General features: G+C 64.0%; 227 protein-coding genes and 4 pseudogenes. 124 read left to right on the forward strand and 107 right to left on the reverse strand.

Annotation, left to right across the window (positions count from 1 at the left end):
• Positions 1-23 precede the first annotated feature (23 nt).
• The 7 genes from ACSQ3Z_RS25320 to ACSQ3Z_RS25350 all read right to left on the reverse strand — a co-directional run bounded on the left by ACSQ3Z_RS25320 (position 24) and on the right by ACSQ3Z_RS25350 (position 5643).
• Positions 24-698 carry an amino acid ABC transporter permease gene (locus ACSQ3Z_RS25320; RefSeq protein WP_436174046.1) on the reverse strand — a complete coding sequence of 225 codons (675 nt, stop codon included), beginning with the start codon at positions 696-698 and terminating at the stop codon, positions 24-26.
• Positions 695-1372: an amino acid ABC transporter permease gene (locus ACSQ3Z_RS25325; protein ID WP_436174047.1), complete on the reverse strand. Its 678-nt coding sequence runs from the start codon at positions 1370-1372 to the stop codon at positions 695-697. The genes ACSQ3Z_RS25320 and ACSQ3Z_RS25325 overlap by 4 nt, the downstream gene beginning before the upstream one ends.
• A 100-nt stretch (positions 1373-1472) precedes the next feature.
• On the reverse strand, positions 1473-2261 hold the full coding sequence (locus ACSQ3Z_RS25330) for an ABC transporter substrate-binding protein (protein WP_436174048.1): 789 nt from the start codon (positions 2259-2261) through the stop codon (positions 1473-1475).
• Between the two features lie 104 nt (positions 2262-2365).
• Positions 2366-3529, reverse strand: a complete 1164-nt coding sequence (locus ACSQ3Z_RS25335) for a saccharopine dehydrogenase family protein (RefSeq protein WP_436174049.1) — start codon at positions 3527-3529, stop codon at positions 2366-2368.
• Positions 3526-4035 (reverse strand): Lrp/AsnC family transcriptional regulator, encoded by a 510-nt coding sequence (locus ACSQ3Z_RS25340; protein WP_192181441.1) that lies wholly within the window; start codon positions 4033-4035, stop codon positions 3526-3528. Before ACSQ3Z_RS25340 ends, ACSQ3Z_RS25335 begins: the two co-directional genes overlap by 4 nt.
• 199 nt (positions 4036-4234) lie before the next feature.
• On the reverse strand, positions 4235-4960 hold the full coding sequence (locus ACSQ3Z_RS25345) for a 3-keto-5-aminohexanoate cleavage protein (RefSeq protein WP_436174050.1): 726 nt from the start codon (positions 4958-4960) through the stop codon (positions 4235-4237).
• A 218-nt stretch (positions 4961-5178) separates the two neighbouring features.
• Positions 5179-5643 carry a MarR family winged helix-turn-helix transcriptional regulator gene (locus tag ACSQ3Z_RS25350; RefSeq protein ID WP_436174051.1) on the reverse strand — a complete coding sequence of 155 codons (465 nt, stop codon included), beginning with the start codon at positions 5641-5643 and terminating at the stop codon, positions 5179-5181.
• Between the two features lie 189 nt (positions 5644-5832).
• Here ACSQ3Z_RS25350 and ACSQ3Z_RS25355 point away from each other — a divergent pair, with 189 nt between their 5' ends.
• A complete protein-coding gene (locus ACSQ3Z_RS25355) occupies positions 5833-6648 on the forward strand; it encodes a p-hydroxycinnamoyl CoA hydratase/lyase (protein ID WP_436174052.1) in 816 nt (271 codons plus the stop codon).
• Positions 6649-6682: 34 nt separating this feature from the next.
• On the forward strand, positions 6683-8176 hold the full coding sequence (locus ACSQ3Z_RS25360) for an AMP-binding protein (RefSeq protein WP_436174053.1): 1494 nt from the start codon (positions 6683-6685) through the stop codon (positions 8174-8176).
• Between the two features lie 501 nt (positions 8177-8677).
• On the opposite strand, the gene ACSQ3Z_RS25365 is transcribed toward ACSQ3Z_RS25360, so the two are convergent.
• Complete coding sequence (locus ACSQ3Z_RS25365) at positions 8678-9346, reverse strand: phytochelatin synthase family protein (RefSeq protein ID WP_436174054.1); 669 nt, start codon at positions 9344-9346, stop codon at positions 8678-8680.
• A 171-nt stretch (positions 9347-9517) separates the two neighbouring features.
• Here ACSQ3Z_RS25365 and ACSQ3Z_RS25370 point away from each other — a divergent pair, with 171 nt between their 5' ends.
• The 3 genes from ACSQ3Z_RS25370 to ACSQ3Z_RS25380 all read left to right on the forward strand — a co-directional run bounded on the left by ACSQ3Z_RS25370 (position 9518) and on the right by ACSQ3Z_RS25380 (position 11408).
• Positions 9518-9949 carry an OsmC family protein gene (locus ACSQ3Z_RS25370; protein ID WP_436174055.1) on the forward strand — a complete coding sequence of 144 codons (432 nt, stop codon included), beginning with the start codon at positions 9518-9520 and terminating at the stop codon, positions 9947-9949.
• Positions 9950-9995: 46 nt separating this feature from the next.
• Positions 9996-10520 carry a hypothetical protein gene (locus tag ACSQ3Z_RS25375; protein ID WP_436174056.1) on the forward strand — a complete coding sequence of 175 codons (525 nt, stop codon included), beginning with the start codon at positions 9996-9998 and terminating at the stop codon, positions 10518-10520.
• 144 nt (positions 10521-10664) lie between these two features.
• Entirely contained in the window at positions 10665-11408 is a 744-nt protein-coding gene (locus ACSQ3Z_RS25380; protein ID WP_436174057.1) for a 2OG-Fe(II) oxygenase, read from the forward strand.
• A gap of 24 nt (positions 11409-11432) precedes the next feature.
• Here the strand turns inward: ACSQ3Z_RS25380 and ACSQ3Z_RS25385 are convergent, their stop codons facing one another.
• Positions 11433-12776 (reverse strand): GAF domain-containing protein, encoded by a 1344-nt coding sequence (locus ACSQ3Z_RS25385; RefSeq protein WP_436174058.1) that lies wholly within the window; start codon positions 12774-12776, stop codon positions 11433-11435.
• The gene (locus ACSQ3Z_RS25390; RefSeq protein WP_436174059.1) at positions 12773-13246 is read right to left on the reverse strand and encodes a hypothetical protein; all 474 of its coding nucleotides are present in this window, start codon (positions 13244-13246) and stop codon (positions 12773-12775) included. The genes ACSQ3Z_RS25385 and ACSQ3Z_RS25390 overlap by 4 nt, the downstream gene beginning before the upstream one ends.
• 147 nt (positions 13247-13393) lie before the next feature.
• Here ACSQ3Z_RS25390 and ACSQ3Z_RS25395 point away from each other — a divergent pair, with 147 nt between their 5' ends.
• Both ACSQ3Z_RS25395 and ACSQ3Z_RS25400 read left to right on the forward strand, forming a co-directional pair.
• Positions 13394-14947, forward strand: a complete 1554-nt coding sequence (locus ACSQ3Z_RS25395) for a flavin-containing monooxygenase (RefSeq protein WP_436174060.1) — start codon at positions 13394-13396, stop codon at positions 14945-14947.
• Between the two features lie 147 nt (positions 14948-15094).
• A complete protein-coding gene (locus tag ACSQ3Z_RS25400; RefSeq protein WP_436174061.1) occupies positions 15095-16717 on the forward strand; it encodes an ABC-F family ATP-binding cassette domain-containing protein in 1623 nt (540 codons plus the stop codon).
• A 46-nt stretch (positions 16718-16763) separates the two neighbouring features.
• Here the strand turns inward: ACSQ3Z_RS25400 and ACSQ3Z_RS25405 are convergent, their stop codons facing one another.
• Positions 16764-17468 (reverse strand): TetR/AcrR family transcriptional regulator, encoded by a 705-nt coding sequence (locus ACSQ3Z_RS25405; protein WP_436174062.1) that lies wholly within the window; start codon positions 17466-17468, stop codon positions 16764-16766.
• Positions 17469-17601: 133 nt separating this feature from the next.
• Here ACSQ3Z_RS25405 and ACSQ3Z_RS25410 point away from each other — a divergent pair, with 133 nt between their 5' ends.
• The 6 genes from ACSQ3Z_RS25410 to ACSQ3Z_RS25435 all read left to right on the forward strand — a co-directional run bounded on the left by ACSQ3Z_RS25410 (position 17602) and on the right by ACSQ3Z_RS25435 (position 23778).
• Positions 17602-18525, forward strand: coding sequence for a shikimate dehydrogenase (locus ACSQ3Z_RS25410; protein ID WP_436174063.1), 924 nt, complete (start codon positions 17602-17604; stop codon positions 18523-18525).
• Positions 18526-18537: 12 nt separating this feature from the next.
• The gene (gene dctP, locus ACSQ3Z_RS25415; RefSeq protein ID WP_436174064.1) at positions 18538-19524 is read left to right on the forward strand and encodes a TRAP transporter substrate-binding protein DctP; all 987 of its coding nucleotides are present in this window, start codon (positions 18538-18540) and stop codon (positions 19522-19524) included.
• A 78-nt stretch (positions 19525-19602) separates the two neighbouring features.
• Positions 19603-20121, forward strand: a complete 519-nt coding sequence (locus tag ACSQ3Z_RS25420; RefSeq protein WP_436174065.1) for a TRAP transporter small permease — start codon at positions 19603-19605, stop codon at positions 20119-20121.
• A complete protein-coding gene (locus tag ACSQ3Z_RS25425; protein WP_436174066.1) occupies positions 20118-21419 on the forward strand; it encodes a TRAP transporter large permease in 1302 nt (433 codons plus the stop codon). Before ACSQ3Z_RS25420 ends, ACSQ3Z_RS25425 begins: the two co-directional genes overlap by 4 nt.
• Before the next feature lie 20 nt (positions 21420-21439).
• A complete protein-coding gene (locus tag ACSQ3Z_RS25430) occupies positions 21440-21889 on the forward strand; it encodes a type II 3-dehydroquinate dehydratase (protein ID WP_436174067.1) in 450 nt (149 codons plus the stop codon).
• 2 nt (positions 21890-21891) lie between these two features.
• Positions 21892-23778 carry a bifunctional sugar phosphate isomerase/epimerase/4-hydroxyphenylpyruvate dioxygenase family protein gene (locus ACSQ3Z_RS25435; protein ID WP_436175133.1) on the forward strand — a complete coding sequence of 629 codons (1887 nt, stop codon included), beginning with the start codon at positions 21892-21894 and terminating at the stop codon, positions 23776-23778.
• 100 nt (positions 23779-23878) lie between these two features.
• On the opposite strand, the gene ACSQ3Z_RS25440 is transcribed toward ACSQ3Z_RS25435, so the two are convergent.
• The 4 genes from ACSQ3Z_RS25440 to ACSQ3Z_RS25455 all read right to left on the reverse strand — a co-directional run bounded on the left by ACSQ3Z_RS25440 (position 23879) and on the right by ACSQ3Z_RS25455 (position 30911).
• Positions 23879-24529, reverse strand: a complete 651-nt coding sequence (locus ACSQ3Z_RS25440) for a glutathione S-transferase family protein (protein WP_436175134.1) — start codon at positions 24527-24529, stop codon at positions 23879-23881.
• 242 nt (positions 24530-24771) lie between these two features.
• Positions 24772-26628, reverse strand: coding sequence for an adenylate/guanylate cyclase domain-containing protein (locus ACSQ3Z_RS25445; RefSeq protein WP_436174068.1), 1857 nt, complete (start codon positions 26626-26628; stop codon positions 24772-24774).
• Positions 26629-27194: 566 nt separating this feature from the next.
• Positions 27195-28217 carry an IS110 family transposase gene (locus ACSQ3Z_RS25450; protein ID WP_436174069.1) on the reverse strand — a complete coding sequence of 341 codons (1023 nt, stop codon included), beginning with the start codon at positions 28215-28217 and terminating at the stop codon, positions 27195-27197.
• A 294-nt stretch (positions 28218-28511) separates the two neighbouring features.
• Positions 28512-30911, reverse strand: coding sequence for an adenylate/guanylate cyclase domain-containing protein (locus ACSQ3Z_RS25455; protein ID WP_436174070.1), 2400 nt, complete (start codon positions 30909-30911; stop codon positions 28512-28514).
• Between the two features lie 125 nt (positions 30912-31036).
• Here ACSQ3Z_RS25455 and ACSQ3Z_RS25460 point away from each other — a divergent pair, with 125 nt between their 5' ends.
• Positions 31037-31888 (forward strand): transporter substrate-binding domain-containing protein, encoded by an 852-nt coding sequence (locus tag ACSQ3Z_RS25460; RefSeq protein ID WP_436174071.1) that lies wholly within the window; start codon positions 31037-31039, stop codon positions 31886-31888.
• A gap of 258 nt (positions 31889-32146) precedes the next feature.
• Here the strand turns inward: ACSQ3Z_RS25460 and ACSQ3Z_RS25465 are convergent, their stop codons facing one another.
• Together ACSQ3Z_RS25465 and ACSQ3Z_RS25470 are read right to left on the reverse strand one after the other, a co-directional pair.
• Positions 32147-34744: a bifunctional diguanylate cyclase/phosphodiesterase gene (locus ACSQ3Z_RS25465; RefSeq protein WP_436174072.1), complete on the reverse strand. Its 2598-nt coding sequence runs from the start codon at positions 34742-34744 to the stop codon at positions 32147-32149.
• A gap of 244 nt (positions 34745-34988) precedes the next feature.
• Positions 34989-36650 (reverse strand): acyl-CoA synthetase, encoded by a 1662-nt coding sequence (locus ACSQ3Z_RS25470; protein ID WP_436174073.1) that lies wholly within the window; start codon positions 36648-36650, stop codon positions 34989-34991.
• Between the two features lie 174 nt (positions 36651-36824).
• On the opposite strand from ACSQ3Z_RS25470, the gene ACSQ3Z_RS25475 reads away from it, so the two are divergent.
• Entirely contained in the window at positions 36825-38381 is a 1557-nt protein-coding gene (locus ACSQ3Z_RS25475) for a serine hydrolase (RefSeq protein ID WP_436174074.1), read from the forward strand.
• A 701-nt stretch (positions 38382-39082) separates the two neighbouring features.
• Here the strand turns inward: ACSQ3Z_RS25475 and ACSQ3Z_RS25480 are convergent.
• Positions 39083-40018, reverse strand: a complete 936-nt coding sequence (locus ACSQ3Z_RS25480; protein WP_436174075.1) for a hypothetical protein — start codon at positions 40016-40018, stop codon at positions 39083-39085.
• 186 nt (positions 40019-40204) lie between these two features.
• Positions 40205-41728: a winged helix-turn-helix domain-containing tetratricopeptide repeat protein gene (locus tag ACSQ3Z_RS25485; RefSeq protein WP_436174076.1), complete on the reverse strand. Its 1524-nt coding sequence runs from the start codon at positions 41726-41728 to the stop codon at positions 40205-40207.
• Between ACSQ3Z_RS25485 and ACSQ3Z_RS25490 the strand changes: the two genes are divergently transcribed.
• Complete coding sequence (locus ACSQ3Z_RS25490; protein WP_436174077.1) at positions 41728-42063, forward strand: hypothetical protein; 336 nt, start codon at positions 41728-41730, stop codon at positions 42061-42063. The genes ACSQ3Z_RS25485 and ACSQ3Z_RS25490 overlap by 1 nt on opposite strands.
• A 276-nt stretch (positions 42064-42339) precedes the next feature.
• Positions 42340-43506, forward strand: a complete 1167-nt coding sequence (locus ACSQ3Z_RS25495; RefSeq protein WP_436174078.1) for a KamA family radical SAM protein — start codon at positions 42340-42342, stop codon at positions 43504-43506.
• 52 nt (positions 43507-43558) lie between these two features.
• On the opposite strand, the gene ACSQ3Z_RS25500 is transcribed toward ACSQ3Z_RS25495, so the two are convergent.
• The 3 genes from ACSQ3Z_RS25500 to ACSQ3Z_RS25510 all read right to left on the reverse strand — a co-directional run bounded on the left by ACSQ3Z_RS25500 (position 43559) and on the right by ACSQ3Z_RS25510 (position 46876).
• Positions 43559-45427, reverse strand: a complete 1869-nt coding sequence (locus ACSQ3Z_RS25500) for a CHASE2 domain-containing protein (RefSeq protein WP_436174079.1) — start codon at positions 45425-45427, stop codon at positions 43559-43561.
• Between the two features lie 6 nt (positions 45428-45433).
• Positions 45434-45955, reverse strand: coding sequence for a FecR domain-containing protein (locus tag ACSQ3Z_RS25505; RefSeq protein ID WP_436174080.1), 522 nt, complete (start codon positions 45953-45955; stop codon positions 45434-45436).
• Between the two features lie 279 nt (positions 45956-46234).
• The gene (locus ACSQ3Z_RS25510) at positions 46235-46876 is read right to left on the reverse strand and encodes a TetR/AcrR family transcriptional regulator (protein ID WP_436174081.1); all 642 of its coding nucleotides are present in this window, start codon (positions 46874-46876) and stop codon (positions 46235-46237) included.
• A gap of 94 nt (positions 46877-46970) precedes the next feature.
• Between ACSQ3Z_RS25510 and ACSQ3Z_RS25515 the strand changes: the two genes are divergently transcribed.
• The 5 genes from ACSQ3Z_RS25515 (at position 46971) to ACSQ3Z_RS25535 (ending at position 50064) form a co-directional block, all read left to right on the forward strand.
• Positions 46971-47375, forward strand: coding sequence for a nuclear transport factor 2 family protein (locus ACSQ3Z_RS25515; protein WP_436174082.1), 405 nt, complete (start codon positions 46971-46973; stop codon positions 47373-47375).
• A 34-nt stretch (positions 47376-47409) separates the two neighbouring features.
• Positions 47410-48168 (forward strand): SDR family oxidoreductase, encoded by a 759-nt coding sequence (locus ACSQ3Z_RS25520; protein ID WP_436174083.1) that lies wholly within the window; start codon positions 47410-47412, stop codon positions 48166-48168.
• 17 nt (positions 48169-48185) lie between these two features.
• A complete protein-coding gene (locus tag ACSQ3Z_RS25525) occupies positions 48186-48671 on the forward strand; it encodes an ester cyclase (protein ID WP_436174084.1) in 486 nt (161 codons plus the stop codon).
• Positions 48672-48715: 44 nt separating this feature from the next.
• On the forward strand, positions 48716-49390 hold the full coding sequence (locus tag ACSQ3Z_RS25530) for an HD domain-containing protein (RefSeq protein WP_436174085.1): 675 nt from the start codon (positions 48716-48718) through the stop codon (positions 49388-49390).
• Between the two features lie 248 nt (positions 49391-49638).
• A complete protein-coding gene (locus tag ACSQ3Z_RS25535; RefSeq protein WP_436174086.1) occupies positions 49639-50064 on the forward strand; it encodes a globin family protein in 426 nt (141 codons plus the stop codon).
• Between the two features lie 50 nt (positions 50065-50114).
• Here ACSQ3Z_RS25535 and ACSQ3Z_RS25540 read toward each other — a convergent pair whose 3' ends face one another.
• A complete protein-coding gene (locus tag ACSQ3Z_RS25540) occupies positions 50115-50531 on the reverse strand; it encodes an HD domain-containing protein (RefSeq protein ID WP_436175135.1) in 417 nt (138 codons plus the stop codon).
• Positions 50532-51083: 552 nt separating this feature from the next.
• On the opposite strand from ACSQ3Z_RS25540, the pseudogene ACSQ3Z_RS25545 reads away from it, so the two are divergent.
• Together ACSQ3Z_RS25545 and ACSQ3Z_RS25550 are read left to right on the forward strand one after the other, a co-directional pair.
• Positions 51084-51215: pseudogene (locus tag ACSQ3Z_RS25545) on the forward strand (PRC-barrel domain containing protein); the annotation flags it as partial.
• 58 nt (positions 51216-51273) lie between these two features.
• On the forward strand, positions 51274-51423 hold the full coding sequence (locus ACSQ3Z_RS25550) for a hypothetical protein (protein WP_126043134.1): 150 nt from the start codon (positions 51274-51276) through the stop codon (positions 51421-51423).
• A 405-nt stretch (positions 51424-51828) separates the two neighbouring features.
• Here ACSQ3Z_RS25550 and ACSQ3Z_RS25555 read toward each other — a convergent pair whose 3' ends face one another.
• Positions 51829-52632 carry a hypothetical protein gene (locus tag ACSQ3Z_RS25555; RefSeq protein WP_436174087.1) on the reverse strand — a complete coding sequence of 268 codons (804 nt, stop codon included), beginning with the start codon at positions 52630-52632 and terminating at the stop codon, positions 51829-51831.
• A gap of 223 nt (positions 52633-52855) precedes the next feature.
• Here ACSQ3Z_RS25555 and ACSQ3Z_RS25560 point away from each other — a divergent pair, with 223 nt between their 5' ends.
• The 5 genes from ACSQ3Z_RS25560 (at position 52856) to ACSQ3Z_RS25580 (ending at position 58016) form a co-directional block, all read left to right on the forward strand.
• Positions 52856-53896, forward strand: a complete 1041-nt coding sequence (locus ACSQ3Z_RS25560) for a hypothetical protein (protein ID WP_436174088.1) — start codon at positions 52856-52858, stop codon at positions 53894-53896.
• Between the two features lie 269 nt (positions 53897-54165).
• Positions 54166-54951 (forward strand): septum site-determining protein MinC, encoded by a 786-nt coding sequence (gene minC / locus ACSQ3Z_RS25565; RefSeq protein ID WP_436174089.1) that lies wholly within the window; start codon positions 54166-54168, stop codon positions 54949-54951.
• A gap of 75 nt (positions 54952-55026) precedes the next feature.
• The gene (minD, locus tag ACSQ3Z_RS25570; RefSeq protein ID WP_006201442.1) at positions 55027-55842 is read left to right on the forward strand and encodes a septum site-determining protein MinD; all 816 of its coding nucleotides are present in this window, start codon (positions 55027-55029) and stop codon (positions 55840-55842) included.
• A complete protein-coding gene (minE, locus tag ACSQ3Z_RS25575) occupies positions 55839-56111 on the forward strand; it encodes a cell division topological specificity factor MinE (RefSeq protein ID WP_006201441.1) in 273 nt (90 codons plus the stop codon). Before minD ends, minE begins: the two co-directional genes overlap by 4 nt.
• 390 nt (positions 56112-56501) lie before the next feature.
• A complete protein-coding gene (locus tag ACSQ3Z_RS25580; RefSeq protein WP_436174090.1) occupies positions 56502-58016 on the forward strand; it encodes a hypothetical protein in 1515 nt (504 codons plus the stop codon).
• A gap of 50 nt (positions 58017-58066) precedes the next feature.
• On the opposite strand, the gene ACSQ3Z_RS25585 is transcribed toward ACSQ3Z_RS25580, so the two are convergent.
• From ACSQ3Z_RS25585 to ACSQ3Z_RS25600, 4 genes are read right to left on the reverse strand one after another with little or no spacing between them, the layout of a single operon-like run.
• Entirely contained in the window at positions 58067-59869 is a 1803-nt protein-coding gene (locus ACSQ3Z_RS25585) for an ABC transporter ATP-binding protein (RefSeq protein ID WP_436174091.1), read from the reverse strand.
• Positions 59866-60900 carry a glycosyltransferase family 2 protein gene (locus ACSQ3Z_RS25590; protein WP_436174092.1) on the reverse strand — a complete coding sequence of 345 codons (1035 nt, stop codon included), beginning with the start codon at positions 60898-60900 and terminating at the stop codon, positions 59866-59868. Before ACSQ3Z_RS25590 ends, ACSQ3Z_RS25585 begins: the two co-directional genes overlap by 4 nt.
• Positions 60897-62006, reverse strand: coding sequence for a glycosyltransferase family 2 protein (locus ACSQ3Z_RS25595; RefSeq protein ID WP_436174093.1), 1110 nt, complete (start codon positions 62004-62006; stop codon positions 60897-60899). Before ACSQ3Z_RS25595 ends, ACSQ3Z_RS25590 begins: the two co-directional genes overlap by 4 nt.
• Positions 62003-63181 (reverse strand): acyltransferase family protein, encoded by a 1179-nt coding sequence (locus tag ACSQ3Z_RS25600; protein WP_436174094.1) that lies wholly within the window; start codon positions 63179-63181, stop codon positions 62003-62005. Before ACSQ3Z_RS25600 ends, ACSQ3Z_RS25595 begins: the two co-directional genes overlap by 4 nt.
• Positions 63182-63907: 726 nt before the next feature.
• On the opposite strand from ACSQ3Z_RS25600, the gene ACSQ3Z_RS25605 reads away from it, so the two are divergent.
• Together ACSQ3Z_RS25605 and ACSQ3Z_RS25610 are read left to right on the forward strand one after the other, a co-directional pair.
• Positions 63908-64267 carry a hypothetical protein gene (locus ACSQ3Z_RS25605; protein WP_436174095.1) on the forward strand — a complete coding sequence of 120 codons (360 nt, stop codon included), beginning with the start codon at positions 63908-63910 and terminating at the stop codon, positions 64265-64267.
• 9 nt (positions 64268-64276) lie between these two features.
• The gene (locus ACSQ3Z_RS25610; protein WP_436174096.1) at positions 64277-64681 is read left to right on the forward strand and encodes a hypothetical protein; all 405 of its coding nucleotides are present in this window, start codon (positions 64277-64279) and stop codon (positions 64679-64681) included.
• 16 nt (positions 64682-64697) lie between these two features.
• Here the strand turns inward: ACSQ3Z_RS25610 and ACSQ3Z_RS25615 are convergent, their stop codons facing one another.
• Positions 64698-65120, reverse strand: coding sequence for a winged helix-turn-helix transcriptional regulator (locus ACSQ3Z_RS25615; RefSeq protein WP_436174097.1), 423 nt, complete (start codon positions 65118-65120; stop codon positions 64698-64700).
• Positions 65121-65215: 95 nt separating this feature from the next.
• Between ACSQ3Z_RS25615 and ACSQ3Z_RS25620 the strand changes: the two genes are divergently transcribed.
• From ACSQ3Z_RS25620 to ACSQ3Z_RS25630, 3 genes are all read left to right on the forward strand, one after another.
• Positions 65216-65800, forward strand: a complete 585-nt coding sequence (locus ACSQ3Z_RS25620) for a dihydrofolate reductase family protein (protein ID WP_436174098.1) — start codon at positions 65216-65218, stop codon at positions 65798-65800.
• Positions 65801-66168: 368 nt separating this feature from the next.
• Positions 66169-66624 (forward strand): hypothetical protein, encoded by a 456-nt coding sequence (locus tag ACSQ3Z_RS25625; RefSeq protein ID WP_436174099.1) that lies wholly within the window; start codon positions 66169-66171, stop codon positions 66622-66624.
• A gap of 510 nt (positions 66625-67134) precedes the next feature.
• The gene (locus ACSQ3Z_RS25630) at positions 67135-67611 is read left to right on the forward strand and encodes a hypothetical protein (RefSeq protein WP_436174100.1); all 477 of its coding nucleotides are present in this window, start codon (positions 67135-67137) and stop codon (positions 67609-67611) included.
• A 166-nt stretch (positions 67612-67777) separates the two neighbouring features.
• Here ACSQ3Z_RS25630 and ACSQ3Z_RS25635 read toward each other — a convergent pair whose 3' ends face one another.
• A complete protein-coding gene (locus ACSQ3Z_RS25635; protein WP_436174101.1) occupies positions 67778-68425 on the reverse strand; it encodes a LuxR C-terminal-related transcriptional regulator in 648 nt (215 codons plus the stop codon).
• On the reverse strand, positions 68422-69777 hold the full coding sequence (locus ACSQ3Z_RS25640; RefSeq protein ID WP_436175136.1) for a sensor histidine kinase: 1356 nt from the start codon (positions 69775-69777) through the stop codon (positions 68422-68424). The genes ACSQ3Z_RS25635 and ACSQ3Z_RS25640 overlap by 4 nt, the downstream gene beginning before the upstream one ends.
• A 543-nt stretch (positions 69778-70320) precedes the next feature.
• Between ACSQ3Z_RS25640 and ACSQ3Z_RS25645 the strand changes: the two genes are divergently transcribed.
• Positions 70321-71388 (forward strand): glycosyltransferase family 2 protein, encoded by a 1068-nt coding sequence (locus tag ACSQ3Z_RS25645; RefSeq protein ID WP_436174102.1) that lies wholly within the window; start codon positions 70321-70323, stop codon positions 71386-71388.
• A 274-nt stretch (positions 71389-71662) separates the two neighbouring features.
• Here the strand turns inward: ACSQ3Z_RS25645 and ACSQ3Z_RS25650 are convergent.
• Positions 71663-72107: pseudogene (locus ACSQ3Z_RS25650) on the reverse strand (SRPBCC family protein).
• 86 nt (positions 72108-72193) lie between these two features.
• Positions 72194-73441 (reverse strand): DNA polymerase IV, encoded by a 1248-nt coding sequence (dinB, locus tag ACSQ3Z_RS25655; RefSeq protein ID WP_436174103.1) that lies wholly within the window; start codon positions 73439-73441, stop codon positions 72194-72196.
• Between the two features lie 287 nt (positions 73442-73728).
• Here dinB and ACSQ3Z_RS25660 point away from each other — a divergent pair, with 287 nt between their 5' ends.
• The 3 genes from ACSQ3Z_RS25660 to ACSQ3Z_RS25670 all read left to right on the forward strand — a co-directional run bounded on the left by ACSQ3Z_RS25660 (position 73729) and on the right by ACSQ3Z_RS25670 (position 75844).
• Entirely contained in the window at positions 73729-73965 is a 237-nt protein-coding gene (locus tag ACSQ3Z_RS25660) for a hypothetical protein (protein WP_120018053.1), read from the forward strand.
• A gap of 387 nt (positions 73966-74352) precedes the next feature.
• Positions 74353-75138: a hypothetical protein gene (locus ACSQ3Z_RS25665; protein WP_436174104.1), complete on the forward strand. Its 786-nt coding sequence runs from the start codon at positions 74353-74355 to the stop codon at positions 75136-75138.
• Between the two features lie 295 nt (positions 75139-75433).
• A complete protein-coding gene (locus tag ACSQ3Z_RS25670; RefSeq protein ID WP_436174105.1) occupies positions 75434-75844 on the forward strand; it encodes a hypothetical protein in 411 nt (136 codons plus the stop codon).
• A 182-nt stretch (positions 75845-76026) separates the two neighbouring features.
• On the opposite strand, the gene ACSQ3Z_RS25675 is transcribed toward ACSQ3Z_RS25670, so the two are convergent.
• The 3 genes and pseudogenes from ACSQ3Z_RS25675 to ACSQ3Z_RS25685 form a co-directional block, all read right to left on the reverse strand.
• Positions 76027-76272, reverse strand: a complete 246-nt coding sequence (locus ACSQ3Z_RS25675; RefSeq protein WP_436174106.1) for an exopolysaccharide production repressor protein — start codon at positions 76270-76272, stop codon at positions 76027-76029.
• A 493-nt stretch (positions 76273-76765) separates the two neighbouring features.
• Positions 76766-77362 carry a diguanylate cyclase domain-containing protein gene (locus ACSQ3Z_RS25680; RefSeq protein ID WP_436175137.1) on the reverse strand — a complete coding sequence of 199 codons (597 nt, stop codon included), beginning with the start codon at positions 77360-77362 and terminating at the stop codon, positions 76766-76768.
• A pseudogene (locus tag ACSQ3Z_RS25685) lies at positions 77357-77592 on the reverse strand (PAS-domain containing protein); the annotation flags it as partial. The gene ACSQ3Z_RS25680 and the pseudogene ACSQ3Z_RS25685, both read right to left, overlap by 6 nt.
• On the opposite strand from ACSQ3Z_RS25685, the gene ACSQ3Z_RS25690 reads away from it, so the two are divergent.
• Complete coding sequence (locus ACSQ3Z_RS25690) at positions 77569-77736, forward strand: hypothetical protein (protein ID WP_436175196.1); 168 nt, start codon at positions 77569-77571, stop codon at positions 77734-77736. The pseudogene ACSQ3Z_RS25685 and the gene ACSQ3Z_RS25690 overlap by 24 nt on opposite strands.
• Positions 77737-78319: 583 nt before the next feature.
• On the opposite strand, the gene ACSQ3Z_RS25695 is transcribed toward ACSQ3Z_RS25690, so the two are convergent.
• Positions 78320-79003: a DUF1236 domain-containing protein gene (locus ACSQ3Z_RS25695; RefSeq protein WP_436174107.1), complete on the reverse strand. Its 684-nt coding sequence runs from the start codon at positions 79001-79003 to the stop codon at positions 78320-78322.
• Between the two features lie 216 nt (positions 79004-79219).
• On the opposite strand from ACSQ3Z_RS25695, the gene ACSQ3Z_RS25700 reads away from it, so the two are divergent.
• The 3 genes from ACSQ3Z_RS25700 to ACSQ3Z_RS25710 all read left to right on the forward strand — a co-directional run bounded on the left by ACSQ3Z_RS25700 (position 79220) and on the right by ACSQ3Z_RS25710 (position 80526).
• Positions 79220-79519, forward strand: coding sequence for a DUF1236 domain-containing protein (locus ACSQ3Z_RS25700; protein WP_436174108.1), 300 nt, complete (start codon positions 79220-79222; stop codon positions 79517-79519).
• A gap of 208 nt (positions 79520-79727) precedes the next feature.
• A complete protein-coding gene (locus ACSQ3Z_RS25705; protein WP_192181500.1) occupies positions 79728-79949 on the forward strand; it encodes a hypothetical protein in 222 nt (73 codons plus the stop codon).
• A 265-nt stretch (positions 79950-80214) separates the two neighbouring features.
• Positions 80215-80526, forward strand: a complete 312-nt coding sequence (locus tag ACSQ3Z_RS25710) for a hypothetical protein (RefSeq protein WP_436174109.1) — start codon at positions 80215-80217, stop codon at positions 80524-80526.
• Between the two features lie 7 nt (positions 80527-80533).
• Here ACSQ3Z_RS25710 and ACSQ3Z_RS25715 read toward each other — a convergent pair whose 3' ends face one another.
• A complete protein-coding gene (locus ACSQ3Z_RS25715; RefSeq protein ID WP_436174110.1) occupies positions 80534-80872 on the reverse strand; it encodes a DUF982 domain-containing protein in 339 nt (112 codons plus the stop codon).
• Positions 80873-81088: 216 nt separating this feature from the next.
• Here ACSQ3Z_RS25715 and ACSQ3Z_RS25720 point away from each other — a divergent pair, with 216 nt between their 5' ends.
• The 3 genes from ACSQ3Z_RS25720 to ACSQ3Z_RS25730 all read left to right on the forward strand — a co-directional run bounded on the left by ACSQ3Z_RS25720 (position 81089) and on the right by ACSQ3Z_RS25730 (position 82049).
• On the forward strand, positions 81089-81412 hold the full coding sequence (locus tag ACSQ3Z_RS25720) for a DUF1236 domain-containing protein (protein ID WP_436174111.1): 324 nt from the start codon (positions 81089-81091) through the stop codon (positions 81410-81412).
• Between the two features lie 70 nt (positions 81413-81482).
• The gene (locus tag ACSQ3Z_RS25725; protein ID WP_436174112.1) at positions 81483-81698 is read left to right on the forward strand and encodes a hypothetical protein; all 216 of its coding nucleotides are present in this window, start codon (positions 81483-81485) and stop codon (positions 81696-81698) included.
• A gap of 111 nt (positions 81699-81809) precedes the next feature.
• Positions 81810-82049 (forward strand): DUF2934 domain-containing protein, encoded by a 240-nt coding sequence (locus tag ACSQ3Z_RS25730; protein ID WP_436174113.1) that lies wholly within the window; start codon positions 81810-81812, stop codon positions 82047-82049.
• Between the two features lie 845 nt (positions 82050-82894).
• Here the strand turns inward: ACSQ3Z_RS25730 and ACSQ3Z_RS25735 are convergent.
• The gene (locus ACSQ3Z_RS25735; protein ID WP_436174114.1) at positions 82895-83245 is read right to left on the reverse strand and encodes a hypothetical protein; all 351 of its coding nucleotides are present in this window, start codon (positions 83243-83245) and stop codon (positions 82895-82897) included.
• Positions 83246-83373: 128 nt separating this feature from the next.
• Between ACSQ3Z_RS25735 and ACSQ3Z_RS25740 the strand changes: the two genes are divergently transcribed.
• Entirely contained in the window at positions 83374-83733 is a 360-nt protein-coding gene (locus tag ACSQ3Z_RS25740; protein WP_436175138.1) for an ABC transporter substrate-binding protein, read from the forward strand.
• A 137-nt stretch (positions 83734-83870) separates the two neighbouring features.
• Here ACSQ3Z_RS25740 and ACSQ3Z_RS25745 read toward each other — a convergent pair whose 3' ends face one another.
• Positions 83871-84521, reverse strand: a complete 651-nt coding sequence (locus ACSQ3Z_RS25745; protein ID WP_436174115.1) for a LexA family transcriptional regulator — start codon at positions 84519-84521, stop codon at positions 83871-83873.
• 80 nt (positions 84522-84601) lie between these two features.
• Here ACSQ3Z_RS25745 and ACSQ3Z_RS25750 point away from each other — a divergent pair, with 80 nt between their 5' ends.
• The 5 genes from ACSQ3Z_RS25750 to ACSQ3Z_RS25770 all read left to right on the forward strand — a co-directional run bounded on the left by ACSQ3Z_RS25750 (position 84602) and on the right by ACSQ3Z_RS25770 (position 87564).
• Entirely contained in the window at positions 84602-84865 is a 264-nt protein-coding gene (locus tag ACSQ3Z_RS25750) for a hypothetical protein (RefSeq protein ID WP_436174116.1), read from the forward strand.
• Entirely contained in the window at positions 84862-85191 is a 330-nt protein-coding gene (locus ACSQ3Z_RS25755; protein WP_436174117.1) for a hypothetical protein, read from the forward strand. Before ACSQ3Z_RS25750 ends, ACSQ3Z_RS25755 begins: the two co-directional genes overlap by 4 nt.
• A gap of 91 nt (positions 85192-85282) precedes the next feature.
• Positions 85283-86050, forward strand: a complete 768-nt coding sequence (locus ACSQ3Z_RS25760; RefSeq protein ID WP_436174118.1) for a GcrA cell cycle regulator — start codon at positions 85283-85285, stop codon at positions 86048-86050.
• 196 nt (positions 86051-86246) lie between these two features.
• The gene (locus tag ACSQ3Z_RS25765; RefSeq protein WP_436174119.1) at positions 86247-86849 is read left to right on the forward strand and encodes a DUF6456 domain-containing protein; all 603 of its coding nucleotides are present in this window, start codon (positions 86247-86249) and stop codon (positions 86847-86849) included.
• 277 nt (positions 86850-87126) lie between these two features.
• Positions 87127-87564, forward strand: coding sequence for a VOC family protein (locus tag ACSQ3Z_RS25770; RefSeq protein ID WP_436174120.1), 438 nt, complete (start codon positions 87127-87129; stop codon positions 87562-87564).
• A gap of 304 nt (positions 87565-87868) precedes the next feature.
• Here the strand turns inward: ACSQ3Z_RS25770 and ACSQ3Z_RS25775 are convergent, their stop codons facing one another.
• A complete protein-coding gene (locus ACSQ3Z_RS25775; protein ID WP_436174121.1) occupies positions 87869-88174 on the reverse strand; it encodes a hypothetical protein in 306 nt (101 codons plus the stop codon).
• 352 nt (positions 88175-88526) lie between these two features.
• Between ACSQ3Z_RS25775 and msuE the strand changes: the two genes are divergently transcribed.
• The 5 genes from msuE to ACSQ3Z_RS25800 all read left to right on the forward strand — a co-directional run bounded on the left by msuE (position 88527) and on the right by ACSQ3Z_RS25800 (position 93248).
• The gene (gene msuE, locus ACSQ3Z_RS25780; RefSeq protein ID WP_436174122.1) at positions 88527-89084 is read left to right on the forward strand and encodes an FMN reductase; all 558 of its coding nucleotides are present in this window, start codon (positions 88527-88529) and stop codon (positions 89082-89084) included.
• A gap of 46 nt (positions 89085-89130) precedes the next feature.
• A complete protein-coding gene (locus ACSQ3Z_RS25785) occupies positions 89131-90504 on the forward strand; it encodes an LLM class flavin-dependent oxidoreductase (protein WP_436174123.1) in 1374 nt (457 codons plus the stop codon).
• 62 nt (positions 90505-90566) lie between these two features.
• The gene (locus ACSQ3Z_RS25790) at positions 90567-91409 is read left to right on the forward strand and encodes an ABC transporter permease (RefSeq protein ID WP_436174124.1); all 843 of its coding nucleotides are present in this window, start codon (positions 90567-90569) and stop codon (positions 91407-91409) included.
• Between the two features lie 61 nt (positions 91410-91470).
• Positions 91471-92469, forward strand: a complete 999-nt coding sequence (locus ACSQ3Z_RS25795; RefSeq protein WP_436174125.1) for an ABC transporter substrate-binding protein — start codon at positions 91471-91473, stop codon at positions 92467-92469.
• Between the two features lie 17 nt (positions 92470-92486).
• Complete coding sequence (locus tag ACSQ3Z_RS25800) at positions 92487-93248, forward strand: ABC transporter ATP-binding protein (protein ID WP_436174126.1); 762 nt, start codon at positions 92487-92489, stop codon at positions 93246-93248.
• A 17-nt stretch (positions 93249-93265) separates the two neighbouring features.
• Here the strand turns inward: ACSQ3Z_RS25800 and ACSQ3Z_RS25805 are convergent, their stop codons facing one another.
• From ACSQ3Z_RS25805 to ACSQ3Z_RS25835, 7 genes are all read right to left on the reverse strand, one after another.
• Entirely contained in the window at positions 93266-94000 is a 735-nt protein-coding gene (locus tag ACSQ3Z_RS25805; RefSeq protein ID WP_436174127.1) for an ABC transporter ATP-binding protein, read from the reverse strand.
• On the reverse strand, positions 93993-95771 hold the full coding sequence (locus ACSQ3Z_RS25810; protein WP_436174128.1) for a branched-chain amino acid ABC transporter ATP-binding protein/permease: 1779 nt from the start codon (positions 95769-95771) through the stop codon (positions 93993-93995). Before ACSQ3Z_RS25810 ends, ACSQ3Z_RS25805 begins: the two co-directional genes overlap by 8 nt.
• On the reverse strand, positions 95758-96591 hold the full coding sequence (locus ACSQ3Z_RS25815; RefSeq protein WP_436174129.1) for a branched-chain amino acid ABC transporter permease: 834 nt from the start codon (positions 96589-96591) through the stop codon (positions 95758-95760). Before ACSQ3Z_RS25815 ends, ACSQ3Z_RS25810 begins: the two co-directional genes overlap by 14 nt.
• A gap of 67 nt (positions 96592-96658) precedes the next feature.
• A complete protein-coding gene (locus tag ACSQ3Z_RS25820) occupies positions 96659-97810 on the reverse strand; it encodes a substrate-binding protein (protein WP_436174130.1) in 1152 nt (383 codons plus the stop codon).
• A 53-nt stretch (positions 97811-97863) separates the two neighbouring features.
• Positions 97864-98709 carry a nitrilase family protein gene (locus ACSQ3Z_RS25825; protein ID WP_436174131.1) on the reverse strand — a complete coding sequence of 282 codons (846 nt, stop codon included), beginning with the start codon at positions 98707-98709 and terminating at the stop codon, positions 97864-97866.
• 248 nt (positions 98710-98957) lie between these two features.
• Positions 98958-99602, reverse strand: a complete 645-nt coding sequence (locus tag ACSQ3Z_RS25830; protein ID WP_436174132.1) for an ANTAR domain-containing response regulator — start codon at positions 99600-99602, stop codon at positions 98958-98960.
• Positions 99603-99667: 65 nt separating this feature from the next.
• Positions 99668-100801 (reverse strand): transporter substrate-binding domain-containing protein, encoded by a 1134-nt coding sequence (locus ACSQ3Z_RS25835; protein ID WP_436174133.1) that lies wholly within the window; start codon positions 100799-100801, stop codon positions 99668-99670.
• A 49-nt stretch (positions 100802-100850) separates the two neighbouring features.
• Here ACSQ3Z_RS25835 and ACSQ3Z_RS25840 point away from each other — a divergent pair, with 49 nt between their 5' ends.
• Positions 100851-101114, forward strand: a complete 264-nt coding sequence (locus tag ACSQ3Z_RS25840) for a hypothetical protein (RefSeq protein ID WP_436174134.1) — start codon at positions 100851-100853, stop codon at positions 101112-101114.
• Positions 101115-101189: 75 nt separating this feature from the next.
• Here ACSQ3Z_RS25840 and ACSQ3Z_RS25845 read toward each other — a convergent pair whose 3' ends face one another.
• Complete coding sequence (locus ACSQ3Z_RS25845; RefSeq protein ID WP_436174135.1) at positions 101190-101288, reverse strand: putative RiPP precursor; 99 nt, start codon at positions 101286-101288, stop codon at positions 101190-101192.
• Positions 101289-101350: 62 nt separating this feature from the next.
• On the opposite strand from ACSQ3Z_RS25845, the gene ACSQ3Z_RS25850 reads away from it, so the two are divergent.
• From ACSQ3Z_RS25850 to ACSQ3Z_RS25865, 4 genes are all read left to right on the forward strand, one after another.
• Positions 101351-101761 carry a hypothetical protein gene (locus ACSQ3Z_RS25850; protein WP_436174136.1) on the forward strand — a complete coding sequence of 137 codons (411 nt, stop codon included), beginning with the start codon at positions 101351-101353 and terminating at the stop codon, positions 101759-101761.
• 190 nt (positions 101762-101951) lie between these two features.
• Positions 101952-102842, forward strand: coding sequence for a transglutaminase family protein (locus ACSQ3Z_RS25855; RefSeq protein ID WP_436174137.1), 891 nt, complete (start codon positions 101952-101954; stop codon positions 102840-102842).
• 199 nt (positions 102843-103041) lie between these two features.
• Positions 103042-103599, forward strand: a complete 558-nt coding sequence (locus tag ACSQ3Z_RS25860; protein ID WP_436174138.1) for an OsmC family protein — start codon at positions 103042-103044, stop codon at positions 103597-103599.
• A 59-nt stretch (positions 103600-103658) separates the two neighbouring features.
• Positions 103659-104888: an NAD(P)-binding domain-containing protein gene (locus tag ACSQ3Z_RS25865; protein ID WP_436174139.1), complete on the forward strand. Its 1230-nt coding sequence runs from the start codon at positions 103659-103661 to the stop codon at positions 104886-104888.
• 99 nt (positions 104889-104987) lie between these two features.
• Here the strand turns inward: ACSQ3Z_RS25865 and ACSQ3Z_RS25870 are convergent, their stop codons facing one another.
• From ACSQ3Z_RS25870 to ACSQ3Z_RS25890, 5 genes are all read right to left on the reverse strand, one after another.
• On the reverse strand, positions 104988-105437 hold the full coding sequence (locus tag ACSQ3Z_RS25870; RefSeq protein WP_436175139.1) for a CoA-binding protein: 450 nt from the start codon (positions 105435-105437) through the stop codon (positions 104988-104990).
• Positions 105438-105442: 5 nt separating this feature from the next.
• Positions 105443-105814: a 2Fe-2S iron-sulfur cluster-binding protein gene (locus ACSQ3Z_RS25875; RefSeq protein ID WP_436174140.1), complete on the reverse strand. Its 372-nt coding sequence runs from the start codon at positions 105812-105814 to the stop codon at positions 105443-105445.
• Positions 105811-107166 (reverse strand): selenium-binding family protein, encoded by a 1356-nt coding sequence (locus tag ACSQ3Z_RS25880; RefSeq protein WP_436174141.1) that lies wholly within the window; start codon positions 107164-107166, stop codon positions 105811-105813. The genes ACSQ3Z_RS25875 and ACSQ3Z_RS25880 overlap by 4 nt, the downstream gene beginning before the upstream one ends.
• Positions 107167-107373: 207 nt before the next feature.
• Complete coding sequence (locus ACSQ3Z_RS25885; protein WP_436174142.1) at positions 107374-108300, reverse strand: DMT family transporter; 927 nt, start codon at positions 108298-108300, stop codon at positions 107374-107376.
• Complete coding sequence (locus tag ACSQ3Z_RS25890; protein WP_436174143.1) at positions 108293-108538, reverse strand: hypothetical protein; 246 nt, start codon at positions 108536-108538, stop codon at positions 108293-108295. Before ACSQ3Z_RS25890 ends, ACSQ3Z_RS25885 begins: the two co-directional genes overlap by 8 nt.
• Before the next feature lie 157 nt (positions 108539-108695).
• On the opposite strand from ACSQ3Z_RS25890, the gene ACSQ3Z_RS25895 reads away from it, so the two are divergent.
• Together ACSQ3Z_RS25895 and ACSQ3Z_RS25900 are read left to right on the forward strand one after the other, a co-directional pair.
• Positions 108696-110228 (forward strand): FAD-dependent oxidoreductase, encoded by a 1533-nt coding sequence (locus ACSQ3Z_RS25895; protein WP_436175140.1) that lies wholly within the window; start codon positions 108696-108698, stop codon positions 110226-110228.
• 652 nt (positions 110229-110880) lie between these two features.
• Positions 110881-111807: a LysR family transcriptional regulator gene (locus ACSQ3Z_RS25900; protein ID WP_436174144.1), complete on the forward strand. Its 927-nt coding sequence runs from the start codon at positions 110881-110883 to the stop codon at positions 111805-111807.
• 184 nt (positions 111808-111991) lie between these two features.
• On the opposite strand, the gene ACSQ3Z_RS25905 is transcribed toward ACSQ3Z_RS25900, so the two are convergent.
• Positions 111992-113968 carry an acyltransferase family protein gene (locus ACSQ3Z_RS25905; RefSeq protein WP_436174145.1) on the reverse strand — a complete coding sequence of 659 codons (1977 nt, stop codon included), beginning with the start codon at positions 113966-113968 and terminating at the stop codon, positions 111992-111994.
• 361 nt (positions 113969-114329) lie between these two features.
• Here ACSQ3Z_RS25905 and ACSQ3Z_RS25910 point away from each other — a divergent pair, with 361 nt between their 5' ends.
• Both ACSQ3Z_RS25910 and ACSQ3Z_RS25915 read left to right on the forward strand, forming a co-directional pair.
• A complete protein-coding gene (locus tag ACSQ3Z_RS25910) occupies positions 114330-114683 on the forward strand; it encodes a cupin domain-containing protein (RefSeq protein WP_436174146.1) in 354 nt (117 codons plus the stop codon).
• 197 nt (positions 114684-114880) lie between these two features.
• The gene (locus ACSQ3Z_RS25915; protein WP_436174147.1) at positions 114881-116872 is read left to right on the forward strand and encodes an AI-2E family transporter; all 1992 of its coding nucleotides are present in this window, start codon (positions 114881-114883) and stop codon (positions 116870-116872) included.
• A gap of 64 nt (positions 116873-116936) precedes the next feature.
• Here ACSQ3Z_RS25915 and ACSQ3Z_RS25920 read toward each other — a convergent pair whose 3' ends face one another.
• The 4 genes from ACSQ3Z_RS25920 to ACSQ3Z_RS25935 all read right to left on the reverse strand — a co-directional run bounded on the left by ACSQ3Z_RS25920 (position 116937) and on the right by ACSQ3Z_RS25935 (position 118158).
• Positions 116937-117158, reverse strand: a complete 222-nt coding sequence (locus ACSQ3Z_RS25920; protein ID WP_436174148.1) for an alkylphosphonate utilization protein — start codon at positions 117156-117158, stop codon at positions 116937-116939.
• A gap of 208 nt (positions 117159-117366) precedes the next feature.
• Positions 117367-117585 (reverse strand): hypothetical protein, encoded by a 219-nt coding sequence (locus ACSQ3Z_RS25925; RefSeq protein WP_436174149.1) that lies wholly within the window; start codon positions 117583-117585, stop codon positions 117367-117369.
• Positions 117586-117635: 50 nt separating this feature from the next.
• Positions 117636-117899, reverse strand: a complete 264-nt coding sequence (locus ACSQ3Z_RS25930; protein ID WP_436174150.1) for a hypothetical protein — start codon at positions 117897-117899, stop codon at positions 117636-117638.
• A gap of 67 nt (positions 117900-117966) precedes the next feature.
• On the reverse strand, positions 117967-118158 hold the full coding sequence (locus ACSQ3Z_RS25935) for a hypothetical protein (RefSeq protein ID WP_436174151.1): 192 nt from the start codon (positions 118156-118158) through the stop codon (positions 117967-117969).
• A 38-nt stretch (positions 118159-118196) separates the two neighbouring features.
• Here ACSQ3Z_RS25935 and ACSQ3Z_RS25940 point away from each other — a divergent pair, with 38 nt between their 5' ends.
• Positions 118197-119132 (forward strand): hypothetical protein, encoded by a 936-nt coding sequence (locus ACSQ3Z_RS25940; RefSeq protein ID WP_436174152.1) that lies wholly within the window; start codon positions 118197-118199, stop codon positions 119130-119132.
• Positions 119133-119139: 7 nt separating this feature from the next.
• Here the strand turns inward: ACSQ3Z_RS25940 and ACSQ3Z_RS25945 are convergent, their stop codons facing one another.
• The 7 genes from ACSQ3Z_RS25945 to ACSQ3Z_RS25975 all read right to left on the reverse strand — a co-directional run bounded on the left by ACSQ3Z_RS25945 (position 119140) and on the right by ACSQ3Z_RS25975 (position 126103).
• Complete coding sequence (locus ACSQ3Z_RS25945; protein ID WP_436175141.1) at positions 119140-120069, reverse strand: phosphatidate cytidylyltransferase; 930 nt, start codon at positions 120067-120069, stop codon at positions 119140-119142.
• A 14-nt stretch (positions 120070-120083) separates the two neighbouring features.
• Complete coding sequence (locus tag ACSQ3Z_RS25950) at positions 120084-120752, reverse strand: lysophospholipid acyltransferase family protein (RefSeq protein ID WP_436174153.1); 669 nt, start codon at positions 120750-120752, stop codon at positions 120084-120086.
• A gap of 8 nt (positions 120753-120760) precedes the next feature.
• Entirely contained in the window at positions 120761-121195 is a 435-nt protein-coding gene (locus ACSQ3Z_RS25955; RefSeq protein WP_436174154.1) for a hypothetical protein, read from the reverse strand.
• Positions 121192-122538, reverse strand: coding sequence for a phosphatase PAP2/dual specificity phosphatase family protein (locus ACSQ3Z_RS25960; RefSeq protein ID WP_436174155.1), 1347 nt, complete (start codon positions 122536-122538; stop codon positions 121192-121194). The genes ACSQ3Z_RS25955 and ACSQ3Z_RS25960 overlap by 4 nt, the downstream gene beginning before the upstream one ends.
• 2 nt (positions 122539-122540) lie before the next feature.
• Complete coding sequence (locus tag ACSQ3Z_RS25965; protein WP_436175142.1) at positions 122541-124319, reverse strand: bifunctional alpha/beta hydrolase/class I SAM-dependent methyltransferase; 1779 nt, start codon at positions 124317-124319, stop codon at positions 122541-122543.
• Between the two features lie 20 nt (positions 124320-124339).
• Positions 124340-124939 (reverse strand): CDP-alcohol phosphatidyltransferase family protein, encoded by a 600-nt coding sequence (locus ACSQ3Z_RS25970; RefSeq protein ID WP_436174156.1) that lies wholly within the window; start codon positions 124937-124939, stop codon positions 124340-124342.
• Between the two features lie 888 nt (positions 124940-125827).
• Complete coding sequence (locus tag ACSQ3Z_RS25975; protein ID WP_436174157.1) at positions 125828-126103, reverse strand: hypothetical protein; 276 nt, start codon at positions 126101-126103, stop codon at positions 125828-125830.
• 450 nt (positions 126104-126553) lie between these two features.
• Here ACSQ3Z_RS25975 and ACSQ3Z_RS25980 point away from each other — a divergent pair, with 450 nt between their 5' ends.
• The 5 genes from ACSQ3Z_RS25980 to ACSQ3Z_RS26000 all read left to right on the forward strand — a co-directional run bounded on the left by ACSQ3Z_RS25980 (position 126554) and on the right by ACSQ3Z_RS26000 (position 131270).
• Positions 126554-127810: a pilus assembly protein TadG-related protein gene (locus ACSQ3Z_RS25980; protein WP_436174158.1), complete on the forward strand. Its 1257-nt coding sequence runs from the start codon at positions 126554-126556 to the stop codon at positions 127808-127810.
• Positions 127811-127814: 4 nt separating this feature from the next.
• Entirely contained in the window at positions 127815-128255 is a 441-nt protein-coding gene (locus tag ACSQ3Z_RS25985; protein WP_436174159.1) for a TadE/TadG family type IV pilus assembly protein, read from the forward strand.
• The gene (locus ACSQ3Z_RS25990) at positions 128245-128655 is read left to right on the forward strand and encodes a TadE/TadG family type IV pilus assembly protein (protein WP_436174160.1); all 411 of its coding nucleotides are present in this window, start codon (positions 128245-128247) and stop codon (positions 128653-128655) included. Before ACSQ3Z_RS25985 ends, ACSQ3Z_RS25990 begins: the two co-directional genes overlap by 11 nt.
• A 238-nt stretch (positions 128656-128893) precedes the next feature.
• Positions 128894-129631, forward strand: coding sequence for a class I SAM-dependent methyltransferase (locus tag ACSQ3Z_RS25995; protein WP_436174161.1), 738 nt, complete (start codon positions 128894-128896; stop codon positions 129629-129631).
• A 100-nt stretch (positions 129632-129731) separates the two neighbouring features.
• Positions 129732-131270 carry a winged helix-turn-helix domain-containing tetratricopeptide repeat protein gene (locus tag ACSQ3Z_RS26000; protein ID WP_436174162.1) on the forward strand — a complete coding sequence of 513 codons (1539 nt, stop codon included), beginning with the start codon at positions 129732-129734 and terminating at the stop codon, positions 131268-131270.
• 34 nt (positions 131271-131304) lie between these two features.
• Here ACSQ3Z_RS26000 and ACSQ3Z_RS26005 read toward each other — a convergent pair whose 3' ends face one another.
• On the reverse strand, positions 131305-131598 hold the full coding sequence (locus ACSQ3Z_RS26005; protein ID WP_436174163.1) for a hypothetical protein: 294 nt from the start codon (positions 131596-131598) through the stop codon (positions 131305-131307).
• A 234-nt stretch (positions 131599-131832) separates the two neighbouring features.
• Positions 131833-132315, reverse strand: a complete 483-nt coding sequence (locus tag ACSQ3Z_RS26010) for a hypothetical protein (protein WP_436174164.1) — start codon at positions 132313-132315, stop codon at positions 131833-131835.
• 211 nt (positions 132316-132526) lie between these two features.
• Here ACSQ3Z_RS26010 and ACSQ3Z_RS26015 point away from each other — a divergent pair, with 211 nt between their 5' ends.
• Together ACSQ3Z_RS26015 and ACSQ3Z_RS26020 are read left to right on the forward strand one after the other, a co-directional pair.
• Positions 132527-133891 (forward strand): NfeD family protein, encoded by a 1365-nt coding sequence (locus ACSQ3Z_RS26015; RefSeq protein WP_436174165.1) that lies wholly within the window; start codon positions 132527-132529, stop codon positions 133889-133891.
• Complete coding sequence (locus ACSQ3Z_RS26020; RefSeq protein ID WP_436174166.1) at positions 133888-134652, forward strand: slipin family protein; 765 nt, start codon at positions 133888-133890, stop codon at positions 134650-134652. The genes ACSQ3Z_RS26015 and ACSQ3Z_RS26020 overlap by 4 nt, the downstream gene beginning before the upstream one ends.
• 69 nt (positions 134653-134721) lie before the next feature.
• Here the strand turns inward: ACSQ3Z_RS26020 and ACSQ3Z_RS26025 are convergent, their stop codons facing one another.
• From ACSQ3Z_RS26025 to ACSQ3Z_RS26035, 3 genes are read right to left on the reverse strand one after another with little or no spacing between them, the layout of a single operon-like run.
• A complete protein-coding gene (locus ACSQ3Z_RS26025) occupies positions 134722-137022 on the reverse strand; it encodes a xanthine dehydrogenase family protein molybdopterin-binding subunit (RefSeq protein WP_436174167.1) in 2301 nt (766 codons plus the stop codon).
• Positions 137019-138002, reverse strand: a complete 984-nt coding sequence (locus ACSQ3Z_RS26030) for an FAD binding domain-containing protein (protein ID WP_436174168.1) — start codon at positions 138000-138002, stop codon at positions 137019-137021. The genes ACSQ3Z_RS26025 and ACSQ3Z_RS26030 overlap by 4 nt, the downstream gene beginning before the upstream one ends.
• Positions 137999-138484, reverse strand: coding sequence for a (2Fe-2S)-binding protein (locus ACSQ3Z_RS26035; protein ID WP_436174169.1), 486 nt, complete (start codon positions 138482-138484; stop codon positions 137999-138001). The genes ACSQ3Z_RS26030 and ACSQ3Z_RS26035 overlap by 4 nt, the downstream gene beginning before the upstream one ends.
• A gap of 517 nt (positions 138485-139001) precedes the next feature.
• Here ACSQ3Z_RS26035 and ACSQ3Z_RS26040 point away from each other — a divergent pair.
• A complete protein-coding gene (locus ACSQ3Z_RS26040) occupies positions 139002-139634 on the forward strand; it encodes a TetR/AcrR family transcriptional regulator (protein ID WP_436174170.1) in 633 nt (210 codons plus the stop codon).
• A 28-nt stretch (positions 139635-139662) separates the two neighbouring features.
• Here ACSQ3Z_RS26040 and ACSQ3Z_RS26045 read toward each other — a convergent pair whose 3' ends face one another.
• Complete coding sequence (locus ACSQ3Z_RS26045; RefSeq protein WP_436174171.1) at positions 139663-139872, reverse strand: hypothetical protein; 210 nt, start codon at positions 139870-139872, stop codon at positions 139663-139665.
• 243 nt (positions 139873-140115) lie between these two features.
• On the opposite strand from ACSQ3Z_RS26045, the gene ACSQ3Z_RS26050 reads away from it, so the two are divergent.
• Complete coding sequence (locus ACSQ3Z_RS26050) at positions 140116-140970, forward strand: aldo/keto reductase (protein WP_436175143.1); 855 nt, start codon at positions 140116-140118, stop codon at positions 140968-140970.
• Positions 140971-141005: 35 nt separating this feature from the next.
• Here ACSQ3Z_RS26050 and ACSQ3Z_RS26055 read toward each other — a convergent pair whose 3' ends face one another.
• The 3 genes from ACSQ3Z_RS26055 to ACSQ3Z_RS26065 form a co-directional block, all read right to left on the reverse strand.
• The gene (locus tag ACSQ3Z_RS26055) at positions 141006-143117 is read right to left on the reverse strand and encodes an alpha/beta fold hydrolase (RefSeq protein ID WP_436174172.1); all 2112 of its coding nucleotides are present in this window, start codon (positions 143115-143117) and stop codon (positions 141006-141008) included.
• Between the two features lie 627 nt (positions 143118-143744).
• Positions 143745-144077 (reverse strand): hypothetical protein, encoded by a 333-nt coding sequence (locus tag ACSQ3Z_RS26060; protein WP_436174173.1) that lies wholly within the window; start codon positions 144075-144077, stop codon positions 143745-143747.
• Between the two features lie 244 nt (positions 144078-144321).
• Positions 144322-144594 (reverse strand): hypothetical protein, encoded by a 273-nt coding sequence (locus tag ACSQ3Z_RS26065; RefSeq protein ID WP_436174174.1) that lies wholly within the window; start codon positions 144592-144594, stop codon positions 144322-144324.
• Between the two features lie 192 nt (positions 144595-144786).
• On the opposite strand from ACSQ3Z_RS26065, the gene ACSQ3Z_RS26070 reads away from it, so the two are divergent.
• The 7 genes from ACSQ3Z_RS26070 (at position 144787) to ACSQ3Z_RS26100 (ending at position 150158) form a co-directional block, all read left to right on the forward strand.
• Positions 144787-145161, forward strand: a complete 375-nt coding sequence (locus ACSQ3Z_RS26070) for a hypothetical protein (protein WP_436174175.1) — start codon at positions 144787-144789, stop codon at positions 145159-145161.
• Positions 145162-145328: 167 nt separating this feature from the next.
• Positions 145329-145625, forward strand: a complete 297-nt coding sequence (locus ACSQ3Z_RS26075) for a putative quinol monooxygenase (protein ID WP_436174176.1) — start codon at positions 145329-145331, stop codon at positions 145623-145625.
• Positions 145626-145748: 123 nt separating this feature from the next.
• Positions 145749-146756 carry a LacI family DNA-binding transcriptional regulator gene (locus ACSQ3Z_RS26080; RefSeq protein ID WP_436175144.1) on the forward strand — a complete coding sequence of 336 codons (1008 nt, stop codon included), beginning with the start codon at positions 145749-145751 and terminating at the stop codon, positions 146754-146756.
• A gap of 75 nt (positions 146757-146831) precedes the next feature.
• The gene (locus ACSQ3Z_RS26085) at positions 146832-147623 is read left to right on the forward strand and encodes a 3-methyl-2-oxobutanoate hydroxymethyltransferase (protein WP_436174177.1); all 792 of its coding nucleotides are present in this window, start codon (positions 146832-146834) and stop codon (positions 147621-147623) included.
• 7 nt (positions 147624-147630) lie between these two features.
• Entirely contained in the window at positions 147631-148635 is a 1005-nt protein-coding gene (locus tag ACSQ3Z_RS26090) for a sterol desaturase family protein (RefSeq protein ID WP_436174178.1), read from the forward strand.
• A 115-nt stretch (positions 148636-148750) separates the two neighbouring features.
• Complete coding sequence (locus ACSQ3Z_RS26095; protein WP_436174179.1) at positions 148751-149692, forward strand: sugar ABC transporter substrate-binding protein; 942 nt, start codon at positions 148751-148753, stop codon at positions 149690-149692.
• Positions 149693-149843: 151 nt separating this feature from the next.
• Positions 149844-150158 carry a MocE family 2Fe-2S type ferredoxin gene (locus tag ACSQ3Z_RS26100; RefSeq protein WP_436174180.1) on the forward strand — a complete coding sequence of 105 codons (315 nt, stop codon included), beginning with the start codon at positions 149844-149846 and terminating at the stop codon, positions 150156-150158.
• 247 nt (positions 150159-150405) lie between these two features.
• On the opposite strand, the gene ACSQ3Z_RS26105 is transcribed toward ACSQ3Z_RS26100, so the two are convergent.
• The 3 genes from ACSQ3Z_RS26105 to ACSQ3Z_RS26115 all read right to left on the reverse strand — a co-directional run bounded on the left by ACSQ3Z_RS26105 (position 150406) and on the right by ACSQ3Z_RS26115 (position 152076).
• Positions 150406-150885, reverse strand: a complete 480-nt coding sequence (locus tag ACSQ3Z_RS26105) for an SRPBCC family protein (RefSeq protein WP_436174181.1) — start codon at positions 150883-150885, stop codon at positions 150406-150408.
• A 67-nt stretch (positions 150886-150952) separates the two neighbouring features.
• Positions 150953-151231, reverse strand: a complete 279-nt coding sequence (locus tag ACSQ3Z_RS26110; protein WP_436174182.1) for a hypothetical protein — start codon at positions 151229-151231, stop codon at positions 150953-150955.
• 98 nt (positions 151232-151329) lie between these two features.
• The gene (locus tag ACSQ3Z_RS26115; RefSeq protein ID WP_436174183.1) at positions 151330-152076 is read right to left on the reverse strand and encodes a DUF899 domain-containing protein; all 747 of its coding nucleotides are present in this window, start codon (positions 152074-152076) and stop codon (positions 151330-151332) included.
• Positions 152077-152195: 119 nt separating this feature from the next.
• Between ACSQ3Z_RS26115 and ACSQ3Z_RS26120 the strand changes: the two genes are divergently transcribed.
• Positions 152196-153416, forward strand: coding sequence for a helix-turn-helix domain-containing protein (locus ACSQ3Z_RS26120; protein WP_436174184.1), 1221 nt, complete (start codon positions 152196-152198; stop codon positions 153414-153416).
• Positions 153417-153449: 33 nt separating this feature from the next.
• The gene (locus ACSQ3Z_RS26125; RefSeq protein WP_436174185.1) at positions 153450-154082 is read left to right on the forward strand and encodes a Vgb family protein; all 633 of its coding nucleotides are present in this window, start codon (positions 153450-153452) and stop codon (positions 154080-154082) included.
• Positions 154083-154137: 55 nt separating this feature from the next.
• Here ACSQ3Z_RS26125 and ACSQ3Z_RS26130 read toward each other — a convergent pair whose 3' ends face one another.
• Positions 154138-154443: a hypothetical protein gene (locus tag ACSQ3Z_RS26130; protein WP_436174186.1), complete on the reverse strand. Its 306-nt coding sequence runs from the start codon at positions 154441-154443 to the stop codon at positions 154138-154140.
• Between the two features lie 123 nt (positions 154444-154566).
• The gene (locus tag ACSQ3Z_RS26135) at positions 154567-155373 is read right to left on the reverse strand and encodes a class I SAM-dependent methyltransferase (protein ID WP_436174187.1); all 807 of its coding nucleotides are present in this window, start codon (positions 155371-155373) and stop codon (positions 154567-154569) included.
• 153 nt (positions 155374-155526) lie between these two features.
• Between ACSQ3Z_RS26135 and ACSQ3Z_RS26140 the strand changes: the two genes are divergently transcribed.
• Together ACSQ3Z_RS26140 and ACSQ3Z_RS26145 are read left to right on the forward strand one after the other, a co-directional pair.
• Positions 155527-156447, forward strand: a complete 921-nt coding sequence (locus ACSQ3Z_RS26140; RefSeq protein WP_436174188.1) for a VOC family protein — start codon at positions 155527-155529, stop codon at positions 156445-156447.
• 26 nt (positions 156448-156473) lie between these two features.
• Positions 156474-157079: a sulfotransferase family protein gene (locus ACSQ3Z_RS26145; protein ID WP_436174189.1), complete on the forward strand. Its 606-nt coding sequence runs from the start codon at positions 156474-156476 to the stop codon at positions 157077-157079.
• Between the two features lie 57 nt (positions 157080-157136).
• On the opposite strand, the gene ACSQ3Z_RS26150 is transcribed toward ACSQ3Z_RS26145, so the two are convergent.
• The 5 genes from ACSQ3Z_RS26150 to ACSQ3Z_RS26170 all read right to left on the reverse strand — a co-directional run bounded on the left by ACSQ3Z_RS26150 (position 157137) and on the right by ACSQ3Z_RS26170 (position 164343).
• Positions 157137-157868, reverse strand: a complete 732-nt coding sequence (locus tag ACSQ3Z_RS26150) for a DUF2270 domain-containing protein (RefSeq protein WP_436174190.1) — start codon at positions 157866-157868, stop codon at positions 157137-157139.
• 488 nt (positions 157869-158356) lie between these two features.
• The gene (locus ACSQ3Z_RS26155; protein ID WP_436174191.1) at positions 158357-159928 is read right to left on the reverse strand and encodes a BCCT family transporter; all 1572 of its coding nucleotides are present in this window, start codon (positions 159926-159928) and stop codon (positions 158357-158359) included.
• 450 nt (positions 159929-160378) lie between these two features.
• On the reverse strand, positions 160379-161380 hold the full coding sequence (locus ACSQ3Z_RS26160; protein WP_436175145.1) for a GlxA family transcriptional regulator: 1002 nt from the start codon (positions 161378-161380) through the stop codon (positions 160379-160381).
• A 254-nt stretch (positions 161381-161634) separates the two neighbouring features.
• A complete protein-coding gene (locus ACSQ3Z_RS26165) occupies positions 161635-163854 on the reverse strand; it encodes a diguanylate cyclase (RefSeq protein ID WP_436174192.1) in 2220 nt (739 codons plus the stop codon).
• A 300-nt stretch (positions 163855-164154) separates the two neighbouring features.
• Entirely contained in the window at positions 164155-164343 is a 189-nt protein-coding gene (locus tag ACSQ3Z_RS26170) for a hypothetical protein (RefSeq protein WP_192181579.1), read from the reverse strand.
• Positions 164344-164521: 178 nt separating this feature from the next.
• Between ACSQ3Z_RS26170 and ACSQ3Z_RS26175 the strand changes: the two genes are divergently transcribed.
• The 5 genes from ACSQ3Z_RS26175 to ACSQ3Z_RS26195 all read left to right on the forward strand — a co-directional run bounded on the left by ACSQ3Z_RS26175 (position 164522) and on the right by ACSQ3Z_RS26195 (position 169096).
• Entirely contained in the window at positions 164522-166828 is a 2307-nt protein-coding gene (locus tag ACSQ3Z_RS26175) for a cation:proton antiporter domain-containing protein (protein WP_436174193.1), read from the forward strand.
• Positions 166829-166897: 69 nt separating this feature from the next.
• Entirely contained in the window at positions 166898-167512 is a 615-nt protein-coding gene (locus ACSQ3Z_RS26180) for a LysE family translocator (protein ID WP_436174194.1), read from the forward strand.
• Positions 167513-167610: 98 nt separating this feature from the next.
• A complete protein-coding gene (locus ACSQ3Z_RS26185; RefSeq protein ID WP_436174195.1) occupies positions 167611-168177 on the forward strand; it encodes a hypothetical protein in 567 nt (188 codons plus the stop codon).
• Between the two features lie 65 nt (positions 168178-168242).
• Complete coding sequence (locus ACSQ3Z_RS26190; protein WP_436174196.1) at positions 168243-168779, forward strand: GNAT family N-acetyltransferase; 537 nt, start codon at positions 168243-168245, stop codon at positions 168777-168779.
• Positions 168780-168793: 14 nt separating this feature from the next.
• Positions 168794-169096 (forward strand): DUF1330 domain-containing protein, encoded by a 303-nt coding sequence (locus tag ACSQ3Z_RS26195; RefSeq protein WP_436174197.1) that lies wholly within the window; start codon positions 168794-168796, stop codon positions 169094-169096.
• 54 nt (positions 169097-169150) lie between these two features.
• Here the strand turns inward: ACSQ3Z_RS26195 and ACSQ3Z_RS26200 are convergent, their stop codons facing one another.
• Both ACSQ3Z_RS26200 and ACSQ3Z_RS26205 read right to left on the reverse strand, forming a co-directional pair.
• The gene (locus tag ACSQ3Z_RS26200; protein WP_436174198.1) at positions 169151-169786 is read right to left on the reverse strand and encodes an ankyrin repeat domain-containing protein; all 636 of its coding nucleotides are present in this window, start codon (positions 169784-169786) and stop codon (positions 169151-169153) included.
• A gap of 132 nt (positions 169787-169918) precedes the next feature.
• Entirely contained in the window at positions 169919-171124 is a 1206-nt protein-coding gene (locus ACSQ3Z_RS26205; RefSeq protein ID WP_436174199.1) for an MFS transporter, read from the reverse strand.
• 217 nt (positions 171125-171341) lie between these two features.
• Between ACSQ3Z_RS26205 and ACSQ3Z_RS26210 the strand changes: the two genes are divergently transcribed.
• A complete protein-coding gene (locus tag ACSQ3Z_RS26210) occupies positions 171342-171761 on the forward strand; it encodes a VOC family protein (RefSeq protein ID WP_436174200.1) in 420 nt (139 codons plus the stop codon).
• A 68-nt stretch (positions 171762-171829) separates the two neighbouring features.
• On the opposite strand, the gene ACSQ3Z_RS26215 is transcribed toward ACSQ3Z_RS26210, so the two are convergent.
• The 8 genes from ACSQ3Z_RS26215 to ACSQ3Z_RS26250 form a co-directional block, all read right to left on the reverse strand.
• Complete coding sequence (locus ACSQ3Z_RS26215; protein WP_436174201.1) at positions 171830-172726, reverse strand: carbohydrate ABC transporter permease; 897 nt, start codon at positions 172724-172726, stop codon at positions 171830-171832.
• Between the two features lies 1 nt (position 172727).
• Positions 172728-173579, reverse strand: a complete 852-nt coding sequence (locus ACSQ3Z_RS26220) for a carbohydrate ABC transporter permease (RefSeq protein ID WP_436175146.1) — start codon at positions 173577-173579, stop codon at positions 172728-172730.
• A gap of 190 nt (positions 173580-173769) precedes the next feature.
• A complete protein-coding gene (locus ACSQ3Z_RS26225; protein ID WP_436174202.1) occupies positions 173770-175095 on the reverse strand; it encodes an ABC transporter substrate-binding protein in 1326 nt (441 codons plus the stop codon).
• A gap of 38 nt (positions 175096-175133) precedes the next feature.
• The gene (locus tag ACSQ3Z_RS26230; RefSeq protein WP_436174203.1) at positions 175134-176216 is read right to left on the reverse strand and encodes an ABC transporter ATP-binding protein; all 1083 of its coding nucleotides are present in this window, start codon (positions 176214-176216) and stop codon (positions 175134-175136) included.
• A 184-nt stretch (positions 176217-176400) separates the two neighbouring features.
• Positions 176401-177009, reverse strand: a complete 609-nt coding sequence (locus tag ACSQ3Z_RS26235; RefSeq protein ID WP_436174204.1) for a DUF922 domain-containing Zn-dependent protease — start codon at positions 177007-177009, stop codon at positions 176401-176403.
• Complete coding sequence (locus tag ACSQ3Z_RS26240; protein ID WP_436174205.1) at positions 177006-178544, reverse strand: winged helix-turn-helix domain-containing tetratricopeptide repeat protein; 1539 nt, start codon at positions 178542-178544, stop codon at positions 177006-177008. The genes ACSQ3Z_RS26235 and ACSQ3Z_RS26240 overlap by 4 nt, the downstream gene beginning before the upstream one ends.
• A gap of 64 nt (positions 178545-178608) precedes the next feature.
• On the reverse strand, positions 178609-178824 hold the full coding sequence (locus ACSQ3Z_RS26245; protein ID WP_436174206.1) for a hypothetical protein: 216 nt from the start codon (positions 178822-178824) through the stop codon (positions 178609-178611).
• A gap of 295 nt (positions 178825-179119) precedes the next feature.
• Positions 179120-179326 carry a hypothetical protein gene (locus ACSQ3Z_RS26250; RefSeq protein ID WP_436174207.1) on the reverse strand — a complete coding sequence of 69 codons (207 nt, stop codon included), beginning with the start codon at positions 179324-179326 and terminating at the stop codon, positions 179120-179122.
• A 260-nt stretch (positions 179327-179586) separates the two neighbouring features.
• Between ACSQ3Z_RS26250 and ACSQ3Z_RS26255 the strand changes: the two genes are divergently transcribed.
• On the forward strand, positions 179587-181032 hold the full coding sequence (locus ACSQ3Z_RS26255; RefSeq protein WP_436174208.1) for a LuxR C-terminal-related transcriptional regulator: 1446 nt from the start codon (positions 179587-179589) through the stop codon (positions 181030-181032).
• A gap of 147 nt (positions 181033-181179) precedes the next feature.
• On the forward strand, positions 181180-182280 hold the full coding sequence (locus ACSQ3Z_RS26260) for a flavin-containing monooxygenase (RefSeq protein ID WP_436174209.1): 1101 nt from the start codon (positions 181180-181182) through the stop codon (positions 182278-182280).
• A gap of 49 nt (positions 182281-182329) precedes the next feature.
• Here ACSQ3Z_RS26260 and ACSQ3Z_RS26265 read toward each other — a convergent pair whose 3' ends face one another.
• The gene (locus ACSQ3Z_RS26265; protein WP_436175147.1) at positions 182330-182758 is read right to left on the reverse strand and encodes a BA14K family protein; all 429 of its coding nucleotides are present in this window, start codon (positions 182756-182758) and stop codon (positions 182330-182332) included.
• A 680-nt stretch (positions 182759-183438) separates the two neighbouring features.
• Between ACSQ3Z_RS26265 and ACSQ3Z_RS26270 the strand changes: the two genes are divergently transcribed.
• The 6 genes from ACSQ3Z_RS26270 (at position 183439) to ACSQ3Z_RS26295 (ending at position 186573) form a co-directional block, all read left to right on the forward strand.
• A complete protein-coding gene (locus ACSQ3Z_RS26270) occupies positions 183439-183888 on the forward strand; it encodes an EF-hand domain-containing protein (protein WP_436174210.1) in 450 nt (149 codons plus the stop codon).
• 46 nt (positions 183889-183934) lie between these two features.
• A complete protein-coding gene (locus ACSQ3Z_RS26275) occupies positions 183935-184318 on the forward strand; it encodes a hypothetical protein (RefSeq protein ID WP_436174211.1) in 384 nt (127 codons plus the stop codon).
• Positions 184319-184409: 91 nt separating this feature from the next.
• Positions 184410-185006, forward strand: coding sequence for an RNA polymerase sigma factor (locus ACSQ3Z_RS26280; protein ID WP_436175148.1), 597 nt, complete (start codon positions 184410-184412; stop codon positions 185004-185006).
• Complete coding sequence (locus tag ACSQ3Z_RS26285) at positions 185003-185443, forward strand: hypothetical protein (protein ID WP_436174212.1); 441 nt, start codon at positions 185003-185005, stop codon at positions 185441-185443. Before ACSQ3Z_RS26280 ends, ACSQ3Z_RS26285 begins: the two co-directional genes overlap by 4 nt.
• Positions 185440-185844, forward strand: a complete 405-nt coding sequence (locus ACSQ3Z_RS26290) for a periplasmic heavy metal sensor (RefSeq protein ID WP_436174213.1) — start codon at positions 185440-185442, stop codon at positions 185842-185844. Before ACSQ3Z_RS26285 ends, ACSQ3Z_RS26290 begins: the two co-directional genes overlap by 4 nt.
• Before the next feature lie 342 nt (positions 185845-186186).
• Positions 186187-186573: a hypothetical protein gene (locus ACSQ3Z_RS26295; RefSeq protein ID WP_436174214.1), complete on the forward strand. Its 387-nt coding sequence runs from the start codon at positions 186187-186189 to the stop codon at positions 186571-186573.
• A gap of 23 nt (positions 186574-186596) precedes the next feature.
• Here the strand turns inward: ACSQ3Z_RS26295 and gcvA are convergent, their stop codons facing one another.
• Complete coding sequence (gcvA, locus tag ACSQ3Z_RS26300; RefSeq protein ID WP_436174215.1) at positions 186597-187511, reverse strand: transcriptional regulator GcvA; 915 nt, start codon at positions 187509-187511, stop codon at positions 186597-186599.
• Between the two features lie 120 nt (positions 187512-187631).
• Between gcvA and ACSQ3Z_RS26305 the strand changes: the two genes are divergently transcribed.
• Both ACSQ3Z_RS26305 and ACSQ3Z_RS26310 read left to right on the forward strand, forming a co-directional pair.
• Positions 187632-188336: an SDR family oxidoreductase gene (locus tag ACSQ3Z_RS26305; RefSeq protein WP_436174216.1), complete on the forward strand. Its 705-nt coding sequence runs from the start codon at positions 187632-187634 to the stop codon at positions 188334-188336.
• An 81-nt stretch (positions 188337-188417) separates the two neighbouring features.
• Positions 188418-189047 (forward strand): annotated as a pseudogene (locus ACSQ3Z_RS26310) (glutathione S-transferase family protein).
• A gap of 36 nt (positions 189048-189083) precedes the next feature.
• Here the strand turns inward: ACSQ3Z_RS26310 and ACSQ3Z_RS26315 are convergent.
• Positions 189084-189620 carry an Hsp20/alpha crystallin family protein gene (locus ACSQ3Z_RS26315; protein WP_436174217.1) on the reverse strand — a complete coding sequence of 179 codons (537 nt, stop codon included), beginning with the start codon at positions 189618-189620 and terminating at the stop codon, positions 189084-189086.
• A 304-nt stretch (positions 189621-189924) separates the two neighbouring features.
• Here ACSQ3Z_RS26315 and ACSQ3Z_RS26320 point away from each other — a divergent pair, with 304 nt between their 5' ends.
• The gene (locus ACSQ3Z_RS26320; protein ID WP_436174218.1) at positions 189925-190167 is read left to right on the forward strand and encodes a hypothetical protein; all 243 of its coding nucleotides are present in this window, start codon (positions 189925-189927) and stop codon (positions 190165-190167) included.
• Positions 190168-190293: 126 nt separating this feature from the next.
• Here ACSQ3Z_RS26320 and ACSQ3Z_RS26325 read toward each other — a convergent pair whose 3' ends face one another.
• The gene (locus ACSQ3Z_RS26325) at positions 190294-190791 is read right to left on the reverse strand and encodes a GNAT family N-acetyltransferase (protein WP_436174219.1); all 498 of its coding nucleotides are present in this window, start codon (positions 190789-190791) and stop codon (positions 190294-190296) included.
• Between the two features lie 33 nt (positions 190792-190824).
• Entirely contained in the window at positions 190825-191832 is a 1008-nt protein-coding gene (locus tag ACSQ3Z_RS26330; protein ID WP_436174220.1) for an aldo/keto reductase, read from the reverse strand.
• 386 nt (positions 191833-192218) lie between these two features.
• Here ACSQ3Z_RS26330 and ACSQ3Z_RS26335 point away from each other — a divergent pair, with 386 nt between their 5' ends.
• The 7 genes from ACSQ3Z_RS26335 (at position 192219) to ACSQ3Z_RS26365 (ending at position 200506) form a co-directional block, all read left to right on the forward strand.
• Positions 192219-192443 (forward strand): hypothetical protein, encoded by a 225-nt coding sequence (locus ACSQ3Z_RS26335; RefSeq protein WP_192181600.1) that lies wholly within the window; start codon positions 192219-192221, stop codon positions 192441-192443.
• 46 nt (positions 192444-192489) lie between these two features.
• The gene (ligD, locus tag ACSQ3Z_RS26340; RefSeq protein ID WP_436174221.1) at positions 192490-194988 is read left to right on the forward strand and encodes a DNA ligase D; all 2499 of its coding nucleotides are present in this window, start codon (positions 192490-192492) and stop codon (positions 194986-194988) included.
• A gap of 253 nt (positions 194989-195241) precedes the next feature.
• A complete protein-coding gene (locus ACSQ3Z_RS26345; RefSeq protein ID WP_436174222.1) occupies positions 195242-196147 on the forward strand; it encodes a Ku protein in 906 nt (301 codons plus the stop codon).
• Entirely contained in the window at positions 196144-197268 is a 1125-nt protein-coding gene (locus tag ACSQ3Z_RS26350) for a tetratricopeptide repeat protein (protein ID WP_436174223.1), read from the forward strand. Before ACSQ3Z_RS26345 ends, ACSQ3Z_RS26350 begins: the two co-directional genes overlap by 4 nt.
• 232 nt (positions 197269-197500) lie before the next feature.
• Positions 197501-198139 (forward strand): alpha/beta hydrolase family protein, encoded by a 639-nt coding sequence (locus ACSQ3Z_RS26355; RefSeq protein WP_436174224.1) that lies wholly within the window; start codon positions 197501-197503, stop codon positions 198137-198139.
• Positions 198140-198376: 237 nt separating this feature from the next.
• Positions 198377-199147 (forward strand): exodeoxyribonuclease III, encoded by a 771-nt coding sequence (locus tag ACSQ3Z_RS26360; RefSeq protein ID WP_436174225.1) that lies wholly within the window; start codon positions 198377-198379, stop codon positions 199145-199147.
• A gap of 153 nt (positions 199148-199300) precedes the next feature.
• Positions 199301-200506: a hypothetical protein gene (locus ACSQ3Z_RS26365; protein WP_436174226.1), complete on the forward strand. Its 1206-nt coding sequence runs from the start codon at positions 199301-199303 to the stop codon at positions 200504-200506.
• 6 nt (positions 200507-200512) lie between these two features.
• On the opposite strand, the gene ACSQ3Z_RS26370 is transcribed toward ACSQ3Z_RS26365, so the two are convergent.
• Positions 200513-200605, reverse strand: a complete 93-nt coding sequence (locus ACSQ3Z_RS26370) for a putative RiPP precursor (protein ID WP_120016031.1) — start codon at positions 200603-200605, stop codon at positions 200513-200515.
• Between the two features lie 712 nt (positions 200606-201317).
• Here ACSQ3Z_RS26370 and ACSQ3Z_RS26375 point away from each other — a divergent pair.
• The 8 genes from ACSQ3Z_RS26375 (at position 201318) to ACSQ3Z_RS26410 (ending at position 208732) form a co-directional block, all read left to right on the forward strand.
• Positions 201318-202898: a WD40 repeat domain-containing protein gene (locus ACSQ3Z_RS26375; protein WP_436174227.1), complete on the forward strand. Its 1581-nt coding sequence runs from the start codon at positions 201318-201320 to the stop codon at positions 202896-202898.
• Positions 202899-202905: 7 nt separating this feature from the next.
• On the forward strand, positions 202906-203571 hold the full coding sequence (locus ACSQ3Z_RS26380; protein WP_436174228.1) for a hypothetical protein: 666 nt from the start codon (positions 202906-202908) through the stop codon (positions 203569-203571).
• Between the two features lie 34 nt (positions 203572-203605).
• Positions 203606-205648, forward strand: a complete 2043-nt coding sequence (locus tag ACSQ3Z_RS26385) for an amidase (RefSeq protein WP_436174229.1) — start codon at positions 203606-203608, stop codon at positions 205646-205648.
• A gap of 93 nt (positions 205649-205741) precedes the next feature.
• Entirely contained in the window at positions 205742-206275 is a 534-nt protein-coding gene (locus ACSQ3Z_RS26390; protein ID WP_436174230.1) for an isochorismatase family protein, read from the forward strand.
• A gap of 22 nt (positions 206276-206297) precedes the next feature.
• Positions 206298-206771 (forward strand): GFA family protein, encoded by a 474-nt coding sequence (locus ACSQ3Z_RS26395; protein WP_436174231.1) that lies wholly within the window; start codon positions 206298-206300, stop codon positions 206769-206771.
• Between the two features lie 446 nt (positions 206772-207217).
• Complete coding sequence (locus tag ACSQ3Z_RS26400; protein ID WP_436174232.1) at positions 207218-207385, forward strand: hypothetical protein; 168 nt, start codon at positions 207218-207220, stop codon at positions 207383-207385.
• A gap of 176 nt (positions 207386-207561) precedes the next feature.
• On the forward strand, positions 207562-208266 hold the full coding sequence (locus ACSQ3Z_RS26405; RefSeq protein WP_436174233.1) for a Crp/Fnr family transcriptional regulator: 705 nt from the start codon (positions 207562-207564) through the stop codon (positions 208264-208266).
• A 283-nt stretch (positions 208267-208549) separates the two neighbouring features.
• Positions 208550-208732: a hypothetical protein gene (locus ACSQ3Z_RS26410; RefSeq protein ID WP_436174234.1), complete on the forward strand. Its 183-nt coding sequence runs from the start codon at positions 208550-208552 to the stop codon at positions 208730-208732.
• 47 nt (positions 208733-208779) lie between these two features.
• Here the strand turns inward: ACSQ3Z_RS26410 and ACSQ3Z_RS26415 are convergent, their stop codons facing one another.
• A complete protein-coding gene (locus ACSQ3Z_RS26415; protein WP_436174235.1) occupies positions 208780-209190 on the reverse strand; it encodes a hypothetical protein in 411 nt (136 codons plus the stop codon).
• Between the two features lie 113 nt (positions 209191-209303).
• On the opposite strand from ACSQ3Z_RS26415, the gene ACSQ3Z_RS26420 reads away from it, so the two are divergent.
• Positions 209304-209939 (forward strand): DUF6151 family protein, encoded by a 636-nt coding sequence (locus ACSQ3Z_RS26420; RefSeq protein ID WP_436174236.1) that lies wholly within the window; start codon positions 209304-209306, stop codon positions 209937-209939.
• 281 nt (positions 209940-210220) lie between these two features.
• Positions 210221-210376 (forward strand): hypothetical protein, encoded by a 156-nt coding sequence (locus ACSQ3Z_RS26425; RefSeq protein WP_436174237.1) that lies wholly within the window; start codon positions 210221-210223, stop codon positions 210374-210376.
• On the opposite strand, the gene ACSQ3Z_RS26430 is transcribed toward ACSQ3Z_RS26425, so the two are convergent.
• Positions 210373-210909: an imm11 family protein gene (locus ACSQ3Z_RS26430; protein WP_436174238.1), complete on the reverse strand. Its 537-nt coding sequence runs from the start codon at positions 210907-210909 to the stop codon at positions 210373-210375. The genes ACSQ3Z_RS26425 and ACSQ3Z_RS26430 overlap by 4 nt on opposite strands.
• Before the next feature lie 93 nt (positions 210910-211002).
• On the opposite strand from ACSQ3Z_RS26430, the gene ACSQ3Z_RS26435 reads away from it, so the two are divergent.
• Positions 211003-212667, forward strand: a complete 1665-nt coding sequence (locus tag ACSQ3Z_RS26435; protein WP_436174239.1) for an FAD-dependent oxidoreductase — start codon at positions 211003-211005, stop codon at positions 212665-212667.
• A 117-nt stretch (positions 212668-212784) separates the two neighbouring features.
• On the opposite strand, the gene ACSQ3Z_RS26440 is transcribed toward ACSQ3Z_RS26435, so the two are convergent.
• Both ACSQ3Z_RS26440 and ACSQ3Z_RS26445 read right to left on the reverse strand, forming a co-directional pair.
• A complete protein-coding gene (locus tag ACSQ3Z_RS26440) occupies positions 212785-213099 on the reverse strand; it encodes a GYD domain-containing protein (protein WP_436174240.1) in 315 nt (104 codons plus the stop codon).
• A gap of 197 nt (positions 213100-213296) precedes the next feature.
• Positions 213297-214037, reverse strand: coding sequence for a sulfotransferase family protein (locus ACSQ3Z_RS26445; protein ID WP_436174241.1), 741 nt, complete (start codon positions 214035-214037; stop codon positions 213297-213299).
• Positions 214038-214372: 335 nt separating this feature from the next.
• On the opposite strand from ACSQ3Z_RS26445, the gene ACSQ3Z_RS26450 reads away from it, so the two are divergent.
• Together ACSQ3Z_RS26450 and ACSQ3Z_RS26455 are read left to right on the forward strand one after the other, a co-directional pair.
• On the forward strand, positions 214373-215572 hold the full coding sequence (locus tag ACSQ3Z_RS26450) for a PLP-dependent aminotransferase family protein (RefSeq protein WP_436175149.1): 1200 nt from the start codon (positions 214373-214375) through the stop codon (positions 215570-215572).
• A gap of 78 nt (positions 215573-215650) precedes the next feature.
• A complete protein-coding gene (locus ACSQ3Z_RS26455; RefSeq protein WP_436174242.1) occupies positions 215651-216454 on the forward strand; it encodes a hypothetical protein in 804 nt (267 codons plus the stop codon).
• 104 nt (positions 216455-216558) lie between these two features.
• Here ACSQ3Z_RS26455 and yghU read toward each other — a convergent pair whose 3' ends face one another.
• Positions 216559-217425, reverse strand: a complete 867-nt coding sequence (gene yghU / locus ACSQ3Z_RS26460) for a glutathione-dependent disulfide-bond oxidoreductase (protein WP_436174243.1) — start codon at positions 217423-217425, stop codon at positions 216559-216561.
• A gap of 253 nt (positions 217426-217678) precedes the next feature.
• Between yghU and ACSQ3Z_RS26465 the strand changes: the two genes are divergently transcribed.
• Positions 217679-218581, forward strand: a complete 903-nt coding sequence (locus ACSQ3Z_RS26465; RefSeq protein WP_436174244.1) for a S1C family serine protease — start codon at positions 217679-217681, stop codon at positions 218579-218581.
• Positions 218582-218614: 33 nt separating this feature from the next.
• On the opposite strand, the gene ACSQ3Z_RS26470 is transcribed toward ACSQ3Z_RS26465, so the two are convergent.
• Entirely contained in the window at positions 218615-219226 is a 612-nt protein-coding gene (locus ACSQ3Z_RS26470; protein WP_436174245.1) for a hypothetical protein, read from the reverse strand.
• Positions 219227-219287 lie beyond the last annotated feature (61 nt).

The raw sequence follows: 219287 nt of genomic DNA on the forward strand, positions 1-219287 counted from the left end.
ACCATTTTTTCTGGGGCTCGACGTCACAACTGCACCTCGCCATGTGCCGCACCCATGCGGCGTTCCAGCCGGCGGGCCAGCATGATCAGCGGGTAGCAGACGATGAAATAGCCGAGGCCGACGAGGAAGAACACCAAGAGGCCGTTCGGCACGCGCTGCACCACCAGCCAGCCGACGCGGGTCAGGTCGGTCAGCCCGATGGCCGAAACAACAGAGGAATCCTTGATCAGCAGCACATATTGCCCGACCAGCGGCGGCAGCACGATGCGCATCGCCTGCGGCAGCACCACCTGGCGCATCCGCTGCCAGCGCGACAGGCCCGACGCCAACGCCGCCTCGACCTGGCCGGTCGGCACCGAGCGGATGCCGGCGGCGACGATCTCACAGATGAAGCAGGCCGCCAGATTGGTCAGCGCGATGATGCCGGCGGTGAAGGCGTCGAGCTCGATGCCGAGTTCCGGCAGGATGAAGAAGATCAGGAAGATCTGCACCAGGAACGGCGTACCGCGGATCAGGTCGACCCAGGCGCCGATCGCCGCACTGATCAGCCGGTTGCCGCCGGTTCGCAAGATGCCGAGTCCAAAGCCGAGCAGCGTGCCCAGCACCAGGCTGATCAGCGACAGCACCACGGTCATGCCGAGGCCGCGCAGCGCGAGGGGGTAGCTTCCGACGAGGCTTTGCAGCTGCTGCCAGATCATGTGCTGCTCCTTGCCGGCTGCAAGCCGAGCCAGCGACCGGAGAGCGTCGCCAGTCCCTTGAGGCCGTAATAGAGCAGCAGGTAGAAGGCGGCGATGGTGATAAAACCTTCCGCCGGCATGAAACGGTCGGAAGCGAGCAACTGGCCGGCGCGCGTCAGTTCGGAAACCGAGATCAGCGACAGCAGCGCCGAATCCTTGACCAGCACGATCGCCTGGCCGAGCAGCGGCGGGATCGTGACCTTGAACGCTTGCGGCAGGATGACCAGGCGCATGCGCTGGACATAGGTCATCCCCGAGGCGACGCCGGCTTCCACCTGGCCGCGCGGGATCGACAGGATGCCGGCGCGGATGATCTCGGCGACATAGGCGCCACTGTTCAACGACAGCGCGAGGATGCCGACCACAAGCTCGGGCAGCACGAAGCCAAGGCGAGGCAGGCCGAAATAGAGGAAATAGAGCTGCGCCAGCAAAGGCGTGGCGCGCACCGCGTCGATATAGGCCTTGGCCGGAACGCGAAACAGCCAGCCGCGCTGCAGGTTCATGGCTGCGAGCACGATGCCGATGGCAAGCGCCCCGGCAAAGGACAGCGCCGACAGCCACACGGTCGTGACGAGGCCCTGCCCGAACAGAGGCAGATATTCGACGATGGTACGGAAGCTGAAATTTTCGAGCATCGCTAAACGGAGTTCCCGAGACGAACGAAGCGGCGGACAAAGCGAATTCCGAGCGGTTCGCGCCGCCGGGGCGCGCGAAGCCGCTCGGATCTATCGCTGCTTAGTGGTCCTCCTTCCAGGCGTCGGAATTGACCCAGTAGTCGAGGTTCTTCTGCAGGCGGCCGTCGACGCTGACCTGATCGAGGAACAGGTTCATCCAGACCAGCAGGTCCGGCTCGTCATAGCGTGTGGCGAACGCAAGCGGCTCCTTCGACAGGAGGTCCGGCATGATGGTGAAGCTGCCGGCCGGATAGGCGGTCGACTGACCCTTGACCGCCGAGACGTCGTTGACACCGCAATCGGCCTGGCCGTTGTTGACGGCGTCGAGCAGCAGCGGGCCGCCGCCCTTGTAGCTCTTGATGTCGGCATCGGGGAAGGCGGTCTTGGCCTCCTTCTCGCCGGTGGCTCCCAACAACACGGCGATCTTGGTGCCCTTGGCCTTGCAGTCCTCGGTGGTCTTGAACTTGCTGTCGGCCTTGGTGAAGACGGTGCTGCCCGTATACATATAAGGTTTGGTGAAGGCGACCTTCATGCCCCGCGCCAGCGTCGGCGTCATGTCGGCGACCAGCAGATCGGCCTTGCCCGAGAGCAGCGCCGGGATCAGCCCGTCCCAGTCGAAATCGAGGAAGGTGATCTTGACGCCCATTTCCTTGGCCATCAGTTCGGCAAGTTCGACCGAACTGCCGGTGCGTTCGCCATTGGCGCCGACCAGTGAGAAGGGCGGTCCTTGCGTCTGCACCGCGACGCGCAGTTCGCCGCGCTTGGTGATGTCGTCCAGCGTTCCGGCACTGGCAGCGGCGGTGAGGCCGGCGAGCGCAAGTCCGGCGATGAAAAGCCTGGCAATCTTCATGTGGCATTCCTCCTTGTTGTCGTTTGTTATTTTCACCCTTCGGGGTGCTTTTTGAGCGGCAGCGCCGTTTGCCGGCGGCGACCACCGTCCGAAAATCTGTCTCCTCAGTCCCAGTCGACCGTTTCGGTCACCCGGATGCCGCGCTTGGCCAATTCGTCGAAGAAGCGTCCCTCGGGCACATGCAGCAGCGGGTTGAGCAGGCCGGGCTTGGCGATTTCGCCTCGCGCCAGCATCTGCGCCACGATGCTTGCGGGGTAGCCGACGCCGAGGCTCATGCCGAACAGGCCAGAGGCAAGGTCGCGTTCGATGATCAGCTCCGACGTCACCGTCTTGCGGCGGCCGCCTTCGATGCCGGAAAAGACATTGCGCATAACGCACAAATCCTTCTCGTCGGTGCCGTACTGCAGTTGCGGGCCGAGCAGCCGGCCGAGAAATTCGCGCGGGCTGGCGCCGGTACCAGGCACCTTGTCTTCGGAGAGGAAGCCGAGCTCCTTCAGCGGCGCCCAGAACGCCGACCATCCCGGCCATCGCAGCGTGTAGCGGCCTGAGCGCTGCAGCCCCTTGGCCGCGGCCAGCATCTCGACGTAATGCAGGGCGTCGCCATTGGGGAAGGCTTCCAGCCGGCCCAGGCCCGCGACCTCGATCTCGTGGATGAAGCGATTGTCGTGCTGCCGACCGGCTGGCACCGCGACGCGCTCGCCGTCCTCGATCATCACGCTGTCGCGGTTCTGGCTTACCAGAACCATGTCAAAGTTCCAGCTCACCTTGTAGCAGAGCGGCTTGGCCATCGCCTTTGGCTCGGGGATGCCGCCGCAATAGGAATCGATCGATGTAATGCTGTCGAACTGCCTTGCGGCGCGCGCGTAAAGCACAAGGTCGATACCGGGGTCGAGCCCGCATTCGGTCATGATCGAAACGCCGGCTTTTTCCGCCGCCGGTGCGAGATCGGCGATGGCCTTGCCGTAATTGGTGGTGACCAGCGGCGTGCGCGTCGCGATCGCCGCTAGCACCGCCTCGCGCATCAGCGGCTGTGGCAACAGATCGATGACCGCATCGACATCGGCAAGCACATTGACGAGTGCCGGGCCGATCGCACCCTCGGTCACGACGAAACGCACGCGCGAAAGGTCGGTCAGGCCCTCAAGCCGGGCAGGGCCGTCAGAGGCGGTGTCGACGCAGACGACTTCTTCGACGCCGACACCGGCGACGAGATCGGCGATGGCCGCCCGGCCTTGCAGGCCGAGGCCGCCGAGAACCGCGATCTTCATGCCGGCTCCTTGCGCGCCGGTGTTTCTTCCGACCAGCAGCCTTCCGGCAGGCTGACCCATTTGTTGCAGGAGGCCATGACGACGAAGGTCTCGCTGCGCACGACTTCGCCCGGAATGCCCGCGCCGGGGATCAGCTCGCTGGTGATGCGGTAGAGGTCGGCGACATCGCCGGCCACCGTCACGTCGACGATGATGTCGAAGCGCCCGGTGACGACGGAGGCCGAGTTGACGAAAGGCAGTTCCGAGATGCGCTGCGCCAATTCGCGGGCGCGGCCGCGCCCCTGCGCATTGATGCCGACAATAGCCGAGATCAATTCGGGGCGCTCGGTCAGGTTGAGCAGCCCGACGATCTTGAGCAGGTTGCGGTCGAGCAGGTTGCGCAGCCGCGTGCGCACCGTCGGCACCGAGACCGCCATCGTTTCAGCGAGCCGATTGATGCCGGGCTGGGCATCCTGCGACAGCAATTTGACCAGTCGGCGGTCGGTCTGGTCGAGGTGTTCTCGCAATGTTCAGACTTTCATAAAAGAGAAGAATGATGGGAAGTTTTCTTTCTAAGGTGAAAATATCATAGGGATAATGTTTTAAAACAGCAAGAGCGGTTCTGGCGGTTGTCAACAAGGCCGGATCCACCCGACGTCCGACCAGGCCGCATCGCCGCGCGAAACATCGCTTCGGCGCCAGGGGCATACCTGGATGGATCAGTGACTATCGGTCGCCGCGAAAGATCGCCACTGCCGCAGCCGTCAGCGCGGCATTGCCGGAGGCCACCGTTCCGTCCGGCAGTTCCTTGCCGTCTTCCAGCCCGACACGCGTCGACCAGTTGCGCGCCGCGGCCCGCTCGACGAAGGGCCACACGGTGGCGTTTTCGCCATGCAGCAGGATGGCGCGGCGAATGCCGGCGCGCTCCAGCACCGCCTCGATGCCATCGGCGACCGCAAACGCCTCGTCCAGCGTCTGCTCGGAAATCTCGATCAGGATGCGCAGCACCCGTCCGCCATGGTCGAGGCTGACGAGGCGTTCGGCGTCGGCGATCGACGCCAGCCCGGCCTCGATGCCGATGCCGCGCTGGCGCAGGCTCTCCATCACCAGCGGCGCGGCCGTCTCGCTGAGATTGACCGAGGCATAGTCCGGCAATTCGCGCCAGCCGGCGATGGCCACGAGCGTTCGGAGGTCATCATTTTCGATCCAGGCGCCGGTGGAGATGCCGATCAGCGTTCCCGGGCAGGCGTTGCGCAGCGCCAGAACCGTCGCGTCCATCGCTGCCGGCGCCAGGCTTTCCCGTCCGTCCAGCCCGCGCGCGTGCACATGCAACTCAGCCGCACCGGCCGCGACAGAGGCCGCGCCATCACGCGCCATGGCGTCCGCGTCGAGCGGCAGCTGCGGATGAAAATCGGCGCCACGCGCGCCATTGATGCAGGTCTGGACGATCATCGGAAAAGCAACCCGGTTGCGGTTGCGGCCAGTCTAGCCGAGGCCGGCGAAAACCGGAATCGGGCGGCTGATCATTCCTGACAGGGGAGGCGCCAAGTCGCGCAGGACACGCCGCTATACCGTTGTTCCATCACGGCTTTCCTGGCGCCAGGAGGGGCTATGGGCGAGGAAGCATCCTTGGCCATAGATGAAGATATTGGCCGATCGCTGACGCAGGCTCAGTCCTCGTCCGTCCAGATCAGGCGCAGGAGTCGTAGCAGCGTCGCCCGTTCCTTGGCTGTCAGCTTGTGCAGAAACCGGTCCTCATGACGAAGCACCTTGAGCCGCCACGCCGGCATGGCTTTTTTCGCAGCCTTGGTCAGGGCCAGCACGCGCACGCGTTTGTCTTCGGCGTGGTCGTCGCGCTCGACTAGGCCGCGTTCTTCGAGTTCGGCCAGCAGCGGCGCCATGTTGGCGCTCTTCATGCCGAGCCGGCGGCAGAGTTCGGCGGCGCTGATGCCGGGCCTTTCGTCGATCACCGCCAGCATGCCGTAGGTCACCGGGCGCAGCGCGGCCTCCGCTATCTCGACCGCGAAATCGTTGAGCGCCAAGGCCGAGGCGCGCCTCAGATTGTAGCCGATCTGCGCATCGAGCGCGGTCTCGGCCAAGTCGGGATCGCCAGCCCGAAGTTTTGTCTCTGCCATGCTTTCATCGATCATCGCCGTTGAGGACCTTGTCAAGCGAAAAAGACTATGCGACATAGCGAATATAGTTGCTATGTTACATAGCGATTTCTGCCGACGGATTGAGGTCAACTGACCGACAGAACGCAGCGCAGGGGAGAAGCGGCATGCAGCGCCTGCCTCCCGGAAAGCAACAGGAGGAGAGTTGCCATGAGCGAAGAGACCGTTGCCTTCGACATCGAGAACGGCATCGCCTGGGTGCGCTTCAACCGCCCCGAAAAACGCAATTGCATGAACCCGGCACTCAACCGGCGCATGATGGAGGTTCTCGACCAACTCGAATTCCGCGACGATGTCGGCGTGCTCGTGCTTTCGGGCGAAGGCAATGCCTGGTCGGCGGGAATGGACCTCAAGGAATATTTTCGCGAGACCGAAGCCAGGGGCCTTGGCGCCGTGCGCAAGGCGCAGGCGGAGGCCTACGGTTGGTGGCGGCGCCTGCGCTGGTACCGCGTGCCGACCATTGCCATGGTCAATGGCTGGTGTTTTGGCGGCGGCTACGGCCCGCTGTTCGCCTGCGACCTCGCCTTCGCCGCCGACGAGGCGCAGTTCGCGCTGTCCGAGATCAACTGGGGCATCCTGCCCGGCGGCGGCGCCACCAAGGTGGTGGTCGATCTGCTCTCGATGCGCGACGCAATGTATCATGCGCTGACCGGCGAGCTCATCGACGGCCGGAAGGCGGCAGCCTGGAAGCTGGTCAATGAAAGCCTGCCGCTGGAAGGCCTGAAGGCGCGCGTCACCGAGGTCGCCGGCACCTTGCTGAAGAAGAACCCCGTGGCCTTGAAGGCGACCAAGGACGCCATCCGCCGCGTTGCCGAGATGACTTACGACAATGCCGAGGACTATCTGGTGCGCGCGCAGGAGGCGGCCAATTCCTTCGACAATCAGGGCCGCAAGGAAGGCATCCGCCAGTTCATCGATGAAAAGAGCTACAAGCCCGGCCTTGGCGCCTACGACAAGGCAAGGTGAGCCGATAGACGACGCAATCTGGGAGGAGTTGCGAATGCCGGCCTGGACGACATCTGACCCCGTAGCCTTGCATGCAAGAACTCAGCCCGAGCGCCTCGCCTGCGTCGACCTGGCCTCCGGTCGGCGCTGGACCTATGCGGCGCTCGACGAGACTATTCAACGCGCCATTGCCGTTCTCGATGGTTACGGCATCGAGCCGGGCCACCGGATCGTCACGTTTGCCCGCAACAGCGCCGATCTCCTCATCCTGCAGCAAGCCGCCATGCGCATTGGCGCCATCTTCGTGCCGGTCAACTGGCGTCTCGCTGCGCCCGAGCGGCAGGCGATCCTGGCCGACTGCGATCCTGCCCTTCTGCTCCATGATATCGAACTCGACATCGCGCTGCCGCCCGGCTGTGCTGTACTCGATGCCGAGCATTTCCAGGCCAAAGTGGAGCAGCAGGCGCCGGCGCCACGCCGCGCCTTGCCGGCCGCCGCCCGCCCGTCGATCATCCTCTACACGTCGGGCACGTCGGGCCGTCCCAAGGGCGTCATCCTGACCGAGATCAATGCCTTCGCCACCGCGGTCAATTTCGGCGTGCTCGGTCGCGTCGGCCATGCCAGCGTCTTCCTCTGCGACGCGCCGATGTTCCATGTCATCGGCCTCATCACCTGCCTGCGTCCGGCGCTGCTGCAGGGCGGCACGGTGCTGATTGCGCCTGGCTTTGATCCCGGCCTCACCAACCGGCGCCTGGCCGATCCCGCCCTCGGCGTCACCCACTATTTCTGCGTGCCGCAAATGGCAAAGATGCTGCGCGATGGCGCGGATTTCGAGCCGGCGAACTGGACGTCGCTGACCGCGATCTTCACCGGCGGCGCCCCGAACCCCGCCGCCGAGATCGGCTGGTGGCTGGCACAGGGCATCCGCATGGCCGACGGCTACGGCATGACCGAGGCCGGCACCGTGCTCTGCATGCCCCTGGAGGCGGACCAGATCGCGAGCAAGGCCGGATCGTCCGGCCTGCCGGGGCCGTCAGTCTCGCTGCGTGTCGTCGACGATGGCGGGCGCGACGTCGCCGTGGGCGAGGCGGGCGAGATCTGGCTCAGCGGCCCCAGCATCACGCCGGGCTACTGGAACCGGCCGCAGGAGACGGCGCAGGCCTTCACCGCAGACGGTTGGCTGCGCACCGGCGACATCGCGCGCCGCGACGAAGACGGCTTCGTCACCCTGGTCGACCGCCGCAAGGACATGTTCATCTCGGGCGGCGAGAACGTCTATCCGGCCGAGGTAGAGATCGTGCTGCTCGACCATCCCGACATCGCCGAGGCGGCCGTCATCGGCATCGCTGACGAACGCTGGGGCGAGGTCGGGCGGGCTTTCGTCGTGGCAAAGCCTGGCTGCGTTCTCGACCCGGCCGCGCTGGCCGACCACTGCGCGGCCCGCATCGCCCGCTACAAGGTGCCGAAGGAGTTTCTGCTCACCGATACGCTGCCGCGCACCGCTTCCGGCAAGATCCAGAAGCACATTCTGCGCGGGTGGAAGCGCTGACTGCGATCCCCTAGTTGCAAATCGGTGGCTGCGGGGAGACGTCTTCCCTGTCCCACAAGCAGGAGGCGGGAAGCGGCCAGGCGCGCTGCCTGTCTAGCCAAAGGCCGTAAGAGCCTGAACCAGCGCCGGCAAGCAAACTGGCAGATGAGCAGCCGACCAGGCGCTGGTGCGCACCCGATGGGTTGCTTTCCCGCCATGAAACTTCATCATTTGCTATAGCGGCGAACCATTGCGCCTCACTCAACGTCAAACCAAAAAGGACGCGACCAGAGTAGTCGGTGGGCTCGTCGACGGTCGTGTCAAACACCGCCCAGGTGTCAGGCGGCTCCTGCACTGCGACGAACCTCATCTGAGCCTCCATTGTGCGAAGAGGCCAATATAGCAGTCGGCGGCCTGCGGCCGTGTGAATGAGCCCACATATGGAAGCTGCCTTCGCGCTTGTTCGGCTTGAAATCGGGCAATTTTTTATGCCCTGGATACACCCAGGCGTCGCGCTCGTTGTCACTCGATCAGCAGCAAGCCGCGCTTCTTGTCGCCATCGCTGTCGATAGTGTCCATGGCCGAGAACAGGCGTTCACGCTCGACCAGCCAGGGCTTGTAGCGCTCGTTGACATCGAGGACGAAAACCATGTCCTCGGCCTCCAGATAGCCACCGATCGGGGAAAAATGACCGCTGCCGGCGCCGAAGATTTTCTGGCGGGTGAAGTTGATGATGTAGCGGCGGCCGGGGTCGTTGGCGCGTTTCATGTGCTCGCGGAATTCGTCGGCGCTCAGGTCCCGCAGCACGGAGACTTTCCGGCTGGTCTTCGTTCGGGCGACTTCGGCAACCTCGTCCAGCGTGAGCCCGATGATGCAAAAGCCTGTCCAGCACTTTCCCGTGCCCTCGAGGACTTCGGCCTCGGTTGTCTCCTCCTCGCCGATGGAGCGGAATGTGTTTGCGACGCTGGCCGGACCGCACCGCGAGCCGTTCGATTGCCAGTCAAGGCCGGCGTTGAACGTGGCCGCCACCGGCAACTTCCAGGCGCTGTCGATCAGCGCAGGGGTACGGATAACCGACGACTGGATTGCGTCCGGCGAAACCGCGGTCTGACCAACAAGCAACAGAGCGCTGCCGCCGAGCAGGCCAAGGCCGGCAATTGCAATCAAACCAAAGGCGAGACTGCGCTTCATTGCCGAACCTCGAAACAGGGCTATGCAGAAGATGTCACAGCGTAGCGAAATCGGAGACATCCGTCGATATTTGCAGCGTCGGCCTTGGGCGTACCATATAGCGGCAACAGCGCAGGGCGCACGCCACGGCGGCGGCCCCCCGTTCCCGGACAGCCAGCGAAAGGATCCGAAATGAGTGAACTCAAGGTGAGGACCCGCGTCACCGGCGCACTGGCCGTCCTGCCGCCGGGCGGCCTGCCGGAAGTCACCACGCCGACCGGCGGCATGGTCGATGTCGTCACCGCGGTCAGCGCGCCGGGCTTCAATCCGCTCGACCTGCTCTACGCCTCTTTGGCTGCCTGCATGGTGCTGAGCGCCCGCATCGCCGCCACGCGGCTCGGCGTCGCCGCCAGCCTTGGCGAGGTGCGCGCGGATGTGTCAGGCGAAAAGGCGGAGGGCGACCCTTCCCGCATCGGCCGGATTTCGATCACGCTCGACATTTCGGGCGACCTCGATGAAGCGACGAAGCAGCGGATTGTCGAGGACGCCGAGACGATCTGCACGGTGAGCAACACGCTGCGCACGCCGCCGGAACTGCATACTGCGCTTGGCGGGAGCTTCTGAGGGCCTCGGTTCCTCAAAGGGCCGCCACCAACCCAAGGACCATCCCATGGCCATGATCCCGCCGATCGACTACGCCACGGCATCTGAAGAAATCCGCGCCGCGCATGACGAGGAGCTTCGCCAGCGCGGCCGCATGACCAACATGAAGCGCATCCAACTGCACTCGCCGGCAGCCCACCGCATCTATGCCGAATGGTTCACCTTGCGCGATCTGCTCCGACCCGCGCTCGGCGATCGCGCGATCTGGCTGCTGTCGCTGGCGATTTCTGAAAGCTGCCGGGCCGAGATCCCCGTCACCTTCTTCCGCCGCGCGCTGATCGATTCTGGGCTCGATCCAGAGGGCATCGAACCCACGACCGACGAAGCACTGCTGATCGACTTCGGCACGGCGATCGCCACCGACGCCAACGCGGTTTCCGATGCTATCTGGGCCGGGCTGAAGGCACGCTACCATGAGCCGACGCTGGTCAATCTCGTCGCCTTCGCCGGCATCATGGTGGCGACCTGCGTGTTCACCAGCGCAGTGCGGGTCGATCTCGATCCGGAGCTGGAGGGGTATCGCAAGCGGTGAAGGTTGGCGAAGGCGGAGGAGAGCCGATCTCCCCTTGCGGGGCAGATTGGCAGCGTCACCACCGGCACTTCCGCAGGAAACGGGTGGCTAGCCCCCGCCGTCCGCCCCATCTTCACGGCAGGTAGACGATCGTGAGCGAAACCCATGACCATCCATTCGATAAGCGCGAAACGCACGACACGTTCGGCGGAGGCGCGCGTCCGCGATCAGGATTGGCACGAACTGGCCAGCGAGCTGAACAACCATGGCTGCGCCGTCATGGAAAAGCTGCTCTCGCCCGAGGAATGCGCCGAGATCGCGGCGCTCTATCCGCAGGAAGAGCACTTCCGCAGTCATGTGCACATGGCACGCCACGGTTTCGGCAAGGGCGAGTACCGCTATTTCCGTTACCCTTTGCCTGACCTGATCGGCGCCTTGCGCACCGCGCTCTATCCGCGCCTGGCCGAGGTCGCCAACGATTGGAACGAGCGCTTGGGGCTGGCGCAGCGCTATCCCGCGGACCACTCAGCCTTCCTGAAGCAATGCCACGACAACGGCCAGACGCGGCCGACGCCGCTTTTGCTGCAATACGTCCCCGGCGACTTCAACTGCCTGCACCAGGACCTCTATGGCGATCTCGCCTTTCCGCTGCAGGTGGCGATCCTGCTGTCGGAGCCGGGCAGGGATTTCACCGGCGGCGAGTTCGTGCTTACCGAGCAGCGCCCGCGCATGCAGAGCCGCGCCGAGGTCGTGCCGCTCACCCAGGGCGACACGGTGATCTTCACCGTCCACAACCGCCCGGTGCAAGGCACCAAGGGCCATTATCGCGTCAATCTCAGGCACGGCGTCAGCCGCCTGCGCTCGGGAATGCGGCACACGGTGGGGATCATCTTCCACGATGCCAAGTGAACGACGCGATGCGGGCCGGAAGGCTCAGCCTTCCGCTGCGCGCTCGATCACCGGCTGGCCCGACACAATGAGCAGGATGCGGCCGCGGGCAGGGCGCTCCACCTGCACCGGCGCCTGCTTTTCCTGCAGGCGGCGCTGCAGCAACAACAGCCTGGTTTCGAGATTGTCCTTGAAATCGGGCAGGCGCAGGGTCGCGTCGGCGCGGATCTCCTTGTTGGAGAATTCCCGCCGGCCCTCGCTGGCATAGGTTCTGAGGAAACTCATCAGCAGCCGCCCCGGCACGCCGCGCACAATGTATTCGTTGTCGATGAAGACGCTGTCGTCGAGCCCGTGATGGGCGACACGGAACCTCGGCCCGGCGGCCAGCGCGCCGGCGCCTTCCATCGTCCAAGCAGCCGGAACCTCGGGCGGATCTGCCTCGACCAGCGACAGCGCCATCGCCAGATGCCGGCCGAGGATGCCCATCGCCAGTTCGTCCTCCGGCGAGAAGGCGAGCCGTCTCTCGCTCTCGATCACCAGCACTCCCTTGAGCTGCTGGTGGGCGACGAGCGGCACGGCGAGCTGGCTCATCGCCTCGGGCAGGCCGGGCAGGCTGATCGTGCGGGTATGGTTCTCGCCGGCGCTGCTGGCCTCGATGGCGCCGCCCAGCCTTCGCGTTCGGCTCATGTCGTTGATGCGCAGGCTCCGCCGCTCCAGCGCCGCGGTGCCGATCAGCCCGTTGCCCAGCGCCACTTCCGACCCGATGCCGGTGCGGCCATAGCCGGCGCTGGCGATCGTCGTCAGCCTCTCGCGCGCCGCGTCATAGGCAAGGATCATCGCCGGGCGGAACCCGAACTCCTCGTGCAGTCCCGCAAGCGTGATTTCGAGCAGCGCGCCGAGGTCGTCCGCCTCGGCAAGTGCGGCGGCCAACGCGCCGAGACCCTTCAGCTGCCCAGCGGCCATGCCGGGAACCGGCGCCGCACGCATCACTGGCGAGCGCACCTTGCGGATGGCGAGCACCCTGTATACGTCGACGGCCCTCAGGCGCATGACCGAGCCCATGCCGATCTGCAGGCTGGCGGCCCTCAGGTCCGTCGCCATGCGCTCGAACAGCGGCCCGGCCTCGCTGCTTTCCTCGAAGGCGATGTCGAGGCGGTATTGCAGCCCGCTCAGCGCATCGACCACCAGCAGAGCCGCGCGAGGATTGGCCCTGACGTTGATCGCCGTCTTGGAGAAAAACTGGTTGGACAGCGCGACGTGGCCGTCGTCGACGCGCACGACATGCGAGAGGTAGGAAATGTTGGGCGTTCCATCCGGCGCCACGGTGGTGATGATCGAGGGGATCACGCCCTCGAAGCAGGAGGAAAGATCGGAAAGCGCGATGGTCATGCGTCGGCCTTGAGCAGGCGTCCGGCCTGCGGACCGGGCGTCTGCAGGAACACTTGCCCGAGCGCGACGCCGACTCGCAGCAGCTCGCGATCGGTCTGCCACGGCTCGGCGAGCATCGTGTCGAGGCCGAGCTCTGAGAGCACGGCGCTCATGGTGGCCATGTAGCGCCCGGCCACTGCCTCGTCCGCTTGCCCGGTCGGCTGCATGGTGGTGATGGTGCCCTTCAACTGGTAGGAGACATAGTCCGATGGTCGCGCCAGCGTGATCGCGATGGGCGCGCCGGTTTCGAGATTGGCCGCGGTCTCCGGCCACTGCCAGGCCGACATAAGCAGGCTGAGGCTGCCCGTCGCGCGATCGACCTCGATGCCGACGCCGCGTGCGATCTCGGGCACATTGTCGGCATTGCGCGTGCCGACGATGATCATCACCGGACTTTCGATGAAATCGCAGAGATCCTCGTCCAGTGTCATTCGCCGGTTGTGTCCGCCCCTGTTTCAGGGGTTTCTTATAACCATAGTATTTATTTAGGAAAACCGGGCCGCGCTTAGGAAGCATTTAGGAGGCGCGCCGGCCTCGGCGGCGATATCGGCGGGTCACCTCAAACAAGGAGACCCACGATGACTTCTTCCGATGTCGAAATCCATCCGGCCGGCCATGTCGCCGTCATCGGCGCCGGCCCGGGCGGCGTTGCCGCCGCCGCTTGGCTCGGCCGCGACGGCTTCGAACCAGTGGTGTTCGAAGCCGCTGACAGGCTGGGCGGCCAGTGGAATGCCGGCCAGCCGAAGAGCGGTACCTGGCCGGGCATGCGCACCAACACCAGCCGGGTGCTCAGCGCCTTCGGCGATCTCGACCATGCGCCGGGAACGCCGGTCTATCCAACGCAGGCCGGGATGCTCGCCTATCTCGAGTGCTACGCGGCCGAGAAGGGCATCTCGGCGCGCATCCGCACCTCGACGCCGGTGGAGCGGCTGGAGCGGCACCCCGCGGGTGGCTGGCTGGTCACCGCGCGGACCGGCGGCGCGCTGAAGGCGGAGCGCTTCGAGAAGGTGGTGGTTGCCACCGGCCGCCAGACCCGCCCGCATCTGCCAGATGTCACCGGCCTGGCCGGCTTTTCCGGTAGCGGTGGGGTCCGCCACAGCATGGACTATGAGGGTGCCGCCGCCTATCGCGGTCTTTCCGTGCTGGTGACGGGCTGCTCGATCAGCGCGCTGGAGATCGCCTCCGAACTGGCGGCGGGCGGCGCGGCCAGCGTCAGCGTCGCCAGCCGGCGCCAGCGCTATGTGCTGCAAAAGCTGCTCTCCGGCATCCCGGCGGACCATCTCGCCTTGACCCGTTTCGCCGCCCTTGCCGGGCCGGTGACGCCGCCGGAGATGCTGGCGGCGGGGCTGAAGGGTTTTGTCGTCGCCACCTCCGGCAGCCCAGAGCAGTTCGGCGCGCCGCCCCCCGACGATAACATCTTCGCCGCCGGCCTCACCCAGTCGCAGAACTATTTGCCGCTGGTCGCCGAAGGCAGGATCTCGCCGCGCTCCTGGATCGAGCGCATCGAGGGCCGCACCGTCCGGTTCACGGACGGCACCAGCCAGGAGGTGGACGCCATCATCATGGGCACGGGCTATGAGCTGTCGTTGCCCTTCCTCGGCCGCGACATCGTCGAGGCGCTGGAGCTCGACCGGCAGCACATCACCCTTGCCGACCACACCTTCCATCCCGACCTCGAGGGACTCGCCTTCATCGGCCTCTACGACCAGGTCGGTCCGCTGCTGCCGGTGCTGGAGCTGCAGGCGCGCTGGGTGAGCTATGTCTGGTCCGGTCGCATCGCCTCTCTCTCGCGGACCGAGCTTGGCGAGCGGCTCGCCGTCAGTCGGGCGGCGCGCAACGGGCCGCCGCAGGTGCTGATGCACGACATGGCGGTGATGTTTGCCCGCCGCATCGGCGCCGAGCCGGACCCACGCCGCTGGCCCGAGTTGAAGCGCGCCCTGGCTTTCGGTCCGCTGTCGCCGGCCTCGTTCCGGCTGGAGGGGCCGGACAGGCTCTCCGACGCGCCCGCCCGCATACGGGCCGCCGCGGCTGCTTTCGGAGCGATCACCTCCAACGACTTGACGCATGACGAACAGGCGCGGTGGGCGCTGATCGAGGCGGCGGCGCTGCCGCCAGTCGGAGAGGCGGCCTGAGGGGAGAGGGGGTAAGGACAGGGCAGCAGGAATAGCGACCCTTCCTTGTTCCCCCTACTGCCGTACTGCCCTATTCCCTTACTCCCCTCATTCGCGTATGGCCCCGGGCAAATCCCTCAACCTCGCATCGGCCTCCCGGAACACCCCATGATTCGTCTCGAAAGCATCGGCAAGCAGAACGGCCGGCAGATCGTCTTCATCGAGGCTTCGGCCGCGCTGCAGAAGGGCGAGAAGGTTGGCCTTGTCGGCCCCAACGGCGCCGGCAAGACGACATTGTTCCGCATGATCAATGGCGACGAACAGCCCGACGAGGGCCAGGTGCAAGTCGATCGTGGCGTCACCATTGGTTACTTCAGCCAGGATGTTGGCGACATGGCAGGCCACAGCGCGGTGGCCGAAGTGATGAACGGCGCCGGGCCGGTCAGCGACGTGGCGGCCGAAATGGCGGAACTCGAGGCGGCCATGGCCGATCCCGGCCAAGCCGACCAGATGGATGAGATCATAGAAAAATATGGCGAGGCGCAGCACCGTTTCGAGGAACTCGACGGCTATGCGCTGGACGGCCGCGCGCGCGAGGTGTTGGATGGCCTCGGCTTTTCCCGGGAGATGATGGACGGCGACGTCGGCAAACTGTCCGGCGGCTGGAAGATGCGCGTGGCGCTGGCCCGCATCCTTCTGATGCGCCCCGATGTCATGCTGCTCGACGAGCCGAGCAACCATCTCGACCTCGAAAGCCTGATCTGGCTGGAGCAGTTCCTCAAGGGTTATGACGGCGCGCTGCTGATGACCTCGCACGACCGTGAGTTTATGAACCGCATCGTCAACAAGGTGGTGGAGATCGACGCCGGTTCGCTCACCGCCTATTCCGGCAACTACGAATTCTACCAGCAGCAGCGCGCGATCGCCGACAAGCAGCAACAGGCGCAGTTCGAACGCCAGCAGGCGATGCTGGCCAAGGAGATCGCTTTCATCGAACGCTTCAAGGCGCGTGCTTCGCATGCCGCGCAGGTGCAGAGCCGGGTGAAGAAGCTGGACAAGATCGACCGCGTCGAGCCGCCGAAGCGCCGCCAGATCGTCAATTTCGAATTCCAGCCGGCACCGCGCTGCGGCGAGGACGTGGTGACGCTGAAGAACGTGCACAAGGGCTACGGCAGCCGCACCATCTATGAGGGGCTGGACTTCCAGGTCCGCCGCCGCGAGCGCTGGTGCATCATGGGCGTCAACGGCGCCGGCAAGTCGACGCTGTTGAAGCTGGTCGCCGGCGCGTCCGATCCGGATGCGGGCACGGTGGCACGTGGGCCGAGCGTCAAGATGGGATATTTCGCCCAGCACGCCATGGAAGTGCTGGAGGGCGAGCGCACCGTCTTCCAGACGCTGGAGGACGCGTTCCCGCAAGCCGGCCAGGCGCCGCTGCGCGCGCTTGCCGGCTGCTTCGGCTTTTCCGGCGACGAGATCGAGAAGAAATGCCGCGTGCTTTCGGGCGGCGAAAAGGCCCGGCTGGTGATGGCGCTGATGCTGTTCGATCCGCCCAATCTGCTGGTGCTGGACGAGCCGACCAACCACCTCGACATCGCCACCAAGGAGATGCTGATCACCGCGCTGTCGCAGTATGAAGGCACGATGCTGTTCGTCTCGCACGACCGCCACTTCCTGGCGGCGCTTTCCAACCGCGTGCTCGAACTGACACCCGAAGGCATCCACACCTATGGCGGCGGCTATACGGAATATGTCGAGCGCACCGGGCAGGAAGCGCCGGGGCTGAGGAGCTAGGGGGAGGGCTATTGCCCCAACCAGCCTCTCAGGGAAAGCACAGCGGTCAGGGACGCGCATGAGCGCGCCCTTTCATGCGCTCGGGTTTCAGCGCGAGGCCGACGACCATTTCCACCAGATGATCTCGCAGTGAGCGCTGCCCGTCCACGGTGTAGAGTGTGCTGCCAAAAATGCGCGAGAAGGTGGCCCGGTTGGAGACGTTGAAGAAGCTCGACGCGCTGATGTGCCAATGCAGTTCGAGGGGCGACACGTCTTCCCGGAAAAGACCATCCGCGCGCCCGCGCTGGCAAATCGCCTCGAGCTTTTGAATAGCCCCTGCATTCAACAGTCCGATCAGCTTAGACTGTTCGAGATACAGGCCATGATGGATGTTTTCGATCATCACGATCCTGATGAAATCCGGATGGCGGCTGTGATGATCGAATGTGAACTCGGCGAGCCGCTTGAGTGCCTCGACCGGCGGCAGGTGATCAAGCTCCAACGCCTCCTCGCCGGTTCGAACCTGCCGGTAGGCTTCCTCGAGGACCCGGCCGTAGAGCCGTTCCTTGTCGCCGAAATAGTAGTAGATCATCCGCTTTGACGTGTGCGTCTTAGCTGCGATCTCGTCGATGCGCGCACCGGACAGACCATTTGCGGCAAACTCGGTCATCGCCACCGCCAGTATGTTCTTTTGAACGCCGGCGGGATCCTGCTTCCACCCGCTGCGGCCGCCTGCCGCCGCCTTCTCGTTCAGCATCATGTCGTCATTCATGTCCGCTTCTCGCAACCGTGGATCGGCACATAGCATAGCCTAGCAAATTAACCGAATGGTACAAAGCTGTTGACGCAATTAACTAACTGGTACAAAGTGTGCCCAGTTCGATTGGGAGGATCGTTTGGCCCTATTGGCCACCACTGTCGAGAACCGGGAAACATCTCCCGGCTCGCGCCGCATATTGGTCGGCTTGCTCGGGCGTGGAATTCAGCTTTCCAGGACGCCCGCGATGCACGAGGCGGAAGGCCGCGCCCAGGGGCTCTCCTGCGTTTATACGCTGCTCGATACAGAAACGATGGGCGAGACTGCGCCTCCTTTGGCCGATCTCATCACCTTTGCCGAGCACTTCGGCTTCACTGGCTTCAACGTCACGTTCCCCTACAAACAGGAAATCATCCCGCTGCTCGACGAACTTTCCGAGGCGGCCGAGATGCTTGGCTCGGTCAACACCGTGGTGTTCCGGGGCGGCCGACGCATCGGCCACAACACCGACAAGTGGGGATTCAAGGAGAGTTTCCGCCACGGGCTGGCCGGACAGAAGCTTCGCGAGGTACTGCTGCTGGGAGCCGGCGGCGCCGGCGCAGCGGTGGCCCAGGCTTTGTTGGAAAGCGGCGTCGAGACGCTGCTTGTAACCGACGTGCAGACTGATCGGGCCGAAGCGCTGGCGTCCCGGCTTAGGTCGGCCGGCGGCACCCAAAAGGTGGAGGTGGTAACCGACCTCGCTGCGGCCTCGGGTCGCGCAGACGGCATCGTCAACGCGACACCGGTCGGCATGGCAAAGTTGCCCGGCATGCCGATCGCCGCAGAACTATTGCGACCGGAGTGCTGGGTGGCCGACATCGTCTACCTGCCGCTCGAAACGGAACTGCTCAGGACGGCACGGCAACAGGGCTGCCGCACGCTCAGTGGCGAGGGCATGGCCGTGTTCCAGGCGGTGCGGGCTTTTGAGCTTTTCACCGGGCTTGCGCCCGATGTTGAACGGATGAAGGCGGCGTTTGCCGCCTTTGGGAGGGGCCGTGGGCCAGCCGCCACAGATTTGGACAATAGCCAATAGGGAGGAAAGAACATGACTTTCAATGCAACACGCCGCGAACTCCTGGTCGGGGCCGGCCTGCTCGCCACGACCGCAGCCTTTCCGGCACTCGCCCAGGACAAGCCGAAACTGCGCTTCTCGGCCGTTTTCTCCGAGCAGGATATCCGCGCCGACATGATGAAAATGTTCGCCGACGCGATCAAGGACGACTTCGTCTTTGAGGGTTACTACGGCGGCAATCTGTTCAAGCAGGGTACCGAGCTCGTCGCCCTGCAGCGCGGCAATCTTGAGATGGGCAACATCGCACCGCAGGATATCTCCAAGCAGATCCCGGCATGGTCGATTGTCACAGCCGCCTATTTGTTTCGCGACGCCGCGCATCTGAAAACCTTCTTCGCCGGCGATCTCGGCGCAGAGATGAAGAAGATGACCGAGGACCAGCTTGGCGTGCGCGTGCTCGGGCCGACTTATTTCGGCGCCCGGCAGATCGGCCTCAAGCCGGACAAGAAGATAACCACGCCGGCCGACATGGCAGGCATCAAGCTGCGCATGCCCGGTGGCGACGCCTGGCAGTTCCTCGGCGCCGCTCTCGGAGCCAATCCCGTCGCGATGGCTTACGCCGAGGTCTACACCGGGCTGCAGACCGGTGCGATCGACGGCCAGGACAATCCGCTGCCGAATGTCGAGAACATGAAATTCTATGAGGTCATGTCGCAGATCGTGCTGACATCGCACCTGGTCGGCTTCGATCTGCTGACCGTGTCGAAGAAGGTGTGGGATGACATGGGCGCCGACAAGCAGGCGAAGTTCCAGGCCGCCGCCGACGCCGCCATCGAATTCAGCACGCAAAAACACCTGGCGCGCGAGAAGGAGCTGGTCGAGCTGTTCAAGGGCAAGGGCCTCAAGCTCTACGAGCCCGACATCGCTGCGTTCCGCAAATACGCTCAGGAGAAATACCTGTCGTCGGACCTCGCCAAGGACTGGCCGGCCGGCATGGTCGACAAGATCAACGCGCTCTAGGCCGCAGGTGCGGCGGGCATTGCTGTCCATCGCACCTCCTCCATTCCATTTATGGCTTTCACAGGCGGAGAAGCCCTCGTGAACCCTTCGCTCCGAAACCTCGGCCGCTGGCTGTACCGGCGCGCCGAAAACGTCCTGGCCGTCATGCTGGCGGCCATGTTCGCGGCATTCCTGCTGCAGATCGTCTTTCGCTACCTGCTCAACATGCCGATCGGCTGGACCAACGAAATCAGCGTGATCCTGTGGATCTGGCTGGTGCTGTGGGGTGCAGCCTTCGTTGTGCGCGAGGAGGAGGAAATCCGCTTCGATCTCTTTTACGCATCGGCCCCACCGCGTGTTCGCCGCATCATGTTCCTCATCGCGGCTACATCGCTGATTGCGCTTTATGCGATTTCGTTTCCTGCCGTGCTCGACTACGTGACGTTCATGAAGGTCGAAAAGACCGCCTACCTGACGATCCGCTTCGACTGGCTGTTCTCGATCTACGTCATCTTCGTCTTGGCTATCATTGTCCGCTACCTCTGGCTGTCCTGGCAGGCCGTGTTCGGCAAGGCGCCAAAGGAGTTCGATCCCACCAAGGCGGGGTCGGGCGTATGAATTTCGCCAGCCCGTTCTCGATCTCGGTCGTCGCGATCACCTTGCTTGCCTTTCTCGGGCTGCCGATCGGGCACTCCATGATCGCCGGCTCGATCCTCTATCTGCTGCTGGCAGGGCTCGATATGGGGACGGCGGCCGAGCAGTTGCTGAACGGGATGTACAACAACTACATCATCCTCGCCGTGCCACTGTTCATCCTGGCTGCGGAGCTGATGAACATCGGCTCGATGACGGAGCGCCTGCTGCGCTTCTGCGATGCCGTGGTCGGTCGGTTCCGGGGCGGGCTTGCCTACGTCAACGTCGTCCAGAGCATCATTTTTGCGGGCATGTCGGGATCGGCCATCGCCGATGCTGCCGGCACCGGCAAGATGATGCAGATGATGATGACCAAGGACGGCAAGTACACGCCGAGCTACGCAGCGGCGCTGACGGCTGTGACCTCAGTCATCGGGCCGATCATCCCGCCGTCGATCCCCATGGTCATCTATGCGCTCGTGTCCGATGCCTCGATCGGCTACCTGTTCCTCGGCGGCGTCATCCCCGGCCTGCTGATGGCGGCGGCGCAGATGGGGATCGTGGCATACCAGGCGCAGCGCAACAACTTTCCGGTCGAAGCGCCGACACCGCTGCGCGAACTGCCGGGCATTACCTGGCGTGCCTTCCCCTCGCTCATGATGCCGGTCGTCCTGCTCGGCGGCATTTACACCGGCGCTACCACGCCGACCGAAGCGGCGGCCGTGGCCGCGGCCTATGCTCTGGTCATCTCTGTCGTGCTCTACCGCAGTGTGAGTTTCGCCGATTTCTACCGTTCCGTGCTGGCCAGCGCGCGCACCTCGGCCTCGATCGGAATGCTGATCGCCGGCGCCCTGGTCTTCAATTATGTGGTCACCGTCGAGAACATCCCGGAATCGATCAAGGCCATTCTCACTAGCTGGGATCTTTCGCCCATCGGCTTCTTGATCCTGGTCAATATCCTGCTCCTGCTGCTCGGCTGCGTACTTGAAGGCACCACGATTCTCCTCGTGATCGTGCCCGTCCTCATCCCGACAGCGCGCGCCCTCGGCATCGACATGGTGCATTTCGGCGTCATGGTGGTGGTCAACATCATGCTCGGCCTGGTGACGCCGCCATACGGTTTGCTGCTGTTCATCATGACGAGGATCGCCGAAGTACCGCTGAAGGACATCGTCCGCGACGTGCTTCCGTTCCTGTGGGCGATGATCGCTTCGCTGGCTCTCATCACTTTTTTCCCGGAGCTCGTGCTCTGGCTGCCCCGGCTGCTGGGTTACCAGGGCTGATCGAAGACAAAGGAGCCGTCATGGAGAAGTCCATCTACGTGATCAACGGCCCGAACTTGAACCGGCTCGGCAAGCGCGAACCGGAAATCTACGGCACGACAACGCTGGCCGAAATCGAAGCCTTCTGCCGGGATGCGGCTGGCGTCACGCCCGTTCGCTTCCATCAGTCGAACAGCGAAGGTCAGATCATCGACTGGATCCACGAAGCGATCGACGAGGGAGCCGGGATCGTCATCAACCCGGCCGGTCTCTCCTTCACGTCGATTGCGATCCTCGACGCTCTAAAAATGTTCTCCGGCCCGATCGTCGAGCTTCACATCTCGAACATTCACAGACGTGAGGCTCACTATCACCATTCCTACGTGTCGAAGGTCGCGACGGCGGTCATCGCAGGGCTAGGCCCGCGCGGCTATCCTGTCGCGGTTCGTGCGGTCTTGGATCTGCAAGCGGCGGCATCGAAGGTGTCATGACCTTGAAGACCTCCATCGCCACCGTATCGATCAGCGGCAATTTGCTTGAGAAGCTCGCGGCCATCGCTGCGGCCGGCTTCGATGGGGTGGAAATATTCGAGAATGACTTTCTTGCCTTCGACGGCAGCCCTGCCGAAGTCGGGCGGATGATCAGAGATCATGGCCTGGAGATCACACTGTTCCAGCCCTTCCGCGATTTCGAAGGAATGCCCGAACAGCAACGTGAGCGCGCCTTCGATCGAGCGGAGCGCAAGTTCGACCTCATGCAAGAACTCGGCACGGACCTGATGCTCGTGTGTTCCAACGTCTCGTCGCTGGCGGTAGGCGGGATCGACCGTGCCGCCGACGATTTCCGCGAACTCGGCGAACGGGCAGGACGGCGCGGCCTTCGCGTCGGCTACGAGGCGCTGGCCTGGGGGAGGCATATCAGCGACCATCGCGACGCTTGGGAGATTGTCAGGCGGGCGAACCATCCCAACATCGGACTGATCCTTGACTCCTTCCACACCCTGGCTCGGCGGGTGGATGTCGAGACGATCCGCGCCATCCCAGGCGATCGCATCTTCATCGTCCAGCTTGCCGACGCTCCGCTGATTGATATGGACCTGCTGTACTGGAGCCGCCATTTCCGGAACATGCCGGGTGAAGGTGATCTGCCCGTGGTCGACTTCATGCGAGCGGTCGCGGCAACCGGCTACGACGGGCCGTTGTCGCTCGAAATATTCAACGACCAGTTCCGCGGTGGATCGCCCAGGTCTATCGCGGTCGATGGCCACAGGTCCCTGATATACCTAATGGACCAGGTTGCACGCGCCGAGCCGGACATCGCGATCGACGTGCCTGCCTTGCCGGAACGTGTCGCGGTCAGCGGCATCGAATTCGTCGAGTTCGCCGCAAACGAGACCGAGGCTGAAGAGTTGGTGCTGTTGCTGCGCGCCATGGGGTTCTCGCTGGTCGGCCGCCATAAGAACAAGGATGTGGTGCGGCTTCGCCAGGGCGATATCAACATTGTCGTCAACACCGAAAAAGAAGGGCTGGCGCACTCCTCGTATCTCGTTCACGGCGCTTCTGCCTATGCGTTCGGATTGAAAGTCGACGATGCGGCCGCAACTGTGGCCCGCGCTCGCGCATTGGGCGCCGAGCCCTTTGAACAGCGCCATGGCCCTGATGAGCTGGCGATACCGGCAATACGCGGGGTCGGAGGCGGTGTGATCTACTTCATCGACGGCAAGAGCGAGTTGGCAAAAGTCTGGGAGATTGAATTCGAGCCGGTCGCCGACGCAGGCGACGATGCCGGGCTGATGGCAATCGACCACCTCGCTCAATCGATGAACTATGAGGAGATGCTGACCTGGCTGCTTTTTTACACATCGATCTTCAGGACGAGAAAATTGCCCATGGTGGATGTGATCGATCCGGCCGGCGTCGTGCGCAGCCAGGTCGTGGAGAGCGACGATGGTGGCCGGCTTCGGCTTACCTTGAACGGTGCGGAGAACCGCAGGACGCTGGCCGGCCATTTTGTCGCCGAGAGCTTCGGCTCCGGCATGCAGCATCTGGCCTTCGCCAGCCGCGATATTTTCCAGACCGCCGCCCGCCTGGCCGAGCTCGGCTTCAATGCGCTGGAAATTTCACCGAACTACTACGACGATCTCGAAGCGCGCCACGGCCTCGACCCGGAATTCACCAACCGGTTGCGGAGCCGAAACATCCTCTTCGATCGCGATGAGGGCGGCGACTATTTCCAGCTCTACAGCCAGACCTATGGCGAAGGTTTCTTCTTCGAGATCGTCGAGCGTCGCGGCTATCGAGGCTACGGGGCAGCCAATGCTCCGTTCCGCATTGCCGCCCAGAAGCGAACACTGTGGCCAAAAGGTATGCCAAGGGTCTGACTGCCACGACGCGACAAGAAACGCGAAATGTCCACTTTGGGCAACGCTGGCTAGAGCCGCACATTCGCGTCGATGGCTCACGTGACCAGGACAGACCCCATCAGCCGGTCGATGCGGCGGTGAAAACCGCCAATTGCGCATCGAAAGCGCGCTTGAAGGCCGGCCGCGCTTCGCCGCGGGCGACATAGGCGGAGAGGTTGGGATATTCGTCCAGCAGAGCCGTTCGGTTCAACCTGCGCAGCACCATCACCATCAGAAGGTCACCGGCGCTGAACGCACTGTCGAGCCAGTCGGCATCGCCAAGGCGATCGGAAAGTTCGCCCAGCCGGCCACGGATGCGATCCTCGACCATGGGCAGGCGCTGCCTGTGCCAGGCCTCGTCGCGCTCCAGGAGGATGGCGGTTTCCCGATCGACGATCGGCGGCTCCAGCGTGCTGACAGCGGCAAACATCCATGTGATCGCGCGCGCCCGGGCCTTCGAATCGTCCGGCAGCAGGCCCGCATTGCGCTCCGCGATATGGAACACGATCGCCCCCGAGTCGAACAGAGCAAGATCACCTTCTTCATAGGTCGGGATCTGCCCGAAAGGCTGAAGCGCACGATGCGCGGGTTCCTTCATCGCGCCGAACGAAACAAGACGAACGTCGTAAGCTCGGCCCACTTCTTCGAGCGCCCAGCGAACACGCATGTCACGTGCCTGTCCCCTGCCGCGGTCGGGCGACCGTTCAAAGGCTGTGATGGTGGGGGTCATTGGAAAGCTCCGGGTGATTGCATGACGCTGTCGATGTGCGTAGTTGCGACGATCTTTCTCATGGTTGGGTATCCGGTTCTTGCGCTTTGCATCCAGAGGACGAACGACCGGCGCGGCTCCCGACAACTGACCGCGTTTTCTTTGGCCATGGGATTCGTAGTCCGAATCTTCTGCGCGCGGCCTTGCCGGCGAACGACCTGAAACCCTTCCGTCGGCGAAGGTCTCAAAATGGCGCGAAGCGGCTATTTTAGAACGGCCGGACTTGGGCCGGGAGCAGTAGGTCCGCTTGTGGTGCAGGGAAGAACGATAGCGGACGTCGATGCAGAGGAGCCTAGCCCTTTGCCAGTGGCGTCAGTCGCAGCCGGATCTAAATTCGGCCGCTCGATCCCTTGCGTCTCAACATTGTAGACGCGAACGTGCCCTTCGAGGCCTTTGAACTGGCGAGTACCGAGGTCAACGATCGGCATGTTGCCAGGCAAATGGCGCGCCACGGAATAATCGATAAGGATTTGTCCATCTTCAGCGGACGAACACAGCCTCGATGCCAAGTTCACGACATTGCCAATTGCGGTGTAGTCAGCGCGGGCCTCATAGCCAATTCGACCCACCGTTGCCCACCCCATAGCGAGCCCCATGCCGAAGCCAATCTCATAACCACGCTGCCGCCACCCAGATATGAGCTCTTGTGTGGAATCCTGCATGTCGACAGCCATTTTTACGGCATGAAGCGCCGGCTCCTCACGTGGAACCGGGGCGTTGACGAGGATCATCAATCCATCCGCCGAAAAACTGGTCAGCGTTACCTCATATTGGGTAATGATCACGCCAAGCGCCTCATAGTACTCACGCAAGAGCTGCATGAGGTTCTCGGGCTCAGCGTGTGCCGAAAATGAGGTAAAGCCACGCAAGTCGCAAAAAACGGCGACCACTTCTGCGCGCTGTCCGGCGAGCATTCTCTCGTCGCCAGCCTCTTCCACGAGTTCAGCCACCTGTGGTGCAAGAAAGCGCTTCAACCGCGTCATTCGCTCTGCGCGGTCCCGCAATGTGGCGAGTTCCTGCGCCATTTGGTTGAACCGCGCAGCCAACCGCTCAAGTTCGTCTCCAGTAGCGATGTTGATACGGTAATCGAACTGTCCGGCACCAATCTTGAGGGCGCCTTCTTCCAGCAATCGGATGGGCCCGCTCATCCGTCTGGCAAGCCAATATGCGAGTACCGCCGCAAGGACTGTGGCGGTCAGCAACAACCCGCCGGTCCGCCACAATGAAGCGTATAGGGGTGCAAAAGCCTCTGCCTGCGACTGCTCGACAAATACCGTCCAGCCGGCCGCGGTAATCGGCGCGCCAGCGGTCACAACGCGTTCATTCTCGGCGTTGCGGCTTGCAATCGCAGTGCCGCCCGCGGCGGCGATCGCATCCCGCAATCCGCGCAGGGCCAACGCTGCTTTCTCGTCGGCGCCCTGCATCACTTTGCTGATCGAGGGGTGAGCGATGAGGCGGCCGGTCTGGTCGACGACAAATGCCCGGCCGCTGCGGCCCACGCCGATTTCGGAAACGATGAGCCAGATAGGCTTCAGACTGATTTCGGCGATGACCGAGTTGACGACTGTAGCGTCGTAATTGGCCATCGCCATGGTTATGGATGGTTCGGAACCCTGGCGATAAATGACTGGGCCGTACCAGACCCTCGCCGTCCTGGCGCCCACGACAGCGGGATCGCCTGAGCGATCCGCCCCGCCTTCCGTCCTGTTTGAGCCAATGCGAGAGATGTGCAGCCGCTCCGCGCCGGTACCGTCGACAAGACTGATGCTGAGAATTCCCGGGACCTGGTGCATCGCTCGTACGGCAAGGAGCCGAAGGTGTTTCACGCTGGCCATGTTCCCGCCCTGGGGGATCGTGGAGCCGAGCGGAACCTTGATGCCGTCAAGAAAGCTCTCAATTTTGTCGGCCGCCGATGTTGCCTCGGACCGCAGCAGGGCACTGAGGATCGCACGCTGGTCGACATAGCTGAACCACGTGTTGCTGATGCCACCGGCAGCCACTGGAAAAATGGCCGCCGCGAACAAGACTAGAAAATACTTCTGAAATAGCGATCGACGCATGGAAGCGGCTTTGAGATTGGAGAAAGGTCTCCCACATGATGCGACCCGACCATAAGTCGCGACAGCTCAGTCCCAGAAAGGTAACCTAAATTCTTGCGTCTTGGTATGGGCTGAGCCGTTCCCACTCATGGTCGAGTCTCGTGCCTTCCATGGGGCTTGGATAGACGGGAATGTTTCCCTGATCGGGGAAAGCCGCAACCACGACCCTCAGCTTAATGGTGTCCGCTTCAGGGCAACGACGAACTTTGCCTGTTAGGCCGAAATTGGCGCATTGCGGTCCGGCAGCATAGGGCCGTGTATGGACGGCTCTCCGTTGGCAAGGGTTCTATTTGAGCGCTCTGCAGTTGCTGGTTGGTGCGGCCATGTATCCGACCTGTAGGTGCGGCTCTTCATATATGCCGCTGGCCATAATGCCATTCGCGCGGCTCAGGTCCCGATCGAAAGCTCGCACTCGAAGGTGCACGGCCCAATTGGGTTCTCCTGATCCGGCGGTATCAACCGGCATTGTGCATTAGCTCCTGTCCGCCCTTTCCAACCTCGTCGGCGTTCGCTCGCCTTGTCTCGTTCTATGCGATGACCGGCTCCATGTAGCGCTCGCCGCTTGTCATCAACGCCCAGACCATCCGGGCGGTCTTGTTGGCGAGCGCAACCGCTGCAACCTTGGCCGTTCGCCGGGTCATCAGTTGCACGAGCCATGGCCGCCTAGTCCCGTTCCGCTCGGCATAACGGATGACCGCCATCGCGCCGACCACGAGCATCTGGCGCAAGTAACGATTGCCGGCTTTGGAGATGCTGCCGAGCTTCTCCTTGCCCTCGCTTGAGTTTTGCTTCGGCACGAGCCCGATCCAGGCCGAGAGGCAGCGCCCCGACTTGAAAGCGTGCGCATCGGCGACGGTCGCCACGAACGCACTCGCCAGCAACGGGCCCACGCCTGGTATCTCCATCAACCTGCGACCAAGCTCGGTCTCTCTCGCACTCGCCCGGACCCTTCGATCATTCTCGAGTATCTGCGCCTTCACGACCCTGAGCTGCGCCTCGAGCATCTGCAGGCAGAGCCGTGCGTCAGCTGGCACCCTCGGGTCGTTCTCGTCGTTGATGACGGCAAGCAGTTGCTCGATCCCGCCCCGCCCGATCGGCGCCACGATACCGAACTCCGAGAGATGCGCCCGCAATGCGTTCGATAGCTGGGTGCGCTGGCGGTTGAGCATCAACCGAACCCGGTGCAACATCATCACACTCTGCTGCTCGGGCGTCTTCACCGGCACGAAGCGCATGGTCGGCCGGGTCACAGCCTCGCAGATGGCCTCAGCATCGGCCGCATCGTTCTTCTGCCGCTTCAAGTAGGGCTTCACATACTGCGCAGGAAGTAGCCGCACATCATGGCCTCGTGCAATCAGTTCTCTAGCCCAATAGTGCGAGGAGCTGCATGCCTCGATCCCGACAAGGCATCGGGGCAGATTCTCGAAGAACCCCAGGACCCGCCCACGGGTCAGTTTCCTGCGGATGACAACCTCGCCAGCCGCATCCACGCCGTGCACTTGAAAGACCGACTTCGCGATATCCAGACCAATCGTCCTAGCAATGCCCATGGCAGCTCTCCTCCAGCTCTAAACCCGCGACTATAGCCGCAAGGGGGTGGAGAGCCGTCCACCGCATCAGAAGCGGAACGTCCGCTTCCAGGATGATGGGGCTGGAAAGCCGACTTTTCATCCAGCGTAGTGCCGACCGCTTGCGCGCCATGAGCGGGCGTTCGTTGGGTCAGGTTTACCGGTTAGGCTCTAGCCACTTGAGACTTACACTCTAGGGCCAAACCGCAGCTGCGGATTTATGGCGAAGGCAATAATGCCGGTCCCTGAATGGAAGGCGTCAAATACTGCAGATTTCTACGGCTGAAGCCTCAGGACGAGGTCCTGCGCGAGATTTCTGAGGGCCACGCGATCGGCCTCGGACAGCTTTTCGATGTCGATATGCATCTCGGCGCCGTCCATGTGCGCAGATATGACGCCATTGGTGCCGTTAACCTGATCGTGCACTCCCAGCACCTTATGGACCCTAATTGGGTCGGCAAAGCCTTTGGCGACGATCGGGTTCTGCTCTTCGGTGGGGAATAAGTCTTTGACCAGAGCGTAGGTCTCGTGGGCGAGTAGAATGCCGCCAAGTTCTGCATGGAACTGCAGTCTCGACGCAAGATTAACCTCGCTGCCGATGATGGTATAATCCATCCGGTCTTCGCTTCCGAAATTGCCGACCGTGCAGAAGCCGGTGTTGATGCCCACGCGCATGCGGAAGGGGCGCTGGATGCCGCGCCCGCGCCAATCGGCTTCCAGCTCGCGCATGCGCCGCTGCATGGCAACCGCCATGTTTACGCAGGCGACAGCGTCCTCCTTGACGCCGCGCGTCTCGGGATCGCCGAAGAAGATCATGATTGCGTCACCGATATACTTGTCGATCGTCGCCCCATGGCTCAGCGCAATCCGGGACATCTCGGTCAGGTAATGGTTAAGCAGGGCGGTGAGCTCTTCCGACTCCATGCTATCCGTGGTTTCGGTGAAGTCGGCCACATCCGCAAAGAAGATCGTCAGCTTCTTGCGTGACGAGGATATCGTGATGTCGTTCTTGCCGGTGAAGATCGAGGCGAAGACCTGTGGCGAGAGATATTTCGACAGCCGCTCGGACAGCCGCTCGAGCGTCCGGCTCTTCTCGTCGGCGACATCTTTGGCCCGCTCTGCGTTCTCGCGGGCCGCGATGATTTGCGCCTCGAAGTTCCTGTGCTCGGTGATGTCCGTGTAAATGGCGACAATGTCGCCGTTCTCGGCGCGTCGTTCCCCAATCTCTACCCAGACACCGTTAGCACGCTGCTGAACTGTGAGGCCATGCGGATTGCGGTGATGCTCGATCCGTTCGGCGACCCATTCGTCGATGCCGCCGTGCGGAATGAGGATGTGCCCTCGTTCGATCGACTTGCGTACGACCATTTCGAACGACTGTCCGGGCTGCACGAAATCCTCAATCCCGGGGTATAGAAGCTCCCTGTAGCGAGTATTGCAGACCACGAGATGGTCCTCCGCGTCGTACAACGAAAAGCCGGTGGGCAGCGTCTCGATCGCGGAAGTGAGCCGCAAGCTGCTGCGCTTGATGTCCTCCTCGCGCCGGTTGATCTCGTTGACGTAGTTGACGACGGACTGCGCCATCTCGGCTATCTCATCGCTGCCCCTCGTGAGATCGAGCGCGTCTTCGGACGCGTGGCCTCCGGTCATCGCCCTGCGGAGCCTGTTGAGCCGGCCGACCACGGACATCTGCGTGAATGCGCCGACGGCCAGCGCGCCGGTGAGCCCGAGGCATCCCATGATCAGCAGGAGGCGGGACCGGCCGGCGAGCGTGGCGTTCAACGTCTGGTTCTGCGCGGCGACGTCGTTGCGGATGCTCTCGACCACCAGATCTACCGCTGCGGCCAAGCGGCCCGAGATCTGCTCGTTCTTCTGGAACAGGTCTTCGATCTCCCGCTCGGCCAAAAGAAGCTTCTGGCGTTGGATAATGAAGCCCTGCGGCCCGCCCGCGATTGCCGCCAGACGCTTCTGCAATGCGCCGAGCAGGGGCTCAGCGCCGGTCGCGCTTTGCACGGCGATCTCTGCCTCGCGCAGATGCCACGCCATGTCTGCTGCCATCACCGAGAGTGCGTTGGGCTGCGTGGTGGCCAACGACTCCAGGGCCGTCGAATTCAAGGCGTTGAAGGCGGCGATCCACGACCGTATCGCAATGGCAACCGCCGCTTCGCCGAAGGCCTTGTGCTCCAGCGCACCCGTTGCGTTGTCCCTGATGGCGACAAGCTCGCCGATAGCCTTGTCGATGCTGTCCTGCAGCGCCGCCTTCTCGTAGATCGCTGTAGACAGGCTGTCGGCATTGTCGAACAGGGCCGAAGCTTCGGCGTTGATCGAGGCCAGGCCCTGGCTGTCCTTGACTTGGCTCGACAACTTGTCGATCAGGGCCTGGAGCTGGTTCTGCTGGTTGAACGCCTTGGTCGTGAAATCGAGCAACGACCCCTCGTTGAGCTCGCGTGCGAAAAGGCCGGGCGCCAGCGAGGCGATGGCCTGCGTGTGTTCCCTGAGTTCGGCCGCGTCCGACATGGTGTCGATCTGCGTCGAAGCAACCGTAGTGAAGACGTTGTTTGCTTCCCGGAACGAGTGTATCGCGACGACGCCGCCCAAAACGGTAAGCAGCACCAGAAGCGCCAGCCCGGTGAGGATCTTCAGCGCAACGCCGTGCCTTGCAAGCGCAAGCAACATGTCAAACGCCAGGCATGGGCCTTTTGAGGCCGTCACCGATCATGGTGGAATGTTCCTCGAGACAATGCTAATTTAGCATAACGCAAGGTCAATCTTGCTGAAAGCCGCCTAGCGGGGGATATGGCATGGGCTCGAACAGGGCGTGGCCACTTGTTTCCTTCGCCTGCGCGGTGCTGGCAGCTTTCTCGGCCCCCTCCTTGGCCGGGGAAACTCTGGACAGGATCAAGCAAAGCGGTCAGCTTCTGTCGCCCTATCCTGATATCTGGCCGCCCTACGTCATCAAAGACGAGGATGGCGAGCTGATGGGCTTCGATGTCGAGGTGCTGCGCGAGATCGGCCGGCGTCTCGGCGTCGAGGTCAAGTACGTCACTGGCAAGGACGGCTCGATCTATACATGGGAGGAGCAGACCACCGGTCAGTGGAACGGCAATTACGACATCGTGGTCAACAGCATGACACCGACGGCCGAACGCGCCAAGCACGTGGCCTTCCCCGTCACCTATTACTATGCGCTCGGCGTGCTGGCGGTGCATCGCGACAACACGACGATCAAGAAGCCATCGGACGCCAGCGGTAAGCGCATCGGCGCGCTGAAGTCGGCGAACTACGAACTCTACCTTCGGCGCAAGCCGTTCGGCATCGTCGACGCGCCGCCGGTGGTCTACAAGATCGACAATCCGATCGTCGTCACCTACGACCACGAGGAGGAGGCGTTCGAGGCGCTGGCCAAGGGCGACGGGGTGGAACTGGACGGCGTGGTCAACTACTTGCCCGTCGTGATGGCGCTGATCAAGGACGGCAAGCCTTTCAGGGTGATCGGCCAGCCTCTCTACCGCGTGCCGCAGTCGGTCGCGATCATGCCGGGCGATCCCGCGTTAGCCGATCTGCTAAAGAAGACGGTCGACGAAATGCATGCCGACGGCACCTTGCGAACCCTGTCGATGAAGTGGTTCGATTTCGACCTAACGGAAAAATGACGACCGGCCAAAGATGTGCGATCAGGCAGCCGTTGGAGTCACCCGGTTAAGCAACCAACGTCTGCTCGCGGGGACGCCCCGTTCATCCAACCAAGGTCGCAGACGGGTCAAAAGTTGACCTTCCCGGATGTCGGCTTCGGGGCCAAGTCCGGCATAATACCGCCCAAGCCGAATGTCTGCTTTCGAGAAAAACGAAGGAGACCTCAACGGCGGACATGAGGCGCATAGCCGCCGTGAGCTGAGGGCGTAGGGTGGCCGCTACCCCGTCGCCAGCCATTTGCGCGACTGGGCGAAGGCCTTGAAGGCCTTGGCGTCCATCGGACGGCCGAAGGCGTAGCCTTGCAGGATGTCGCAGCCCAATTCCTTCAGGATGCGCGCGTGTTCCATCGTTTCGACGCCTTCGGCCACCACTTCGATGCCGAGCGACTTGCCGATCTCGATGATTGACGACACCAGCCGCCGCTGCGCCTTTGAGTCGATGATCGGCGTGATCAACTGGCGGTCGATCTTCAGCCGGCGCGGCTGCAGCTTGAGCAGGCTGACGATCGAGGCGTGGCCGGTGCCGAAATCGTCGATCTCGATGTCGATGCCGAGTTCCTTGATCTGCTCGATGTTCCAGGAAACGAAGTCGTCGTTCTCGTCGAGGAAGATCGACTCCACCAGCTCGAACGATACGGTCCCTTCCTTGATGGCGAGCTCGCGCAAACCCTTGATCAGGTCCCGGTCCTCCAGGCGCCTGGCCGAGACGTTGACCGACACGCGCGGGATGTTGAGGTGCGACCAGCGCTCGAAATTCTCCAGCGCCAGTTTGAGGGTGGTGCGGTCGATCAGCGCCACGACATTGAGCTCTTCGGCCACCTTGAGATAGGCGGCGGGGGCGAGGATGCCGCGCCGCGGATGCTTCCAGCGCGACAACGCCTCGACGCCGACGATCTCGAGCGTCTTGGGGTCGAACTGCGGCTGGTAGTAAGCGATGAATTCGTTCCGTTCCAGCCCGCCCAGGATTTCATCGGCGGTCTGCTTGGTCCGAACGATCTCGCTCTGCAGCTCTTCGTTGAAGAATTCGTAGCGATTGCGGCCATGGCTTTTCGCCCGGTAGAGCGCGAGATCGGCATTGACGAGCAGCTGCTTGGCGTCGACGCCGCTATTGGCGGCAATGCCGATGCTGACGCCGAACCGGCACTGGTGGCCCTGGTAGGTGATCGGCTGGCGCATCTCCTCGATGATGCGGTCGGCGAGTTCGGCAAGCTTGTCGTCGCCGCGTCCATGGCTCACCACCACGAACTCGTCGCCGCCGATGCGCGCCACGAAATCGGCAGCCCCGGCGTTCGCGTTGATCACCTTCGAGGCATGCAACAGCATGGCATCGCCCGCTGCGTGGCCGAGCGTGTCGTTAATCTGCTTGAAGCGGTCGAGGTCGAGATGCAGCAGCGCCGTGCGCCGGCCGGCTTCGCCGCTCTCGGCCAGCATCTCGTCGAGATAGCGGCGATTGGGCAGGCCGGTCAGCGAATCGTGAAGCGCCACATGCTCGATGCGCGCCTTGGCGGTCTCCAGCTCGGCGTTCTTCGATTCCGACAACTGCCGCTCGCGCACGAGGTTCTCGTTGAGCAGCACGTCGCTGGTCACGTCCCATTCGGCGCCGATCATCTTCGGCGTGCCGCCTGCGTCCTGGAAGAAGGTCGCGCGCGTGCGGACATGGCGGATATGGCCGTCAGCATGGACGAGGCGGTATTGCGAGGAGTAGAGGCCCTTGGTCGCCGCGGCCTGGTCGAAATCCTGCCGGGCACGCTCGATATCGTCGGGATGGATCGTCCCCGACCAGTCATCATAGGCGCGCGGCCTGCCGTCGGCGGGCCTGCCGTAGATCTCGTTGACGCGGTCGTCCCACACCAGTTCGTTGGTAGCGAGGTCGTGCTCCCACACGCCGATGCCCGACGCCTCCAGCGCCAGTTCCAGCCGCCCCGACAGGCGTCTCAGCTCGGCATAGTTTTCCTGCCTTTCGCCGAACAGCCGCCCGGCCACCAGGATCGGCAGCACCACCAGCGCGCCGGCGAGCGCCATGAGCCCCTGCAAGGTCCGCTCATTCTTCGGCCCCGCTGGCCAGCCGCCCTTGGGAATGGCCGAAATCCGCCAGGAGCCTGAAGGCAGCTGCACTTCGGCCGTCACGGGTTTGCCGGCGACGACATTGTCGCCGCCGAAGAAGCGTTCGCCGCTCCCGCCCAGCGCATCCTTGCCGGTCAGCGCGACATCGATGTCGAGTTGGGGGTCGGTGAGACCGCTCGCCGTGTAGAGCCGCTCGACATCGACCACCGCCGAGACGATGCCCCAGAAGCGGTCGCCGCCGCCCGCCGTCGGCACGAAGACCGGGATGCGGCCTATGAAGCCGCGTCCGCCTTGCGCCAGGTCGACCGGACCGGCGAACACCAGCGTGCGCCCGTCGCGCGCCCGAAGCGCTGCCGTGCGCTGCGCCTCGTTCTTGCGGTAATCGAGCCCGATCGCCTTCTCGTTGCCTTCCATCGGGTACATCAGCGAGATGACGAGATCCGGCGCGCCGGCGATGTTGCGCAATTGCGATTTCTGCTCGAACAGGTTGCCGGCGAGCGCGGCAAATCTCTGCTGGCCCATATAGGGCTCGGTGACGATGGCCGATACCAGGCCGCGCACGAGCTGAAGATTGCCGTTAATGTTGCCCTCGAGCTTGGCGCGGATGATGTTGACCTTGGCCAGGACATCGGCGCGCGCCAGTTGATCGGAGACTTTTCTGTTCTGCTGGTCGGCAAAAACGGCGCAGATCAGAAGCACGACAAAAGCAATCGCCGCCGGCAAGTTGGCGGCAGAAAAAACGGCCTGTCTCACGCGGCCGAGATTGAATCCCGTTCTGGCCAATTCGACCCGAATACCTTTCCTGGACAATAGCCCATCGGGCGAACCTAGTAGAAAGTGCTTAAATTTAACCTTCCAGGCCGGCCGCAAGTTTCAGCATCGCGCCTATGCTGCCGGCATTTCATCTCCGAATACACGCTCTGATCCGCACTCGGGCAGGTGACAGCCATCACGGGGCTGAGAGACGGGCCCGGCGGCTCGGCGCCACCGGTTCCACTCACCCGCCCTTCCGCTTCTCCACCTCCGCCTTGCGCAGCAGGAAGCGTTGGATCTTGCCGCTCGGTGTCTTCGGCAGCTCGGTTACAAAATCGACCTCGCGCGGATAGGCATGCGCCGAGAGCCGCTTCTTGACGTGTTGCGCCAGTTCCTCGGCGAGTTCGGGGCTGCCGCGATAGGCGGGCGCCAGCACCACGAAGGCCTTGACGATCTCGGTGCGCTGCGGATCGGGCACGCCGACGACTGCCGCCTCGTTGACCGCCGGATGTTCGATCAGCGCGCTTTCGACGTCGAATGGGCCGATGCGATAGCCGGCCGAGGTGATAACGTCGTCGGCCCGACCGATGAAGCTCACCGAGCCATCCGGCTCGTATTCGACCGTGTCGCCGGTGCGGTAATAGCCGCCTGATATTGCCGGCGTTTCCGCCCGGTGGTAGCCGTCGAACCAGAGCAGCGGCGACTTCGCGATGTCGACGGCGAGGATGCCGGGCTGGTTCGGGCCAAGCTCGTGGCCGGCTTCGTCCAGCACGACCATGCGATAGCCGGGCATGGCAAAGCCCGCCGAGCCCGGCCGCACGGCATGCGACAGGCCATGATGGTTGTTCACCATCATGCCGTTCTCGGTCTGGCCGTAATGGTCATGGATGGGTGTCGCGAGATGGGCGTCGAACCAGCGGATCACTTCAGGGTTGAGCGGCTCGCCCGCGCTGCTCGCCACGCGCAGGCAGCCCTTGATGCGGGCGGCCGCTTCCGCCCCTTCGGCCATCAGCAGGCGATAGGCGGTCGGCGAGCCGGCGATGCTGGTGACGCCGAGGCGTTCGACGATGTCGTAGGTGCTCTTGGCGTTGAAGGCGCCTTCGTAGAAGGTCGTGGCGATGCCGAGTTGCAAGGGGCCGGTGATGGCGTAGAAGAGGCCGTAGGCCCAGCCGGGATCGGCGATGTTCCAGAACACGTCGTCAGGCCTTAGCCCGATGGCGTCGCGCATATAGACGCCGAAGGCCATCAGCGCGTTGAGCGGCACCGGCACGCCCTTCGGCAGGCCCGTCGTGCCGGAGGTCGACATCATCATGAACAGGTCGTCGCCCTTGCGTAAGATTGGCGGGCAGTCGGGCGAGGCGGCGGCAATTGCCGCGCGAAAATCGATATCGCCTGCAGGCAAGGCCTCGCCGGCGCCAAGGATGGTCGCGACTTGCGGGCGTTTCTCCACCTCATTGAGCTTGCCGCGATTGGCCGGGTTGGTCACCACCAGCCTGGCGCCGCTGTAACCCAGCCGATGTTCGATGGCCTTCGGGCCGAAGGCGGTGAACAGCGGCTGGTAGACTGCGCCGATGCGCCAGGTGCCGAGGACGAGCGCCACCAGTTCGGGAATGCGCGGCAGCATGCCGGCGACGACATCGCCGGGACGCACGCCCAGGTCCTTCAGCAGATTGCCGGCGCGGCCCGACATGTCGGCGAGATCGTCGAAGCTGAACTCGCTGAGATCGCCTGTGGCGGAGATCGCGCGCAGCGCCAGCCGGTCCTCGCCGGTATAGCGGCCGCAGCATTCGACATAGGCGTTGATGCCGGTCGCGAGGTCGCCGTGCAGCCGGGCGACTTCATCCTCGATGCGAAAGCGCTGAACGGCATCCTCATAGCGCGGCAAGCCGGCCGAAGCCTTGGTCATGGCAGTCCTCCCTCGGCGGCGCGCCTTTTCCCCATGGCGCGCCATCATCCGCCAGATTGCCTGAAATCATGGCGGCGGTCGATTGCGGCGAACGTCGATTGCCGGAGCGAGGATTGGCCTCGCCTGCGCCGGCCTGTACTATGGCAAGGCGAATGCAGGGGAGGAGGCTCGAGCGTGCGGCTGGATCGGAATCTCTGCCATTGGAGGATTTGGGCCTGCATCGCCGTCCTGGCGTTTTGGCCATGCGCGGCGTTGGCCGACACCATCACGCCGGAGCGGATCGCTGCCGCCCTGTCGAAGCTCGAAGCGCTCGCCGAAGCCGCCGTCGCCGACGGTGCCGTGCCCGGTCTCGCCATCGGGGTCGTGCATGGCGACGAAGTGATCTTCCTCAAAGGTTTCGGCCATCGCGAGGCCGGCAAGCCTGAGGCCGTCGACGCCGATACGGTGTTCCAGATCGCCTCGCTCTCCAAGCCGGTCTCCGCCACCGTCGTGGCGGCGCTGGTCAGCGACGGGATCGTGTCCTGGGATTCGAAGATCGCCGACCTCGATCCGGCCTTCCGGCTGGCCGATCCCTATCCGACCAGCCAACTTACCGTCCGCGACCTGTTTGCGCACCGCAGCGGGCTTCCCGGCACCGCCGGAGACGACCTCGAGGACATCGGCTACGACCGCGCCGAGATCCTGCATCGTCTGCGGTTCGTGCCGCCATCGTCGAGCTTTCGTGCCGGCTACTCCTACAGCAATTTCGGACTGACCGAGGGTGCCATTGCTGCCGCCAAGCCGACAGGCAAGCCCTGGGAGGAAGTCGCCGAGGAAAAACTCTACCGTCCGCTTGGCATGGCCTCGACCAGCTCCCGCCATTCCGACTTCGTCAGGCACGCCAATCGCGCCGCGCTCCACGTCAAGGTCGATGGCGCCTGGGCCGCGAAGATAAAGCGCGAACCGGATGCGCAGGCGCCCGCGGGCGGGGTCAGTTCCACGGCACGCGATCTCTCGCAATGGGCGCGCCTCATACTCGGCAACGGGGTCTATGCCGGCAAGACGCTGATTGCCGCCGATGCACTGGACCAGACGCATGTGCCGCTGATGACGCGTGGCAAGAACCCCGTCTCCGGCGGCGAGAGTTTCTACGGCCTTGGCTGGAATGTCGAATTCGGCCGCCACGGTCTGAGCTGGAGCCATGCGGGCGCCTTCAGCGTCGGCGCACGCACCCTGGTGACGATCTTCCCCAAGGAGAAGCTTGGCATCGTCATCATCGCCAACGCCTTTCCGACAGGCGTGCCGGAGGGGCTGTCCGACAGTTTTGCAGACCTCGTCTTCGACGGAACGGTCGGGAAGGACTGGGTCAGGGCATGGGACAGGATCTACGCCGGTCTGTTCGGTCCGGCGGTCGCGGCGGCCAAGGCCACCTATGCCGCGCCGCCATCTCCGGCACGGCCGGCCAGGCCCGCCAGTGCCTATGCCGGCCGCTACGCCAACGACTTCATCGGTGACGTGGTCGTGTCGAGTTCGGGAGACGGCCTTGTGCTCAAGGTCGGCCCGGCCGATGCCCGGTCTTATTCATTGACGCATTTCGACGGCGACCTGTTCCTGACCTTCCCCGATGCCGAGACGCCGGACAGGCCCACCGGTGTAAGCTTTGCCGTCGGCCCCGACGGCAAGCCGTCGGCGATGACCGTAGAATTTCTCGACGACAACCATCTCGGCACGCTGCGGCGCGTCGGCGACTAGAATGGCCGGTAGACGGCAACGCGTGCGTCCGGTCAGGGCAGCGAGCGGCGCGACCGAATTTGCCACAGCTGCGCACCTTGCCGGTGTCGATCCCGGCAGCGACGCGCAGTATTTACCTTACCGCGGAAGAAGTAGGGAGATCTTGACCCGAGGTGCGAAAAAGCAACGCAAATACAGCTGATTGGTAATGACGTATGTATTCTCGCAGATGTGGTATTGGTCGTCTGGAGATTCCTGCACGCGGTCCTTTGGGATGATGAAATTATGCGGCAAATAAATGTAACCACCGTCAATCCTGGACCGCACCGAAGACCGAGGTATGGCGCGGCAATCAGAGCCACCGCAGCACTTGAATTTCGTCAGTGGGTCAATCCTGTCTTCGTACCAATCATGGGCGCTAGCACCCGTTGCTGCGGCGATACACATTGCCGTGAAGATGAACCGTCGCATGGCATTCCTCAAATATTGGGCAGGCGCTGCTGGTTCGGGCGTCTATGTATATTAGCATCCCGCTAAAAATACCATTGGTCTCCAACGACCAACGCAGCTCCAGCAAGCGACGCTCGCAGCTGAAACACCGCATTGGGTCTCAATCCAGTCATGCATCGTGCGTGCCATTGACGACTGGAACAGGTCGAACCGGTCGCTGGGAGTGATTGGGTTTTGACCCTAGAGCGGCGGACTTTCGCGGCCGTCTCGGCTCAGGACGCCTGGCCGTAGTGGAGCAATTTGAAGCAATCGCCGCTGCCTGACTTCGATTGCGCCAGCAGAGGTTCGGATCGGTCGATCCATTCCTGGTGCGATCTGGCATCGGCTTCGATCGCATCGGCCGGTACAAGGCTGACGAAGCCGCTCCCCTTGCTGAACAGCCAGCAGGCGCGGCCGAGATGTCTCCTGCTGCGCTGGCGCAGGAGGTCGGCATCGTAGAAGATGTCGAGCACCTCCTGCTTGATCTTGCGCTGCTTTTCAGGATTGGCGAGCGCAGCCTCGACCGGCTCGCCGCCGATCGCATCCAGCAAATCCTTGTAGTCGAGGGCGAGCTGGGTGGTGGCATATTTGATGTCGTTCTCGTCCCGCACGATGTTGAACCACAGCCTCGGATCGAGCTCGTTGACGACGAACGAGGTTTCGAAATCGCGCGACAGGTTGAGGGTCTCGAACGCCTGAACGTCGACGTCGCGCTCGACCAGAAGGATCTCGGCGACCTGCTTGCCGAGTTCCGCACCTTGGGCGCTGACCGCGGCGTTCGTTCCCCCAAGGTCCGGACTGACATAGGCCCCGCCCTTGTCCAGCAGTGCGTCGAATTCGCCAAGCGATGCGACGACAGGGGCGCCGCGGGCAATGCGCGCCGCCAGTTTGGCCATCACCTGCTGCAGCTCCGTGTCGCGTCTTTTCTGGTCCTGATAATTCTGCTGGAAGAAGAAGATGAACAGGGACACGCCGATGCCGATCAGGATGACGCCGAGCTGCGAAAAGATGTTGCGATAATATTCCAGCAGCTTTTCGCGATGCCGCACGTCGTCGCGCACACTGTGCGCCACGCGAAGATTGACGATCAGCGACAGAATCAGCAGCCCGGCACCGACCAGGATGAGGCCGCCGATGAGGAGGTAGCCATGGCCCGTGCCGAAATCCATTCGCCTGCCCTGAACCCCAGGCTGCGCAGATTAATGCCATTTTGCTTAAATACCTATGGGCGCGTGGGGCATCGCAACATCTGACCTTCCTACTGCCGCGCTCGGCAGAGAGACGATCGGGAGCCTGGGCTAGCGCGCCGTGCAAGAAGCTGTTTCCAAGGACGAAAACGGCGCCGCTGGCGCCGCCTAGGGTTGCTGCTCATACGCTGCGAGTGCCTTGGCGACGCCGGCAACGAGATGTTCGACATCGCTCGCATGTTCGAAGGCGATCCCGGTTTGCGCAAACTCCAGCGGCGAATAGTCAGGCGCTATCCGCTTGACCTCTGCCATGATGCGCTGGGCTTCCCCGAGATCGCCGAGTTGCGCGTGGCACCCCGCCAGCCTTGTCAGTCGCCAGGGGGTCTTCGGGGGGACCTTGGACATGCTGACAAGCGCGGCCTTGTAATCTCCAACGGAGTATTGCGCGATGGCGCGATCATAGTGGTACCAATCCGGATGGATCGGGTTGATCCGTATCGCACTGTCAAGCGCCGCGAGTGCTTCAAGAGGCCTGCCTCTCATCGTGAGCAAGAACCCCATTTGGGCAATCGTATCGGCGTCATACGGATTGAGGTCGAGCGCGCGTTGAAGGTGATGTTCAGCCGCGTCGAACCGACGGGCGGAGATGAAAGCCTGGGCGAGTACGCGATGGCAGCGTGGCTCTTCCGGCGCCAGGGTCACCGCACACTCCGCGCGGTCGATCACCGAACCAAGCAACGCCGGGGATGCCTCGGCATAACCACCGATAATGAGATCGGCGAGCGCGATGTAGGCATGCGCCAAGGCATAGGTCGGGTCCTTTTCGACCGCAGCCTGGAAAAGACCGCGCGCAGCCTGATTGTCATCATCACCATAACCGCGCAGCCGGGCCAGTCCACGCAGGAGAAGCTCGTATGCGGCCAGGCTTTCGGGAGGCTTTGGGCTTGCCTGCTTGAGATCTGCATCGTCGAGCCGAGCGACCAGCCGGTTCACCACACGGCGGGCGATTTCTTCCTGCATGTCGAAGATCTGGCCGCCAGACGCGGAAAAGGTATCGCTCCAGAGGACTTCACCCGTCGAGGCAGTAATGAGACTGACGGTGACCCGCATGCCGTCTGCCCGGGTCGTCGCCCTGCCGCGGACCAGGTAGGTTGCGCCAAGGCTGTCGCCAACGGCACGCCAATCGGACGCGGAATCCGAGACAAAGGCAAATCCGGAATTGCGCGCCAGCACGACGACCGTTCCGAAGCGAGCCAACGCATTGACAATGTCCTCGGCGAAACCGTCGACCAAGGGGGTGTCTTCCGGCGCACCTTCATTGCTGAAACGCAGCACCGCAACGCGCGGCTGTCCGGCGCGCTCCTGCTTTGGCGCGTCGGGGGGAGAGAAGACGTAGCCGCGCTTGGCGACCGTGCGGATTATGGTTTGGCTTTCGTCCTGCAGCGCCTTTCGCAACTCCCTGACCGCCTGCGTCAGTGAATCCTCGGTCACAAAGACATCGGGCCACACCGCTGACATCAGTTCAGACTTGGTCGCGACACGCCCGACATTCCTGCTGAGGTAGGTCAACAGGTCAAACGCCTTGGAGCGCAGAGCGACAGGTTTCCCGTCGCACAACAGCAGCCCGCGGGCAAGATCAAGCTCGCAACTGCCAAGTGCCAGTGGTACGTGCCCTGGGTTTTCTCGCGACATTGAATGCCGATCTGACCAGCTCGACCAAACGCTGCCTGATTGGGGTCTCAATCGGCGCGGACGTCAAGGGATCAGGAGAATTTGATCCGCCTTCACCTTGGCTGGAAGTCATGCGCCTCTCCACGGCCATGATCTCCAGCATTTCGAACATTGTTCCAGGCATGGGCGCACAAGGGGACCCAGCCATGACGGTGGATGCAAATTCCAGGAGTTCCTGCCGGGCGGCTCGGCGCGTGTTCTCATCCATTGACATGTTAGACCTCATCCGGTTCGTTCTTAAGAACAATGAAGCCAAAGACCGGGCGCGTACCGGAGGATTTCTGAAATTCTGCTGAATTTCTCTTTAGATACACGGTACTTGATCTCTCCTGTCGATCCACGGTACTTGCCAGGGGAAGCAGCGGCCACTTCCGCTTCCGGTACGGACAATCGCGGCGCTGACTTTCGACCATCGTTTTCCATTCCGTAAAAAAACTTATGGTTTCGTAGGATGTGCTAGGCCGATCCCGCGCGGTCGCCAGGGGCATGGCGTTTGTCTCAGCCATGCATCGAAGGCTTTTGCGCGCTGGCCGCAATGCTGTATCGAGCAGCAAGAATTCAAGGAGCCTTCGATGACTTTCAACGATGCCGCGCCGACGGGCACAAGCGGCGGAGCGACGGAAGCAGCCTCGGGCACGGCCGATGACGGCAACGCGTATGCGGCGGCTGCCAACGCCGCCTGGCAGGACGATGTCCGGACAGGCGTACGCCATGTGCGCGATCTGGAGTCCCTGCCGTTGTCGCCGGCCGAGCGTGCTGCGGCTCAAAGAGCAGCCGCGAACCACAAGGTTCGCATCCCAAAAGCCTATCTCGACCTGATCGACTGGAACGACCCCGCCGACCCGATCCGGGCGCAGGTCATCCCGTCGCCGCAGGAACTGATGGAGCAGGACGGCGAGCTCGGCGATCCGATCGCCGACCATGAATTCAGCCCGGTGCCGCGGCTGACGCATCGCCATGCCGACCGGGTGCTGTTGTTCCCGACCTATCAATGCGCGGTCTACTGCCGCTTCTGCTTCCGCAAGGAGTCGCTGACCTCGATCGGCCGCGGCTATGCGCGCGAAGCGCTCGAGCCGGCTTTCGCCTACATCGCAGCCCACCCCGAATTCCGCGAGGTGATCCTGACCGGCGGCGACCCGCTCTCGCTGCCGGACAAGGCGCTGGCCGAAATCCGCGCCCGCATCGAAGCGATCCCGCATGTGCGGCTGCTGCGCATCCACACGCGTGTACCCGTAGCACTACCCTCGCGCATCACATCAGGGCTGGTCGAGGCCTTGCATGGCCGACTGATGGTCACCGTCGTCACCCATTTCAACCATCCGCGCGAGATCACGGAAGCCACCGAAGCGGCCTGCCGCACCTTGCGCCAGGCAGGCTTCGTGCTGCTCAACCAGAGCGTTTTGCTCAAGGGCGTCAACGACACGGTCGAGGTGCTGGAGGAGCTCTGCCGCGAGCTGATGTACCGCCTCGGCGTAAAACCCTATTACCTGCACCACGGCGACCTCGCGCGCGGCATGGCGCACCGGCGCACCACAATCGCCAAAGGCCAGGCGCTGGCCGGTGCCCTGCGCCGGCGCCTGTCGGGCATCTGCAGTCCCGTCTACGTGCTGGACCTGCCGGACGGCGGCGGCAAGGTGCCGCTCGGGCCGTGCTATGTCGAGGCGCGGGACGGAGACACCTGGCGCATTCGCGGGCAGGATGGCGAGGTGCGGACGTATCGGGAGGTTGTGGGCGAGTAGGGCAGCCTTGAAAAGGCAGGGTTCGCCTCCGCCTGGGCGGGGCGAGGAACCCCTACTGCAGCGTCCGCGTACTCTGCCAAAACCAGATTGCCAGCGCGCCGGATCGCCCACGGATTTGTGTTTCCGCAGGTCCTCTCAGAACACCGGATTTGAACAGTGCGCAGTCGCGACCGGCGGCTTGCAGCATCTTGTCGCTCACCGCGACTTCGGCATTCTGCTCGGCCGCAATCTCCATCAGGCGACTGGCAACGTTGACCGTGTCACCCGTGGCCGCGATGTGCTGACGGCCTTCGCCGCCGAGTCGAGAGGCAACGATCGTTCCGTGGTGCGCCCCGATCTTGAAGCCGAGCCGGGATGCGGTCGATGCCGGCAACGAGGCGAGCCAGTCGTTGGTGCGGCTGGCGAGCCCTGCACAACAGCGAGCCGCATTGAAGGCGTCATCCGTCGCTGGTTCCGGCAGGCCGAACAGGATCATGGCTCCGTCACCCATGAAGGCAATGACGACGCCACCGCAGTCTGCCACCTCCTCGTTCACCAACCCATGAAACACGTTTAGAAGTTCGCGGGTGGCGCTCGGCCCGAGGGCTTCACTCAGTCCGGTGAAGCCGGACAGGTCGATAAACAGGATCGCGGCGTCTCGGCGGACCGGTTCCTTGAGGAAGTCGCCATGCTGGGCGAGCCACTCGCCCAGGCCCGGGGCTTCGACGCGTTGCAGCAATTCGCTCTGCGTGGCGAAATATTGCGCCCGGTTCCTGCCCAGCCAAAGTTGTGCCGACCCAAACAGGAGAGCCGGCGGAACGGCAGCGGCCATCGGCAGCGCTGCACTCAGCAAGATATGGTGTGAGAAGGCGGTCATATTGACCGCGAACCAGATCAACACCACGCCGGCGACCGCCGCCAGGCCGATGGCGTTTCGCCGCCATGCCAGCAGCCCCACGAGAACCATTGGCAGCACCACTGCAAAGCCGGCATCCGCAAGGCGAACGGACTGGTCCCGCACGATTCCGTCGCCGGTCATCAGATGGGCAATCGCCGTCGACATGACTTCGACACCCGGGAGCACGGGATCGAACGGTGTCGGGAAAACATCGCCGGCGCCGGTTGCCGTCGCTCCGATCACGACAATTCGATCCCGAATGATGCCGCGATCGAGTTGGCCCTCCAGCACGGTCGCGGCGCTGATCGTGCGGATGGTGCCGCGCGGGCCATAGAATGTCAGCGGCAGGATGTGACCGATGTCCGTCCTGATCCACCGGCTGCCCAGCGACAGATGATCGGGCGCTATGGCTGGATCCTCGCCCGCAGCCAGGGCAGCAACACGCAGGGAGAAGGACGCTTCCAGCTGATCTCCTGCCCGAAACAGCAACGGGACGAACCGGGGCGTTCCCGTCCGGTCGGTGACCACGTTGACGACGCCGACAGCGGCGGCATCCGAGAACGGCTTCAGCGGCCACAGAAACCGCTCGGCATTCGGCACGCGGGCGAGGGGGCCTTCACCCTCGGCCACGGCCCATTGTCTCCCTCCCGGGTAGACCGCTGCGGCAGCGATGACGCTGGCGCTCCTGCCCAGCGAACGCGCGAGCGCCTCATCTCCATCTGCTGCCCCGGGATCGACCAGCAGAACGTCGAGCGCAATGGCTTTCGGCTCAAAGCGCGCGATCGTATCGACAAGCCGGGCAAGCGTGGCGCGGCTGAGCGGATAGCTGCCCTCAGCTCGCACCGCCTCGTCGTCGATCGCGACAATGGTGATCAGCTCCGGTGGCTTTGCTGGTCCTCGGGCAAGCGTTCGAAGATCGGTCATCGTCGCTTCGACGCGATCGAGAAACCCCAGATTGCCGCGCCAGTGGGCGAATCCCAGGCCGGCGCCCCAAACACCGGCCAGAATGAGCGCGATCAGCGTCGCAAGCGCCCGACCGCTCATCGCCGCTCACTGACCCAGACGAGCCATCAATGCGGAAACGCGCTTGGCCGGCCAGCGCTTGACGGTGAGTTTGCCTGTCCCTGCCTCGACGTCGACGCCTTCGCCCGGCGCCAGCACCACGCCGGCGGTGGATGCCGGCCGTTGCACGGCGACGCGGCCTCTGAGGACGAAGACGGACGTCTTGCCCTGGCCGACGTCGACCGTCCATTTTGTGCCGCGCACCGCGGCGATCGCCTGCGGGGTGACGACCACGAACCCGCCCTGGACCCCGCCGGCTGGAGCCTCGAGCAGCAGTGCCTTGCGCCGCAGTCTCACCGCATCGGCATTGCCGTTCCGATCGCGGTCCACCAGCGAAAAGCGGGCGCCGCCTTCGACGATGATGGTAAGGCCCTCCTGGCACCGCAGGATCTGTCGAGAGGTTCCCGCCACCGGCTCGAACCTGCACCCCTCGCTCGACTGCGCCAGGGCGGTATCCACCCAAAAGACAGCGGCAAGCATGCTAAGGATATATTGGCCCGGTGCGCTCATGAACGCCTCTCTGCATTTGCGAAAATCCGCGGCAAGAAAATCCTGGCAGTGTTCCTGCCGTCAGCCTGGTAGTGTGCGTACGAACCGGCCCCGTTGGCCTTAGCAGCAGGATGCCGACCGGCGATCTTAGCACGATAGCTTGCTTTTACACCAAGCAAGGGCAGGCGTTGCCATCGGCTTAGTGCGGCGCCTCGAGCTAAGCGCTGCTTTTCGGCGACCATCCCTTTGCCGTCAAGCTGACTATGACGGGCCATGCTGGTGACCCGCGTCGAGTGTGCGTTACGGGGCCGACGCTTCAGAGCTGCGCCGATCAGGATTCCCATAAAAGGCGAGGACTGTGCGTATCGTCCCTTCCGCGAGAGTATGCAGTTTGTCACGCGTCCAGCCGGCACGCGCACGCAGCGACAGGCTGTGCAGCGTAGCCCCAAGCTGCGCGGCGAGCAGCGGAAGATCGGCGGGCCCCCTGCCTTTTTCCTTATCCAGCCGCTCGAGGAACCGGGCGTCGATGTCGTGGAGCGTTCGATTGAGAATGTCCCGAACGACGGAGTTGGTCAGCGTCTCGGCCGGGGCCGTCGAGGTGATGAAGCAGCCGTTCGGTCCGTTTTCCGTGTAGATGTCGATCGCAGTCGCAAAGGCATTCATCAGCGCGGTTGCCAGATCCTCATCGGCCATCGCCTCCCGCATCCGATGGTCCATCATCCTGCCATATTGCGCCGCAGCCTTCGCGTAGATGGCGTCCTTGTCGCCGAAGGCCGCGGCGAGGCTAGGCCGGTTGAGCCCGGCCGAGCGGGCGATCCCTTCGATCGAAGTACCGGAAAGCCCCGTCGTCCACAGCTGCCGCCGCATCCTGCCGAGCGCTTCGCCCTCGTCGAACTTGCGCGGGCGACCCCCCTGATTTTTTTGTTTTGTACGGACTTGCATAAAACCTAGATCATCCTATTTTGTGCAGTGCTGTACAAAATAGCGCATGACGTGGCGCGATCAAGTCGCATGTTCGGATCGTGGAGGCGAGGGAATGACAGCAGGCAACGCACTGAACGAAAACAAGAGGATCGTGCTGGAAGCGTTCGACACGCTGTTCAACCGACGAGACTTCGAGAAGGCCGCGACCTTCTGGTCGCCCGACTATATCCAGCATAGCGCGCATATCGAGCCGGGCCGCGACGGCCTGTTCAACCTGGTCAAGTCGACACCGGACTCGCTGCGCTACGAAAATGCACTGATCGTGGCCGAGGGCGACCACGTGCTTCTGCATGGACGTTTCAGCGGAGGCGGGCTCGACCCGGCATGGGTCGTCGTCGACATCGTGCGGATGGAGAACGGCCGGCTTGCCGAGCATTGGGACGTCATCCAGGACGAGGCAAGGCGCGAGCAGTCGAAGAGCGGACTGCCGATGTTCGGTGACGAGTTTCCAGCCTGATCCTTCCCCCAAAACCCAATTCGGGAGAATGAGCATGAAGCTCTCCGGCAACACCATTTTCATCACGGGCGGCGGTTCGGGCATCGGGCGCGGCCTCGCCGAGGCATTTCACAAGCTCGGCAACAAGGTCATCATTTCGGGCCGCCGGCGCGCCAACCTGGACGAAGTGGTTGCCGCCAATCCCGGGATGGAGGCGATTGAGCTCGACATCACCGACCCGGCCAGCATCGATGCGGCCGCAGCCCGCCTCATCGCCGAGCATCCCGATCTCAACGTCCTTATCAACAACGCCGGCGTCATGCCGTTCGACGATGCCGCAGCAGCGATCGACGACGAACAGGCGCAGGCGATCATCTCGACCAACCTGCTGGGGCCGATCCGACTTACATCGGGTCTTGTCGAGCACCTGAAGGCCCAGCCGAGCGCAACCATCATCCACAACAGTTCGGTAGTGGCCTACACTCCCATTGCGCAGACGGCCGTCTATTCAGCCAGCAAGGCCGGTTTGCACAGCTATTCCCTGTCCCAGCGGTTCATGCTTCGCGATACGTCGGTGCGCGTCCAGGAGATCGTGCCGCCGTGGGTCAATACCGACCTGTTCAAGAAAACGGACGATCCTCGGGCGATGCCGCTCGACGAATTCATCGCCCAGCTCATGGAACAGCTATCGACCGACGAACCGGAACTCGTCGTAGAGGCGAGCCGCCAGATGCGCGACAATCCGGGCCCGAACGAGCACGCGCTGGTTCAACAGCTGAACGAGTTTCTCGTCGCCAACCCCTTTCCCGTCTGAGCGGGCGATGACGGGCCTTGCCTGGCCTGTCGCTCGGCGGCCGTGAACGCATGAAAGGAAGGAACATGTCTGTTGCCGATGGAGCCATCTTGACGGTGGAGGAAGCGCGCCGGATCGTCGCGCCTCTCTATGACGCGCTCAATCGCCCCGGCGAAAAGGATGTGTCGGCGCTGCTGGCTCAGGCCTGCCATGACGACTACCAATCCTATCACACCAATCAGGATTATCTGACGCGGGACCAGCTGGCCGGAGTGTTCCGCGGGGTTGGGTCCGCCGTTCCCGACCTGGCATGGGAAATTGCCGACATCCGCGTGGTGGACGATCAGATCATCGTGCGAGGCGAAGCGACGGGAACGCCAGTAGCCAATTTCTTCGGTGCCGCACCGACCGGAAAGTCCTTTCGGACCATGGCGATCGACCTGTTCACCGTTCGCGACGGAAAACTGGCGAAAGCCTACCATATCGAGAATTGGACGGCTGCGCTTCAGCAGATCGCCGCCTGACGGATACCTTCGCCGCCGATCTAACCCTGTCCATGGAGCGCAATATGAGTGAAAGCGACTATCCGGCCTTTGCCCATGCTTTGGCAGTCGGCCGAACGTTGGATCTAGATTTGCCCGACAGCCGCGTTGTTCAGGACGCCTATGCGGAAGCACAAGCTGAATCGTCGCCCTGGCTTTTCAACCATGTAGTTCGCTCGTGGCTCTTTGGCGCCAAGCTGGCACGGACTCGCGCGCTGACCCCGGACGCCGAGCTGGTCGCGGTGGCGGTGCTCCTGCACGATATAGGCCTTGCGCGAGATAGTGTTCCCGACCGTCGTTTCGAGGTTGTCGGAGCAGATGCCGGCCGGGCATTCGCCCTCGCCCATGACATGGGCGAACGGCGCGCTGGGACAATATGGGACGCGATCGCACTGCATACCACGGCGTCGATCGGGCGGCACAAGGGCGTCGACGTCGCCTGTTCCGGGATGGGCATTGGGTGCGATTACGGCGGCTTCGGCTACCAAGAGCTCGGCGATGGGGACAAGGAAGCCATCCTATCGGCCTATCCTCGGCTTCAAATGAAGGAAATGATGACGACCTGCCTGTCCAATCTGGCAAGAAGTCAACCGGCTACCACACGGGACAATTTCATCGCCGACTTCGGCACGAAATACGTGCAAGGCTATGTGCGATCTTCAGCCGTCGACCTGCTCCATCACGCACCGTTTGCAGAGTAGGACGCCGGCGGCCCCGATCCCCGGATTATCGTGTCGTCATCCGGCGAGGTGCAAACCCGCCACGGCGCTGACCCGACTGGCTGCCGGCGAGGCGGGTGGTTTGGAAGAGGTCGTGTGGACAGCAAGCAATTTGAAAACAACCGAATACAACCTGAAACCAGACTGAAACATCGACGCCGATAGGCGACATGCCTGCGAAACGCCCCGGGGGGATGGTCGCCCAGACCAGAAACCAGAGGAACGCGCCGATGACACCCGACCAGATCAGACTTGTCCAGGACAGCTTTCGCGAGGTCGTGCCGATCCGCGCGGCTGCCGCCGCCTTGTTCTATGAACGCCTGTTTGCGATCGACGAGAACCTTCGGGCATTGTTTCCGGTGCGCGACATGACCAAGCAGGGCGCCAAGCTGATGGCAAGCCTGGGCTTCGTCGTGCACGGGCTGGACCGTGCGGAGACCATCCTGCCCACCGTGCGCGAACTCGCCAAACGGCACGTCACCTACGGCGTCGAGGAGCATCATTACCCGATCGTCGGGCAGGCGCTGATCGAGACGCTGGCGGCCGGCCTCGGCACCGCCTTTACGCCGCCAGTGCGCGAGGCTTGGGAAGCAGCCTACGGCCTGCTGGCGAGTGTGATGATCGCCGCCGCCCGCGAGGTCCAGCTCGCGGCGTGAGGTGAGGCGGCCGAAGGCGGCTTGGCCGCCCGCTCCAATGGAGCAGGCATTCAACCGCCGAACTCTTCATCGAGGACGCGCAAGCCGTCCTCGTATTTTGATGTCGAGGCACCAATCTGGCGTGCCTGCCAGAGATTGTCGGCAAGGTCTGCGCGCTTGACCGGCAGTGCCAGCGGGTTGGCGGCCGCCCTGCGCACCAAAGCGAGATCGTCCTCGTCGGGTCGTCGCGTAAGCGCGTCAACCGCGGATGCGATCGATGATCCGAAGCCTGCCTCTTCGAGCCGGTCGCGGCTCCAACCCTCGCTCTTCTCAAGAACGTCATGCAGGTAGGCAACAGCCTTCTGCTCCAGCGTTTCGACGGCGTCGGCGACGCGGCGGCAATGCTCGATATAGGGCTGCCCGGTTTTTTCTGTTTGCCCGGCATGGGCCTGTTCGGCGATCTTTGCCGCGCGGTAGAGCACGCTCATGGCTTCGATCCTGTGTCTGCCTCTCGGCTGCGGGCCGCAGTTTGAGAAATTGCACCAAACCGCACCCGCGTCTTCCTGGATGGGGAGACGCGGGTTGATCAGGAATACCTGATCGGCAGCAGTTGAGGGGACCGCTGCAGGGGAGGAACCGGATTGTTGACGAATTGTTCCGGCGCTCCGGCCGAATTGCTCCGGCGATGCCAAAAAAACCCGCCGGCGTTGAGCCAGCGGGCTCGAGTTTCTGGAGTAGCCAGAGTGAACTGGCGGAAGATCAACGCGCGGTGGCGGGCTTTGTTTCGCGGAGAATTCCGAATTGCCTTGAAGAAGAGCTTCCTGGTCGCTGCCTGGCTGAAACGAATGGAACATTAGCTCATTCTGAAAGTTCTACAGCTGAGGCTGTTTTGGTGATTGAAAATGGCATTTGTGGTGGTTCATTTCCTCGGCTTGACGGTTCAGGATTTCGTGGGTGGAGTGGTGCCGTTATTGGCGTGCCTTCTCTTCTTCCATGTTGTGTTGAGGGACAATCCGAACCGCTAGGAGGAATGGGGCTTCGGCATCGGCGCCAAGCCTGTGGCGGTTGCCGCCAGCCAGCTGGATTTCATGCGCGACGAGGATGGCGACGTCCACGCCGTCACCAACTGGACCAAGGACCAGTTGAAAGCCATGCCTGAACATCGCGACTGAAAGACGATCAAGGGCGCGGCGACAGCCCGGCCCTTCCTCCTTTTGCGGGGAGAGACCGATGATCAGAAAACTCAAATCCGGAAAATACCGCCTCTATTCGCGCAAGAAAGATGAAAAGACCGGCCGCCGCCGCAACCTCGGCACCTTCGACACCCGCGAAGCCGCCGAGAAGCACGAACGCGAGGTTCAGTATTTCAAACGGCATTGAGGGAACCTCGCTGCCACTTTCCCCCCCTTGAGGTCCCCTGGAGGGGCGGGTGACTGCAACGCGGTGGTGATTACCTTCATGCGCCAAAGAAGAATGGGCAACGAACAGACGCATGGTGGTCAAAATTTAGAGATTTATTGAAAGAAATGGTATGCCAACTGCAAGCGACAACAACAGGCACGCTACTGGGGCCAGCTCTAATGAAGGGTGGTCGTGGCGTCCGATTGAATACAGACATTCCACCGAGGCCGACATCGACCGCATTTACCGGGAAGGGTGCAGTGATGACAGTCCATGTCGATTACCTGGACGAGTTGCCAGAGACGCTTGAGAGGGAAGCTGTGGTGTGGAAGAAGGGTGAGTGAGTTTTTCTCTCCGAATGCGGTGCGCCAATATTCCAGAAAGTCAGCCGTGCCAGCGAGACAGGGCGCCCGAGGCGACAAAAAGGATAAAGAGAATTATCGCGAACCAGGAAATCTGCTTCTGGAATGAAGCAAGTTGGCGATTAATGCTCTTCAGTTCGCCATAGATCTCCCCGCTGGGCTCCCCTAAGTCGCCTTCGGTATCGGTCCCCACATTGCTTAGGAACAGGTCAAGATCTTCTTGCGAGAACTGTAGCGACGCAACGCCGGGGTAGCATGATATCTGCGCCGGCTCATGGGCATCACAACGATAGTCTCTCGGAAGGTATTTCTGGTAACCTGTGGACCATGCCTTCACATGGATCGTCACGGCCACCCGACACTTTGTCGAGATCACCTTGACCAGCTCTGCTATCTCGTCGCGTGACTTGTAGATGCCAAGCAGGCAATAGGCAGAGTCCTTGGGCACAACGAGGTGTGCGGATTTCTCCGAGTCTGACTTTTCCGGCTCAAAGATGTTCACGAAAGCATAGTTTATCTCTGTTTCGAACGACTCGTTTCCACCTGAAAAGATCACGCCGATCGGCTTCTCGATGGGTATTCCGACGCTCTCTATCCTCCAACTCGGCTTGCCATCCTGCCTCACAGTTTGCGCAATCGAAATGTTGGAGAGCAGAAAGCTCAATGGGCATTCGAAACCATCTAGTGTCGTCGCTGTGCCCGACGTTACCGCCTTGCCTTCAAACTTCTCAGAGGGTTCGCCTAGGAATGTTGATGGCACGAACTCCCCTACGAGAGCCGGGACGCCTCGTCCCCAGAGCAGCGCCTTAAGGTTGTTGTGGTGCATGGCTCCCCTCTCTTCGCGTAGTCACCTCAGCAGTCATTCGAAAAGGTTGCATCTTTCATCACCGTTCCGCAAATGCGAATCGTGATGACTAGGGGTGCTTCCCGCAAACTGACCCCAGATCGGGGGATGTGCATATCGGACACTTTGGCTTCACAACCACAAGCCCACGCTGTACTTCTATTGCACGGGGAAGTGCTCGTAGGCGCGGCAAGGGGCGTAGAAGGTGGCAGAAGTACCGACTTTCGGGGAACGTGCGATCGAGATCATTCCGATCCACTTCGACGTTCCAGAGCACTATCTTCCACTTAAAACCTTCATTGAGACTGCAGCACAGGCAGAGGCGATCATCGCTGCATTCAACGAACACTTATTTGACGGAGCCCTCGCATATCAAATTCTGGTACTCCCGCCAGAAATCGGATCATTCAAAACCAGATTGGCAGTGGCAGCAACAGCCTGTGGGCTTTTGTGGGGCGCGTTAGAGAGCGACATAGGTGCCGGGTTCGTCAAAGGGCTTACCGGATTTCCACCGGACCACTGGGCTGAAGTAGCCGGACATCAAATGGCCGAGTGGATCGGTGACGCAATGGCGCCCACCCCGGCAATTCAAGAACGTATGGAGTGCCAGACTGGGGCGCTAATTGTAAGCGAGGCCACGAAATCATTTCTGCAAAAAGACATTTCTGAACTCAACAAGATTGGCATCCGCCCGAGGCAGTTCCGCGAGGAATTCGAGGCCCGCAACAAATTCTATGAGGCATGCTCAGCTGACCGCAACGTAAAAGGTATCGGTTTTTCGGACAGTAATGAATTTCCAATCAAGCGTAGCGATTTCGGCCGGTTGCATGTGGCACTGCCGCCAAAGGAGAAGGTGCTCGAAGAGGTGCCGTGGCACGTGGCAACTGATACCGTGACGGTCACTTCCCCGAACTGGGAACGTGGGGACCAGCAGCGGCAGTGGAAGGGCAGGGACAGTTCGGGCCATGACCGGCTCTTCCGGATAGAGGATGAAGATTTCTGGCGCCTGGTTGCACATCAATCACTGAAGCCTCACATCTTCGATACGATGAAGGTGCAGTGGGCCTTCCATTCCGAGGGCGGAAGGGTAAAGGACACTAGGGTTTTGCGCGTCCTCGCATACAATGAAAGCACCTTAGCGACGCCACTCGATCGCAATGCATTGGATGCAATACTTGGCCGACACAATGACCTGGGCGACAGGTCAGGGGGGTCGGAGAGCGACTTGTTTGGCCGATTAAGCTGATAATCCGCTCGGAGGTAGTCGAGTGCGCCGAGCCGGTCGTTGCGCTCTGCGTGCGGCTAAGGCCACGCGGACATCACCGGGAGACAATTCGCCGGCCAGTGCGGCTAGGCAAGCTTGCACCGCCTTGTTCTCCGGTAGCCACACGCGATTGTGACTGCCCCGCCACAGAAGCTGGCCGAGTCAGCCCTTAACGCGCCCCAACCCCAAAATTAACCTTTCATTAACCATGGCTGGCCTAGCGTTTACCTATCAGTAAGGAATCGCCGCCAGTGACCTTTGCCGCCCCCCTCGAGGCCAAATCCATTCGCTTTCGCGCCCGCTCCTTCGTCGCCTTCACGCTGACGCCGGAGGCGCCTTTGGACGAGTGGCTGGAGAGCCTCGACCGCTGGATCGGCAACTCGCCGGGCTATTTTGCCGGCCGCCCGGTGGTGCTTGATTTGAACACGCTGAAGCCCGATGTCGCCGCGATCGAATCGCTGGTCGCCGTGCTTGGCCATCGCGGTATCCGCGTCTATGCCATCGAGCTCGACGGCAGCGCCGAGCTTGGGTCGCATTTGCCGCCGGCGCTGGTCGGCGCCAAGGAGGCGACCGCTGACGGGCTGTTGCAGCCCGGCCGCAAGGCAGCCCCAAGCAAGCCGGAAGAAGGCAAGGCGGAAGAGGGCGCTGAAGAGCACAAGGCCAACGAGGGCAGGGCAGCCGCCCTGGCGAAGCCGGCCTTGCCGGCCGACGGCACGCTGATGATCCGCACGCCGATCCGCTCGGGGCAACTCGTGTTTCATCCGCATGGCGATGTCATTGTGCTGGGCTCCGTCGCTTCCGGATCCGAGATCGTCGCCGCCGGCTCCATCCACGTCTACGGCACGCTGCGCGGACGCGCTTCGGCCGGCGGGCTCGGCAATTCCGCGGCGCGCATCTTCTGCCGCAGGAACGAAGCCGAACTGCTCTCGGTCGACGGTTGGTATTGCACGGCCGAGGAGATGGACCTGTCGGTGCGCGGCAAGGCGGTCCAGGCCTTTCTCGACAACGGCATGCTGCGCATCGCGCCATTCAGCTGACAGACGCTCGGCTGCCGCTGGGTGGCGGCGCCGATCGACCGACAAGACAACGAAACAAAAACGGAGGCACTTTTCATGGGCAAGGTAGTGGTGGTCACGTCCGGCAAAGGGGGCGTCGGCAAGACGACCTCGACGGCGGCACTGGGAGCGGCGGTCGCCAAGACCGGCAAGAAGGTGGCGCTCGTCGACTTCGATGTGGGCTTAAGAAATCTCGACCTGATCATGGGCGCCGAGCGGCGCGTCGTGTTCGACCTGGTCAACGTCATCCAGGGCTCGGCAAAGCTCTCGCAGGCGCTGATCCGCGACAAGCGGGTCGAGACGCTGTTCCTGCTGCCAGCCTCGCAGACGCGCGACAAGGATGCGCTGACCGAGGAGGGCGTCGGCGAGGTGATCGAGCGGCTGCGCTCGGTGTTCGACTATGTCTTCTGTGACAGCCCGGCCGGCATCGAGCGCGGCGCTCAGCTGGCCATGCGCTTTGCCGACGAAGCGGTCATCGTCACCAACCCGGAAGTGAGCTCGGTGCGCGATTCCGATCGCATCATCGGCCTGCTTGATGCCCGCACCATGAAGGCCGAGCAGGGCGAGCAGATCGCCAAGCACGTGCTGGTCACGCGTTACGATGCGGCCCGCGCGGCGCGCGGCGAAATGCTCTCGATCGACGACGTTCTGGAAATCCTGTCGACGCCGCTCTTGGGCATCATTCCCGAAAGCCAGGATGTGCTCAGGGCCTCGAACCTCGGCTCGCCGGTGACATTGGCCGATCCGCTGACCGCCGCCGCCAAGGCCTATCTCGACGCGGCACGGCGGCTCGAAGGCGAGGAACTGCCCGTCGTGGTGCCCTTCGAGCGCAAGGGCTTCCTCGACCGTCTGCTCGGAAGGAGGGCGGCATGAACATTTTCGACCTCTTCAAGCGGCGCTCCAGCGCGCCGGTGGCGCGCGAGCGGCTGCAGGTGCTGCTTGCCTATGAGCGCCGCAACCGCAGCCAGCCCGATCTGGTCTCCATCCTGCGCGAGGAGATCATGGCGGTCATCGCCAAGCACGTGCAGATCGACCAGGACTATCTGCAGGTCTCGATGGACCGCGGCGAGACCATGTCGACGCTGGAGATCGACATCCAGATCCCCAACAAGAGCGCCGTGCCGCTGGCCATGGCGGGGTGAGGGGCTGACCTCGCAGAACTTGGGTTCCTCGCCCCGCAAGGCGGGGGTCCAAAGGACGGGCGAGATCCGTGGCTCGCCCGGGAACGGTGGCCGCGAAGCGGCCGGAGAGGGCTTCGCCACGCCGGCGGGTTCCCTCTGAATTCTTTTGAAAGCAGCCATTCCCCCTCTCCGTCTCGGCTTCGCCGAGCCACCTCTCCCCCACTCCGTGGGGGCGAGGAAGCCCAAGCCTTTCCATGGCTGCCTCGGAGCTTCCATCCCCCAAATGTGCTAGATCGCCCTACCCGCCGGCAGGGGCTTCCCCTACGAAAGCATAGGATGTAAAAGGGGAAACATTAGCAATTCATTAAGTACGAGGGGTTTGCGTAAGCGGCAGAGTAAGAGGTGTATGACATGAACCTCAAGAGCCTGATCAAGCGTGCTGAAGATGTAGACAAGGTATTCCAGGAGCTGCAGACGGAATTGGCGGAAGCCATCAATGAGTCTCTCGAGTCGCTGGAGGACGTTCCGGATGAGGATCTCCAGGCAAAGGGCGACAGTCTGCAAATCGAGGGCGCCAAGGGCGAGGTGACCGAGGGCGAGGTGGCCGAGGGCGAGGTGGCCGAGGGCGAGGTGGCCGAGGCCGGGCCGCCCGAGGACAGCACAGGACAGCCCGTGCAACGGCTGACGTCCCACACGCAAACCCGGCTGGCTGCATTGGGCGCTGTCGATGGGCTGTTCCACGAGGCGCGGGACTATCTGGAGGAGATCACCGCCAAACTGTCGGAGATCGGCACCTCGCACCATTTGACGCGCGAATTCCTCACCATTCTGCACGGCGACATCCTTCGCGCCAACGAGCTTGAACTTGCAAATACCGGCCTGGCCGCGGAACAACGCGTGCTTTCGCAACAGCTCCACGATGCGGTCAAAAAGCAGCGCGAGCGCGACAGCGCCGTCGAGGTGTTGCAGCAGCGCGAGACAAGCCTGGTCCAGGAGCGCGAGTCGCTTCGCACCGCCTTGGCCGCGGCAAGGCTGGAACTCGTCGAGGCGGCCAATGCCAGCGCCAGGCGCGAGGCGGAGTTCGGCGATGCCGTCAAGTCGCTTTCCGACAGGACGGTCGAGGCCAACCGACGCTCGCGCGAGATCAAGACCTTGCGGGAAAAGCAGGTCAACCTGTCGATCGATCTCGACAGGGCGCAGAAACGTGAAGCCGAGGCGCGCCACAGGCTCGACGAACTGTTGACCACGCACCGCAGCGAAGCGGCGCGGATCGCCGACCTCGTTGCCGCGTTCGTCAAAAGCGAGAAAGAGGAAATGCGGCTGCGGACCGCGCTCGAGATGGCGCAGGCGAAGCTGTCGGAAATGACCGAAGCGGCCCGCATCGTCGAAGCCGACAGGCAAGCCGAGCAGGAGCGCGCCCAGGCCGAGATGAGCGGCCTGCGTTCCGAGATCCAGGGCCTCCAGTCACGCCTGGAGCTTGCCGCGAACGAGAACGGCGAGGCCGCCGGCGAGGTCGCCAGGCTCAAGACCGAATTGAGCGACGCCGTGGCCGAAAAGCGGATCGCCGATGAAAGACTGTCAGCCCTCATGAACGAGAGCGAAAACGACAAGATGAACCTTTCGACCGTGAGCGCGGACCTTTCGCAGCTGACGCTGCAACAGGCGTCCGAACAGATACAGCTCGATATCCAGAAGCAGGAATGCGAGGACCTGCGCGCCGAGATCGCGTCGCTCAATGCCCGCATCCAGGAGCTGTTGCCCTATGAACGGCTGCATCGGGTCACCGAGGCCAGGGCGCGCGACGACGCGGTTGGCGCCAGGCCGCGCGACGACGGGGTGGTGGTCGAGATCAAGGGCGTGGTCGCCGAAAAGGCGCGCGCCACGCACCGGCGCCGCGCCCACCGCAACCTGCGCGCCACGTCGTAGGGCGAAAGCGGCGGAGTGGGTAATCTCCCCCACCAGGGGGGAGATTGGCCTCACTCTCCGGCTTCGTGCTGGTAAAGCTCGTCCATGCTGAGCTTTGCCAGCTGCGCGAAGGGCGCCTGTTGCTTCACCCGGCCGCGGCTCAGGATCACCACGTCGTCGCAGAACGAGATGGTGCTGTGGTGGTGGCTGATGACGATGGTGGTGCGGCGGCCGGCGCGCGACTTCAGCGTCTCGACGATGGCCGCTTCCGACAGCCCGTCCACGGCATTGGTGGCTTCGTCGAGGATCAGTATGTCGGGATCGCGCACCAGCGCGCGCGCCAGCGCGATGCGCTGCCTTTGCCCGGCCGACAGGTTGACGCCCCGGTAGCCGACCAGCGTCTTGTAGCCCTGCGGCAAATGCTCGATGAATTCATGCGCCTCGGCCAGCCTGGCGGCGCGTTCGGCGTCGTCGGCTGAAGCGGTGTCGTGGCCGTAGACGATGTTGTCGAAAATCGTGCCGTCCACCAGCTCCAGCTCCTGGCTGGCCAGTGCAATGTTCTTGCGCCATTGGCCGGGGTCGATCTCGCCAAGCGAGACCCCGTCGACCAGGATGCTGCCGCCGTCGGGCTCGACGAAGCGGCAGAGCAGGTTGACGATCGTCGTCTTGCCGGCACCCGAACGGCCGATCAGCGCCGTCGAGCGGCCGCTGCGGATGGTGAACGTGGCCTGGTGCAGCACCGCCCCACGCGCGTCCGGGCCGGGAGTCGCGGCCGATCCCGCATAGGTGAAGCTGACATCGTCGAAGCTGATCGCTTGGCGCAGGCCGTCGAAGGGACGGCTGCCTTGCGGCGGCGGCGGCTTCCCCGCGGGATCAAGCAGCCATTGCACCTCTTCCAGCGAGCCGGAGAGGCCTTGCAACTGGCTCCACGACATCTGCAAGGCGCGCATATGCGGCTGCAGCCGGTAGAGCAGGATAAGGAAGGCGGCGGTCAGCGGGAAGCTGACATTGGCGATCCAGGCGCCGATCACCACCATCAGGAACAGCATCGCGTGCAGAACCTCGGTCAGCGGCGGCAGGACGCCCTGGCGGGTCGAGAGCACGAAAGCGGCGCGCCGCACTCCGTCGGAGGCTCTGTCGAACACCGCCTTCTCGCGGTCCTCCTGGCCGAAGATGCGGATCAGGCGGCCGGCATGCACCAGATGCAGCATCTGCGAGGCAAGCGCGCTGTTGCGCGCGGCGACGCCGCGGCTCGGCGCCTTCAGATTGGCCGACAGCAGGGCGTGCGCCAACTGCACCAGCGCCAGCCCGAGCGTCACCAGCAGCGTCATCTGCCAGGATAAGAGCAGCAGGAAGGCGAGCAGGATGATGGCCGCCGAGGCGCTGACGATCGCGCCGAGCAGGGCCTGGATCGCATCCGAGGCCCGCCAGGATTCGTTGGAGATGATGTTAAGCAGCCGTCCGGGGCTCTGCTGCAGGAAGAACGGGTAGCCGACCTTGAGCAGCCGCTCCGACAGCGCGCTGCGGATCGCAGAGCTTGCCTTGCCGTAAATATGCGCGGTGACCAGCGTGTTGGCGAAGGCAAGGGCGTTCTTCAGCACGATCGAGCCGAGGATGGCGGCCGAAATGGCGATCAGCCGCTCGCGCTCGCCGAGGCTCGCTCCAACCTGCTGGAGCAGGGCGGAGAAGCCGGCCATGCCGGCCGTGTCGCCATGCCCCATGATGATGCCGAGCAGCGGAATGATCAGGCCGATGCCGAGGCCTTCGAGGGCCGCGCCCGCCAGGCCGAGCACCACCACGGCGGGAACAAGCCGCAGCAGCCCGCCGCCAAGCGCGCGGCGCAGCATCGGCAAGGCTGGCGGCATCAGCTTCATTGTCGTGCCCTGGCCTCCGCGCCGGCTTCATTGGCCTGCCGATCCGGTTGCAGCCGCGGCTGCTTGCGCCGTCCGACTATCAAAAGCAGCGCAAATCTGGCGGCACCTGCAAGGTTCATGACGACGACAGGCCAATGCGACAGGCCGAGATCGTGGTCGAAGCGCGGGCCGCCGGCAAGCTCGCGCATGGCTGCCCGCGCCGCCCAGTAGAAATGGCGCAGCAGCCAGGGCGCGCGCCGCACATGCTTCAGGCACAGCGCGCCGTTGCCGAAATGATAGTCGCGGTGCAGCCTGTCGATCGACTTGCGATCGCGCCGGCCGTGATGATGGAAGATCGTCATGTCGGGCACGTATTCGACCGGAATGCCCAGGAACATCGCCCGCACGAGGTAATCCGTATCCTCCGCCGAGCGCAGCGGGCCGCCGGCGCCAAAGCGTTCGTCGAACGGTCCGATGCGGGCCGCGACGTCGCGGTGCATGGTCATGTTGCAGCCAAGCACGAAGCCGCCCGGATGAACGGCAGGCGTCAGCCGCTCGCGCTGTTCGCAGCGCTTGATGGTGAAGGGCAGATCCCTGGCATCGCCGAGTTCGACGCGGCCGCCGCGGACCAGCCATTTATCGCCGCTCGCATAATGCCGCATCAAGTCGCGCAGGTAGTCGCGATCGACCGCGCAGTCATCGTCGACGAAGACCAGAATGCGGCCCCGCGCCTGCGCCAGGCCGGCGTTGCGCGCCGCCGCTAGCCCGGGCCGCGGCTCCGAAACGGCGGTCAGCGGAATGTCCGAGGTCTTGGCCAGGCACGCGAGGCGCTCCGCCGTACGGTCGATCGAGCCATTGTCGACCACCACCATCTCGGCGGCGAAGCCGGGATGCGCCCGGCAGGCGGCCTGGACCGACTTGATGCAGGCTTCGAGCACGGCGAGGCGGTCGCGCGTGCAGATGATGAAGCTGACCGCGAACGCCGGCCTCTGCCCCGGCCGGGGAGGAGCCGGGCGATCGCGTTGCAGGAGTGGATGCGGCTGGTCATTCATGCCAACCCCCGCTGATAAGGCGCAAGCACCGCGCGGGCCGGCCTGGTCTTGAAATAATGCGCCACCTGGTCCGCCTTTTTGCCAGCAGCGATCGAGGCGAGGCTGAGCCGGGGCGCCCAGGGTCCGGGGCGCAGCGCGTATTTCTCGCGGCGCCGGATGGCGTTCCACTTCGCGGTCCGCGTCAGCAATTCATGCGTCAGAGCAGGCTCCCCTTCGTCGCCGATGAGCTGGTAGAGAAAATAGAACAGGTTGAGCGCGCCGGCCGCGAAGCTCGGCCGCGCGTCATCGGGCAGCGCGGAAATCCGTTCTTCCAGCGCAACGATGAACTGGGCGGCGCGCGCAACCGTGTCGAACGAGACGGCATCGCCGATGGCCCGCAGGTCCTCGGTGCGGTCCGCCAGGCCCTCGCGCTCGAGGTTCTCGGCCACGATCCGCAAATGCGTCCGGCGCATGTCCCTGGTATGCCGGCTGGTCACGCTCCCAGGGTGGATGCGGTAGACGAGCAGGTTTTCCGGCATCATCGCCGCAGGGAAACGGCGGGCAAGCCGCCCGAAGAGATCGAAATCCTCAGCGTGCCTGTATTCGGGATCGTAGTGGAGACTGCCCTCGTCGATGACCTTCCTGTTGTAGACCACGGTCGGATGCATGAAGACCGTGAAGAACATCGACAATATCGGCAGGCTGAACTGGAACACCGGATCGAGCCTGCCCTTGGCGATACGGCCGCGCAGCAAGGTATCGATGCCGGCGCCGCAAAAGCCGAGCTCGGGCCGCTGGTCGAACAGCGCCACCTGGCGCGACAGGCGCCAGGGATAGGCGATGTCGTCGGCATCCATCCTGGCGACCAACTCGCCCCGGGCAATGGCCAGGCCCTCGTTCAGGGTGGCGACGAGGCCGCGGTTTTCGCGCGAGATGATTGTAACGCGGTCGTCGGCCCGGCGGTGTCGCTCGAGGATCTCGAGCGAGTTGTCGGTCGATCCGTCATCGATGGCGATGACCTCGAGGCGATCGTAGTCCTGCCGCAGGATCGAGCCGACGGCAGCAGCGAGATAAGGCCCGGCATTGTAGACCGGCAGCAGAACGGAAACGAGCGGGGCGGCGGTCATTGGCTGGCACCCGTTCGCCGGAGATTGCGCGGCGGCTCGCGGCCGTCGGGCGATCCTGTGGGATAGGCCGGCCTGCCGAACCAGCCGGCCTCGCTTGCGCGTTCGTGGGTGGCACGGCGGGCGACATAGGGGAAATGGCGCTTGAGGCCGTTGAGCGGCTTTTCGAAAACCTGCCAGGAGATCGACGCCAAGACGATCGTGGCGGTGCCTGCGACCAGGAACCGCCCCGGCCCTTGCTCGGAGACGTTGAGCGGGATCCAGGGCTGCGCCTTGACGGCATAGGCCAGAAGGATCGGGTGATAGAGATAGACGCCGTAGCTGATGCGGCCCAGGACAAGCAGCGGCGGCAGTTCGGCAAGCTTGCCGAGGATGCCGCCAAGCCCGGCCGAACAGGCGGCGACAATGGCCACCAGCGGCACCAGCGGCAGCACCTGGAGCAGCAGCCAGTGGACCCATTCCAGCATGGGATCGGCGGGTGCCGGGATAAACCACTGGATCGCCAGGAACGCGGCCGCGAAGGCCGGCCAGCCGCGCTGCATCCATTGTGGCAGGGTGGCGCCTCTGGTCGCCCGCGTGGCGAGCAGCGCGCCGCAAGCCAGCGCGTCCATCGAGGCCGGCGGCAGCAGGTCGCGGGCGAGCGCCGTGTTGGCGGTCACCGGCCAGTAGAAGCGGTAGGCCAGCGAGACCGCGATGACGCCGATGGTGATCGCCTCGATGCGCCGGCGCGGCGCCAGAAGCACGATCAGCGGCCACGCGATATAAAACTGCTCCTCGATGCTCAGGCTCCAGAAATGGCAGAGCAGCCAGGGCGTCCACTCGTTGCGCAGCGCGTACCAGAAATTGGAGAGATAGAGCGCGTGCCACAGAAGCGATCCACGCGACTGTTCGAGATCGGTCAGCCAGACGAAACCCAGCACGGCGAAATAGGGCGGGAATATGCGCAGCGCCCGCCTGATGTAGAAGGAGCGCAGCGCCGGCCCGGCTTCGAACTCGGCGGCCGCACGGGCTTCCAGCAGAAGCCGCGTGATCAGGAAGCCGGAGAGCACGAAGAACAGCCGCACGCCGAGATGACCGAGGAAGGAGGAGCCGCCCGCGGCGAAGAAATGCGAGTACAGCACCATCATCACGGCAATGGCGCGCAGCGCATCGAGCTGTATGTCGCGCTGATTTGACATCAGCCGCGTCCGCCGGTGCGATGTCTCCGATGAAACAATGTCGCGCCAGGCCAGCGGGCAGTGGAATGCAACAGCGCTCCGATATCGCCCGCCGGTGGCCCGCGCCTTGCGCCCGGGGCGGCCTCGAAACCGGTCAGCGGAAAGCCCACTCTGGTCAATATACCGGAACCTCCTCCGCGCCTGTCCAATCGGGCAACGATTGTCTCACGCTATGCTGCAGCGCAACACAAAATGTTTACCATGCTGAAACACATCTGTGATGTCGATGTCGAAAAAATGGCTAAAGACCGCCCATATTTTGACATTTTCGGTAACTGGCCCCCCGGGTATCGGAGCTTCGTGTGAATGATTCACTGCTCGTTCTGGTTGTTTTAAAGTATTGATCAGTTTGTATTCTGCGAGGATGCTTAGAAATATTTGCAAATGTGCATGTGATATTTAAATAGAAGTTTTCTAGATTTCGATTTTGAGCTACTTTGCAGCAAGTGAGCAAGGCACGGCAAGCTTGTGCGATGCAGCGAAGTATGGCGCAAAATGAAGCTGTAGCGTTCATTCGTCCCCCTCTGTCCCGCCGAAATTAGAGGTTCGCAAGCGTGAAATCGTTTGCCCTTGCCCCATCAACCGTGGTTGCCGTGCCTCACGACAGGCCGGCTGGTTGGCCCTATCTCCAGCCATGCCCTTTGTACGCCGTCGCGCGAACCAAGGGGCACGGAGGAACGAAGCAAGGTGACGTCGACGCCGATTGCCAAGTCTGCGGTTGAAGCCGGCACGATCCCTCTTGTGGCGCTGCTCGGCGCCATGATGTCGGTGCAGATCGGCGCCGCCTTCGCCAAGGGGCTGTTTCCGCTGGTCGGCGCCGAGGGCACGACGATGCTCAGGCTTGTCGCCGGCGCGCTCATGCTGGCGGCCGTGCTCAGGCCCTGGCGGGTCAGGCCGTCGCGCGCCGTCTGGCCGTGGCTCGCCGCTTATGGGGTGACGCTCTGCGTCATGAACCTCCTCTTCTATGCCGCGCTCACCAGGATTCCGCTGGGCATTTGCGTGGCCCTCGAGTTCACCGGCCCGCTGCTGGTCGCCGCGTTCTCGTGACGGCGCGCAATGGACTTTTTATGGGTGGCGCTGGCGGTGGCCGGCATCGTGCTGTTGTCGCCTTTTGCCGATGTGCGCCAAGCGCTCGATCCTGTGGGCGTGGTGCTCGCGCTGGCCGCCGGTGGCTGCTGGGCGCTCTACATCGTCTTTGCGCAGAAGGCCGGCGCCGAGCTCGGCGGGCGCACCGTCGCCTATGGCATGGCGATCGCCGCGGTGCTGTCGCTGCCCTTCGGGCTTGCCGGCGCGGCGCCAGCGTTGGGCAATCCGTCGATTCTGTTGAGCGCCGCCGTGATGGGTTTCCTGTTCCTGCGCGAGAACCTGACGGCGCTGCAGTGCCTCGGCATTGCTGCGGTCATCGCCGCTGCCTTCGGCGCCGCGGTCACGGCAAAGCCGCCGGTGCCGTCGCCCCAATAGGTTTTTGCGTCTGGGGTTACGCCGCCTCGATGTGCTCGGCGCGCAGCCTTGCCTTCATGGCTTCCAGCGCCGCTTCTCCGCCCGCCGAAAGCTCTTCGGCGATCCTGGCCAGATCGCTGTCGGCGGCGCGGTGCCTGCTGCCCCAGCCGCCCAGCGTTGCCAGCACCGGCAGCAGATCGATGCCAGCCTCTGTCAGCCGATAGATTGCCTTCAGCCCATGCGTGGGATCATCGCTTCTGGTCAGGATGCCCTCGTCCTGCAGTGTCTGCAGCCGCTCGGCCAGCGTGCGCGACGAGATGCCTTCGTCGGATTGCAGGAACTCCCGGAAGTGCTTCTTTCCGGCGAAAATCAGGTCGCGCACGATCAGCAGGGTCCAGCGGTCGCCGAGCAGTTCGAGCGACAGATTGATCGGGCAACCGGATTTTCCCTTGGTCGACATCTCAATGGTTCCATTTTTAAATCGCTTTACTATTGACACTATTTTCGCATTCCGTCAATGGTTCCAGAAGTAAACCGTTGGCGAGGAGAATGACGATGCGAAGGCTTATCCTGCAGATGCAGATGTCGGTCGACGGTTTTGTCGGCGCCAACGCGGATCATGACTGGCAGCTCTGGAACTGGGGCGGCGATTGCCCCTGGGACGAGGCGTTGAAACAGGATTTCAGCGCCGTCTTCGCCGGCATCGACACCATCCTGCTCAGCCGCAAGATGGCCGAGGAGGGGTACCTGACCCATTGGGGCAACGCTGCGAAGAATTATCCGCGCGACCCCTTCTATGCGTTTGCGCAGCGCATCGTCGATGTCCGCAAGGTGGTGGCGAGCGACAGGCTGCAGGCTTCGCGGTGGGAACGCACCACGGTCGTGAGCGGCAACCTGCCGAGCGAGGTCGAGGCGCTGAAGGCGGCTGGGGGAGGCGACATCGCCGTGTTCGGTGGGGCGGGCTTTGCCTCGGCGCTGATCGCGGCCGGGCTGGTCGACGAGTTCCAGCTGTTCATCAATCCGGCGGCGCTGGGCGAGGGGACCAGGATCTTCGATCAGGGCGGCTTCGGAAGGCTCCGCCTCCTGGGATCGAAGGCCTATGCCTGCGGCATCGTGGTCAGCCGCTACGGGCCGGCGTAATCCCGGGCTGGCTTTGGCCATGCCCCGGACCGTTTTTCAAACCGTGCCCTGCCGGCCTAGGCCGTGCCTTGGCCTGTTCTTAAATCGCCTGGACGGCCATGAATGGCTTAGCCGGCTAGGCATGGCCGGGGCCGACCGCGCACGGAATAGACATGGCAGAGCGCCCGCGTGCCCGCACGCAGGGCCACATCCGGAGGTTGAATTAGGACTTAAGTCTGAATCCACTTCCGCAAAAGTCTGAATCGACAAGACAAGGGTCGTGGGCCACTTCCGCAAGGCGCTCCGATTTGTGAATGATTTCACTTCGACAATGCCGTTGGGGTTTTCGGCTAGGAGTCGGGCCGGGTGACCGGCATGGGGAGAGCGGGATGCGCGATCTGCGCATGGGCAGCAGGTGTGTCTTGCGAGCGCTAACGGCGCTTGCGCTTGTTGTCGCGCCTTTTCAACTCTCCATCGATGGCCCAGTCGCCACCAAGGCCTATGCCGGCAAGGGCGGCAATGGGAATGGCGGAAACGGAAACGGCGGCGGCAACAGCGGCGGCAACGGCAACGGGAACAGCAGCGGAAACAGCAGCGGAAACAGCAATAGCGGTGGCAACGGCAAGGGCAAGGGCAACAGCGCGAACAAGGGCTCCGCCACTCATGTGAATACCGTGACCGGCGACAAGGTCGAGGTCAACGGCAAGAGCATCAAGGTTACTCATCCAAACGGGATGAAGGAAGAGATCGAAAACGGCCGCTTCAGGATGGAGGATGCGCTTGGGCGTACCATCGTCGACAGAGCGGCAACCGCAGCCGATATGGCGCGTTTGAAGAGTTTGTGAGAGCGAGGTTCTATCTGGAAGTGATCTTTTCGGGACCGTAGGTCAGCGCTGCAAAATCAGGTTGCCACCTTTTGCTTCGTCTCTTCGGTTCTTGATCATCGTATGACAGAACTCCCGCTACTCACCTTGCCCCCGCCTTTTGGCGGGGGTATTTTTTGGGGGTTCCGGCTGCATTTCCGCAAACGAAACTCTTGGCGCATCGCGGTTTGTTGCTGCTGTCCGGCTTTTTCGCGCGCTTCAATCTTAAAGAACTGCCGTCTGTTTTCCAAGAGGGTTGGTTAACGCCCAGTAACCGGCCTCGTTTGCGGTTGTTTTCATCGCGTGCATGGCGCTGACCGATGACCGGTCCTGGCGCCGGCGTTGCGACATAAGTCCGGCACCGGCAGCAAAAAAAGTCCGAACGGGCAAGGCAAGGGTCGTGGGCCGCTTTCGCGCGCGCGCCGATGCATGGATGCTCCTCTCGATCATGCCGGTTTCGGCCAGACCGCCAAAGGCCGACACGGGGGGAGGATGCGCAGACTGTCGTTGACCCGCCAGGGATGGCTCGCTTTGCTGACTTCGACGGCATTGGTGATGACGCTCGCCCTATCCCACGTCAAGCTCCACGGCGCCGCCGGCATCGCTCCCTCGATGGCGTACGCCGCCGGCGGGAACAGCGGCGGCCATGGCGGCGGCAATGGCGGTGGCAACGGTAACGGCGGTGGCAATTCATCCTCGGCTGGCGGCGGCGCTAATTCCGGCTCCGGAAACGTCGGCCAGGGCAACTCCGGCAAGGCCAAGGGCAACCAAGGCAACCATGGCACCCACGTCAATGCGGTGACCGGCGACACGGTCGAGGTCGACGGCGACAAGATCACGGTCATCCATCCCGACGGCATGCAGGAGGAGATCGAGAACGGCCGCTTCAAAATGCAGGATGCACTCGGCCGCACCATCATCGAACGCGAGGCGACGCCGGAGGATGTGGCGCGCCTGCAGGCCTTGTGAGGGCAGGGAACCCCCCCCTCTCTGTTTCTCACTTCACCCCCGTCCCCGCCCCCGGGGGCGGGGGTGGCACGTTTTGGAGGAGCGAGTGGTGAGTAGTGAGTAGTTGTTAGTTGGTGGTCGCGGCAGGATCACTGTGCCGACCTACCCACTACTCACTCCTCACTCTTCACTTTTCCCGCTCCTTCGCCTCATGCATCAGCAGCGCCGCCTCCGTTCGGTTGCGCACGTTGAGCTTGGCCAGCACCCTGGTCATGTGGTGCTTGACCGTCTTTTCCTGCAGCGACAGCCGGGCCGCGACCTCCTTGTTGCTCAAGCCTTCCGCCACCAGCCGCAGGATCTCGGCCTCGCGGCCGGTGAGCTGGCTGAGCGGGTCGGGCTTGCGGTTCGCCGGCTGCAACAGGTTCGACAGGAGCTTGGCCGACAGCGTCGGCGATACATAGCTCTGGCCGGCCGCGACGTCGCCGAGGATCTCGGCCAGCGTCTTCGAACCGACGCCCTTCAGCACATAGCCGCGCACGCCGGCATTGAGCGCCTGGGCAACGTCGGCATTGGTTTCCGACACGGTCAGCATGACGATCTTCTGGCCGGGGTGACCGGACAGGATGCTGGCCGCGGCGTTGAGCCCGCCGCCGGGCATGCTGATGTCGAGCAGCAATATGTCGGGCGCGATCGTGTGGGCCAGCCTTTCGGCGTCCTCGGCGCTGGCGCCTTCCCCGACCAGCTCGAAGCCGCCGATCTCGCCGAGGCTGCGCGCCACGCCCTCGCGAAACAGCGGATGGTCGTCGACAATGGCGATGCGGATGATGCCGGTCACGGCTGCTCCTCGACTGAGAGTGAAATCACCAATCGTGTACCTTGCGGGCCGGACAGGGTTTCGAACTGCCCGCCGATGCTCTCGATGCGCTCCCTGAGGCCGGCAAGCCCGAGGCCTTCGCTCCTGCCGGGCTCGAAGCCGGGGCCGTCGTCCATCACTTCAACCATCAACCTGCCACCCTTCACCCCGGCTTTCACCGCCTGGTTCCTGCCTTTTCCATGCCGCCAGGCATTGTTCAGCCCTTCCTGGACGAAACGGTAGATGCTGATCTTCTCGGAAGTGCCGAGTTCCGGCAAGCGGGCCGGAAGTGTCTGCGCCACCGAGCTGGAGGTCCGCCGTTCGTGCTCGCTGACCGCGAGCCGCAGGATGTCGATCACGGCCTGCGTCTCGATCTGCGGCAGCACCAGGCCGTTGCAGATGCCGCGTATCTCGCGCATCGCCTCGCCAAGCGTTTTGTGGATGCCGGCGATCTCGGCTTCGCGCTGCTCGCCGGACGAGCCGGGGTCGAGCAGCACGGGGCTGTCCATCCGCAGCGCCGCCAGCGCGACGAGCTGCGCCGGCCCGTCATGCAGGTCGGCGCCGATGCGCCTGAGATAGCGCTCGTTGATTGCGGTGGCGCGGCGCGAGGCACGCTGCACGCGCTGGCGCAGCGACGAGTTCTGCGACAAGGCGGCCTGCAATTCGGAGACCTTTGCCTCCAGCGCGGCGCGCTGGGTCTGGATGGTGTGGCTGCCGCGAAAGACGATGCCGGACAACAGCGCCAGTGCCGTTGCCGTGGCGCCGGCCACCACCAGCCAGCTCGACCACAAGGCAGCGTTCAGTGTCGCCTGGAATTCGTCGGCGATCTCGTAGAACTCCGAAACCGCGACCACTTCGCCCGACCAGGGTTCGCGCACCGGATTGTAGATTTCGAACAGCGACGCGTTCACCGCTTGCTCCTCGTGGCTTTCGGGGTCGTCGTCGAGGTCATTGTACTCGGCAACGACATTGCCGCCAAAGGCGGCGACCAGGTTGGCGTTCGGTTCGAACCGCTTGCCGATCAGCGTAGTGTCCTTGGCGTAGAGGATCATGCCGTCGCGCCGCCACAGCTTGAACGAGACCAGCCGCTTGCCGAGCGCGCCCTGACCGAGCGTCTCGTCCAGTGCCCGCTTGACCGTGTCGCTGAGCTCGCGGCTGGCGCGCATGTCGGGCAACAGCGGCGCAATCACGCTGTCGACGTAAAGTGCCGTGGTTGCGGCGGAATTGCGCATCACGCCTTCCCGAATCTGTGAGGTCACCCACAGGCCGACCACCAGCATCACCAGCAGAAGCCCGATGCCGCCCGCGATGAAGAACTGCAAGGCCAGCGACAGCTTGCGCCAGTACTGTAAATAATCCCCCAAGAAGGTCCCAGGCAATCGCGCAATCTCCCCCTGTTGGCGATGATTATAGAGTGAGCGCGGCATTTGCGACATCGACCTTCGTGCTGTGCACGCAGGATTCTTCCGCAGGCGGATTTTCTGCGGCTTTCGGAGCCTTTGAAGCACGGCAACGCCGCGGCCGCGGGAGCGGATCCTTGGCGGCGGGGGTTGTGCCGGCCACGTTTCGAGGTCACTATCGGTTGTGCCTTCAAGGCGACGGGCCGCTTCGACACCAAATTGACGAAGCGCCGCTCCGTCGGCCAAGCCGCGGCATCATCCGCGACCGGGAATTCCAGCCCCTTGCCGCCGCCGGTTCGATCCCGGCGCCGCGTGGATACTCGAAGGCAAAAAGCGGCTGCTCAGCTGAAGTCGCAACGGAAGACCCAACTCGTCTTCCCGGGGAAGGCACAAGCTTTTTCTCTTTTCCTGGGAGACCAGCGGACCTTAAGGGGGTGGGTTCCGCCGAAACCAAAGCAAGATGCGAGGTCAAACGCGATGCATCCCGTTCCGAGCCGAATTCCGGTGTCCATCATCATTCCGAACTACAATTACGCGCGCTTCCTGAAACGCGCCGTCGACAGCGCGCTCGGCCAGGACCACGCGGATGTCGAGGTCATCGTCGTCGACGATCGGTCGAGCGACGACTCGGCGGCGATCATAAAGTCTTATGGCGACAGGATTCGCGCTTGTCTCAGGCCGAAGAACGGCGGTCATGCCGCGGCCTTCAACACCGGCTTTGCGGCAAGCTCGGGCAAGATCGTGCTGTTTCTCGACGCCGACGACTATCTCTATCCGGACGCCATCTCCAGGATCGTCGACACTTGGGATTCGGCAACCGCCCAGGTCCAATCGAGGCTCCACATCGTCGACGAACGGCAGCGCATCAAGGATGTCTTCCCGCCGCCGGAACTGCCGTTCGATGACGGCGATGTCATGCCGAAGCTCCTGCACAAGGGGCGCTACCAGACGACGGTGACAAGCGGGCTGGCCTTCGACCGCACGACGCTGGAAACCATCATGCCGATCCCCGAAGCGGATTTCCGCCAGGGCGCCGATGGCTATCTTGCGACGCTGGCGCCCCTTTATGGTCATGTTCAGTCGATCGACGAGTGCGTCGGCGCCTACCGCATCCACGGCGCCAACCATTCCGTCTTCGGCGAAAAGCTCGCCGAGCGGGCGCGCTGGCGGGTGACGCACGATTTCCACCGCCTGGAGGCGCTTTCCGACCAGGTCTCCGGTGTCGGCCTGGCCGTGGAGCCGTCGAGAACCTTCCTGCACGATCCCGTTCACCTCGAAGAACGGCTGGCCTCGCTCTGCGCCGACAGGGGTCGGCACCCGGTGGCCAATGATTCCAGGCTGGTCCTGGGTGCGGCTGGCGCCGTCGCCAGCCTCCAGATAACGGCGTCGCTCAGGCGGCGCGCCATCCTTGCCGCCTGGTTTCTGTCCGTCGGCATGCTGCCGCGCAAAATGGCGACGGCGGTGCTGTCCTGGAAGCTCGACGCCTCGTCGAGGCCGGCCTTCCTGGCCCGCTTTTCCAAATCCATCCGCCAGGCGATGGGGTGAGGCGTGGTCCGCGCAGCGGACGCAAAGCCAATTGCTTGGCTTTGCGAACAACGAACGCCCGGAGCGACAGCGAAGGGCCGGGTCCGGCAGACCAGAGGGGGGCGCTGTCCCGCCAGCGTATCAATCGTCCAATTTCCACCGATGCTGGGTCTAAAGGTCCACCATGGCTCAACTCAAAACGCCGCGGCCCTTCGCGCCCCCTCTCTCCTGCCGGACATCCCCCTCCACGAGGGGAGAGATTGGCAGTCTCGGGCCGCATGGAGGCGATCAACCTCTATTGATTGATCTCGGGTTCGACGAGCCTTGCCAGGTTTCGCAGCGACTCCTGCCAGCCGAGGTAACAGGCCTCGGCCGGAATGGCGTCCGGGTATGCCTGCCTGCGTGATGTCCAGTTCCGTGCCGACCGAGACTTTCTTCAATATCACCGTCACCTGTATCTCGCCGGGCAGGTTGGGATCATCGAACGTGTCCGTGTAGCGAAGGCGTTCACCCGGAACGAGCTCGACATAATCGCCGCCAAATGAGTGGCTATTGCCGGTCGTGAAGTTTCGGAAGGACATTTTGAATGTACCGCCGACCTTTGCTTCCAGATGATGGACGGTGCAGGTGAAACCGTTGGGCGGGAGCCATTTCGCCAGCGCGTCCGCCTCGATGAATGCGCGATAAACCTTCTCCGGGCTGGTTGTCAGAACGCGGTGCAAGCGTACGGTGCTGGGCATATCGTTTCTCCTAATGATTGCCGGGACGAACGGGTCTTGGCTCGTCCGACACCCGTGCCGAACATTCTTAAACCGCGACCGCCGCTTCACAGTTCCTTCTCGGCCAGCTCGCGGAACTCGTCCGGCACCGAACGCGCCGCCTCCAGTGCCACCGCGCCATAGCCGACCGCCTGCTTGCCGAAGCGCTGGCGGATATTGTCGATGGCGCGGTCGGCGCAGAAGCGCGCCAGGCCCCTTTTGCTGCCGGGCCTCCGCTTCTCATCGGCAAGCCCGAGTGGCAGCTCCAGCTGCAATTCGGCACTTTCCTCGAGATGCGAGACCGAGATCGCGAGCAGCGAAATCACCTTCTCGCCGGGATGGGTGGCAAGCACGCCGCGCACAAGTTCTTCGGCGGTCTCGGCCAGCATCGCCGTTGCCGAGATCGGTTGGTCGAGCGTGATCGAGCGGCTCACCGCTCGCAGATCGGCAAAGCGCACGCGCACCGTCACCGTGCGGCCGGGCCGATGCTTGGCTCTCAGCCGGCTCGCCACCCGGTCGGCAAGATGCAGCAAGGTTGGCACGAACACATCCGCCACGGCGGGCTTGCGGCCCAGCGCCGATTGCGCGCCCGCCGAATGCGCGCGCCGATGCGTCTCGAGCCGGCGGGGGTCGCGGTTCCACGCCAGTGCGGCAAGCTTTTGCCCGGCGGCCGGCCCGATCAGCCGCTCCAGCGCGCCGCCATGGGTTTGCGCCAACTGGCCGATGGTCTCGACGCCGATGCCGGCCAGCCGCGCCTTGGTCGCCGGGCCGACGCCCCACATCAGGGAGACCGGCAAATCGTGCAGGAAGGCAAGTTCGCCGGCGGGATCGACCACAACCAGCCCGTCGGGCTTGGCCACCTGCGAGGCGATCTTGGCCAGGTGCTTGGTGCGCGCCACGCCGATCGAGATCGGCAGGCCGAGCTCGGCCCGCACGCGGCGCCGTACAATGGCGGCGATCTCGGCCGGCGGCCCGAACAGATGCGTGCAGCCGGCGACGTCGGCGAAGGCCTCGTCGATGGAGATGCGCTCGACCAGCGGCGTGAAATCGTCGAGCACTTCTATGGCGGCGTCGCCGAGCCGCTGATAGTCGCCGAAATGGCCGCCGACGAAGATCAGCTGCGGACAGAGTTCGCGGGCCTTGCGTCCGGGCATGCCGCCGCGCACGCCGAACGCTCGAGCCTCATAAGAGGCGGCCAGCACCACACCGCCGCCGACGGCGATCGGCTTGCCGCGTAGCGACGGATCGAGCAACTGCTCGACCGAAGCATAGAAGGCATCGAGGTCGGCATGCAGGATGGTGGCGCTGGTTTCCATCCCGTTCCACCCTACGGCATTGCAGCATTAGCCATGCCTGTTTTAAGGACTTTTTTGCCGAACAAAAAGAGAACAAACAGGGTCTCTTGTCAAGCTGCGTTTGAGCCGTCGGAGGGGGCGGGTGGAAAGTCTTTCGATGAAGGGGGGATTCAAGATGGAATCTCGTTTTTCTTACTCGCCGTCAGTGGGCAGCGCACCATCGACGAAGGTCCATGATCTGCACCGGAACCTAGTCGCGCGCCACGGCGTTGATTGGCTCGAAGGGACCCTGTTTGCGGAGGCCTGAGATGGACCGCTTCGAAATCATCGATCTCGTTTGTGTCGTTGACGCCTGCACCACCGACCGCGCCGCCGGGCGGCTCGTATCGATGGCGAGGGCCGTCGAAGAGTTGCGCGTGCTCACCGGGGATTTCGTCTCGCCGGATGAGACCGTAGCCAACGCGCTATCCGCGGTGGCGCTGGAGCGCGGCTGCGCGGTGCTGTTCGACGAGCAGCCAGGCGCCGACATTTTGCGGGCACCATAGCGCGTCGCCAAGAGGCGGCCCCGCTTATTTGACGGCTATACCAGGCGACTGCATCGCCCTCTCTGCCTTCGTCGAATTCCGTCGTTTCAGGCGCCTTCCATCAACGACGCGACGACCGTTTTTCGCGCGTATCGGCGGTAGTGGGACCATAGTCCGACCAGCATGGGCCCTCTGCGGTCCAAATGGCGCAAGCCCGTTTCCGGCTTTCACCTAACCTAAGAATATCAATTGGTTGTGTAGGTTTTTTGATCTGAACTGTTCGCTGGCGAGCGGCTTCGCTCTCGCATTGAAACCACATTTATCTAAAGTTTACTGACGCCATTAGGAATTTCTCATATTGCCCTCTTTAGCGGTTGGGCGTGGTGGCGATTCTCGGAGGAAATACCCATGACATCCCGAAAGACTCTCTTTGCCGCGGTTGCGGCATTCGCGCTTCTGGCGTCTCCCGCGCTGGCCGCCGCCGGCGGCAATGGCGGTGGCCACGGCAATGGCGGTGGCCACGGGAATAGCGGCGGCAACTCAGGCAAAAGCGGCTCGCAGGGCAATTCCGGCAAGAGCGGCACGCACGGCAAGTCAGGCAAGACCACGCACGGCAAGTCGGCATCGGCAAAGTCGGGCAAGAAGGCCACGACGCAGGTCTCCGTGGATGAGGTGGAGGTCGCCGCCGTTCCCAAGGAGAAGAACATCCACGCCAAGCTCGGCCGGCTGAACTCGCTGCAGCGCAACATCAACGCCTATATGAACTCCAAGAGCAAGAAGTTCGCTGGCATTCAGGCTTATGTGATGGGATCCGCGATTGCCCAGAACGCCCAGGCCGCGGCCGACGCGGCCGCTGCCGCGGTGGTCGACGCCCAAAACGCGGTGCTGGACAAGCAGGCGGAGTTCGACGCGGCGAATTTGGTTACACCTCCGACGCAGGAGGAGCTGGATGCCCAAGCCGCAACAATCGCTGAGTTGGAGGGCAAAGTCACGGATGCCCAGACAGCGGCTGACACGGCCCAGGCGGAGGCAGACGCAGCCGTTACCGACGTCCCATCGCTCGACGACGCGCTTGCCGACATGGCCAACAAACCCGTCGACACCGAGGTCAAGGACTGGGCCACGGGTGTGCTTGCCGACAAGATCGACCAGGTAGCCGCCAAGCTGGCGGAGGAGACTCCGGCAACGCCGTAAGGCCGATCGAAGTCGAAGCAAAAACGAAATATGCCGCCGGGCTTTGCCCGGCGGAATTGTTTTGAGCGTATCGCGACGTAGAACAAAGCCGTGCCGTCCACGCCCGCCCCTGTGCTGCCGGACATCTTCGACTTAGGGAGAGAACGGCAACTTCGCCGCCGGCAGGTTCGCCCCGGCGCGCACCTACGCAACGAGGCCAGAACGGTTGCTAACCTCAAGTGCGGCATAGCTAATACTCGTTGGCGGGTGTACCTTCCCGGAGTCGGGTTCAAACGGCATTGGGGAGAACAACAGCATGCCTAGGGTTTCGGAACTTTTCTTCAAGACGGCCCTCGTCTTTCTCATCGTGGGTATCGCCGTCGGCCTGCATATGGCGATCTCGGAAGATCACGCCGCTTTCCCGGCGCATGCCCACATCAACCTTCTTGGCTGGGTCACCTCCGCGATATTCGGTGGCTACTACGCGCTCAATCCGGCCAAGGCCGCTCGCCGCATCGCGATGGTCCACTACGGCCTCTATACGCTCGGCCTGGTGGTGATGCTGCCGGCGCTCTACCTGATGCTGGCGAAGGGCAACACGGCGATCGAGCCGCTCGTCGCCGCGGGTTCCATGATCGTCGCCGCCGCCGTTCTGGTTTTCGGCTTCGTGGTCTTCTCGTCCGAACCGGTGGCTACCGTCTCCGGCTTGAAGTCGGCGCCTCGCTGACCGGAGTCATGGTACGCTGCCGGGTGGGTTGCTATGCCATGGCGTAGCGGGTCCCCTGGCGCAGGCTGCTGGTTCGCGGGCTGAAAAGGCTTGCCCTGGCGTCCGGAACGGACGCCAGGGCGCCAGCCCCCTCTGGCGGGCGCAACAAGTCAAGCTTTGGATGAGTTCGCCGTGCCACCGGTTTAAAAAAGGCGCGACAGCAAGCTGTGGATGATGCCGTCGCGTTCGAACGGCCCGGGCACCTTGGCCGGGAGCGATTTGTCGGCCTTGGCCGCCGATGAGGTGCGGCCATAGATGAGCAAAAGCACGGCGATGAAGTAGCCCGCCTGCAGCACCAGGGCGGCGACAAATGTCCAGCCCAGCGACTGCCAAAACGATCCGGTAGCCGCGTAAATCCAGCCAAGGATTACGAGAAGCGTTACTGACATTCCCACAAGAAATTGCGGAAAATACATTTGCCCAATCGAACACCCCGGACCGATTGAAACCCGGGAAGTCCGCCCATGTCTCTACCCAGATCGAGCGTTGCACCTTTCATGTGCGGTCGCAAGTTGGCACTGTGCCGCGCTCTCGGAGGGCTTTCGGCCCACGGCATGCGACCTATGTCTTAGGACTTAGGACCATACGCCTTTCGGTGCAAGTGTGGCGTTGGAGCATCGAGCGCTTTGCTGAATCGTCTCTGCCGCGGGCGAAATCAGCGCAAGGTCGCCGGCGCTGGCTTTGCTGTCGGCTCGATGCGCGAAAGTTCGCGAGCGCCGGCGTTTCCGCAGCGATCGCGCTTCTCACCATCTGATCGCGATCAAGGCGGCACTCGATGACGAGCGCCGGCCGAGGCAGCTAAAGGAAACTCCGCCGGCGCTCGGCGCAAGGGTTGGGTGCTTCGCTTGCGCAAATCATATTAGCGTTTGCGAATATTTTGACCTATCCACCCAAAGAAGGATGCGGTTCCCCAAAGAAGCTGAACTGTCCGCGCCCGCCGGACTTGCTGCGGTAAAGCGCGGTATCGGCTTTCTGGAGCAGATCGTCGCTGCCCAGTGCATCGCCAGGCGCCAGCGCGATGCCGATGCTGACGCCGACGACGACCGGGCTGTCGGTGACCGTGAAGGGAGACTGGAAGCGCTCGATGATGCGCCGGGCAAGCGCCGACACATCCGTCTGTCCGGTAATCCCGGTCTGGATGATGGCGAATTCGTCGCCGCCGAGACGCGCGACCGTATCGTTGTCGCGCACCGCGGCACGCAGCCGGCCGGCCACGTCGATCAGCAATCTGTCGCCGGCCTTGTGGCCGAAATTGTCGTTGACCGGTTTGAAGTTGTCGAGGTCGAGGTAGTGCACGGCCATCAGGGCGCCGCGCTTGGCAAGGGCAAGCGCGCCGTGCAGCCGGTCGGAAAACAGCATGCGGTTGGGCAGGTCGGTCAGCGCGTCGTGATGCGCCATATGCGCGATCGTGGCCTGGTTGCGGCGCTGTTCGGTGACGTCGAAATAGGTGGTGACGAAGCCGCCACCCTCGATCGGCATGCCGCGCACCTCGACGATGGTTCCATTGGGCCGGGTTCGTTCGTAGACATGCGCCTCGCGCTGCCTGACGAGGGCGAGGCGGCGCGCGACATGCATCTCGATATCGCCCGGCCCGTACTCGCCACGCTCGGCGTTGAAGCGAAACAGCGTCTCCATCGAGGGGTAGCCATTGGCGAAAGGTCGTCGGGGTAGTCGAGCAGCGCGCGTTGCCGCTGATTGCAGACGACCATGTTGAGATCCTGGTCGAACAGCGAAACGCCGCCCGGGAAATTGTCGATCACAGCCTCCAGCAGCCGGATCCGCTCGCGCGAATGCTCGATCAACTTGCCCATCCGCCCGATCGCTTCGGCCAGGCCCGGCAGGCCGACCCCTGACGGCTGGGCGACCTCGAACGCATTCGCTAAGACACGTGACACCTTCGGCATCGGCCGCTGACCCCCTCAGCAATTTTCCGAAATATGCGGCAACGCTAATATGGAACGATTGCCATCGGATTAACGGCCCTGGCCCGGGCCTGGTTTTGCGGGGGCGGTTGGTCGCCTCATCGGGCGTGTGTGTGGCCTTTGGGTCTTTTGGTCGATGCCATGGGACCTTTGGCCAAGGACTTCTGAATTCAGGAACCAAGCACAGGCCTGACCGTTCCCCAACCACATCAATCAGGAGGAGCTTATGGAACGCAGCGTCCACGAGGCGCGGTGGATACTTGCGCCTGTCTTCGCGCTCGGCGTCGTCTTTGTCACTGCCGGAATCCTGTTCGGCTAGTGGCCGGGTACAATAGCCAGCGACCCGCCGAGAACGTCCCTTCATCGGCGGAAGGCCGACCCCGCCGCCTTTTCCCGTGAAAGGCGGCGGGTTTCGGTTTGGAAGGTCCATCCATAACCTTCGAAGACCGGCGTCAGACGCAAGAAGGCCCGCCGTGCGCGACGCGCGGCGGGCCTTTTCGTGGTGTTCGCCGGATCAGGTCAGGATCAGTACGATCTTGTAGCTGTCCGGATCGACGATGACGATGCGACCGTCGGCGAGCACGAAATACATGTAGGTTTCGTACGCGGGGACAATCTTGATGATGCGCGCCGGCAAGCGGTGCAGCCGCACCTTCTGCCGCGGCACCTCGATGCCCACCGAAATGTCGAAGTCGACACGCGCCACCGGTGCGACCTTCGTCTCGCGAATGATCTGCGTGACCTCGGTCTTCTGCTCGACGGTCACATTGTTGATCGATGCGGTCGAACCCTGGTCGGTCTGGGTCGAAGCCTTGCCCTGGGCCTGTTCTTCGGTCTGGACCTTGGCCTTACCCTGAGCCTGCTCATCGGTCTTCAGCTTGGGCTTGCCCTGAGCCTGCTCTTCAGTCGGGGCGCCGGCCTTGCCTTGTGCCTGTTCGTCTGTCTTCAGCTTGGGCTTGCCTTGAGCCTGCCCCTCGGTGGTGGCGCCGGCCTTGCCCTGCGCCTGCTCATCGGTCTTCATCTTGGCCTTGCCCTGGGCTTGCTCACCGGCCTTGCCGCCCTGCTGGCAGTCCGCTGCGCCGGCTTCGCAATTGGCGTCACCGCTTGGCTGAACTTCGGCCGGCGTCTGTGTCTGGGCCATGGCGGCGCCACAGCCGACGCCAAGTGCAAGCATGCTGGTGATCAGAAGATGTTTCATCAAAAGTCTCCTCGGAAGTGTCGTCCCTTCGTTGGGTTAACTTCGACTCATGGGCTTTGTTCCGAACTGCCTGCGAAGCGGATCTGTCGCTTCAAGAGGCTAAAAAAGTGCAGGAACAAGCCCCATGTCGTGGCGTTTACGACCAAGGCGACCCGGCTGCGAACGGCCTCCAGGCCGCGTGGCGCAAGTGGCCGCTGCAACCGAAAGGAGACGATCATGAGACTGCATCTTGCAACGGCCGCCGCCGGCATTCTGCTGCTCGCAGGGGTGGGCGCCGCGGCTGCCCAGGACATCATCATCCAGCCTGAACAGGAAACCGTCATTCGGGAATATGTGCAAAAGCAGCCCCTGGCGTCGGTCAAGCTTCCCGGCGTGGAGCTCAATATCGGCACCGCACTTCCCGATACGGTGGAATTGCATGAAGTCCCCAATGTCAAATACCGCTATGTCGTCGTCGACAACCAGACCGTGCTTGTCGATCCCGGCACACGCAAGATCGTAAGGATCATTCAGTGACCCGCATCGAACGGCCCGCCGCTTGCCGGAGCGGTGGGCCGGTCCGCCCGTATTATTTCGTGACTAATATAAGCAGGTATAAGCAGGAACCTTCCTTGGAATCACGCGTTGCCGCGTCTGACTTCGTGCTGCCTTATTAATAGGCAGCATGGGCCAGCGAAGCGGCGAGGCGGCAAACAGGCACGGGCTGGGGAGGAGGCAAGGCATTATGTCGAAACGTGAAATCGGAACGTCCCCCGCATTGGGGATGCGGGTCGCTGACCTGAGGGCCAGGATGCGCAGCGCAAGCATCACCGAGCATGAGATGAGAACTTTCCAGAAGGTCGCGGCCATCATGGGTGATGGCGAAGGCTCCCTACGCATCGATGCCGACGACCTGATTGCGGCGTCCTTCGTTACCCAAGGGGCGGGCGATCACTCCCTGAATTGACAATCCGCCGGCCTGAACCGGTCGAAAAAATCGCGCATACGGTCTGTCGAGTATCAGCGCAGGTAAGGGCGCTGATGCCCGACGTCCGCACGCGTGCCGTCAGCTGTGGCCAACAAGGCCCGGGACGCTTCCGTCCCTCACCAGAGCGGCCGTCAGGGCCGATCTGGCCGCGCTCGGTCATGGTCGCTTTTGCCGCAGGCCGGAACCAATCGCCGCCGGCATCCTTTCCCGAAGGACAATGCTTTGCAGGAAAGGAGTTGGAACCATGAAACCACTCTTGTCATGCGCCTTGCTGCTGGCGCTCGCCGGACCGGCGGCCGCGCAGACCGACGACCAGATGAGCGCCCCGGCGCCGGGCGGACCGTGCCAGGCCGAGCCGCAAGGCCAGAACGACGGCCAGAAGCCGTCGATGGCCAGTGGCGGCAATGGCGGCCTGACCGGCAAGCTCGAACCTTGCGGCGGCGTGCTGCAGCCGCCGCCCACCGGCGACCAGGGCATGGCCCAGCCGGCGCCGAATGAGGGCAGGACGCCCGTGATCAAGCCCGGCGAAGTGCCTGCGCAACCGCCGAAGCAGTAACCCGATTTTATGGGGTCGCCGTGCCGGAGCCGTTGCCGGCGCCTCGAGAGCGGGTTGCTCGGCGACGTACCTTGGCTCGGCGAAGGGCCGTGACAGGATCGACGCCGCTCCATGCAATACCGGTTGCCTCGACAAAGTCGACGAAGGCGCGCCGGACCTGGTCGGCCGTCAAATGCCCGTTCCGCGCCATATCGCACGCCTTCATGGCAGCGGCGTAAGCTTTGCCACGCAACGGTTCCGGCCACTCCTTCAGAAAATTCTGCATCTCGGCCACCGATCCGACGTTACGCCGGAAGCCGGCGCCGACCGCGATCGCCACAGGCGGATGGAACGGCATGTCGCTCATGTGAAAAACCTCCCGGATAGAGTTTCAAGGCAATTCAATGCGGACGATGCCGGTGCGGTTCCCGCATCGATTGCGGCCGATCAATTAGTCTCCACTTGCGGAACAACAGCGTTGTGGCGGCGTTTGCCTTCAGAGCTCGCCACTTATCGACCTGTGGATGTTTCCGCCAAGGCGGAGGCGAGGGCGAAGCTCGCCAACACGAAACAGGAGAGAACGATGAAAATCCTGATTCCTTCCGCCGCCGCGCTGCTTCTTCTTGCAGGCGTCGGTGTCTCTGCCGCGGAGGACGTGATTGTAACAACTCAGCCGCAGGCGGTCGTGATCACGCCCGAAGAAAGGACGGTCATCCGCAAATATGTGCATCGGCATCCGCTGGCTTCGATAAACCTTCTTGGCGTCGAGCTTAATCTCGGCTCCACTCTGCCCGACACCGTAGAGCTGCGGGAGATTCCCGACACTCGATACAGATACACGGTCGTCGGCGACCACACCGTGCTGGTCGACCCCGGCACGCGCCGGGTGGTCGAAGTCATCGAGTGATGCATGATACCTGTCCCGCCGTCTTCGAGAGGAGACGGCGGGCGACGGGTTTGTTCAAAGGAGCATTCCCATGTTGCCGCATGTCGAGACCCCAAACTCAACCAATGTCGCTGCCTGTTGCGACAAGCTGCTGGCCGAGCGAAGCACCGGCTTGCTGTCGATGAAGGAGGCGATCACCGAACTGCGCCGGCGCACCGGCACAGAGCGCTCCGACGCCGATCTCGCCGGGCTGATTACCAAGAAGGCGGCGTTGCTGGGTGTCGCGGTCTTGTCCAACGACCACTAAAGGAAATCGCGGCGTCGAGCGCGCCTACGCCCCAAGACGCCGGCCGAAATATCGGCTAATGTTTGCCGGGAATTGGACCCATCCGATTTGGACCCAACCACGGAGGTGACAGTGACGGACGATAGGCAGGAACGCATTCGCCAGCGGGCGCACGAAATCTGGGAACAGGCCGGGCGGCCCGAGGGCTCGGACATGCAACATTGGGACCAGGCGACCGCCGAGATCGACGGAGCGGCGAAGCCGAAAGCCAAGGCTGCGCCGAAGAAGGCTGCGCCCGCCAAGTCAGCCAAACCGGCAGCCGCCAAGGCCAAGGCACCCGCCAAGGCCGCCAAGGCAAAAGCCAAGGGCTGAGCGCCCACGGGCTAGCTGCCCTCCTTTCATCATCAAAGGACAGCACCCGTGCGTCGGGTGAAGCCTCGGTTGCGTTCCATGCCCAGCGCTCTGCCGAGCGTTGGCAACGCCAGGCTGCGGTTTAGTATGTAGAGGGCAGGGCCTATGGCCGGCTGCCGATGGGCACTGTTTCCAGTTTGACGACGGCCCGGCCGCCGGAACCTTTGTCCTTCCAGCACCAATTTTGGGCGAAGGAGCACGTCATGAACAACATCATCTGGCTGGTCGGGGCGTCATCATCCTCGCGATCCTGAATTTCTTCGGGCTGAGATAGCCTGCACGGCACGCGCGGCAAATGGGTCGCTCGCCTCATTCAATTCGTCTGATGCGGCCCTTGTCGAGGCGGAAGACTCCGTTGTTCCCGCCCTGCTTTTCGAAATCGGTCAGCAGGTCGTCCCAAACTCCCAGGAATTCACCGCAGTCGTCGCAGACGATCCTTGATCCGGGCCTGCGTCAGCCGGAATTCTCAGTCTGATCGTAAGGCAATAGGGGGCATTCCAGTTGGTGGTTCAGATAATGGTCTGGGATCCTGCCGACACGTCTGAGTTGGACAAGGGAGCGGTCATTTGCCTGTCTTGAGCATCCGACTCCCACCCGAGAGCCCGTCGCGCCGGGGATGCGCGCCAGCGATCGGGAACATTAGCCCATTCGAATGGTTGAGTTCTTGCGTCGGATGTCGCTGCTTGGCATCCGGCGCAGGCTGGTGGGCAAACATCGGCCGGCCCGCGTCATCGGTCCCTCCGTGGCGCGGGCTCCTTGTGCATAGAGTTCCGGATTTCCGCAAGGCCAGCGATAAGCATGGCATCTCACGCGTCCCAGGCATCGCTGGAGAGCGCGAAGCGGATGCCGGCCGCCGTCATCGCGAGTTCGCATTCGGTGATTGCCCGCAGGTTGCGCAGATAGCGCGCCACGGTTTGCGGCAGCCAGCCGGCACAGGCCTCGACATAGGCGCGGCTGTGGACCAGCGTGCCGGTCGACAGCCGCTCCTCCTTCCCGGCGATGACCTTCAGATACTGGCGGATGAAGCGGATGTCCTCGGCGATGTCCTGGCTGGCCATGCGCCAGGCGCCGGCGAGGCGCTCGCGCTGTTCGAGCGACAGCGATGATAGAAGCGGGCGGGAGAGATCGGCGAAGGCGGCATGGTTCGCTGTGTTCAAGCATTGTCCCTCCAGCTGAAGAAATATCGTACTTTAAGTACGAAAAGCGGTCAAGGATGCCTCGTACAATTTGAATGATATTGTTGGCAGAGATGGCTCGCTGGTTATAAGAAAAATCAGGAAATCTTATAACGCGGGGCGGCGTCGAGGCCGAACTCAAGGGCGTCAGGCAGCGCAGCTTCCGCTACGCCGATTATGGCGTGCCCGACGAGCACACCACCTTCATCGCTTCGAGCAATGCTTTCCTCGAGGCCAACCCGAAAGCGGCCGCGGCCTTCGTCCAGGCGACGCGGCGCGGCTACCAGTTCGCCGTCGACCACGCGCAAGAGGCCGGCGATCTGTTGATCGCCGCCAACAAGGACGCGCTCACCAATCCGGCGCTGGTCCATGCCTCGCTGAAGGCGCTGAACGACGGCCATTTCCTGAGGAGCGAAGCCGGCGCCATCGGCACCATCGACAAGGCCAAGGTGGACGCGATGGGGGAGTAGCTTTTCGCCGCCGGGATATTGCGCGACGGTGATGGCAAGGCGCTGGAGAAGCGTCCGGATTTCGAGGGCTATTTCACGAATGCGTATCTGGGTAGCTAATCTCCCCCTCAAGGAGGGAGATCACCCAAGCACCCCCCTCACATATCGATCATCGAGCGTTTGACCCGGCCGATGATGGTGATGGCGCCCTCCAGTTCCGGCGGCGGGATTTCCATGTAGGAGGCCGGCTGGAACGGCGGCTTGTCGTTCGGGCGGTAGCGCTTGTAGGTGGCGCGGCCGCTTTCGTCGGAGATCACATAGCAGCCATTGGTCACCAGCCGCTTGTCGCGCAAATTGACGAAGATGATCGAATCCGGCGGCGAGATCTTGTTCATCGACGGGCCGTCGACGCGCAGCGCGATCCATTCGCCCTGCTCGAGATCGGCGGCGGGAATGGTCGGATAGTCCGACAGGTTGACGACGCTGTCCTGGCTGCCGAGATCGCCGGCGCTGATCCATGAGACGATCGGCACGTCGACGGTGAGCGGCGAGAGGACAAGCGCGGCCGAACCCGCCTCGTGGAAGCCGCCGCTTCCCGCGTGATTGCCGTCGAACAATAGCCAGCCGGGATCGACGCCGAACAGGCGGCCATACTTTTCCGCCGCCTTGCGCGACAGCGGGCGGTTGCCGTTCTCGTGGCTGATCAGCGTGTTCTTGTTGATGTCGCGCAACGCCCGTGCGGCATCGCTCGGCGAGGCATAGCCCGCCTCGGCCCGCGCCTGCTGCAATCTGTGTCGAGGATCCATCATCGTACAAAATGCCTGAAATTTATCGTCCAAGGTGTACGATTTTGCTTGCGACTCTTTCGTACATATCGTACGCTTAGCGCATGATCGAGCATCCCGCAAGCATTTCCGCACTGCCCACGAGCATTTCGGGGCTAATCGACCGTTGGCCCGCCATCACCGACTTCGCCGACGAGGTCGGCTGCGGCTACGAGGCGGCGCGCCAGATGCGCCGACGCCAGAGCATCGCGCCGCAGCACTGGGCGCAGGTCGTCGCCGCCAGCCGCAGGCGCGGCATCGCCGGCGTCAGCTACGAATGGCTGGCCGGTGCGACCGCCACTGATACCGCGCAAGGGGAGGCGGCATGACCCTGCGCCTGTCCACCCATTTCGAATCGTCCGGGCTGTCCTCCTCCCCGGCCCGGACGAAGACCGGGGCTTTTGCCCCGGATCCGGCCCGCCTGCCATCACCGCAGGCCGCCGGATCGGCCGGAACCGCTCCTCCCCCGGTTCCGGCCCCCTTTTCGCGCCAACTCGCCGGCCCGTCAGGAACTGGCGAACTGGCCGCCACCTCCTGCATCCGCACCGAGGATGGCACCGTCATCCTGTTCGACAGGCAGACGGGCAGGGCGGTGTCCGCCCTGACGCGCGACGCCGCCGAAGCTGCGCTTCGGTGTCTGCCCGGCGCCGCCTGAACCACCCCTTCGAATGCTTCCGCAACGGCCTGCGGGCCGAACCCCTGGCGCTCGCCCCGGGCGAGGCCTTCGCAATTGATGGATTCCCGATATGGCCGCTGCCTACACCGACACCGAACTCAACGCGATCGCGCTCTGGCTGAAGGATGGCCTGTCGGCGACCAGGATCGCTCTGCGCTTTTCCGCCCTGCGCGGCAGCCCGGTCTCGCGCAACGCCATCATCGGCATCGTCCATCGCAACACCAGCCTGCGCGCCATCGGCTTCGCCAACCCCAGGGGCGGCCGGCCCCGGAAGAATGCGGCAAGGCCAGCTAGGCCGTCGGGAAGGCATGCTGCGGGACAGGCGAAGCGGTCCGGACTGACAAAACTGTCCGGACATCCCGAGCAGCCCAGACAGGCAGAGCCGGCTGGACAGGCGAAGTCTTCCGGGCAAGCTGGTGGGCGGGGCGGGGTTGGTACGCCTTTGGCCCCTGCCGGCCATGCTGGCGCCCCCACGCCGGCAAAGTCAAAACAGGGCAACGCAAGGAAGCCGGCGCGCGTTCTGCCCCCGGCTTGGCTGTCCGGAGGCTTGCGCGCGGAGGAAAGACCCGAGGCACTTCGCTACAAACTACCAGCGCCACCGCCGCCGGTGGCGCCCGGCCGTCAGCCGTATGTCGCCGCCATGGGCTTCGTCGATTGCCTGTTCGGCCGCTGCCGCGCCCCGCTCGATCTCACGCTGGAGGAAGATCCGGACAAGGACGCGCCCGGCGCCAAGCCGGGGCCGGGCATGCTGTGCTGCGGCGTGCGCACCTCGGCGACGCGCTCCTATTGCAGCCACCACCACGCCCGTTTCCACGGCCGGCGAGTGGGGGCAGCATGAGGATTGTGCGATCGCTGGAGCTGCCGATCTCCCCCGCAAGGGGTGAGATCGGATGTCGCCACGGTCTTCGCCAATCACCAAAGTCGCAGCAAGGCAGCGCGGATGCCAGGGGGAGACGTCCGGCCAGGGCAGAGGAGAGCGCGAAGGATCGCCAACTTCGCCAGCCGCCCCGCAACCAACTCACGAGGAACACCCGATGAGCAAGAAAACCGCCCAGAAGGCCAAACCAAAGCCCCCGAAGCTGCCGAAGGGCGAGGCCGAGCAGGTGCGCATCCGCAAGGAGATCGGCCATGATTTCGCGTTGAGGGAGGACCGCTTCGGCCGCAAGCGCCTGACAACGGGAACGCAAGAGGCGGCGCGCATCTACGAAGTCTCGAACGGTGGCTATACCTCGACCGGTGGCATCGTACGGGTGCGCAATGTCGATCCGCTGGTGGGCATCACCTCGCTGTCGCGCCAGCAGCGCGAGGCGGGCATGCGCTTTCGCGGGGATTTCGAGCGCGCCTCGCGCGAAGGGCTGCGGCCGATGGCCTGGGAAGAGCGCGTCGACGGCGGCCGGCGCGATGGCGGCATTCCGGACCGTATCCTGTCGGCCGGCCGCGCCCATGCCGAAGCCACCCGCGCGCTGGCACATTGGGAGGTGTCAACTGTGGTGCAAAAGATCTGCTGCGCTGGCGACTCGGTAAAGAGCCTCGCCGAGCAGACTGGCGAGGTGCGCGACGTAGTGAGCAAAATGCTCAAGATCGGCCTGGACCTGCTGGCCGTGCACTATGGGATGATGGGGCGGAGGGCAGGGTGAAGATGTGGATAGCAGCGAATCGGGCCCGGATGACCGCCATCGAGAAGAAGAGTAGTAACGCGGTCATACCCACATGTAGACATGCCTCAATCAGAACCCTACCGCCCAGGGTCACGATGCTGTCCGGCCGGTGGCTATCACGGCTCGCAGAATTGTAGACATGTGGACACGACCGCACGTCCACATGTCATCATCTATGGTGTTGGGCACCTCAAGCGTCCGTTGTTGGACTAGGCGACACCTTGTAGATTGGAACGACACCTTGGAGATTGGAAACATGGCGCTCAAGCGGATGGACAACGTAGGAATCGTCGTCGAAGACCTCGGAGGGACGATTGATTTCTTTCGCGAACTCGGCCTCGAGCTCGAAGGGCGGGCCACGATCGAAGGAGAATGGGCCGGACGTGTCACTGGACTGGGCGATCAGCATGTCGAGATTGCCATGATGCGCACACCGGACGGCCACAGCCGGCTCGAGCTCTCCCGCTTCCTCACGCCGCCTGTCGTCGCAGATCACCGGAACGCCCCGGTCAACGCCCTAGGCTACCTCCGCGTCATGTTCGCCGTGGACGACGTCGACGAGACGCTTGAAAGGCTCCGCACGCGCGGCGCGCAGCTCGTAGGCGAAGTAGTCCAGTATAAAGACGCGTATCGGCTCTGCTACATCCGTGGGCCTGAAGGGCTTCTCATCGGACTCGCCCAAGAACTCAGCTGAGCGCAATACGAAGACAAATGGCGAAGAGTGACCAATGTCAGCGAGCGCGTCCGAGGCCGACCCGCCTGTTCGAGGTCCATCCCTCCACGGTCGGCTGCGTTCTCGCCGAGCACGATTAGGTCGTCAACCCCGGGCCGGGTCGCCCGCGAAAGCCGCCGTCAGCAGCCGAAGGGCAGGGATTGCAGAGAACCAGCGCCCGGGCGCTTATTCCGGGCCTTTCTGCCACCATCCGCGAACGGCGACAGCTGCAGACGCCTCCGAGGGACGATCCGGCCGGTCCCACCGGCCGGGATCAATCCTCACATCACCGCTCACAAATCCGGATCTTCTCGATCACGCGGTGGTGGTGGCGCCAGTGCTTGCGGTACTCGGTCCAGCAATTGCGGTGGTGGCGCATGGAGTAGCGCGGCCTGTAACCATCGTCATAGACATTGTACCGATAGTGCGGGCGATAGACGTAAGGATCGTCGTAGTACGGGCCGCCATAATAATCATCGTCATAGGCGGGACCGATGCCGATGCCGAGCCGCAGGCTGTCGGCACTGGCCGGGCCGATCATGGCCGCCGCCGACGCAATAGCGATGACGGAGGCGAGCAGGAGCTTTTTCATAGCTACCTCCTTTTCAAGGTTGATCTAATCAAACCCCTGAGGCGCGGCCCTGTTCCACAATTTTGCAAGAAGTGACCACGGGCAAACCCACCCCGGTCGGTCGCAAAATGCCGGGGCAGCGGCATTTGCTTCATCATCGCAAGGCCGTCTCCGGGCGGCGCATCGACCCCGACAGCCGCTCGTTCCTTGACATCGCCCACGGCCACATCCCGCGTCGAATGAACCAATCGAAGGCCGCATTCGGCAAACTCAATCCGCTTGCCGGGCTGGTTTTGAAATCTTCTCGCTCATTTAATTCTATAAAATCGGTAGGCTTAATGCAGATAGCGGTTTTTGCGAGAAGGAGCCTGGCATGTCGAAGAAGCTGGTGGTGGGGCTGTCGGGTAACTTGACTCGTCCGTCCAAGACCAAGGCATTCATCAGCCATATCGTTGGCGATATCGCCGGCAGGACGGGCGCTGCCTCGAGCGTTTTCGATATCGAGGATCTCGGTCCCTCCTTCCCGCAGGCGAGGCGCATCGGCGATCTCGATCCGTCGGCGCGTAATCTTGTCGAGCAATTGCTCGGCGCCGATATCGCCGTGGTCGGTTCGCCGACCTTCAAGGGCAGCTACACCGGGCTTTTCAAGCACTTCTTCGATCTTCTCGAGCCGTCCTCGCTGCGCGGCAAGCCGGTCGTCCTGGTTGCGACCGGCGGCGGCGAGCGGCACGCCTTGATCGTCGAACATCAACTGCGGCCGCTGTTCGGCTTCTTCGAGGCGCTGACCGTGCCGACCGCAATCTACGCCTCCGACAAGGATTTCGCCAACGGCCAACTGGTGTCCGAAGCCATCCACGCGCGTGCCCGGCAGGCCGTTGCCGAAGCATGCCGGGCGGCAGGTGTGCCCTACAGCGTCGGCCTTGCCGCCTGAAACACCGGATTCCCCTTTCCGCACAGCGCCAGAAGGAAGCCTGCAAATGACCAGCAAGTCCCGTCAGAGCAAGTCGCGAAAAATCAAGCTGGGCGCCTTCCTGCCCGGCGGCGGACAGCATATCGCCGCCTGGCGGCATCCCGATGCGCCTGCCGACGGCGCCACCAATTTCGAGTTCCACAAGCAACTGGCGCTGACCGCCGAGCGCGGCCTGTTCGATGCCTATTTCCTGGCCGACAATCTGACGGTCGGCCTCGGCGCCCGCGAAGGCGGCAATGCCAAGATCGCCGGCTTCGAGCCGGTGACGTTGTTTGCTGCGCTTGCGCCGCTGACCACGCATCTCGGCTTCATCGCCACGGCCTCCACCACCTATGAGGAGCCCTATACGCTGGCGCGCAAATTCGCCTCGCTCGATCTTTTGTCCAACGGCCGGGCCGGCTGGAACGTCGTCACCTCGGCCGGCGATGACACTGCGCGCAATTTCAATCGCGATGTCCAGCCGAACCACGCCGAGCGCTATGCCCGGGCGCATGAGCATGTCGAGACCGTCAAGGCGCTGTGGGACAGCTGGGAGGACGACGCCTTCATCCGCGACAAGAAGTCGGGCCGCTTCTACGACAAGGACAGACTGCACGACGTCGACCACAAGGGTGCGCATTTCAGCGTCAAGGGTCCGCTCAACGTGCCGCGCCCGGTGCAGGGGCACCCGGTGGTGGTGCAGGCCGGGCAGTCGGAGGACGGACGCGGGCTGGCCGCGCACTCGGCCGAGGTCATCTTCACCGCCCATCAGAAGCTGGAGACGGCGCAGGAGTTCTACCGCGACATCAAGGCGCGCGTGGCCGCTGTCGGCCGCGATCCCGACCAGGTGCTGATCATGCCGGGCGTGGCGCCCTTCGTCGGCCGCACTGAAGAGGAAGCGCAGGCCAAATACCGGCAGCTCAATGACCTGATCCTGCCCGAGGACGGCGTCGCGCTGCTCAACGGGCTGGCCGGCCAGACGCTCGACATCAGGGGTTATCCGCTCGACGGCCCGCTGCCGCCCAGCAAGGAAACCGAAGGCATGAAGAGCCGCCAGGCACTGATCCGCCAGATTGCCGACGAGCACAACTTCACTATCCGCCAGCTTTACCAGTGGGTGGCAACGGCGCGCGGCCATTACACCATCATCGGCAGCGCCACCCAGGTCGCCGACCAGCTGGAGGAATGGTTCGCCAACGAGGCTGCCGACGGCTTCAACATCCTGCCGCCCTGGCTGCCCGGCGCGCTCGACGATTTCGTCGACCTGGTGATCCCCGAGCTGCAGCGTCGCGGCCTGTTCCGCACCGCCTATGAAGGCCGAACGCTGCGCGAGAACCTCGGCCTCAGGCGGCCGGAAAACCCCTGGACCGCCGCCCGCACGAAGGTGTTGGCCGCCGAATGATCGGCTGAAGCGCCGGACGCCACTCGAAGCTCCTGACAATCCTAAAGCAAAGGGCAAAGACGATGAGTTTGCAGCACATCGAACAGCCGGTCATCCTCGGCGACGGCGCAACCAGGCTCGGCGCCGATGTTCTGCGCCTGGCCAAGGCGGCATCCGTCCGCCTTGTGTCGCGCTACAGCATCCTGATCGCCTTCCTCGCGCTCTGGCAGATCGCGAGCAGCGCCGGATGGGTCAATGCCGCGGTGCTGCCGCCGATCGACATGATCGTCGCAGCCCTCTGGAAGGGGCTCGCCGGCGGCACCTTGCTCGGCGACATCGCCATCAGCCTGCAGCGCGCCGGCATCGCCTTCGTCGCGGCGGTGGTGGTGGCGATCCCGCTTGGCCTGTTCATGGGCCAGGTGCGATCGGTCGAAACTGCGCTCGATCCGATCCTGCAGGTGTTCCGGCAGACCTCGGCGCTGGCGCTCTATCCGGTGTTCATCCTGCTGCTCGGACTGGGCGAGGCATCGAAAGTCTTCGTCATCTTCTGGGCGACACTGTTTCCGCAGCTGCTCAACACCATCAGCGGCGTCAAGGAGGTCGACCCGAAACTGCTCGAGATGGCGCGCGTCTATGGCGCCACGCGGCTCACCGTGTTTCGCCGCGTCGTGCTTCCGGGCGCCGTGCCCTCGATCTTCGTTGGCTTGCGGCTGAGCGCGACCACCGCACTGCTGCTGCTGATCGCCTCCGAAATGATCGGCGCCAACAAGGGCATCGGCTTTCAGGTGATGAACGCCCAGTACAATTTCCAGATCCCGCTGATGTTCGCGGCGATCGTCATCCTCGCCGGCCTCGGCCTGATCGCCAACCAGGCGCTGGTCAGCCTCCAGCGGCGGCTCTGCCGATGGAGCCAGCCCGTCAACTGACCCGCATCAACTGAACATTGACGCCTCTCGCTCTTCTTCTCGAACAAGGAAAGACCGGATCATGAAAATCACCCGCCGTACCCTGCTTGCCGGCGCCCCGCTTGCCGCCGGCATCGTCGCCGCCGGCCTGCCGCGCTTCGCCTTTGCCGAAGCCGCACCCGTCAAATTCCGCTACCTCGCCAGCCGTGGCGGCATCTCCGCGCATGAGCTCGCCGACGAGCTCGGCTACTTCAAGGGGCTCGGCGTCGAGCTGGAGAATGCCGGCTACGCCGCCGGCGGCCCGGAATCGCTGTTTGCGCTGTCCTCCGGCAGCGTCGACATCGGCTCGGCCGCCACCGCCGCGGTGATCAACTCGATCTCGGGCGGCAACGACTTCGTCGCCGCCTATCCGAGCAACGGCATCAACAAGGATGTCAAAAGCGTCTTCTACGTGCTGGAAGACAGCCCGATCAAATCGATCGCCGACATTGCCGGCAAGACCATCTCGGTCAACACGCTCGGCGCCCATCTCGACTACACGGTGCGCGAGGCGCTGCACAGCGTCGGCTTGCCGCCGGATGCCGCCAACCTCGTCGTGGTGCCCGGTCCGCAGCTCGAGCAGACCTTGCGCTCGCGCCAGGTCGATATTGCCGGGCTCGGCTACTGGCAGGCGACCTTTGCCGGCGCGCTGGTCGCCAATGGCGGCGTGCGCGGCGTCTTCAACGACACCGACGTGCTGGGCGAATTGGCCGGCGGCTTCGTCGTGCTAAGGCGCGACTTCATCGCAGCGCATCCGGACGCCGCCCGCAATTTCGTCGAACAATCGGCGCGCGCCGCCGACTGGTCGCGGCAGAACCCTGACGAGGCGCGCAAGGTGCTGGCCAACATCCTCAACAAGCGCGGCGAAAATGGCGATCTCGCCCGCTACTGGACCGGATTTGGCCTGCGCGACGGCGCTGAGGCGACCGACCGCGACATCGACTTCTGGGTCGCCGTGCTCGAACGCGACGGCCGCCTCGCCAAGGGCAAACTGAAGGCCGCGGATATCCTCTACCGGCCGGGCGAAACCAAGACCAACTGAGCAGGGAGACGAAGGCGATGGCCAGCACAAGCGGCGCCGAGGTCTCGATCCGCGACCTCTCGAAGTCCTTTACGCTTGGCGGGCGTCCGCTTGCGGTGCTGAGGACGCTCAACCTCGACATCCGCTCGGGCGAATGCCTGGTCATCGTCGGCGCCAGCGGCTCGGGCAAGACCACGCTGCTGCGCATACTTGCCGGGCTGGAGGCCGCCGACAGCGGCGGCGTCGCCATCGACGGCAAGCCTGTCGACGGCGTCGGCGCCGAGCGCGCCGTGATCTTCCAGGAGCCGCGCCTGCTGCCCTGGCTGACGGTGCTCGGCAACGTCGCCTTCGGCCTCGAGGTGCGCGGCGTGCCCAGGCAGCAAGCCGAGGAGAGGGCGCGTTTCTACATCGCGCTCGTCGGCCTCGCCGAATTCGCCGATGCTTGGCCCCGCCAGCTTTCCGGCGGCATGGCGCAGCGCGTCGGCATCGCCCGCGCCTTGACCGTGCAGCCCGAAATCCTGCTGCTCGACGAGCCGCTCGGCGCGCTCGACGCCATGACCAAGATCGGCATGCAGGAGGAACTGGCGCGCATCTGGAGCGAGGAGAACGTCACCATGGTCATGGTCACCCATGACCTCGAAGAGGCGATCTACCTTGCCGACCGGGTGCTGATCCTGCCGAAGGAAAAAGGCGGCGCGGCGCGACTGATCGATGTCAACCTCCCGCGCCCCCGCGACCGAAGCGAGACCCGGTTTGTCAGCTATCGCCAGGAGCTTTTGCGCGAGTTCGGGTTGCACTGAGCGATGCGCGCAGGAAGCTAAATCTTCAGGTGCTGCATCACCCGCGCCGCCGTGCCCTCCGTCACGTCGCCGGCATCGTCGATGCGGCCGAGCTTCAGCACCGCCCAGCTGTCGGCGATGCCGAGCGCGAAGGGAAGGTTTTGCTCGACGATCAGGATGGTCGTGCCGTTGCTCCGACGCTCCTCCTTGAGTGCCGTGGCGATCCGCTCGATGACCGACGGCTGCAGGCCCTCGGAAATCTCGTCGATCAAAAGCAGCTTTGGACGCAGCATCAGCGCGCGGCCGAGAATGAGCATCTTCTGCTCGCCGCCCGACAGCGTTCCAGCGCGTTGCGACAGGCGCTCCCGGAGGAACGGAAAATGCCCATAGACCCGCTCCACGGCTTCCGCGAAACCGCGATCCGAGCGTAGGGCGAGGCGCAGATTGTCGCGCACGCTGAGATCCTGGAACAGCGCCTTCTCCTGCGGCGCATAGCCGACGCCCGACGCAATCAGCGAGGCCTGCGAAACACCTCCGATCGAGGCGCCGTCGAGGCGGATGTCGCCCGAACGCAGCGCCACGAAACCAAGGATGGTTTTCAGCACGGTGGTCTTGCCCATGCCGTTCTTGCCCATCAGCGCAAAGATCTGTCCGGGCGCGATAGCCAGCGACAGCGCCTCGATGATGGCAACCGGCCCATAGCCGCTCGACACGTTCGACAGCGACAGTTTCGGCACGGTGGTTTTCCCCTCTGCCTGTCTTGTCTCAAGCATGGGCGCCTCCCGAATAGATCGTCCTGACCACTTCGGAATTGACGACTTCGGCGACGCTGCCGTCGAGGACAAGCTTGCCCTGGTGGAGAACGACGATCCTGGTCGAGATGTCACGGACGAAATCGAGATCGTGCTCGACGAGTATGGCGGCAAAGCCAAGCTCGCCGGTCAGCTTCTGCAGCGTTGCGCCAATGGTCGTGCGCTCGACCTTGGTCAGCCCGGCCGTAGGCTCGTCGAGCAGGATGAGCTTTGGCTCGAGTGCTACGACCATGGCGAGCTCGAGGCTCTGCTTCTGGCCATGCGACAGGAGTGATACCGGGCGACCGAGCATGCCGTCGAGACCGGTGGAGCGCAGGATGTCGGCGGCCGCCGCCGGCAGCCCGAGCGTGGCGGAGCGGCGCAGCAGGCTCGGCGCCTTGCGCGAGGCGCGCGCCATGCGCAGGCAGTCGGCGACGGTCAGGCTGTCGAAGACGCTCGCCACTTGGAACTTGCGTCCGACGCCGAGCGCCACGATCTCATCCGGTGTCATGCCGCTGATGTCCTGGCCGGCGATGCTGACGCGTCCGGTCGTGGCCTCGGTGCCGTCGCTCAGGCAACGCATCAGCGTCGTCTTGCCGGCGCCATTGGGGCCGACGAGGCTGACCAGTTCGCCGGGGCGAACGTCGAGGTCGATGCCTTGCAGCACCTGCAGGCTGCCAAAGGACTTGCCGAGGCCGCTGACGGCAAGCACGCGATTGCCGTTCTCCGCGCCATTGCCGGCCGCCTCGGCGGCGAGGGCAGGGCTGCCCGCCTGGCTGGCCTGTTCCCCATGGCGGCGCGGCAGGACCATTCTCGCGAGTTGCGCCAGCCCGTTCGGCAACAGGATGATCATGACGACGAACAGCGCGCCGACCACCAGGTTCCACAGGAAGGGCAGGTCGCCGGAAAGCTGGGCACTGAGATAGTCGATGCCGATTGCGCCCATCACCGGCCCGATGATGGTGCCGCGACCGCCAAGGGCGGTCCAGATGACGATCTCGGTGCCGAAGACGAAGCCGGTATTTTCGGGCGCAACCACGCCAGACGCGTTGGCGTAGAGGAAGCCGGCAATGCCGGCGACGCCGGCGAGGATCGTCATCAGCGCGATCTTCAGCCGTTGCGGGTCGAGGCCGAGATAGGCGCAGCGCGCTTCATTGTCGCGAATGGCGACGAGCAGCTTGCCGGCATCGGAGCGGGTGAAGACCAGGGCGATGACAGTGGTGATGATGAGGCAGATGCCGGTCAGCCTGAAATAGCCCTGCAGGCCGAGCGGTAGGCCGGAGTATCCGACCAGCCCGCTGCTCGATCCGGTCCACACCCCGCCCGAAAACACCAGCTGCGTCACCACGATCGGCACCACCAGCGAAATCACCGTCGCATAGAGCGGCGTCGAGCCATGGCCGAACGACAGCCAGCCGACCAGGGCGCCGAGCAGCACAGGCACGAGGATCGCCAGCGCGAGCGCCAGCGCCAACAGCGCCGGGGTTGCGCCGAGATGGCTGAGCACCATGGCGCTGGCATAGGCGCCGGTGCCGAAGAAGGCCGCCTGGCCGAAAGTCAGAATGCCGGTGTAGCCCCACAGAATGTCGACGGTCACCGCCAGCATGGCGTAGATCATCGAGCGGGTCAGCACGTTGAGCGTGAACCGGTCAAACAGCGCTGGCCCGATGATGACGACGACCGCCACCGCAAGCACGAGCGCCGCAAGCAGCCAGACCCTTGGCGGAATGGAACGGCTCTCAGGCACGGGCAAATCCCTTCGGGCTGATGCGCAGCACCAGGGCGCAGAGGACCGCTACCGTGATGCCGCCGAAAATGGGGCTGACGAAGGTGCTGACCAGAACCTGCGCGCCGCCGAAGACGAGGCAGGCGATGGCTAAAGTCGAGAAGGACGAGCCGGCGACCATGACCAGCATGAACGAGCCGATCAGCCAGGCCACGCCCATGTTCGGGTCGACGCTGGTCAGCGGCGTCAGCAGCACGCCGGCAAGTGCCGCCAGCCCGGTGCCGACCATGAAGGTGGCCAGCCGCACGCGCGCTGTGTCGATGCCGAGCGCGCGCGCCAGCGTCTCGTTCATGATCACCGCCTGCGCCGACAGGCCGAGCCGCGTGCCTTCCAGAAGGAAGGTGAAGGCAAGCCCGATCACCAGCGCGGCGGCGACCGCGAACAGCCGGTAGAGCGAATAGCCGACGCCGAACACATCGACGGTGCCTGACAGTAGGTTGGGGGTGAACTGCACGTCACGCCCGAACCACAGCGTGATCAGCTGGCCGATGACGATGCCGAGACCCCAGGTCGCCAGTATGGCGTCCAGCGGCCGGCGATAGAGCGGCCGTACGATGACCAGTTCGGTGATGCCGCCGAGGATCGCTCCCACGGCAAAGGCGATCGGCAGCGCCGCCCAGGGATTGAGCCCGAGGCCGACTGTGGCCACCGCGCAATAGGCGCCGATCGTCAGCCAGGCGCCATGGGCGAAATTGATGATCTTCAGCACGCCGAAGATGGCCAGCAGGCCGGCGGCGACGATGAACAGGATTGCCGCCGTCGTCACCATGTCCAGGAGAAGCGTCATGGCAGGTCCCCGATGGTGTGGAACGGGGCGGCGCAGGACCGCCGCCCCGTTGCGATGATCGGTGCGACTACAGGTTCGGGCACTGTTCGCCGGGGTCGACGCCTTCGAATGTGTCGACCACGCTGACCGAACCGTCCGCCTTTACCTGGCCGAGATACATGGTCAGCGGAGCGTGGTGCTGCTTGCTCATCGAGACCGTGCCGCGCGGGCCGGTGAAGGATACTTCGGCGAGTGCCCCAAGCACAGCGGCGGTGTCGGTCGTCCCGGCTTTCTCGACCGCGGCCTTGTAGAGATAGATGCCTTCATATTCCGGCACGGAGAGGTCGTTCGGGGTGCGCAGTTCGGCGCCGAACTTCTTCCCGATCGCGGCAAGGAAGCTCTTGTTGGCGTCGCTGCCGATGCTGGTCACATAGGAAGCGGAAATGAAGATCCCCGCCGCGTCCGCGCCCATGCTCTTGGCGGTTCCCTCGTCCACCGCGAGGTTGCCATAGGGGATGGTGACACCGGCGCCGCGCAGCTGCTTGGTCAAGGTGACGTTCGGCGCGCCGCCGGCCGTCGAGGTGATCACCGCATCGGCGCCGGAGCTTTTCAGATTGGAGATGATCGCCGTCCAGTCGCTGCCTTCCATCGGCAAATACTCCTCGCCGACGACGCTGGCGCCCGACTTATCGATATAGGCCCTGGCGAACTCCAGCATGCCGCGGCCAAAGGCGTAGTCAGAGCCAATCAGGAAGAACTTCTTGGCGCCTTGCGTCTTGATGAAATTGTCGACGATCGGCGGCACCTGCTGCTCGGGCACCCAGGCGTTGACGAACAGATTGGCATTGCAGGATTTGCCCTCGTAGAACGAGGTATAGATGTAGGGGATGTCGCCCTTGGTGATGATCGGCAGGCCGGCATTGCGTGCAGCACTCGTCTCCATGGTGATGACGGCGTTGATCTCCTTCTGGAACACCAGCGAATCGAAGGCCTTCTGCGCGCCGGCAGCACCGGAGGCGTCGTCGGCAATCTCCAGCGCAAGCTGGCGTCCGAGCACGCCGCCGGCGGCGTTGATTTCGGCGACCGCCAGTTCCGCCGACTGCACGACCGAGGGCGCGACGACACTGTTGGCGCCCGAAAGGCCGACCGGGATGCCGATCTTGATCGGACCGTCCGCGGCGAAGGCGGTGGTTGCCAGAGCGGCGCCGGCAAGTGCAAGGATCACAGTTCTGTTTGTCATGGTATTCCCCTTTCTCTGGTTGATCGTACCGGGTAGTGCCGGCTTCTTCTTGGTTATCCGTAGACGTCGCTGCGGCGGTCGCCGATGGCGTCGTTGCGCTCGCTCAACGCCCGCGCCTTGGCGACGTCGCCAAGGTTGATCGTGGCGATGAGAATCTCCTCGCCGGCCTCGCTAGCAGGGCCGGCGATCGGCCAGCCGTTCGGGCCGACGATCAGGCTCCTGCCGACAAAGGGCTGGCCACGCTCGGTGCCGACGCGGTCGGCGCAGGCGATGTAGATGCCATTGCTGTGCGCGGCCGCCTTGTGCAGGATGTTGGCCATCGGCTCTGGGTGGTGGCCCTGGGCCGGCATCGGCACCCAGTTGGTCGGCACGCAGACCAGCTCCGCGCCCTTCAGCGCCAGCTGCCTGTAGGTCTCGGGGAACCAGCCGTCATAGCAGATCGCAACGCCGATCCGGCCGATCGCGGTATCGAACACCGGCAGGCCGAGATTGCCCGGCTGGAAATAGAGCTTTTCGCGGTTCCATAGATGCAGCTTGCGGTAGGTGCCGATAGAACCCGCCGGGCCGCACAGCATGGCCGCGTTGAAGAACTGGTCGCCGTCGCGCTCGGCAAGGCCGCTGACGATGTGCAGGTTAAGTTCGTTTGCCAGGCTGCACAGCAGCACGGCACTGCGACCATCCGGGATGGGTGCGGCGAGCGCGGCAAGCTCGTCCTGACTGTCGAAGACATAGCCGCTGTCGGCAAGCTCGGGCAGCACCACCACCGATGCGCCGAGACCGGCGGCCTGGCGGATCAATCGCTCCATCGCCTGGAGATTTTCGTCCAGCCGGCCGATCGCCGGCTGGAACTGGATGCAGGCCAGACGCAGGTCCGCCGTCGCTTTCGCATGTGTCGTCAAGGCCGGTCTCCAAACGCAAAAAACCCCTGGGCGCGGAAGTCATCCGCGAACCAAGGGCTACATAGCCATCAATGTGAAACGGCATTCCTGCCGATGAGCAAACCTGCTCGTGCTTTTAGAAGTTGCACGGCTGGAAGGTCGCGTCAAGAGGCAAAGATTCTGGCGGAATGCGACGATGAAAAGATCAGCTTATGGAAATAAAATCAGACTGTTACGAGAGCTTCTTGCCGCAATCTGCCGCCAACGCCTTACCGGTCGTTCGGCTGCTTCTGGCTGGCTTGCGCGGAAATGCCGAAGCCGAAAGTCCGCATCGCTTCCTGCGCGGCGAGGATGCCTTCGGCCACCGAAACCAGCGCGACGCGCTTCGATGTTGCCTGGTCGCGGATGAGCTTGTAGGCGGTCTCTTCGTCGACACCGTTCATCTCGACCAGCACCTTGACCGCCTTCTCGATCGTGCGGCGGCCCTTCAGCGTATCCTCAAGCTTGCGCACCTTGTTGGCGAGCCGCCCTTCATAGCCGTAGCGGTAGCGGGCCAGCGCGAACTGCGTCAGCACGCCGAGCTGCCTGAGCGGCTTGGTGATGACGCCATGCGCGTTGAGGTCGATGATCGCCTTGATCGAGGTCGGGCTTTCATAGGTGACAATGGCGACCACGGCGGCATTGGCGCCTTCGATCAGCGACACCATGGAATCGGTCGGCGCTTCGCCCACCTGCACGAAGACCGTGTCGATGTCGCCCGGGATCGACGCCGGCGGCGGCCACGCCGCGCGAACTTCGCAGCCAAGGCGCCTGAGGTGGTCGACCAGTGCGGCGCCATCCTCGTCCTTCGGATGGATGACGAGGATCTTCGCTTGCCGTAGATCGTTGAGGATGCGTTTGAGCGTCGCGGTCATCGGTCATCTTCTTGTTCGAGCATGATCTTGTCCAAAAACCGGGCCCCACTTTTTGGCATCATGCTCTACAGCCACGGCTCTTCGAAACGAGAGGAGGCGAGATAGGGATCCGGCCGGATCGGCGCCTGCGACTGCCAGGCGATGTCGAACTGGCCGGTGGCGTTGGCAATGCCGATGCGCGGCGTTGACCAGACGTGGCGGTTTTCCTGGTCGAACATCATGCGTCCCTCCGGCGACGCATAGTCGACTTCAAGCGCCGCCTGGCCGAGGCGGAAGGTGTCGAGGGTTCCGGCCTTTTCCAGCGCGCGGGCGAACAGGTGGACCTGCGTATAGGCCGTCTGCGACCACATCGTCGCGGTCGTCCGGTCGCCGAAGCGGCGGGCGAGCTCGCCGACGAAGCGCTGGTTCTCGCCGCTGTCGACCGTTGCCAGATAGGGGGCCGCCAGCACATGGCCGGTGCAGTGCTCGGCGCCGATCACGCGGATTTCGCCTTCGGCCAAGGTCAGGCTGGCGATCGGCCGCCGTGTCCGGTCGATGCCGGCCTCGGCATAGAGCCTGTAGAGGATCTGCGCGCTGCGCCCGATCACGGTCGAGAAGACGGCGTCCGGCGCGGCCTTCTCGATGTCGGCCATCAGCCGGCGCATCCTGCGTTCGTCGGCATCGAGCGGCACATACTGTTCCTCGACGATCGTGCCGCCCTTGCATTCCAGGAGGTCGCGCATGACCCGGTTGGATTCATGCGGATAGATGTAGTCGGACCCGGCCATGAACACGCGCGGTCCGTAGCGCTGCAGGATGAAGTCGGCCAGCGCGAAAGTGTTCTGGTTGAGCGTGGCGCCGGTGTAGAGGACATTCTCGGAATATTCGAAGCCCTCGTAGATCGACGGATACCAGAGCAGGCCGTTGTAGCGCTCGACGATCGGCAGCACGGCCTTGCGGCTGCCCGACATCGAACAGCCGAAGATGACGTTGACGTCGTCCTCGGTCAGAAGCTTGCGGGCCAGCGAACGAAATGCCTCGGGGTCGCTGCCCGGATCGTAGGCGATCGGCTCGATCTGCCGCCCCAGCACGCCGCCGCCGGCATTGATCTCCTCGATGGCCAAAGCCGTCCCGTAGAAATGCTCGCTTTCGGTGACCGAAGTGATGCCGCTGCGCGAAAAGAGGATACCGACGCGCCATGTCCCGGCTGTTCCTGTCACGGCAATTCTCCCTAAGCTTTTCCGCAAGGCCTATTGCACGCGAGGCATCATGGCAATCGCGATGATGGGGCGCTGGCTAGCGTTGCAAGGGCGAAAAGGTGCCGTGAAGCGTGACGCTGACACAGCAATGGCGGTCTGGCTCTGGAGCGCAGCTATCTCCAGCAAAAAAAGCCCGCTGCCAAGGCATGGCGGCGGGCTTCTGACACAGAGATTGGCCGGTCAGGATGGGTTACGGGCATCCGGCCAGCGCATTAAACGGCGGCTGCCGGAAATTTGTTCCGCCGGCCACATCAATGGTTATTTTCGTACATAGGGGTTCGAACCGCACTGAATCTGGCCATTAGCGTCCGCCGGTGAACGCCGCGATTGCTCGTCGATCACCTCAGTATCACTGACCCAGCACCACCCCCGAAGCGACGATCTGGGCGGTCAATTGGGTGAGCTTCTCGCGCTTCACGAGCGTGGGCTTTTCGTAGGTCTTTTTCATAGCGATGTTCCGAGATCCGCTGGCTGCTGTGCTGGCCGAGACATTGAACGCTCGAGCTCCGGTTGCGTTCCAGAAACGGATTCATCTCGCTCTTCCCTGAAATCCTGCGCGAGGCGTGCCGGCATCCGGGAACAAACACCCTGGCCCGGCGTTTCTTGCGCGGCCGGTTTCATCTTCTTCCGGTCGGAGGCCCGCGCATCGCAGGGCGGCGGGCCTGGAAAGGGTCTGCACAGATGCTGGACCAGCGTATCAATCGCACCTGCCTTAGCCCTCACGACATGGCCATTTGTGAACGCGTTTTCGATCGGGTTTGCGCGGATGAACACATCGATCCTCTGGGCCTGGAAGCCACACTGGTGGCGTCGATGGTCGTGGGGATTTTCAGGAATGCTCACACCAGCGAGCGCGAGTTGCTGGAGGCAGTCAGGTTTCGTCGCCAACAGGCTACGGCGCGCGCCAGACTCTCGACATAGGGCTCGTCGTGAGTAGCCAGAGGAACTGGCAAAGAGGAAACGAGCGGTCAGGGGGGTCGTTGCGGTATTGCGGCTGCGAAGCGTGGCTGCATCGCAAACAGTCCCGCGCAGGCCGCCAAACATGGCCCTTCGGATGCACGTCGAAAACACTGTATGATTGCGCCGCGAGCCAATTTTCCGACGGACGCCGATGCCGATTTTTTCAGTCAAGCACACCACCGTCTATCGCTATAGCCGGAAGGTGAGCTTTGGCGAGCATCGGCTGATGTTCAGGCCGCGCGACAGTTTCGATCAGCGGCTTCTCGACCACGCTCTGTCCGTGGCCCCCGAGCCGAAGGAGGTTCGCTGGATCCACGACGTTTTTGGAAACTGCGTTGCGGTGATCGATTTCAAGGGTTCGGCCAATGAACTGCTTTTCGCGACAGACATTCGGCTCGATCACACGCCGCAGCATGCGCCCGATTTCCGCATCGATGAGGCCGCGCTGAATTATCCGTTCTCTTACGATCCCGACGAGGCGGCCGACCTCGCGCAAACAATGGAGCGCCATCATCGCGACGACGGCGACGAGGTCGGCAAATGGGCGCGCCAGTTCGTCAGTGCCGCGGGGCGCACCGAGACCGGCAAACTGCTGATGACGCTCTGCTACGCCATCCACGAGAGCTTCGTGTATTCCCGTCGCATCGAAACCGGAACGCAGCCGCCGCTCATGACCTTGCATCTGCGCAAAGGCACATGCAGGGACTTCGCGCTTTTCATGATGGAAGCGGTCCGCTCGCTCGGCTTTGCGGCCCGCTTCGTGACCGGCTATGTCTATGTGCCGAGCCGCGACAGTGATGCTATCCGCGGCGGAGGCTCCACGCATGCCTGGTGCCAGGTCTATTTGCCTGGGGCCGGTTGGATCGAGTTCGATCCCACCAATGGCATTGTCGGCAACCGGGATTTGATCAGGATAGCCGTGGCCCGCCATCCCCGGCAAGCCATCCCACTTTCGGGAAGCTACTCCGGCAGCGCCTCGAGTTTTCAGGGGATGACCGTTGAGGTGAAGGTGGCGAAGGAAACCGACCGCAACAGAGACTAGCTGCGTCCGATGCATTCCGGAACTGTTCAGGCTGCCCGGTTTAGCTCGAAAAGGCACACGAGGGACGACCATGCCGCGGCGGAAACAACTTGAAGAAACGCTTCGCGACCCATACCATGCCAGGTCATGGTGAAGTCTGATCAGGAGGTCAGTGGAACCGGTCGGATTTTTGAGCCAGTGCAAGGTAGGGAGGGTAATTATGGCTTCCGAAGTACAGGCAAACAATGGCGTTAACGTAGCGGCGCTGCTCGACGCACGCGAAGCGCTTACCAACGCCCCCGAGGCCGCGCAGTTCAAGTGGCGCGCGGCTTGCGAATGGAAGGATGGCACCCACAGCCACTCGACGGTCGAGAGCTTCTACGGTCTCGGCCAGGACCAGCATCGCAAGACCACCTTCGCATTCGATGCCGACCACCCGGAGGTCTTCGCGTCGTTGGATCAGGGCGCCACGCCTGTCGAATACGTGCTGGTCGGGCTGGCGAGTTGCCTGACCGCCGGCATCGCCGCAGTTGCCCAGAACCGGAACATCCAGTTGAAGTCGGTGAAGGCGACCATCGAAGGCGACATGGATATCGCCGGCATACTCGGCATCGACAGCGACGTCCGCAACGGCTTCAGCGGTATCACGGTGAAGTACAACATCGACGCCGATGCCAAGCGCGAGGACATCGAGGCTCTCGTCGCCCAGTCGCAGAAGCGATCGGCGGTCTATGACATTGTTACCAATCCGACGAACGTCACGGTCGTGGTGAATTGAAAGGCGCTTCGAGCCGTAGACTCTCCCGATAAGAGGGCGCGATTAGTTCCGTCACCACAGTGATCGTCGGCGCAGGGCACGCGGGGCTCGCGATGAGCCGCTGCCTCGCGGAGCGCTCTATCGACCATGTGCTGCTGGAGCGCGGCGAGATCGCCCATACCTGGCGCACCGAGCGATGGGATTCGCTGCGGCTGCTCACCCCGAACTGGCAGAGCCGGCTGCCGGGCTTCCGCTATGACGGCGACGACCCCGACGGCTACCGGACGATGCCTGAGGTGATCGACTTCCTCGGGAACTATGCCAAGGCGATCTCGGCTCCGGTCAGGACACACACGACCGTTACCTCAGTTCGCAGCGACGGGGCGGGATATCTCGTGCGCACCGACCGCGGCGAGTGGCGGTGCCGGACCGTGGTGCTGGCGTCGGGCGCGTGCAACGTCGCGCGCCTGCCCGATTTCGCCGTGCGCGTGCCGCCGTCGGTCGCCATGCTGACGGCGCAGTCCTACCGCAATCCGGGTCAGGTCGCCGACGGTGGAGTGCTGGTGGCCGGCGCGTCGGCCAGCGGCACCCAGATCGCACAGGAGCTGCAGCGTTCGGGGCGTCAAGTTACCCTGTCGGTGGGCGAGCACATCAGGGCGCCCCGCGTCTATCGCGGCAAGGACCTGGAATGGTGGATGGACGCCGCCGGCGTGCTCGACGAACGCTACGACGAGGTAGAAGACATCAGGCGGGCGCGACGGGTTCCTTCGCTGCAGCTTGCCGGCACGCCCGACCGCACCACCCTCGACCTCAATGCGCTGGTCGACCTCGGCGTCAGGCTCGTCGGCCGTCTCGCTGGCATCACCGAAGACGGCAAGGCCCAGTTTGCGGGGTCGTTGCGCAACATGTGTGCGCTTTCCGATCTCAAGATGGCCCGGCTGCTCGACCTCCTTGACGAATGGGCACATGCCAACGGCCGCGACGCTACGGTCGACCCGCCGGATCGCCTGCCGCCGACCCGTGTCGAGGACGACCCGCCGCTCGGCCTCGACCTCGCCGGAGGCACGATCAGGACGATCATCTGGGCCACCGGCTACCGGCCGGACTACTCCTGGCTGGAGCTGCCGGTCCTCGACCGCAAGGGCCACGTCCGCCACGACGGCGGTGTTGCGGAACATCCGGGCATGTACCTGATGGGGATGCAGTTTCTGCGCCGCCGCAAGTCTGCGCTGATCGACGGCGCCGGCGACGACGCGCGTGATCTCAGCGACCATCTGGCGTCGTATCTCAGGCAAGATTCAATCGGCTAGAGCAATCTCCAGGAAAAGTGTGAAACGGTTTCCGTCCGGAATTGCGTCAAAGGGAACAGGTTGGTTGCCGCGACAACTCCGAATTCCGTGACCCTGCAATCATATCCCCAGGTGCAACTTCGGCTTCCAGAAAGGGCGGAACAACTCGATCTTGGGACAGCGGTTCATCACCACTTTCAAGCCCGCTTCCTCCGCCAACTGGGCGGCAGCGTCATCGCGCACCCCAATCTGACCCCACAGAACCTTGGCATTGATTGCGATGGCCTCCTGTGCAACTTCCAGCAGATCTTCGGAGCGGCGAAACACCTCAACCATATCGACAGGCCGGTCGATGGCTGCGAGTGACGGGTACACCTTGAGCCCCCGAATTTCATCCAGACCGGGACTGGGGTTGACCGGGATCATGTCATAGCCGGTTTCGTGCAGCACCCTGAGAACACCATAGGAAAACTTGGTCTTGTCGGGGCTCGCCCCCACCATGGCGATGGTTTTGACCGATTTCAGAATGTCTTGCAGATAAGCCTCCGAATAGGGCTCATCATGGTTCATATGGGTCATTTCTTGTCTTCCAACGGGGTCGCGATATCGGCTTTCAATTCATGTGCGGCCAAGGGGTCAAGGAAGGGGTTGCGATAGAGCTTGTCGTGGCTTTCAACGCCGACCTCCAGCGTGCAGTCGCTCAAAGGGCGTGCGACGCAGAGGATTATGTAGCCATTGTTGATCTGGCGGTTGTTCAGCGCTCGCTGCGCCTTTTGATTGACTTTGCCGGTGATTATCTTGGCCGCACAGCTTATGCAGCCGCCATACTTGCACCCGTAGGGCAGGTCCACGCCCTGCTCGCGCAGGCTTTGCAAGAGGGGCGTGCGGTGATCGACGTCAAAGGTCGCACCGCCTTGATTGGCAAGGGTGATGGTGAAGCTGGTCATACCCAGATGTCACTCGTGCAATCACCGCCGGGATAACGGGTTTCGTGGCAGCGGCTTGGTCCATTTGGTTCCTTGCCAAAATCAACGACGAACAGCGGATCGATTTCCATGCCGCCGTTTTCCGTATCGCAATTGACCATCAGCATGCATCCGCCATTGGTGCGGATTTCCGGATAGAACTGATTGTCCCAGGTCGAGAAGAGTGAGGTCGTCACATAAAGGCGCTTGCCGTCGAGGCTGAGCTGTATCATCTGGGGCCCGCCAGTCACTTTCACGCCATTGACCTCGGGCGCACGGCCGAGAAGTCCGCCCATCCACACTTGTCCGGTAAGCTTGGCGTTGTGAGGGTCCGAGATGTCGTACTGACGGATGTCGCCATGCAACCAGTTGCACAGATAGAGGTATCTATCGTCCATGCTGAGCAGAATGACTGAGATCACGCCCGGTATTGGTATCGGCCATTCGGGATGCGGCTCATTGCCGACATCGACGATTTTTTCCCATTGCCAGTCACCCGCCGCATCCTTCCACCAATGGATGATGTTTGCAGAAAGGGCCGCGCCAACAAAGCCGTGACTGCTGTCGGGATTATGATGGAACCGCACTTCCAGCGGGATCAAGCCATCTTCACCGAGATAGAATGTATGCTTTGGCTCCTTCTTTTCAAAATCCCAGAAATGGATCTCTCGGCCATATTTCAGATGGCCAACCTCTTCCAGGTCAAAGCCAGGCATGAAGGTATTAGGCGCGGCCCACTCCGAGCTGACCATTACGTTGTGTCGCGGCTGGTACCAGAAATCATAGCCAAACTTGATACTGCCCATGGAGTTTTCCCAACGGCCGACGATCTCGAACTCCTTGCTGAGTTGCAAATAGCCGCCGGGGGCATTGCCTTGAGTGTCGCCAAGCATGGAAACGATGATGTCCGAGCCGAGGCAGTGCACGGTGTGCGGTGCCGACAGGTTGGTCCTGGCTTTGATTTCAGCGCCGTCTATGACCTTGAACAGTGTCGGATTGCGCGGATCGGTACCGCAATCGACAATATGCAGATTGGACGAGCGCACACCCGGCACAATCAGATATTTCCGCTCCATGCTCGCATCGCCATGGCACGACGAACAGGCATTCCAGCCCGAGTGATGAAGCTCATCGCCGATACCCGGCATTTGCAAACGTGAAATCACCTGGCTGTAGGTCGAACTCTCCGGGTCGACATCGATGGTGCACAGATAATCCGGCTTCTGGATGCCCGTGCCGGTGTAGATGGCAATCGTATAGAGCAGCTTTTCGCGAGGTGCCGTCATCGCCTCGGCTGGAGAAGCATAGCCCGGTCCACAGCAATGATTGGTCATGGGTACTTCCCTTTGAACAGATCACTGGCCAGTCCCAAGGGGGACAAGCTGGAATGTTAGTGCATGCTTGCCGTTGGCGCTACGGCCGCGGTGGGCGGTGAAGCGCACCGTACATCTGTTGAAGCACACATCCTTCCCAGTCCAAGCCAGCGGCGTTCAGCATCGCTACGGCACCACCAGAGCTCTAGACTAGGAAGACTTGCTTCCTCAAACTGCTGCCTCGATTGGCTCGGCAAGCTTCGGGTTTGCGCGCGCAGCGATCAAGCAGCCGGCGACGATCAGGCATGCTCCTGCCAGCGTGGTCCAGGCTGCCGTCTCGCCGAAGAAGAACCAGCCAAGTGCGATCGCCCAGATGAAGGCCGAGTATTCCGTCGGGATCAGATATTGCGCTTCGGCGCGGGCGTAGGACCAGCTCATCAGGAATTGGCCGCAAAGTGACAGCGCTGTCACGCCGGCCAGGGGAAGCCAAAGATGGGTCGGCAAGGCGACGGCGAGCCACGGTGCGGCGCAGCCGAGGATAATTGCAATGGCAAGGCTCTGGAAGAACATGATCTCGATTGGCTTGGCCAACAGCGCCTGTTGCCGGGCAAGCACCAGATTGTAGCCGTAGAACACCGTCGACATCAGCACCGCTGCCGTGCCAAGCAGCGCATCCTGCGAATAGCTGTCCTGCCCAAACTGGCCGGCCATTATGATCACGACGCCCGCAATGCCGGCCATCGATGCCCAGATGGCCTGCCGCCGGATTCGTTCGCCCAGCAATAGCGCGGCGAGGAAAAGCGCGAACAAGGGCGCGACGAAGCTAAGCCCGATCGCCTCCGCGAGCGGCAGCCTCGCAAGCCCCCAGAAGAATGATATCAGAACGATACAGATAATCGCGGCGCGCAGCGCATGCAGCCTCAGCACCGAAATGGTTGGCTGCGAGCGCGGCCCTGCCGACCACCCTGCGCCCACGACTACAGTCGCGAGCATGCTGCGCCACAGCACCGTATTGTAGACGCCTATGGCGATGACCAGGGTCTTCATCGCAGCATCCATCACGGACAGGAGGAAGATCGCGAGCGCGCATACAAGCACCGGGATCATCGGGGAAACGGCGCCTGTCTGGCTGGATATCTTCACGGCTTCACTCATGTGACGGATTGCAGCCGATATCGTAGAGCAAGCGGCACCACCAGATGGCAGCCTCCTCGATATGGCGGTCCAACCGGAAGATGTCCGCCGCGCACACGATCGCCCGGCAGGACCGAAAGGCTGCCTCTGGCGCAGGCGAGCCTGACTGATGTTCGTTCCATTCCGCCGGCAAACGCCGGAACGCGTCGAGCGTTTCATCGTGGCGGCTGGCTTGATGGCGGAAAATTGAGGTCTGCATGCTGCCAACTGGCAACGAATGATGTGGCCGAACGTTGGGCAGAAGCGGCACCGAGAACCCGAAGGCGCGCGAGCCAGAAGATAGTCCGAGGTTGGTAAACCCAGAGGATTTCCCGCGTCTTGGCTCTACAGGCGATTGGATCGCCAGGGAGAAGGAAATGGCTGAAGGTCATACCAAACCAAGCGGGCCGGATCTGGTGCAGGGCATCGCATTCTCCGAGCTTCCCGATGGCGGAAAGCTGGTAGGTCATTGCGGCAACGAGCAGGTGCTGCTGGTGCGCCGTGGGACCGAGGTCTTCGCCATCGCGGCGACCTGCACACATTATGGCGGACCGCTCGTCGACGGTCTTGTGGTGGAGGATACCGTCCGGTGTCCCTGGCATCACGCATGCTTCGATTTGCGCACGGGCGAGGCCCTGCGCGCGCCTGCCTTCAATCAACTCGCCTGCTGGTCGGTGGAACTGCGCGACGATCGGATATTCGTGGGCGAGAAGCGCAAGCGGGCGGCACCGACCCAGCGCGGTGGCAGCGCCGGCCAGGTTCCGGAGAAAATCGTCATTGTCGGCGGCGGCGCGGCGGGTTTCGCAGCGGCCGAAAAGCTGCGGCGCGAACATTATCAAGGCAGCATCGTCATGTTCAGCTGCGATGCAGCGCCGCCGGTTGATCGGCCCAATCTTTCCAAGGATTACCTCGCCGGCAAAGCTCCGGAGGACTGGGTTCCACTTCGCGGAGAAAGCTTTTACTCAAAGAACGACATCGACCTGCGTCTCAATGCGAATGTCGCCACCATCGATGCACGCTCTGGCGAAGTTGTACTCGCCGATGGGGGGCGGACTCCCTTCGACAAGCTGCTGCTTGCGACCGGAGCCGAACCGGTCCGCCTGACCACCCCCGGCGCCGACCAGCCACACGTCCACACGCTGCGCTCGTTCGCAGATTGCAAGGCGATCATCGCACAAGCCATGACTGCACGCCGCGTCATCGTTCTTGGCGCCAGTTTCATTGGCCTGGAAGTTGCCGCGGCCCTGCGCTCGCGCGATATCGAAGTTCATGTCGTGGCGCCGGACAAACGGCCCATGGAGCGGATCCTGGGTCCGCAAATGGGCGACTTCATCCGCGTCCTCCATGAGGAGCATGGTGTCGTGTTCCATCTCGAGGACACCGCGAGCAGCATTGACGGCAGCACGGTGAAACTCAACAGCGGCAAAACATTGCCGGCGGACCTTGTTGTCGCCGGCATCGGCGTGAAACCGCGGATGGGGCTTGCCGAAGGGGCTGGGCTTGGCATCGACCGCGGTGTCGTGGTGAACGCGTTCCTGGAAACGAGCGCACCGGGGATCTTCGCGGCCGGCGACATTGCGCGCTGGCCAGATCCGCACAGTGGCGACAACATTCGGGTCGAACATTGGATCGTTGCCGAGAGGCAGGGGCAAACAGCGGCGCTCAACATGCTCGGCCATCGCGAGAAGTTCGTCGCCGTGCCGTTCTTTTGGAGCCAGCACTACGATGTTCCCATCAACTATGTCGGCCATGCCGGGCAATGGGACGAGATCGCGGTCGATGGTGACATTAGCGCCAGGGACTGCCTTTTGCGCTTCAAACGCGAAGGGCGCACACTGGCTGTCGCGTCGATATTCCGCGACATCGAGAGCCTGGAGGCCGAGCTGGATATGGAGCGTCGAATGACCTAGAGCAGTAGCGGACAATCCAATAAAAATCAGTAGCTTAGCTGAAATTCTAGTCCGGTACCACTGTTCCCCCGACATCGTCTTCGGGGGGTACATCTGCGATCAATTGTTGAGCAGGTCGAATTCCATCCGGAAGTCCGGATTGCGCCATTTGCGGACGTAGCGCTAGCAAGCTATGGCGAGTTGCGTGAACGCGCTCATTCCGGCAACGACGCCCGTAGAATACAGCGTCAGCGAGTTTGGTTTTCCGGCCGATCCGACCTAAGCTTCTACCGAGGCCGCCTACGGTCAATCATCAGAAATAGCGTAGCCACATCGCTTCGAGCGACTGCTGATTGGGAATATTGAATTTCCCGGAGCGGCAGAGGCGGCGGCGGGATGTAGTCTATGTCTCCGATGTCATACCGGAGGTGCGGCGCAAGGTCTGAAACGACACGCTCGTAACGGGCAGCTTCGCGGCTGTCGCGGATACGCTTTATTGTGTTGCGCGAAGCGATGGAGATCGCCTCCAGGAGCGGCCGCAAAGGGATCGGGAATGCAATCGGTGCGTCTTGATTGGTGTGCATCTTGAACGTCCTCTTCAACAAATCGAGGATGCCTTGCCTGATTTGTGAAGGGAAACGAGTTCCGCAAATGCGGTCGATGAGCGAGCTTGATGACCATGGGCATCCCGGTGGGTTTTGACCTCGATCTGCTCCGTAGCTTCGTCGCCATCGCGGAGGAACGAAGCTTTACCCGTGCAGCTGCCCGCGTCGGACGGACGCAGTCGGCAGTCTCCCTTCAGATGCAGCGGCTCGAAGGGGTTCTCGGTCAGACTGTGATCGTCCGAGGCAAGGGTGGCAGCGTCGAGCTGAACCCGGAGGGGCAGTATCTGCTCGGGCGAGCACGCGAGCTCCTCGCGCTCAATGACGACATCATGCAGTCGCTGCACGCCGCTCCGGTCCACGGCACCATCCGACTTGGCATTCCCGCGGAACTGTCGGCGCGCTTCCTGCCACGAATACTCGATCGCTTCTCGCATGCCGCGCCGGCGGTCGAGGTCGAGGTCGAAGTCGCGGCGTCCTGCTTGTTGGCTCTAAAGCTGAAGAGCGCCGAGCTCGACCTGGCCTTGCTGAAGGAGGGACTGGAGCCTCGACAGTGGCCCGCGGTGGAGGTCTGGCGCAGCCCGCTGAAGTGGATCACGTCGGACACGTACCGCCAGCATCTGCGCGATCCGCTGCCGCTGTCGATTTCGCCCGCCAATTGCCCGTGGCGCCCCGCCGAGTTCAACGAATGCCTGTGGCACGGCATGGTGATCAGGGCACTCGAGCACGGCGGACGCCGCTACCGCGTCATTTCGACCTCCGCGACGACGCAGGGGCAGATGGCGGCTGCGCAGGCCGGGCTGGCGGTAACGAACACGCTTGCCGACGACCGCCTGCCCGAGGGGCTGAGGATCGTGCGGGCAGATGAGGGGCTGCCCGAACTGCCTGAGTGCCGTTACCTCATGCTCAAGGCGCGTGAGCCGCGTCAGCCCGCCACGGACATGCTGGCGGCGCAGGTTCACGATGTCTTTGGCGGCATAGCGAACCTGGACACCTGACAGGAGCACGATGCATGCCTGCCGGCGGAGCTGGCGCTCGTGCATACCCAAGACCCACGCAATCACGACACCTCAGATGACCGCTTCGGGTCAGTAACGCTGGTTGCGGTGAGCGTCGGCTATCGGGCAGCGAAATGGGCTGATGAAGGGCGGCTTCGGGTCATTGGAAGACCTTCCGTCACCCCTACCTCAGCGCCACCACCTGCCTGAACACCGCCTTCTCCACCTCCGGCTCCAGCGACTCCGCAAACGGCGTCGCGAGATGATGCCGATCGCGGTAGGCCAGCTTGCCGTTGATGTACACGTGGCAAGTGGTGGCGTCGCAGAACTGGTCGGTCATGTCGATGTAGCTGGCGTTGGGCACCGAGCGCACGATGTCGCGCTCCACCGCGGCTGCCGCGTCGTTGGCGGCGTCGGTCCGCTTCTGGTCGCAGAGCGAGGGCGCTTCGCCCCGCCACAGCGCTCTAGCCACGCAGGTGTCGACATGTTCTTCGTTGAACGGCACGTCGCGGATGAAGGCGACTTTCAGCCCGGCCTGGCTGAACGCTGAAAGCGTAGCGCGCAGGCCGTCGCGCCACTGGGCGTCCTGGTCGTCGGGCACCTTGGCGTCGGGCGACATCTTGCGCGAACTCGCCAGCGCGATCTCCGAGATCACCACCAGGCTCGGCCGCGCCGCGATGATCTCCTTGATCGACTGCGCGCGCCATTGATCGCACTCGGTGTAGTCGCGCTTCAGCTTGGTCACCCACACCGTCAGCTGCGAGGCCCGGCAGGAGGATTTGAGGAAGGTGATCACCTTGGCATCGTTCTTCCTGGCCGCTGCGATCAGCGGCGTCGACCAGTGGTCGGCATGCGAATCGCCGAACAGCGCGATCGTGCGCGGCGCGTTCTTGTCGCCGAACTCGCAGGGCTTTGGCGTCACCGTCTCGTAGTCGAGCACGCAGCCGACCTTGGCACGCGCGGTGGAGGGGCGCGCCGCACTCTCGGCGATGCTGCGCTGCACCGGGTCGAGGTCGCTGACGGCGAGCCGCGCATTGGCATAGGCGGCTGCGACGCCGGTGCCGGTCAGGAGGACGGCCGGCACCAGCGCCCGCGCCGCATTGGCCATAAGCCAGCCATTGCGGCGGATCGGGTTCTCGATGACATGATAGGTGAAGAGGGATAGCGCCAAGGTCAGCGCCATGCAGCCGAGGCGCTGCAGCGGCGTCAGCTCGGGCACCAGCATCGCTGCATAGACGATCACCGGCCAGTGCCAGAGATAGAGCGAATAAGACAGCTTGCCGACCCATTGCAGCGGCGGCAGCGCAAGCGCTGCACTCGGGCCGGTGTTGGCGCGCAGCTCGGCATTGGCGGCACCTGCCAGCAGCAGCATCACCGTGCCGGCCACCGGCGCCAGCGCCATGAAGCCGGGGAAGGGCGCCTCCTCGGTGAAGCTGAGATAGGAGCCGGCAATCAGCGCCAGACCCAGCCACGCCAGTGGCGCGCCAAGCCGCGGGCGCTCACGCCAGAACGATGCCGGCACCATGGTGGCGAGACCGCCGGCGGCGAATTCCCAGGCGCGCAGCGGCGAGAAATAGAACGCCCAGGGCTGCGCCACAGTGGTCAGCCAGGCGCAGACGGCGAACGAGACGAGGCCGGCAAGGCCGATCACCAGCATCGCTGCGCGTTTGCCGGGGGCGAGCCACGCCGCCAGCATCAGCAGCGCCGGCCAGGCCAGATAGAACTGCTCCTCAACCGACAGCGACCAGAAATGGATGAATGGGTTGCTGGTCGCGTCCGCGGCGAAATAGTCGAACGACCAGCGGATCAGCCACAGATTGATCATGTAGGCCGAGGCGAACATGGCGCCCTTGGAATAGAGCGACTGCTCCTCCGGCGAGAGCACGAAGGCGCCGGCCACCAGCGTGGCGAGGATGACGAACAGCGATGCCGGCAAGAGTCGCCGCGCGCGCCGCGCGTAGAAGCGCCACAGGTTCAGCCGCCCGGTCTCGGTAATCTCGGTCAGCAGATGTTTTGTGATCAGATAGCCGGAGATGACGAAGAAGATGTCGACGCCGGTGAAGCCGCCGGGGAGTGACGTGAGCCCGAAGTGGAACGCGATCACGCCCACCACCGCCACGGCGCGCAAGCCTTCGATATCAGGCCGGAACGATGCTGACACGATTGTTGTACCTCGTGCTGGTGCATGACCCCGAACCAATGGTCCGCGCCGGCGAGAACAGCTCGCCGGGGATCACACGTGCTGCAGCGCCTCCGCGCGCATCGAACGCGCGGCGCCACAGCCGTTGACAGCCCGCCCGTGTCAAAGACTCGCGCCTACGGCCCGATACCGCAATGCAACATATTTAACGCAGTGCAACATAATTGGAGGTTTGCTCCCTTCTCCCCGTTCACGGGGGAAGGACGCTCTCACCGCCGCTTTCGCCAATCTCCGACATTTGCAGTCGGCCCCCGCGTTGCTCGCGCCCGCCGCATCGGCTATGCACCCGCCAGCCAATGCTGGCGCAAAACGGAGCCCGACCATGACCGACACCACCATCCTCAAATTCGGCGCCGTCGACGATGCCGAGGCCGGCGATCTCGCGGGCTGGGTGGTGGTCGAGGGCAAGCCGACGATGAAGACCGCCGTCCAGCACACCACCGCCGACGGCAAGGTGATGTCGGGCACCTGGCAGGCCACCCCCGGCACCTACCACGCCACCTACACAGACTATGAATTCGTGCACATGATCGCGGGCCGCATCATCATAACCCCCGACGGCGGCGCGCCGGTCGAGGTCGGTCCCGGCGACGCCTTCGTCGTCGAGGCCGATTTCAAGGGCACCTGGAAGATCGTCGAGCCGGTGACCAAGCATTTCGTCGTCAGGGTTGATTGAGCCAAGACCGCGCCGCAACTTGTCCGTCGGCGCCAGCCTTCTCCCTGCAAGCGGGGAGAAGGCTGGCGCACCACGGCTGCCGCGCCGGATTTGACGACGACGCCTGATCGTTCCGGCCGGCTCGTCATGCCCCATCAGCACAAGTTGCACGCCAGCTAATTATGCCGGATCATGTGCCCGCAGGGCGGAGGCATCGAGTGGCGGTCAATCGGCGAAACGGCGTACACCCGGCGGGTTCCGGGCTGGCGGGCATCCTGTCGGCGGCCAACGTGCATCCGCGCACCGCCTTGCCCACGGTCGCTTCCGCGGTGACGGCGGTCGCCGCCCTCTATTTCGGGCGCGAGGTCTTCCTGCCGATCGCCATCGCGCTGCTGCTCACCTTCGCGCTTGCCCCGATGGTCTCGGCGTTGAAGCGCATTGGCATTCCGCGCATGCCTGCCGTCATCGTCAGCGTGCTCGGCGCCTTCGCGGCGCTCGCTCTGTTCTCCGTCATCGTCGCCACCCAGGTCAGCGAACTGGCGCAGAACATCCCGACCTACCAGATCAACATCCTGACCAAGGTCCGCTCGCTCAAGGAGACCGGGGTCGGCGGCGGCATCGTTTCCAGACTGAGCCGCGTGATCGAGCGCGTCGGCCAGGAGATCGAACGCCAGGAGCCGCAGCTGCCATCCGCGGTCGAGACACCGAAACGCGAACCCCTGCCGGTCGAGATCGTCGCCCGCGAAAGGCCGCTCGAAGTGCTGCAGAACCTGGTCGGCCCGCTGATCAGCCCGCTGGCCTCGGCCGGCCTGATCGTCGTCGTCGTCATCTTCATGCTTTTGGAGCGGGAGGACCTGCGCGACCGCTTCATTCGCCTTGTCGGCTATGGCGACCTGCACCGAACGACGCAGGCACTGCAGGATGCCGGCACCAGGGTCGGCCAGTATCTGCTGATGCAGCTGGTGGTAAACATCGTCTACGCCGTGCCTATTGCCATCGGCCTCTGGATCCTGGGCATACCCAATGCGCTGCTGTGGGGCCTGCTGGCGCTGGCGCTGCGCTTCGTTCCCTATATCGGCCCGGTCATCGGCGCGCTGCTGCCTTTGTTCCTGGCGCTGGCCGTGGCGCCCGGCTGGTCGCTGCTCTTGTGGACCGCCGGCCTGTTCGTGGTGATGGAGCTTGTCACCGGCAACGTCATCGAACCCTGGCTGTACGGCTCGCGCACCGGGCTGTCGCCGCTCGCCATCATCGTCGCGGCGATCTTCTGGACCTGGCTCTGGGGACCGCTCGGCCTGGTCCTGTCGACGCCGCTCACCGTCTGCCTGGTCGTGCTCGGCCGGCACGTGCCGCAGTTCGAATTTCTCGACGTCCTGTTCGGCAACGAGCCGGTGCTCGAGCCGCATGCCCGGCTCTACCAGCGGCTGCTGGCGGGCGATCCCGACGAGGCCACCGACCATGCCGAGGAAATGCTTGAGGAGAAATATCTGGTCGACTTCTACGACAAGGTCGCCATTCCCGCCTTGCTGCTTGGCGAGCAGGACCGTGTCCGTGGCGTCATGGACGAGCAGCAGCGACAGCAGGTGGCGGCCAGCGCGTTGATGCTTGTCGCCAATCTCGACGACAGCGCACGCGAGGAAGCCGAGGAGGACGATGAGCCGGCCGTGGCCGACGAGGCTGCTGCGAACGGGGGCAAGGACACCGCCGGCGAGGCCGAGGCCGAACTGCCCGACGGCACCGGCATGTCGGTGCTGTGCGCCGGCGGGCGCGGCGAGCTTGACGATGCCGCCGCCGCCATGCTGGCGCAGGTGCTGGAAGTCCAGGGCGCGACGGTGTCGAAGGCAAGCTTTGCCGATATGGAGCCCGCCGGCATTCGCCGCCTCGAACTCGACGCCGTTGACAGCGTCGTGGTCGGCTTCCTCAACCGCGATTCCGTCAAGCACGCTCGTTTCCTGGTGCGCCGGCTGAAGCGCGCCAGGCCGGCGTTGCGGGTCGGCATCGTGTTCTGGTCGGAGGCCGGCAACAACGACAGCGAGGCAGCAGCCAAGCTGGCCGGCGATCTCAACGCCGATTTCGTCGCCTATGGCATGGTCGATGCCGGGCTGGGCGCGCTGACCGACGCGCCGCCGGTCAAGCTCAAGCTCGCCGCCAAGCGTCGCTTGCGGCGACGCCCGCCGGCGCGGAAGAAGGCGGCGCTCGCGGTAGCGAGCTGAGGCTCCCTCGGAGTTATTGCCGGGAGGCGAGCGAATGTCTGCGCGAAAATCGCCCCGCGGGCAATCAGGCCTTCTTCAAGAACTCGGTCTTCAACACCAGGCCCTTTACTTGCTTGGTGTTGCACTCGATCTCGCCGGGATTGCCGTTGAGGCGGATGTTCTTCACCAGCGTGCCGCGCTTGATCGTTTCCGACGTGCCCTTGACCTTGAGGTCCTTGATCAGGGTGACGGAATCGCCCTCGTTCAGCGGCGTGCCGTTGCTGTCTCTGGCGATCGCGTCGGTCATGTCTGGTCTTTCATCGGGTTCAGTGGAGGCGTCCGGCCTATCGCGCGGATGGCGGTGCGGTCAAGCGCACCACCTCACTCCGATATCAGCACCTTCGGCCTCGAGCCGGTGATCCGGTCGAGGCTGCCAAGCTCGCGCTTGAGGCTGCCGGGCATCGAGAGCCCGACCTTCCTGGCGGACAGGCGGCGTGACGCCCGTCGCAGGCGACCTACTGGAAATTGAGATACAGTGCCGGCGGATACTGCGATCCGTCGGTGGCCGGCGCCTTTGTGCCGGCGGGCGTGATGCCGCCCGTCGGCGTGTTGTCGAGCGGCGGCCGGCTTTCCTCGGTCGTGGGCGCCGTCGCGGCGGCGACTGGCGCCGTCTTGGCCTCCACCGTTTGCGACAGTGCAAGCACGACGAAGAGTGCGGATAGCGCGCGTTTCATGACAGGTTCCCCTTCCTTGTGTCCGCGACCAGGGTACCGGGTTGCCGAATTCATTCCTTGAAACCGGCGGCGTCGAGCAGGACGACCTGCTTTCCGTCGATGTAAAAGCGTATCGAATGCGCGTCGCCGTCGACTTCGATGCGCGTCGGCTGGATGCCAGGAGCAGGCTTGACATAGGTCGCTGCCGCGCGCGAGCTGATCCCCGCAGCTGCTCGCGATGGTCCGTTCGGCCCGAAGGTCAGGAACAGCACTATCGCGGCGCATCCAGCCGCAGCCGCGATAGAGGGCATTGTGGGAAAAGCAGTCCGGGACATCGATCCGTTCCTTCCTTGTTGAGTGCCGTGAAGGCTCAGTTTTCGCCGATTGCTCCAACTGAGCGTGTCACGGGTTCGACGAAGGAAGGGATGGCGTGCCCGCCCGCGCAAATGCGAGTTTGATGATGGTTCCCTTGCCCTCGATCAGCTTAGCGCTGGCCGCGGCGCCGAACAGGTCGGGTGTGCGGAACTTCGTGGAATTCTTTGGAATTCCAGGCATATTAGCATGTGGAAAAATACGGCGGCAGGAATTGGCCATCCGTGTTATGCGTGCAGCGGGCATTGAGGGGCAGTTGTATGGCACAGCATATCGCGCAGAAGCTGCGCCTCACGTCTGCATTGCTCGGGACCGTCAGCCGCAAGGATCTGGCGGCGGCATTCCGGCGCGTCAATCCGAAGACGGCCTTCGATCTCGGCCGCGCCGACAAATGGCTGCAGGGCCGCGCGCAGCCGCGTGATCACAGCGTCTATGACGATTGGGCCAAGCTCCTGCGGCTGGCACAGCCAGGCGTCTGGATCGCCGAGAGCGACCTGGCGAGCTTCACCGCCGAAATCTGCACCCAGCACGGCGTCGACAGGGCGGAGCTGGAGCGCCACGCCGGCGCTCAGTTCGAGACCTCGTCCACCCATGAAGAGCGCAGCCTCGTCTTCGCGCTCGCCGGAACCTACGCATGCTATTCGCGCGCCTGGTCGCCCTATTATCGCGGCCACTTCATCAAAGGCATCCTGTCGATCGAGGCAGGGCCTGGCCTGCATGGCCTGACCGCCACCTATCGTGAGGCCTTGCCGACCGGCCAGCTGGTGCTTGGCGGCCCGGTCACGCCGGCCAAGCGCGGTCTCTACGTGCATCTGAGGGAAGTTGGCGGCGATGCCCAGTTCTTCCTCAGCCTGTTCCCGCAGTCGCGGCCGGGAAGCGTGCTTGGCGGCTATATGTGCGGCACCGCCATCATCGGCCCGGAGGCGCAGCCGTCGCTGACAAGAATCCTCCTCGTGCATCTGCGCGACCTGGCGCCCGGCACCGCTTCGTGGGGCGGATACCTGCTGCCCGACCAGTCGATCACCGGGGATCTGGCATTGCTCGGCATGGCAATAGAGCAGCCGGAGCAGGTCGACCGGCAGCTCACGCGGTTCCTGGTTGGGGGCAGCGACGGCGGCGTCCACCAGATCCCGCCGATCGAGTTCCGCGCCATCCTCGACGTCTTCGATCGCCATTGGCTGAGCCACGCGGGCTAGGGGCGCCTCACGTCCAGAAATACCGTACCGTGTGAAAAAACACCGGGGCGGCGAAGACCAGGCTGTCGGCGCGATCCATCATGCCGCCATGGCCTTCGATCAGATGCCCCCAGTCCTTAACGCCCTGATCGCGCTTGATCGCCGAGGCGACAAGTCCGCCGAGAAATCCCATCAGGCAGGCGACGAGGGCGACGGCTGCGGCCTGCAGCGGCGAGAACGGCGTCAGGAACGACAGCAGCGCGCCGAGCAGGCTCGATGCCGCGAGCCCGCCGAGCAGCCCTTCCCAGGTTTTTGAGGGCGAGACGGCCGGCGACAGCAGGTGTTTTCCGAACAGCTTGCCGAAAATGTACTGCAGCACGTCGCTGCCTTGCACGGTGATGATCAGGAAGGCGATCAGCAAGAGGCTGCGGCCCTCGAAGCCGGGTACGTTGAGCGTCAGCAGCGCCGGCACGTGGCTGACGCAGTAGACCGAGATCATCACCGCCCATTGCTGCGCCGAGACGCGCTCGAGGAAGCGCTCGGTGTCGCCGTTAAGCGCGGTGATCGCCGGCATCAGCAGGAAGCAGTAGACCGGGATGAAGATGGTGAAGAGCCCGTACCAGGCGGTCCACACCAGCCAGTACTGGAACGGGATGATGATGCCGAACATGCCGAGCAGCACCCAGTGGTCGCTGCGCCGGCTGTGCGTCAGCGTCACGAATTCGCGCAGTGCGGCAAACGAGATCAGCGCGAACAGGATGGTCATGCCGGTGCGGCCGAAGAAGAAGGCGACGGTGATCGCCACCACCATCACCCACCAGGCATTGATGCGCTGGGTGAGGTTGACCAGCGTCGAGGATAGCGGCTTCGGCGCCCGCCACGACAATATGCCGGCGACGAGGCTGGCCGTGGTCAGCACGCCGACCAGGCCGATCACCAGGATCATGGTTTCATGCATCGGCGGCAATGGCATCAGTCGTCTCGATCCGGGCGGGGGTTGAGCGCAAGCAGCGTCTGACGGGCGCGCTCGAGGAAGGCGCGGCGGTCCTCGCCAGGCGCGATGGTCACAGCCGGGCCGAAGACGACGCGGCAGAGCAGCGGCACCGGCAGGAACTGACCCTTGGGCAGCACGCGCGACATGTTCTCGATCCAGCACGGGATCAACTCGACCTCCGGTCGCGCCATCGACAGATTGTAGAGGCCGGAGCGGAACGGCAGCAGAGGCTCGTCCGATGTGTTGCGGGTGCCTTCGGGAAAGAGGATCAGCGAATGGCCCTGGTCGAGCACCGAGAGCATGATCGAGATCGGGTTCTGCGCCTCGTCGGTCCACTGCCGGTGGATCAGCACGGACGACAGCATGTCCTCGGCGATGTAGCGGCGCAGCCGCGACTTGCCCCAGTACTCCGCCGCCGCCACCGCATGGGTGCGGGCCCGCACCTTTTCGCTGAGGCAGGCCGAGAGCAGGATGAAGTCGCCATGGCTGGCATGGTTGGCGAAGTAGATGCGCTGCCGCTCCGACGGCTGGCTGCCGTTCCAGATCGGCCGCACCCCCGTCACCACCCAGGCCAGCGCCGACAGGCCGACCGAGGTCACCGTCTGCAGCAGGGTAAACGTGTTGGCGCGCAGGTGGAGCTTGGTCATCGAAGGGCTCATAGGAATGCCGCCACGAGCGACGCCGCCGCAAACAGGGCAAAGGCGATGCGCTGCTTCATCAGCAGGCGGCGCGTGCCCGCCATGCGCTGGTCGAGCGAGCGGGTAGCGGCAGGCGCCGGCTTCAGCCGCATGCGCGCCAGCACATCGTCGACCGCCGCTCCGCCGGCTGCTTCATTGTCGTGACTTGCCATCAGCCGGAACAGCAGCGCGTCGAACAGGATGAGCGTGGAGAAGGCGAGGGTGGCCAGGGCGCCCACCGCCGCCACGAACCAGGCCGCTGCTGACAGCGGCATCGCCTGCGGCCCGGTCGTCAACCCGATAACGGGCGTGGCAAGCAGGCAAGCCGCGATCACCAGCAGCGGCCACGCCGCCTGCACCATCAGCCCAGCGGCGAAGGCGCCGGCCTTGTCCTGATAGGCATTGCTGGTCATGCCGCTTCGTCCACCCCGGTATGAATGTGCACCGGACGGCCGGATGCCGCGAGCAATTTCCGTGCTTGTGCTGCCGTGTGCGAGCGGCCGGTGGCGACCAGCCATCCGGCGACGACGCCGGCGCTACGCTGGAAACCGAGCGCGCAGCAGACCAGCACCGTGCCGTGCTTGCGCGCCGCCTCGATTGCAGGCATGGCTTCGGCAAGCCTGTCTGCAGGCGGCGCCACGAGGTCGAGCATGGCAAGGCTGGTCCAGCGGCAGGAACTACCGCGCGGTCGTTCCAGTTCGGCGGCGAGGTCAACGACCGTGCCGAAGCCACTGGCTTCGCGAGTCGTCGGAAAGCGGCCAAGGAACACGCCGTCGCTGACCGCCACATGCGCCGGCAGTTTTCGTGTCCACGCCCACAGATTGATCCGGGCGCCGAGCCGGTAAGGCCAGAGCACGATGCGGCTGGCCAGCGGCACAGTGCCGTCGGTGGCCTTCTGGAACACTTTGACCCCGGCTCCGGCATAGGCGAAAGCGACGATGGCCAACGTCAAAGCCGGCCACAAAAGGATCAGCGCGACGGCCGAGACGAAAGCACCCAAAGCAGCACCCGCCAGTGCCAGAGCCGCGCCCAGCGCATAAAACCGCGCCAGCCGCCTGGCCTTCTGGTCGGCGGTCAGGCGGAAGCCGGCGAAAGGCAATTCGCCCTTGGCCGGGAACAGCCACAGCGCAAAAAAGCCGAGCAGCGCCCCGGTCGGGATATCGATGAAATGATGCTGCCAGGTTGTCAGGACCGAAGCGCCGATCAGGAAACACCAGACGTGCCAGACGACGCCGGTGATGCCGCTCAATCTTTGACGCCAGTGGTCCCAGATGATCACCAGCAGCGCGATGTGCAGCGACGGCGCCTGGTTGAACGGCTTGTCGAAGCCGCCGAGCACCGCAAACAGGAAACCGGGCAGGCCAGAGGTTTCGGGCCGCACGAAGGTCGCCTTCAGCGGGAACAGGATGAAGCAGGTGACGGCGACGAACTGCGCCGTCAGATAGCGGCCGGCAAGGCGGTCGACGCCGTTCTTCGTATCGTTGAGCAGCAGTGACAGGCCGTAGAACAGATTGATCGACCAGTAAGGCACGATCGTCCAGGCCATGAACGGGATGTCGCGCTCCCACCAGAAGACGATGCTGCCGACATCGTCGCGCCGCGACGCCAGCCAGTTGGCGAAGCCATAGGTTGAGTAGAACAGCGGCGCCAGCAGTGCCAGCCAAAGCGCGGCCCTGAGCAGGATGGCGCCGAATGGATCTTTCAGCCGCTCGGCCGCAATGGGGGCAGGGGCAGGGTCTGCGGCAGGCACGGCCATGCTCAGACGCGCCGCGCGACCGAGACGGTGAAGATGCCCCATTGGTCGATGCGCTGGTCGATCTTCTCGAAGCCGGCAGCCGCCACCAACTGGTCCATCTCGCCCTGCGAGCGCCGCCGCATCACCCAGGCTTGGCCGCCGCGATGCGAAGTCAGGCTGCGCGCAATCATCTCCAACTGTGGGTGCCAGGGCTGGTTGGTGTAGATCAGCAGGCCGCCGGGCTGCATGGCGCTGGCCAGTCCGCCGAGCGAACGCGCGATCATCGCATTGTCGGCAAACAGTTCGTAGAGCCCGGAGACGATGGCAAGGTCCGGCGCGGGCTTGATGGCGGCCAGCATTTTTGCGTCGAAGGCGTCGGCCTTGCGGAAAGAGACGCTGGTCGGCAAATTCCGGTCGGCGATCAGCTTCGAGCCCAGCCCGACATTGATGTCGGAATAATCCTGCAGCCGCACGCTCGCCGGCGGCTCGGCGCATTTGGCGACGGCGTCGAGCACGTAGCGGCCATGGCCGGCGGCGATGTCGACGATGTTGACGGGGCGGCCGGCCGCCTTGAGCGCTGCGACAGCATTACCGATCAGCTCTTCCAGGTGGAGCTTGCGCTGGCGGATGCCGCGCCAGCCGATGGCGTCGAGGAAGGTGCGGTCGATCATGCGGCCGATGAAGCCGATGCCGCGCGCCTCGTTCTCATAGACATAGTCGAGCGTCGAGCCGGAATCGAAGCCGGTGGCGATGCCTGTCTTCATGCCGGGCGACAGCCAGGCGCCCATGCGGATCGAGGCGCGGCTCATGGCCCAGTAGAGGCCCTTGGGCGACAGCAAGGGCAGCGGCGAAGCAAGGTGGTCGGCCTCGTCGCGCGTGTAGCCGGCGCGGTCGGCGCCGGTCAGGTCTATCGCCTTCTCCGGCGCCACGAACTGTTTTTCCAGGAACGGCCGGATAAGGTCGAGCGCCATCTTGCGGTCGCGCTCGCCCAGCGTGTCGTGGAAGAAGCCGGGCAGCACATGCCGCTCCTTGGCGGGGCTCACCAGGTTGACGAAGAACTCGTGCTGCGGTCCGTGCCGTACCACCCAGTCGGCGCCGGAGATCAGGAGCTGCGTCGGCACGGTGATCGCGCGGGCGTCGGAAACGATGCGCGCGGCATGGGCGTAAAGCTCAACCAGGATGTTGGAGGCGATCGGCCGCGTGATCAGCGGATCGGCTTCGAAGGAGGCGATGCGCTCGGCATCATGCGTCAGCAACTTCGCCTTGACGTAGGAATTGACGAAGAAGCGGCCCTTGAGCTTCTGCCACAACGCGATGCCCTCCTTGGCGAAGGGCACGTAGAGCTTGACCGAAAAGGCCGGCGAGGCCACCACCATCGCGCGGATGTCGGGCGCATAGTCATGCACCCAGGCGGCGGTCAGCACGGCGCCGAAGGATTGCGCGATCAGCGCTATGTCGCGCTGGGTAAAGCCATCCCTGCCGATCTCGCGCACGAAACAGTCGATGTCGCGCACCAGTGCGGCAAAGGACGGCGCATAGCCGCGCTCGCCGGCCGAGCGGCCATTGCCGCGCGCGTCCCAGGCGTAGAAGGCATGGCCGGGCATGGCCAGTTCGTCGACCAGATGCGCCATGCGTCCGCCATGCTCGTGGCCGCGATGGAACAGCAGGATAGCGCCCTTGGCGGGTTCCCCGACGGCCGGCCAGTAGCGATAGAAGATCTCCGTGCCGTCATGGGTCCTGAAAGTCCGCTCCTCGGCCACCCGCTTCCCGTCGGCGACAGTGATGTTCTGTTCGTGAAGCATGGCGGTCCCCTCGATGCTGGTCATCGGTCGCCTCTAAGGCCGCTGCGTATCCGGTTGATGGCGGTCGCCAGCGACAGTGTAGCCATGGCCGGAAACACAAAGGGTGTAAGGGCTTGCACCCACAGCCCGCAGGCGATGAGGACGCCGATAACACCGAGTGCCAGCGCCCGGTCGCTCTTGCCGAACGGGCCGGCATAGTTGCGGCCCGTGCCGGCCGCGACGCCGAGCACGCCGGCATATTCAACGATGATCGCGGCAATCGCGAAGGCGCCGACGCCCCAGACAGGGAAGGCGACGGCGAAGGCGAGGATCAACGCCAGGTCCGAAACAACGTCGCAGAGTTCGTTGAGATACATGCCGAGCCTGGAGGCTTGCCCATGCTCCCGGGCGAGCATGCCGTCGATGGCGTTGAGCGCCATGCGCGCGAACAGCACCGCCGGCATCAGCAGGAACACCGCGCGGTGGCTGGCAAAGGCAGCGACTACAAGGCCGGTGGCGACAGAGACTGCGGCAGCAAGAAGCGTGATCTGGTTGGCGGTAACGCCGGTTCTTGCCAGCCAGTCGGCAAACGGCCTCAGCCTCGCCTGGAAGGCCGGTTTCAACGCATAGAGCGTCGGCATCTGCGATTCCCCAACCCGTGCCTCAATCCGGCGAAGATGGTCAATCGGCGGACAAGACGCAAGGGGCGGCGCTACGCTGTCTTCTGTACCGTTGCGGCGCCGGAAATCACGGCGCCGTGGCTGTCGAACATCGCGGCGGCGCAAATGTAAGCATACTCGTACTTTAGCGAATGCTTGACAAAGCGGGCGCCGCGGCGTCACTTTCGCCGATCGTTTCTGGCAGAGGGGATGCCGATGAAAAAGGCCTACAGCAAGCCGACGCTGGCCCGGCGCGAAAGGCTGTCCGCTGTGACGGCAGGCGCGCCCGTTTCAGACGCCAACCCTAAGGCTTGATCGAGGCTTGAGTTTCCCGCGAGGGAGAAGGCTGGCCAGGAGCGGGCGGAACACTGCGCAAGTGCCCGCCCGTCCGGCGCCGCCGCCAATGCTGTTGAAACCCCGTCCGTCCCCAACAGCCACGGATATGGCGTGACCCGTAACCGTGCGAATATCCATTGGCGGTGCCGCCTGTCAACGCCGCCTGGTGGGGGCTGAAACAGAGGATTTTCGGTCTCTAGGCAGCCGCCTGGGGCGCCATGCGATCGCGCTATTGCTGGCATTGAGGATCCGGAAAAGCCGGTTTTCCGGGCTTTTCGGCGGTTGCAGGGAACGTTGCGTCAGCCCTGATCCAGGCGCTTGAACCGGTTTACTTTTCGCTGGCCGGCGCGCTCCGCGCCGGGCTTTTCAACCTGACTTTTTTTGGGTGTATTTTCCCGGCGGCTCCCTTTGGCGTCCTTCGCCGCCGGGACCTTGGGTTGCCACTGCCGCAAAGCCCCTGCGCTGGCGCACCGAAGACAGAAATGGCGGTCCGGAGCCCGCCATTTCCGAACAATGTCCCGCTGCAACAAGCGCTCAGTTGGCGCCGCCCAGCTTCTTGGTCATGGCGCAGAAGTCGTTGTGCTCCTTGGCGATTCCCTCGTCGCTGCATTCCTTCGACATGGCGGTACGATCTTCCTCGCTCATGGCCATCCAGGACGCCTTGAACTCGGCATCCGGCTTCATGGTCTTCATGCCGCTATCCGTGAAGAAGGGGGTCATCTTCTCCGGGCTGTCGAGCGTGCCGGCCAGCGCCGCGCCGCTCACCATCGAAAGCGCCATCGCGCCCATGCAAAGCACCTTTATGTTCATGGTAAATTCCTCCGGTTTGAAAAGGATCGTCCAGGTTGCGATCGCAGGGAAGAAACGAGTTGTATGAAGAAAAGTTTCGAATATTTTAGAGGCTTTGCAAATGTATGCGCTCTGGAATATGGTATTTATGAAATAGATTCTGAAATACGATCCAGATATGTTGAGATAACGATAGTTATTGGTGGACTGAGCTCCTCTCGTGGTCGGGGAGACCTGAAGCAGACTGGTGGCGATACTTCACAACATAAACGAGACGGGCGGGAATAAGTTTCTCGCGATGCTGCGGGGAGGCGCAAATTACAGCCTCTCACGTCACCAAACGATGCGCGGGGCAAAAAGCCAGCCAGCTTAAGTGCGGCAACGCCGGCCCGATGGCGGGTGGTCATCCCCTGACGATTTGGGTGATGAACGAAAATCGAGGCAAATCCTTAGGAATAAGTTAGCTTATTCATGATTGCTTATATGGCCATGCTGCTGCTTCTGCATACCTTTTCGACCTTTGTCTCCCGCTGCCTGCGCGCCGACGCAGGCGGCAACGTCGCCGTCGTTTTCGCGCTGACTTTGCCGGTCGTTGTCGGCGGGGCGGGGCTCGGCGTCGAGACGTCCTACTGGTACTATTCGAGCCTGAAGCTGCAGGCGACGGCGGACGCCGCCGCCTATGCCGGTGCGCTCGAGAAGATCACGGGATCCGACACCGCGGCGATCACGACGGCCGCCACCCAGTCGGCCACCTCGAACGGACTAGGCACCGGCACCATCGTCGTCCACACGCCGCCCACCTCGGGGCCGAACACGGCCAACAAGGCGGTCGAGGTGATCCTCAACCGGAACCTTGACCGGATCTTCACCTCGATCTTCGTTCAGGGGCAGGTTCCCGAAAGGGCGAGGGCGGTGGCGCTCATCACCGATGGCGCCTATGCCTGCAACATAGCGCTCAATGTGTCGGCCTCGCAGGCGGTGCTCTTTTCCGGCAACACCAGCCCCAAGCAGACCGGCTGCGTCACCATGTCGAATTCGATCGCCAGCGATGCCATCAAGCTTCAGGGCTCGGCGACCCTCCAGACTGACTGCCTGATATCGGTTGGCGGCGTTTCGCTTGGCAACACACCCACGATGGTCTGCAAGGCCCCGATTACCCAGGCCTTGCCTGCGGCCGATCCCTTCTCCAGCCTGCCGACGCCCACGGCCTCGAACCCGTGCAAGAACGTCAACGGCAACAAAACCTCGCAAACGCTCCAGCCTGGCACCTATTGCAGCGGCATGACCCTCAACGGCGACGTCACGCTTTCTCCGGGTGTCTATGTCGTGGAGGGCAGTTTGAAGGTCAACGCCAACGCGGTCGTCTCCGGAACCGGCGTGACCATCTTCATGTCCGGCAGCAACACCGTCAGCATGAACGGCAATGCCACGGTGACGCTGAGCGCGCCGACCTCGGGCACCTATTCCGGCATGCTGTTCTACGGCGACAGGACGGGGACCGCGGCGGAGAGCACCTTCAACGGCACCGCGAATTCGCTTTTGACCGGGGCCATCTATTTCCCCAGGCAGCAGGTCAACTATCTCGGCAATTTCTCGGGCATTAATGGCTGCACCCAGGTGGTTGCGGACACGATCCAGTGGTCCGGCAGTACGACCATCAAGCAGGACTGTTCGAGCCTTGGAATGAAGAATATTCCGGCTGCCCAAGCCGTGCAGATCGTCGAGTAGCGGTATGGGGCCATTCGCGATCCGCTTCCGCAAGAACCGCTCCGGCGCCGCCGCGGTGGAATTCGCGATCGTGCTGCCGGTGCTGTGCACCGTGCTCTTCGGCATCGCCGACGGCTGGTCCTACGTCACAAGTTCGCTGGCAATGCGGGCTGGCGTGAAGACGGCGGCGAACCTGGTGATGGCCGGCGCCACCGACGACAACGCCATCCAGGCCGCGGCGGTGGCAAGCTGGGAAAAGAAACCGGACGATGCGGCGGTCACGGTTACCCGCAGCTACAAGTGCGGAACGACCGTTGTCACTTCGACGACCACCTGCGCGGGCCCGAAGGTGTCTTCGGTCTTCGTCCAGATCCAGGCGTCGGGCACCTGGGTTCCGCCTTTCACCTTCGGCGTCTTCCCGGGCAACAGCGCGATTTCCCATCAGCAGGTGGTCCGTGTCCGCTAAACAGAGAGCCAGGGCGTTTGCCGGCGATGCCTCGGGCGGCGCCGCTTTCGAATTCGCGCTGATCGCGCCTTTCCTGATCATGCTCCTGTTCGGCATCTTCGCCTTCGGCTGGTCGATGAACAACATGTCCAGCGTGCGCTACGCGCTCGAGGCGTCCGCGCGCTCCCTGCAGCTCAACAACACGATGACCGAGTCCCAGATCCAGGCGATCGCGAAACAGAAGCTTGAGGCGCTCGGCCTGAAGAACGTCAGCGTCACGATCACCACCGATCTGGCGAGCGGCGGCTTCAAGATGGCGCATGTCAACGCCAGCTATGCCTTCGTCATCGAATTTCCCTACTTCGACCAGTACCCCATCAACTACACGACAACCGTCACCGTGCCGCTGGTTGCCTCGTAGGAGGCGCGAGGCGGCCAGGCCTCGGCCGATCTAGCGGCAACCCGGTGTTTCAATCCCCATCGTCGGAAGAAGCCTTACCGCACCCGGCCAGCACCTTGCCGATGGAAGCTGGTCGCCACCCGATTCAACCACGAACAGCGCTTGCGCCGCCTCACGCCAATTTCAGCCGAATTTCGGCCGCGGATCATGACAGCGAGGCAGGCTTCGGCCAGCGTGGTCGAAAATGGAAGGATGCTCCATGGCCGACGCGCAAGGCACACGACACTGGGACGAGAACCATTCCCGCAGCTTCCTCGACAACGGGCGCTATTTCGTCCCGGAACGCGAACGCCAGATCGAAATCATCGTCGACCTGATCCCGCCGCCCGCGCCGGGCGGCCTGCTGGTCGAGTTGTGCTCCGGCGAGGGATTGCTCAGCCACGCGCTCCTTGAGCGGTTTGCAGACTGCCGGGTCCTGGCGCTCGACGGCTCGGCGGAAATGCTGGAGCAGACGCGAGAAACCTGCCGCGACCAGGCCGGCCGCCTGGCCACGGCCGCGTTCGAGCTGGGGCGGCGCTACTGGCGGACCTTTTCCGAACCGCCGCAGGCGATCGTCTCGTCGCTTGCCATCCACCACCTCGACAGCCACGAGAAGCGGACGCTGTTTGCCGACCTTGCGGCGGCGCTCAGGCCGGGCGGTGTGCTGGTGGTGGCCGACATCGTGCGCCCGCCGAGCGCAAGCGGGCTCGACATCGCGGGGCGGCAATGGGACGAGGCGGTGCGCGCGCGGGCGCTGGCGATCGACGGCGATCTCGCCGCCTTCGCCGAGTTCAACCGCCTCGGCTGGAACTATTTCCGCAACCTCGACGGCGAGCCGATCGACAAGCCGTCCTCGCTGGCCGAGCAGCTTTCCTGGCTTGCGGAAGCGGGCTTCACCGAAGTCGACTGCGTCTGGCTGTTCGCCGGCCACGCCATCTTCAGCGGGCGAAAGCCTTGATGTCGGGGATCGGGCATGATGTCTTCGAAGGTGCGAGGGCCGTGATAGACTTTTAGCCGTCGCGCGGATCGAATTGGTTGACGTCTCCTTGAAGGGTGACATGACGACATTCGAATTCTCCGGCCACAGGCTCGATCTGCACAAGGGCAGGCTGCAGAGGGGCGGGCTCGACGTCGACCTGCGCGCCAAGTCTCTCTCGCTGCTCGTCTATTTGCTGGAGAATGCCGGTCGCGTCATCGGCAAGGACGAACTGGTCAACGCCGTCTGGCCGAACATCGCCGTTTCCGACGATTCCCTCACCCAATGCATGAAGGACATTCGCAAGGCGCTCGGGCCGGATGCTGATGGCCTCATCCGCACCGTGCTGCGGCGCGGCTATGTGATCGACGAGGAACGTGTGCACCGCGTTGGGGATGGCGGCATGGCGGCGGTCGGGAAGGGGGCCGCCGACGACAAACCGTCGATCGCGGTGCTGCCCTTCGAGAACCTGAGCGGCGACCCGGCGCAGGACTATTTCGCCGACGGCATGGTCGACGAGATCATCACGGCGCTGTCGCGCATGCGCTGGCTGTTCGTCATTGCCCGCAATTCGAGTTTCGCCTACAAAGGGCAAGCCGACGGCGTGAAACGGGCCGGAGCCGAACTCGGCGTGCGCTACGTGCTGACCGGCAGCGTTCGCAAGGCCGGCGACCACATCCGCCTCACCGGACAGCTCATCGATCAGTCGTCCGGCAAGACGATCTGGGCCAACCGCTATGACGGAACCATGGCCGACGTTTTCGACCTGCAGGATCGGCTTGCGGAGAGTGTTGTTGGCGCCATCCAGCCCTCCATCCTGTCGGCCGAGATCGAGCGTTCGCGGCGCAAGCGGCCGGAAAGCCTCGCCGCCTACGACTACGTGCTGCGCGCCTTTCCGCTCGTCTGGTCGCTCGAACGGGCTCAGAATGAGCTGGCGGGGACGCTGCTCGACCGGGCGATCGAGATCGAGCCGGATTATCCGCTCGCGCTTTCGCTGCTCGCCTGGTGGCATGAGCAACGCGCCGCCTACAACTGGACCGAGACGCCGGCCGCATCCAAGGAGGAGGGCTTGCGCCTGGCGCAGAAGGCGGCGGCGCTCACCAACGACGATGCGATGGTGCTCGCCGTGCTCGGCGCCGCGCATTCCTTTGCCCGCGACTACGATGTCGCCGATATGCATCTGGCGCGGGCGCGCATGCTCGATCCGAATTCCGCCTGGGCCTGGCTGCGCAGTGCCTGGCTGGATGTCTATCGCGAGCGGCCGGAGGCGGCGATCGAGAAGTTCGAGCATTTCGAACGGCTGAGCCCGCGCGACCCGATGGGCTACATGGCCGAGCTCGGCATCGGCGCCGCCCATTTCATCGCCGCGCGCTACGAGGAAGCATTGGTCATGACGCAGCGCGGGGTCAGCCGGCAGCCTGGTGCCACCTGGGCGCTACGCCAATTGGTGACGACGCTGGTCCATGCCGGCCGTAAGGACGAAGCACGGCGCGCATGCGGCAGGCTGCTAGAAAGCCATCCGGGGCTGACGGTCGCCAAGATCTGGGACCAGCTGCCTTTCGAGGCGGGCACGCGCGAGCGCGTCGCCGCCAGCCTGCGCGAGGCCGGTCTGCCGGACTGATTGGGTGCCGGCTAGGCCCGGGGGCGTCGGCGCCTCAGCTTTCGCGGCGATGGCGGCGATCATCCACGATCCGCGCTAGCACCTCCGTGGGGTCGCGCGCGACGGGCAGCGTGAGCGCGTTTTCGATGTCGAAGGCGGTAAGGCCGATGTCGCGGCGCTCGCATTCGCTCATGCCTGCAAGTGCGGCGAGCTCGCCGCGGGCCTTCCAGAAGCGCGGCAGCCACAACAGCGCCGATACAACAGTGGTGGTGAGCCGGGAATACCGGGAAGGGGAAGAGCGGCGTCGATAATCGGCCGCGGCGCCGATGAAGGAAACGATCGTGGTCATGGCCTTGATCTCCGTCCTCGAACTGTCCTCTGTGACAGCAAGACCGAAGATAATCGGCGCTGGGCCGGAGATCGTGACGCGCCGACGAAACTTCAGGGAAATTGCGGCGAAATCCGCAAGCCGCGTTCGGGGAGGCGCCGCGAGCGCCGATAAGGCAAGGGCCGCGATGCTTCGCCAGAGCAATCTCCCCCTCGAAGGGCGCATTCCGGCTTTCGCCAATCGCGCTTGCCGGCTTCAGTCCCCGGAAGAGGCCTTGCCGCACCCGGCCAGCACCTTGCCGATGGCGGCGGTTGAGCCCGTAAGCGGAAACCTGTTCTCGCCATATTTGTCCGAGGCGACGGCCACTTCGTCCTTGGCGCGCAACAGGGCCAGCAGCGGGTCGGCGCGGTCTATCTGCACGGTGAAGTAATTGTACATCGCCTCGAGTACGAGCGTCTTGGTCACGGCCTTGCCGTCGGCCCGGAACACGAACGAAGCGCTGATGCCGGGTTCCAGCTGCGGACCATTCTCGCCCAGATCATAGCTGAATGTCGGCTTGCCGAAACAGGTGAGCATCAGATGCGCGCCGGCCTTGGGTCCGCCGCACACCGACGCCGTCAGCACGCTGCCGCCCTCGTCTTCCTCCATCTTCGCCGTCCAGCCGCAAGGTGCGGCAAGCGCCGGCTGCGCGATTTGCAGCGCGACCGCCGCGATGACTATCGCCAATCCGCTTCGCATGATCCCCTCCCAGGCCGTGCAGGCATCTGCGGCCACATGGCGATCATACAGAACTGGCATTATTCGCAAAGCAGATTGGCGAAAGCCGAAGCGACAGCCGATCTCCCTCCTCGAGGGGGGAGATCACTTGCTCAGCCGCCTTCGCCAATCACCACCGCCCTCATGGACTTCGCCAGAATACAACCCATATTGAATCCATGGAGCTTTGAGCGTGACCTTCGCGCGGGTGGCCCTTCTTGCCGCGGCCTTCGTCGCCGCTTCTGTCGTTTCTCCCTTCTCATCGGCCGGGAGCGAGGAAGTCGCGCTGAGCGTTGCGATCGACGGCGCCATCGGGCCGGCAAGCACAAGGCAGCTCGAGGAAGCGCTCAACGTCGCCGCCAAGCGGGACGCCGAAGTCCTCATCCTTCAGCTCGATACGCCGGGCGGACTGGTCACCTCGATGCGCGAGATGATCGCCGACATCCTGGCTTCACCGGTCCCCGTCATCGGCTATGTCGCGCCGGCCGGTGGCCATGCGGCGAGTGCCGGCACCTATATCCTGTATGCCACCCATGTGGCGGCGATGGCGCCCGGAACCAATCTGGGTGCAGCGACACCGGTTGAGATGGGCGGGCTGCCGTCGCTGCCGGGCGGCGACAAGGAGAAGGACGACAAGAGCACCGGTCCGGCCGCCGACGCGATGACGACCAAGGTGACCAATGACGCGGTCGCCCTGATCCGCTCGCTCGCCGAACTGCGCGGGCGCAATGGCGACTGGGGCGAAAAGGCCGTGCGCGAAGCGGCGAGCCTGTCGGCCAACGGAGCATTGCAGGAGCACGTCATCGATTTCGTCGCCCGCGACACGACCGAGCTGCTGCAACTGGCGGATGGGCGCACCGTAGAGGCGGCCGGCGCCAAAAGGACACTGGCGACGAAAGGGCTGCCGGTCGAGACGCTGGAGCCCGGCTGGTTCATCCGGCTTCTCTCCGTCATCACCGATCCGAACGTCGCCGTCATCCTGATGCTGGTCGGCATCTACGGCATCGTCTTCGAGTTCACCAGCCCCGGCGCAGTGGCGCCCGGTGTGGTCGGCACGATCTGCCTCGTGCTCGGGCTCTACGCGCTCAATCTCCTGCCGATCAACTATGCCGGCCTTGCCCTGATGCTGCTCGGCATCGCCTTCCTTGCCGTCGAGGCTTTCAACCCCACCGTGGTGCTGGGGCTGGGTGGCGTGAGCGCCTTTCTGCTTGGCGCCGCCATGCTGCTCAAGGTCGAAGGTCCCGGCTTCGAAATGTCATGGGCGGTCATCGGCGCCGCCGCCGCCCTGACGCTTGGCCTGGCGCTGCTCACCGGCAGCTATCTGTGGGCGGCGCGCCGGAGCCTGCCGCGTGTCGGCGGCGAGGCCATGCGCGGACTCCCCGTCGAGATCCTCGACTGGCAGGGCGACGAGGGCCATGTGCTGGCTTTAGGCGAGCGCTGGCGGGCGAGGGCCAACGAGCCCATCGCACCGGGCGACAGCGTCGAGGTGACCGGTGTCAGCGACCTCGTGCTGACGGTGCGGCGCCGCGATGCGGGACAGAATGGAGCAAGACAATGATGGTTGGTTACGTGGCCTACCTGGTACTCGCTCTGGTCGTGGTCATGTTCCTGTCCGCGGCCATCCGCATTCTCAGGGAATATCAGCGGGGCGTGGTCTTCACGCTCGGCCGCTTCACCGGGGTCAAGGGGCCTGGCCTCATCATCCTCGTCCCCTTCATCCAGCAGATCGTGCGGGTCGACCTGCGCGTCGTGGTCCAGGATGTGCCGCCGCAGGATGTCATCTCGCGTGACAATGTTTCGGTGAAGGTCAACGCGGTGCTCTATTTCCGCATCGTCGATGCCGAGCGGGCGATCATCCAGGTCGAGGACTTCATGGCCGCCACCAACCAGCTGGCGCAGACCACGCTGCGCTCTGTGCTCGGCAAGCACGAGCTGGACGAGATGCTGGCCGAGCGCGACAAGCTCAACAACGACGTACAGGAGATCCTCGACCAGCGCACCGATGCCTGGGGTATCAAGGTCTCCAATGTCGAGATCAAGCATGTCGACCTGAACGAAAGCATGGTCCGCGCCATCGCCAAGCAGGCCGAGGCCGAGCGGCTGCGCCGCGCCAAGGTGATCAATGCCGATGGCGAGCAGCAGGCGGCGGCAAAGCTGGTCGAGGCCGGCCGCATGCTGGCCGCCGAACCGCAAGCCATGCAGCTGCGCTATTTCGAAGCCCTGCACGACATCGCCGGCGAACGCTCGTCCACGGTGGTGTTTCCGCTGCCGGTGGATTTGCTCAGCCAGTTTTTGAAGGGGCAGGGTGGGGCAAAGTAGTCAAGATTGGGGAAGGCCAAGACGGCAGCCGATCTCCCCGCAACGGGGAGATCGGCTGCTCCATCACCTCTAGATCAGCTTCTCCAGCGTGATCGGCAAATCCCGCACCCTTTTCCCCGTGGCGTGGAACACCGCATTTGCGATCGCCGGCGCCACCCCGACAATGGCCAGCTCGCCGACGCCCTTGCCGCCGAGCACTGACGAATGCAGGTCGGGGATGCCGACCGAGATCACCTCGATGTCGGGGATGTCGGCATTGGTCGGCACCAGATAGTCGGCAAGGTTGTTGTTGACGATGCGGCCGTGGCGGCGGTCGACGATGCCTTCTTCCAGCAGCGCCTGGCCGATGCCCATGATGATGCCGCCCTTCCACTGGCTTTCGGCCAGCTTCGGATTGTAGAGCCGGCCCGAATCCAGCGCCGACACCACGCGTGACACGCGCACCGTGCCGAAATCCTCGTCGACGCGCACCTCGATGAAATGCGCGCACCAGCTGTGCCGGGAATAGTCGCCATCGGTGTGCGACAGCGGCGTGGCGATGGTGGTGTAGGCCTTGTAGCGATCCTCGGCGGTCGAATTGGCCGGCATGGTATCGCCCTTGGCCTCGATCTGGTCGGCCCCGACGCTGGCCAGCAATTCGGCGATCGAAACCTCCGGTCCGTCGCCGCGCGGCGAGGCGATGCGACCGCCCTTGACCACCAGCGTGTTGGCCTGCAGCGCATGGAAAGGCGAGCGCGGATCGGAGATGGCCAGGCCCACCAGCTGGTCAAGTGCTGCGCCGGCCGCCTTGTGCACGGCGCCGGTCATGATGCCGGCGAGCCGCGAGCCGCCGGTGACGCCGGCGCGCGCAAAGCGCGAATCGCCGAGCTTGACCACGACACTGTCCGCCGGCACGCCGAGCGTCTCGGCAGCCGTCTGCGCCAGGATCGTGTAAGTGCCCTGGCCCATGTCGATCGACGAGCTTTCGACCTCGACCGTACCGTCGGCAAGGATACGCACCAAAGCCTCGCCATAGGCGCGCCGCACCGGATAGGTGCCGGCGGCGACGCCCCAGCCGATCAGCTGGTTGCCGTCGCGCATCGAGCGCGGTTGAGGGCTGCGCTTCGACCAGCCGAAGGCTTCTGCGCCGACCGCGAAGGCCTCGCGTAACTGCCTTGTCGACCAGGCCTTCCTGGCATGCGGATCCTGCTCGGCATAGTTCCTGAGCCGGATTTCCAGCGGATCGATGCCGACCTCGTAGGCGAGCTCGTCGATGGCGCTTTCGATGCCGAAAGCGCTCGGGTTTTCGCCCGGCGCGCGCATCGCGCCTGGCACCACCGAATTCACCCGCACGACATTCTGCTTCGAGGAAAAGTTCGGCGTCGCGTACATGATCGAGGTGACGGAGCCCAGCGGCTCGACCCACATCCCGTCCATCGAGGTTTCGTTGACGCCGCGATGCACGATCGACTGGATTTTTCCGTCGCGGTCGGCGCCGAGCGTCACGGTCTGCCGCGTCGCCGCCCGGCCGCCATAGCCGGTGAAGGTCTGCGGCCGGCTCATGACAAGCCTCACCGGCCGTCCGAGCATCTTTGCGGCACTCGCCGCCACCGCGCCATGTGACAGTGCCAACGCCTTGGAGCCGAAACCGCCGCCAATATAGGGTGAGACCAGCCGCACATTTTCGAACGGGATGGCGAACCATTCGGCATAGGTGCGCGCCATGCCGTCCAGCCACTGGCTTGGCTCCCAGACGGTCAGCCGGTCACCTTGCCAGGCGGCGATCAGCCCATGCGGCTCCATCGGCGCCTGGTATTCGCGCGGCGTGTTGTAGGCGGCGCAGATGCGGACGGGTGCCGCCGCGAAGGCCGCTTCGGCCTCGCCCCATTCCTTGGTCATCATGTCGATCGGAATGCCGTCGCCGGCCATGGCGTCGCTGAGGTCGGCCACGGCCGGTGCTTCGTCATAGCTGACCTTGACCAATGCCGCCGCCGCAACCGCCTGCTCGAAGCTTTCGGCGACCACCGCCGCGACATGCTGGCCGCTGAACGAAATGTCGCGCCCCAGCGGGCAATAGGGCACATCCGGCGGCGGCGTGCCGAACCAGTCCGATGCCGTCTTCAGCGGCGGGATGATGTCCGGCGTCAGCACCAGAAGCACGCCGGGCATGCTTTCCGCCGCTGCCGTGTCGATCGCGCGCACCTTGCCGGCGGGAATTGTGCTTTCGACCAGCACGGCATGCACCAGCCCTTCAAGCTGCTGCTCGACCGCGTATTTTGCCGCACCGGTGATCTTGGCCGGGCCGTCGACGCGCGACAGCCGCCCGCCGACCTGATCGGCGCTGCCGTCCGAAGCGTCGCCGTGCCGGGTTCTGAGGTCGTGAATGGTCATGCCATGGCTCCCGTCTTGAGGATGGCGCGGGCGACGACGCGCGGCGCGAGTTCGATCTTGTAGTGGTTGGCGCCATGGTCGACGGCGCCCTCGACGGCGAGCAGGCTGGCGCGGCGGACCGCGTCTTCCGCCAGCGCCTTGCCTTTGAGCGCTTCTTCCACGGCCCGCGCCCGCCACGGTTTTGTGGCGACGCCGCCGAGTGCGACGCGCAGATCCTTGATGGTGCGGCCGTCAGCCTCGAAATCGATGCCGACGGCGGCGCTGGCCGCGGCGAACTCGTAGGACTGGCGGTCGCGGACCTTCAGATAGGTCGAACGCCGCGCGGCGGCGGATGCCGGAATGCTGATCGCGGTGATCATCTCGCCGGGGTGGATCGTGTGTTCCTTGTCGGGGGTGCTGCCCGGCAGGAGAAAAAAGTCGTCGACGGAGAGCTGGCGCTCGCCGAGATGGACGGTCGCGTCCAAGGCGACGAGGGCCACCGCGAGATCGCCGGGATACATGGCGATGCAGGCCTCGCTGGTGCCGAGCACGGCATGGCCGCGGGTGACGCCGCCGATCGCCGAGCAGCCGCTGCCCGGCTCTCGCTTGTTGCAGGCGGAAAAATTGGCCGGGTCGCGGAAATAGGGGCAGCGCGTGCGCTGCATCAGATTGCCGCCGATGCTCGCCATGTTGCGGATCTGCGCCGAAGCCGCTTGCCACAGCGCCTCCGAGACGGCCGGGAAGCGGCTCTTGATGCCGTCATGGCCGGCGACCTGGCTCATTTTTGCCAGCGCGCCCAGCCTGGCGCCGTACTCGTCGACCTCGATCGCATCCAGTCCCTTGAGGTGGCTGATGTCGACCAGCGTATCGGGCTCGGCGACGCCGCACTTGGCGAGGTCGATCAGCGTCGTGCCGCCGGCAAGCAGCATGGCGCCAGGCAGGGCGGCCGCTTCACGTACGGCGTCGGGCGAGGTGGCGCGAAGATAGGAAAAATCCCTCATGACTGGACCTCCATAGCTGCCTGGCGAACGGCGGCGACGATGTGCGGATAGGCGCCGCAGCGGCAGAGATTGCCAGCCATGTATTCGCGGATTTCCTCGTCCGAGCCGGCATGGCCCTCGCGGATGCAGGCCACCGCCGACATGATCTGGCCCGGCGTGCAATAGCCGCACTGGAAGGCGTCCTGTTCAAGGAAAGCGGCCTGCACGGCGGAGAGCGTGCCGTCTTCCGCCGCGAGCCCTTCGATGGTGGTGATCGCACGGCCTTCGACTTGTGCGGCAAGGGTGAGGCAGGCGAGCACGCGCTCGCCGTCGACATGCACGGTGCAGGCGCCGCACTGGCCCTGGTCGCAGCCCTTCTTGGTGCCGGTCAGGTCGAGGCGGTCGCGCAGCGCATCGAGCAGGGTGACGCGCGGCTCGACTTCCAGCGAATGATCATGGCCGTTGATGGTGAGGTGGATGGGAATGGTGGTTTGGCTTGTCATGAGGCGTCTGGCTCCAGTTGCTTGACGCTAGGGGAATGATCTGGTGCCCTACCGGGGGGACGGCAAGGGCGTCAGATGGCTAGGGGCGACTGCAATTGCTGGCAGCCGGCAGAGGTTGGCGATTGGCGAAAGCGGCGGAGAGCCAATCTCCCCCCTTGTGGGGGAGATGCCCGGCGGGGCAGAGGGGGCGCTGTCCCGCCGACCTATCATCCGATGGCGTGCCGCTCTCTGGTTAGGTTCCCGGCGCTCGAAGGGTTTGACGGAAGGCCAGCGATCCTTCGCGCCCCTCTCTGTCCTGCCGGACATCTCCCCCACGAGGGGGGAGATTGGCAAATCCTCGACCTTCGCCACTCTCCAGCGGGCAGAGGAAGTTCTGGCCTTCAACGTCTCAGCACGTGACATACCGGTTCCCCTGATTATATGATAAAGGTGCTCCACTAAAACGGAGGCGCCTCCGTTTATTACGTGGGGGCTGACCCGCCTGGGTTCAAGCCCCGAATTGCATGTGGAGACAAAATTGGCTTTAGAGCCGCCAGAAACCGCCGAGGACAAGGCACCCGCCGCAGCGCAAAAGCCGCTGCGTGCCGATGCGCAGCGCAACCGCGACCGGCTGGTCGAGGTGGCGGCGGCCGCCTTTGCCCAAAATGGCGTCGATGCCTCGCTGGAGGAGATCGCCCGCCAGGCCGGCGTCGGCATCGGCACGCTCTACCGGCATTTTCCGACCCGCGAGCATCTGGTCGAAATCGTCTACCGCCGCGAGGTGGAGGGGCTCTGCCATGCCGCCGACGAGCTTGCGCTTCACCATCCGCCCGATGTCGCGCTCGAACAATGGATGCAGCGCTTCGTCGACTACATCGCCACCAAGCGCGGGCTCTCGACCAGCCTGCGCATCCTGCTCACCACCAACTCGACCCTGTTCTCCGACATGTCGGGCCGGGTCTCGCTCGCCCTGCGCCGGCTGGTCGAAGCGGCGGTCGCCGACGGCTCGATCCGCGGGGACGTCGACGCCTCCGACGTGCTGCACGCGCTGGGTGGCATCTATTCCGCCCCCGACACCAAGGATTGGCGCGACCGCTCGCGCCGTCTGGTCAAGCTCTTGATGGATGGACTGAGGTTCGGGGCGAAAGGGAGAGGTATCGAGCCTGCCTGACATTCGGGCGGTGAGCGCCTCGATCCGCCTATCGTCCCAGCGGCTGCCTTGACAACGAGACAAGTTCCGCCTCGTCGAGGATGCCGGCCATGTAGTTGGCAAGAATGCGCGACGCCAGCCCCTCGAGACGATCGGGCGCATCGCTTTCGAGTTTCAGCCGTTCGAAGACCCTCGCCAGCAAAGCCAATTCGGACGGATCGAAAATACCGGCTTCCTGAGCTTTTCGGCGAATCGCCATGACGCCTCCCAAGCGGACGTTTTCGCAACGATATTGCAGCGCGCGCCCGGTGGAAACGTCGGGTGCGTGGTTAAGAAAACATTAGCCATGCAAAAAGTTCCGCTGCGGTCGAAATGGAAGGCACTGAGGGAGCAGCGGCCTTCCGGCGGCGGTCCCGCCGCACTTTCCGTTGATGGTGACTGGCCTTGGCGGCCGCAGTGCCTAGATAAGGCCTGCGCTGGGCGGTTGCAGAAGGACCTGATGATGCCTGAACAGATGACCCTGAATAAGCCTGACCTGATTACGCTGAATGACGGCTTCGCCATTCCCCAACTCGGCCTCGGCGTGTGGCAGGTCGATCCGTCCGTCACCGCCGAGGTGGTGGGCTGGGGGATCGAGGCCGGCTACAGGCTGATCGACACCGCCGAAGGTTACCAGAACGAGGAAGGGGTCGGGCAGGCGATCCGCAAGACTGGCGTGCCGAGAGGCGAGCTGTTCATCACCTCGAAGCTGCGCAATGGCGCGCATCAGCGCGACGCGGCGTTGCGTGCTTTCGACGAGACAATGGAGAAGCTCGGCATCGAGCAGCTCGACCTGTTCCTGATCCACTGGCCGGTGCCCAGCCAGGGCAAATATGTCGAGGCCTGGAAGACGTTGGTCGAACTCAGGCGAGCCGGCCGGGTCAAATCGATCGGCGTTTCGAATTTCAACCAGGACCATCTGGAACGCATCATCGGCGAGACCGGAGTGACCCCGGTCGTCAACCAGATCGAGCTGCATCCCCGCTTCCAGCAGGGCGACGCCAGGGATTTTCACGCCAGGCGCAACATCCGCATCGAAAGCTGGAGCCCGCTGGGCAGCGGCCGGCTGTTGAGCGATCCGACGCTGACGGGCATTGCCAGGAAGCATGGCAAGTCGGTGGCGCAAATCATCATCCGGTGGCACCTTCAGGAAGGGCTGATCGTCATTCCGAAGTCGAACCACCAGGACCGCATCGCCGCCAATTTCGATGTCTTCGATTTCGAGCTGGACGCGAAAGACCTCGAGACAATCGGCGGCATGGATTCACCTGACGGCCGCAACGGGGCGAATCCAGCGACGGCCGCGTTTTTGTTCTGAGCTGCACTCTCCCTTCTCCCCTTGTGGGGGGGAGATCATCCGCCGTCGACTTTGAAGAACTGAAGCACGCCGGGCAGGCCGCTGGCTTCCATCTCACCGTGCTCCTCGAATGTCAGGCCGGAGCCGACCACGAGATCGCGCACGGTTCGCGACGCGATGATCTCGCCCGGCCGCGCATGGTCGAGCAGCTGCGATGACAGGTCGATCGCGATGCCGGAAAAATCATCGCCTCGCTCCTCGCATTCGCCGGTGTGGATTGCGGCGCGGACGTCGAGACCGGATTGCCTCAGGCGATGACGGATCGCGATCGCGCACTGGATCGACCGCGTCGGCCGCTGGAACACGGCGAGAAATCCGCTTGCGGAGCGCCTGATCTGCCTGCCTTCGGTAACCAGCAGTTCGGCCAGAATATCCTCGGCATGCCGCTCGATCGGATCCGCGCCGGCACCCTCGATCGCCACGGACAGCACCGACACCAGGATCCGTTCGCCCGGCGCCGCCGGCAAGGCGCCGGTGACGAAAGCCTGGATCTCGTCGACGAGGCGATCGGAATTCTCGCCCCAAATGACGTGGTCCCGGCCGGCAAGCTCGACATACCTGGCGCCCTCGATATGCGTCGCCAGGTAGCGTCCTTCTTCCCGCTTTACCCAGCGGTCGCCCGTCGTCTGCACGATCAGCGTCGGAACATGGATGGCAGGCAGAATGTCGCGAACGTCGATTTCGGTCCCCCAGCGCCAGAGCGCGATCGCGTCGGCGGGCGAGGCCGAATTCCTGAGATAGGCGGCGAACCATTCCCTCTCGAACGTGTCGCTCATCAGGCTGGGTGCCGCGTTGCTCATATCCGCCGCCGCTCCCCAGTCTCTCTCGACGACGGCCAGATCTTCTTCCACCTGCTCGCTTGTCTTCGCCCAAGGATAGTCTTTCGACCATCTGCCGCTGGCATAGGCTCCGTTGAGCACGAGAGCCGCCGTGCGCTCGGGATAGGTCGCCGCGAACAGCATGCACATCGGGCCGCCCTCGGAGCTGCCGAACAGAACCGTGCGCTTCGAACCGACCGCATCGAGCACCGCCCGCACGTCTTCGATCCGCTCTTCCAGCGCCGGCAGACCGACATTGCGGTCGGACAGCCCGGTGCCGCGCTTGTCCATGCCGATTAGGCGCGAGAAGGTGCCGAGACGCTGCAGCACATGCGAAAGCCGCGGTGATTGCCAGGCATGGTCGAGGTTGGAGACCCATCCCGGCACATAGATCATGTCGATCGGCCCGTCGCCGGTCACCTGATAAGCGATGTTGATCCCGGCCGATTTGACATAGTGGGTCGGCGGGCGCGAGGGATCGCCGCCGAACGAGCGCTCGCCGGCATGGGCTGGCGACGGTGGCAGCGGCGCCGAGGCGGCCATCCGGGAGGTAGCTTGCGGCGTCATGCGGCGCGTGCGCAGCTCTTCGTGGAGGTGCCGGGTTTCCGGCTCGGGCTGGAGCTTGAGTTCGCGCTGCAGCGCATCGCGGCAATGCTCATATTGCTTCAGCGCGAGGTTGATCCGGCCCTGGGCCGCATAGGCGCGCATCAGGGCGCGGTGGATGTCCTCTCTCAGCGGCTCCATGGCGAGAAGCCGTGTTGCGGCGCGTACGCATGAGGCAGGATCGTTGGTCGCGGAGTAATGCGCGACGAGCCTGTCCAGCGCCGCGACGGCCATAGCCCGCAGGCGCTCGCGTTCGATCCGCAGCCAGTCCTCAAAAGGCTCCGCCTTCAGGCCGAAGCCGTCGAGCAGGTCGCCGCGGTAGACGAGAAGCGCCTGTTCGAGGTCTTCAAGCGCCGGACGGGCGGCCAGCGCCTCGAACCGCGCGACGTCGAAATCAAGGCCATCGAGATGGAGGGCGACATTGTCGCCGTCCGTCATGAAGCGCCCGCCGGATGCGTGCATGGCCTTCCTGACGGAAGACACTGCCTGCCTGAGGCTCATTCGGGCCTGGGTCTCGCTGTTGACGCCCCAGAGCAGGGTCGCGAGCTTCTCGCGTGATTGCGAATGCCCGGATTGCAGCGCGAGGTAAGCCACCATGGCGCGCGCCTTGCGGCTGAAGACCGGGACCGCGGCCCCGACACCGGCAAAGTCGAAACCACCCAGCAGATGAAGATGAGGCCCCGTCATTGGATTCCGCCCCAGCCATGGCTCGGCGGCAATTCTTTCGTGTAGCGGCCTTTTATTCAACCGCGATCTGCCCGCAGCGCTGTTTTTCACGATTCCATCACGCTGGCTTCACCGCCTTCATCACGGCCGCAGACGACAGTTGGTCGATACGATCAGCCAAGGAGCGATGCCATGCTGCCCCCGAACACAGTCGAATGGCCCATCTGGCATGGCGATCTCCGCCGGAACGAGTATTGGCGTCACGAGCCCCTGCCACAACGCCACGACATCGAACTTGCGCGCTATGTTGAAAAACAACGGGCCTGCCGGGAAACGAGACCCGCCGGGATCGATCTCACGGAAACCGCAAGCCGCCTGCGGGCGCTTGCAGCGCGGATCGGAAGCATCCTCTTCCCGCGCCGCGGACGCAGCGCTTCGTCGACGGCATCGCCACCAGGCGCGGGCATGGATCCCGCACCCGACAGGACTGGCGCGACCGCTCGCGCCGTCTGGTCAAGCCGCTGATGGATGGACTGCGGTTCGGACCGGGGAAGGGGTGAGGCGGTTGAGCTGGGCTCACCCTTCTCCACAAGGGGAGAAGGCGAGGCCGCAGCAGTCCGGGCCATCAAATGAATGGCCAGTACCCTGCTAGTTAGGATCGCCGGACCTCGAACCCCCGTGGGACCCGCCGCCGGAGTTGTCGGAGTGACCTCGTTCGACCTTCCGGGCTTGACCGGGAGGGCCGCGGTGGATGTGGTTCTTGTCCCCCCATCCATTGCCCGGACGCGATCCACCATTGCCAGGACGCGATCCGCCTGATTTGGCGATCGCCGCCGAGCTCAGGCTTGTGCCGAGCAGGAGCGTTACGGACGGCGGTGTCACTGCCGCGAAGCGTCCGGCCTTCTTGAGAAAATCGCGGCGCGCCTGAGCTTCTGAAACTAGACTCTCGGGCTCCGAACGTTTTGGGCTTTCCGTTGCCATGTTAAAACCCTCATTTTCAACACGTTTACTTTAGCGTTTCTGTATAAGGGCACTAGCTCTCCAAAAGGCTTAGATTTCGCGACAATTAAAGAGGATGCGGGCGAAAGCCGGGCGCTGAGGCATGGCGCGCGTTCATTGCGCCAAAGTCGATATCCTTTGGCGCGCAACGCCAAATACCGGCGCAACCGCTCTCGCCGGCCGGCGTCGCTGCAAATCGTGCAAACTTTGAAGAAGCCGGAAGCGGCTACCCCTCCTCTTCCACCAGGATCACCAGCGACTCCGGCACCACGCCATCGAATTCCATCGCGTCGGCGGCTGCCTTGCTCTGCATCATCGCCGCCATGGCATCCATGTCCGGAACGTCCATCATCACCGCCACCCGCTTCGGGTTTTGCGGATCGACGAAGGTCCGGATGTTGGTGATCCCGAGCGTGCCGAACAGCTCCTTGCGCTTCGGCGATGTGAGCCAGTGCTGGGTGTCTTTTGTGATGTTGTGATGGCCGATAATTGTTGGCATTGGCATCCTCCCGTGGTGACGCCGGCGGGTCGAAATCGCCCGGCTTGCTGCGATCTACCTACTCAAGCCATTGAGCGCCCTTTCCAATGAATCGTCAATTGGGCCCTGGTCGGCGAAGGGCGGCAAGGAGCGGGAACGGATTTCTAAGTCTTTGATGCTATTCACACCCCGGTCCATCAGGGGCGCAAGCAGGTGACCCACCGAACCTTCATAGCCTTGCTCATCTTGCTGGCCGCGGCAGTCGCCCTGTCGGCGACAGCGTTTCCGGGTTCGATGATCGGCTTCCTGTTCGGGGTCACAGTAGCCTTCTTCGTGGCAATACCTGGCGCGGCCATCGGCGACGCGCTGAAACAGGCCGGCGTCCCGGTAACAGGCGTGCAAATCGTTTGGGCCCTGGCCGGCCTCTACGCGCTGTTCGCCCTTGTGGCAGCCATGCAGACTTGGCGACGGCTCCGGCGTGCCGACCTGGGTGAGGCACGATCGGCGGGGCTGCGGCTGGCGCTCCTGCTGGCGCTGCCGTTGATGGCCTGGCTTTCGACGAACGCAATGGTGCGCGCCTGGCCGTGAGGCCTGGCTCAGGATTCCGCCGTTTGCCAGTCGTGCTCGTCCCTAGAGTATTCTGCAGCCGAATGCTATTTTCGGGTGTTCGCATAAAAATGGAAAAACAGATGGTTAGAGCAGCTTTCGGTTCCATGAGGACCGGAGCACATGACTTGAACCGATGGGAGGAAGTTATGACCGCCTACAATGTCGTCCGTTTTCGCACCAAGCCAGGCAAGGAAAAGGCTTTCGTCGAAGCGCATGAGAAAATCGCGCTCAACGCTGCCGGCTTTCGCAAGGGCGCCCTGATCAAGACCGGCGAGGGAACATTCTGCTTTGTCGGCGAGTGGAACGACATGGACAGCCTCGCCGCCGCGCGGCCATCGATGATCGGCCTTCTCGATACATTCCGCGATATGCTGGAAGACCTCGGCGGCAATCTCGGCGTCACGGACCCGGTCTCGGGGACGGTTGTCGCGGAAGTGCACTGAGGGCGGGCGCCCGCGCCGAAGCGCCAATCTCCTCCCTCGAGGGAGGAGATTGGCTGTTTTACCCGCCTTGGAAAACCCTCCGCCGCTGTCTAGGCTCCGGCATCGTCACCGCGGAGCGTCATCATTCCAAAGCCCACGTTCCTCGAGATCGCCCGCCGCGCCGGCGTCGGCACCGCAACCGTCGAGCGCGTGCTGAACGGGAGGGGCGGGGTGCGGCCCGCCACTGTCGAGAAGGTCGTCGCCGCGGCGCGTTCGCTCGACTATCCGCGCCGGCTCCCCGAGGCGCATCGCGGCGTCATCCGCATCGAGGTCATCCTGGTGCGACCGGACGCGACCTTCTTCGCCCGTCTTTCCCGTGCATTCGAGCGCATCGCCGCCACGCTCGACCGCACGATTGCCGTCCACCGCACCTTTCTTGACGAGGCAGACCCGGCGGCCATCGCCAGGCGCATTCTCGATCTCGATATGCGCCGCGCCGGCCTTATCCTCGCGGTTCCCGACCATCCGCTGGTCGGTGCGGCTTTGCGCAAACTCGAAGGCGAGAAGATCCCGACGGTGCAGATCGTCACCCAGATCACCGGCACCAGCAGCGCCTATGTAGGCATCGACAATTATGCGGCGGGCCGCATGGCTGGCCTGTTGATGGCGCGCATGCAACGGCGGCCGGGCAAGGTGGCGGCGATCTGCCACAGCCAGATCTACCGCGTCCACCAGGACCGCGTGCGCGGCTTCTTCGATTATCTGATCGAGGTCGGCGGCGGTGATTTTGAACCAGTCGCCGCGCTGTTCGGTTATGACGACGGCGACCGCAACGCCGAACAACTGCACGAGGCGCTGAAGCGCTGGCCCGACCTTGCCGGCCTCTACAATGCCGGCGGGGCCAATTCGGCGCTCAACGATGTCTTGCGCCGCCACGCCAGAGGGCGCGAAGTGTTCTTCGTTGGCCACGAGCTCACCGAGCGCAGTGCCGCCGCACTTCGCCAGGGCACCATGGATGTCGTGCTCGACCAGGCGCCAGAGGCGCAGGCCAGGCGCGCCATCGACCTCGTGCTGGCAAGGCTCAACCTGCACGACCTGCCTGTCGAAAACCCGCCGATCCGCTTCGTCACCTTCACCGCCGAGAACCTTTGATCTGATTTGATCAAGGAACAAGCGGCGCCCCGCCGGGCCCGGTGTTATCCCCTCTCTCAAACGGGAGGATGCACAGTGACGAGACGGCTGACGGTCAGTGATCTGCAAAGCCGGAAGGGCAGCCGCAAATGGCTGCAACTGCATGTCGACACGCCGGCCGAGGCGGCGGCGGCGGTTGCCTGCGACATCACCATCCTCTCCTGCGAGCCCGACCACAATCTCGAATTGATCCGCCAGACGGCACCCTTCGCCTTCCTCTCCGTCGGCATGCCGCATGGCGCGGTCGCTTCGCCGGACGAGGCGGTCCGGCACGGCTTCGCCATGACGAAGCGCGGCGCCGATGCCGTCTATTGCTCGCACTCGCCGCGCTTCATCGAGGCCATGGCGGCCGAAGGCATTCCCGTCACCGGCCATGTCGGCCTGGTGCCTAACCGCGCCACCTGGACCAATTTCCGTGCCGTGGGCAGGACCGCCGAAGAGGCCTTCAAGGTGCTGCGCGCCGTCAAGGATCTGGAGAATGCGGGTGCGGCCTGCATCGAGGTCGAGGTGGTGCCTGTCAGGCTAGCCGATCACGTCACCCGCGCCACGCCGCTGATCACCATGGGCATGGGCTGCGGCTCGGCGTGCGACACGCAATACCTGTTTTCCAGCGACGTGCTGGGCACACACACCGGCCACTATCCGCGCCATGCCAAGCGCTACGCCGACTTCGTCACACTGGAGGCGGAGCTGCAGGAAAAACGCATCGCCGCCTTCCGCGCCTTCGGCTGCGACGTGGCCGCGGGCAGCTACCCCGAAGCGACGCACCAGGTCGACATGGACGATGCCGCCTACGACCGTTTTTTGACCCTTTCCCAATCCCTGTGAGATTAGAATGGACGACCTGAAATACGGCACGCGCAACAAGCGGGGCGACTGGGCTCCGAACGAGCCGGCCGGCACCGCGCCGCTGTTCACCTTCCCGCCGCGCCCGCTGGCGCTGCTGAGATGGCTGCCGCACTATTTCCTGCCCTACAATCTGCTGTTCGCGCTCTCGGCGGTCGCGTGGTGGCACTACGTGCTGCCCGACGTCGAGGTGATGAAGACGCTGTCCGTCGGCTGGATCGTAAAACTGTTCCTCGTCAATTGCGCGGCGCTGCTTCTGTTTTTCGGCGCCTTCGAGCTCCGACTCTACATCTTGAGAACCCAGGGCAATCGCTTCAAATACAACGGCAAATGGCCGTCGGAGCAGAAGAGCAAGGCGTTCTTCTTCGAGAGCCAGAACCTCGACAATATGCTGCGCACTTTTGGCACCGGCATGCCGATCTGGACGGCGATCGAGGTCTTGATCCTCTACGCCTACGCCAATGGCTACGTGCCGTGGCTGACCTTCGCCGAGCATCCCGTCTATCTGTTCTGCCTGGTGCTCATCGCCCCGGTGATCCACGAGACGCATTTCTTCCTGCTGCATCGGGCGATCCACTGGCCGCCACTCTACAAATGGGTGCATTCGGTGCACCACAACTCCGTCAACCCGTCGCCGTGGTCGTCGCTGTCGATGCACCCCGTCGAGCAGTTCGGCTATCTCGGCGTTGCATTCTGGCACCTGATCATCCCGTCGAACCCGCTGCTCGCGCTCTACCAGCTCCACTATGCCGGCTTCGGCGCTATCCCCGGCCATGTCGGCTTCGACAAGGTCGAGCTCGGCGAAGACACCAGCATCGATAGCCACGCCTACATCCATTACCTCCATCACAAATATTTCGAAGTGAACTACGGCGACGGGCTCATCCCGTTCGACCGATGGTTGGGCACTTTCCACGACGGCGGCAAGGAAGGCGAAGCCCGCATGCAGGCCCGCTACGAGAAGAAGAAGGCGCGCGCCAACGCCGCCCAGTGAAAGCCCGACCAGACAGCCAGGCGAGGCGGTTCCGGCCGTCCTCGCAAGCCATCCCGCAAGGGCCGGAAGTCAAAGGAGGAGTGAACCGGCACTCCATCCGCAAGGGAGGAAAACCGTGAAGAAACTTTTCATTTCGACCGCGTTGGCGGCCTTGATGTCGACCAATGCGATGGCTGCAAAAATCGGCGTCAGCATCGTCAACTTCGACAACAATTTTCAGACGTTGCTAAGGGATGGCATGCAGGCCCGCGCCAAGGAGAAGGGCGCCGGCATCCAGGTCGAGGACGCGCAGAACGACGTCGCCAAGCAGCTCGACCAGGTGAAGAACTTCATCGCCAGCGGCGTCGACGCCATCATCGTCACGCTGGTCGACACCAATGCGTCAAGGACGCTCAGCGAGGAAGCTGCCAAGGCCGGTATCCCACTGGTCTTCGTCAACCTCGAACCGTCAGACATGGCGAACCTGCCGGAGAAACAGGTCTATGTCGGCTCCAACGAGGTGGAGTCAGGCACGCTGGAAGCGTTCGAGGTGTGCAAGATACTGCGCGCCAAAGGCAAGTCGGCAGGTGCCAACGCCTACATCGTCATGGGCAGCCTGGTTCACCAGGCGGCTCTGCAGCGGACCAAGGATGTCGAGCAGATCTTCGGCACCGACATGTGCAACTTCATCAAGATCGTCGACAAGCAGTCGTCCGAATGGTCGCGCGACAATGCGCAGAATCTGATGACCAACTGGCTGACCGCCGGTGGCGCGCCGGACGCCGTCATCGCCAACAATGACGAATCCGCCATCGGCGCCATCCTGGCGCTGAAGGCCAATGGCGTCGACATGAAGAACGTCGTCGTCGGCGGCATCGACGCCACCCAGGACGGGTTGCAGGCGATGAAGGCCGGCGATCTTTCGGTCACCGTGTTCCAGAACGCCAAAGGGCAGGGCGGTGGCGGTGTCGACGCGGCCCTTGCGCTGGCCAAGGGCGAGAAGGTCGACCGCGTTGTCTACGTGCCATTCGAGCTGGTGACGCCGGCGAACGCGGCTGAGTACCTCAACAAGAACTAAGCATGATCCCGAACCGAAAGGTCAGCGAAGCAAAAGGTGGGAACCGGTTTCGGAAAAGATCACGCGCAACAACAATAGTCCCAAGACTGGGGCCTCCGGGGCGGCCATCGTGTCCGCTCCGGAGGTCCGATCGGAATTGACCAGAGAGAAAATGACCAGCTGGATCAGGGCCTGCGGCCTCGACGACATCGAACAGGAAGGCGCGCGCCGCTTCGATCATGAGGGCCGCACCTACGCTGTCTTCCGCTCGCCGGATGACGAGGTGTTCTGCACCGACGGCCTGTGCACGCACGAAGCCGTCCACATCGCCGACGGTCTGGTCATGGACTACGAGATCGAATGCCCGAAACATTCCGGCGCCTTCGACTACCGCACCGGCGAAGCCAAGCGCCTGCCGCCCTGTATCAAGCTCCGCACCTATCCGGCAAAGGTCGAGGCCGGCGCCGTGCTGGTGGAGGTCGGCTGAGCGCGTGATCTTCCCTGCATGGGAAGGATGCCCAGCAGGGCAGAGAGGGGTGCCGCTCCTCCGTGGGTCGCCCGATCTCACCCTGGGCTGCCAAGCCGAGGGGGGCGATCCTTCGCACTCCTCTCTGTCCTGCCGGACATCTCCGCCTGGCGCTGGCTTGGCGCATGAAGCATCGCCAGGTCGCGTCTGCATCCGACGCTGGTCAGGCGCTACGCCCGGGTGCCCGGGCGGAGCCGAACTGAGGTATCTAAGCAACAAGCGTCCGTTCGCTGTCGGTCATGGGATCCCCGACATTGGGCTGCCCTTTGCCTGATGCAATCAGGCTGCGCAGACTGCCGTTGATATAGGTGCGCCATCCGTCGGAGCAGGCGTCGTAGCACTCATAGTCCGGAACCAGGCCCTGGTGGGTGAAGCGGACCTCGGTCTTGCCGTCCTTGCCGGAGATATCGAAGATCATCTCCGTGCCCGTCCATTCGGTCTTGTCCTCGGTAAAACTGAAATAATTGTCCAGCACGCGCCAGGCGACCTTCTTGCCGGGGACGAGCTCCGTCACCTTGATCTTGCAGCGGTGGAGATCGCTATAGTGATAGTCGAAGTCTTCCCCGGATTTGTCGGTTCGGCCTTGGATTTCTTCCGACCACCATCCGCGGACATTGTTGATGGCCGCGAAGGCTGCTTCCGGAGTCTGGTCCACCGTGAAGGCGGTGGTGAAATTGCGGTTGGTCATGACTGTCTCCTGTTTCGTGATGGGTCTGCTTGTCAGCGATCAAAAGGGTTCAAATGGCTGAGATCGGTCATTCCCGGCCCGGGCGTGCCTGCCGGCCGGAAATCACCCGCAGCCAGGGCGCCAGGTGGAAGGCGCTCATCAATAGATACATCGCCGGCATTCCGGTGAGCGGCGAGGCATTCGCGTCCATGCACAGCATGGCCGCATCGCTACCCTGAACGCAGGTGAGCAGCGCCATCAGCGCAAAGGTCGGTGCCGCGGCGAGGCACAGCCTGTCGGCGGTGCCAAGGGCGTTTGCTCGTTCACCGGGGATCGCGTCGCCGGCACCTGCATGGATCTCGCTCATGGTCTCTTTCCCTTGATAGAGCGCAATTGCGCCACTGGCACATGTCAGGGGAGGCGCCCGCTTGCCGACGGCATCGGGCGTCCTGCCAAATCCACCTGCTAGGCGTTGTCCCGGAACGCTGCCTCTCCGGCAGCAGACACTTCGGCCCATTTCTTGTCGGGCGCGGCATCGTAATTGTCGTGCCAGTTCCACCATTTGTAGGTCGGGGTTTGCGGATAGCCTTCGGGCGAGTCCTCCCAGACCTCCTGGCGGCCGAGCGCCGTGGCGTCGAGGTAGCTCCAGACGGTGCCCATCGCCTCATCGCCGCGGCTGTTGATGAGGTAGGTGCGGAAAATGCGCTCGCCGTCGCGGATGAACACGTTGTGGCCGTGCCATTCGTCGACGCCGAAGTCTTTATCGAAGCTGTCGGTGATGGTGTACCAGGGCATCTCCCAGCCCATCCGCTTCTTCAGCCGCGCGATGTCGGCCTGCGGGGCGCGCGAGGCGTAGACGAGTGTGGTGTCGCGGGCGTTGAGATGGGCGAGGTTGCCGACCTGGTCGGCGCCCAGCGAACAGCCGCGGCAGGCGTGATCGGGCCAGCCATAGACCCCCGGCTCGAAGAAGGCGCGGTAGACGATCAGCTGACGGCGGCCTTCGAAGAGGTCGAGCAGGCTGGCCTTTCCCTCGGGCCCCTCGAACGCATATGTCTTGTCCACGCTCATCCATGGCATCCGCCGGCGTTCGGCGGCCAGCGCGTCCTTGGCGCGGAGCGTGGCCTTCTCCTTCACCAGCAGCTTTTTGCGCGCGGCCTCCCATTCCTGCTGCGAAACAACAGGTGGTGTCTTCATTGCGGTGTGCTTGGTCATGGTCTTCTCCTTTGCCAGTCTGTTGTCGCGTCGTTGCGACGTGTTGTTGCTTGCTGATGGTGAGATAGAGTAGGGGCGCTGCGCCGGAAGGTGGGAGTTACAAGTGTGACGGGATTTGAATGGACTCGCTGATTACCGCGGCAGGGCTGGCGCTGGCGGCCGGTGATCCGCTCGGCGCGCTCGACCGCGTCGCCTTGCGCGAGGATGCGCCGGCCCTGGCGCTGCGCGGCATCGCCATGGCGCAGCTCGGCGATCTCGATCGCGCCAAGCTGCTGCTGCGGCGGGCGGTGCGCGGCTTTGGTCCGAAAGAGGCCGTGGCGCGCGCCAGATGCGTCGTCGCCGAAGCCGAGATCGCGCTGGTCTCGCGCGATCTCGGCTGGCCGGCGAAGACGCTAGACGCGGCGCGGGCAACGCTGGAAAAGCATGGCGACCGGCTGAATGCGGCGCACGCCGGGCACCTCACGGTGCGGCGCCTGCTGCTGATCGGTCGCCTCGACGAGGCCGAGCGCGTGCTGGCCGGGCTCGACCCGGCGCCGCTTCCGCCGGCCTCGCGGGCCGCGCACGAGCTCGCCGTCGCCGGGATCGCGATGCGGCGCCTCAGGACGAAAGCCGCGCGCGAGGCGCTGGAGTGGGCGAGGCTGGCCGCGAACCGGGCCGGCATTGCCGGGCTGACGGCGGAGGTCGACAGTGCCTTCCTGGCGTTGGAGACGCCCGCGGCGCGACTAATCGCCAACGGTGACGAGCGCCCGCTGCTGCTCGAGGAGGTCGAGGCGTTGCAGGCTTCGCCGGCGCTGGTCGTAGACGCCTTGCGCTATCTCGTGCACAAGCACGAAACGACAATCTCGCTGGCAACGCGCCCGGTGTTGTTTGCGCTGGCGCGGGCGCTCGCCGAAGCATGGCCGGCGGACGTGTCGAGAGAGGAACTCGTGGCGCGGGCTTTCGGCGGCAAGCACGCCGATGAATCGCATCGCGCCAGGCTGCGGGTCGAGATCGGCCGGCTGCGCGCCGAGCTGCGGATGCTGGTCGACATCGGCGCGACCAAGCGAGGATTCGCGCTGGCGCCGCGCCAGGCTGGCCAGGTGCTGGTGCTGGCGCGGCCGATCGAGGAGCGGCACGCTGCGGTGCTGGCCTTCCTTGCCGATGGCGAATCCTGGGCAAGCTCGGCGCTGGCGCTGGCGCTTGGCGCCGGACAGCGCAGCGTGCAGAGGGCACTGGAGCAACTCGCCCTGACGGGCAAGGTGCAGTCATTCGGGCACGGGCGGGCGCGCCGCTGGATGACGCCGCCGGTGGCGGGATTCACGACCACCTTGTTACTCCCGGCGCCGCTGCCGAACGGCTAGGAAGGTACGACCAGACATGGCGAGGACAAAGACATGAAACATGCAGCCGCTGAAATCCTGCGCGAATACGGACCCTTTCCGGGCGTCGACGCCGTACACGGGGTGAGCTTTGACGGAAAAAATGTCTGGTTTGCCTCGGGTGAAAAACTGACCGCCTTCGACCCGGCGAGCGGTGAGACGCTGCGCTCGATCGATGTCGCCGCCCATGCCGGCACCGCCTATGACGGCAAGCACCTGTTCCAGCTTGCCAAGGACCGGATCCAGAAAATCGACCCCGACACCGGCCAGGTGCTGGCCACCATTCCGGCGCCCGGCGGCGGCGGCGATTCCGGTCTCACCTGGGCCGAGGGTACGCTCTGGGTGGGGCAGAACCGGGAGCGCAAGATCCACCAGATCGATCCCGAGACAGGGGTAGTCCTGCGCACCATCGAATCCAACCGCTTCGTCACCGGCGTGACATGGGTCGACGGCGAATTGTGGCACGGCACCTGGGAAGGCGACCAAAGCGACGTGCGGCGCGTCGACCCGCAGACGGGAAAGGTCCTGGAGAAGCTGGACATGCCGGCCGGCACCGGCGTGTCCGGGCTCGAATCCGACGGCAGCGACTGCTTCTTTTGCGGCGGTGGACCCGGCGGGGTGGTGCGGGCGGTGCGCCGGCCGAGGTAACGACCGAAGGGTCAAGCCTGATGCCGTTGCCCTGGCTGTCGCCGACCGCTCCCGCTTATATGCCGGAGCCGTCGAGCAGCGGCACGTCTTCGCCTTCCCAGGGCGCCGGCATCGACGCCCGGCCCGGATTGGCCCTTGGCAGCGGCATCCAGCATTTCAGCTCCGGGTCGGCATATTCGACCACGCGTCCCGGCGAGGAGTCGGAGGCGCGCCAGCCTTCGGCGCCGAACTGGTCGGCGCGCGACCAATAGGCCATGTCGACCTCCGCCGGTCCCTGTTCGGTTGGGCGCACCGTGACCAGGATGCGGCTGCCGTCCCGTGGCGCGCTCGACATGTGACGCCACTGATCGGGTTCGTCCATTGCATTTCCTCCCTGCAGTCTGCGCCGGCTGGCTAGACCCGATAGTCGCTTCGTGCCTGGAAGCGGTCAACCCGAACTTTGCGCTCGGGAGCGATATCGTTCCTGGTCTGGCGCAGCGAACCGTCAGCTTACCTTGGCCCGCACCGCCCAGGCCCTGGTTTTCATGGGGATTGATCCGTCCTCGCCGCGCGGCAGGCTGTCGCGCAGCTTCTCCATCAGGCGCTGGCGTGCGTGCGGCTCGAGGCTCATGCAATAGCCCGGCGCCGGCCCTGCGCCCAGCGTGAAAGGACGCCAGTAGTCGTCAAAGTCCTTGAACACAGCCGGCATTTCGATCTGGGTCCAGTCGACGGAAACCAACCCAGCCTTGCTCGCGAGGTCGGTCAATCCGTCCGGTGTGCAGAATGGAAAGCGTTTGTCCTCGGTAAGGTCATTGGCACCGGGGTCGAGGGCCTTCGCTTCTGTCCAGAAGGCCCGCATGAATTCCACGCCGCCGCCGGGATAATCCCATACATAGAATCCGATCGTCGCTCCGCCGCGGGCGACCCGCCGCATTTCCGCCAGCGCCTTCTGCTTGTCTTGAATGAAGTTGAGAACCAGCGCGGACACGACCACGTCCTTGCTGCCCGATTGGACCGACAGCGCCTGCGCATCGCCCTGGACAAACTCGACACGGCCGTCAGGCACGTTGGCGCGCGCCTTGGCGAGAAAGCCCTCCGAGGGGTCTATCGAGACCAGGCTCGCGGGGTTGCAACGCGCAAGGATCGCCGCGGACAGCGCTCCGGTTCCGCACCCCACCTCCAGCCAATCCAGCCCCTCGGGCGGATCGAGCCAATCCAGGAAGAGGGGAGCGATCTGACGGCTCCATCGCCCCATATAGAGGTCGTAGCTGTCTCCGGCCTGCCAGGCGTCGTGACGCGTTGCCTGAGCCATCGCAATCTCCCTAGCGAGATATTTTCAGACCCTTGGACCCAGGATACGCCCGCCTCCCTCGCAGGACCAGAGGGACGCACGGTGGATGACTTTGCGCGAGACAGCTATATCGTTCAAAGCTAATGTTCGGAGGCTGCAATCCGGACAAGGTCGATGAGCGAAGAACTGCGGTCGATGAGCGAAGAATTGCTGGCCAGCGCCACCCATCTCGGTCCGGTGCATCTGCGCGTCGTCGATATCGCGGCGGCCTTGCCGGTCTGGGTCGACGCGGTCGGCCTGGCGGTGCTTGGCGACGATGGCGCAGCAGTCGAACTCGGCGTCGACGGCAAGGCGCTGATCGTGCTGCACGCCGGGGCGGATTTGGTCCTGCCGCCGAAGGCGCGCGATCTCTTCCATGTCGCCGTGCATGTAACGACGCGCAAGGAGTTGGCGCGCGTTGCCGCTCGGCTCAAGGCATCGGGCCTGAGGTATAGCGCCCAGGATCACCTGATCTCGGAATCCCTCTATGTCTCCGACCCGTCCGGCAACGGTATCGAGATCTGCTTCGACACGCCCGAGCGCTATGCCTCGAGAGAGGAGGCCGCGGACGGCCGCGTCTCGCTGATCGCCAGGGATGGCAGCGCGCATTCCGGTCTCGAGCCGTTGGATATCGCGGGCTTGCTGCGCGAGCTCGGCAATTCCGGCCATGTCGAACCCATGCTGGCGGCCGATGCCCTCATCGGCCACATCCATATGCGCGCCCGCTCGCCGGAAGCGCTGATGGCATTCTATCTCGGCGTGCTCGGCTTCAGGCCGCACATCCAGTCCCGCTCGTTCGGCCTGTTCGACTGCGGCACCGCCCGGCGCCCGCACATGGTCGCCTTCAACATCTGGGCCCGCGACGACCTGCGCGAGCCGCCGCCCGGTGCCGCCGGCCTCGACCATTTCACCGTGGTGGTTCCATCGGCCGACGATCTCGCTGCGGTCGCGCGGCGACTCGGCGACGCGCACCTGCCTTCGACGCAAACGGATGGGGCACTGCACCTCGCTGATCCCGAGGGCAACCGCCTGCGGATCGTGGTGGCAGGAGACTGATCTTCTCGATCAAGGGGAGGGGTGGCATGGCGATCAAGGTAATAGGAACCGGCTTCGGCCGTACCGGTACGGATTCGATGCGCGAGGCGCTGGCGATCGTCGGCTTCGGCCCCTGCCACCACATGGTCGCGGTCAACACCAACGAGGAGCAGAAGCGGCTGTGGCGCGCCGTGGCGAAGGGCGAGGCGCCCGACTGGGACAGGCTGTTCTCCGGCTATGTCTCCTGCATGGACTGGCCGTCGGCATACTACTGGCGGGAGCTGATCGGCTTCTATTCCGATGCCCGCGTCATCCTCACCTGGCGTTCGCCCGAAAGCTGGTGGGAGAGTTTCGAAAAGACGATCGTCGCCGGCATCGCCACCAGCCTGGATCCGGATTCCCTTGGCGTCGCGCTGATCGCGAAGCAGGTCTTCGCCGGCCAGCCGCAGGATCGCGCGGCCGCGATCGCCGCCTACGAGGCCAATGTCGAGGCGGTCATCGCCACCGTGCCGGCCGAGCGCCTGCTGGTCCACAGGCTTGGCGATGGCTGGGATCCGCTCTGCGCCCATCTCGGCGTTCCCATACCAGACCAGCCCTATCCCAACCGCAACAATACGAAGGACTTCCGCTCGACATGGCTGTCGCTGAAATAGAAACCAAAGACCGGGTTCCACTTTTTGCCTTCGCGGACCTTCGGTTCGGGATCATGCTCAGACATGCACGGTGCCGTGCGAAAGTTCGCCTTCCTCGCTGCTGAGGAGGAAGGCCGCGGCGAGCATGGCGGCATAGCAGAACCCCACGATGCACGCGACGACGATGCCGGACACCGGACCGAGCGATGCTACCCGCATCGCGTCGAGGAACGAGGCGCCGAAACCGATTGGGGACCCTTCGCGTTGCAGGCTGGGCGTCGTGATCTTCAGCACCCAGGCCAGCATCAGGATCGTGTACATGAAGATGTAATTGCGGCGCAGCCGCCGCACCAGCGCCGCCCGCTGCGAGATCAGGAAGCGTGGCGAGCGCAGGCCTTCGCCGACGATGGCCAGCCAGTTTGAGGCGTAATCCGGCTGCGGCGAGAAGATCTGCGCGAAGTAGTAGCGCTCGAACTGGCGCACCCTGGCCCGGTAGACGTCGAAAAAGCGATAGCGCCGCGCCTCGATCCACAACAGCAGCGTAATCAAAAGCATGGCGAAGAGCAGCACGCCGTGATGGGCACTTGGCGTCGACAGCGATACCGACAGCATCGCGGCGACAACCGTGATCGCCCAGTTGCTGGTCCGGTCGAGCCTGTCACGCCAGCCAGCCATGCGGCCGATTTCGGCGCGATGGAAATGCGACATCGTCGTTGCCAGTTCCGATGAGGTGAGCTTCATCGCGAACGCATCCGACGCCCGCGGCGCTGCTGCCGCCTCGGTGGATTTCACGGTCTGGACCTGGGACATCCCCTGCCATGCGCCTCCCGAACGCAGTGGCCGGCCGAAAAGACACCGGCCACATCCCAAAGACCATAACGCGCGGTCGGCTGAAACGTTCCAGCGCGGCTCAGAATGTCTGGCGTGGAAAAGTAGGTGACCGACGATCGGGGGGCGGGGGTGGGTTTCGCCGGTCACCCAGGACGGGGGGCCATGAACAAAGAAAGCGTAGGCCCTGAGCCCATTATGCCATTGGCATGGCTGTGAGAACAGCCTTCTCTGATGGTCAGTTCCAGAACGCCTGAACGCGGCTCGCCGCCGCTGAGCCAAACTTGCGGGTCGGTTATCATCTTGGCTCCCTTCGAGCGCTCAGTTGGATTTTGGTTCTGGCTTGATCCTTGTCGCGCTGCCGGCGGCGATGAGGAGCGACGATCGCGGCGGGGCGACTACCGGCCAACTGCACCTGAAGTTCGATTCTCAGGTGCGGTTTGTTGGCCGCCTGGATGGCGGACCGTAGCCTACTCTGCCGCGACTGCTGCGGTCAGAAGCGAGGCTTCGGGCAGGGGAGAGCCGGGTTCGCGCCGTCCTTCGAGGTCGTCCAGCAGCGCCATCCACAGCGAGATGCACAGCCCGAGCATCACGACGAGGAAGGGTGCTGCGGCGATGATCGACGCGGTCTGCAGGCCCTCCAGGCCTCCCATCACCAGCAACACGCAGGCCGACGCTCCCGCAAGGACGCCCCAGAGGACGACGACGATGCGCGCGGGCTCGAGCGTGCCGCGAGACGACAGCATGCCCATCACGATCGAGGCGGCATCCGCTCCCGAGATGAAGAAGATGGCGACCAGGAAGATCGCGACGAACGAGGTGAGCGCAGTTGCTGGATATTGTTCGAGCAAAGCAAACAGCGAGATGGCAGCACCCTGATTGTTGACCGCCTCGACAAGACCGCCGACCCCCATCAGTTCGGAGTGCAGCGCGGTGCCGCCCATGATGGTGAACCAGAGGAAGGTCACGCCGCTCGGAATGAGCAGAACGCCGGTGATGAACTCGCGGATCGTCCGCCCCTTGGAGATGCGCGCAATGAAGACGCCGACGAAAGGCGCCCACGAAACCCACCAGGCCCAGTAGAAGATCGTCCAGCTGCCCAGCCATTTGCCGTCGCTGAAGGCAGCGGTGCGGAACGACATGGTGACGAGATCGGCCAGGTAGTCGCCAAGCGCTTCGGTGAAGGTGTTGAGGATAAAGATAGTCGGACCGACGACGGCCAGGAACAGCAGCAACGCGGCGGCGACCACCATGTTCATGTTGCTCAGGAACTGAACGCCCTTGCCCACCCCGGACACCGCCGAAAGGATGAACAGCACCGACAGCACCGCGATGATCGTAAGGGCAATGGCTGTCCCTTCGCCGGTTCCCCAGAGAAAATTCAGCCCGCTGTTGATCTGCTGTGCGCCAAGGCCGAGCGATGTCGCCGTGCCGAATAGTGTGGCGATGACGGCGAGAATATCGATCGTCTTGCCGATCGGCCCGTTGACCGCGTTGCCGAGCAAGGGTGTGAATGCGCTCGAGATCAGGATTGGCAAGCCCTTGCGGTGGGTGAAGTAGGCAATCGCCAGACCGACAATGGCATAGATCGCCCAAGGGTGCAGCGCCCAATGAAAATAGGAATATTTCATCGCGACCAGCGCAGCTTCCTTGGTTTGCGCGGCCGCCAGCCCGTGAGGCGGTGCGCCAAAATGGAAGACTGGCTCGGCAACGCCCCAGAACATCAGGCCGATGCCCATGCCGACGCTGAACATCATGCATACCCACGAAACCGTCCGGAATTCGGGAAGTTCGCCATCGGCCCCAAGCCTGATCTTGCCGAAACGGCTGACCGCTAGGAACCCGGCAAAGACCAGGAATAACGCGGTCGAGACAACAAAGCCCCATCCGAAACCGTTGATGATCGCCGAAAGAATAGCTTGGGTGACTGAGGCGAGACTATCCGGAGCCACCGCTCCCCATGAGATGAACGCGGCCGTTATCGCTATGGCCGGCCAGAATACCGCTGGGTCTACGCCTCGTAGTCTGCTTGCAGTCGACATGCTTGACCTCCCAGATCTATTTCGTAACTATTTCGTGAAAACTTCCCCTTGGACGACAAAGACCGACCTCTTGCGAGGCCAAGGTCGCGCACGGCGCACTTGGAGCTTCTGCAATTGGCGTCGTTTTGGAAGTGTCGGATTTGGCGCTCTCCTACCACACCCATGAGGGTAGAAAGGGCAAGCAGAGGGGATAGGAGAAGCCGGCGGGTGAGTAGGGAGCCCGGTAGATCTCGGGTAGGGCTAAGCCTACCCGGGCAAGGCAAGCCTCCCCAATCAGAAGCGGGTATCAGGTATCGCAACAAGCCGTGCATGCTGCGGAGCGGCTAAACGTGCTTTGCGAAGCCTGTGTCGAGTCAGCCGGATTTGGTCGCTGTGCTTGCGCGGCGCGACATTCATGGACGCGCAAACTGCTTGGCTAACTGGCCGTGAAAGTCACAAAACTGGTGACGTTTATGCCGCGGCGGGGTGTTTCCTGTCCAGTCGTTCCTGCTGCGGCGTATGTGCGTAGAGCTCGCGGTAGCATTTTGAAAAATGCGACGCCGAAACGAAGCCGCACGTGGCGGCCACTTCGACTATGGGCAAGGATGACTGGATCAGCAGATTCCGCGCGCGCTCAAGGCGGATATCCAAATAATAGCGGGCGGGGGAGCGACCCATCTCGACGTGGAACAGACGCTCGATCTGCCGTCGCGACAGTCCGACTTGGTCGGCAATATCACCAATCGATATCGGTTCGGACGGATTGGCATCCATAAGTTCTATGATTGTCAGCACCTTGGAGTTCTGAATGCCGAGCCGTGCTCGCAGAGGAAGCCGCTGGCGATCGCTCGGGCTGCGTACTCGATCGGTCAGCACCTGCTCACATACGTGCCTGACCAGAGAATCGTCGAAATCATCGCCGATCAGCTTCAACATCATGTCGAGGGCAGCCGTGCCGCCGGCGCATGTATAAATATTCTGGTCGACCTCAAAAAGGTCGGCAAAAACGTTGGCCTCCGGAAATGCCTCGGCGAAGCCCGGCAGGTTTTCCCAGTGGATGGCGCAGCGTTTGCCCGAGAGCAATCCGGCAGCCGCCAGCACATGCGCACCGGTGCAGAGGCCGCCGATCGCAACGCCGCGATTATGTTCCTCGCGCAACCAGGCAAAGGCCGACTTGTTCGAATAACGTTCGATGTTGATGCCGGTGCAGACGATGACCATCGATAGCCTGTCGGGGCCAGCCATCTTACGCCGCTCGTCCTCCAACGACGTGTTTACGGCACACAACACGCCGTTCGAAGCGGACACGGGCTGCCCGTCGATACTGGCTAGCCGCCACTTGTAGGCTTCGTAGCCGAGCATCCGGTTGGCGATCCGGATCGGCTCCAGCGCGGTCGCAAAGGCGACCATGGTGAAATCGGGCACCAGGAAGAAGACGAGCGAGCGCTTGATCGGATGTTCAGCTGTGTTCACTGTGGCTATCGACGCCAGTATTTTCTTTGTTCGTCCTGAGGATACGAATGGATTGCGGCTCGTGACGGTCGAATTGCGCACATTCATGTTCGAGAGCCGTCGCGATGCCACCATCACGCCATCCTACCGCTACAACTGCCCAGACCCGGGTTCGCAAGATTGATATTCCAAGCCTGTCGTGCTGGCCTTGGCGGCTTGGCTGATCTGGCTGTTCTGGCTCTAGACCGAGCTGGCGCGTTCGCGTTGCGCGTCCTTCAGCCCTTGAGGTCCGCCCCCGCTTTCGCGGCCGATACCAGCTGGATCGAAGGCCGCTCACCGGGGGAGCCGCTCTTGGCGACGACGACCCGGTCGCGTCCTTCGCCCTTGGCATCGTACAGCGCATGATCGGCGGCATTGGTGATCTCGGCCCAGCCGGCTCCATGCTCGGGGTAGGCGGCGACCCCGAAAGAAACCGTCACGGTGCCCAGCGTGCGGCCGCGATGCGTCAGGTGAAGCTGCCTGATGGCCTGGCGCAGTGTTTCTGCCCGCTCGGCACCTTCCTCGAGCGAACATCCCGGCATGACGATGGCGAATTCCTCACCGCCATAGCGGGACACGACGTCACTGTCCCTGGCGTGCTCGATCAATGTGGCGGCGACCTGCTTCAGCACAAGGTCGCCGGCCTCGTGGCCGAACGTGTCGTTGAACTGCTTGAAATGATTCACGTCGAGCATGAGGATCGTCAGCGGCTGCGCCGAGCGCTCCATCCGGCGCAGTTCGCGGCTGCTGGTTTCCTCGAGATAGCGCCGGTTGAACAGGCCGGTGTTCGGATCGCGGATCGACTGCTGCCGCAGCGTCTCGCGCAGGCGCAGATTGGCCAGCGCCAATGCCAGCGTGTCGACGACACCGCGCAGGATCTGCTGCCTTTCAGCCAGCCATTGCGGCTTGTCGGCCGCATTCGGCTCGCACAGATGCAGGATTCCCAGCGTCTCGCCTTGCGCCGCCAGCGGCATGCAGACGTAGCCCTTCTTGCCGTTCTCGGTGATATGGGCGCAGCGCGGCGTCAGCATGCCAGGGCCGGCGACATGCTCCTGGCCGCGGCGCAGCGCCCAGCAATCCTCCGGGGCAAACTGGGTGACGCTCGACCGGACGTCGCCCCAATGCGCCATCTCCTCGACCAGGTTGCGCGAGGCGCTGGTCAAATGCACGGTTCCGCTCAAGCCGCCCAGGAATTCGGTCATGGCGGTGCCGACCACTGCGAAGGCTTCCGGGAAGGTGACGCAGGCCTGCAACAGCTCGCCAAGCTTCACCAGGCGGGTCGTGGTTTCCGACTTCTCGTGCAGCTCGCGGTTGAGGATTGCCAGCTGATCGGCACGCTCGTTGACGACCCCTTCGGCGCGGCGCAACTCGCTGATGTCGTTGAGCGTGAGGACCAGACCGCCGCCGGATCGGCTTAGCGGACTGCAACTGGCGATCACAGGCAGATGCGAACCGTCCGATTTGGTCAGGCGCACCTCGCCCTGGTGCTGGCGGCCGGTGGCCAAAGCCATTTCGACGGGAGAAGCACCGGCCGCGAACGCACCGCCTCTCGGGTCGCGCACCGTCAGCACCGCATCCCATTGCTGCCCGACGATCTTGTCGGCGCGCCGTCCGACCATCGTTGCCGCCGCCGGATTGGCGCTGGCGATACGGCCGTCGCCGTCCAGCACCGCGATGCCTTCGGCCGCCGTCTCGACGATATCCTCGACATGCGCCCGCGCCGATGCAAGCTGGTCCGCCATCGTGTTGAACCCATCGGCCAGCTGCCCGAATTCATCCTTGCGGGCATGGCTGATGCGCGTCATGGCATTGCCTTTCGCCAGCGCTTCCATGCCGCGTATCATGTCGTTGAGGCCGGCGCCGAAACGGCTGAGCAGCATCCATGCAAACCCCACCGCGACCAGCACGGCCGCCGCCGCGCTGAGGCCAACCAGCCAGAGCAGGCTGTTGGTGCGCTGTTCGGCGGCATGCAGGACGGGGTCATATTCCAGCAGCACGGCGCCGATGATCGTATCGGCGGGATATTCGATCGGCACGGCCAGTATGGCGATGACTTCCTCCGGGTCGACAAACCTGCGCGGGATGCCGTCTTCCAGCGTCTGGCCGATTTCGTTGCCGGGGTCGTGCTCGAATTTGCCGCCGACATGGTGCTCTTCGTCGGCGGCATGGGCGACGATGATCTTGTTGCGGTCGAGGACCAGGAAATCCCGGTGCAGGCGGCGATGCTGGTGCTGCATGAATTGCTTGAGCGCGTCAGGTCGCTCGAACAGCGAAGGCGTCCCGTCGGATGATTTGAAGACAATCGTGTCGGCCAGTTCCTGGGCGACATTGGTTGCTTCGGTCAGTCCCAGATATTTGGTCGCCGCGATCTGCGTGAAGATGGCGACGCCGCCAACCAGCCCGATCAGGGCCGCGGCGCTCACCATGCTGAGGATGATCTGGCTTCTAATGCGCATGGCACGAATCCGCCGGGAATGCCGGCGTCCTATGTGCTGGATCGAGCCTGTATTTCATTGTCGGTGTTTTATTACCAAATGCTTATTAACGTACTAACGGCGACCAGGCCCGAAGCCTGTCCCGCAGCGTTTTCACGAGCGATCAAAGATGGGTGATTGCCGACCCGCCGTCCGACAGCATGCCGAGGCCGCTTCCGCCCGAAGCGGCCTCCCTGTCTCTGCCATGTCGCTTGTAGCCGTGTGGGACAGCCTTGGGAGTGCCCGGTCACCGACCGTATCGTCGGCCCAGGCTTCGCGGGACTACCGCAGCCTTGCCGACCGTGGAAAATCCACCACTTCCGCCGCCGGCCGTGTGTACTGGGCGGCAACGATCGCCTCGATCAACAGGTCGAGCGCCGAAAGGGCCTCGCTGCTCGTTTCGTCGTCGCCGCGCAGATAGTGACAGGCCCGCTCCAGATGCAGGCGAGCGGCAGCAAAGTCGCTTTTCATTAGCTTCTCCTTATTGCCCGCCGTGCAACGAACATGCGCGACTCGCTTTACCCGAAAGCAAACATCCACAGCCGCATTTGAATCGAATTGTCCTGAGGTCGCCCGACGCGCTGCACGGCGAGCAACCTGTGCAACCGATGTCGCCTGCAACCGTTGTTTCCGACAGAATGAGGGGTGCATGATTCTTTCGTTCCTGCACAAATGGCGCTGGCCACTCGGGATCGCGGCAGCGGCCCTGTTCCTGGCCCCGGCTGCGGCCTGGCCGGCGGAAAAGACTGGCCCATCCAGCGTCATAATCTCGAGCGAAGGCATCTTCGTTCTCGAGATCATCCTCCTGCTGGTCGTCGGGCGCGGTCTCGGCGAGCTGCTCGAACGCATCGGCCAGCCGGCCGTCATGGGCCAGCTCATCGGCGGCATCTTGCTCGGGCCTTCGCTGCTCGGCTGGCTGTGGCCGGAGGCGGAGCGGGCGATCTTCTCCGGCGACGCCTCGCAAAAGAGCATGATCAACGCCATCGCCCAGCTCGGCGTGTTGATGCTGCTCCTGCTCACCGGCATGGAGACCGACCTCAGACTGGTGCGCAGGGTCGGCCGCGCGTGCTTTTCCATCTCCGCCGCCGGCGTAGCGATCCCCTTCGTGCTCGGCTTCGCGGCGGCACAGGCCATGCCGGCCTCGCTGCTCGCCGAAGGCAGCGAGCGCGTCGTCGCCGGCCTCTTCCTCGGCACCGCGCTCTCCATCTCTTCGGTCAAGATCGTCGCCATGGTGGTGCGCGAGATGAACTTCATGCGCCGCGACCTCGGCCAGATCATCGTCTCCTCGGCGATCATCGAGGACACGATCGGCTGGGTCATCATCGCCATCACCATCGGCATCGCGACCAAGGGCCGCATCGAGCTCGGCAGCCTCGCCTTTACGCTTGCCGGCGTCGCCGCCTTCATGGCCTTTTCCTTCACCCTTGGCCGCCGCATCGTCTTCGACGCCATCCGCTGGACCAACGACAGCTTCAGCAGCGAATACGCCGTCGTCACCGTCATCCTCGCCATCATGGGCGCGATGGCCTTGATCACCGACCTGATCGGCGTCCACACCGTACTCGGCGCTTTCGTCGCCGGCATCCTTGTCGGCGAGTCGCCGATCCTGTCGCGCCACATCGAAGGCCAGCTGCGCGGCGTCATCACGGCGCTGTTCATGCCGGTCTTCTTCGGCGTCGCTGGCCTGTCGGCGGACCTCACCGTGCTCCTCGATCCGCAGCTTGCGCTGCTCACCGTGGCGCTGGTTGCAATTGCCAGCCTCGGCAAATTCGCCGGCGCCTTCATCGGTGCGGAGTTGGCCGGCATGCCGTTTCGTGAGGCGATCGCGGTGGGCTGCGGCATGAATGCGCGCGGCTCGACCGAGGTCATCGTCGCCTCGATCGGCCTGTCGGTCGGCGTGCTCTCGCACAACCTCTTCACCATGATCGTCACCATGGCCGTTGTCACCACGCTGGCTATGCCGCCCACGCTGCGCTGGGCGCTTGGCCGGCTGTCGATCGGCGACGCCGAGAAGAAAAGGCTGGAGCGCGAGGAGATCGACCAGCGCGGCTTCGTCGCCAATCTGGAGCGGCTGCTGGTGGTGGCCGACGAAGGTGTCGTCGGCCGCTTCGCCGCCTACATGGCCGGCGTGATCGGCGCCGGCAAGCCGATGACGGTGCTGCATGCCGGCGGCGAGAACGAGGCCGAGCCGGGAGCGGAGCCGAATCTGGAGGAGATCGAGAAGGGCGCCGAGGACAACCGCGAGGCGGCGAAGGTGGCCGACGAGCCGCCCGCCGCCAGGGCTCCCGTCACCCGCCGGCATGGCACGCCCGTTTCGGCCGAGACCGTGGCGAAGGAGGCGCGCAAGGGTTACGGCATGCTGATTGTCGGGCTCGGCCGCGCACTCACCGCCAAGGGCGGTTTCACCCGCCGCATCGACGAGATCGCCGGCGCCTTCGACGGTCCGCTCTGCCTGGTGCTGAAACCCGCCGCCGCCGGCCGGCAGATGCCGAGGCTCGGCCCCGAGTCGGGCCGGATCCTGGTGCCGGTCAACGGCACGTCGGTCGCCCGCCGTGGCGCCGAGCTGGCGCTTGCCGTTGCCGCCGTCACCGGCGCGCCGGTCAAGATGCTCTATGTTGCGCGGGTCGGCCGCGACGAGCCGCGCGACGCCGTCTCGCATCGCCGCAGGGAGGCGGTGCTGAAGGACATTGTCGCGCTTGCCGACCGCTACGGCGTCGAAGTCGAGACCGCCATCCGCAGCAGGGCCGCCGCCGCCGATGCCATTGCCCGCCAGGCCGGCAGGGGGGTGGCGTTGATCGTCATGGGCGTGGCGCGGCGCCCGGGCGAGGAGCTGATGTTCGGCGAGACGACGAGCGACGTGCTGCAGCGCTGCCGCTGCCCGGTGGTGCTCATCTCCGACGAGCGGCTGCCCCGCGACGACGCCGCCCGCGCGGCATCGCGCTCCGGCACTGGTTGACAGGGCCGTCCCGCGCTCCGATTGTCGGTGCTTCCGGTTTCGCCTCTGGTCATCGAAAGGCAGACAAGAATGACATTGTCGGGCTTTGCCGCCTATTCCGGCGCGCTGGCGATCGCTGCCATCATTCCGGGTCCGCAGATTGTCGCCATCGTCGCGCAGGCGCTGAAAAGCGGCTACCGGCAGGCGGCCTGGATGATCGCCGGCATGGTGCTGGGCGACGTGCTTTATCTCGCCGCCGTGCTCGCCGGCCTGGCCGTCATCGCCGAGACTTTCAGCTTTCTGCTGATTGCCATCAAATGGGCGGGTGTCGCCTATCTCTGCTATCTGGCGGTGCAGTTCTGGACCTCGGGCGAGACCTTCAATGTGGCTGACGCTGGCAAGGCCGGCGGTGGCAAAAGCGCGTTCGTCTCAGGCATCCTGGTCACGCTCGGCAATCCCAAATCCGTGCTGTTCTACATTGCCATCCTGCCGACGGTTGTCGACATCGGCGCGCTGTCGCCGCTCGACGTGCCTGTTCTGCTAGCCGTTACCGCGATCATCCTGACGGCGGTGCAGTTCCCGTTCGCCATTGCCGGGGCGAGGACCCGCCACACCTTGCAGTCGCCGCGTGCCACGCGCCTGTTCAACCGCGGCGCCGCCGTCTGCATGGGCGGCGCGGCCGCCACCATCGCGCTCAGGAACTGAGGGCGCTGCCGATCTCCACACGTGGGGGAGATCGCATCTGTGACGCCTCGCTTCAAAGTTGCGCCAGATCGGTTATCTTCGTCGCTGAGGAGGTGACGATGGGCTTTAGCACAAAACCTCTCGACGCAACCACCTGGCCGGGCTTCGCCGCGCTGGTCGAACGGCACAATGGCGTCTGGGGCGGCTGCTGGTGCATGGCCTTCCACGCCAAGAGCACCGGCGCGGCGGGGAACCGTGCCGCAAAGGAGGCCCTGGTGCGCGAAGGCCGCGCCCATGCCGCCCTGGTTTTCGACGGGCCGGCCTGCGTCGGCTGGTGCCAGTTCGGCCCGACGCAGGAACTGCCGCGCATAAAACACCGCCGCGCCTATGAGGAAGGGCTGACCATGCTTCCGGACTGGCGCATCACCTGCTTCTTTTCCGACAAGTCGTATCGCGGCAAGGGGGTGGCGTCGGCCGCACTTGCCGGCGCGTTGGTCGAAATCGCCCGCCTGGGAGGCGGTACGGTGGAAAGTTATCCCGAGGATGCAGAAGGGCGTTCGGTCGCCGGCGCCTTCCTGCACAACGGCACGCTGGCCATGTTCGAGCAGCAAGGTTTTCGGCGCGCCGGCCAGATCGGCAAGCACCGCTGGGTGGTCGAAAGGGATGTGAGGCCGCGCGGCGTTTGAGGTTTTAAATATGAGCAAATTCTAATATGCTACCGCCCTATCCAACGGCCCATGGGATTTCCCAGATGGTTGGCCAGGAGTTGCAGTACCGGACAGCAACACGCGACGACATCGCGGGGATTTCGGCGCTGACGGCGCTGGCGATTGCCGAGCTGCAGAAACCCTTCCTCGACGACGCCCAGATCGAATCCAGCCGTGCGATCATGGGCCTGGACACGCAGCTCATCGATGATGGAACCTATTTTGTCGTGACCTGCAGCGGGGCTCTTGCTGGCTGCGGTGGCTGGAGCCGGCGCGCAACGCTGTATGGTGGCGATCAGTCGAACGGACGCAATGTGGCATTGCTCGATCCGGCCAAGGACGCGGCGCGCGTCAGGGCCATGTATACCCATCCCGATTTCGTCCGGCGCGGCATTGGCCGCCTGATCCTCGCCATTTGCGAGAGCGCTGCAAAAGAGGAGGGCTTTCGCCGTGTCGAGCTTGGGGCGACAATGGCCGGGGAGCCGCTCTATCGGGCCTGCGGCTACCAGCCGGGCGAAAAGACTTTCGACGACAGCGGCGGCGCGCCGGTTCCGATCCTGAAAATGTGGAAGACGATTTGAGAGGGAGAACGCCGATGGCGGCCTATCTGATTGCCGATGTCGATGTCACCGACGCGGCCGTATTCGAACAATACAGGCGTGAGGTTCCGGCGACCGAGGAGCGCTACGGCGGACGCTATCTCGCGCGCGGCGGCGCGACCAAGGTGTTCGAGGGCGACTGGCACCCGCACCGCCTCGTCATCATCGAGTTTCCCGACATGGCGTCGCTTTCGGCCTGGTATGACTCGCCGGAATACGAGCGCTTGAAGGAGATCCGCTTTCGCAGTGCCAGGACACGCATCCTGGCTGTAGAAGGGATCGCTTTGTCGCCTACCTAGGCTGGACGATCTGTCGCGATGGGATAGGTGTGGCGCAGCGGCTCTGCCTCGCGCTCACTTGCCGTCGAAGAAACTGCGGATCGCGGCTTCCAGTCTTTCGATGAAGCGAGGGTTGTGGCAGCTTCCCGCCCAGATCATGGCGTTCAGTCGCATATCGCGGTTGAGGAAGTTCACCTTCCTGGTCTCAAGCAGATATTCGGCGATGTCGAAATGCCGTCCCTTGATGGCCTCGATCAGCGCATTGTTGCGCCCCGTCTTGTCCATCAGATTGACGTCGGCGCCATGCTCCACGAGCAGCTTCACGATGTCCAGATGCCCGTTCTTGGCGGCTTCGATCAGTGCCGTGCGGCCGTAATAGTCGGCGCGTGCGTTGATGTCGATTGCGCGATGTTTCACCAGGGCCGAGATGGAAGCGTAATGGCCCTTGGCCGCCGCCAGGCTCAACGGCGTGCTCTTCCATTTGTTGCGGGAGTTCACGTCGATTTCGGGGTGCTCGATCAGGGCTTCGACCGTCGCCGTGTGAGCATTGAGGGCCGAAAGATGCAGCGCCGACCAGCCGCCTTCATCCGCCTGGTTGATATCCGCGCCGGCCGCCAGCTCGGATTGAACCGCCTCCGCATCGCCTTTCTCGGCGGCGACCAGCAGGCTCGACCACCCCCTGGCGTCTTCGGCTTCCAAGCTTTTGGTCAATGCGGTGGCTCCCGATGCGCCTGGCCAGAATACCACACATCGTGCCGGTTTCAGTGGTGTTCCGCAACGGGATCGGCGACAAACCCTGGAACAATGGCCGCTCCCGCGAGCGGCCATTGTTTTGGCACAGGCTTACGCCGGCTGCAGCGCTGCCCTGCGCGGCAAAGGCGGGAAGGCGATGGCAATTCCCGCCGCACCCAGCCCGACAAGAGCCGAGCCGATGAACAGCCAGGAATAACTGGCATAGGCATCGAACACCATGCCGCCGGCGAGCGGGCCGAAGGCCATCCCAAGGCTGGAGAGCATGGTGGCGGCGCCGAGCACCGTGCCGATGATGCGCCCTCCGAAATATTCGCGCGCCAGCACCGCGTAGAGCGGCATCACGCCGCCATAGGTGGCGCCGAAGATAACGGCCAGCACATAGAACTGCTCGAGCTGCCTGACGGCGAGATAGCCGGCGATTACCACCGCCTGGATCGCCAGCCCGGCGACCAGCACCGGCTTGACGCCGAGGCGGTCGGCGAGCACGCCGTAGAGCAGCCTGCCGCCCAGGCCGGCAAGACCCTCGACGCTGTAGATGGTGACCGCCGCCATCGGCGCGACGCCGCACAGCATGGCATAGCTCACCATGTGGAAGATCGGTCCGGAGTGAGCGGCGCAGCAGGCAAAGAAGGTGAGGCCGAGCACGATGAACTGCGGCGAGCGCAGCGCCTGGCCGACCGACATACCGGGGTCGTCGGCAACGGGACCGGCAGCCTCGTCACCGGGGGCGGGGACAGGCGGCTGGCGCACCAGGAAGGCGACCGGCAACAGCAGCACCCAGGCCATCACGCCAATGTCGAACATGGCGGTGCGCCAGTCATAGGCCGTGATCAGCCAGCGCGCGAAGGGCGAGATCGTCATCGGCGCCACGCCCATGCCGGCCGAGACCAGCGACACCGCAAGGCTGCGGTTGGTGTCGAACCAGGTCGTGGTCAGCGCGATCATCGGCGCGAAGAAGGCGCTGGCCGCGAGCCCGACCAGCACGCCATAGGTGAGCTGAAACGCCAGCAGCGAGCCAACGCGGCTGGCCAGCACCATCGCCAGCCCGAGCAGCAGCGTGCCGGCGAAGACCACGGGGCGGGCACCGACGCGGTCGTAGATGGCGCCCCAGGCAAAGCCGCCGAGGCCCATAACCAGAAAATTCAGCGTCATCGCGCTCGATATGCCGGCGCGTGACCACTGCGTGTCGAGCGCCATCGGCTCCAGGAAGATCGCCAGCGAAAACATCACACCGATGGCGACACAGCTCATCAGCGCGCCAGCCGCGACGATGACCCAACGGTAGGAAGGCTTCATGATTTGCTCCCGAAATCAGTTCGATGCGGCGCGACGCTTTTCGTGCCTTTGTCGAGCCGCTTGCGTCCGAAGGACGCTGAGGCGGACGCCCATCCTACAATCCGGTTGCATTTTTTATCTGGTTTTGTGCCGCAGCGATACGCGGCAGGTCCTGCGAATTGACCGGACGCCATCCTAACCTAGATTGAAGCCATTGCGATCAGGAGGAGTCAGGGCAATGAAGCTCCATCGGGGCCGTCTTATCGACCACATCCAGCTCGTCGTGCGCGATCTGAAGGCGAGCCGGCGTTTCTACGACGCGGTCCTCGATGTGCTGGTCATTCCTGTCGGCGGCGAGGCCGAGGATTACTTCTGGGCCGACGAGTTGTTCGTCTCCAGCGCCGACAGCCGCGCGGCAAGCGGAGTTCTGACCGGCCGCCACCATCTCGCCTTCCAGGCGAAGGACCGGGCCGTGGTCGACGCCTTCCACAAGGCCGGACTTGCGGCCGGCGGCCGGGACAATGGCGCGCCGGGCGAGCGTACCTACCACCCCGGCTACTACGCCGCTTTCCTGCTCGACCCGGACGGCAACAACATCGAGGCCGTCTTCCATGGACCGGCGAAGCGCAGCGCCGCTTCGGTGGAGATCAATTTCTAGGCCGTGCCATCGGTGATCTTGTCACAAGGCGGCCATTGTCGCCGCGTTCGCGCGGCATGCTTGCAGGATTATTCCTTCACCGCGCCCGTCATCGAGGAAACGTAGTGCTCGACGAAGAAGGAATAGAGCACGACGACCGGCAGCGAGCCGATCAGCGCTCCCGCCATCAGCGCCCCCCATTCATAGACGTCGGAGCGGACCAGTTCGGTGAGCACCCCGACCGGCACGGTCTTGTTTTCCGACGACTGGATGAACGTCAGCGCATAGATGAACTCGTTCCAGGACAGGGTGAACGCGAATATGCCGGCGGAAATCAGGCCCGGCACCGATAGTGGCAGCACGATCTTGGTGAGGATCTGCCACCGGCTCGCCCCGTCGATCAGCGCGCATTCTTCCAGCTCGAACGGAATGGAGCGGAAGTAGCCCATCAGGAGCCACGTGCAGAACGGGACCAGGAAGGTCGGGTAGGTGAGGATGAGCGCAAACGGCGTGTCGTAGAGCCCAAGGTTGAACACCATCACCGACAGCGGAATGAACAGGATCGACGGCGGCACCAGATAGGCGAGGAACACCGCCAGGCCGACCTGCCGCGCCCCGGAGAAGCGCAGCCTTTCGATCGCGTAGGCGGCAAACACCGATGCCAGCAGCGACAGGAAAGTGGCGGCCGTCGAGATGATGATCGTGTTGAGCAGCCAGCCCGGATAGGACGTCTCGAAAAGCAGGTAGCGGATGTGCTCCAATGTCGGATGCACGACCCAGAACGGATTGAAATTCTGATAGTCGGTCATCTCCAGATTGGGCTTAACCGCGGTGATCGTCATCCAGTAGAACGGGAACAGGAGCACGATGACGAACACCAGCAACGGCAGATAGACCGTCACGACGCGGCGCGGCAGGCTCTGCAGGTAGCCCATGCCGCCTTCGTCGATTTCCGAACGCTTGGTTCTCTTTGTGGTGGCCGCCATGTCAGTCTCCGCCGCCCTGCTGCCATTTGCGGCGTTGCAGGCCGAAATAGCTGAATAGAATCGCCGCCAGCAGGAACGGGATCATGGCGACCGCGATCGCGGCGCCCTCGCCAAGCTGGCCTCCCGAAATGCCGCGCTGGAAGGAAAGCGTCGCCATCAGGTGGGTGGCATTCACCGGTCCGCCGCGAGTCAGCACATAGATCAGCTGGAAATCGGTGAAGGTGAACAGCACTGAAAACGTCATGGTGATGGCGATGATCGGCGTCAGCAGCGGCAGCGTCACATAGCGGAACAATTGCCAGCGGCTGGCGCCGTCGAGCGTGGCCGCCTCGTAGAGGGACTGGGGTATGGTCTGCAGGCCGGCGAGCAAGGTGATGGCGACGAAAGGAATGCCGCGCCAGACATTGGCCGCGATGACCGAGGCACGCGCGTTTGTCGGGTCGCCGAGGAAATTGATGCGGTGGTCGATCAAGCCCATCTGCTGCAGCGCCCAGGACAGGATCGAGAATTGCGAATCGTAGATCCACCAGAAGGCGATGGCAGACAGCACGGTCGGCACCACCCACGGCAGCAGGACGATCGCTCGGAAGAACGACTTGAACGGCAGGTTCTGGTTGAGGATGAGCGCCAGCCAGAGGCCGAGCACGAATTTCAGCAGCGAGGCGCTGATCGTGTAGAGCAGCGTGTTGAAGACGGAGAGCCAGAAGACGCTGTCGCTCCACAGATACTCGTAGTTCTCGACGCCGATGAAGATGCCGGGGCGGCCGATGCGGGCGTCGGTGAAGCCGAGCCAGACGCCGAGCCCGAGCGGATAGGTCAGGAAAACCAAAAGCAGCGCCGCCGCCGGCAGCATGAAGCCGAAGCCAAGCGCGTTGTGGCTTTCGGACAGGCGAGAAAGGATCGACGGACGCGGCTGGACGGCGACGGACGACACGGCCATGGGAAGGTTCCTCGGGAGGTCTCCTTGGTCGGCCCGGGCGGCCGCCAAGCGATTTCAGGAACCGGACCGGGCAGCAATCGTGCCGCCCGGCTCGGCTGTGCGCTCAAACGCGGTAGTAGCGGTTGGCGCGCTTTTCCGCCTCCTCCATCGCCTCCTGCGGTGTCGCCTGGCCGGTCACGGCCTTGGCGAACATGTCCACCAGCACATAGTCGGCCATGGTCGCCGCCGAGGCATAGCCGAGCGGTCCGGCATAGCCGTTGGGACGCAGCGTCGCCGAGGCTTTCGCATAGGCGGCATTGTTCGGATCGGCCGTCCAGACCGGATTGTTGTCGAACGCCTTGAGCGTCTGGCAGCAATAGCCGGCCGACGAGGTGATCCAGTCCGTCATTTGCGGATCCTCGAACATGAACTGTAGATAGGCCTTGGCCGCATTGGGGTAGGGCGTGTAGTCGAAGATGACGGCGGTGGTCACCTGGAACAGTTCGACGGCTTTTCCGACCGGGCCGATCGGCAGGTTGGTGGTGCGGATGTCCTTGGCGATTTCAGCCAGCTTCGGATCATTGTCCTTGTTGGTCTTGGCGGTGTTGTAGGCGGAAATGCCATTGGCGATGACGCCGAGCTCGCCGGCCAGGAAGGCACGGTTGTTGTTCACGTCGAGCCAGCTTTCGGTGCCGGGAATGAAGGTCTTGTAGAGCGCCTGCGCGTACTCGATCGCCTTCAGTGTCTCAGGGCTGTTGATGGTCACCTTGCCGCTCTCGTCGACCATCTGGCCGCCATGGCTCCATAGCAGCCAATGCGCGTAGTTGTTGCCGTCGCCGACGCCATGGCCATGCGTGAAGCCGGCCGGATGGCCCTTCGCCTGCAGCGCCTTGCAAAGCTCGAGGAAGCTTGCCGTGTCCTTCGGAAACTCCGAGAAGCCGGCTTCCTTCACCCAGCTTTCCCGGTAGACGATGGCATTGCCGATGGTGGCCAGCGGCAGGCCGAGGAATTTGCCTTCCCGCGTCGCATACTGCTTCGGTCCGTCGTACCAGCCGCCATATTTTGTGCCCAGATGTTCACCCAGTTCCGTCACGTCGTGCAGCTTGTCCGGATACTGGTGCGGGTCGTCGAACCAGACGAACATCAGGTCCGGGCCGGAGCCGACATTGGCGGCCACCGCCGCCTTGGGGCGAATGTCCTCCCAGCTTTCCTTGTCGACGCGGACCTCGACGCCCGTCGCCTCGGTGAACCGCTTGGTGTTTTTCAGCCATTGGTCCTCGTCGCCCTGGACGAAGGGCGACCAGCGCAGCAGCCTGAGCTTGGCGCCGTCCTCGGGCTTGTACTTCAGCCCCTCCTGGGCGAAGGCGGGCGAACCGACGAACCGGCTTCCCAAGGCTCCCGCCGCCACGCCGGCGGTCGTGCGGATCACGTCGCGTCTGGTGAATTTCATGGTCGTTTCCTCCTCTATGTTTCCTTGCTGTATAAGTCCTACTGCCCGGCGCGGGTTTCCAGTCGCTGCCCGGTTTCGCCGTGAAACAGGTGGATGAGGCCAGGCTCGGCGGTGAGCCGCACGGTCTCGCCCGGCGTGAAGGAATGACGCTCCCGGAAATTCGCGACGATGTCCTCGCCGCCGGGCGTGCGGCCGATGAGCTGCACCTCCGAGCCGGTCGGCTCGACGACGACGACGGTGACGGGAATGCCCTGGTCGGACAGCCTGAGATGCTCGGGCCGTATCCCCAGCACCACCGGTTCGCCCTTGACGGTGGAAGGCAGCCTTGCCAACGGCACTGAAATCCCGCCGGCACCGCGAAAGGACGGCGTGCCGTCCAACGCGATTTCGCCCTTGAGCATGTTCATGGCCGGCGAGCCGATGAAACTGGCGACGAACAGATTGTTCGGCCGGTCGTAGAGTTCCAGCGGCGGCCCGATCTGCTCGACGATGCCGTCATGCATGACCACGATCTTGTCGGCCATGGTCATGGCCTCGATCTGGTCGTGGGTGACATAGACCGTCGTGGTCTTGAGGCGCTGGTGCAGTTCCTTGATCTCGGCGCGCATCTGGACCCTCAGCTTGGCGTCGAGATTCGAGAGCGGCTCGTCGAACAGGAAAACCGCGGGATCGCGCACGATCGCTCGGCCCATGGCGACACGCTGGCGCTGGCCGCCGGAAAGCTGGCGCGGATAGCGGGCCAGCAACGGCACCAGCCCCAGGATTTCAGCCGCGCGCTGGACGCCGGCGTTGCTCTCCGCTTTCGCGACACCCTTGAGCATCAGCGAGAACGCCATGTTCTCGGCGACCGTCATGTGCGGGTAAAGCGCGTAGTTCTGGAACACCATCGCAACGTCGCGTTCCTTGGGCGCGACGTTGTTGACGACACGCTCGCCGATCGCGATCTGGCCGCGCGAAATCTTCTCCAGGCCGGCGATCATCCTGAGGAGGGTCGATTTTCCGCAACCCGACGGCCCGACCAGCGTGACGAACTCGCCGTCGTCTATATCGACGCTGACGCCGTGCAGGATCTCGACGGTTCCGAATGACTTATAGACTTCGCCAATTGCGACAGACGCCATTTATGACTCCTCCCAACGGTTTCCCGACGCCCCTGAGGAAACCGCTCCAGTCCCGCCGCGACAGCCCTCCAGTCCCCTCTGGTCACGCGACAGACTCAGCGACGGTAGCGCTACCAAACCAGCCTGTAAACCCGCGCTGTGGCAAGTGCTTAACTTCGTCGCCCATGTGGTGAATCCGAAAGCACTATTCCCCGTTCACAAATGCCAGCACCAGCCTCTGCAAATTGCCGCCCGGCCCGAATTCGACGCGGTCGAAGTCGCGGCTGGCCTGCCGCTGCGCCTGTGAGAGTTCGGAGAGCCTGTTCGTCAGTTCGGTACGGATCTTCTTGCAGCCGGGGTCGCCGGCGACGGTGAGGCCGACGCTGATCGCCTCGATCTTGCGCACCATGTCGACGATCTGGTCGCCATGCACCCTTTCGTGGGCGGCCAGGCCGGCGATGAAAACCGCCCAGCCCTTGCTCTCGACCGCCGGCAGAGGGCCGGTGGGCTTGGGCAGCGTGTAGGTGATGATAAGCTTTGGCCGCGCCGTTTTGAGGACGCAGGCACCGCCCTCGGGCCGGTAGTCCCTGGTCCAGGTCAGCTTGAAATTGGTGTGCGCGATGACGCGGACCTTGTTGCCGACGACGTCCTTGCCGATCAGCGGTCCGCGCTCGCCAATCGAGGCGTAGAGTTCGGGCGCGGTCTGCCCGGTGATCGCATAGTTTTCGACCTTCTCGACCGGTTTCCAGTCGGCACGCGCCGGCGATGACAGGAGCAAAGCCGAGAGAAGACAGAGCAAAAGCGTCGGCTTCACGGATCCATGCCCGCATCGTTCCAGCCAGCGCGTTCGAGGCCGGAGTGCAGGTGCTCCCCGTCCTCCGCACGTCTGATGTGAAAGTCCGTCACGATATCCTCCACGGTCAAAGCTGGATCCAGTTGACGCCCCTCCCTGACGCAAGCCCTGGCCCTGTCGATGTCGCCATCAAGCGCATGGCATGCCGCCAGCCGCGCCCAATGCCAGACATTCTTGCGCGGCAGGCAGGAAAAGGAGGCCGCTGCTTCCCGATAGCGGCCAAGGACAAGCAGTGCCTCGCCTCGGTCGAAATAGTACCACGCGGGGTGCATCGGGTTGAGTTGGACGGCCTGATCGAGCAGCGCCAGTCCGGCCTCGCTATTGCCTTGCAATACCTGGAAGAAGCCTGTCTGGGCAAGTGTGTCGGCATCATAGGGGTTGAGGTCGAGCGCGCGCGCGAAATGCTTTTCCGCGGCAACGTATTCGCCGCGACCCCGGTAGAGCAGAGTAACGGCGAGAATCCTGTGGCAGCGTGCCTCGTCGGGGCTGAGTGCGGTTGCGTGCAACGCCCTGTCGCGCGCCTCGTCGAGCACCGCGCGCGGCGCCGCGGCATAGCCGCCGATGATCACATCGGCGAGCGCAAGATAGGCGTGTGCCAGCCCCGAGCCCGGATCGCGTTCCAGCGCCTTGAGGAAATGCTGGCGCGCCTCCTGGTTGACGCCCTCGCCATAGCTGCGCAGCAGCGCCATGCCGCGCAATATGTGGAAATAGGCCTCGACATTGGCGGCAGGCGCGGGCGGTGCGCGCCGCATGGCCGCGCTCTCGATGTTGGCGACCAGCGCCATCGCGATCCGCTGTGCCACCGCTTTCTGAAAGGCGAAGATCTCGCTCGTCCTGAACGAAAATGTCTGCGCCCAGACGCGGCAGCCGGACGCCGTCTCGGTGAGCATGACGTGCGCGCTATAGCCATCCTCGGCGCTCTCGACGCTGCCTTCCGCCACATAGTCCGCGCCGAGACGCCCGGCGGTCGCCGAAATGTCCTGCGCGGAATGTTCGGCAAGCGCGAAGGCCGAGTGCCGCGCCAGCACCGCGATGGTCTTGAAGTAGGAGAGCGCGTTGGTGATCTCCTCGACCGCGCCGTCAAAGAGCGGCCTTGCCTTCGCATCGGCAGGATCGACGCGAAACGGCAGGATGGCGACCATCGGCTCGGCCGCGCGCCGGGCTTCCGCCGCGACGGCGGCTGGCGGTTGGGGAAGGCCGGTTTCAGCAGCCTGCAACATGTAGCCGCGCCGGGGCACCGTGAGGACCAGCGACTGCGTCTCGTCGCCGATGCATTTGCGCACGTCGCGAATGCACTGGGTCAGCGAATCCTCGCTGACGATGGTGTTCGGCCACACCGCCTCGAACAGTTCGTCCTTGCTCAGCACGCGGCCCGGATTGCGCACCAGGAAGGCGAGCAGTTCGAAGGTCTTCGGTCTGACCGGCACAATCTCGCCGTCGCGCCGCAGCGTGCCGCGCTCGATATCGAGCACCGAGTTGCCGATCCGCAGTTCCAAGCCCCTGCACCATCGCCGCGCGTCATTGCGCAGCAATCATCCGAGCGGCAGAAATTCGGCAAGGTCAAGTGCGAAAGAGAAGCGAAAGGCGTTGCCACGGTCCCGATCGCATGCCGGCCTCGGCCATGGCTGCTTCGTGCGCCGTCAGCCCGTCGAGATAGGCCAGCATCTGTGTGGCCTCGCCGCCGCAGAATTCGACGCTGCCGGTCGACAGGATCCGGTGCATTTCTTCCCGCGCCATGGTCGACGGCGAAAAGGGTTCGTCAGCCTTTAGATGCATGATCGACCTCCAAGGTTGGCGGCAAGGGCGCCAGGGGCAATGCTCGTCGGCTTTGTCTTGCGTGAGCATCGCCGAACCGGCACCTCCGCGTCCTGAAAGGCTGCTGATTTTTTGCTGAAATCGCGGTTCGGCCCGCGCTCTCACCGGCGCCAGAACGGCTTGGCGATCTCGACCTTGACTGAGCCACGGTCGAGATGATCCAGCCCGTCTTCGGCGGCAGAAGCAGACAGTTAGCCTGCACCTTCGTCATATCGATGTCTCGGCAAAGCCTGTCGCAGGGATGGATCGCTGGTTGCTAGTCGCTCGCCAGCTTTTCCAACGAGGGGCAATGCGGTCGGGGGCCGACGGGAACGATCTCATAGCCGGCGGCGATCAGCTGGAATTTCATCTCATCGAAATGCCGCTTGGAGCCGCTGACGATCGCGTCAGGCGTGTAGTCCCAGCCATTGCGGGCTGCACTTGCCAGGATGTCGGCATAGAGGCGCATGCTGGCGATTTTCACGTCCGATTCCACCAATTGCCTGCACCCGCTTGCGAAAGACGGCGGCGGTGCGGCGGACAAACCCAGGATCGCGGATACCAGCACTATGGAAACACGTCGCATGGAAACCTCCCTTGATTGCAGCCTGTTGCTGCAAGGGGAGCTTGCGCCCTGTGCGCCTGCGGTGGGATCGACCAGATGCGGTGTTTTGGGTCCTGCATTTGTAGTATTTTGCTGCGGCAGGCGTTGATAATGTGCCTGTCCGCGGGCAGGGGACCAGCATGAACCACAACGCGACACCGGCTACGTCTTCACCGTCCTTGCCGGCTCTGTCCGAGCGTGAGCGCGCGGTGGCGGAGAAGTTTGCGGCAGGCCTGACCTATCGCGAGATAGGCGAGGCGCTGTTCATTGCGCCGTCGACGGTGCGCACCCATCTCGCCGCGATCTATGAAAAGCTCGGCGTCCGCAACAAGGTAGCACTTGCCGCGTATATCAACCGCGCCCCGGGCGTAGCGCCGGACGAGCCGTCGCCCTTGCCCGACGCCCTGCCAGTGCTGGCCATATTTCCGATCGAATGCCTGAATTCCGAAGAGCGCTGGCGTCGCTTCGCCGACGGCTTGTCGTCGGACATCAGCATTGATCTCGCACGGTACGCGGATCTACCGGTGATCGCTTTCCACACCATGAAGTCGCTGGGCAGCAAGCCCGCCGATTTCGTGGCCGACGGCAAGGCGCTGGGCGCCACCTATATCGTGTCGGGCCAGCTGCGTGCCGACGACACCCGCATCCGGCTGACCATCGAGCTCGCTGATGCGAGGAATGGCGTCAGCCTGTGGAGCGAGCGCTACGACCGCCCGGTCGAGGACATCTTCGCGCTGCAGGACAGCCTGACCGAAAGCGTCATCAATGTGCTCGCCGGTTGTTTCGGAGCGATCGCCACGATCGGGCGCAACGCGGTTCGCCGCAAGCCGCCGGCCAGCCTGCGCGCCTTTGATCTTTATCTGCTGGGCGTCGAGCAGCACAACACCTTTAGCCGCGCCGGCAACGCGGAAGCGATCCGGCTGTTTTCGCGCGCGCTGGAGCTCGACCCGACCCTGGTCAGGGCCTGGACCGAGCTCGCCTACGCCTATTCGATCGAAGCCGGCAACTGTTTTGGTCGCGATCCCAGGGGATCGATCGAGAAATGGCGCGCGGCGGTCGAAAATGCGATCCGGCTCGACCCGTTCGACAGCTGCGCCTGCAACTGCCTTGGCGATCTCATGGGATGCTTCGGTGACCTCGAGGCGGCGGAGCGCGCCTACAAACGAGCCTACGAGTACGGCTCCAACCATGCCGACACGCTGGCGTTGCTTTCCGGCAGCAAGGCGCTGGTCGCCGGCGATCCGGCCGAGGCGATCCCGCTCATCGAGCGCGCCATGCGCCTCAACCCGCTCGCCCCGCCCTGGTATTTCGGCATGCAGGGCCGCGTCCTGTTCTGCGCCGGCAGGCACCGGGAAGCCATCGCGGCATTGCGCAGAAGCTCGCCGGATTCCCCCAATGTGCTGATGTTCCTGGCGTTGGCGCACGCGGCGGCGGGTGAGGGCGCCGAGGCGGCCGGATTCGTGGCCCGGCTGCGTGCCGAGTTTCCCGACTTTTCCGTCGAGGGCTTCATCTCTGGCTATCCCGTGACCAACCCGGACGCCGTGCGGGCTATTCGCGATGCTGCGAGGCTGACGAAGCTCAGCTGAAAGTTGAGGCAACTACACCCAGCCCGCAAACCGCTGCGGCCGCAGCCCCGTTCCCACAGGGGGAGAAGGGAAGGCCACCACCACCCCCAATTGTACCGCGCGCGCCTCTCAGCATAGCCTAGCCGAGCCTGGCGGGAGGAGAATCGCTTGGACACCAATGTCGTCATTGTCGGCGCCGGGCCGGCGGGTCTTGCCGTCGGCGCCTGCCTGAGGCGGGCGGGGGTGGACTTCATCATTCTCGAAAAGGCCCATGAGGTAGCGTCGGCCTGGCGCCGCCACTACCGGCGGCTGCATCTGCATACGGTGAAGTCGTTCTCCTCGCTGCCTTTCGTGCCGTTCCCGCGCGATCATCCGCGCTACGTGCCGCGCGAAAAAATGGTCGCCTATCTCGACGCCTATGCCGAGCGCTTCGAGCTCCGGCCGCGCTTCGGCGAGACGGTGACGGCGATCCGGCGCGACAATGGCGGCTTTGTCGTCGAGACCGGATCGGACAGGCTGACATCACGCCACGTCGTCATCGCCACCGGCAACAATGCCGAGCCGATCGTTCCCGGCCTGCCTGGCCTCGAGGCTTTCAAGGGCAAGGTCCTGCACAGCGCCGACTATACCGAAGCAGCACCGTTTGTTGGCCGCAACGTGCTGATCGTCGGCATGGGCAACACCGGCGCCGAGATCGCGCGCGACCTTGCCGAGTCCGGCGCCCATCCGACACTGTCGGTGCGCAAGGGCGTCCATATCGTGCCGCGGCAATTGTTCGGCGTGCCGATCCAGATGGTCGGCATTGCCAGCCGGCCGATGCCGCAGGCGGTGAACGACTGGATGTTCCCGATCATTCTCGACTTTGCGCTGGGCAAGCTCGAGAAATACGGCATCGTCAGGCCGAGAGAGGGCATCCTCAAGCAGGTCGACGCCGGGCGCATCCCGGTCATCGATGTCGGCACGGTGGCCGCGATCAAGTCCGACAAGATCAGCGTAGCGCCAGACATCGCCGGCTTCACCGAGCACGGCGCCTCCGTCATCGACGGGCGGCAGGTGGCGTTCGAGGCCGTCATCCTCGCTACCGGCTACCGGCCGGCCTATGACAAATTCCTGCCGGCGGAGCTGCGGCCGGCCAAAAGCGGCGTCAATCCCCACGCTTCCGAACTCGGCCTCTATCTGGTCGGCTTCCACAATCCGGTCACCGGCCTGCTCAGGGAAATCGGGATGGAGGCGACCGCCGTCGCCGCCGAGATCGAGAAGCGGAGCTGAGCGACCGGGACGTCAAGCTCCCCGCTTGTCGCGGCGGGCCTCCATCACCTCAGCTATAAGGCGACCAGCACTGCTGGCGAGGGCCATTATAGGGCTGGTAGCTGTTGTCCCAGGCGCGGTAGGAGACATAGCGGTCATAGCACCAGCGCACATGCACCGCGGCGAGCCGGGCCACCGGCCGAGGTGGCGGCGGCGGTGCGACGGTTGCCGCTGCGACACCGGCGGCAAATGCGGCCGCCGGGAACCAGTAACCATTGTGGTACCGATAGCCCGGGCGCATGCGGACATAGCCTCGATGGCCGTTGTAGTAGTAAACGCTGCCGGCGACATAGAAGCCGCGCCGGTACCAGACAGGCGTCGGCTGGGCGGCGACCGATACCGGTGCCGAGGCGGGCACGATCGGCAAGGCTTCGGCAGGAGACCCCAGCGCCGAGGCGCCGAGCATCAGGCCGCAAAGGGCTGTAATTGTCGGTTTCATGATCTTTCTCCTTTGTGGGTCTAAGGTCTTGGGGTTACTGACGTCTGAGCGCCCGCATTTCGGAAATCGAAAGCGCGCCGTCGCCGTTCGTGTCCACCCGCAGCAACCGGTCTGGAATGAAGGCGGCAAACTCGTCGCGCGAGACTTTCCATCCCCGTTGCGGTCCATGCGGCTGGCCTGCGACTGGAAGCCGGCGAACTGCGCGGTCTGGAAGTCGCGCTTCGACTTGACCTGTTCCGACGCGGCGCGCATCTCGTCCGTGTCGAGCAGGCTGTTGTGGTTGGCGTCTATCCGGTCGAACATCTCGCCCCGCACCGCCTGGATCTCCCCGAATTCCAGCATCCGGTCGCCGTTGGTATCGATGCGCCGGAAAAGCTCCCGGGCGCCGCTGCCGTCCGCCGCCGATGCGCTGCCCACGCAAAGCAGCAGGCCGGCAAGGACCATGAAGGTCTTGTTCATGTTGGTCTCCGGTTTGGATCGGACGGCCCGCCGCGGACCGTCCTTGCAGAGCCTTCTACGCAGCGTTTCGTCACCTCCTACGCGGCGTGCGGTGATTTTTTGAGGGGCGCGAATGAGGGGCGGATGCCGAAAAAACTTTCGCGCCGAGCGTAGGGGCAGGGCCGCTGCTGCGTATCGGTCAGCAGTCGCCCCCGCGACCTCACTGCGAAAGGACCACCATCGTGAAACGCCCAGCACTCATCGCGGCCCTGCTTTTAGGGTTCGCACCGCTTTCCGCCGCTCAGGCCCAGGACCACCCGAACAAGGACATGCCCGGTCAGCGTATCCTGCAACGCATCGACACCAATGGCGACGGCTTGATCTCGAAGGACGAGATGAAGGTTGCCCGCGAGCACCTGTTCAAGAAGCTCGACCGCAATGGCGACGGAGTCATCGACGAGAACGAAGTCGAGAGCGCCCGTCAGGCCATCAAGGACCGCGCCGAGGTGGCGCAGGCGAGGGCTGGGAACCGCTGGCGGCGCATGGACACCAATGGCGACGGCAAGGTCTCCGAGGAGGAGTTCACCGCCAGCATGCCGCTGTTCGAAATCGCTGACCGCAACGGCGACGGCAAGCTTTCCGCCAACGAGATCGCCACCGCCCGCAAGCTGGTCTCCGATCGCGCCAACTGACCATCCGTGCGGTCGATTTCCATCCGCCAAAACCAGGGAGCATGACATGACCTTTCCGACGAAGATCCAACTGTTCTGCCTCGGCGCCATCTTTCTCGCATCGGCTGCCTCGCCGGCCTCAGCCGAAGAATGGAAACGGCCGACCGCGCGTGGCGGCGAGATCAGCCGCAGCGTCAGCAAGGATGTCAACGCCTATACCGGCTCGACAACCCGCACCGGCCCCAATGGCGGCACCTACACGTCGAGTTCCACTTGCGTGGGGGGCGTTGTTGACCGCTGCTCCAGAAGCTACTCTGGCACCGGGCCGGAGGGGCAAACCTTCTCCGGCAAGCGAGTCTCGGCGGCCGGGCCGTTCCGTGGCCGCTCGGCCGGCAGCCTCACCGGTCCGAACGGCAACACGGTCTACGGCTTCCGCCGCTGGCACCGTTGACATCTGGTGGTGGGCTTGAATCCGAAATTCGTTTCTGCGCCGATCCGGATCGATGCGAATTTCGGATTCGCCGCCGAAGCCTCGTCAATTGGTGCCCGCTGCCGTGCTGCATGAACAGCCCCGCGGCGACGAAGAGCTTCTGGCGCGCATGGCCGCGGGCAGCCAGGGCGCGTTGTCCGAGCTCATCGCCCGCCACGGCCGTGGCCTGCGGACCTTCGCCGCGCGCTATCTCGGCCATGCCGGCGATGCCGAGGATGTGGTGCAGGAGGTATTCGTGACCGTCTGGAAGCAGGCCGCGCGCTTCGATCCGGCCAGGGGGCGTGCCTCGACCTGGCTCTACCGGATCACCGCCAATCGCTGCATCGACCAACGACGACGCCGGGCGCTGCGCAGCTTCATCGGGTTGGACGACCTCAGGCAGGAGATCGCCGCGCCGGAGGCGGACGCCGAGGCGACGACCGCGGCACGGCAGGAACTGGCGATCGTGCGTGACGGACTGTCGCGCCTGCCGGCGCGGCAGCGCATGGCAGTGCTGCTCAGGGCCGTCGGCGACCTCGACATCGCGGCGATCGCCGAGGTGATGAGCGTCAGCACCGGTTCGGTCGAGCAACTGCTCGTGCGCGGGCGCCGCGCGCTCAGGGATCATTCGGCAATGGCGGCCGCTGGCCGCGAAAGGAAGTCCTCATGACGCGGGACGAATTCGAACGAAACAGGCGCCGCTTTGGCGACGAAGTCGACAACTGGCCGGCGCCGTTCCGGCAGGAGGCGCAGGCATTCATGGCGGGCGCGGAGCATGACGATCCGGACGACGCACTCGACCGCCTCGTGCGCGAGGCGGCGCTGATCGACGGCGACGACCAGGCGCTGGCACACAACGTGTTGGCGCGCATCGATGCCGGGCGGGCGCGGCCGTCTTCCCTGCCGCGTTTCCTGCTGGCGCCGGCCGGGCTTGCGGCCTGCGGCGCGGCCGCTCTCCTGGCAGTGATGCTGGCAGGCTACCAGGTGGCACGGCTGCAAGATGATCTGCAGGATTCGGAGCTGCTGGCGCTGGCGTCCGGCGCGCGATTGGCCGACGACGGCGGGCCTGGCATCGCGGCCGATCCGGCCGAGGAGGATTCGCTGTGACGAAGCGCTCTTGGATATGGACGGCGACGCTGGTGCTGCTCGCTCTTTCGCTCGCAGTCAACTTCTTCCTGATCGGCTACGCCGCGCATGGCCTGCGGCAGGGAATGGCGGCGCGCGTGCTGATGACCGAGATCGCCGGCAGCCATCCGCCGGAGGTGAGGAAGGAGTTCCGCAGCATCCTGCGCGACAACCGCGCGCGCACCTTCCAGGCGCTGCGCGAACTGCGCACGGCGCGCGCCAATCTGGCGGCGGCCGAGAAGGTTTCGCCCTTCGACGAGGCGGCGGTGAAGGAGGCCATGATGGCGGTGCGCACCGCAACCACCAGCCTTCAGGCGACGATGCAGGACTATCTGCTGGCCGCGCTGAAGAACGTCAACGCAAAACCCGCCTCGGGAGGCTGAGCCGCAATGCCCTACTAGCGGCACAATCTTCGCCGACCTGTGTCGCAGTGGCGAGATCGGATCGCGAAGATGGAACAATGCGGCACGACAGGCTGGTCCTGACTCTGCTCTGGCGTGAGGCGCTGGCTGGCCTGCGCGCGATGCGCCGCCGCGACCTCGTCTGGATCGCGCTCGGTGGCGGCGCTCTGCTTGCTTATGCGATTGGCGACATCGTTTTCGCCTTGTATCAGGCAGCAGCCACGCTGCGGCAGGCGCAGGCGCTGTGGACGATCGGCCTGCCGGCGGCACTTCCCGGCCTAGGCGGCTTCGCAGGCAGCGCGCTCAGCAAGCTTTGCCTGTCGCGTGCCTTCGTACCCTTCCTGGGGCATTGCCGCTGTCGCTGCACGAGCGTCGCCGCATGGCGGCCGGGCCAAGATCGCGATTGCCGCCGCACTGCTCGGCGCGCCGCCGCTGCTCATCTTCGATGAATCGCTGAACGGTCTCGATCCGCTCGCCGCCTGGGAGGTCAAGCGCATCATCCGCGCCGTGGCCGCAAGCGGCTGTCACGCCGTCATCATCTCCACCCATGTGGTGGAGGCCGTGCCCGGCCTGTGCACCCGCGCCGTGCTTCTGGCCGAGGGTCGCATCGCTCGCGACTGGGATGCCCGGCAACTGGCCGAGGCGGACAGCGATGCCTTCGAGGCAGAAGTCATGCAGGCGCTGAAAGCCGGCGCATCCGCACCGGCGTGACGCGTGCCGAACCACGCGGCCTATCAGTCCGCAATCGTACTGATCGCCTCGCGGCCCGCCTCATTCAGCAGCCACTGCCGTACGGCTTGCGTCGGCTCGGGGTGACGCTGCTTCCTCGGCACCACGACGTGGAAATCATAGGTGCCACGCATTTCAGCACTGACCGGCTGGACCAGCCGGCCGGCGGCGATGTCGGCCGCGACGAGGAAGCGGCTGGCCAGTGCGATGCCCTGGCCGGCGATGGCCGCGTCGATCGCCAACGCGGTCTGGTTGAAGCGCATACGCTTGGCCTCGACCGTCATCTTGAGGCCGAGCGCCCGCTCCATGAATTCCGGCCACAGATTGTGCGCGTCGTGCATCAGGACATGGTGCTGGATGTCGGCCGGCGCGATCCCGCCGACACCGGGCGGCAGCAGGGCAGGGCTGCACACGGCGACGATCTGCTGCGGGAACAGAAGGTCGACGATGAGGCCGGGGCCGAAGGGCGGCTGTCCCTGCCGCACCGCGATGTCGACGCCGTCGGCCTGAAAACTCGACAGGCTTTCGCTGGCGAGGATGCGCAGGTCGACCAGCGGATTGTGCGCCACGAATTCCGGCAGTTTCGGAATCAGCCATTTGGTGGCGAAGCTCGGCGTGACGCTGATCGTCAGCCGCGCCGGTTCGGGGCGCAGCAGCGCCGTCGCCTCCGAGATCAGCTCGAAGGCGCGACGAATGTTCGGCACATAGGCGCGACCCTCGTCGGTCAGCGCCAGGCCGCGCGGCAGCCGCTCGAACAGCTTTGCGCCGAGGCTGGCCTCCAGCCCGCGAATGTGCTGCGCCACCGCGCCCTGCGTCACGTTGAGCTCATGCGCGGCGAGGCGGAAGTTGAGATGCCGCGCCGAGGCCTCGAAGGCGCGAAGCGCATTGAGCGGCGGCAGGCGAAGGAAGGCTTCGGGCATCGAGCAGTTTTTCTACAGTCTGATTTCAGGCTTTCTGGTTCGAACCAGCGGCGAAAACTGGATATATCATGGCGAGAACACCGAGGATATTGCGGCTTGCCGCTCAGGAAGGGCGAAAAAATGAGTGTAGAAAAAGTGGCAGTGGTCGTTGCCGGCGGCAGCGGCATGGGCGCGGCGGCGGCAAAGCGCCTGGCGAGTGACGGCTTCAAGGTTGCCATCCTGTCGTCCTCGGGCAAGGGCGAGGCGCTGGCGAAGGAACTTGGCGGCCTCGGCGTCACTGGCTCCAACCAGTCGAATGACGATTTGCAGCGCCTCGTCGACCTGACGCTCGAGCGCTTCGGCCGCATCGACGTGCTGGTCAACAGCGGCGGCCATGGGCCGCGTGCGCCGATCCTCGAAATAACGGACGAGCAATGGCGCACCGGCATGGACGTCTACCTTCTGAACGTCATCCGGCCGGTGCGCATCGTGGCGCCGCAGATGGTCAAGCAGAAGGCCGGTGCCATTATCAACATCTCGACAGCATGGGTCGTCGAGCCGAGCCCGATGTTCCCGACCTCGGCCGTGTTCCGGGCCGGCCTTGCCGCCTACACCAAGATCTTCGCCAACACCTACGCCGCCGACAATGTGCGCATGAACAATGTGCTGCCCGGCTGGATCGACAGCCTGCCCGCCACCGAGGAGCGGCGCGACAGCGTGCCGATGCAGCGCTACGGCACTTCGGAGGAGGTCGCCGCGACGATTGCCTTCCTCGCCTCGGACGGCGCCGGCTACATCACCGGCCAGAACATCCGCGTCGACGGCGGCATCATCCGCGCGATCTGACGGCCCGCGGGGTGCAGGAATCGGGTGGCGTCCGGCGCGGCCGGCGTGAAAAAATCCGGTCCGGCCGCACGAGGGACCGCCATGCTCACGCTTCACGATTATTTGCCATCGCAAAATGGCTGGAAAGTTAGGGTCCTGCTCGGGCTGCTCGGCATTGCCTATGACAGCCGCATCGTGTCGATCTTCGAGGGCGAGAGCCACACCGATGCGTTCCTGAAGCTCAACCCGGCCGGCGCCGTTCCGGTGCTCGAACTCGAGGATGGCAGCGCGATCGCGGAATCGAATGCGATCCTCTGCTATCTCGCCGAGGGCACGGCCTTTCTGCCGCAGGATCGCTACCAGCGCGCCAAGGTCATGCAGTGGCTGTTCTTCGAGCAATATCATGTCGAGCCGGTCATCGGCTCGCTGCGCTACTGGACGCTGACCGGACGGCTCGAGCGCAACCAGGCGATGGTTTCAGGCAAGCGCGAAGCCGGCGCCCGCACGCTCGCCGCCCTGGAACGCGGCCTTGCCGCAACTCCGTTCCTTGTCGGCGACGATCTAACCATCGCCGACATCGCGGTCCATGCCTACAGCCACCGTGCGCAGGACTGCGGCTTCCTGCTGACGGACTATCCGGCGGTGCTTGCCTAGGCCGACCGCGTGCAGGAGGCCGTCGGCCCGGGCTACCCCGTGCATCCCTACAGCATCGATCCACATTCCGGCGGCTGAGCAGCCGGGCGCGCGAGGCGCCCGGTTCCAGTATCGTCAGTGTTTGCTCTTGCCGGTTCCGACGTTGCTGCCACTGATCGGAATGCGCCTGGATTTGGCCAGGGCGCGCTGGGTCTTCGGCAGCGTCACGGTGAGCACGCCATTGTGGAAGGCGGCACGGACTTTGTCCTCCTCGACCTCGGTGCCGAGCGGGATGCGCCGCTCGAAGCGGCCATAGAAGCGCTCGGAGAACTGCTTGTCCTTGTCCTCGGTCTCGGCGCGCTTTTCGCCGCGTAGCGTCAGCATGCCGTCGTCGAGCATCACCTCGACATCCTTTTCCTCCATGCCTGGGATGTCCGCCGTGACGCGGATCTCCGTCTCGCCATCGGAGATTTCCACGCTCGGCCAGTTGGCCCGAGCGCCAAAACCCCCGACGAAGGACGGCAGCCGCGTTTCGAAGCCGCGCATTGCGTCGTCGAACAGGCGGTTCATCTCGCGATGCAGCATCATGAAGGGATCGCGCTCGCCCTCGCGATAGAAGTTCGGAGCCTGACTGCCTTCCCGGCTCCAGGGCATGAGATCACGTATAGCCATTTCATTGGTCTCCTTTTCTCGACTGGTCACATCAGGCGATGCCGGCCCGCATCCTGTGTTCAGCCTGGATCCGCAGACTCTCAAGTCGAACCGTGCCGCCGCCCCGGGTTCGAGGCCGGCGGCCAAAGAGCCGACGCTCCCTGCGCCGGTTCCGTTCGGCAAACCGGCAAATGTCGAACTGGAGGTTGCCGGCCCGAAGTCAAGACCCAGATTCCATCCCGCGGCAGATTTTACCGATGCCGGTCTCCGGCTGAGCGCCCCATGGCGTCGCACCGGCACCCTTGCATCGGGCACGGAGGACACCATGACACGCAACGACATCATTTCGGTTCTGGGGCCCGTGGACGACACAGTCATCGCCGACATCGCGCTGACCGGCGCCAGTCTCGAGGAATTGCGCGAAGCCTTCGCCTGGATCGGCGCCGACGAGGCGCTGGTCAATGAGGGCCATCCCTTGCCAGGCGCCAGGGTGGCGCAGCTGATCGAGATTCTCGAGGTGCCGGAGGATGAGGAGGGGCCGATGGCGCCGGCTGCGCAGGGGTTCTGAAAGCAGGGCAGTAGGGCAGTAGGGCAGTAGGGCAGTAGGGCAGTAGGGCAGTAGGGCAGTAGGGCATGCACGGGTCCGCGCCACCTTTCCCTACTCCCTACTCCCTACTGCCTATTCCCCTTTCCCCTACGCTCTCGACAGCACCCTGCGCATGATCAGCGAGGCGTGGCCGCCCACGCCATGCGCAGCTTCCCGCTTCTCGACCACTTCGAAGCCGTGCTTGCGGTAGAAGGCGATGGCCCGGTCGTTGCCTTCGATCACCTCCAGCGCAATGCTCGCAATGCCCGCATGGGCGGCAAGCACCGCATGCAGCATGTCTGTCGCCAAGCCTGTACCGAACTCGCTCTTGTCGACGTGCAGCCGGTCGAGCATGACGTCGCCCTTGTCGTCCATCGCCGCCATCGCGTAGCCGGCGATCGAGCCGTCGGGCATTTCCGCCACGAAGGACATCTTGTTGTCGTCTTCCAGTTCCGCCGCCAGCCGCTCCGGCGCGTGCCTGTCATCCGACAGCCGTGCCGTGGTCTCGGCGCCCATGATCGGCGCATAGGTCCGCCGCCAGGATTCGCCCAGCAGTCGCGACACCGGCGTCACGTCCTTCCCGCTCATCGCCCTGATCTGGGCCATCGCAAACTCCTGTCTTGAACTGCAGCCCGATCCTCACCGATCGATCATCGACATCGTCCGCTCGCCGTAGCGCGGGCCCGCGACCTTGCCTGGCGCGAGCGCCACATCGAGTGCCAGCATTTCGGTGGCATCGAGTTCGATCGCGGCCGCCGCGACGTTTTCCTCCAGATATTGTCGGCGCTTGGTGCCGGGGATCGGCACGATGTCGATGTCGAAATCATCGCCCTTGTGCAGCAGCCAGGCCAGCGCGATCTGGCCGGGCTTGACCCCTTTGGCACCGGCGATGTCACGCACCGTTGAGGCCGCCGCGACGTTGGCGTCGTAATTGGCGCCCTGGTAGCGCGGGTCGCCGCGCCGGAAATCGCCCTCCGGATAGTCTTCGGCGCGCCTGACGTCGCCGGTCAGGAAGCCGCGGCCGAGCGGCGCGAACGGCACCAGGCCGATGCCGAGTTCCTTGAGCAGCGGCATGATCTCCGGCTCCAGGTTGCGCTCCCACAGCGAATACTCGCTCTGCACCGCCGACACCGGATGCACGGCGTGCGCGCGGCTTATGTTGGCCGCACCCGCCTCCGACAGGCCGAAGAAGCGCACCTTGCCCTCGGCGACCAGCTCGCCGATCGTACCGGCCACATCCTCCATCGGCACATCAGGGTCGACGCGGTGCTGGTAGAGCAGGTCGATATGGTCGGTGGCGAGCCGCCCGAGCGAGCCTTCCACCGCCTCGCGGATATGTTCGGGCCGGCTGTTGCGGTCGGTGCCGACCTGCTTGCCGTTCTCGATGCGGAAGCCGAATTTGGTGGCAATCGTCACTTCGCCGCGCCGGCCCTTCAGCGCGCGGCCGAGCAACTCCTCATTGATGTAGGGACCGTAGACTTCCGCTGTGTCGAGGAAGGTGCAGCCGAGCTCGATGGCCCGGTGCAGGGTCGCGATCGACTCCGCCTCGTCGGCCGGCCCGTAGGACTGGCTCATGCCCATGCAGCCGAGGCCGATAGCCGATACCTGCAGCCCCTGGCTGCCGAGTTTGTGTGTACCGAGGGTCATCTGTGCATCTCCAAGTGGCGGCGGGATCAGGCGCGAGACCTCAAATATAGAGCGTCCGCTCGGTTTCCAAAGCTGGTCGGTCGAAAGATGCCGCGCATTTGATTTGGGTCAAGATGCCGTTTGCCAATCGGCATATGGTTTGTCTGTCTTGGGAAGGACGCAAGGCGGGCGGGTGGTCCGGGCCGAACTGAAACGCTGAAAACAGCTCCGACGTGGACCACCCGCGATCTTGTTTGCCGAACGCAGACCAAGCCATTCCAATTGGCTTCTGGTTCAGCCGCTGCAGGCGGTTCGTTCGCTCGACGCCGCTGCAAATTGACTCAATCGCCGCTCTCCGCCATCCTAATGGAGACCGCCCATGGCGGCCATGTGTGAAGAGTGAGCCGATGGCCAGTCCCGTCACTGCCCAGAAATCCAAGCGCGCCGCGGTGCGCAAGGCGCTTGATCGCCACAAGGTCTACGTCACCGCGCAGAGCTTTTCCGGCGGCACCTATCAGGCGCGCGTGCTGGTCGACGGCGAGGCCTATTGGGTCGACGAGTTCCGGCTGAGCCAGCTGCAGGGGGGCTTGTCACCTGCCGAGCTCGAGCTGACGCCGGCCACCGACGATTGAGCCACCGACGATTGAGCAGCCGTTGCATCCCGCCTAGCATGCTCGCATGACCACCCCGCCGAAACTCAAAGCCTATCGCGCCAAGCGCGAATTCACCAAAACACCGGAGCCGGTGGGCGGGCTTGTCGCGGGCGAAGGCAACCGCTTCGTCGTCCACAAGCACCACGCTACCGCCGACCATTACGATCTGCGCCTGCAGGTCGGCGATGTCCTGAAGAGCTGGGCGGTGCCGCGCGGGCCCTCGCTCAATCCCGCCGACAAGCGCTTGGCGATCGAGACCGAGGACCATCCGCTCGAATATATTGACTTCGAGGGTGTCATCCCCGAAGGCGAATATGGCGGCGGGCCGATGATCGTCTGGGACACCGGCACCTGGGCGCCGATGGACGATATCGAGAAGAGCCTGCGCACCGGCGCCTTCAAATTCCGGTTGGCCGGCGACAAGCTCAATGGCGGCTGGATGCTGACCAGGCTGAAGCCGAAGCCCGGCGAGGACGAGGGCAAGAAAAACTGGCTGCTGTTCAAGGAGCGCGACCTCGCCGCCGACACCAAGCTCGACATCCTCAGCGAGCGGCCGGAAAGCGTCAAATCCGGCCGTCGCATCGAGGAACTAGTAGCAGCGCCGAAGCCTGCCGCAAAACCTGCCAAGCCGCTTGTACTCAAGCCCGGCGCGCTGCCCGGCGCCGTGCAAGCACCGCCGCCATCGCGCATCGAGCCGCAGCTGGCGACGCAGGTGGCAAAACCGCCTGGCAGCGACGATCCCGCCGAGCGCACCGGCGAGGCCTGGCTGCACGAGATCAAGTTCGACGGCTACCGCACCGCGGCGCATCTGGTGGCGGACGGAGAGGTCAGGCTGATCACCCGCGGCGGCATCGATTGGACCAAGCGCTATGGCGATCTGCCGCATGCCTTCGCAAAGCTGCCGTGCCGCGATGCCATCATCGACGGCGAGATCGTGGTGCTCGACGCCAAGGGCATCAGCCGTTTTGCGTTGTTGCAGGATGCGCTGGCCGAAGGCGCCGGCAACAAGCTGCATTTCTACGCCTTCGATCTACTCTATCTCGACGGCTGGGATCTCAGGAAAGCACCGCTCGCCAGGCGCAAGGCGCTGCTGTCCCAACTACTTGCCGGCCTCGCCGCCAATTCCGCCATCCAGTTCTCAGACCATGTCGAGGGCGACGGGCAGGGGCTCTATGACCAGGCCTCCGAACTTGGGCTGGAAGGCGTCGTCTCCAAGCGCGCCAGCGCCACCTATCAGAGCGGCCGCACCAAGAGCTGGACCAAGGTCAAGGCGCTGCAGAAGGACGATTTCGTCATCGCTGGCTACACCGTCTCCGACGCGGCCGAAGGCTTGGCGGCGCTCGGCATGGCCGAATTCGAAGGTGGCGAACTGCACTATCGCGGCAAGGTCGGTACCGGCTTCGATGCCGAGACCGCACGCGAATTGCTCGCCCGGCTGGAGCCGCTCACTGCAGGCGCCACGCCGCCGGAGGGCGTGCCGCGCGAAATCATGCGCGAAATGCACTGGGTGCGTCCGCTGCTGTCGGCCCGCATCCACTATGCCAATCGCACCGCCGATAACGCGCTGCGCCACGGTGTCTTCCGTGGCCTTAGGGATGTCGGCCTGTCGACGCCGGTTTCGGCCAAGCGCAAGCGGCTGATTTCGGAGGCCGACCTCGCCACCATCTGGGTGACCAACCCCGAACGCCGGCTGTTCGGCAAGACCGGGCCGACCAAGCTCGACATCGCCGTCTACTACGCGCTGGTCGGCGACTTCATGCTGCCGCACATCATCGGGCGCCCGGTGTCGCTGGTGCGCTGCCCGACCGGCCTGCCAAAGGACTGTTTCTTCCAGCGCCACGCCTTCACCGGCATGCCGCCTTCGGTCGCTGTCTTCGAGTCGACCAATTCCGAGGGCGAGACCAAAACCTACCTGTCGGTGGAGGATGCAAAAGGCTATCTGGCGCTCGCCCAGTTCGGCGTCGTCGAGTTCCACACCTGGGGCACGCATCGCACGAAACTCGACAAGCCCGACCAGATCGTCTTCGACCTCGATCCGGGCGAGGGGATTTCGTGGCGCGAGGTGGTCGAGGCCGCAGTTCACATAAAGGCCGGATTGGAGGCGCTGGGGCTGGTGCCCTTCGCCAAGACGTCCGGCGGCAGCGGCATTCACATCACCGTGCCGGTGACGCAAAAGCAGAACTGGAAGAAGCTGCACCAGGCGACCAGCGCCATCTCCACCCATCTGGCGGCCACCGCGCCCGACACCTTCACCACCACCATGGGCAAGGAAAACCGCAAGCGCCGCATTTTCATCGACTACCACCGCAACGCCCGCGGCCACACTTCGGCGGCACCCTATTCGCTACGCGCCCGCACCAATCTGCCGGCCTCGACCCCGGTGAGCTGGACGGATCTGGAGTCGATCGATGCGCCGCAGGATTTGAACTATTCCTCGCTGCCGGGCCTGCTGGCGACGTCGGGGGATCCCTGGGCGGAGATTGATGAATTTGCGCGGGATTTGCCGGTGATGGCGGGGAAGTAGCTTGCGCGTGAGTGCGGAGCGTTCTCGTCTTTCGTCATCCTATGGCGCAGGGGTGGGGGCGTCGACGCTGCCTACAATTTGAATTATTCTCAGCGGCCAGCCCCATCCGTCGGCAACCCAACCCGCGCTAAAACATTTCGCTAGGGATTTGCCGGTATCTTGAGGCTCGATGTAGGATTTCCGCAGCGTGCTTCGTCCTTCGGACGAAGCGCTGCAAGAAGTTTGTCAGTGCATGGCCGCGTAGGAGTGTTTCATGGCGCCCAGGGCAAGTTGGAAAGGTTACCTCAAGCTCAGCCTCGTCAGCTGTCCGGTGCGGCTATACCCCGCCACCAGCGCGAGCGAACGCATCAGCTTCAACCAGCTGCATAAGAAGACGCACAACCGCATCAACATGAAGCCGGTCGACCCCGAGCTCGGCCTGGTCGAGCGCTCGGACCTGGTCAAGGGCTACGAATACGAGGACAAGCAGTACATCATCATCGATGATGCCGACCTCGACGCGGTCAGGATCGAATCCAACCACACGATGAACATCGAGGCCTTCGTCGACGAGGGCGAGGTCGATGTCATTTACCAGGATGCGCCCTATTATTTGGCGCCGGATGGCGCCATGGCCGAGGAAACCTTCGCCGTGCTGCGCGAGGCCATGCGCAAATCCGGCAAGCTCGCCATCGCCCGCCTTGTCCTGTCCAGTCGCGAGCGCGTGGTGACCATCGGCGCGCGCGAGAACGGCATGTTCGTCTGCACCTTGAGGAACCCGAACGAAGTGCGTGGCACGGCTGAATATTTCGGCAACATCCCCGCCGGCAAGCCGGATACCGAAATGCTGCAGCTCGCCGAAGCGCTGATCAAGCAGAAGGAAACCACCTTCGATCCGAAGAACTATGAGGACCGCTATGAGGTCGCGCTGATGACGATGATCCGCGAGAAGCTGAAGGGCCACAAGCCGATCATCGCGGCGGCCCCCGAGCGCGGCAACGTCATCAACCTCATGGATGCGCTGAAGGCAAGCCTCTCGCAGGCGGCCAAGCCCCCGGCCAAGTCGAAAAGCAAGGCCGATGACGAGGCGAAACCGGCGGCCAAGGCCAAGGCCGGTGCTGCCAAGGAAAACCCGTTGAAGGCCAATTTGCTGAAGGCCGTCGGCAAGAGCAAGGCGTGACGGGAAGCAACGCGCCTGTCATCGTTCCCGGCGCCGTCTTCGGCGTCGTCGGCGCGCTGGCGGCGTTTCCGCTCAGGCTCGCCGCGCGCGAGGTCGAGCGCCGGCAGGGCCAGTTGCGGCGCGGCGTCACCCGGCGCACAACCCATGTCGTGTTCGGCCGCGCGCTGCTCGCCAAGGCCGCGATCACCAAGAACGGCGACGCCGAGATCGAGCGCCGTGTCCTGGCCGAGCGCGCCGCCGGCCGCGCGCTCACCAGCGAAAACGGGTTTTTGCGCCTGCTCGGCCTGATGAAGGCGCCGGAAGCGTCCGCGCTTTCAAGGCAGTCGCTCCTCGACCAGTCCAGGCTCGGCGCGGCCGATCTCGACCTGCTTTGCCTCTTCGATGCCTTCGAGCACGATGGCGAACCCTATTCCTTCCGCGACCTCATCCTCGCCCGCAAATATGCCGGGCTGATATCGGGCGGCGCGTCCTGGGGCGCGATCGCGCGCTCGGTGCACCGCTCCGGCCCGGTCGCCTCGCTCACCGCCAAGTCGCTCAATGTCGGCTCGCAGCACGGACGCGCGGATGCGATCTATCTCGAGGATGGCCAAAGCGAGCTCGACGGCCAGCTGCTGTTCGATCTCGGCGCTGCCGACGACGACACGCTCGAAGAGCTTTTTGCGGAGGCCGAAGCGGCGGAAGAGGAGGCCCGGCACGACGATGCTGCAGCCCTCTACCAGCGCTGCCTGGCCATCGACCCGACCGACGCCATCGCCGCCTTCAACCGCGCCAACTGCCTGCGCGGTGCCGGCCGCACGGCGGAAGCAGCACACGACTACGCCCGCGCCATAAAACTCGACCCGGCTTTCGTCGAGGCCTGGTTCAACCTCGCCGGGCTGATGAGCGATGAGGGGCGCGTGGCCTCGGCACGCCGGCATCTGCAAAAGGCCATCGCGCTCGACAAGAGCTATGCGGATCCGGTGTTCAACCTCGCCCGGCTGGAGTTCGATGCCGGCAACCTTATCGAAGCGCGGCGGAACTGGGCGCGCTATCTCGAACTCGACGCCGACTCCGAATGGGCGCGCATGGCGGCCAAGGGGATACAGTTCGTGGATCTGCAGCTGGCGCGGACGGCGGGGTGAAGATGATTGGCGACGGCCGAGATGACAGCCAATCTCCCCCCTTGTGGGGGAGATGTCCGGCAGGACAGAGGGGGGCGCTGTCCCGCCGACCTGTAGACCAATTTCGAAGCGTTCTTCTCCTCGAACAATCGACCGAAGGACAGCATTCCTTCGCGCCCCCCTCTGCCCTGCTGGGCATCTCCCCCACAAGGGGGGAGATCAGCAGCGTCGTCGTCTCGCGGAAGGCCGTCCCATGACCACCTTTCTCTTCGACGGCGACGACACCGCCCCCCTCACCATCCTGCTCGCGCATGGCGCCGGCGCGTCGATGGATTCTCCCTCGATGACCGCCACCGCCAAGGCGCTGGCCGCGGCCGGCTTCCAGGTTGCGCGTTTCGAATTCCACTACATGGCCGCCCGCCGCTACGGTCAGCGCAAGCCGCCGCCGCGCGCCGAGACGGTGAACCCGGAATACATCAAGGCGATCGCCGACCTCAGGGCAAAGGGCGTGACCGGTCCGCTGATCATCGGCGGCAAGTCGATGGGTGGACGAGTCGCGTCGATGATCGCCGACGAGATGTTTGCCAAGGGCGAGATCTCGGGCCTCGTCTGCCTCGGCTATCCCTTCCATCCGCCGGCCAAGCCGACGCAGTTGCGGACAAAGCATCTCGCGGACCTGAAAACGCCGACGCTGATCTTCCAGGGCACGCGCGATGAGTTCGGCACACCGGACGAGGTCGCCACCTACGATCTCTCCGACCGCATCGAGGTGCTGTGGCTGGAGGACGGCGACCACGACCTCAAGCCGCGCAAGAACATTTCAGGGTTTTCTACGGCCGATCATCTGAAGACGCTGGCTGAGACGGTGAAAGCGTGGGCGGGCAGGGTGTAGGGTGAGTGTCGTCCTAGCTCTCTTTTTGGATGTCGCGCTGCCCCTCATTGTCCTGCCGGACATTTCTCCCCGTATAGTGACGGGGAGAAAGGGCCGTCATCGCCGGTTTCGCCAGCCACAAACCTTGCAGGATAACCGCCGAGGTCGCGGTCAGCCCTCTTCTCCCCGTCACTATACGGGGAGAAGGTGCCGGCAGGCGGATGAGGGGCGGCGCCGACCTTTGCTGTTGGCCGCGCAATGAAGCTCGCCAGCTTCAACATCAACAACGTCAACAGCCGGCTGGAAAACCTGCTGGCCTGGCTCGCCGCGGCAAAACCCGACATAGTCTGCCTGCAGGAGCTGAAAGCGCGCGACACGCAGTTTCCGCGCTCGGCGCTTGCCGCGGCCGGCTATGGCGCGGTGTGGAAGGGCGAGCCGACCTGGAACGGCGTTGCCATTCTCGCGCGCGGTTCCGAACCAGTGCTGACCCGCGATGTCCTGCCCGGCGACGAGGCCGACAAGCAGAGCCGCTACATCGAGGCGGCGGTCAGCGGCATCGTCATCGCCTGCCTCTATGCGCCGAACGGCAACCCGCAGCCCGGCCCGAAATTCCAGTACAAGCTGGCCTGGCACGAAAGGCTGGAGGCGCACGCCGAGCAGCTGTTCGACACCGGCCTGCCCGTGGCGCTGGTCGGCGACTACAACATCGTGCCGGAACCGCGCGACATCTACCCGACCCGCTCCTATGACGACAACGCGCTGGTGCAGCCGGAAAGCCGGGCGTCGTTCCAGCGGCTGCTCGACCAGGGCTGGCTCGATGCGCTGCGCAAGAAGCATCCGAAGGAGACGCTTTACACATTCTGGGATTACCGCCGCAACCGCTGGCCCCGCGACGCGGGGCTCAGGCTGGATCACATACTGCTCTCCAAGAAGCTGGCGCGCCGGCTCACAGCCGCCGGCATCGACCGCGCCGTGCGAGGCGAAGACGGCGCCAGCGACCACGCCCCGGTGTGGGTGGAGGTGCGGTGAGGGAGACGCCTCCCTTGTCCCGCAACAAGGGGAGAAGGGGGAGGCGCCATCTGTCCAGCAGCCACATCCCAAGTTAGGTTGCGGGCAAAGCACCACCACGGATCGCAACGATGCCTAGCCTATTCGCCAAATCCGACACATCCCCGCCGAGAGGTGCCGGGCTTGCTTGACATCGGCCTGACCGCAATCCTCGTCACCTCCTGCGTTATCCTCACCGCTGCCGCGCTGCTTGCCTTGCTGCTGCGGCAGGCGCGTGAGCGCAAGATCGCCCGGCGCCGGGCAAATCCCGCCAACGACTATGCGGTGCGCACGCGTTGGGAGCCCAGCACCACCAGCACGCTCAACTTCTCGTCCTTCGTCTATATGGACGTCGATGCCGACGGCAAATACGGCCTTGCCGACCGGCCGATGGCTGGCATCATGGTGCGGCTGTTCGACGAGCGGGGCGCCTTCGTCAAGGCGGCGCGCAGCAACAATGGCGGCTTCGCCAACTTCACCATGTCGACGAAGCGGCGCCGGACCGCACTGCGTGCGCCAGGTCTCTACCGGTTTTCGGTCTCCGTGCCGCCGGGCTGGCGTGCTAGCGGTGCCAACGAGAACCAGTCGTTACGTCTGCACGCCGCGCCCGAATCCCTTGTTGGCCTCGCCGGCGATGGCCTGCCGACGCCGGTCGGCCTTGTGCCCGGCCGCCACCTGGCGGGCAGGATGCCGGCGGCAGCGGAAGCGACACTTTCGGTGATGGGCAAGGGCGAGGTTCTCGAAAGCCGGACGCTGGCTCCAGCCACGTCCTTTCGCGTCGATCTCGCCGGCGAGGCTGATGCGGTGGAGATCTCCGGCGGCGGCCTCGACCGGCGGCTGGCGCTGTCGTCCTATCCGACCGATCTCGGTCTGCTGTCGCCCGGCTCCGTCGCGCCGGACGCACCGCTGCGGGCGATCGGCTTCGACGACGTCACCAAGCGCAGCCTGCGCAAGATCCCCCGCGGCCATGCCGGGCTCGACTGGCGCAATCTCAACGCCATGTCGCGTGACAACACCAGGAACAGCGAGGGCTACGTCAACGGCAATGTATCGGGAGACCACATCGCCTACACCAGCAGCGGCCACCCGGCCGAATTCGGCCGCGATCGCCCCTTCGGTTTTCACTCGGTGATGCTGACCGCCGCGTGGCTGGCATGCGAGGGAGAGATCGCGCTGGTCGAAAGCTGGCTAGGGGAGGAATTGCTGCGCAGCGACGAGATCGTCCTGTCGGCGCTGGCGCCGTGCCACTATGCCCCGCTGCTCAAAGCGGTGACGCGGGTTCGCCTGTCGACCAGGCACCATTGGCAGCTTGTCGTGGATGACCTGGTTCTGGTCTTCTGAGATCAATCAGGGCGTTGGGTTCGAGAGCGCGCCGTTGGCCGTGATCGCCGAAAGCCTGTCCTTCTTGACAAGCGTTGGCTTCTCATAGGTCTTTTTCATGCCTGACCTCTCCAAAAATCTTGTGCCGACAACATCGGCTTGCCGTCTTCGTTAGTCACGGCTGCTCAGTTTGTTGTGTGCTTGGATTATTGTGGCGTTGGGCCGGAAGCACCGTTGACGGCCGTGATCGCGGAAAGTCTGCCCTTCTTGACAAGCGCCGGCTTCGCGTAGGTCTTTTTCATGTCCAGGTCCTCCAAGGTCTTATGCAGTCAGGTTGCCATCTTTGTTCAATCAAGCATGCCGTCTGGCCGTCGAAATCAGCCTGCGGGCCCGGTGGGGCCGGAAGCGCCGTTGGCGGCCGTAATCGCGGAAAGCCTGCCCTTTTTTACAAGCACCGGCCTCTCATAGGTCTTTTTCACGCTCGAACTCTCTAGAATATCCCACCCGGATAATGTCAGACTCCTGTTTCCTGTCAACCATGCTGGCCTATGTTGTTGCTTATTCTTGGGGAAGTCAGTGTTTGTGCTCCGGCTGCCGATCCTACGCCACCCGAAAGGCTCCGCCGCTGCGCTCTAAGCATCCGGATATTCGCGCCCTGGCCGCATAAATCTGTGATTCGAGGCCTCTCCCGAAACAGGGACATCCCTGATCGAGACATATTTATCCCCGATCTTGCAATTTCGGGCACTTAGCCTTCGCGACGAGCTCGGCTAGGATGGTGATGTCGCTTTCTTCCCGCGTGGGAGGCAAGCCGCCGCAGCGGGGGGAACCGATGAACAGGTCTGTCGATAGGCTGCTGGCGTTTCTTGTGCTGGCCGTTTCCTTGGCCTGCCTGGCGCATGTGTACCTGCTGCCGGGCACTTTCGTCTTGAGCCGCCTGGCGCATCCGCTGGCGGATGCGGCGTCCCTGCGGCTCGTGGCATTCCTGGCGGCGGCCCTGGTCTGCGCGCTCGGTGCGCTGCTGTTCTGGCAAGGCCGGTTGCCGGGCCGGCCGGGCCACCAGACCGGCGCGCCGCTGTTCGGCCGGGCGGCGGAAGCGCAGGTTTCGGGCAGGCCGCGCCTCCGCCTGGTTTTTCTTGTCCTGCCGATGCTCGCCGTTCTGGCGCTGCTGGCCGACCAGTTCGGTCCATGGCGGACGGGCGGGGAGGTGCCGGCACCCGGCGAGCCAAAGGACGTCGCCAGCGCTCCGCCGCAGCCGGTGAACCCGCCGCCCGCCACGCCCGCTCCGGCGCCAGTCGCTCCAGCACCAGTCACTCCGCCACCGGAGCAAGCCGCCAAGGCGCCGCCTCCAGCCGAGCCAGCGCCGGTCACGCCGCCGTCAGCACTTGCGCCGGCAGCAGCTCCGGAAGGATCGCCAAAGACGGCACTGGCACCTGCGCCGCCGCTGGCTGCCCCGCCGCCACAGACCGTGGCACCCCCGCCACCATCCGCGCCGCCGAGACCCACCCAGCCCGACGGCCATCGCGACGCAGTGGTCTGGCTGGCGGTGGCGGCCGACGGGAACGAGATCATGAGCGCCAGCACCGACCGCACGATCAAGCTCTGGGACATCGACGGCAAGCGGCTGATCCGCGATCTCGGCGTCCACAAGGACATGGCGCGCACGGCGCTGTTCATGCCCGACGGCAAGCGGGCACTGACTGCCGGCGACGATGGCGAGATCGTGCTGCGCCAGCTTTCGGATGGCGCGGTGCTGCACGTCTTTTCTTCGGGCCAGAATGGTGGCGTCAGGAACCTGGCGATCAGCCCGGACGGCAGACTGGCCGTCAGCGGCCACGACACCGGCAGCGTCATCGTCTGGGACATCGACAAGGGCAGCGTGCTGCATGTGCTGCCGGGCCACGATTGGTCGGTCAGCGCCGTCGCCGTCTCGCCTGACGGCACGCGCGCCATCTCGGGCAGCATCGACGGCGAGTTGAATCTCTGGGACATCGTTTCAGGCAAGCAGCTTCGCAGCTGGCACGGCCACGAGCAGGGCACCTATGGCGCCGTCTTCACCGCCCGCGGCCGCCACGCGGTGACCGGCAGCGGCGACTACACGATCAAGCTCTGGGATCTCGACACCTTCAAGGAAGTGCGCCGCTTCGAGGGCCATTCCGGCACCGTCTATGAAATCGCGCTGTCCTCCGACGGCAAGCGGCTTGCCTCGGTCTCGCTCGACGGCACGGCGCGGCTCTGGAACATGGACACAGGCGACCAGATTGCCGAGTTCGATCCGGGCACCGGGCCGCTTTATTCGGTCGCCTTCGCCGCCGACGGCACGCTGCTCACCGGCGGCTACGACCGCACGATCAGGGACTGGCCGGCGGCCGGTGGCGACGGCGAGATTCTTTTCGCCGGCGCGCCGGAGTGAGCGGCTTGTGAGCGATACGGCAGAGTTCAGATATTTTGTTTTGCAACAGATTGACCCGACAACCGGCTCGCCGGTTGCCGAAGCCCGAGTTCACATCCCCGATCTGGAGAAGGTTCGCAGAGTTCTCGAATGCGACAACGACACGCCGTTATCGGGTTCATGGAAATTGGACCCGGGAGACCTCCAAAGGCTGGGCGCGATATGCATTCCGCCTTGCGAGCCCGACCCGAGGCTCAATCGCATCGAGGCCTGGCATCCAATCCGTGAGGTTCCGTATCTCGTTCATACGAACTTCGAGCTACCGTTGATGCTGGAGGGCCACAAGCCGCTGGCGGTGTTTCATGACGCCTATCCGGCGCAATGGCTGTCCGAAACCCTTGACCGCTTCGATCCTCTTGTCCGATCCGGCCGGCTCACCCGTCGCCTGGTCGATACGCCGTTCACCGAGGCCGAGCGGGCTCGCTTCCCCGGTTTCCAGGGATGGAGACGCGCGTTCTTTTCCCTTCCCGGAGAAGAGTGGCGGATAGACGCATTTCTGCTCTTGTCGAAAGTCTCCGCCCAAACAGGTTGGAGCGAGGCTCTCGAAAGAATGGAGGGCTTGCTTCTCGGCTACGAAGATTGGCAGAACGACTGGTGGATCGAACGCAAGGGGCAGTTGCGGAAAGCCCTTTGATGTTTCGTGCAGTTATCCTCGGGTGCGTTTCCAAATGACCAACCTCCACATCGTCGAAGCCTCAATCGCCGACTTGCGGCAGGCGCTTGAAGATGGCACCGTCACCAGCGTCGAACTGGTCGCAGCCTATCTCCGGCGCATTGCCCATTACGACCGCCACGGCATCGCGCTCAACGCCGTGCCTGTCCTCAACCCAGACATGTTCGAGGAAGCCGCCGCCTCCGACCGCCGCCGCCGCGAGGGCGCGGCCCTCGGCCCTCTGGACGGCATCCCCTATACCGCCAAGGACAGCTACAAGGTCAGCGGCCTGACCGTGGCTGCCGGCTCGCCTGCCTTCGAGCATCTCGTCGCCAATGAGGACGCCTTCACCATTGCCAGGCTGCGCGCCGGCGGCGCAGTGCTGATCGGGCTGACCAACATGCCGCCGATGGCCAATGGCGGCATGCAGCGCGGCGTCTATGGCCGCGCCGAAAGCCCCTACAATGCCGACTACCTGACCGCTGCCTTCGCCTCCGGCTCGTCCAACGGCTCGGGCACGGCGACGGCCGCGAGCTTCGCCGCCTTCGGGCTCGGCGAGGAGACGTGGTCGTCCGGCCGGGCGCCGGCCTCCAACAACGCGCTGGTCGCCTATACGCCGTCGCGCGGCGTCATTTCGGTGCGCGGCAACTGGCCCTTGGTACCGACCATGGACGTGGTGGTGCCGCATACGCGCTCGGTGCCGGACATGCTGGAACTGCTCGACGTGATCGTCGCCGACGACGCCGAAACACGCGGCGATTTCTGGCGCGCGCAGCCCTGGGTGGCGCTGCCGAAGTCCAGTGACGTGCGGCCGCAGAGTTACACCGCACTCGAACTGAAAGGCGCGCTAAGCGGCAAGCGGCTCGGCGTGCCCAGGATGTATATTGGCCGCGACACGGAAGCCGCCAAGCCAATCGAAACCCGCGCCTCGGTGCTGGACCTGTGGCAGCAGGCGGCGCGCGATCTGGAGCGGCTCGGCGCCGAAGTGGTGGAAGTCGATTTTCCCGTCGTCTCCAACTACGAGCGCGACCGCCCGGGTGCAAAAACCATGGTCGAGCGCGGGCTGGTGCCGCAAGAGTTCGCCGAGCGCGAGATCTGGGATCTCTGCATCTTTGCCTGGGACGACTTTTTGGCTGCCAATGCCGATCCGGCAATTCCCGATCTTGTCTCGGTCGACGGCCCGAAGATATTCCCGCAGCCGCCGGGCACGCTGCCGGATCGCTATGGCGACGACGGTTTCGACCTTGCGGAGTATGTCGAGCGGGCGAAGCTAGGCGTCACGCCCTTCGCCGACATCCCGACGCTGGAAGCGGGCCTGAAGGGCCTGGAGGCGACGCGGCGGATCGACTTCGAGGACTGGCTCGACGCTGAAGGACTCGACGCGGTGGTGCTGCCGGCCGTCGCCGATGTCGGGCCGGCCGATGCCGATATCGACGAGGCCTCGGCAGCCCTCGCTTGGCGCAACGGCACCTGGGTCGCCAACGGCAATCTGGTCTGGCGTCACCTCGGCATTCCGACCGTCACCGTGCCGATGGGCACGATGGCCGATATCGGCATGCCGGTCGGCCTCACCTTCGCCGGTGAAGCTTACAGCGACGTGGAACTGCTTCGCATGGCCGGTGACTTCGAGCGTTCTGGTGTCCGTCGCTCCAGCCCATCGCGCACGCCGGAACTTGCAGACGATGTGTTTGCCTCAGTGATGGATGCTGGCGGGGCAGGTGGGGCCGCCGCCGCTGGCCGATCCGCGCCGCTCGCCATCTCGCTCGCCGCCGAGACGCGAGATTCCGGCGATCAGGACCAGATCGTTGTCACGCTCGACCTGCAGGTCGACCCCGACGAGGCGTCAACGGCGAGCGTAAAGCTTCACGTCAATGGCGAGCCCGTCGCGTGCGAGCGCACCGGCGCGCGCTTCACCGGGCGCATCCTGGTCCCGGCGCGCGAGCACGCGGGGTTCCACAGCGTCTGGCGCGGGTCCTACGGTTCGATCGTCACCGCCATTGTGCGTCGGGCAGACGGCCGCGCCGCCGGCGCTTATGCGGTGACGGGCGGGATCGGGTGAGGGGCTGAAGCTGCGATCTCCCCCACAAGGGGAGGTCGGCAGTTCCGCCTCGCCATCCTTGACCCTCCAGCCGCCCACGCTATCTTCGCGCCCATGTCAGAACCCAGCCTCGCCCCCCTCATCGTCATCGATCTCCAGACCGGCATGTTCGACGGCCGCTTCGAGCCGCCGATCCATGATGCCGACGGCATGGTCGCCCGCACGCGCGCGCTGATCGACTGGGCGAGGCGGAGCGGGCGCAAGGTGGCCTTTGTCAGGCATGATGGGCCGGCGGGCGATCCGCTGGCGCCGGGCTGGCCGGTGTGGCCGGCGCTCGGCCAGGCCAGGGACGAGCCGACCTTTGCCAAGAGCGTGCGCAATGCCTTCAGCAATTCAGCCCTTGGCGAATGGGTGGCCGGGCAGGGTGCGGGCGAGGTCGTGCTTGTCGGCGCGCAGACCGATTTTTGCATTGCCGCGACGGTGAAGGGTGCCTTCGCCGAAGGGCTCGGCGTTACCGTGGTTTCCGACGCCCACTCGACGCTGGACACGCCCGGCGAGACCGCCGCCGAGATCGTCGCCCGCCACAACGCCGCTTTCACGGAGGCGGGCGTCACGCTGGTGACGACGAAGGCTCTGACGGGCGGCTGAGGCCAACCCGAGGAGGCCCACTTTGTCACACCTGACCCTGCCGGCCGAAGGCGGATGCCGTTGCGAGCGCGTTCGGCTGAAGATTTCCGCGCCGCCCTTGCTCACCATGGCCTGCCATTGCACCGGCTGCCAGTCTATGTCGGCCAGCGCCTATTCGCTGAGCGCCGCCTTTCCGAGCGACGGGTTCGAAGTCACTGAGGGCGAGCCGGTGATCGGCGGCCTGCACGGCGCATCGCGGCATTTCTTCTGCCCGCATTGCATGAGCTGGATGTTCACGCGACCGGAAGGGCTCGACTGGTTCGTCAACCTGCGCCCGACCATGCTCGACGATCCAGGCTGGTTCACGCCCTTCATCGAGACCTGGACCAGCGAGAAGCTGCCCTGGGCGACGACGCCGGCCGTGCACAGCTACGCGGCGCTGCCGGCGATGGAGGAGTATGAGGCGCTGACGGTCGAGTTTGCCCGAAGCTTCGCGACGGCCGGCTCCGCCGGCTGACCGCGCTTGGTCGCGCCGGTGCCGACGGAGCAGGGGTGGTTGCCACCACATATTGCTTGATGGGCGCGCGGGCCTGCCGTGGTCGACGCGGCTGCGGGGGCGCATGTTGGGGTGTGCACTGAGCTCGCGCCGACCAGGGCGGCTCGTACCGCCGCAATAACAGCATCGCACATTGCCCGTCCGCCGAAACTTCCGCGAAAGCGGAATAGGCGGGCGGTAAAGGGCGGATTCGGCGAAGGCCAACTGGGCGTCTTCACATCCTTCGCCGCTACCCTTGCCCCGGCGATGCACGGTGCGCGCTCTCGGCACTTGATGTTGGCCGGCTAATATATCTCTCGCTAAAGATTGTTCGAAAGCGTACACTTACCAAATCGCCAGTCACATCATGGGCGCTGACGCTTGGGAGCGACCATCGCACTCCTGCCCCAACCGGAGGCATCGGAGCAATGGCAGAGCAACCGGGACAGTCCGGTCTGGGCGCTGAGGCCGTAGCGACGCTGGCGCGCGAATCCGGGGCCACTGAGCAGCAAATACGAGAGATCGCTTCGCTGATCGGCACCGATCGCGCGTCCATCCTGAGGGAAGCGCGCCTCGTGGCCCGCGATCGCTCGTAGCGTTAATCCGGAAAAAGCTGTTGGATGGATTTGTGGGCACGGCCCCAAATTGTCGGTTTCGTACCAAGCCCGATTGATGAAAAAGAGTGGGCTATCCTCCAACGACTGTTTGCATGCACCCTGGGCGCAGACGGCTGGGAGATGACAAGCGCTCTTGCCCTTCGCGGGAGAGAGCGGTGGACCAGACGGTCAGCAAGGATAAGAGCGACCTTTTGCGCCGCATGAACCCGGCCGACTTTGCGCTGCTCGCGCCTCATTTGCACAATCGTTTCCTCGACCTGAAGGTTTTGCTTGAAACGGCAGGCGAGCCGATCAGGTCGGTTTGCTTCCTCGAAAGTGGCATCGCCTCGGTGGTGGCCAGGAACCGGCCGGGCCTCGACACCGAGGTCGGCATCATTGGCCGCGAAGGCATGTCCGGCTCTGCCTTGGTGATGGGCGCCGACTGGGCGCCTAACGATTGCTACATCCAGATGACGAGCGAGGCGGTCTGCATGGACGCGGCACCGTTCAACGACGCGCTGCAACGCAGCCAGACGCTTCGCCCCTTCCTGCTGCGCTATGTCCACTATCTGCATATCCAGACCAGATCCACGGCGTTGAGCAATGCCCGTGCGAAGCTGGAGGATCGGCTGGCCAGATGGCTGCTGATGTGTGACGACCGGACAACCGGCGAGCAAATTTTGATCACCCACGAATTCCTGGCGATCATGCTTGGCGTCAGGCGCCCTGGCGTGACGATCGGTCTTCAAATGCTGGAGGGACGCGGTCTTATCCGGTCCCGACGCGGCGAGATCACCATTCGCGACAGGGATGGTCTGGTCAGCGTCGCCGACGGGTTCTACGGCCAGGCGGAGGCCGACTATGGCCGGCTGTTTGAGTAGCCCTTCAGGGCATCTGTGTTGGATGTGACCGACGCGGGTGCCCGGTTGAGGCACGTTGCCTGAGTCGCGTCGGCCACTGCGGCTTACTTTGGGGTGCACCGCGCGTCATCTCTAGCATCTGGCAAAGTGCGGGCAACGACCACCGCCGCTTGGTTAAATTCGTACAATCAGATTCCGATTGAACCCTGGCTTGAACGGCATATGAATCCTGTGTCACCGGTATGTCTCGGGCGCGGTGCTTGAGAGTTCGCAAAGCTCCCGCCCCTGTGAACGGGAGACAGACATGGCAGACGGCCATTTGGATGTATCCGCCTTCGACTGCGACATCCCGCGAACCGCATTCATCAAATCGGAAGGCCATGTCCCGGAAGACCAGTGGCGCATGCTCGCCACGTCCCTCATCCGCGACTTGACCGGCCACGAAGACGTCGACCCCGACATGCTGGACTGGATCACGCGCAAATAGCGCCGCTGGTTTTGCTGCGCTGACCTTTCGGTTCGGAAGGGCCGTGCTCAACGCGCCTGGCGACGGCAGGCCAGCGCCGCCGCACCTACCCCAACCCAAGCGGCCTGCCGTCTTCGGCAGATACGCTGCGGCAACACAATAAGTTGCAAAGAAAATTGCCCGCCGCCGTAATTTGGGCGGATAGACAAAGGGCCCGACACCGGGGGGTAGTGTGGTGCCAGGCCCTTGCCGTCGGGTTCGACAGCAACAATGCGCCAGTGCCGGCTGGTGTCGCAAGGCGGACCATGGTCCGCACCAAAGGTCGCCTCTGATCGCAGACCAAGGAAGGTGAGCAGCAGTTTTCCATCCGGAGTTGCATAAAAACAAATACTTAGAGCGATGCGCTGGATGCGGCCTTCGGGTGTGGTAGCCAGGCCGGGTCGCAACCCAGTGCCGTCAATGTGAACGACGATGCCCATCAACGGCCAGCTTCGCCCCTCAGGAGAGAATTGCGAGGACACCAATCCACACGGTGTCCAGGGGCAAGCCTCGCCCCCGAAATCATGACGCGCCGGATCAGGGAGCTTGTCGCATGGCATTGGCCGCAAAGGATATTCCGCTTCGTTGCCGTTGCGGCCGCGTCAGCGGCGTCGCCGAGGCCGTTGCGCCGCATACCGGCTTCCGCTTCACCTGCTACTGCCGGGACTGCCAGGCCTTCGCGCGCTTCCTCGAGCGGCCGGATATGCTCGACGTGGCGGGCGGAACGGACATCTTCCAGATGCCGGCGGGCCGCGTGACGCTTGCCACCGGCAAGGACGCCGTGCGCTGCCTGCAATTCTCAGACAAGGTGCTGCGCTGGTACACGGAGTGTTGCCGGACCCCGATCGGCAACTCAGCCGGTCCGCGCTTCCCGGTGGTCGCCATCACCCATTCCTTCATGTGCCACGATGCCGAGCCCCGCGACACGGTGCTCGGCGCGCCGCATTGCCGGATCCATGAACTCTCCGCCGTCGGCCCGCTGCCGCTCAACGCACCGCCGCCACCGACTTTCAGCCTGTTTACACTGCGCGTCTCAAAACTCCTCTTCTGGTGGCTGCGCGGCCTCGGCCGGCCGAACCCGCTCTTCGACCAGCACACGAACGCCCCGCTCTCCATGCCGCGCGTCATCACACCGGCCGAGCGCGACGCGCTGGCTGGTGGCACGAGGTCCATTCGCCTGGAGTCTTGATCGTCACGTCCGGACAATGTTCTGGCAGGCTGCCCCTGGAACGGGAAGGTGAATCAGCGCGGCAGCCAACAAGGCTAAGTGTCGGATATCGCAGGCAGCTTGCTCGGCGGTGGCGCACGCCCCTCCCAAATTGATTTGCATGCAAATGTTTCGAACTGGCACGGTTTCGTGAAGCTCTTCACCGTTCCCGCGCAATCGATCGGATACAGACGGGTCGCAAAACCGGTGCCGTGTTAGAGGGCAGCACTGCTCTTTCCGCCGCTACGATATGGAGGATGTCGATGTTCAAAACCCTTGGCCGAATTGCGGCTGCTCTCAAGCGAGCCGGCAAGCGCAAGGAGACGAAGCGCGCATTGGACAATCTGTCGCCAGAAATCCAGAAGGACGTCGGCTGGTCGGAGCCGGCCCCATCCGACGAGATTCGGCTGCCGTTCTAACTGGCCGATGTCCACACCGGCTTGAACGACACCGTTCTCAGCCCGGCGTTTCGGACGCGCTCGACGAACACCTCGTTGACGAACACGGAAGACGCGCGCATCGGCAACTTGAAGATCTCGGCGTTGCCGATCCGGTCCGCATGGAACGCGTAGCGTTCGATTGCGAGGATGCTGCCGTCCTCGAACGTGACGATCTGCGACCGCTCCTTGTCCAGCGCGTCGACTACATTGGTGACGTTGAAGAGCCAGACCTCTTCGCCGCGAAGCGGCAGCAGCTGGCCATAGGGCTGCAGTGACGCCCCCAGCGCATCGACGGCCGACTTGCGCAGCAGCGGTGCGTGTTCGCCAAGCCAGGGGAAGTCCGAATAGGCATAGACGCGGTCGTCGTCGGCGATACGCTGCATGAGCGGCGGATCCCATGTGTCGAGAACCCGTCCATCCAGGCCGAAGAAGAATTCGAAATAGCTTTCATCAACCGGCAGAACCCACTCCTGATCCTCCAGGACCGCGAACTCGTAGAGGCTGATCGGCATCGGTCGGCATCCTTGCGCCAGGGGGTAACGCTCTCCGCCTTTTTCTGTTGATCACGGCCAAAAAACAACGCTAATTGATGCCTGCGAGGGGCCATGCTGACAGTTGATGAAGTGGGAGCGATCCCGTTGTTTTCGGGTCTGCCGGCGGCCGAGCTGAAGCGGCTGGCGCAGATGGCGGCCGACCTTCATCTCAGCCCTGGAGAGTTCGCGGTCCACGAGGGTGGAGAGGCAGCACTTTTTGCGGTTCTCGCCGGCAAGATCGAAGTGGTAAAAACCTTCGATGGCGTCGAGCGGACGCTCGGCTGGCGGCTGCCGGGAACGATCTTCGGCGAGGTGCCGATCGCGCTTGGCTCGGGTTTTCCGGGCGGCTATCGCGCCGCCGAACCGTGCCGCGTCATGCGCATCGAGGTCCAGCAATACTATTCCATCGCCGCGGTTTCGAAAGACGTGGCCCAGAAGGTCAGCGCGCTTGCCCGCGAGCGGATGGGCGGGCTGCAGAGCGTCACCGCCGAGCCGCAGAAGCCTCGCGTGACACTGGTCGGCCACCGCTGGGATACAATGTGCGGGGAGCTCCGCCGGTTTCTCGCCCGCAACCAGATCTCGTTCACCTGGCTGTTGCCCGACACGTCGGATGCCGAGGCCTTCTGGTCCGCCCAGGGCAGGCCGGCTCAAGATGGTCCCGTTGCCCTTCTGGCGGATGGAGCGCTCATCGAAAGACCCGCCGTGCGCGATCTGGCCATCCGCCTGGGGCTGCAGACGCGCCCGCGCGGCGCCGAATACGATGTCGCGATCATCGGCGGCGGGCCGGCCGGTCTTGCCGCGGCCGTCTACGGCGCTTCCGAGGGCCTGCGCACCATCGTCGTCGAGCGCGAGGCGCCGGGCGGCCAGGCAGGCACGTCGTCGCGCATCGAGAACTATCTTGGCTTTCCGAGCGGCATCTCCGGCGACGAGCTTGCCAGCCGCGCGCTGCAGCAGGCGAAGCGGCTCGGCGCCGAAATACTGGTCACCCGCTCGGTCGCCGGCATCGACCCGGCAACGCATGAGGTGGTGCTCGACGGCGCTGATGTCGTGCGCGCCCGCAGCCTCATTCTTGCCACCGGCGTGGCCTGGCGCCGTCTCGCCATCGACGGGTTCGACCGGCTGATCGGCAAGGGCGTCTATTATGGCGCGGCGCGCAGCGAGGCGAGCAGCACCCATGGCCAGGATGTTTACCTGATCGGCGCCGGCAATTCGGCCGGCCAGGCGGCGATGCATTTTTCCGGCCATGCGCGCAGCGTGACGCTGCTGGTGCGCGGGCCGTCACTTGCCGACAGCATGTCCCACTATCTGATCGAGCAGCTCAGGGCGAAATCCAACGTAAAGGTCCAGCTTCGCTCCGAAGTCCAGGCCGTGCACGGCGAGACGCACCTGACCGCGATCGACATTCTCGACAAGGCCGGCAACGAGGTGAGCCGGCACGAATGCGGCGGGCTGTTCGTGTTCATCGGTGCCAATGCCGAGACCGAGTGGCTGCCGGCAGACGTCGCACGCGATGCGCGCGGCTATGTGCTGACCGGCGACGACGTGAAGAAGGCCGGGCACTGGTCGCATGGCCGCGACCCCTATCTGCTCGAGACCAGCGCGCCCGGTGTCTTCGCCTGCGGCGACGTGCGGCTGAGCCCGGTCAAGCGCGTCGCCTCGGCGGTCGGCGAGGGCAGCATGGCCATCGCCTTCGTCCACCAGTATCTGGCCAATGAAGGCAAGACCCAGCGCGGTTGATGGCCGGGTCGCCTGGCTTGACGGGCCAGGCTGGCCGGAGCGTTAACCGCGGTTCATTTCGGGACCCGGCAGCACGGGTGCGTTCAATCGAGCCGTGCTGCCAGGTTGGTCAGGCGATCAGCCGGCAGGCTTGTAGGAGCCGGCAGCCTTTTTGGCGGCGGCGAGCACCCCCTGCATGTCGAGTTCTTCGAGGATGACGAGGTCGCTCACCGAACCGCTTGCCCGCACGGCGAGGGCCATGCCCATCCCGGCAGTCTGGTCCGGCACCTCACCATTGACGACGACATCATAAGCGCCGCGCGTAAACATCAGGCTCACCATCTTGCCGCCAACGCTTTCGAACAGCGCCTTGATCGCAGCCTCCCGGTCCGATCCCTGCATCAGGCCCTTGGCGGCGTGAGGTGCATAGTTTGCCAGTATGGTAACCTTCATGGCTGTCTCCTCCTGATATCATTGTCTCAGGCTGCTCAAGTGTATGAGCAACGCGGAGTTGATTGTCTTTTCACTGACTTTGACGTGGCCTGTGGACCGCCTGGGCAGCCATGGCCAACGGCAGTTCATGACCGAAGCGATGCTTCGGTCCGCAGCAATATGCGCTTAATCTAATATAACGACAATCCCGCCGCGCTCTACCCCAGCCACCACCACAGCGCCGCGATCACCGCCACGACGCCGGCGATCGACAATCCCAGCATGATGTAGGAGCCAATGATCACGCTTTTGATAACCTTCTTGAGGCTGGCGCGGTCGTTGAGGTTGGGGAAGGGCTCGGCCGGTTCGGCGACGCCGAGGAAGCGGCAGAGCGGCGCCCAGCCGTCGGTCACCGTGAACACCAACAACTTGTCCGGCGGCACCGCCGCCTTCACCTCCTCGGTGTAGGCATCGTAGCGCGCGATCGCCTTGGCGCGGTCGTCCATCACGCCGGCCAAGGTGCGGCCCCATACCAGCTTGCTCGACATGTCGCCGAATTTTCGGCCGAACGGCGTCAGCCATTCCAGGATCTTGAACTGCCAGACATTTTTGGTGAAGTAGATCGTGTCGATCGTGCTCTCGTACCAGGCTTCGGCGCCGCGCGGATGCAGCGTCAACAGCACCTTGGCGTCGGGATAGGCGGCCAGCAATTCCTTCCACACGCAGCAGCCGGGATTGTCGACGGTGGCCGTGTAGTTGGCAAACACCTGGTTCCAGTCGTGCTGGCTGCCGGGTGGGCTGTTCGCCACCTTGCGCCAGAAGTCGAGATGGCCCTTGTTGGCCTTGTTGAGGATGACTTCCTGCATGTGGTAGCTCGGAAAGCCGAGCTTGTTCAGCGCGGCAAAGGTAGACCACGTGCCGGTGCGGCCGAATCCGGCCCCGATGAGCTTGAGTGTCATCCCCCGTGCCCCCCATTTTCTGGACCACTGTTCTTTTTATGCGGATCCACCGAAACGAGGTTGCATCGACCCCGGCAAGCGCGCAACAAATTTCCATGCGCAAACGCTAAAACGTGAATTTCTGCTTTGGGCCACGCGGAAGGACCTTCTGGCTATTCCCGCGGGAGGGAGAGCCTGATAATAGGTCAGTGAGATTGACCTATATACGAGCATGATCCCAAAAAGTGGGAACCGGTTTTTGGATAAGATCATGCTCCAGCCAAAACATGACCCGGGTTTGAGGTCATGCTCGAAGAAATCTCAAAAAATCCACGGGGAGGTGGGCTGTGACATTGATGGACCTCTTGGCGTCGCGCTCGTCGCGCATGAAGGCGTCGGAAATCCGCGAACTGCTAAAACTGCTCGACCAGCCCGACATCATCTCTTTTGCCGGCGGCATCCCCGACCCGGCGCTGTTCCCGATCGAGGCCATATCCGAAGCCTATGCTTCGGTGCTCGGCGGCGCCGAGGCGGGATCGGCACTCCAGTATCAAGTCAGCGAGGGCTATTTGCCGCTCAGAAAATGGCTGGCCGGTCAGATGGGCAAGCTCGGCGTCGCCTGCGACGAGCACAACATCTTCATCACCTCTGGATCGCAGCAGGCGCTGGACTATCTCGGCAAGCTGTTCCTCTCGCCCGGCGACACCGCTTTGGTCACCTGGCCGACCTATCTCGGCGCGCTGCAGGCTTTCAACGCCTATGAGCCGCGCTACGACCGGCTGACGCCGGACGGCGGCAACATGACGCCGGCGGCCTACCATGCAGCCGCTGCTGCCGCCGGCGGCAAGGTAAAATTCGCCTATCTGGTGCCGGATTTCGCCAACCCGACTGGCGAGACGCTGAGCCTCAGGCAGCGCGAGGCGGTGCTCGATCTCGCCGGCGAGCTCGACATCGCCGTCATCGAGGACGCCGCCTATCGCGCGCTGCGCTATGACGGCGAAGGCGTGTCGCCGATCCTGGCGATCGACTGCGCCCGCTCCGGCGGCATCGAAAACGCCCGCACGCTCTATTGCGGCTCGTTCTCCAAGATCCTGTCGCCGGGCATGCGCGTTGGCTGGGTCTGCGCGCCGCGCCGCGTCGTGGAGCGGCTGGTGCTGATGAAGCAGGCGTCGGACCTGCACAGCCCCTCGATCAACCAGGTGGCCATGCACCGCGCCGCCGAAGCCGTCTTCGACCGCCAGGTGGACAAGCTCATCGGCGCCTACCGCGAACGCCGCGACGGCCTGCTTGCCGCGCTCGCCGCGCACATGCCCAAAGGCGTCAGCTGGAACCGGCCGGATGGCGGCATGTTCGTCTGGGTGACGCTGCCCGAAGGCACCGACGCCACCGCGCTGCTCGCCCGCTCGGTCAAGGAGGCCCGCGTCGCCTTCGTGCCGGGCAACGCCTTTTTCGCCGACGGTTCGGGCCGCAACACGCTGCGGCTGAGCTTTACGCTCGCCGACAAGCGCGCCGTGAGTGAGGGGATTCCCAGGCTGGCGGCGCTGCTGAAGGGGTAGGGCAGCGCGGCGCTGACGCTGTCTCGATACCATTGAACCTCTTGAGCGCTCCGCCCGGAGGTGACAGGTTGGCGCCCCATGGCCGCCGCGTCGACATCGCCCCGCATCATCCTGCTCATCGGCAGCGCGCCCGATGTGGTGCGCTGCGAGGCCTGGCCGAAGGCGGCCTTCTGCCGGATCGTCGCCATCAACAATGCCTGGCGCGTGCGCCCCGACTGGGATTTCCTCGTCCATGCCGGCGACTTTCCGCCGGACCGGCTGCCGCCGCCGCAGATGCTGCGCCAGGCGCAGATCTTCAGCGCAGCGCACTACGTGCCGGCGCAGAACAGCTTTGGCGGCTTCGTCTATGCCGGCGGCACCATGGCGATGACGGCGGCCTACTGGACCATCCACAGCCAGAAACCAGACGTGCTCGCCTTCCTCGGCTGCGACATGATCTACGACCAGCCGGACAAGACGCATTTCTACGGCATCGGCCGTGCCGACCCGCTGCGCGACGACCCGACACTGCGCGATCTCGAGGCCAAGTCGGCGCGACTGCTGGTCCAGGCGCTGAAGCGGCAATGCCTGTGCATCAACCTGTCCGACCTGCCGCAGAGCCGGCTGATCTTTCCGCGCCTGACATTCGAGGAATTGCAGGGCCTGTCGCAGGCCGGCGTCGCCCGGATGCAGGCCGAGATCCTGGCCGGCATCGAGCTCGACGCAGCCGACAAGGCCGAGAAGGTCGAACAGGACCTCGGCTATTTCTACGAGGACGGCATGTACTGGAAACACCTCGACGAGATCGACGAGACGCGTCTGGCGGATATAGATCGGCTTTGGATGTCAGCTGTCGGGGAACTCACGGCTCGGCCGGCTGAGGAATGCAGCGCCGCGGAGTAAGCCCCGCGCTGGAGTCCTTAACTTTTGACTTGGAGATTGGCGAAGGCCGGGCGACATCCGATCTCCCCCACGAGGGGGGAGATCGGCAGCTTCAGCCGCTCAGCCTATTCCGCCGCGAGTCTATCCTGCGTCTTGGTCTCAAAATCGCTGGCGTCGTGGCGTTCGTGCAGTTGCATGGCCGGGTCGCCGAAGGCGCGGTTGACCATGCGCCCGCGCTTCACCGCCGGCCGGGCGTCGATGGCGTCGGCCCAGCGCTGCACGTGCTTGTATTCCTGCACGGCCAGGAACTCGCCGGAATCATTGTACATGCGGCCCTTGGCGAGCCCGCCATACCAGGGCCACACCGCCATGTCGGCGATCGTGTAGTCGGGGCCGCCGAGATATTCGCTTTCCGCCAGCCGGCGGTCGAGTACGTCCATCTGCCGCTTGGTCTCCATGGCGAAGCGGTCGATGGCGTATTCGATCTTTTCCGGCGCATAGGCGTAGAAATGGCCGAAGCCGCCGCCGAGATAGGGCGCCGAGCCCATTTGCCAGAACAGCCAGGACAGCGCCTCGGTGCGCGCCGCCCGTTCGGTCGGCAGGAATTCGCCGAACTTTTCGGCGAGATAGACCAGGATCGAGCCGGATTCGAACACCCGGACCGGCTTCGGTTCGCTGTAGTCCATCAGCGCCGGGATCTTGGAGTTGGGATTGACCCCGACAAAGCCGCTGCCGAACTGGTCGCCATCGTTGATGCGGATCAGCCAGGCGTCGTATTCGGCGCCCTTGTGGCCACGCGCCAGAAGCTCCTCCAGCATGATCGTCACCTTGACGCCGTTCGGCGTGCCCAGCGAATAGAGCTGCAGCGGGTGCTTGCCGACCGGCAGTTCCTTGTCATGCGTCGGGCCGGCGATCGGCCGGTTGATGCTGGCGAACGTGCCGCCATTCGCCTTGTTCCAGGTCCATACTTTCGGCGGTGTGTATTGGTTCATCGCGGGAGGCCTTGTGGTTTTCGACGGGGAGGGTCGGCTTGCGCCAGGTTGGATGGGGCGGGTTCGGTCTATACCCGGATATAGATAGCGCGGGCTGCAGAAAGTTCAACTTGTGTTGAACTACTATCGATGTCGACGCCGATCCACCGTCCCGCAAGGGGGCAAGCACAAGGGGGCAAGAAGGGCGTCAGCCCTTGCGCCTCACTCAATCCGCCATACCTATGGAAAAGACCGACCTTGCCAGGATGAACGGATGAACATCGATACCCTTTCGCGCTCCGTCGTGGCCGTCCGCGCCACGATCCCCGACGACGCCTTTACCGCCAACGCGCTGGGAACCCGCCGCGAAGGCAGCGGTGTCGTCATCCGCGATGATGGGCTGGTGCTCACCATCGGCTATCTCATCACCGAGGCCGAGGAGGTCTGGCTGACCGACCAGGATGGCCGCGTCGTCCCCGCCCATGCGCTCGCCTACGACCAGGAATCCGGCTTCGGCCTGGTGCAGGCGCTGTCGCCGCTCGGCTTGCCGGCGGTGGCGCTCGGCGATGCCCACAAGGCCAAACCCGGCGATGCCGTGGTGCTCGCCGACGGCATTGGCCAGCAGGTCCATGCGCATATCGTCAGCAAGCAGGAATTCGCCGGCTATTGGGAATATCTGCTGGACGAGGCGATCTTCATCGCGCCGGCCCATCCGTCCTGGGGCGGAGCGGCCCTGTTCGACGAGGACGGCCGGCTGCTTGGCGTCGGATCGCTGCGCCTGCAGATGAGCCGCGCCGGCGAGGTCGCCGACATCAACATGATCGTGCCGATCGACCTCCTGCCGCCGATCCTCGACGACCTCCTGACGCGCGGCCAGGTGGCCAAGCCGCCGCGCCCGTGGCTCGGCGCCTTCTCGGCCGAGTCGAACGGCGTCGTCATGGTAATGAGCGTCACCGAAGGCGGCCCCGCCGCCAAGGCCGGCCTGCGCCAAGGCGACATCATCTCGGACGTGCGCGACGGCGAAGTGGATGGTCTCGCCGACTTCTATCGCAAGCTATGGGAAAACCCGGCCGGCGCCGAGATCCCGCTCAGGGTGGTGCGCGACGGCCGTGAAACCTGGCTGCGGGTGAAATCGGCGGATCGCAACAGTTTTCTGAAGAAGCCGCATCTGCAGTGACCAGCAGATCAGCTTCGGCGCCGCGCTCCGCACTCACTCCCCGCAAGCCGAAAACCCCGTGCCTGTGTTCCACTCGGCGAACGGGATGACCGCGCCCTCGACCGACACTTTCTTGCGCACCGTCTTGCCGTCTGGCTGCTGCTTGCTGCTCTTGCCCTTGCCGGTCAGCACATTGTAGTCGCATCTGCTTTTGGAATTGTCCTTCAGGGCGTCGTCATGGACGTAGGCAAAGCCGGCGACGATGAAAGCGCCTTCGCGCCAGGCGATGGTCAGCGTCTGGTTGGTGCGCTCGCTGCCTTCCGGCATCGCCGGCAGATAGAACTTGATCGAGCCGTTCGCCAGCGCGGTCAGTTGCGGCTCGGTGTCGGAGTTCTTGTAGCCCGGCCGGTCGTAGCCGTTCCATTCGCCGTAGACCTGCTCGCGCACCACGCCAGCTGGCTTGAGATAATTGTGCTCCTTGTCCCCAAGGAAGAAATGCACGTCCATCGGGTCGCTGGGCTGGGTCTCGACGATCATCACCAGGTCGGTGGCGCCATCGCGGTTGAAGTCGCCGGTGGCGGCGGTGATGATCTTCTGGCTTTCGATCGGTTCGGCCATGGCTGAGGTCGACAGCAACAGCGCAAGCCCGAACAACAGCGATCGCATGGCATCCCCCCGAATTGCAGTCTGCCTGCCCGGCTCGACCAAACGGGAATGCAGCGCGCTT

The organism is Mesorhizobium sp. LjNodule214, from assembly GCF_964252735.1.
Classification (GTDB): domain Bacteria; phylum Pseudomonadota; class Alphaproteobacteria; order Rhizobiales; family Rhizobiaceae; genus Mesorhizobium.

Bases quoted from the DNA above. Each gene is read 5' to 3' on its own strand.
- ACSQ3Z_RS25320 (WP_436174046.1), bottom strand. From the start codon at position 698: ATGATCTGGCAGCAGCTGCAAAGCCTCGTCGGAAGCTACCCCCTCGCG.
- ACSQ3Z_RS25325 (WP_436174047.1), bottom strand. From the start codon at position 1,372: ATGCTCGAAAATTTCAGCTTCCGTACCATCGTCGAATATCTGCCTCTG.
- ACSQ3Z_RS25330 (WP_436174048.1), bottom strand. From the start codon at position 2,261: ATGAAGATTGCCAGGCTTTTCATCGCCGGACTTGCGCTCGCCGGCCTC.
- ACSQ3Z_RS25335 (WP_436174049.1), bottom strand. From the start codon at position 3,529: ATGAAGATCGCGGTTCTCGGCGGCCTCGGCCTGCAAGGCCGGGCGGCC.
- ACSQ3Z_RS25345 (WP_436174050.1), bottom strand. From the start codon at position 4,960: ATGATCGTCCAGACCTGCATCAATGGCGCGCGTGGCGCCGATTTTCAT.
- ACSQ3Z_RS25350 (WP_436174051.1), bottom strand. From the start codon at position 5,643: ATGGCAGAGACAAAACTTCGGGCTGGCGATCCCGACTTGGCCGAGACC.
- ACSQ3Z_RS25355 (WP_436174052.1), top strand. From the start codon at position 5,833: ATGAGCGAAGAGACCGTTGCCTTCGACATCGAGAACGGCATCGCCTGG.
- ACSQ3Z_RS25360 (WP_436174053.1), top strand. From the start codon at position 6,683: ATGCCGGCCTGGACGACATCTGACCCCGTAGCCTTGCATGCAAGAACT.
- ACSQ3Z_RS25365 (WP_436174054.1), bottom strand. From the start codon at position 9,346: ATGAAGCGCAGTCTCGCCTTTGGTTTGATTGCAATTGCCGGCCTTGGC.
- ACSQ3Z_RS25370 (WP_436174055.1), top strand. From the start codon at position 9,518: ATGAGTGAACTCAAGGTGAGGACCCGCGTCACCGGCGCACTGGCCGTC.
- ACSQ3Z_RS25375 (WP_436174056.1), top strand. From the start codon at position 9,996: ATGGCCATGATCCCGCCGATCGACTACGCCACGGCATCTGAAGAAATC.
- ACSQ3Z_RS25380 (WP_436174057.1), top strand. From the start codon at position 10,665: ATGACCATCCATTCGATAAGCGCGAAACGCACGACACGTTCGGCGGAG.
- ACSQ3Z_RS25385 (WP_436174058.1), bottom strand. From the start codon at position 12,776: ATGACCATCGCGCTTTCCGATCTTTCCTCCTGCTTCGAGGGCGTGATC.
- ACSQ3Z_RS25390 (WP_436174059.1), bottom strand. From the start codon at position 13,246: ATGACACTGGACGAGGATCTCTGCGATTTCATCGAAAGTCCGGTGATG.
- ACSQ3Z_RS25395 (WP_436174060.1), top strand. From the start codon at position 13,394: ATGACTTCTTCCGATGTCGAAATCCATCCGGCCGGCCATGTCGCCGTC.
- ACSQ3Z_RS25400 (WP_436174061.1), top strand. From the start codon at position 15,095: ATGATTCGTCTCGAAAGCATCGGCAAGCAGAACGGCCGGCAGATCGTC.
- ACSQ3Z_RS25405 (WP_436174062.1), bottom strand. From the start codon at position 17,468: ATGAATGACGACATGATGCTGAACGAGAAGGCGGCGGCAGGCGGCCGC.
- dctP (WP_436174064.1), top strand. From the start codon at position 18,538: ATGACTTTCAATGCAACACGCCGCGAACTCCTGGTCGGGGCCGGCCTG.
- ACSQ3Z_RS25425 (WP_436174066.1), top strand. From the start codon at position 20,118: ATGAATTTCGCCAGCCCGTTCTCGATCTCGGTCGTCGCGATCACCTTG.
- ACSQ3Z_RS25430 (WP_436174067.1), top strand. From the start codon at position 21,440: ATGGAGAAGTCCATCTACGTGATCAACGGCCCGAACTTGAACCGGCTC.
- ACSQ3Z_RS25440 (WP_436175134.1), bottom strand. From the start codon at position 24,529: ATGACCCCCACCATCACAGCCTTTGAACGGTCGCCCGACCGCGGCAGG.
- ACSQ3Z_RS25445 (WP_436174068.1), bottom strand. From the start codon at position 26,628: ATGCGTCGATCGCTATTTCAGAAGTATTTTCTAGTCTTGTTCGCGGCG.
- ACSQ3Z_RS25450 (WP_436174069.1), bottom strand. From the start codon at position 28,217: ATGGGCATTGCTAGGACGATTGGTCTGGATATCGCGAAGTCGGTCTTT.
- ACSQ3Z_RS25455 (WP_436174070.1), bottom strand. From the start codon at position 30,911: ATGTTGCTTGCGCTTGCAAGGCACGGCGTTGCGCTGAAGATCCTCACC.
- ACSQ3Z_RS25460 (WP_436174071.1), top strand. From the start codon at position 31,037: ATGGGCTCGAACAGGGCGTGGCCACTTGTTTCCTTCGCCTGCGCGGTG.
- ACSQ3Z_RS25470 (WP_436174073.1), bottom strand. From the start codon at position 36,650: ATGACCAAGGCTTCGGCCGGCTTGCCGCGCTATGAGGATGCCGTTCAG.
- ACSQ3Z_RS25480 (WP_436174075.1), bottom strand. From the start codon at position 40,018: ATGGATTTCGGCACGGGCCATGGCTACCTCCTCATCGGCGGCCTCATC.
- ACSQ3Z_RS25485 (WP_436174076.1), bottom strand. From the start codon at position 41,728: ATGTCGCGAGAAAACCCAGGGCACGTACCACTGGCACTTGGCAGTTGC.
- ACSQ3Z_RS25495 (WP_436174078.1), top strand. From the start codon at position 42,340: ATGACTTTCAACGATGCCGCGCCGACGGGCACAAGCGGCGGAGCGACG.
- ACSQ3Z_RS25500 (WP_436174079.1), bottom strand. From the start codon at position 45,427: ATGAGCGGTCGGGCGCTTGCGACGCTGATCGCGCTCATTCTGGCCGGT.
- ACSQ3Z_RS25505 (WP_436174080.1), bottom strand. From the start codon at position 45,955: ATGAGCGCACCGGGCCAATATATCCTTAGCATGCTTGCCGCTGTCTTT.
- ACSQ3Z_RS25510 (WP_436174081.1), bottom strand. From the start codon at position 46,876: ATGCAAGTCCGTACAAAACAAAAAAATCAGGGGGGTCGCCCGCGCAAG.
- ACSQ3Z_RS25515 (WP_436174082.1), top strand. From the start codon at position 46,971: ATGACAGCAGGCAACGCACTGAACGAAAACAAGAGGATCGTGCTGGAA.
- ACSQ3Z_RS25520 (WP_436174083.1), top strand. From the start codon at position 47,410: ATGAAGCTCTCCGGCAACACCATTTTCATCACGGGCGGCGGTTCGGGC.
- ACSQ3Z_RS25530 (WP_436174085.1), top strand. From the start codon at position 48,716: ATGAGTGAAAGCGACTATCCGGCCTTTGCCCATGCTTTGGCAGTCGGC.
- ACSQ3Z_RS25535 (WP_436174086.1), top strand. From the start codon at position 49,639: ATGACACCCGACCAGATCAGACTTGTCCAGGACAGCTTTCGCGAGGTC.
- ACSQ3Z_RS25540 (WP_436175135.1), bottom strand. From the start codon at position 50,531: ATGAGCGTGCTCTACCGCGCGGCAAAGATCGCCGAACAGGCCCATGCC.
- ACSQ3Z_RS25550 (WP_126043134.1), top strand. From the start codon at position 51,274: ATGATCAGAAAACTCAAATCCGGAAAATACCGCCTCTATTCGCGCAAG.
- ACSQ3Z_RS25555 (WP_436174087.1), bottom strand. From the start codon at position 52,632: ATGCACCACAACAACCTTAAGGCGCTGCTCTGGGGACGAGGCGTCCCG.
- minD (WP_006201442.1), top strand. From the start codon at position 55,027: ATGGGCAAGGTAGTGGTGGTCACGTCCGGCAAAGGGGGCGTCGGCAAG.
- minE (WP_006201441.1), top strand. From the start codon at position 55,839: ATGAACATTTTCGACCTCTTCAAGCGGCGCTCCAGCGCGCCGGTGGCG.
- ACSQ3Z_RS25580 (WP_436174090.1), top strand. From the start codon at position 56,502: ATGAACCTCAAGAGCCTGATCAAGCGTGCTGAAGATGTAGACAAGGTA.
- ACSQ3Z_RS25585 (WP_436174091.1), bottom strand. From the start codon at position 59,869: ATGAAGCTGATGCCGCCAGCCTTGCCGATGCTGCGCCGCGCGCTTGGC.
- ACSQ3Z_RS25590 (WP_436174092.1), bottom strand. From the start codon at position 60,900: ATGAATGACCAGCCGCATCCACTCCTGCAACGCGATCGCCCGGCTCCT.
- ACSQ3Z_RS25595 (WP_436174093.1), bottom strand. From the start codon at position 62,006: ATGACCGCCGCCCCGCTCGTTTCCGTTCTGCTGCCGGTCTACAATGCC.
- ACSQ3Z_RS25600 (WP_436174094.1), bottom strand. From the start codon at position 63,181: ATGTCAAATCAGCGCGACATACAGCTCGATGCGCTGCGCGCCATTGCC.
- ACSQ3Z_RS25610 (WP_436174096.1), top strand. From the start codon at position 64,277: ATGGACTTTTTATGGGTGGCGCTGGCGGTGGCCGGCATCGTGCTGTTG.
- ACSQ3Z_RS25615 (WP_436174097.1), bottom strand. From the start codon at position 65,120: ATGTCGACCAAGGGAAAATCCGGTTGCCCGATCAATCTGTCGCTCGAA.
- ACSQ3Z_RS25620 (WP_436174098.1), top strand. From the start codon at position 65,216: ATGCGAAGGCTTATCCTGCAGATGCAGATGTCGGTCGACGGTTTTGTC.
- ACSQ3Z_RS25625 (WP_436174099.1), top strand. From the start codon at position 66,169: ATGCGCGATCTGCGCATGGGCAGCAGGTGTGTCTTGCGAGCGCTAACG.
- ACSQ3Z_RS25630 (WP_436174100.1), top strand. From the start codon at position 67,135: ATGCGCAGACTGTCGTTGACCCGCCAGGGATGGCTCGCTTTGCTGACT.
- ACSQ3Z_RS25645 (WP_436174102.1), top strand. From the start codon at position 70,321: ATGCATCCCGTTCCGAGCCGAATTCCGGTGTCCATCATCATTCCGAAC.
- dinB (WP_436174103.1), bottom strand. From the start codon at position 73,441: ATGGAAACCAGCGCCACCATCCTGCATGCCGACCTCGATGCCTTCTAT.
- ACSQ3Z_RS25660 (WP_120018053.1), top strand. From the start codon at position 73,729: ATGGACCGCTTCGAAATCATCGATCTCGTTTGTGTCGTTGACGCCTGC.
- ACSQ3Z_RS25665 (WP_436174104.1), top strand. From the start codon at position 74,353: ATGACATCCCGAAAGACTCTCTTTGCCGCGGTTGCGGCATTCGCGCTT.
- ACSQ3Z_RS25670 (WP_436174105.1), top strand. From the start codon at position 75,434: ATGCCTAGGGTTTCGGAACTTTTCTTCAAGACGGCCCTCGTCTTTCTC.
- ACSQ3Z_RS25675 (WP_436174106.1), bottom strand. From the start codon at position 76,272: ATGTCAGTAACGCTTCTCGTAATCCTTGGCTGGATTTACGCGGCTACC.
- ACSQ3Z_RS25680 (WP_436175137.1), bottom strand. From the start codon at position 77,362: ATGCCGATCGAGGGTGGCGGCTTCGTCACCACCTATTTCGACGTCACC.
- ACSQ3Z_RS25695 (WP_436174107.1), bottom strand. From the start codon at position 79,003: ATGAAACATCTTCTGATCACCAGCATGCTTGCACTTGGCGTCGGCTGT.
- ACSQ3Z_RS25700 (WP_436174108.1), top strand. From the start codon at position 79,220: ATGAGACTGCATCTTGCAACGGCCGCCGCCGGCATTCTGCTGCTCGCA.
- ACSQ3Z_RS25705 (WP_192181500.1), top strand. From the start codon at position 79,728: ATGTCGAAACGTGAAATCGGAACGTCCCCCGCATTGGGGATGCGGGTC.
- ACSQ3Z_RS25710 (WP_436174109.1), top strand. From the start codon at position 80,215: ATGAAACCACTCTTGTCATGCGCCTTGCTGCTGGCGCTCGCCGGACCG.
- ACSQ3Z_RS25715 (WP_436174110.1), bottom strand. From the start codon at position 80,872: ATGAGCGACATGCCGTTCCATCCGCCTGTGGCGATCGCGGTCGGCGCC.
- ACSQ3Z_RS25720 (WP_436174111.1), top strand. From the start codon at position 81,089: ATGAAAATCCTGATTCCTTCCGCCGCCGCGCTGCTTCTTCTTGCAGGC.
- ACSQ3Z_RS25725 (WP_436174112.1), top strand. From the start codon at position 81,483: ATGTTGCCGCATGTCGAGACCCCAAACTCAACCAATGTCGCTGCCTGT.
- ACSQ3Z_RS25745 (WP_436174115.1), bottom strand. From the start codon at position 84,521: ATGATGGATCCTCGACACAGATTGCAGCAGGCGCGGGCCGAGGCGGGC.
- ACSQ3Z_RS25750 (WP_436174116.1), top strand. From the start codon at position 84,602: ATGATCGAGCATCCCGCAAGCATTTCCGCACTGCCCACGAGCATTTCG.
- ACSQ3Z_RS25755 (WP_436174117.1), top strand. From the start codon at position 84,862: ATGACCCTGCGCCTGTCCACCCATTTCGAATCGTCCGGGCTGTCCTCC.
- ACSQ3Z_RS25760 (WP_436174118.1), top strand. From the start codon at position 85,283: ATGGCCGCTGCCTACACCGACACCGAACTCAACGCGATCGCGCTCTGG.
- ACSQ3Z_RS25765 (WP_436174119.1), top strand. From the start codon at position 86,247: ATGAGCAAGAAAACCGCCCAGAAGGCCAAACCAAAGCCCCCGAAGCTG.
- ACSQ3Z_RS25770 (WP_436174120.1), top strand. From the start codon at position 87,127: ATGGCGCTCAAGCGGATGGACAACGTAGGAATCGTCGTCGAAGACCTC.
- ACSQ3Z_RS25775 (WP_436174121.1), bottom strand. From the start codon at position 88,174: ATGAAAAAGCTCCTGCTCGCCTCCGTCATCGCTATTGCGTCGGCGGCG.
- msuE (WP_436174122.1), top strand. From the start codon at position 88,527: ATGTCGAAGAAGCTGGTGGTGGGGCTGTCGGGTAACTTGACTCGTCCG.
- ACSQ3Z_RS25785 (WP_436174123.1), top strand. From the start codon at position 89,131: ATGACCAGCAAGTCCCGTCAGAGCAAGTCGCGAAAAATCAAGCTGGGC.
- ACSQ3Z_RS25790 (WP_436174124.1), top strand. From the start codon at position 90,567: ATGAGTTTGCAGCACATCGAACAGCCGGTCATCCTCGGCGACGGCGCA.
- ACSQ3Z_RS25795 (WP_436174125.1), top strand. From the start codon at position 91,471: ATGAAAATCACCCGCCGTACCCTGCTTGCCGGCGCCCCGCTTGCCGCC.
- ACSQ3Z_RS25800 (WP_436174126.1), top strand. From the start codon at position 92,487: ATGGCCAGCACAAGCGGCGCCGAGGTCTCGATCCGCGACCTCTCGAAG.
- ACSQ3Z_RS25805 (WP_436174127.1), bottom strand. From the start codon at position 94,000: ATGCTTGAGACAAGACAGGCAGAGGGGAAAACCACCGTGCCGAAACTG.
- ACSQ3Z_RS25815 (WP_436174129.1), bottom strand. From the start codon at position 96,591: ATGACGCTTCTCCTGGACATGGTGACGACGGCGGCAATCCTGTTCATC.
- ACSQ3Z_RS25820 (WP_436174130.1), bottom strand. From the start codon at position 97,810: ATGACAAACAGAACTGTGATCCTTGCACTTGCCGGCGCCGCTCTGGCA.
- ACSQ3Z_RS25830 (WP_436174132.1), bottom strand. From the start codon at position 99,602: ATGACCGCGACGCTCAAACGCATCCTCAACGATCTACGGCAAGCGAAG.
- ACSQ3Z_RS25840 (WP_436174134.1), top strand. From the start codon at position 100,851: ATGGCAATCGCGATGATGGGGCGCTGGCTAGCGTTGCAAGGGCGAAAA.
- ACSQ3Z_RS25845 (WP_436174135.1), bottom strand. From the start codon at position 101,288: ATGAAAAAGACCTACGAAAAGCCCACGCTCGTGAAGCGCGAGAAGCTC.
- ACSQ3Z_RS25855 (WP_436174137.1), top strand. From the start codon at position 101,952: ATGCCGATTTTTTCAGTCAAGCACACCACCGTCTATCGCTATAGCCGG.
- ACSQ3Z_RS25860 (WP_436174138.1), top strand. From the start codon at position 103,042: ATGGCTTCCGAAGTACAGGCAAACAATGGCGTTAACGTAGCGGCGCTG.
- ACSQ3Z_RS25870 (WP_436175139.1), bottom strand. From the start codon at position 105,437: ATGAACCATGATGAGCCCTATTCGGAGGCTTATCTGCAAGACATTCTG.
- ACSQ3Z_RS25875 (WP_436174140.1), bottom strand. From the start codon at position 105,814: ATGACCAGCTTCACCATCACCCTTGCCAATCAAGGCGGTGCGACCTTT.
- ACSQ3Z_RS25880 (WP_436174141.1), bottom strand. From the start codon at position 107,166: ATGACCAATCATTGCTGTGGACCGGGCTATGCTTCTCCAGCCGAGGCG.
- ACSQ3Z_RS25885 (WP_436174142.1), bottom strand. From the start codon at position 108,300: ATGAGTGAAGCCGTGAAGATATCCAGCCAGACAGGCGCCGTTTCCCCG.
- ACSQ3Z_RS25890 (WP_436174143.1), bottom strand. From the start codon at position 108,538: ATGCAGACCTCAATTTTCCGCCATCAAGCCAGCCGCCACGATGAAACG.
- ACSQ3Z_RS25895 (WP_436175140.1), top strand. From the start codon at position 108,696: ATGGCTGAAGGTCATACCAAACCAAGCGGGCCGGATCTGGTGCAGGGC.
- ACSQ3Z_RS25900 (WP_436174144.1), top strand. From the start codon at position 110,881: ATGACCATGGGCATCCCGGTGGGTTTTGACCTCGATCTGCTCCGTAGC.
- ACSQ3Z_RS25910 (WP_436174146.1), top strand. From the start codon at position 114,330: ATGACCGACACCACCATCCTCAAATTCGGCGCCGTCGACGATGCCGAG.
- ACSQ3Z_RS25920 (WP_436174148.1), bottom strand. From the start codon at position 117,158: ATGACCGACGCGATCGCCAGAGACAGCAACGGCACGCCGCTGAACGAG.
- ACSQ3Z_RS25925 (WP_436174149.1), bottom strand. From the start codon at position 117,585: ATGAAACGCGCGCTATCCGCACTCTTCGTCGTGCTTGCACTGTCGCAA.
- ACSQ3Z_RS25930 (WP_436174150.1), bottom strand. From the start codon at position 117,899: ATGTCCCGGACTGCTTTTCCCACAATGCCCTCTATCGCGGCTGCGGCT.
- ACSQ3Z_RS25935 (WP_436174151.1), bottom strand. From the start codon at position 118,158: ATGGCCAATTCCTGCCGCCGTATTTTTCCACATGCTAATATGCCTGGA.
- ACSQ3Z_RS25940 (WP_436174152.1), top strand. From the start codon at position 118,197: ATGGCACAGCATATCGCGCAGAAGCTGCGCCTCACGTCTGCATTGCTC.
- ACSQ3Z_RS25945 (WP_436175141.1), bottom strand. From the start codon at position 120,069: ATGCATGAAACCATGATCCTGGTGATCGGCCTGGTCGGCGTGCTGACC.
- ACSQ3Z_RS25950 (WP_436174153.1), bottom strand. From the start codon at position 120,752: ATGACCAAGCTCCACCTGCGCGCCAACACGTTTACCCTGCTGCAGACG.
- ACSQ3Z_RS25955 (WP_436174154.1), bottom strand. From the start codon at position 121,195: ATGACCAGCAATGCCTATCAGGACAAGGCCGGCGCCTTCGCCGCTGGG.
- ACSQ3Z_RS25960 (WP_436174155.1), bottom strand. From the start codon at position 122,538: ATGGCCGTGCCTGCCGCAGACCCTGCCCCTGCCCCCATTGCGGCCGAG.
- ACSQ3Z_RS25965 (WP_436175142.1), bottom strand. From the start codon at position 124,319: ATGCTTCACGAACAGAACATCACTGTCGCCGACGGGAAGCGGGTGGCC.
- ACSQ3Z_RS25970 (WP_436174156.1), bottom strand. From the start codon at position 124,939: ATGCCGACGCTCTATGCGTTGAAACCGGCCTTCCAGGCGAGGCTGAGG.
- ACSQ3Z_RS25975 (WP_436174157.1), bottom strand. From the start codon at position 126,103: ATGAACATAAAGGTGCTTTGCATGGGCGCGATGGCGCTTTCGATGGTG.
- ACSQ3Z_RS25980 (WP_436174158.1), top strand. From the start codon at position 126,554: ATGATTGCTTATATGGCCATGCTGCTGCTTCTGCATACCTTTTCGACC.
- ACSQ3Z_RS25985 (WP_436174159.1), top strand. From the start codon at position 127,815: ATGGGGCCATTCGCGATCCGCTTCCGCAAGAACCGCTCCGGCGCCGCC.
- ACSQ3Z_RS25995 (WP_436174161.1), top strand. From the start codon at position 128,894: ATGGCCGACGCGCAAGGCACACGACACTGGGACGAGAACCATTCCCGC.
- ACSQ3Z_RS26000 (WP_436174162.1), top strand. From the start codon at position 129,732: ATGACGACATTCGAATTCTCCGGCCACAGGCTCGATCTGCACAAGGGC.
- ACSQ3Z_RS26005 (WP_436174163.1), bottom strand. From the start codon at position 131,598: ATGACCACGATCGTTTCCTTCATCGGCGCCGCGGCCGATTATCGACGC.
- ACSQ3Z_RS26010 (WP_436174164.1), bottom strand. From the start codon at position 132,315: ATGCGAAGCGGATTGGCGATAGTCATCGCGGCGGTCGCGCTGCAAATC.
- ACSQ3Z_RS26020 (WP_436174166.1), top strand. From the start codon at position 133,888: ATGATGGTTGGTTACGTGGCCTACCTGGTACTCGCTCTGGTCGTGGTC.
- ACSQ3Z_RS26025 (WP_436174167.1), bottom strand. From the start codon at position 137,022: ATGACCATTCACGACCTCAGAACCCGGCACGGCGACGCTTCGGACGGC.
- ACSQ3Z_RS26030 (WP_436174168.1), bottom strand. From the start codon at position 138,002: ATGAGGGATTTTTCCTATCTTCGCGCCACCTCGCCCGACGCCGTACGT.
- ACSQ3Z_RS26035 (WP_436174169.1), bottom strand. From the start codon at position 138,484: ATGACAAGCCAAACCACCATTCCCATCCACCTCACCATCAACGGCCAT.
- ACSQ3Z_RS26045 (WP_436174171.1), bottom strand. From the start codon at position 139,872: ATGGCGATTCGCCGAAAAGCTCAGGAAGCCGGTATTTTCGATCCGTCC.
- ACSQ3Z_RS26050 (WP_436175143.1), top strand. From the start codon at position 140,116: ATGCCTGAACAGATGACCCTGAATAAGCCTGACCTGATTACGCTGAAT.
- ACSQ3Z_RS26055 (WP_436174172.1), bottom strand. From the start codon at position 143,117: ATGACGGGGCCTCATCTTCATCTGCTGGGTGGTTTCGACTTTGCCGGT.
- ACSQ3Z_RS26060 (WP_436174173.1), bottom strand. From the start codon at position 144,077: ATGGCAACGGAAAGCCCAAAACGTTCGGAGCCCGAGAGTCTAGTTTCA.
- ACSQ3Z_RS26065 (WP_436174174.1), bottom strand. From the start codon at position 144,594: ATGCCAACAATTATCGGCCATCACAACATCACAAAAGACACCCAGCAC.
- ACSQ3Z_RS26075 (WP_436174176.1), top strand. From the start codon at position 145,329: ATGACCGCCTACAATGTCGTCCGTTTTCGCACCAAGCCAGGCAAGGAA.
- ACSQ3Z_RS26090 (WP_436174178.1), top strand. From the start codon at position 147,631: ATGGACGACCTGAAATACGGCACGCGCAACAAGCGGGGCGACTGGGCT.
- ACSQ3Z_RS26100 (WP_436174180.1), top strand. From the start codon at position 149,844: ATGACCAGCTGGATCAGGGCCTGCGGCCTCGACGACATCGAACAGGAA.
- ACSQ3Z_RS26105 (WP_436174181.1), bottom strand. From the start codon at position 150,885: ATGACCAACCGCAATTTCACCACCGCCTTCACGGTGGACCAGACTCCG.
- ACSQ3Z_RS26110 (WP_436174182.1), bottom strand. From the start codon at position 151,231: ATGAGCGAGATCCATGCAGGTGCCGGCGACGCGATCCCCGGTGAACGA.
- ACSQ3Z_RS26115 (WP_436174183.1), bottom strand. From the start codon at position 152,076: ATGACCAAGCACACCGCAATGAAGACACCACCTGTTGTTTCGCAGCAG.
- ACSQ3Z_RS26120 (WP_436174184.1), top strand. From the start codon at position 152,196: ATGGACTCGCTGATTACCGCGGCAGGGCTGGCGCTGGCGGCCGGTGAT.
- ACSQ3Z_RS26125 (WP_436174185.1), top strand. From the start codon at position 153,450: ATGAAACATGCAGCCGCTGAAATCCTGCGCGAATACGGACCCTTTCCG.
- ACSQ3Z_RS26130 (WP_436174186.1), bottom strand. From the start codon at position 154,443: ATGGACGAACCCGATCAGTGGCGTCACATGTCGAGCGCGCCACGGGAC.
- ACSQ3Z_RS26135 (WP_436174187.1), bottom strand. From the start codon at position 155,373: ATGGCTCAGGCAACGCGTCACGACGCCTGGCAGGCCGGAGACAGCTAC.
- ACSQ3Z_RS26140 (WP_436174188.1), top strand. From the start codon at position 155,527: ATGAGCGAAGAACTGCGGTCGATGAGCGAAGAATTGCTGGCCAGCGCC.
- ACSQ3Z_RS26145 (WP_436174189.1), top strand. From the start codon at position 156,474: ATGGCGATCAAGGTAATAGGAACCGGCTTCGGCCGTACCGGTACGGAT.
- ACSQ3Z_RS26150 (WP_436174190.1), bottom strand. From the start codon at position 157,868: ATGTCCCAGGTCCAGACCGTGAAATCCACCGAGGCGGCAGCAGCGCCG.
- ACSQ3Z_RS26155 (WP_436174191.1), bottom strand. From the start codon at position 159,928: ATGTCGACTGCAAGCAGACTACGAGGCGTAGACCCAGCGGTATTCTGG.
- ACSQ3Z_RS26165 (WP_436174192.1), bottom strand. From the start codon at position 163,854: ATGCGCATTAGAAGCCAGATCATCCTCAGCATGGTGAGCGCCGCGGCC.
- ACSQ3Z_RS26170 (WP_192181579.1), bottom strand. From the start codon at position 164,343: ATGAAAAGCGACTTTGCTGCCGCTCGCCTGCATCTGGAGCGGGCCTGT.
- ACSQ3Z_RS26175 (WP_436174193.1), top strand. From the start codon at position 164,522: ATGATTCTTTCGTTCCTGCACAAATGGCGCTGGCCACTCGGGATCGCG.
- ACSQ3Z_RS26180 (WP_436174194.1), top strand. From the start codon at position 166,898: ATGACATTGTCGGGCTTTGCCGCCTATTCCGGCGCGCTGGCGATCGCT.
- ACSQ3Z_RS26185 (WP_436174195.1), top strand. From the start codon at position 167,611: ATGGGCTTTAGCACAAAACCTCTCGACGCAACCACCTGGCCGGGCTTC.
- ACSQ3Z_RS26190 (WP_436174196.1), top strand. From the start codon at position 168,243: ATGGTTGGCCAGGAGTTGCAGTACCGGACAGCAACACGCGACGACATC.
- ACSQ3Z_RS26195 (WP_436174197.1), top strand. From the start codon at position 168,794: ATGGCGGCCTATCTGATTGCCGATGTCGATGTCACCGACGCGGCCGTA.
- ACSQ3Z_RS26205 (WP_436174199.1), bottom strand. From the start codon at position 171,124: ATGAAGCCTTCCTACCGTTGGGTCATCGTCGCGGCTGGCGCGCTGATG.
- ACSQ3Z_RS26210 (WP_436174200.1), top strand. From the start codon at position 171,342: ATGAAGCTCCATCGGGGCCGTCTTATCGACCACATCCAGCTCGTCGTG.
- ACSQ3Z_RS26215 (WP_436174201.1), bottom strand. From the start codon at position 172,726: ATGGCGGCCACCACAAAGAGAACCAAGCGTTCGGAAATCGACGAAGGC.
- ACSQ3Z_RS26220 (WP_436175146.1), bottom strand. From the start codon at position 173,579: ATGCTGCCGGCGGCGGCGCTGCTTTTGGTTTTCCTGACCTATCCGCTC.
- ACSQ3Z_RS26225 (WP_436174202.1), bottom strand. From the start codon at position 175,095: ATGAAATTCACCAGACGCGACGTGATCCGCACGACCGCCGGCGTGGCG.
- ACSQ3Z_RS26230 (WP_436174203.1), bottom strand. From the start codon at position 176,216: ATGGCGTCTGTCGCAATTGGCGAAGTCTATAAGTCATTCGGAACCGTC.
- ACSQ3Z_RS26245 (WP_436174206.1), bottom strand. From the start codon at position 178,824: ATGCATCTAAAGGCTGACGAACCCTTTTCGCCGTCGACCATGGCGCGG.
- ACSQ3Z_RS26255 (WP_436174208.1), top strand. From the start codon at position 179,587: ATGAACCACAACGCGACACCGGCTACGTCTTCACCGTCCTTGCCGGCT.
- ACSQ3Z_RS26265 (WP_436175147.1), bottom strand. From the start codon at position 182,758: ATGAAACCGACAATTACAGCCCTTTGCGGCCTGATGCTCGGCGCCTCG.
- ACSQ3Z_RS26275 (WP_436174211.1), top strand. From the start codon at position 183,935: ATGACCTTTCCGACGAAGATCCAACTGTTCTGCCTCGGCGCCATCTTT.
- ACSQ3Z_RS26285 (WP_436174212.1), top strand. From the start codon at position 185,003: ATGACGCGGGACGAATTCGAACGAAACAGGCGCCGCTTTGGCGACGAA.
- gcvA (WP_436174215.1), bottom strand. From the start codon at position 187,511: ATGCCCGAAGCCTTCCTTCGCCTGCCGCCGCTCAATGCGCTTCGCGCC.
- ACSQ3Z_RS26305 (WP_436174216.1), top strand. From the start codon at position 187,632: ATGAGTGTAGAAAAAGTGGCAGTGGTCGTTGCCGGCGGCAGCGGCATG.
- ACSQ3Z_RS26315 (WP_436174217.1), bottom strand. From the start codon at position 189,620: ATGGCTATACGTGATCTCATGCCCTGGAGCCGGGAAGGCAGTCAGGCT.
- ACSQ3Z_RS26320 (WP_436174218.1), top strand. From the start codon at position 189,925: ATGACACGCAACGACATCATTTCGGTTCTGGGGCCCGTGGACGACACA.
- ACSQ3Z_RS26325 (WP_436174219.1), bottom strand. From the start codon at position 190,791: ATGGCCCAGATCAGGGCGATGAGCGGGAAGGACGTGACGCCGGTGTCG.
- ACSQ3Z_RS26330 (WP_436174220.1), bottom strand. From the start codon at position 191,832: ATGACCCTCGGTACACACAAACTCGGCAGCCAGGGGCTGCAGGTATCG.
- ACSQ3Z_RS26335 (WP_192181600.1), top strand. From the start codon at position 192,219: ATGGCCAGTCCCGTCACTGCCCAGAAATCCAAGCGCGCCGCGGTGCGC.
- ligD (WP_436174221.1), top strand. From the start codon at position 192,490: ATGACCACCCCGCCGAAACTCAAAGCCTATCGCGCCAAGCGCGAATTC.
- ACSQ3Z_RS26345 (WP_436174222.1), top strand. From the start codon at position 195,242: ATGGCGCCCAGGGCAAGTTGGAAAGGTTACCTCAAGCTCAGCCTCGTC.
- ACSQ3Z_RS26355 (WP_436174224.1), top strand. From the start codon at position 197,501: ATGACCACCTTTCTCTTCGACGGCGACGACACCGCCCCCCTCACCATC.
- ACSQ3Z_RS26360 (WP_436174225.1), top strand. From the start codon at position 198,377: ATGAAGCTCGCCAGCTTCAACATCAACAACGTCAACAGCCGGCTGGAA.
- ACSQ3Z_RS26370 (WP_120016031.1), bottom strand. From the start codon at position 200,605: ATGAAAAAGACCTATGAGAAGCCAACGCTTGTCAAGAAGGACAGGCTT.
- ACSQ3Z_RS26375 (WP_436174227.1), top strand. From the start codon at position 201,318: ATGAACAGGTCTGTCGATAGGCTGCTGGCGTTTCTTGTGCTGGCCGTT.
- ACSQ3Z_RS26385 (WP_436174229.1), top strand. From the start codon at position 203,606: ATGACCAACCTCCACATCGTCGAAGCCTCAATCGCCGACTTGCGGCAG.
- ACSQ3Z_RS26390 (WP_436174230.1), top strand. From the start codon at position 205,742: ATGTCAGAACCCAGCCTCGCCCCCCTCATCGTCATCGATCTCCAGACC.
- ACSQ3Z_RS26400 (WP_436174232.1), top strand. From the start codon at position 207,218: ATGGCAGAGCAACCGGGACAGTCCGGTCTGGGCGCTGAGGCCGTAGCG.
- ACSQ3Z_RS26410 (WP_436174234.1), top strand. From the start codon at position 208,550: ATGGCAGACGGCCATTTGGATGTATCCGCCTTCGACTGCGACATCCCG.
- ACSQ3Z_RS26415 (WP_436174235.1), bottom strand. From the start codon at position 209,190: ATGGGCATCGTCGTTCACATTGACGGCACTGGGTTGCGACCCGGCCTG.
- ACSQ3Z_RS26420 (WP_436174236.1), top strand. From the start codon at position 209,304: ATGGCATTGGCCGCAAAGGATATTCCGCTTCGTTGCCGTTGCGGCCGC.
- ACSQ3Z_RS26425 (WP_436174237.1), top strand. From the start codon at position 210,221: ATGTTCAAAACCCTTGGCCGAATTGCGGCTGCTCTCAAGCGAGCCGGC.
- ACSQ3Z_RS26430 (WP_436174238.1), bottom strand. From the start codon at position 210,909: ATGCCGATCAGCCTCTACGAGTTCGCGGTCCTGGAGGATCAGGAGTGG.
- ACSQ3Z_RS26435 (WP_436174239.1), top strand. From the start codon at position 211,003: ATGCTGACAGTTGATGAAGTGGGAGCGATCCCGTTGTTTTCGGGTCTG.
- ACSQ3Z_RS26440 (WP_436174240.1), bottom strand. From the start codon at position 213,099: ATGAAGGTTACCATACTGGCAAACTATGCACCTCACGCCGCCAAGGGC.
- ACSQ3Z_RS26445 (WP_436174241.1), bottom strand. From the start codon at position 214,037: ATGACACTCAAGCTCATCGGGGCCGGATTCGGCCGCACCGGCACGTGG.
- ACSQ3Z_RS26450 (WP_436175149.1), top strand. From the start codon at position 214,373: ATGGACCTCTTGGCGTCGCGCTCGTCGCGCATGAAGGCGTCGGAAATC.
- ACSQ3Z_RS26455 (WP_436174242.1), top strand. From the start codon at position 215,651: ATGGCCGCCGCGTCGACATCGCCCCGCATCATCCTGCTCATCGGCAGC.
- yghU (WP_436174243.1), bottom strand. From the start codon at position 217,425: ATGAACCAATACACACCGCCGAAAGTATGGACCTGGAACAAGGCGAAT.
- ACSQ3Z_RS26465 (WP_436174244.1), top strand. From the start codon at position 217,679: ATGAACATCGATACCCTTTCGCGCTCCGTCGTGGCCGTCCGCGCCACG.
- ACSQ3Z_RS26470 (WP_436174245.1), bottom strand. From the start codon at position 219,226: ATGCGATCGCTGTTGTTCGGGCTTGCGCTGTTGCTGTCGACCTCAGCC.